Genomic DNA, 230,686 nt, shown 5'->3' with positions numbered 1-230,686 from the left:
AATCGGCGAACGAGAACAGCTTCTTGGACTTGCAGGGCAAAGCCGAGTAGAGCTTTACCACTTAGAACGCATTCGCAGTGTTCTTGATGCCCCCAAGGGTTGCGGTATTCGTTTGGAATACCTTCGGATTTCAATGACAGACGCTGAGCAATGGTCGTTCTGGAGTTCGATGAATCAAGACATTGTCCGTAAGCTCGTCGATCATGAAAAAAGACGGGAAAGCCAAATTCGAACATTGGATGAGAAGTTAGATCTGATAATTGAGCGAACAAACGCAATTGGCTTCGCGCTACTCGAAAAACCATCGCACCTGCGACAGAAAGGCTCTGCACCAGAGAACCCAGAGATGCCCACAGCGTCTCTCTCATTAACAACTCTTTGTTGGTTGCATCGCGTGATTACAGAGGACAGTCGGCTTCCGGAAGCAGTACGCGGTCGCCTTCGCTCAGTCAACGTTTGGGTAGGCCCCGCTGGTTCAACACCAGAAACAGCAACCTATGTGCCACCAGTACCGGAACAGCTTGTTGATCTAACTAACTCTTGGATTGTAAGGTGGCAAGAGCAACACTCCCGTCTCCAGGCGAGTCAAAAAGAGGAAGTCGTAGCTACCTTAGCCGAATTTCACCATGAGTTTCTGTGCATACACCCGTTTCTAGATGCAAACGGGCGCCTCGCAAGAATTTTGCTCGATCAAGCGGCACGAGAGCTTTTGAACCAGGGTATTGGTTCAGAGTTCACAGCCGACGCAGTGGCGTACTACTCAGCACTAAACGAAGCAGATGGTGGCAACTTAGCTCCTCTGATAGCTCGAGTCTCCGCCAGCCTGAAGTGAGTGCACAGACGCCTAACCTTCTCCCGTTAAAACGTTCAACAATCAGCTGTCACTAGTAGAGTTTGAAAAGCGTTATGCGAATGAGTTTGGAGAGTGTCCAAGGAATTCTGGGCGATTCAGGGGTCGACAATCCGTCTAGGGGGCTACGCTCGGAGCAGCACGTTGAAATGGCTGCTTTACTAAGTCGCCACACTACCTCGTTATCAGCTTCCCAAGCTGATAACGAGGGTTCGATTCCCTTCACCCGCTCCACTATTTTCAAGGCTTCCAGCGGTACAGAAGCCTGACTGCTCAAGACTGGTGACAGTTTGTCTGTTGGTGCGTTTGAACATAAAGTTCAAGCAGACACACAGAGCCCGCTAGTTTTCGGGAAAGCCCTCGGAAACGAGTAATTTTGGTACGACACTCCCCGTTCTTACGTCAAAACCTTGATTTCATTGGCTTTCGAAGACTGCGAGCAAGGTGATTTTTAAGTAATGTAGAAGTAAGATAATTGCTCTTTAGCAAGGTAATTTGCTATTTCACAGAACCCTTAAAAATCAATCACTTAAGCTCACATCACCTTTCTCATTACTCAAAATCACCTTCCGAGGTAATCCAGAAAAGCCAATGAATACGGGGCTTTCAGCGATGCCGTCGCCCTCGCATCACTCCATTACCTTTTTCCGACAGTCTTCCCGAAAATCCATGTTTGCTTGGTCGTCGATCAGTACAGAGCAGTCAAGCATCATCGTGGCGACCTCTCTTTTTTGCCTACCCCTCGCAGGGATTCGCAGGTTTTTTTACCCTACAGCGCCCTCTCCAGCGCCCAGTCTTTGCCGTCCTCAGCGAGGTGCAGAAGTGCGGAAAAAAAGACCCATTTAGCCCGCAGGCGAGGTGGGGGGACAACGGCGCGCGCCCGAGGGAAAACGAGCCCCCGCTCACCCCCACCAAATCGGGGCCTTTCTGACAGCCCTTCTCCATCATCTGCCAGCGACCTCAAATCCTTGCTGATGGTTTCCTGCAAACATGCCTCGCGCCGGGATATCCACTGACTGACCTCCTGGGAAGCAATAAATTTGAATGAACCCACAGCTAAATTGGTATTCTTTTGCCTCTTAAAAAGGGACGCTCCCAGCGCTGTGGTGCCCAGGGATTCGGTTTCGGCATAGATCGAAGGGCGAGCCGTAAAGCAGGAGCGCGCTTAATTTCGGAGTTTTTATTGAACAACCCGCTGGATTCGCTGCACTGAGAGTGAAATGAAGGGCTGCTCCAAGAGGTTTTACTAGCAGTCGAAAACAAGCTGCCAATGGTGCCGAAGGCTGAAACGAGGCTAGACGAGTTGAGGACTGTGTTTGAAGGGCTATACATGACAACTTCATATACATTCAAAGTAGCTTTATCTTCTAAACGAAAGAGTAATTTGTCTTGAGCGTACGAAGCACTATAAATATCGCTGATTTATTTTGCGGAATGGGCGGTTTGACTATCGGAGCTATCGAAGCGATTCAAGAGCTGAATAGAACACCAAATATAAAATATGCTTGTGATATCGACCAAGGCGCCGCCTCTTTCTACATTAAAAATTTTTCGAATCACCTGAAAAAATTCCATTCCGGCGACATATCGGAACTGATCAGCGATAATTTTTCAGCCACCCCCAATAATTCAGAAAAAAAGATAATATCTGAAAATAAAAATATTGATTTTTTATTTGCTGGTCCGCCGTGCCAAGGTCATTCCAACTTAAACAATCACAGTCGTAGAAACGACCCCCGAAATTTTTTATATCTTAGAACCATTAAATTCATTCAACTAACACAACCAAAATACTTCTTAATAGAAAATGTTCCGTCCGTCATACATTCGCAAGAGAGTATTATCACGAAATCAATGCTTCTTCTTGAAAAATTTGGTTACTCGACACGAGAAGTTGTAATCGACTTTATGCGCCTCGGCATTCCTCAAAGCAGAAAACGCCATGTTATTTTTGGCAGTTTGAACGGAGACTTAGATCGCGTCATCGATGGTATCTATACGGAGCAAAGAAATAATTTATCGGATGTATTAGGCGACCTTACAACCTTCACTGGAACAAGCCTATTTGATACTCCGTCGAAAATGACAAAAGAAAACCTGCTGAGAGCAGAATACTTATTCGAGACAGATAGCTACGACTTACCCAACGAACTTCGACCACCTTGCCACCAAGGAAAACACTCGTACAAGTCGATGTACGGACGTTTAAAGTGGGACAATGTCGCACAAACCATTACTAGCGGCTTCGGTTCTATGGGACAAGGAAGATATGTTCACCCCTTAATGAAGAGGGTTATCACTCCACACGAAGCAGCAAGAATACAAGGCCTTCCTGATTGGCTAGATTACTCTGGAGTGACTTTAAGATCTAACTTACAAAAAATGATAGGTAACGCAGTTCCCCCTGCACTATCTAAGCGATTTATTTTAAGTACTCTAGGACGATAATAATGGACTTATTTGATTCTACCGCAATTAATCTGGAGATGGTTGATGAGCAGATCTCAAGCTTTCAATCAACAATTGCCTATGATACGAAGGAATATGTAGTAGAGGTAATTGTCAAACGCTTCAATGAAGACAAGTTATTTGTCCCTTCATACCAGCGCAACTTCACGTGGCCAGAACAAAAAAAATCGAAATTTATAGAATCTGTTCTAATGGGACTACCAATTCCATTCATGTTTGGTGTTCAGTGTGAAGATGGCACTGTGGAAATATTGGATGGCGCCCAAAGAATACAAACACTCAAACAGTTTTGCGACAATGGCCTGAAGCTGAAAAATCTCGACAGGCTCGACCTGCTTGAAGGGTATTGCTTCAGAGACTTACCATCTGCTCAACAGAATAAATTTCTCGATCGCCCGATGAGAATGGTCGTACTTCCGTCGTCTGTGAGCCTAAGCGTACGCTTAGATATGTTTGAGCGGATAAACACGGGTAGCCAAGAACTTAAAGCTTCGGAAATCCGACGGGGTGCTTACTCAGGTAAATTTTCAACATTTATTGAAAAATGTGCCTACGATGAAGAATTCAACAAACTATGCCCAATGTCAGAAAATTCAAAATCTCGTAGAGAACGAGAAGAACTTGTTGTAAGGTATTTTGCGTACAGTGACAAATATCAAGAATTCAAGCATAGCGTCAAAGGCTTCTTAAATGAATACGTTATAGCCATGAATAAATCTGACTATGACGAAGAAGGCTTATGGACAAATTTCAAAACAATGCTTTCCTATGTCAGTAAAACATTTGATGGCGGCTTTGCTAAAAGCCCGACTGCCACGTCCACCCCTAGAGTTCGTTTTGAAGCCTTAGCGATCGGGTCTAACCTAGCGTTGAAAGAACATCCTGAACTACCAATCATAGACGGAAAAACGCTAACCGAGAACGATAACTTCCAGAAACTTACCACATCACACGGGAGCAATTCTGGTCCTCGTCTGCGAGCCCGTATAAATTTTGTCAAAAACTTTTTGCTCTTGGGCAACATTCAATGAAACACTTCATGGAAGAATACAACAAAAGGAAGCTTGAGATAGAGTCTTACCTTAAACTCGTTTCATTTATCAGTGGCGACAACATCATTATTAGCAATGACGATGGCGAGACTCATAAAATAAACACACTAGAATCAACAACTTTAAAAGCCTCCTTCTATTTAGTCTTATACAATATAGTGGAGGCGACAGTCCGCGAAGGCATAAGAAGTATCTATAATAAAATCACTGACGATGGCCTCTCCTTCCTTGACCTGAATGAAAAACTACAAGAAATTTGGTGGCACGCGCACCATGAGTCTATTTCCGCAACTCCGCGCGACACGTTAATACGAAAGGTTTATGAAGTCTATTGTTTATGTAGAACAGAATCGAGCCCTGCTTTCCAAGACTTCATTGCGGGTATCTCTGGCAACTTAGACGCCGAGGGAGTTAGATCAGTTTGTAGAAAGTACGGAATTGACTCTGTTGCCGACGGACGCGACCTTAAAAAGGTAAAAGACAACAGGAATTGGCTCGCTCATGGAAATAAATCTTTTTCCGAGGTGGGTAAAGACTCAACCCCATCGGAGCTCAAAGAAGCAATGAGTAAAGTACTTTCGTTCCTAGAAGAATATGTCAATAATGTTACTATTTATCTCGACAATGAGAGGTACGCGTTAGCCATTTAGAAGCACGGGAATTTCTTTCCCTTGCACGTATAAAGAAAAATTTTCATAGCGTTTTAGCTCTGGAGGCTTTACGCCTCCCCTCCGATATCGTATGGCTTAAATTGGACAACCTTCTCTCCCACCCAGTCATTCAGCTGCAACATTCGCGTCTGAATCTGCTCCAGCTCGTTGGCCGCATAGATCTAGGCCGCTTCTCTAATCCACCCGAAGCCTCCAGCGTTCTGTGGAACAATCCTCATCAACTGCGGTGGAATCCACAGGCTGGCCAACACGTCGTCCCGCGTTTGATTCTTGATCGTGGCCACCTAGATGGCCAGGATCAGCTGAATGCCGTCCTTTTTGCCTGTCGGCGAGTACACGAATAGACGCAAAGCCTAAAGCACGCGTCCGCGTCATGTGGTACGTCAATAGCACCAGCTCTCTAACGGCCACATCACATCTGCATCGCCCGTATTTATAGGCCCCGCAGCCCCCCACTGCTTGCCCATATGGACTGCCGGTGGTAGGGTCGGCAGGCATTTGACACCAGCCAAGAGCGAAAACTTACGTCTAAATTGACATGCCGGCTGGCCAACTATGCCCATTTCAGAACAGAAGAGTTAGAAAGTAACTTTCACTTAAGGAAAAGAACGATGGGGCAAGAGAATTTTCACGCGAGTGTTCAATATGGTGACTTCAAAGGCACAGCAGCTGCTGATCGCCGTGATCACGACAGTATCTCTAAATACCTTGAAAGTCAGGGCTTAATAAATCAGGGAGAGTTTCTGGTTGGCATAGAGGCGTACGCGTCCGAATTAGCGGGTAAGCCCCAGGTTACTGACGTTAGCGTTACCGCTTTGGCAACGAACTACGAAGGGTATGATGATGTTCAAGCGGCAGTAAATTCTGGCGATCCGCTCAAGGTTCGCAAGATTCGATTTGATATGCCCCTTGTAGAATTTTTCAGCCTTTTTAAGCGATTCCAGATCTCGATCTCCAGCCATGGAATGATTGATCAACGCGACATCATTTTTGACGACTGAACTTGATGAGTATTGCGCCCCGGACTAAATGGCCGGGGTCTGTTCATACGGTTTGAAACGCACCACCTCTTCACCCAGCCAATCATTCAACTGCAACATCCTCGTCTGAATGGGCTCCAACTCGTTGGCTGCATAGATCTGCGCTGCCTCCCTGATCGACCCAAATCCTCCTGCGTTCTGCGGGACAATCCCCATCAACTGCGGCGGAATACGCAGGCTGGCCAGTACGTCATCACGCGTCTGATTCTTGATTGAATTGAATTCATCTTTCGCTGCCACCTCGCTCACCGGAATCAGCTGAATCCCATCCTTCTTACCAGTCGGCGAATAGACAAATAGATTACGGAAATTACCAGGACCTTTCGAATCCTTCAGCGCCTTGCGCAACGCATCGATGTCGGTCTCGGTCTGCGCCGCATCCGTCATGTACAAGATGAACCCGGCATGACTGCCATTCTCGTAATACTTGCGCCGAAACAGCGTCGCTGATTCGTTCAACAACGCCGATTGCAACGCACTGATCCATTCTGGCAGCCCGTAAATCTCTTGATGCAAATCCGCCTCGCGCAGATGAAAAATGCTGTCCGACTTAAAGGCGTGTTCGTCCTTCCACCCTCGCACCTGGTAGAACAGCCCGTCCGGGCCGGCCCGCATGTATTTGGCCAACGGCGTTTCCAGTTTGCGAACGCCGCCCAACCTCGAACGCCGCCCCTCAAAGTAACCATTGCCCAGGCACAGGAAGTCCAAGGCAAACTGCTCGAATGAAGCCCGCGACAACAGCGGATGCGGAATAAACGTCTTGCTCAACAGGTTGCGCTTGAACATCAACCCCGAATGCAGATGCACGCTCGCCCCCACCGACCGGGCCAGACCATTCAGCGACAGCGGCGGCTCATACCACCGCCCGTTAAACCAGCACTCCAGGTAGTCGAACACCTCCCTACCACCCAACACCGGCGTAGGGTCGCCGAAGGAAAACACCTGCGTCGCGGCACTGGTGGCGGGTGTGGTCACGGGTAACAGCGCCTGGTTGGCGAGTTGTTCAGTCATCAGTAAATCTCCATCCGCCCGGTGTTGCCAACGGTCTGCCCCTCAAGCGGTTCGTGGTGCAATGCGTGAAAGAGCGCCCACGCCAGATCGGCATGGCCGGTGTTGTCGTTGCGCCCTGCGGTGTAGGTGTATTGACGTCCACCAGCGGTGACGGTCTTACGAATTGCCATCAACGACTGCGCCATATCCGTCCAGCCAGCATCAAACTCCAGCCGGCCCTTATGGATAACGTCGTAAGCCTTGAGCACCAGGCGTGTTTTGACCTCGGGTGAATAACTGAACGTGGTCACGGCCGGGAAGAACTGACGAACCAGCTGGGCCACGCCACTGCCCAACCCGGTGACATCAATCCCGATGTAGGTCACCCAGTAGCGGTCGCAGACGCTCTTGATAAAAGCGGCCTGCGCCGCGAAGTCCATGCCGCGGAACTGATGCCGCTCAAGCACGCGGAATTTGCCGCCCGGTACTAGCGGCGGCGCGACCACTACCAGCCCCGAACAGTCGCCCGTCTCGGCTGGGTCGTAGCCAATCCACACCTGGCGGTCGCCGAACGGCCGCATGGCAAACGGTTTGTAGTCCTCAGACCACTCGACCCAGCTGTCGACCATGCAGGACTGCAACAACGCCAGCGGGAAGATGCTCGCCCCGTCGTCGACAAAATCGCACATCAGCAGATTGGCGAACGCTTCGGGGCTGTACTCGCGGCGGAGCTCTTCGATGTCGAACAAGTCGCAACCACCCTGCTCCGCGTCGAGAATGTTGACGATCTGCCGCCATAATCGGTCTTCGCAGAGCCTCCCCTGCTGGAGCACGCCATGGGACACATCCACCTTCGTGTGCTGCGCGGCGGGCTTGCCCTTGTTAAAGCGCTCACCGGTCCAGAAGGTGTAGGCCTCGTGGGCCATGCTCGACGGCGTCGAGAAGTAGGTTTTGCGCCATTTTTTGTGCATCGCCATGCCCGAGGCGACCTTGTTCAGTTCTTCAAACTTGAACGTCCAGAAGAATTCGTCGAAGTAAAAATTGCCGTGATAGCCCTGGGCGGTACGGGCGTTGGTACCCAGAAAAAACAACTCGGCGCCGTTGGGCAAAACAATGGGGTCGCCGGTCAGCTCAACGCCAATTACCTCACGGGCGAAAGCCTGGATATACCCACGAAACAGGTAGGCCTGGTTCTTCGAAGCCGACAGAAAAATCTGATTCCGCCCCGTGTCCAGGGCATCGATAAACGCCTCACGGGCGAAGTAATAGGTCGCACCAATCTGCCGGCTCTTGAGAATGACGCGAGTGCGCTGATTACCAGCCCGGTACCAATCTTTCTGGTAGTCGAAACAGCCATCGATAAACGCCTCGCGCAGCAGCTCTATCTGCTCTTCGCTAATGTCGTTTTTCGGAGTTTTCTTCTTCGGCCCTTCGTTGCGTTTGGCCAGATTCGGGTTAAGGTCGGTTTCGGTACCGCCACCTTGAAAGCGCTGAATACGGGCCTGCCGCTCCAACTGCCGATGCAGCAGGTCAATTTCCTTGAAGTCCCCGCTGCTCTTGCAGTCCTTGAGGATTAGCTGCACCAGCCGCGCCTCCAGCGCCCCGCCAATGCGCTCGACGTTATTCGCCCGGTCCCACGCGTCGCGGACCTTCCAGCTATGTAGCGTTTTCTCCTTTTCCCCGATGGCCCCGGCAATCTCACAGACGCGCCAACCCATCCAGTACAAAAACTTGGATTGGCGGCGGGGATCAATGGGCAACAGTGCGGTCGGAGTCATGGCCACGATGCTGCCGCCCACGCCCGCGACTCAATAGCACCGCCCCTTGTACCCCGCGCCCCTACAGTCTCGCCCCATTGCCGCTACCCGCGCGCGTCACGACCATGCCCTCATTGCAACGCACTGAGAATTCCCGGCATGAAGAAATTCCGCAGCAACTGGTTCCGCGTCGCCGTCGAGGGCGCCACCTCGGACAAACGCACCATCAAACGCGACTGGCTGGAACAGGCCGCCAAGAACTTCAACCCATCCACCTATGGCGCCCGCATCTGGCTGGAGCATTTCCGCAGCTTGCTGCCGGACAGCCCGTTCAAGGCCTACGGCGATGTCCTCGCCGTGAAGACCGAAGAAATCGACATCAATGGCCAGAAAAAACTGGCCCTTTTTGCCCAGGTCGAGCCCACCGCCGACCTGATCGCCATGAACAAGGCCAAGCAGAAGATCTACACATCAATCGAAATCGACGACAGCTTCGCCGACACCGGTGAGGCCTACATCGTCGGCTTGGCAGTGACAGATTCCCCAGCCAGCCTCGGCACTGACGTACTCGCCTTCTCGGCGCAGAAACCCGATGTCAGCCCGTTCAAGGACCGTCACTACTCCGCAACCTCGATGTTCACCGAGGCAGTGGAAGCCGAGCTGAAGTTCGAAGAGCTTGAAGAGAAACCCAGTCGCGGCGCGCAGCTCTTCAGCAAGGTGCAAACCCTGCTCAAAGGCAAACAGGTTAAGGACGACAGCGAATTCGCCCAGATCGGCCAAGCCGTCGAGACCATCGCCGAACACGTCAAAGACCTGCCCGAGCAGCTGGCCGCGGAGAAGCAATTTTCCGCTGAGCTGAAAACTCAACTCGACCAACTGAGCAAGGACTTCACCGAGCTGAAAACCAAGCTATCCACCACCCAAGACCACAACCAAAAAACACGTCCTCCGGTCACCGGCGGCGGAAACCAGGTCATGACCGACTGCTGACAGCCGGCCTGCCAAGCCCCGAATAACCAAGGACAACTTCCATGCGCAACGACACCCGCAACCTCTTCAACGCCTACCTGGGCCAGTTGACCAAACTGCATGGCGTACCCGACGTCACCACCAAATTCGCCACCGCGCCGAGCGTCACCCAGACGCTGGAAACCCGCATGCAGGAATCCAGTCAGTTCCTCAGCGCGATCAACATCTACGGCGTCACCGAACAGATGGGCGAAAAGATTGGCATGGGCATCGGCGGACCGAACGCTGGCACCACCGACACCACCCAGAAAGATCGCGAAACCACCGACATCACCACCCTCGATGATCGTGGCTACTTCTGCTCTCAGACCAACTTCGACACCCACCTGCGCTACAGCAAGCTGGACGCCTGGGCCAAGTTCCCCGACTTCCAGGCACGCATCCGTGACGCGATCCTCAAGCGCCAGGCGCTGGACCGTATCCTGATCGGCTGGAACGGTACTAGCCGCGCCGCCACGTCGAACCCCGCGACCAACCCGCTGCGCCAGGACGTCAACATCGGCTGGCTGCAGAAGATGCGTACCGAGAACGCCGCCCGGGTGATGAAGGAAGTCGTCGAAGGTACGAACAAAATCACCATTGGCGCCGGCAAGGACTTCAGCAACCTCGACGCCCTGGTCTTCAGCATGGTCGAAGAGTTCATCGCGCCGTGGTATCAGGAAGACCCTGACCTGGTGGTGATCTGCGGTCGCCAGCTGCTGGCTGACAAGTACTTCCCGATCATCAACAAAGAACACGCCCCGAGCGAAATGCTGGCCGCCGACATCGTCACCAGCCAGAAGCGCTTGGGCAACTTACCGGCGGTACGCGTGCCGTACTTCCCGGCGCGCGGTCTGCTGGTGACCAAGCTGGAAAACCTGTCCATCTACTGGCAGGAAGGCAGCCGCCGTCGCACCGTCCTCGACAACGCGAAACGCGACCGCATCGAGAACTACGAGTCGGTCAACGACGCCTATGTCATCGAAGATCTGGAATGCGCCTCCCTCGCGGAAAATATCGACATCGCAGACGGCGGCCGCCCATGAGCAACCCCTGCCGCCGTCACTTCCAACGCGTCACAGCCGCCATCGAGGCGGCAGCGGTCGAACCCAACCAAACCATGGCCGGTGCCAACGCTTACGAGCATCAGCTCAACCAGCTGCTGCAAGACCGCCTGCGCCTGAAACAGGTGCAGTCGAACCAGGGCAAAGCCGAACTCAAACGGCAACTGCTGCCCGCCTACGAATCCTACGTGCAAGGCGTACTGGAGGCCGGCTTAGGGGCGCAAGACGAAGTGCTGACCACCGTGATGGTCTGGCGTTTCGATGCTGGCGACTTCAGCGGCGGCCTCGACATCGCCGTCTACGTGCTGAAACACAAGATGGTCATGCCCGACCGCTTCGCCCGAACATTGGGCTGCCTGGTCGCCGAAGAAGTCGCCACCGCGGCCTTCAAGGCGCAGAAAGTCGGAGAGTCGTTCGACCTGGAAATTCTGCACCGCACCGCGCAACTGACCGAGGCCGAAGACATGCCCGATCAGGCCCGCGCCAAGCTGTTTCTTGCCATGGGCCGCGCGACGCTGGAAGGCATCACCGAAGAGCAACCCGGCGAATCAGGCCAGCTGCAAGCTGGCATCGACCTGCTGAAAAAGCCATCGCCTTGCACGATGCCTGCGGCGGCAAAAAGGATCTGGAGCGGGCCGAACGCCTGCTCAAAAAATTCACCGCCACTGGCGGATAACCGAGCGTCCCCACGCACCCCGCCGGCTCGGGGCGGATCGGCCAGGCCACGTACCTGAACGTGAAGCCCCGACCACCGGCGACTCACTGCAGAGCGCACTGACATGAGCGGATTCATCGCCAGCGGCAAAGCGCCCGCCGGCCACATCAACACCGACCCCTTCTGGCCCTCCATCGACCTCGACGACGTGCGCGGCACCCTGCGCCTCGATGCCAGTGTCACATCGATCCGGCTGGAAACCGCGACCATCGCCGCCGCCATCAGCCTCAACCGCGAACTCGCGGATTGGCGCCTGGCCAAACAGGCGGACGGCTACCCAACGCTGGCCGATGTGCCGGCCGGCAAAATCAAAAACACATCGGAATATATCCACCTCTACCGGCGCGCTCTTTACGCCGCCACCGGTGCGGAAATCTGCGAACGCTACCGCTCTTACGACACCACCCACAGCGGCCACCAGAACGCCGACGACCTCACCCCCAGCATCGACGAACTACGCCGCGACCAGCGCTGGGCCGTCCGTGATTTCCTCGGTCTAGGCCGCACCACCGTGGAGTTGATCTGATGCCCGTCACCGTCCGCACTCGGCAACATGACACCGTCGACGCGCTGTGTTGGCGTCACTACGGCCGCACCGCTGGCGTGACCGAAGCCGTGCTGAAAACCAACCCCGGCCTCGCCGATCACGGCCCGGTGCTGCCCCTGGGCATAACCGTGCAAATGCCTGAAGCACAAACAGCCGCACCGCAACGGCAAAGGGTGAACCTATGGGACTGACCCACCACTCTGGACACTGGAGCCCTACACATGCCTGACCGTCCCGACACCTGGGCCTGGCTCGAACAGCATTGGCCGACCCTCTACGCCGGCTTGCTGGCCCTGATCATCGCCGCTCTTCGCATCATCTACGGCGGCGGCACCTTACGCCGCATGGCCATTGAAGCCCCATTGTGCGGCGCCCTGGCACTGGCCGCCAGCCATGGCTTGCCGTTGCTGGGTATTTCCGCCGCCACCGCGCCTTTTTTCGGTGGCATTATCGGGTTGCTCGGCGTGGAAGGAACCCGCGCCGCAGCCAGGAAATTTTTCATTCGCAAGGAAGCCTCACGATGACCCCATTACGCCACGGCGACCGCTCGCAAGCGGTACGCCACCTGCAAACCAACCTGAATAATAACGGCGCACGCCTGGTCGTTGACGGGCACTACGGCGACACCACCGAAGCGGCCGTGCGTGCCTATCAGCTGAACGTCGGCCTGGTCGCCGATGGCATCGCCGGCAGCAAAACGCTGGCGGCCCTCGCCGGCGATGACTGCGAGCAATTACTGAAGCACGCCGACTTGGTCAACGCCGCACAACGTCTCGACATGCCGTTGGCGAATCTCTACGCCGTCAACGAAGTCGAATCAAAAGGCCGCGGCTTTCTCGACATCGGCAAGCCGGTGATCCTGTTCGAGCGGCACATCATGTACCGCCAGCTCTCGAACGTTCGCCATGAAAGCGATAACCCCGGCGAACTCAAACGCCGCGCCGATCAACTCGCCGCCGCCCACCCGGCCATCGTCAACCCGAAAGCCGGTGGCTACGTCGGCGGTGCCGCCGAACATCAGCGGCTAGGCAGCGCCCGCGTGCTTGACGACATTGCCGCTCCCGAAGCTGCTACCTGGGGCGCCTTCCAGATCATGGGATTTCACTGGAAACGCTTGGGCTATGCCAGCGTGCAAGACTTCGTCGCAGCCATGAGTGCAAACGAGTCGCAGCAGTTTGATGCCTTCGTGCGCTTCATCGAGACCGACCCTACACTCTACAAAGCGCTGAAGACCCGCCAATGGGCCGTGTTCGCCAAGCACTACAACGGGCCGGACTATCAGCGAAATTTGTACGACATCAAACTCCAGCGCGCCTTTGAGCGGCACGCTGAATGCGGCTGCGGGCAGAACCCAGTCGATTTACCGCGAGCTGCAAACGTCCATCAACAGCAGCAGGTCGCCCCATGAACAAACCCGAAAGCCTGCGCTCTCACCTGCTCGCCACCATTCCCGAACTCCAGCATAGCCCCGATCGGCTACTGATCTTCATCGACAACGGCAAAGTCCGCTGCACAGCCGCCGCGAGCCTGTCATTCGAATACAGCTTTGATCTGCAAATCATTCTCACCGACTTCGCTGGCCATCCTGATAGCATCATGCTGCCGGTGCTTGGCTGGGTGAGTGTTCATCAGTCTGAGTTGCTGGAGAACCTGAATAAGTCGGCTGACGGCATCCAGTTCGAGGCGGACATTCTCGATAACAGCAAAGTCGATTTGAGCCTGAGCCTACCGCTGACCGAACGGGTGGTGGTCGGTAATGACGATCAGGGCAATACCACCATCCGCCATCCCGGCGAACCTCAACGCGCCGTCGCGTTCCTCGACCCGAACTGGATACCCAGTGCCCAAGGCAGCAGCAGCGAATGGGTGTTGCGAGAATGACCAACCGCCTGGAGGCGCTGGAAGACTGGGCAGCCGGCCTGCTTGAGCAACTGGAACCGGCATCGCGCAACAAGCTGGCCCGCAGCCTCGGCCAAGTGTTGCGTCGCAGTCAACAACAACGAATCATTGTCCAGCGCAACCCGGACGGCAGCAAGTACGCACCGCGCAAGCAGCGCAATCTGCGTGGTAAACAAGGCCGGGTGAAGCGGAAGGTGAAGATGTTTCAGAAGCTGCGCACGGCGAGCTTTCTGAAGGTGCAAGGCAACGGGAATGCTATCAGTGTTGGCTTTACCGGGCGGATTGCTCGAATTGCCAGAGTTCACCAATACGGATCAAAGGATCGTGCTGAACAGGATGCTCCAGATGTGAAATATGAACAGCGAGAGATGCTAGGCTTTACAAACGCAGATATTGATCTAATCCGCGACGGACTGCTTACTCATTTTGCGGGAGAGTGATCAGCCAACAGTTTGTGGTAAAGACCAAAAAATCTGTCTCGATGGCACATCTCCCTGGGGGCACTATGAAAGATCTGGCTGACAAAATTTCCGAGCGCAACGAGCTGCTTGCAAAACGTTTATCCGAAATGGTAGTGCCGTATCTTCCTGCCATAAACGCAGTCGCACAACAGTTCGGTCAATGGCTAACACAGGTGCAAACCGATTTAGCCCCTTACTTGGAAAAACTCGCCCAGATCGATTGGAAAGCAGACCTCGAACGTCTCGAAAACCTACCAGCTCGTTCGCAAGAGGCAACGATTAGAGCCTCGGAGCGAGGATGGTTTTTTAATTGGCAAAATTCACTTCAAGATACCCTAGAGTTAATCGACAAGCTTGGCGAAGCAGGAGCGGAGGAAGTTGATGCAATACTTAAGGAGCATTTCACAGCAGATTTTGACTGGTACACCAAGCTAATCACCGATATGTATCCTGCAAGAAAAAACGCGATTGAAGCTGCAGCAAATGCACATAAACGCGGCGGATCAGAAGGATATTACCTAAGTATCCCAGTCTTCTTGGCGCAGACTGATGGCATATTCTCAGAGATAACCGGCCTGCAACAACCTATGGGTGGAAGCGGTGGGAAAATTCGAGGAAGCACCTACGTCAGTGACGAAGTAGGGGACAATCAAGACGCAAAATACTTACTACATCAAGTAATAAACCTCAGCAGCATGAGCCTATTGAAAAGCCAAGGCCAGCGAGACAAAGAAAGTATTGCTAGCGGAAAAACGTTTAATGCTTTAAATCGCCACCAAGTGATACACGGCGAAGTTTCAGACTATGGAACAGAGCTGAACAGTCTAAAAGCCTTTTCATTTTTAATATATATTGCGGCGCATGTTCCTGAAACGCTGAAATCTGCCAGATTAAAAAAGAGTTTTGAGCCTTCAACGAATCAGTGATTCGCCTCGAGCAAGTTGTAGATCAACTCCGCACAAATCCTTAACGCTGTAAACTTTCGATCTTGGCGCCACCATCGGCGCCATGAACGACTTAGCCACCCTCGCCCGCCTGATCGAAAACCTCATCCGCCTCGGCACCATCGAAGCCGTCCAGATGAAGCCTCCGCGCGTGCAGGTAAAAACTGGATCGTTGACCACTGGCTGGCTCCCATGGATTGCCGCTCGGGCTGGTGCCGACCGCGAGTGGCACCCGCCCACCGTCGACGAGCAAGTCATTCTATTCAGCCCTTCCGGCCAGCTCGGCAATGGAATAGTTTTGACCGGCCTATTCAGCGACCACATCCGGGCGAACGGCGATCGCGAAGGCCTGCACCGCCGAACTTACCGCGACGGAACCGTGATCGAGTACGACAGTGTCACCCAGCACCTGAACGCCACACTGGCCGAAGGCGGCACCACCAATCTGATCAGCCCCGGCGGCATTCACATCGTCGGCCCGATCACCCATGAGGGTGATTACACCCAGACCGGCAACCAGACCGTCACAGGTAAGGTCATCGTGTCCGAGGATGTGGTCGCGGCGAACATCAGCCTGACCAAGCACCTGCACGGCGGCGTCATGTCCGGCGGTGGAAAAACGGGGAAGCCGGAATGAACCGAGAAACCGGCGCCGCCCTCGACCTGGTCGAACACATCACCCAGTCCATCACCGACATCCTCACCACCCGCCTCGGCACCCGCGTCATGCGACGCGAATACGGCAGCTTGCTGCCCGAACTGGTGGATCAGCCATTCAACGACTTCACCCGCCTACAGGTGTACGCCGCCACCGTCATGGCCCTGATGCGCTGGGAACAGCGCATCAGCCTGAGCCGTGTGCAGTTTGTCGGGGCGAACCTGCAAGGGCAGTCATCGCTGGATCTTGAGGGCACCCTGGTGGACAGCAACCAGCCGCTGAGCCTGAGCGTACCTCTGCAACTGGGGGGCAGCGCATGAACACCTTCGTCGCCATCGACCTGAGCCAGCTGCCGGCGCCGCAGATCGTCGAACAGATCGACTACGAACAAATCCTTGCCGAGCGCAAAGCCTATGCCATCAGCCTCTGGCCGGCCGAGGCACAGACGGAAATCGCAGCACGCCTGAACATGGAATCTGAGCCGCTGACCAAACTGCTCGAGGAGAACGCTTACCGCGAAATGGTCTGGCGCCAGCGGGTCAATGAGGCGTCGGTGGCGAATATGCTCGCCCTGGCCAAGGGCGCCGACCTGGAGAACCTGGCCGCGAACTACAACGTCAGACGGTTGGTCATTCAGGTCGCCAACCCTTCAGCCATGCCGCCCATTCCAAAGCTGATGGAAAGCGACGACAGCCTACGCGAACGTGCGCAAATGGCGTGGGAAGGTCTCAGCACCGCAGGCCCACGCAACAGCTACATCTTTCACGCACGGTCCGCCGATGGTCGTGTGGCCGACGCCACAGCAGAAAGTCCTAAACCCGCCGAAGCAGTCATCACTGTGCAATCCGCATTGGGCGATGGCAGCGCCTCGGCGGATCTGCTGGCCGCCGTTAAAACCTACCTGAGCGACGACGACCGCCGCCCGTTGGGCGATCGCCTGAGGGTTCAAGGCGCACAAATCATCAACTACGAAATCAGCGCCGAACTCTACCTGCTGACATCAGGGCCAGAGTCAGAGCTGATCCTGAGAGCGGCCAAAGAACGGCTACTGAAATTTGTGCACCAACGCCGTCGATTGGGCCTGGAGGTATCTGAATCCATCCTCCACGCCTCGCTGCACGTCGAGGGCGTGCGCAAGGTGGTGCTGGAGAACTGGACCGATATCGTCGCCACCCAATACCAAGCGCCCTATTGCACGGCGATTGACCTGTTACTGGGGGTCGAATGATGACCGAGACTTCACTGCTTCCATCCAACTCGACACCACTGGAACATCAAGTCGCTCAAGCCCTGGCGCAGATCCAACGCGTACCTATCCCTCTGCGCCAACTCCACAATCCAGACCTCTGCCCCCTGCCCTTGCTGCCCTATCTGGCCTGGGCCTTCTCTGTAGACCGCTGGGACAGTCAGTGGCCCGAAGCGGCCAAGCGATCCGCCATCCGTTCCGCCTACTACATCCACTCCCGCAAAGGCACCCTCGGCTCACTGCGCCGCGTCGTCGAGCCGTTGGGCTTTGTAATTGAAGTCGTGGAATGGTGGCAGACCATCCCGCTCGGCCCCCGCGCCACGTTTGCCCTGAACATCAGCGTGTCTGAAACCGGCATCACCGAACAGATGTACCAAGAACTGACCTGGCTCATCGACGACGCCAAACCGCTCACCCGCCACCTGACCAGCCTCGACATTACTCTGGAAACCCGCGTCGATACCCATGCAGCGATTGCCATCGATGACGGCGACGAAATCGACGTGTATCCGTGGGTGAACCCGGACATCGATGTGTTCATTCAGAACTATTGCGGCGCCAGCATTTACACCCTCGACGAACTGGACGTGTACCTTCATGGTTGATAAGAACACCCTTTTCGGCGGCATGCTCACCCACCTCGGAGCCGCCAAGAAAACCAACTGCGACGCCCTCGGCATTCCTTGGGAACCGAGCTACATGCTGATCGGTGATGCCAACGGCACCGACCCGGTGCCGGATCCGTCACAGACACGGCTGATCAATCAGGTGCACCGCGCGCAGCTCAATCAACTGCGCGTCTCCCCCACCGATCCGAACGTGTTGATTGCCGAAGTGGTGTTGCCGCCTGAAGTCGGCGGCTGGTGGATGACGGAACTGGCCCTTGAAGATAAGGACGGCGTGTTTTCGGCGGTCGCGAATCTGGCACCCAGCTACAAACCGTTGTTGGCCCAAGGTTCGGGACGCAACCAGGTGGTGCGGATGCACATCATCACCAACGGCACGGCCAACATTCAGTTGAAAATTGACCCCTCTGTGGTGCTCGCTACCCGTGACTTTGTGGACCGCTCTCTACGAAATGCACATGCGCGGCCCTACACCCTGATTCGCGAAGGGAAAACCCTCACCTCCGAACACATGGGTTTGGTGCTCTGCGACGCCAGCAATGGTTCTGTGACGATAAGGCTACCGCCGTCTGATTCGAAACTGACGAGGCGAGACATTCTGATACGTCGCAAAGATCACTCGGGCCATCGACTTGTTGTTCAAGCCAACGGAACAGATCGCATCCTGTTTCATACGCATCTTTCCGAAAACGGCTATCCATTCCTGCCCCTGATGGGCACAGGTGATTGGTGGCACTTGTGTGCAGACGGATTGGGTCACTGGTGGCCCCTCGGACGTCTGGATACGTTGCCGCTGGGGCATCCCGTTTTTGAAACCACCACCCAATTCAGTCCGGGCGGGTACGCCGCTTTGAATGGTCGAACGTTTCAACGCTCAGAGTGGCCCTGGCTTTGGGATCACGCGCAGCAATCTGGAATGCTCAACACAGAGCAAAACAGCATAGGCAACGAGGGTGGATGGACCGTTCAAGACGACGGTTTAACCTTTCGCGGGCCAGAAGGCCGGGGGGAGTTTCTTCGAATACTGGACGAGTCACGCAAAGTGGATGCAGGTCGGACGCCTGGTTCCTGGCAAAAGGGCTCAAGACAAACCTACGACGCCAGGGGTGACGACGCTGTCGCGTTAACCACAAGTCTCACCCAAGACCACCTGGTAAGAGCCCACGACATTCATGGATTCGATCTGGGTGAAAACGCGAGTTATGAAGAAAGCTTACTGGCATTTGAACAATCTGACCTTCTAGAAGGAAGCGAAGTCGGTACGGTTGCAACAGCGCGACCTCGAAACATTGCATATCCAGGACGGATCAAAATCATTTGAGGCAACGATGACTAATTACTTGATCGATAACGCGGGTGTTTTAATAGGGCCGGTCGAGTTTCCGGTCGTTCCTGGTCTTGGGGTGGAAATACCCAGCAACGCAGTACGACTGACACAGCCACTGGAGCATGCAAAACCAGGTCATGTCTGGGTCATGGTTGATGGCTTGCCAGAGGAACGGGTGGACTACCGCGGCGTCGTCTACCGAACAGACAATGGGAAATCACTTCTTTGGCGAGAAGTTGCCGAGCTCCCCAACACTGTGACGGCAAAAGCTTGGCCGGGCACCCATTATTACTGGACGGGTGATGATTGGGAGCTGGATCAGTCAGCACTGGCGGCTGAGAAAAAGGCACAGGTGCTATTGGAGCGTGACACCTTGATGCAGCACGCCCAATTGCGCATCGCCCCGCTGCACTATGCAGAACAATTGCAGCTGATAACACAGGACGAACAAACGGCTTTGCTGGGTTGGATGCGTTATTGCGTCGAACTCAATCGTCTTGAGCAAAGCCCCGAATTTCCAATGAACATGGAGTGGCCAGTGCCTCCAACCGTAGGTACGCCCTGACTCCTTTCCAATTGCCATTTCGCACCTTGTTAACCTGCTCGATACAACTGCCGCGCCTCGTCAACATGCGATGAGCGCGGCAGCCTGTGTGGCGTCCTTTATCACCACGCAGATAAACCATGTCCGACTATCTTCACGGCGTGCGAGTCATCGAACTCAACGATGGTTCACGCCCCATTCGCACCATCCCCACCGCCGTCATCGGCATGGTGTGCACCGCCGACGATGCAGACGCGACGGTCTTTCCATTTGATACGCCAATCCTGATTACCAACGTCCAAACCGCCATCGGCAAAGCCGGCGTGAAAGGCACCCTCGCCGTCAGCCTGCAGGCCATCGCCGACCAAACCAAACCCTACGTCATCGTGGTGCGTGTCAAGGAAGGCCAGGATGAAGCCGAGACCACCAGCGCCCTGATCGGCACCACCACCGACACAGGCAAATACACCGGCATGAAAGCCCTGCTCGCGGCCAAGTCGAGACTCGGCCTGGTGCCGCGCATTCTCGGTATCCCAGGCCTGGATACCCTACCCGTCGCCACCGCACTGGTGTCCATCGCCCAGCAACTGCGGGCGTTCAGTTATGTCAGCGCCTGGGGCTGCAACACCAAGGAGGAAGCGGTTGCCTATCGCAAAAACTTCGGCGCCCGTGAAGTCATGGTCATTTGGCCAGACTTCCTGAACTGGGACACCGCCACCAGCAAGACCGTCAATGCCACCGCCGTCGCTCGCGCCCTCGGCCTGCGCGCCAAGATCGACCAACAAACCGGTTGGCACAAAACCCTCTCCAACATCGCCGTCAACGGTGTCACCGGCATCAACGCCGACGTGTTCTGGGACCTGCAAAACCCCGCCACCGATGCCAACTACCTCAACAGCCACGAGGTCACCACGCTGATCAACGAGGGCGGCTTGCGCTTCTGGGGCAGCCGCACCTGCAGCGAGGATCCGTTGTTCGCTTTCGAGAGCTACACCCGCACCGCGCAAGTGCTGGCCGACACCATGGCCGGCACGCAGATGTGGGCGATGGACAAGCCGCTGCACGCCTCCCTGGTGCGCGACATGATCGAAGGTGTGAATGCCGAGTTCCGCAGCAAGGTGTCCGCCGGTTACCTGATCGGCGGGAGCTGCTGGTACCCCGAAGACATCAACACCAAGGACACGCTCAAGGCCGGCAAGCTCTGGCTCGATTACGACTACACGCCGATACCGCCGCTGGAGGACCTCACCCTGCGTCAGCGCATCACCGACCGCTACCTGATCAACTTCGCCAGCCAGATCAACCGCTAACCGGAGAACAGCGCCATGGCCCTGCCGCGCAAATTGAAAAACCTCAACCTGTTCAACGATGCCAACAGCTACGTTGGCGTCGTGAAGTCGGTCACCTTGCCGCCCCTGGGACGCAAGATGGAAGCCTATCGCGGCGGCGGCATGAATGGCCCGGTCAAGGCTGACCTGGGCTTCTCCGACGACGGCATCCAGTTCGAATGGAAAACCGGCGGCCTCGATCTGATTTCCCTGCGCCAGTTCGGCGCCGTCAATGCGTCGGGCGTTGCACTGCGGTTCGCGGGCTCTTTCCAGCAGGACGACACCGGTGATGTCAGCGCCGTGGAAGTGGTCCTGCGCGGTCGCCACGAAACCCTAGAAATGGGTGACCACCAGCCCGGCGAAGACACCGAGCACAGCGTCACCACCACCTGCTCTTACTACAAGCTGATCGTCGACAACGAAGACATCATCGAGATCGACTTGCTCAACTTCATCGAGAAGGTCAACGGCGTGGACCTGCTTGAAAAGCAGCGCGCCGCCATTGGCCTCTAACCTACCTAACACCATCTGGAAAACCCTATGCAAACCCTCGAAATTCAGCCCATCGCAGAAGACAACACCGTCACCCTCGACACACCGATCACTCGCGGCAAATCCACAATCGACACCCTCACCTTACGCAAACCGCAATCCGGCGAACTGCGCGGCGTGCAGTTAATGGAGTTGCTGAACATGGACGTGGCCACGCTGATCAAGATCCTGCCGCGCATCACCAACCCAGGCATCACCGCACCGGAAGCCGCCGGCATGGACCCCGCCGACCTGCTTGCGTGTGGCAGCAAGATTTCCGGTTTTTTGTTGCAGAAGTCGGTGAAGACGGATGCCTCCCTCGTTGCGTAGAGGACGCCATGGCCGACCTGGCGGTGGTCTTTCATTGGGCGCCGGCTGATATGGATCAGTTGGGCCTGCAAGAACTGATGGAATGGCGCGAGCGCGCCAGGGTGCGGAGTGTCGCCGATGGCGAATGATCTAAAACTTCGGGTGCTGCTCAGCGCCATCGACAGGGCCACGCGGCCGCTGAAGGCGATCAACAATGAGAGCATCGGTGCCGCCCTCGCCCTGAAGGACGCCCGCGACCGGCTCAAGGCACTCAACACCCAACAGAAGGATGTCAGCGCCTGGCGTGCCCAGCGCGCGGCAGCCCAGCAGACCGAGCAAGCCCTGAACGCCGCCCGGGACAAGGTCAGGGCACTCAGTCAGCAGTTCGCGGCCACCGGCGTGCCCACCAAGGCAATGGCCAAAGACTTTCGCACCGCCGTGCGTGAAGCGCAGAAACTCAAACAGCAGCATCAGCAACAGAGCGAACAGCTCCAAGGCCTGCGCACCCGTTTGCAGGCCGCCGGGATCAGCACCACAAACCTCGGCGGCCATGAGCGCCAGTTGCGCGAGCAGATCCGCGCAACCAACCACAGCATCGCCGAACAGACCCATCGACTGTCGGCGTTGGCCGCTCAACAAAGACGCTTGGCAGCGGCACGCGCGACCTTTGATCAATCTAAAAACCTCGCCAGCGGCATGGCCGGCAAAGGAACCACCGCCCTAGCAGGCGGCGGCGCAACGCTGTACGCGGGCACCAAGCTGCTCGCGCCGGGCATCGATTTCGACGCCAGCATGAGCAAAGTGCAGGCTATCTCCCGACTTAAGAAAGACTCAGCGGAACTAGAGACGTTGCGCAAGCAAGCTCGAACACTGGGCGGTTCAACGCAATTCACCGCCGGCCAATCAGCCGATGCTCAAGGCTTCCTCGGCATGGCCGGCTTCGATCCTGCGGCAATCAAAGCCGCGATGCCGGGCATGCTCGACCTTGCAGCGGCCGGTGGCGCAGAGTTGGCACAGACTGCCGACATCGCCTCAAACATCCTCTCCGGACTCGGCATGCGTGCCGACCAAATGGGCAAACTGGGCGATGTGCTGGTGGGCACCTTTACGCGCTCCAACACCAACCTGCAGATGCTCGGCGAAACGATGAAGTACGCCGCCCCCATGGCAAAAACCTACGGCGTTGAACTGGAAGTTGCCGCCGCCATGGCCGGCAAACTGGGCGATGCCGGCTTGCAAGGCAGCATGGGCGGTACCGCGCTCAGTACCATCATGAACCGCTTGGCCACCCCACCCAAAGCCGCAGAAAAAGCCTTGGCAAAGCTAAAGGTCACCACGGCCGATGCCCACGGCAACCTGCGAAACCTGCCGGACATCCTCAAAGAGATCTACGACAAAACCAAGGACCTTGGCACTGCCGACAAAGGTGGATTACTCAAAGCCATTGCCGGCGCGGAAGCGGTCAAAGGCATGGCGCAATTGGTGGAGCAAGCTGGTACGGGAGACCTGCAAAAACTTATCGCGAGCTTGCGCCAAAGTCAGGGTGAAGCCTCGCAAACGGCCTCGGTCATGGCCGACAACCTCAAGGGCGATCTGACGACCTTGAGCAGTGCCTTGCAGGATTTGGGCATCGAGTTGCAAGCACAACAGGATGGACCGTTGCGCGGGCTGATTCAGTCGATCACCGAGATCATCCGTGGGGTAAAAACCTGGGCCAGCGAAAACCCGAACCTCGCCGCTGGCCTGGTCAAAACGGTCGCCATCATCGCCGCGCTGGCTATTGCAGTGGGTGGCTTGCTCATTACGGTGGCCAGCGTACTGCTGCCGTTTGTGGCCCTGCGTTTTATGTTCGCGCAGCTCGGTATTCGCCTGCCCGGTTTGATCAGTCTGCTGTGGAATCTCGGCAAGTCAGTGCTGCCCTTCGTGGGCAAAGCGCTGCTCATGGTGGGACGTGCGCTGATGCTCAACCCCATCGGGTTGGCGATCACGGCCATCGCCGGCGGCGCCTACCTCATCTACAAAAACTGGGATGTAGTGAAGTCCTATTTCACCAATGCCTGGCGCGAAATCAAAGCCGGGTTCAGTGACGGCATAGGCGGAATTCTAAAAGTCCTTATCAACTTCAGCCCCATAGGACTGATCTACCAGGCGTTCGCTTCGGTGATGAAGTACCTGGGCATCGACCTGCCCAGCCGCTTTACCGAGTTCGGCGGCATGATCATCGACGGCTTGGTCAAAGGATTGAAGTCGGGCTTCGGCAAGCTCAAGAACGTCATGGGCGAGATCAGCGATTCGACCATTGGCTGGTTCAAGGAGAAGCTCGGCATCCAGAGTCCGTCGCGGGTGTTTGCCGAACTGGGCGGTTTCACCATGGTCGGCCTGACTCAAGGTCTGGAAGGCGGCAAGACCGGCCCATTGGGCGTCATGACCGACATGAGCAAACAGCTCACCACGGCCGGTTCAATGGCATTGGGTATAGCGTCTTGGCCAGGTTTAACGGTCGATAGCCGTGCCCCTATCAGCAACGCCAGCAGCGTCGTCTACGACAGCCACGACACCTACGAAATTCACCTTCCTGCAACGCCGGGCATGGATGCGCAAACCATCGCTCGAGCAGTGCGCGCCGAACTGGCCCGCCTTGAAAGTGAGAAAGGCGCCCGTCAACGCAGCCGACTATCCGACCTGGAGTAATCCCCATGATGCTTGCCTTGGGCATGTTCGTCTTCAGCCTTTCCACCGCCGCCTACCAGGAGCTGCAACGCCAGACCAATTGGCGCCACGCCAGCAACAGTCGCATCGGCGCGGCACCCGCTCGGCAGTTTGTCGGCCGTGGTGAAGACGCCATCACCCTGCCCGGTGTCATCCTGCCGGAACTGACGGGCAGCGCCCTCAGCCTCGACGCCCTGCGCCTGATGGCCAACACCGGCAAGGCCTGGCCCATGGTCGAGGGCAGCGGCCGCATCTACGGCTTGTGGGTCATCGAGAACCTGAGTGAAACCAAAACGATCTTCTTTCGCGACGGCACACCGCGGCGCATCGAATTCACCCTCAACCTCAAGCGCATTGATGACGACCGAATCGACCTGATCGGCGCCGGCACTCGCGCAGGCGTTAGCATCATGAGGTCGTTGCTGTGATCGATACCGCCCTTTCCCGCGTCACCGGTTTTCTGGATGACACCGTCGAACGCTACCGCCGCGAAGCCGGCTACCCGGTTCCGGCGTTTCGCATCACCGTCGATGGCAACGACATTGCCAAACTGATCAGCCCACGACTGATGAGCCTGGAGCTGACCGATAACCGTGGCATCGAGGCCGATCAGTTGACCATCACCCTCAGCGACCATGACGGCCTGTTGGCCATCCCGCCCAAAGGTGCGGTCATTCGGCTCTGGCTCGGCTGGAGCGACACCGGCCTGATCGACAAAGGCACCTACACCGTCGACGAAGCCGAGCACAGCGGCGCGCCCGACGTACTGAGAATCCGCGCCCGATCGGCGGATCTGCGCAAAGGCCTGAAGACCAAACGCGAACGCAGCTGGAGCAACACCACCCTCGGCGACGTGCTGGGAGACATCGCCCTGGGCAACGGCCTGACCGCGACCATTGCCGGCGCCCTTGATGGCTTGCCCATCCTGCAGCTCGACCAGGCCAACGAATCGGACGCCAACCTGATCAGCCGCATCGGCGAAGAATTCGACGCGGTAGTCACCATCAAAGCCGGTTGCCTGCTCTGCCTCCCAGCGGGCGGCGGCAAAACCGCCAGCGGCGCCGAACTGCCCCATATCACCCTCACCCGCGCCGACGGCGACCAGCACCGCTACCTGCAAGCCGACCGCGACAGCTACGACGGTGTGCGCGCCTATTTCTACGACGTGAACAGCGCCAAGAAACAGGAAGCCATCGCCGGCGGCGGCGAAAACCTCAAAGACCTGCGCCACACCTACAGCGATCGCCAGTCAGCCCTGCGCGCTGCCCGGGCCGAGTTCAACCGACTGCAACGCGGCAGCGCCACGCTCAGCTACACGCTGGCACTCGGACGACCGGACCTGATTCCCGAACTGACCTACACGCTGCAGGACGTAAAGGACGAGATCGACGAAATCATCTGGTACGGCGGGAACGTGCAGCACACCCTCAGCGCGGACAACGGCTACACCGTCAGCCTGGAACTGGAGAGCAAGCTGCCGGAGGACACCGTCGAGGATCTGGCCGAAGAGAACAAGGGCAACTTTACCGGGATCGTTGCCCACTACCGCGACAAGAAAACCGGAAAAGAAAAGACCGTGATGGCTGGGGATCAGAGCAAGCCGAAGCGGTTGCGATGGTTGTACGCCACTGAGACAACGGCGAAACGGGCAGCCGATCGGGAGTGGAGGCAGATGCAGGCAGAAGAAACATGAACCCGGTTACGACTGACTGATTCCCCATCAAGGACGATTTCATGCAAGACATACGTTGCGGCCATTGCTGCCGCAAGCTAGCCGCCGCCAGCGGCTTCCTTGAATTACAAATCAAGTGCCCGCGTTGCCGGACACTGAATCACCTGAAGGCCGAGAGCCTCCCGCCAGCGTGCCGCGAGCATCCAGAACAACGAGTTCATGAATGCAGCAGCCCACCATTGGAAGCCTGTTCGCAGGCATAGGAGGTTTTGATGTCGGATTTGAAAACGCCGGTTACCGCAGCGCCTGGCAAGTTGAACTCAACCCGGTCAACCGGGCTGTGCTTGCCGATCGATTTCCCCATGCACGCCAATTTGAAGACGTGCGCCAATGCGGCGCCCACAACCTGTCCCCCGTCGATGTCATCACCGCCGGCTTCCCCTGCCAGGACATCAGCGTTGCCGGTGCCCGGGAAAGCAATCGAGACAGCCGCGGACTACGCGGTGAACGCAGCGGCCTGTTCTGGGAAATCATACGAATACTCAAAGAAACTCAACCTCGCTGGGTGGTCCTTGAAAACGTCGTTAACCTGCTCGCTGTCAACGATAGCCAAGACTTTGAAACAGTCATCAGGGCCCTTGCGGACTGCGGGTATGTGGGATTTTGGCGAGTGCTTAATGCTCAATATTTCGGAGTCCCCCAGCAACGTCGTCGAGTATTCCTGGTCGCAGGTTATCGACGAATGCCCCCCTTCGAGTTCCTGGCTGACGCCGCACCAGTGGACGCAATACCTCCAGCGTCTCGCTCGATCCGATGGCCACGCCCCGCGGATGCCTGGGCTGCCAATACTCTATTGGCAAACAAAGCCGGCTCCCAAATCGCTATGGGCTGTACCACTTTCGTCGCTCACGCGAACGGATGGGATCAGATGGCTGAGCGGCAGCGAGCGTCTGAGGATGATGGGTTTTGCCTCGGACTGGATGCGGCCAACCTTGCGGAGGCTTTTGCTGCCGGAAATGCCGTCGTTACGCAGGTGGCGGAATGGATTGGTCGCAAATTGATCAGCACCAGATGATTTCAATACGTCAGCGCGTTGCAAACCAATGCCACAAAGCGCTGACATCACGAAGGCAGTCCCTAACCACTAACCAATGATTAGAGCCACGATTTTCTGAGGGAATCGTTGTGCTGTTGCCATTGAATGGACACTCCGAAATCTATGGACGCTTCCAATACGGTTATCCCTCGATACAACTGAACGACCCGGCCGGTTTCAGTACATCGAAGGTCGGCGCTGGCGTCATGTTTTTTTAGCCAGGCACCGATCAGGCAATAGGTTTCGTCGTAGCGGGTAATCGCTTCACTGACCGTATCGAGGCAGATTTCGTAGCGTCTGTTGACTTCGAAGGATAGGACGTAGGGCATTAGAAAATCCTTTTCTGATGCCTAGGGCGACGTGCCGTAGGGAGGTACTTTTTACCAAGAAAGCACTTTTGGGATATGTAGGATGGTTCTTGTTTGGGAGGGTATAGAGCTGGGCCGGAAGGAGGACAAAACACCGGGACTGCTTAATATGATGGATTCTCTGTAGGAAAAAAGACACGCCTCAACTGAAGCTGAAGCGCCCCTGCCCCAGAAACATTCTTCCTCTGAGAACACAATTGCGCGCAATTGAAATAATTAGAGGCATGGAGCGTCTAGTCTTATCCAATCTGAAAGCCTACGTTCAGCGTTTTCTGAAGGAGTTAATGATGCAAGGAATGCCGAAAATACGCTCGCTGTTGCTCGTCCTATTTCCACTACTGGCTGCATGTACCAGCCAGCAGTCGATTGAGGTCGACAGGAGACTCCCGCAAATACATCCCGTGGTGCTTTCTAGCGCACAACGCTCTAGCGTCGAGCTTGCTACCGTCGATAACTGCGCAGTCGGGTGCCCATCTGGCGGTGGCGAGGTAACAATCGTTCGCGATGCCTACACGCTGAATAACAACGGCTCAACGAAATTCGCCAATTGGGTCGCCTACAAAATCACCAAGGACACCCCCGCCCCCAATCGCCCGCGCAACTGGAAAACTGACCCAGATATACCTGCGAAGGAAACGCTGAACCCGGTGGACTACAACGGGGCCTATGTTGCCTTGGACCTGGACAAAGGCCATCAAGCCAACTTGGCTTCGATGGGAGGGATTGCTGATTGGCACCCCCTGAACTATCTGAGCAATATTACGCCGCAAAAAGAAGGCCTGAACCGGGGCGCGTGGGCTCGGTTGGAGGATCAGGAGCGCAAGCTGGGTAAAACGCCTGGTATCGATGCGGTCTACGTAGCGACAGGACCGTTGTACGAGAGGACGATTGGGTCTCTCCCGGGCACCAATAAAGTACACACGATCCCCAGTGGTTACTGGAAGGTGATCTTCTTGGGCAGCACGCCTGCCGACGGCCAATTTGCGGCTTTCATCATGGAGCAGGAAACGCCACGCGCGGCGAACTTCTGTGACTACCAGGTGACGGTCGCGGACATCGAGGAACGTTCGGGCCTGACGTTGTGGAGCAACCTTCCGGACAACGTTCAGGCAGCACTGAAGTCAAAGCGGGGAAATTTACCGCGAAAGATCGGCTGCACCGCAGCCGTTGAGCAGCCTACTCGATAGACCAACCCGGAAAGCCATCTGACTGCGGATGGATGGCTGACGGGCTCAGCACCATCGTTGAAAGAGCCTTAACTTTGGCAGTGGCCTGACCCAGCCATTGCCTCACGAACTCCAATCGTAAAACCTGAACGGCTAGCCACACACCTTGGGAGCCGAGGAAAAAATGCCCTAACTATCCCATCTGGTGGATTTTCTGTAGGCAAAAACAACCAAACCTAGGCAAAACATCAGGCGTCAACCAACGTCCGATTCCGGAAGTGAAGGACCTTTCTCTATATATAGGGAACTTCTACTCTGTATATAGAAAATTTGGAAAAAACCAAAGATGCTCAAAAAATATACAGCTATCAATAGATAGCTTTGGATATCTATTAACAGCCACCTACCGTTCGTCGGATAGCAACTTTACACTAAAGGGTAAAACAATAGGCAATCTTGCCTATTTGACCTATTTGCTGGTCGAGGTGGCGTCACCGTGAAACCCGCTGTTTTCCACGGCCTCCGTTAAAGATTGGAATTTCCGTCGTTTATAAACGACGAAACCCGCGCAGTGGCGGGTCCCGAAGGCAAAAATTTTGTGGTTGATTCCCGGAGGAATACCTGTGGTAATCTCGCCTCACCACTTGCAGCCGTACACCTTTGTTACTCGCATCTCAAAGGGTATTGGCCTGTGGCCGAACCGTCAACCGTGCGTTAATTCGTTAATTCGTTAATTCGTCCTTTAACCATTCCGATGAGCTTGCGAATTAGTTCAAGGTTCTGTCATAGAGCAAGTGGAAAGTTATTTGTTCCGGCGTTACATCGGAGCAAATTCCGTCAACCCTTTGGAGAGTTCGCCTATGCGGTCCTTCATTCAGAAGTATCTTCCCGAAGAACTGATTCGGGCGTTTCAGGCTGCTTATTGGTCGATTCGTTTGATCAGGATTATTCAGGAGGTGTAAACGCAAAACGGGGGCCATTTGGCCCCTGCTTTCACTCCCTCCCCAAAAACTCATTTATTCCAGCCGACACCACCAGGATTGCGCATACGCGCAGCCATCGACGTATTCAATCCCACTCAAGACAAAGCCTGTCACCGCCATCCCTGCCAGCGTTGCGTCCAGCAGCTGGGGCAAAGGGTCGGGATCGAGAGGCAAGCCCACTTGGACGCGGGCGATGTTGGTACAACGGCCTAGATCAGAACTGACTGCTGAATTGACCATGACATTGCCTCGAATCGCTGGATAACGGCCACGTGCCTTGGTATCGAGAGCAACGCCACGCTGCCGCATAGGGGTCACCAGTAAATACATGTCATCACCCTGCCTACTCGTCGTTCTCAAAATCGAGCATCGTTTCCACTGCATAAGCCAATACCCCATCGGCGAGCTCCAGAAGATCGCAGAGACCATCACGATCTATTTCCTGGTGCAGGTGGAGTAGATGAGCCTGGTTAAGCAGGGCTTTATGATGTGCGCCGGGGCACGCGAGTAATGTGGCCTCGTCCCGTAGCATGCGCCGCCATTGCGATAGAGGATCGTCTTCGCAGGTCGCTTCTCCCTCAATTACGTCGCTCATAGCTTCAGTACCAACGAATCAAAATTACTGTACATGCAGCCAGTATATTGGAGAGCCGCTGAGCCGATGCGGTCGCTCCGACGAAATGCCGAGCGCCGGTCATTGCCACAACAGTACCAAGCTTTGCTTTTTGCACAGCTACCGGAATATTGGATGACTCTCGCCAAGGTTGTAGGCAAAATCCGAGAGTTGCGTAAGAGGTGCGCTTTCTGTGCTTTTCAGCGAGTTAGCGCCTTGTTGGCCTTGGTTTCGCCGGGATACTCTCCAGACGTCGCTGCAAATACAGCGATCGGGCGTGAGACCCCGGGGACAATCAAGGCGCAAAGCGCCACAGAATCTATCGCGGCGTTTTTTTGTCTGCGATACGGTTTTATGGCGGCTGTGCGTGGAAGACCTTCGGGTCTACCGGTTGCCTTGATTGCCGGGTCTCACACCACGCACGGCTGCCACCCAAGCTTTTGAGACGGCTAAGTGGCAGTTCCTCAAATCAAGGGAACTGATAATGAACAAAGTAAATCCGTCCAAAAATCGTCCTTTCGCTCGCCGCTGTTCCGCGCTACGTAGCTTCCCGATTCGTCACCTTCACCTGTGCATCAATGGAGGTGGCAAATGACCGAATCAACAGACGCAAAAACCATCGGTTTCACCCCCTGCATCTACTGTTCAGACAACCCGCTGTTCCATGTCAGCGCTGGCGTGCCCGTCAACGAAGCATTGGCAATGGCTTCTGATTTGCTGTTCCTGGCCAAGGCGTTTGCAGAAGATGCAGCTTTCATAAGAGACACCGACCGATATGCTTGGGCTGCGCACTATTTAACGGCTATGGGTAAGGCGGTGATTGATGATGTGGTGAAGGCGGTTACGCCGAAACGTGCTGGAGAGCCTAAGGAATCTGCGAAATAGTGGCTCGTATCGATACCGCCGCATCAATCGCAGACGATTAACGCAATCGCGCCCGAACCTCTGGTATTGGCTTTGTCCAGCATCATGTTTGGGCCTTCATAGCAAAAAAAGGCATGACCGAGGCGTGGCACCTCTAAAGAGCAATGTCCTACACAACACTCGGAACGATCCTTACATCTCAGCCTTGCTGTGTTTTTGTCACAAGGCCTATAGTCGATCCATCCCCCCTGGCGTATCGGGTGTGGCGACTCAATGACGGTCCAAGCTTTCCTCGGACCGACTCTGCATTACTGGCTGCCTCTGTTTGGTAGCCGACCACCAAGCCCCCCCTTCAGCCTCACCGATGGGGGAATCATGCGAGGGGCCATTAAGCTCGGCCCTGTTTGCCCGAAAAGACTTAATCACATAAGCTGGTCAGTATGAATACACACCCTTCGGAGGCTCCGATGGCCACCACCAGAAAGATCGACAAGCCCAACAAAAAGGTCGTTCGTGATGAACTGACGTTCCTCGATGTTCGGCAAGCCGCGCGTGATGGACAGAAAGTGTTCGATAAATTTGTGATCACTGGCAAGCTACCTATTACAAAGTAGGCCTGGATGCCAGCCGTCAAAATTTCTGCGCTTTTTGAAAAAATAAACAATTGGCAAAACTTCGCTGCACACTTTTATAACTACAAAGTGTGCGGTGAACTCCCAGCAATTTTCGGGCGGGACGAACGTCTCGATCTGAGCGACATGCACCACATCCACTTGGCAAGCACCCAAGCAACTCAAGCGCGATGGGCGAAAATCAACCGTCAGTATTACCGCACAGCACTGGTTAACGACCCTGACAATGACTTTTGGTTGATCTATGCTTACGATCCGTTCCGAGACGAGTACCTTTTGCTGACTGTCACCGGCCCAGATGCCCACAACCGTAGTGAATGGGGCTCATTTTTACGCACTGTGCATTGCGACATCGTTGAGCCGTGGGTTGTGGGCAAGATTACCTATCCTGATCTGGATGACCTGTAGCCTCCTTTACAGCAAAACTAAAAAACCCGGCACGAAGCCGGGTTTTTTCATTGGCAATCATTGCGACAAATATTCCTCTCTCCATGCCCTTAAACTACAGAAGCGCGATCGCCAATACTTCAGCGATATGCCGAATATATCCTCGATCCGCTTCAGATACTTCCCTGTACCATGTAAGAAGATTCCACTCATCCTGTGTTAGTACAGCATTGTCGCTAGTCGCGACATCCCTGCAAATATCTTCTTTTTCATCCTGATCCAAAATACCCACTACTCCGTTTATGTTCATTGCAGGCGCAACGTTACTTAGGAGTACGGAAAATCAAAACTGAAATCCGTCGTAACGAATGTTCTAAATAGCGACGAGTTATTTCTTGGCGTTTGAAAGACCAGTTACTTCAGCCATCGCACCAACGATGCGATGCACAGCTTTTTGGTCATAGTCAGACAGCGTCCTGAACTGATGGATCAACTTTACTTCTGCCTCATCCAACCCTTCAACAGCCCGCTGCAAACGCCCGCCAGTCAAGACGTACAACACGTCGACGCCTGCTTTGGCCACGGCTGTAAGGTAGGCAGAATCGGGGTTTCGCTCGCCTTTTTCATAGCTGCCTTGGGTGTTGCGGGTGATGCCGCCGAGCTGCGCAAAGGCATCCTGATTGAGGCCGAGCAGCGTCCTTTCCTCGCGCAAACGATCGCCCACGCTAACGTCCGAGTCTTCTTTAGATGCACAACTTTTCAAGCTTTCACCCTTTACAAGCACAACTGTTTGGTCATAATGGCGCCAAATAACCACGGATGCCTACGAATGGACACTATGCCCGCCCCCCTCACACCCGAGCAAGCCCGAGCAGCACTTGATCGAAAAGGTATCAGCCTCGCTGAGTTCTCCCGCCAGCACGAACTGAACAGCAACCTGGTCAGCGATCTACTGAACGGTCGGAAGAAGGGACGTCGCGGCCAGGCGCATCGCGCCGCGGTGCTGCTGGGCATCAAGGACGGCATCGTCAGCTGATCAAGTTCGGCCATCTCGTTAGTACAGCGCAAGGATGCAACTATTGAGCACCTACAAACTGGTCTGCCCTCACTGCCAATCCCGAATGCGGATACGCACCAGCGAAGGGACCCACATTTTTCTGCGCGTCGCTTACTTGCAATGCACCAATGAAGCCTGCGGCTGGTCGGTACGCGCTGAGTTCGAAATGACTCATGAGATGAGCCCCAGCGGTATGGCCAACCCCACCGTCAAGCTCCCTCTGGCCGATACGGCGCTGCGCCGTGAAGCCATGAAACAAGCCAGCGATCAGTTGGAGCTACTGCCGCACCAAGGACTGGAGACTGCACCATGACCCCTACGCAACATTGCACACAGGATTACCGCACCAGCATGCAGGAAGCGGCTCGGGCGTACCTGCTGCGTCATCAGGCGGAGTACTTGGCCGATTCAGACCAACTCTTCGAAAGCTGCGTGCGTCATCTAAGTGTGGCGCTTGAAGTGCCCACCAGTGTTGCAACGAAGTTGGTGCACTTGGCGTGGAGTGAAATCCAGGGCTACGAACAACAGCACACATCGCTCTCGGATATGACCTGACAAACACCAGGTAATCCCCAACGCAACAAACCTCACGCCTATGCCCGAATGGGTATGGGTGAGGTGCGCCTAAAAATTGAGGCATACATGGAAGACGACGTGGATATCTTCACCACCCTGCCCCGTGAACAGGCAGTCATTTTGCTTGAGACGCTTCGCGCCGATTACGCCGAGCAGTTCAATGCGTACTGGCATGAGAAACGTTTTAACGCAGTACCCGCACATTTGCGGCATGACTCACTGATCGCAACCTTCCCGATGATGGCCGTGCAGAAGCGGTTGATCGGCGCACTCTCATTCAGCCTCGGCCGAAGGTGCTGATCGTGATGAAGTTATCGAACACGCTTCACGCAGAGGTTTTGCAGCGTCTTGCGAGCGACTACGGCTTGAAGAGACGCCTCAGCACTGACTATCTGCGCGGCGGTAAATGCCCCGCGTGCGGTAAGAAGGAGCTGTATACCCGCCACTCCAATCCTTGGCTGATCATTTGTGGCCGCGAAAGCAAATGCGGACAGCGCTGGCATTTGAAGGAGATCTATGAGGACCTGTTCGACGACTGGAGTAAGCGCGCGCCCTCCTCCAATCAGTACCCTAGCGCGACTGCTCGAGCTTATTTGGAGTTTGCCCGAGGCTTTCGCTTTGAGTTGATCCAAGGCTGGTTTACCCAGGAGACATACTTCTCCGACGAATTGAATGCCGGCAGCGCGACCGTGCGTTTCGCCTTGGACAAGGGCGGATACTGGGAACGGCTGATCGATCGACCGCACCGCTTCGGCAAGATGAAAGCCCGGTTTCAACCAGGTGAAAGTTACCGAGGCACATGGTGGTGTCCACCCTGCGTTGAGTTGCTTGAGATCAAAGAGCTGTGGATTGTCGAAGGGATCTTCGATGCGATTGCCCTGGCCCATCATGGCATCGCGGCCGTGTCGGCAATGTCCTCCAACGCGTTCCCCGAAACATCACTCAAAGAACTCTCTCGCCAACGTGGTGGAAAGCTCCCCAAGTTGGTTTGGGCACTGGATAACGAGCCCGGCGCTCATCGCTATACAAAGCGCTGGGTCCGCGAAGCTCTCGCCTTGGGCTACACCTGCGACGCAGCGCAGATCCCGCAACCCGACAACCGCAAGATCGATTGGAATGACCTCCACCAACGCTGGCAATTTATCGAAGACAGCGAGCAACGCACCGAGCAAGTCGAACAAGACCTCAGGACCGCACGCCACTACGGCGCCTTGCTGATCGCTGAAAGCGCCGCCGAGAAAGGCGTGCTGATGTACGAATGGCGTGAAAGCCATGAGTTTCACTTCGGTTACGAGAGCCGCCTGTACTGGTTCAAGATGGACCTGGAGAAATTCAACAAGGCCATGCAGGCGCTGGACACGTCCGATCGCCATGAAGACCAGCAGCTCAGCGACAAGCAGCGCCGGGCCAAAGCGTTGCGCCAATGCGGCGGCGTAGTGGAGATCGCGAACTGCTACCCCCAGGCCTTGTACTTCCAGCGCAACGACGTCACTGATGAGTCCTGGTACTACTACCGCATCGACTTCCCTCATGACGGCGGCAGCGTCAAAAACACTTTCACCGGTGGCCAGGTGGCTGCGGCCAGTGAGTTTAAGAAACGCCTACTGAGTATGGCCGCTGGCGCGGTGTTCACCGGGAGCGGCAAGCAGCTCGACAAGATCCTCAAAGACCAGCTCTACGGCCTGAAAACTGTCGAGACGATTGATTACGTGGGCTACAGCAAGGAATACGGCGCTTACGTGTTTGGTGATGTGGCCATGCGCAACGGGTTGGTCTGCGAGGTGAACAAGGAGGACTTTTTTGAGTTTGGGAAACTTCGGCTGAAGACGCTGCAGAAGTCGATCAAGATGCATATTCAGCGTGATCACAAGCAGTACCGGACCGACTGGCTGCCGATGCTCTGGCTGTGCTTTGGCGCCAAAGGAATCGTGGCCCTGGCCTTCTGGTTCGGCTCGCTGTTCGCCGAACAGATCCGGGGCAAGTACAAATCCTTTCCGTTCCTGGAAGTCACGGGCGAAGCCGGCGCCGGCAAAACCACGCTGCTGACCTTTCTGTGGAAGCTGCTGGGCCGGGAACATGAAGGGTTTGACCCGTCCAAATCAACCCGCGCCGGTCGGCAGCGTGCCATGGGCCAGGTGTCCAACATGCCGGTGGTTCTGATCGAGGGCGATCGCAACGAGCCGGACAAGGCACACGCCAAGAGCTTCGACTGGGATGAGCTGAAAGACTTCTTCGGAGGCGGCACGCTCGGCACCAAGGGCATGAAAACCAGCGGCAACGAAACCTACGAACCACCGTTTCGCGGCGCCATTGCGATCAGCCAGAACGCGGATGTCAGCGCGTCCGAAGCAATCCTGACCCGGATTATCAAATCACATTTTGCGCGCCCGGAAGTCACTACCGAGAGCCGTGCGGCCGCTGACAACCTCAACGTGATCCCGATTGAGCAGCTAAGCCACTTTCTCGTGATGGCGATTCGTGCAGAACCGCAGGTCATGGCCAAGTTCGCAGAGCGTGTGCTTGTACACGAACAGCGTCTGCGCATGATCAAGGAAATCCGCGTGGAGCGGATCATCAAGAACCACAGCCAGATGATGGCCCTGGTCGACTGCCTGTGCCTGATCTGCCCACTGGATGAAAACCAGGTGGTGACGACTCACCAGCAGCTCACCGCCATGGCCCTGGAGCGACAATCCGCGATCAGTGCTGACCACCCTCTGGTGGCTGAGTTCTGGGAGGTCTACGAATACCTCGAAAGCCTGGGCGATGGTCCGCAGGTTAATCACAGCACGGACCCGAAACTCATCGCTATCAACCTCAATGAACTCGCTGAAAAGGCCAGTGAGCACCGACAGAACCTCACTGACCTCAAGACGTTGCGCGCGCTGTTGGTCGACAGCCGTAGCCACAAGTTGCTGGAGATTAATAAAGCCATTTACAGCGCTGTTCGCGCTTCGCAAGCAGCAAACAATTCGATGATCAAGAAACCAACCACCGTGCGCTGCTGGGTGTTCCAGAACGCGTAATGGCTCAATTCAGTTGAAGGAACAACGCAATGAAAACTCTGTTCGTCCTAATGGCTCAATACAATGGCCAAGTGGTCATTCCCCTAGACCGAGTCTGCAAGGACTACTTCACCCACCTCACCACTGACATGTTCCATCGCAAAGTGATGGCAGGCCAAATAAGAATCCCGATTACACGCATGGAGGCGAGTCAGAAGAGCGCCAAAGGCGTACACATCACCGATCTTGCGGAATATCTGGATGTGCAGCGCGCCGCTGCGATTAAAGAGAGCAATCAACTCACCGGCGCGCTTAGGAGGGGCTGAGCTACTTCATTAGTCTGGCGCCCAGTGCCACCGGCGCCTGCAAGATTTTATCCTTCCATTCCCACTTAACATAGGCATCACCTCGGCCACGCAAATGTGTGTAGCGACGCATTGAGTTCCAGTCTCGATGCCCCGAAACACTTGCCACCCGGGGAATGTCCCAATCCATTTCGAACAGTCGACTTACGCCTTCGTGCCGCAGGTCATGAAAGTGCAGGTCTTCTATTTCAAGAAACTGGCAGGCCCTGGTCCAGGACGCGGAGATTGACTCGGCATTATAAGGAAAGATCTCGGGCCGCTCTTTGGGCATGGTTTGAAGAATGGCCCAGGCTTCTGGCGGCAAGTGGCACCAGACGTCATTGCCGATCTTCTGGCCAGGGTTTTTCATGTCGCGCACCAGCACCCGATGGCCGACCTCATCCAGATCGGCCCACTGAATTCGAGTGATTTCCTCCTGGCGGCGCGTGGAGAACAGTGCGAACCCGGTCATTTTGAGCATATTGATAGCCGTCGGACGGCGGGCTTGGATGCCGTGAAAGTGCGTCAGCAGCCGATGGAGTTCATCCAACGTAGGACGGCGATCGCGCTCACGGCTGCGCATGTTGTAGCCGAGTTTTTTCAGCACCTTTCGGGCATCACCCATCGCCTGAGAATCAACTTCATACCCCCAGGCCGGGCGAGCAACTGCAAGCACTGCGCCCAAGTGGGAAAGATCGTTGCCGGCCGTCTGTGGTTTGACGTCTCCGCCCTCTTTACCCATCCGCCACAGCGCATACTCCACCAACTTCTGGCTGTTGATGTCTTTGTCGTGCAGCTCGCCAAAATATGACTCGCCGATGGCATTGAGCGTGGCGAGCTTGGTTTTGCCCAGCGGCCGGACTTTCTTCATTTCAAGCAAATAGCGCTCGATCATCTCCTTGACCGTCGCACCTTTGCGGTTTGCTCGCTCGATAGCACCTGGTTGATCCAGCTCGGCTTCGCGATTTCGAACCCAGGCCTTGGCGGCCTCTTTTCGGGCGAAGGTCTGGCTCTCTTGGTAAACTTGGGCACCGTCGCGAAACAGGCGTATCTGTGCCGTGTAGCTGACGCTGCCGTCGGTGCGCTTCCTTGCTCTGATCGTGGCCATGGTCACCTGGTACAATTGCAAAATGGATTGGTACATTGTACCAACCACTGGTACAAAACGCCGTTTTACCCCTCAAAATAGGCCTCAAACACGTAGAGCAAAATGATACAGAATCTTGCTGCAACCCCAGTAAATACAAGCTCTACGGTGTCTAGACGCTTTAGCGTTGCGCCTATGATGGATTGGACAGACCGCCACTGCCGCTTTTTCCTACGCCTACTCTCCAAACACGCTCTCCTCTATACAGAAATGGTCACCACCGGCGCGCTCCTTAACGGCGACCACGACCGCTTCCTGCGTCACAACGAAGCCGAGCACCCGCTCGCCCTGCAGCTCGGCGGCAGTGTCCCGCTGGACCTGGCCGCCTGCGCACGCATGGCCCAGGAACACGGCTACGACGAGGTGAACCTAAACGTCGGCTGCCCGAGTGATCGGGTGCAGAACAATATGATTGGGGCATGCCTGATGGGGCATCCGCAGTTGGTGGCTGATTGTGTGAAGGCGATGCGCGATGCGGTGTCGATTCCGGTGACGGTAAAGCATCGGATCGGGATTAATGGGCGGGACAGTTACGAGCAGTTGTGTGATTTCGTCGGCACGGTTCGGGATGCCGGGTGCACGAGTTTTACCGTGCATGCGCGGATTGCGATTCTGGAGGGGTTATCGCCGAAGGAGAACCGCGACATTCCGCCTCTGCGCTATGACGTGGCGGCGCGGTTGAAGACGGATTTTCCGGAGCTGGAGATTATTCTCAACGGCGGGATCAAGACGTTGGAGGCTTGTCACGAGCATTTGCAGACGTTTGACGGCGTGATGCTGGGCCGTGAGGCGTATCACAATCCTTATGTGATGGCTGAGGTTGATCAGCAGCTATTCGGCAGCAAGGCTCCGGTAATCAGCCGAGCCGAGGCGCTGGCTCAGTTGCGGCCTTATATCGCTGAGCATCTGCTGGCGGGTGGATCGATGCACCATATCACCCGGCATGTGCTGGGGCTGGGCACCGGGTTTCCGGGGGCGCGGAAGTTTCGGCAGTTGTTGTCGGTGGATATTCACAAGGCTAAAGAGCCTTTGGCGTTGCTGGATCAGGCGGCGGAGTTGTTGGAGGGGCGTTGATTCTCCTGCCGCTCTTTCGTAAGGCGAAACGGAGTAATCATCTGTGGCAATGGCCACGCTGACCTCTAAAGGACGGATCACCCTTCCAGCCGAGCTGCGCGCCCCACTGGGGCTTCGCGCCGGTGATCGCGTTCAGTTTGTTTCGTTAGAAAATGGCAGCTTTGAAATCGTGGCCGTCACTTGTTCGGCCCGGGCGCTCAAAGGTCTAATCCGCAAACCGGTACGCATCAAGGACATGGCCCAGGCCTGCCCAGCACGTTAACCGTCACTTGCGTTGAACCTGCTCCCCATTTCAGCATCGTATCTACCGATACCACGCCCCGCCTTTCAAACATCCGTTTTCAGGATGTTGCCGCTGGGGCCGTCGATACACGTACACGCCCTTGAGTGGCTGCAAGCGCTCGGGTAATGTCATTGGACCCATAGGACAGAGCACACTCATGACTTCCAAGCTGGAACAACTCAAACAAATGACCACCGTGGTTGCCGACACCGGCGACTTCGAAGCAATCGCTCGCGTTAAACCCGTGGACGCTACCACCAACCCTTCCCTGCTGCTCAAAGCGGCAGCCATTCCCGGTTATGCCGAGTTGCTGAACGCTTGCGTTCACGACTGCAAGGGCGATGTGGGCTTGGCCAGCGACCGTTTTGGCGTTGCGGTAGGGCAAGAAATTCTGAAGGTTGTACCGGGTCGTATTTCCACTGAAGTGGATGCGCGCCTGTCGTTCGACACTGACGCCGTATTGAAGCGTGCGCACCGTCTGATCGACCTGTACGACAAGGCCGGCGTTGGCCGTGACCGTGTGCTGATCAAGATCGCTTCGACCTGGGAAGGCATCCGCGCTGCCGAGAAGCTGGAAAAGGAAGGCATCCAGACCAACCTGACCTTGCTGTTCTCTTTCGCTCAGGCTGCGGCTTGTGCTGACGCTGGGGTTTTCCTGATTTCGCCGTTCGTGGGTCGTATTTACGACTGGTACAAGAAAGCCACCGGCAACGACTACACCGGCGCGGATGATCCGGGCGTGCAGTCGGTGACGCGTATCTACAACTACTACAAGGCCAATGACTACAAGACTGTGGTGATGGGCGCGAGCTTCCGTAACCTGAATCAGATCGAGCAGCTGGCTGGGTGTGATCGTCTGACCATTAGCCCGGATTTGCTGGAGAAGCTGGCGGCGGATACTGGCAAGCTGGAGCGCAAATTGGCGCCGGGGCATGCCGGTGAAGCGCGTCTGAGCTTGAATGAAGCGCAGTTCCGTTGGTTGTCTAACGAGGATGCGATGGCGACCGAGAAGCTGGCTGAGGGGATTCGTCAGTTTGCTCGGGATCAGGAGAAGCTTGAGGCGTTGTTGCAGGCCAAGCTGTGATCTAAGTTCATCGCAATGCCAAAAGGGCGAACCTTGGTGGGTTCGCCCTTTTTTGTGCGCGTTTGGTAGCGGGGATTGGGTTGGCTTCGCGCTGGTGGCCGTGGTGGGTGTGCGGACGCCTTCGCGGGCAAGCCTCGCTCCTACAAGGGATTTGTGGTGGGTCGCGGTGGCGTGTTTGCGCGGGGTTAGTGTGGGATCAGACTGACCCACACCGCCTCAGGGAATCAGTGCCGCTCCAGCGCATTCACCAGATCATGGAACGCTTCACGGTTGGAGTCGTTCAGGCCCATGAGGATTTTATGCGCCTCGAGGACTTTGACGCGCACCACTTCTTCGGACTGGTCCTGGTCTGGCAGGTCGGTCAGGCATTCAGGGCATGGGATCGGACGGTCAACGATGTTGAACACTTGCTCGAAGCCCATGGACTGCAGCAGACGGGTGATGTCTTCGTGGGTGGTGACGACGGTCGGCAGCAGGCCGACCTTTTGCCGCGACAGGATCGACAGTTTGGCCAGCAGGCCCAGGGTGGTGCTGTCGATGCTGCGGGTTTCGGTCAGGTCGATCACGATGGCGTTGAAATTCAACGCCGTGAAGATCCGCTCAATAGTCGCATCCAACGCCGAACACAGGGTCAGGCGAACTTCACCGACGAATTTCAGGACGAAGGTGCCATCCTGCTCGGCGAACTGGATTCTACCGGTACTCATTAAAGATTCCTGCTCAACACCAACAGGGCGATATCATCCGGCATCTCCCCTAGCGTGGCCAATCCAAAAACCTGGCGCAGACCATCCAGGCTGCCGCCCGCTGCCTTCACCCGTTGAGGTAAAGCAGCTTCTTTATCTTTGAGTGTGGGTTCTGGCAAAAGGTCCAAAATGCCATCAGACATCAGCGTCAAGCTGAACACTGGCGGCAATTCCAGCACGTGGTCTTCGTAGGAGGCTTCATTGAAGAGGCCCACCGGCAAACCGCGCCCTTCCAGGTAACGAACACTGTCTGGCGTGTACAACACAGGCAACGGCAGATGACCGCCGATGCTATAGGTCAACAAACCGGTCTCCTCGTCGATGACTCCACCGACCATTGTGACGTGCTTACCCAGCTTACAACTGATCAGGCCCCGGTTGATATGACCAAGAACCTCTGAAGGCTTGAACTCTGGCAATGTGCCGTTGCGCTTGGACTCGAACAGCAAGCGCGTAGTCATGAACTTCAGCAGTACGGTGACGAAGGCTGAAGAGGCGCCATGACCGGAAACGTCTGCCAAATAGAACGCTACCCGACGCTCGTCGACCCGAAAATAGTCGACGAAGTCACCCGACAGGTAAAGCGACGGGATGATCTGGTGCGCAAACTGGAACTCGTTGATGTTCCAGGGGCTGACCGGCAGCATGTTCATCTGCACCTGGCGACCGGCGTTCTGGTCTTCCTGGAGCAGGTTCAGGCTGGCTTCGAGCTCGCGGTTGGCCTTTTCCAGCTTCTCGCGATAGCGCTGGTTTTCCAGCAGCAGACGCGCACGATCCAGGGCCCGGCGCACGGAGTGCTCGAGTACGGCCAGATCTTCGAGAGGCTTGATCAGGTAATCCGCCGCGCCCAGGCGCAGGGCCTCGACCGCGTCGTTCATCACACCGGCGCCAGACACCACGATGACCGGTGTTTGCGGCGACAGCTCGGTGACCTGGCGAATGAGTTCGAGTCCGCCCATCTGCGGCATGCGCAGATCGCAGATGACCAAATCGGGCTTGTCTTGCTCGAATACCTGAAGACCCTGCTGGCCATTGCTGGCCTGCAGGACACTGAAACCACTGTCTTCCAAGTAGGCCGCGAGGCTCGCGCGCACTACTTCGTCATCATCGATTATCAGCAGCGTGGCACTGGTTTTTGGCATGTGGGCAAACGGCGCCAGAATTAGGTTGGCGTAGCAGGCTGGGCATTTGGCCCTGCTCACACTACTGGATTCGCTTTCTAGCCTCTCTGACTGCACTGTTTTCGAGCGTTTGCCCTACTCACACGTCCACCAAAGGTGCCCTTCTAAGGCGCAGACGGTACTCCCATCCGCGAGGCGTTTCAAGCTCACGCCGATGGTCGCTTGACGTCTTTACTTGTCAAATCACCGAGAGTTATAAGAACAGGTAAAACCTTAACCCAAAGGAAGGATCGAGCCCATGAGCCAAACTGATCGGGACTACAGCGAAAAGCGCGATTTCATCCGCATGAGGGTCGATGCCGATGTGGCGCTGATTCATGAGGGCGATGAAGTGCCAGCCGTCTGCATCGACCTTTCCAGCAGCGGTATGCAGGTTGAGGCGCCACGTTTATTCAAGGTCGGTGACCGACTCAGTGTGCGGATTGATTCCGATCATGCGGCGCTAAAAGGCCTTGAGGCCGATACCGAAGTGGTGTGGGCGAAAGCACAGGACGATGGTCATCAGAAACTCGGGCTTACAATCCTGAAGATGAAATAACCCGATTTAACCCGCAAGCCAAACGAAAGAAGGCGGCCAAATGGCCGCCTTCTTTCGTTTTAGCGGTCGAGATTAAAAATCGTCTTCGACCTGGCCGTCCTTGACTTTGAATTCGCGGTTTTGCAGGTAGGCATTACGAATAAAGGTGTATTTGTCGCCACTGACCAGTTTCTCGGCCGATAACAGATTGGCGCGGGCATCGACGATGTTCAGGCCGAAGATCGAGTTACGCACCGGCACGTCGTGGATATAGCGGTATGGACCGGTGTAACCGTCGACATACTTGGAAGGCGCATCACGCAAGGTGCTTGGGCCCAGGAACGGCAGCATCAGGTATGGGCCGCTGCCCACGCCCCAGTAACCGAGGGTCTGGCCGAAGTCTTCGTCGTTGCGATGCAGGCCCATGTGGGTGCCCACGTCGAAGAAGCCCAGCAGACCGAAGGTGGTGTTGAAGATCAAACGCGCGGTGTCGACGCCAGCCGCGGCGGGCTTGGCCTGCAACACGTCGTTGGCGAGGTTGGTCACATCGCCGACGTTGCGGAACATATTGTGGATGCCGTCTTCCAGAAACTGCGGCGTGACGAACTGGTAGCCCTGAGCCAATGGCTTCAGTGCGTAGGTGTCGACAAAGTCGTTGAACGTGTAGATCGGGCGGTTAATGCTTTCCCAAGGGTCTTCTTCCGTGGCAGCCTGGGCCGCGAACGGAACCAGCAATACACTGGCACACATACAAAGCTGAGCGAGATGATTGCTCCAGCGCATAGAGAAACTCCTTGGATTCGTACTGGCGCGGGGGCTCGGCCCAAGCGCAAAGGCCGCTAGTATATGACGGAAAACCCGGTTTAGGCAGTATCGCGCGCGATGGCCTATGGATGATTCATTTGGCTGCGCGCCATTCATATCCGTGTCACTCAACTGTCACCGTCCACGAATAGCCTTGTCACTATTTCAAGGATGGTTGACATGCCACGCGCCGAAGCCTCGCCTCTCATCGCACCCCGCCTGACCGCTGTACTGTTCGGCCTTAGTGGATGTCTGGTGGATTTCGGCGCACGCACCCGCCAAGCCGGCACACTGACTGCCGAGCATGCCGAAGTCACGCTCGGCGCTCTGGATAGCCTGTCCAGCCTGCAGCGCCAACAGATCCCTTGCGCCTGGCTCGATGAACTGCCCCCCGCCCTTAGCCACTCTCTGGCCGCAGCACTTCCGGACTGGATCAAACCTTTGCAACACCCGGCAACAATCAATCCATGGCCGGCGCCGAATGCCTGCTGGCAAGCCTTGATGGCGTTGAATGTCGAACGCCTGGACGGCTGCGTGCTGGTCAGCGGCGAGCCACGGCTGCTGCAATCGGGCCTGAATGCCGGGTTATGGACCATTGGCTTGGCGTCCTGTGGCTCGCTATGCGGGTTGGCGCCGAGCGAATGGCGAGCCTTGAGCCAGAAGGAACGGGAACACTTGCGCGGCAAGGCGACGGTGCAGCTGTTCGGCCTGGGCGTGCATTCGGTGATCGATCATCTGGGCGAACTCGACACCTGCCTGGCCGATATCAACCTGCGCCGACTCAAGGGCGAAAAGCCCTGACCGAGATCATGCAGGTTGCCCGAGAGTGGATTAATCTAAAGGTCAGCCATAGACCTTTGGCGCGCCACCGCGGTCTATGCCAGTGCCTATCGATAAAAGGAAGAACGCCCATGCCTGCCCGCGAACTGCAAGAACAGCTCAACAAACTGCGCGAGCAATTGGAACAGAATCCACCGCTTTCCGAAGCCGAGCGCGCTGATCTGCACGCGCTGATGCAACAGATCGAACTCGAACTTGAGCTCGAAACCAAAACCCAGGACACCAACCTCGCCGACAATGTGAACCTGGCCGTCGAGCGCTTCGAACTTGAACATCCCACCCTCGCTGGCACCTTGCGCAACATCGTGCAAGCCTTGGGCAACATGGGGATCTGAATCTGCCAGATGCAAAAAAGCCCCACTATCGATAGCGGGGCTTTTTGGTTTCCAATCGTTGAGTTATCGGGCGCCTGGAATTGCGCCAAGATCGCAGCCTGCGGCAGCTCCTACATTGGGACGGCGTACACCCTGCAAGAGCTGCCGAAAGCTCGGGCCGCGCTCGGACGATCTTTTGAACTTACTGGCGGACCAGGCGATGGTTCGGCAGTTGCACATCTTCGGTGCTGCGATACGGGTTGATGTCCAACCCGCCACGACGCACATACCGCGCATACACCGTCAATTTCTCCGGTTTTAGCAACCGCTGCAGGTCGAGGAAAATCCGCTCCACGCACTGCTCATGGAAGTCCGAGTGCTGACGAAAACTCACGATGTATTCCAGCAAACTCGCATGATCCAGCGCCGCGCCGCGATACTCCACCGCTACGCTGCCCCAATCCGGCTGGCTGGTGACCGGGCAGTTGGATTTGAGCAAATGGCTGTGCACGGACTCTTCAATAATGAGCGACTCATCGCACCGCAGCAGTTCCGGACGCGGATGCTCATAGTTGCTGACGCTGATGTCCAGGTCATCGATGCACACACCCGGCAACGCCACGACGCCTTCTGCTTCAACTTCTTTCAGGCTGCGAATCCGCACGCCCACCGGTTTGCCGGCAGCGGCCGAGAGGTCTTTCGCCAGCGTTGCTTCAAGGCTTGCGATGTCGGCAAACGCTGTTTGGTTCAGCGAGTTGAGGTACAGCTTGAACGACTTGGATTCGATGATGTTCGGCGAATCCGCCGGAATGCTGAATTCGCCAATCGCCACCACAGGCTTGCCGGATGGCAACAGCCACGACAGTTCGAAGCAGTTCCAGAAGTCCACACCCTTGTACGGCAGGGTTTCAGCCGTCAGGCCCAGCTCGGCCCATTTCGCGGTGCGCGGGATCGGGAACAGCAAGGACGGTGTGTAGGTGGCGATGTATTCGCTGGATTTGCCCAGCGGCGAATGTTCGGCTGCGGGATGCATGGCGGAAACCTGACTGAAGAATCAGCGGATTCTACCAGCCTTTGCTCCCGCCTTTGAGTGCTTACTGACTGACTGTCAGTTTGCCGACCATACCGGCCTGATAGTGGCCGGGGATATTGCAGGCAAACTCCAGATTGGTGGCCTTGGTGAAGGTCCAGGTCAGCTCGGCGGTTTTGCCCGGCTCCACCAGCACACTGTTCGGGTCATCGTGTTTCATCCCATGCCCTTCGGAAGAATGGCCCATGGACCCGTGGTCCATGGCTTTCATGCCTGTAGGCATCAGCATGCCGTTTTGCTGCATCTGGAGCATTTCCTGCTGGTGCCGGGCATGCATTTGCGCGTCGCCGAGGTTGAATTCGTGCAGTAACTGGCCTTTATTCACCAGTACAAAACGCACGGTTTCTCCGGCCCTGATATCAATCGCCTTCGAAGTGAAGGACATATCTCCCATCACCACTTCAACGCTACGGGTAACCTTGGTCGCTGCCGCCGGTTGACCGAAGTCGTAGGAATGCGCCGGTGAAGCCTCCAGCCCCAGGCTCAGAGTCAGCAAGCAAGCGGCCAGTGCCAGACGATTTTGCAAAAACATAGTCGCGCTCCAACAAGATGAGGTTCAGCTTGTGGGAGACTCTAAGCTGCGGGTACTGCCAACCACCTGACAGACAAATTACAACTTTGTCAGGTAGGCCTGCTTCGCCGCCGCCCACGGTATAACGCACCTGTTCCAATTGCCCGAGTCGCCCATGAAACTGCTGATTGTTGAAGACCAAGCGAAAACCGGCCATTACCTGCGTCAGGGCCTGACCGAGGCCGGATTCACCACCGAACTGGCGGCCGACGGCAACACCGGTCAGCAACTGGCGCTGAGCGGCGATTACGCCTTGTTGATTCTCGATGTGATGCTCCCCGGACGCGATGGCTGGCAGATTCTGCAAGCGGTGCGCGGCGCAGGCCTCGACACACCGGTACTGTTTCTTACAGCCCGAGACGCAGTGGAGGACAGGGTCCACGGCCTGGAACTGGGTGCCGACGACTATCTGGTCAAACCGTTCGCCTTCTCCGAACTACTGGCCCGGGTACGCAGCCTGCTGCGTCGCGGCAGCGCCACACCTCAGGAAACCAGCCTGCAACTGGCCGACTTGCGCCTGGACCTGATCCGCCGGCGGGTCGAGCGCAACGGTCAGCGCATCGACCTGACCGCCAAAGAATTCGCCCTGCTGGAAATGCTCCTGCGGCGCCAAGGTGAAGTTCTGCCCAAGTCGCTGATCGCTTCCCAGGTGTGGGACATGAATTTCGACAGCGACACCAACGTTATCGAAGTGGCGATCCGTCGTTTGCGCCTGAAGATCGACGACGATTTCCCCAACAAGTTGATCCACACCGTGCGCGGCATGGGCTACGTCCTTGAAGAGCGCCCCGCCTGATGCGTCGGCTTTCTTTGAGCAGCCGCCTGGCCCTCCTGTTCGCGGCCTGCACCGCGGTGGTGTCGTTGTTCGCCGGGGTGTTATTCAGCCGCGCCAGCGAGGCGCACTTTGTCGAGCTGGACCAGCAGTTGCTCGACGGCAAACTGATTGGTTTGCGCCGGGCGCTGGAGGACATTCAATCCAGCGAAACCGAGGCCAGACTGGCCGACGAATTGAGCCGACAAGCCGATCTTTCCCTGCGCATCACTGGCAGCGATGGCCAACGCTTGTACGACAGCTCGGACCGTTTACCCAAAGACTTGCCGCGCCAGCCCGGCCTGTCGACAGTGAGCGACGACGGCACCGACTATCGCGTCCTGAATGCGCCGCTGTTCCTCGACAAACCCGATTCACCGCAACTGACTCTGCTGCTGGACATCACCCATCACCAGCACTTTCTGCAGCGCATGCAACACCTGATCTGGCTGACGGTCGGCCTTTCGGCCCTGGCCACCGCCCTGCTCGGTGCCTGGGCGGCGCGCAGTGGTTTACGCCCGTTGCGACGCATGAGCGCGGTCGCCAGCGGTGTTTCGGCGCAATCGCTCAACGCGCGCCTGCCGGAAGCAGACATGCCGCCAGAACTCGCGGAAATGGCCCACAGCTTCAACGCCATGCTCGGACGCCTCGACGACTCTTTTCAGCGACTCTCGGCGTTCTCCGCCGACATCGCCCATGAACTGCGCACACCGCTGTCGAACCTGCTGACCCACACCCAGGTCACCCTCACCCGCCCTCGCCCCCTCGAGGATTACCGCGAAGCGCTGCACAGCAACCTCGAAGAACTGCAATGGATGGCGCAACTGGTCAACGACATGTTGTACCTGGCCAAGGCTGACCATGGCTTGCTGATGCCCAAGCGCGAAGCGCTGGAACTGGCGGAAGAAGCCGATGTGCTGCTGGAGTTTTTTGCGCCGCTGGCCGAGGACGCTCAGGTGAAGTTGAGTCGTGACGGCAGCGCGCGTATGCAGGGCGACCGCAGCATGCTGCGTCGGGCGCTGTCCAATTTACTGGACAATGCACTGCGGTTTACCCCGGTCGGCGGCGAGGTTCGGGTGCGGATTATCGAGCAGCCGACAGGCTTGAGCCTGACCGTTGAAAACAGTGGTGAAGGGATTTCTGAAGACTTGTTGCCGCGTTTGTTTGACCGTTTCTACCGGGCAGACCCGGCGCGTCATGAAGGCAGCAGTGAGCATGCGGGGCTGGGATTGGCGATCACCCAGTCGATCATCCGCGCCCATGGCGGGCAGATTCGTTGCGAATCGGAAAACGGGTGGACACGGTTTGTGATTGAGTTGCCACGAACCTGAGCGTTCCCACGCTCTGCGTGGGAACGCAGCCAGTGACGCTCTGCGTCACATCAAGAGCCGAACGCAGAGCGTCCGTTGAGGCATTCCCACGCGGAGCGCGGGAACGATCATTGGGGACTTACGAATACCGCAACGCCGTAGCCGGCTCCACTTTCGCCGCCCGCCACGCCGGATACACCGTCGCCAAAAAGCTCATGATGAAACCGGCGGAACAGATCAACAACACATCCGCGCCCTGCAGCTCCGACGGCAAGTTACTGACAAAGTACACATCGGAACTGAAGATGTGCTGCCCGCTGACCCGCTCCATCCAGCCCACCAGTTCACTGACGTTCAGCGCTGCGATCACGCCCAGCACGCCGCCAATCAAGGTACCGACAACCCCGATCACCGTGCCCTGCACCATGAAGATCGCCATGATCTGCCGAGGCGTCGCGCCGATGGTGCGCAGGATTGCGATGTCCGCGCCCTTGTCGTTCACCACCATGATCAGGGTGGCAATGATGTTGAACGCCGCCACCGCGACGATCATCAGCAACAGCAGGCCGATCATGGTTTTTTCCATCTTCATCGCGCTGAACAGACTGCCCTGGGTGTGGGTCCAGTCGTCTGCCTTGTAGGCGGCGCCCAGGCCGGCCGCGATGTCGCTCGACACTTGCGGCGCGGCGTACAGATCCTTCACCGCCAGCCGCACGCTCTGCACCTGATTCGGCTGCCAGTGTTGCATCTGCGCCGCATCGGCGAGGTGGATCAGCGCCATGGAGCCGTCCAACTCGGCGCCAACTTTGAACACGCCAACCACGTTCAGTCGCTGCATGCGCGGGGTAATCCCGCCCGGTGCGCTGCTGATTTCCGGCACGATCAGAGTGATCTTGTCGCCGACATTCAAGCGAAAACGCCGTGCGGTGATCTCACCGATCACCACGCCAAACTCGCCCGGCTTCAAGGCGTCGAGACGCCCCTGAACAATGTGCTTGGCAACGATCGAGACCTTGCCTTCCAGCGCCGGGTCGACACCGCTGACCTGGATCGGCTGCATCGTGCCCTTGTAGGACAGCATGCCTTCCATTTCGGTGAACGGAACCGCCGCCGTCACTTCAGGATTCTTCATCGCCGCGGCGGCCACTGGCCGCCAATCGTCGATAGGGTTCACGCCGACAATGGTCGCGTGGGGCACCATGCCGAGGATGCGCGAGCTCATTTCGCGCTGGAAGCCGTTCATCACCGACAGCACCACGATCATCGCCAGCACGCCCAGGGCGAGGCCGATCATCGAGGTCATCGAGATGAAGGAAACAAAGCGATTGCGGCGCTTGGCGCGGGTATAGCGCATGCCGATAAAGATCGATAACGGTCTGAACATTCGCTGGGGCACCGTATAAAAATAAAAGACCCGACGCACTGTTCGGTGCGCCGGGTTTCGGCCAATCAGATGGGTGTCAGGTAACCTTCCTGCAAATGCAGGACGCGATCCATCTGGCGAGCCAGGTTCATGTCGTGAGTCACCACCAGAAACGCGGTACGCATCGAGGTGCTGAGTTCCAGCATCAAATCCTGAATGCCTTGGGCGGTGTGGGAGTCGAGGTTGCCGGTCGGCTCGTCGAGCATCACCAGGCCTGGTTTGTTCACCAGGGCACGGGCGATGGCCACACGCTGGCGTTCGCCACCGGACAATTCCGCCGGTTTGTGCTCCAGACGATGGCCCAGCCCTACCCGCTCCAGCAACGCCGTTGCACGCTGACGCGCTTCCGGGATCGCGGTTTTACCGATCAGCAACGGCATGCAGACGTTTTCCAGCGCGGTGAACTCAGGCAGCAAGTGGTGGAACTGGTAAACGAAACCCAGCGACCGATTGCGCAGCAGGCCACGGGCCTTTTCGTTCAATGCCGACAGCTCTTCACCGGCCAGCCAGACGCTGCCCTTGGTCGGCGTATCGAGACCGCCCAACAGGTTGAGCAAGGTACTTTTGCCCGAACCCGAGGTACCGACGATCGCCACGCGCTCACCTGGGTGCAACTCCAGTTGCAGACCCGCCAGAACCTCTACCGATTCCGGGCCTTCCACGTAGGACCTGCCAAGGTTGCGGCAGCTCAAAATTGCTTTATCACTCATGCCCGACTCACTCATAACGTAGCGCCTCCGCAGGCTGGGTGCGCGCGGCACGCCAGGCTGGATACAGGGTGGCGAGGAAACTCAGAACCAACGCGGCGGCGCAGACCATCAACACGTCCTGGCTCTGCACTTGCGACGGCAGGTAATCGATGAAATACACGTCGGCGTTCAGGAATTTGTGGCCGATCAGCCCTTCAAGGGCCGAAATCGCGGCGCTGACGTTGAGCGCGGCGAAGATCCCGACCACAGCGCCGATCAGCGTACCGACCACGCCAATGACCGTACCCTGGACCATGAAGATCGCCATGATTGAACCCGGCGTGGCGCCAAGGGTGCGCAGGATCGCGATGTCGCCCTTCTTGTCGTTCACCACCATCACCAGCGTGGAAATGATGTTGAACGCCGCAACGGCGACGATCAGCAGCAACAGCAGGCCGATCATGGCTTTTTCCATGCGGATCGCCTGATACAGATTGCCGTGAGTGCGAGTCCAGTCGCGGGCGTAATACTTGTCTTCGCCAAGTTGCTGGGCGATGGTCCATGCGACGCGTGGCGCCTGGAACAGGTCGTCGAATTTCAAGCGCAGGCCTTGGACCTGATCCGGCTTCCAGCGATGCAGCTTCGCCAGATCCTGCAGGTTGGTGATGCCCAGATACCCGTCGATCTCTCCCGCACCGACATGGAAGATGCCGACCACGGTAAAGCGTTTCATGCGCGGGAACATCCCGGCCGGGGTCACGGTGACTTCCGGCGCGACAAATGTCAGCTTGTCGCCCACCGCAGCGCCGAGCTTGGCCGCGGCCTTGTCGCCGATGACAATGCCGAAACTGCCAGGCGCCAGGTCGTCGAGTTTGCCCTGCTGCATGAAGTTGTCAATGATCGACACCTGCCGCTCCTGCACCGGGTCGATGGCATTGAGCAGCACTTTGGAGACCTTGCCGTTGTTGGTCAGTAGACCCTGCATCTGGACGAAGGGCGCAACCGCCGTCACCTGCGGGTTCTGCTTGACCTTGGCGGCCAGGCTTTGCCAGTCGCTGATCGGCTCACCGGACTCGATGGTCGCGTGGGGCACCATGCCCAGCACGCGGGTGCGCATCTCATGATCGAAGCCGTTCATGACCGACAGTACGACAATCATCACGACCACGCCAAGGGCGAGTCCGATCATCGAGGTCAGGGAAATGAATGACACAAAATGATTGCGACGCTTTGCACGGGTATAACGCGTGCCAATAAATACGAAGAGAGGTCTGAACATGTCGGGGCTTGTTCGGAGGGAAAAGGAACGTCCTTGTGGCGGGGGTCGATAACCAGCTTTACACTCAGACCACCGCCGCTACCATGGGTTCGCCATGTCGACATTAGATGAAGTAGATCGCCGCGAATACTACCGTATCGAGGACACGATCGCACTGGAAATTCGGCCCCTGTCCGCTCCCGAAGCCGCAGGCCAGGAAGTGTTGCAGGATGCTTCCCCACTGTTCAACCTGCTCAGCGAACTGCACCTGAGCGAATTCGAGTCGCAACACCTGCTGCGCCAGATCAGCGAACGCGACCGGACCATCGCCGCGTTCCTGAAATCCCAGAACAAACGCATCGATCTGCTGAGTCAGGTGGTCGCCCTGACGGTGCTTGGACAGATCGGCGAGCCGCAGCCAGTGATCATCTCCGAAGGGGGCATCGATTTTCAGTATCCGACGCCCATCGCCACCGGCGCGCACCTGTCGGTGAAACTGGTGCTGATGCCGCAAGCCCTTGGCCTGTTGCTGCGAGCCCGTGTCACCCATTGCGACCGCAAGGGCGACGGCTACGACATTGGCACCGAGTTCGAATACCTGTCCGATGCCCAGCGCCAAGTGCTGGCCCGTTACATCTTGCAGCGACAGGCACAAGAACGACGCCTGGCGCGCGAACAAAACGAATCAGGCATTTAATTAAGGAAGAACCGTGACTCTCATCTACGGCCATCGCGGCGCCAAGGGCGAAGCACCGGAAAACACCCTGACCAGCTTTCAGGAATGCCTCAAGCACGGCGTACGCCGTTGCGAACTGGACCTACACCTGTCCAGGGATGGCGAGTTGATGGTGATCCACGACCCAACCCTCAAACGCACCACCGAGCGTCGCGGCAAAGTGGTCGAACATACCGCCGCTGAACTGGTGACTTACGACGCGCGCAAGGGTGGCCCGGGCTGGATCAAACCCTGCCCGATCCCAACGCTGGAGGAACTGTTCGAGAAATGCGATTTCGAGCACTGGCAGCTGGAAGTCAAAAGCGCTTCGCGCACCCGTGCTGCAACCACCGTGCTGGCAATTCGCGAAATGGCGCAGCGTTTCGGTATGCGGGACAAGATCACGATCACCTCGAGTTCACGCGAAGTATTGAAAGCCGCGCTGGACCTCGTACCGGACGTATCTCGCGGCTTGGTGGCCGAGTACGCCTGGCTCGACCCGTTGAAGGTCGCGCAAAACTACGGCTGCGAGATGCTGGCGCTGAACTGGACCCTGTGTACGCCGGAACGCCTGCAGAAGGCGCAGCGTCAAGGGCTGCATGTGTCGGTATGGACAGTCAACGAGCCCGCGCTGATGCGCAGACTCGCCGACTTCGGCGTTGACAGCCTGATTACAGACTTTCCCGGTTTGGCCATCGCCACGCTCGAGAATTGCTGAAATCGGTCTCCCCGGCCGGCTCAGGCCACCGGCCGGAGCCGCTCAAAAAAGCCGGTTGAGGCCATCGTACGCCGCTACCCGATAGGCTTCGGCCATGGTCGGGTAGTTGAACGTCGTGTTGACGAAGTACTTCAGGGTGTTCTGTTCGCCCGGTTGGTTCATGATCGCCTGACCGATGTGCACGATCTCCGACGCCTGATAACCGAAGCAGTGAACGCCCAGCACTTCCAGCGTATCGCGGTGAAACAGGATCTTCAGCATGCCTTGCGGCTCGCCGGCGATCTGCGCACGTGCCATGCCCTTGAAGAACGCCTTGCCCACTTCGTACGGCACCTTGGCCTGAGTCAACTCCTGCTCGTTCTTGCCGATCGAGCTGATCTCCGGAATGGTGTAGATGCCGGTTGGCACGTCGTTGACGAAGCGCCAGCTGCCATTGTCGACAATGCTGCCAGCGGCCGAACGGCCCTGGTCATGGGCGGCACTGGCCAGACTCGGCCAGCCGATCACGTCACCGGCACCATAAATGTTCGGTACGCAGGTGCGGTAGTTCTCGTCGACTTCGATCTGGCCACGGCTGTTGACCTTCACGCCGATATTTTCCAGACCCAGCGCGTCGGTGTTGCCGGTACGGCCGTTGCACCAGAGCAAGGCATCGGCCTTGATCTTCTTGCCGGATTTCAGGTGCAGGATCACGCCATTGTCCACGCCTTCGACGCGATCGTAGTCTTCGTTGTGGCGAACCGTGATGTTGTTGTTGCTGAAGTGGTAACTCAGGGCCTGGGAAATTTCCGAGTCGAGGAAACTCAGCAACTGACCGCGGTTGTCCACCAGCTCGACCAGCACACCCAGACCACTGAAGATCGAGGCGTATTCGCAACCGATCACGCCAGCGCCGTAAACGATGAGTTTGCGCGGGGTGTGGCCGAGGCTGAGGATGGTGTCGCTATCGTAGATACGCGGGTGATGGAAATCGATGTCCGCCGGGCGATAAGGACGCGAGCCGGTGGCGATGATGATGTGCTTGGCCACCAGTTTTTCGACCACACCGTTGGCGCAGACCACTTCGATGGTTTGCTCGTCGGCGAAGCTGCCGGTACCGAAGAACACGTCGACACGGTTACGGGCGTAGTAGCCGGTGCGCGAGGCGACTTGTTTGGAGATCACTTTTTCGGCGCTTTTCAGAACGTCCGGGAACGAGAACCAGCGCGGCTCACCAATCGCCCGGAACATCGGGTTGGTGTTGAACTGCATGATCTGTCGGACCGAGTGACGCAAGGCTTTGGACGGGATGGTACCCAAGTGGGTGCAGTTGCCGCCGACCTGGCGACGACTATCGACCATCGCCACCTTGCGTCCTGCTTTGGCGGCATTCATTGCCGCGCCTTCTCCCGCCGGGCCGGAACCCAACACCACCACGTCGTAGTTGTAGACAGCCATGCATACTCCTCAGAACAGGCCGCGGCGCCCTCGGCACCGGCGGCTAAATCACGCCGATCTGCGGCGTGAAGGAACAATTTGGGGCCAGTGCAGAACCCGGACACAGTCTATAGAAGCGTCAACGCCGCGCACATTACCCCTTGGTCGCGTCATAGGCTAGTTTTGCCTGCACTACAACGCCATCGAAAAATGCTTTTGCTGCCGTAATCACTTGGTTTTCCCACCCGCCAGGCGTTCAAAAGCCTGATTGCTGCGTGTGACAAAACCTGTATCGGCACGAATCACAAAGAATGCAGCAATGTCATGGATTTGGGCATAGTCCCAAGCCCGTTCAGGACCGAGAATCAGCAACAGCGTCGATAGGCCATCGGCCATTAACGCTGAAGGATGAATCACCGTGACTGACGCCAAGGTGTGTAGGACCGGAGCGCCGGTGCGGGCATCGAAGGTGTGGGAATAGCGCTGGCCGTTCTGCTGAAAATAATTTCGGTAGTCGCCGGAGGTGGACACACCGTAGCCGTCGACGGCGATGATTTTTTGCGCGATTTGCTGATCATCCCGAGGTTCTTCCAGGGCTACGCGCCACGGTGAGCCATCGAGCTTTTTACCGACAGCCTTGAGTTCACCGGTGACTTCAGCAAGGTAGTCGTGGATGCCCAAGGCTTCGAGTTTTTCGGCAATCGTGTCGACCGCATAACCGGCAGCGACGCTGTTGAAATCGACCTCGACCGCAGCATCCTTGCATAACTGACCACCGTCGATACGCAAGTGGGTGTAGCCGACGCGTTGCCGCACCTGCGCGATCGCTTCCGCGCTCGGGACTTTTTCCTCACGCGCCTGCGGACCGAATCCCCAGAGATTGAGCAGCGGCTCCACCGTCAAGTCGAAGGATCCGTCGCTTAGCGAAGACAGCCGCTCGCCCATGCGGACCAATTCAAGGATCGGCGCAGGCATGGTCTGACAGCGGTTGGCGGGAAGCACGTTGAAGCGTTCGATATCGGAGTCGCTGCGATAGGTCGACATTTGCTGATCGACGTCAGCGAGGATTTTTTCAACCTGGACGCGGATTTCTGCCGGGGCGGGAAGTCCGGCATGGCGCACATATTTGATCGAAAAGGTGCTGCCCATGGTCGGGCCACCGAAGCTCTCCATCGAGTCACCACTGCCGCAGCCGGATAAGGCGCCTATCAGGACAACAACACCGCACCATCGCCATTTCAACAAACCCTGCCCTCCCAGAAACCACGCCAAGACCGGCCATTATGCACCCGCCCTCTTGTAGGACCACCCACAAACAAAAACGCCCCGATCAAAGTCGGGGCGTTTTTATTGGAGGCTAAGGCTTAGCGCGGGAACGCTGGCGGGTTTACACCGGCCATGTCTTCCATCACGCGAACCACCTGGCAGCTGTAACCGAACTCGTTGTCGTACCAGACGTACAGAACAACGCGATTGTCCTGGACGATGGTCGCTTCAGCGTCCACCACGCCTGCGTGGCGCGAGCCAACGAAGTCGGTGGAAACCACTTCCTGCGAATTGACGTAGTCGATTTGCTTGTGCAGATCGGAGTGCAGCGCCATGTAGCGCAGATACTCGTTCATCTCTTCACGGGTGGCGGCTTTCTCAAGGTTCAGGTTGAGAATGGCCATCGACACGTTCGGCGTCGGAACGCGGATCGCGTTACCGGTCAGCTTGCCGGCCAGCTCAGGCAGCGCCTTGGCGGCAGCGGTGGCAGCACCCGTCTCGGTGATAACCATGTTCAGCGCGGCGCTACGGCCACGGCGATCACCCTTGTGGAAGTTATCGATCAGGTTCTGGTCGTTGGTGTACGAGTGAACGGTTTCGACGTGACCGTTGATGATGCCGAACTTGTCATTCACAGCCTTCAGCACCGGCACGATGGCGTTGGTGGTGCAGGAAGCGGCGGACACGATCTTGTCGTCAGCAGTGATTTCACCATGGTTGATACCGTGAACGATGTTCTTCAACTTGCCTTTGCCAGGCGCGGTCAGAACAACGCGGTCGATACCCGGGCAGGCCAGGTGCTGGCCCAAGCCCTCGGCGTCACGCCATACACCGGTGTTGTCCACCAGCAGCGCATTTTTGATGCCGTATTGGGTGTAGTCCACTTCGGTCGGGTTTTTCGCGTAGATAACCTGGATCAGGTTGCCGTTGGCGGTGATGGTGTTGTTGGCTTCATCAATGGTGATGGTGCCATTGAACGAACCGTGCACCGAGTCGCGACGCAGCAGGCTGGCACGCTTGACCAGATCGTTCTCGGCGCCCTTGCGGACAACGATGGCGCGCAGACGCAGGCCGTCGCCACCACCGGTTTTCTCGATCAGGATGCGCGCCAGCAGACGGCCGATACGACCGAAGCCGTACAGGACAACGTCGGTGCCGGTACGGCCGGAACCATTCTGCTTGCCGACCACATCGACCAGTTCGTCACGGACGAACTCTTCGGCGGTACGGCCATTGCCTTCGGCCTTGAACTTGACGGCCAGCTTGCCCAAGTCTACTGAAGCAGCACCGAGCTTGAGCTCGCTCATTGCCTTGAGCAGCGGGAATGTTTCGTGGACGGACAATTCGCTGTCATCGGACTGGCGATGGCGAGCAAAGCGGTGAGCTTTGAGAATCGCGATGACAGACTGGTTGATCAGACTGCGGCCATAGATCGAGCTCACCACGTTGTTATTGCGGTAGAGCTGACCGATAAGCGGAATCATCGCTTCTGCGAGTGCTTCACGGTCGATCCATTCACCAAGACACTGGTCGGGCTTCTGAGTCACGGGAACCTTCCACATGTAGGGGCAGAAAAAAGGGGCTACATTATGCCGCCGAGTGCCTCCCGTAGCAATGTGCACCTGTCGCACGATCGGTAACAAAATTCCGTTCAAAAAAATCACGCCCTGCGCCAGCCCAGTAAAACCGGGGCTTTCAGCGCAGTCAATTTTTCGACGATAACGATGCCGTGTACGTAACCCTCCGTAACACCGAGCGGTTTTGGCACTACATTTTCAGTAATAAATCGCCAGTTTTTGTCATTACCACTACATTTTGCCCAACCTGTGTATATAGACACAGTCTGCAACTGACAGCCGGCACCCGAGACCGTTACAATCGTCGACTTTGTCGCAACGCTTGGAGCTCAACCTTCCGTGCCCGTTCTGCGTCTACCGCTTCTCCCTGCCGCGGCAGGTAAACAGCACTGGGGCAACCTGCCCGGTGCCGCCCTGAGCCTGGCCATCGCCGAGGCCGCCAGCGCTGCCAAGCGCTTTACCCTGCTACTGACCGCCGATAGCCAGAGTGCTGAACGGCTGGAACAGGAGCTGAGTTTCTTCGCCCCGGATTTGCCTGTCTTGCATTTCCCCGACTGGGAAACCCTGCCCTACGACCTGTTCTCGCCACACCAGGACATCATCTCTCAGCGCATCTCCAGCCTGTATCGGTTGCCGGAGCTGGAGCATGGCGTGCTGGTCGTGCCGATCACCACGGCCCTGCACCGCTTGGCGCCGACCAAATTCCTGCTCGGCAGCAGCCTGGTGCTGGATGTCGGCCAGAAGCTCGATGTCGAGCAAATGCGCAGCCGGCTTGAGGCCAGCGGCTATCGTTACGTCGATACTGTTTATGAGCACGGCGAATTCACCGTGCGCGGCTCGCTGATCGATCTGTTCCCGATGGGCAGCAAACTGCCCTTCCGCATCGATCTGTTCGACGACGAAATCGAAACCCTGCGTACCTTCGATCCGGAAAACCAGCGCTCCATCGACAAGGTGGACACCGTTCGCCTGTTGCCGGCGCGGGAGTTCCCGCTGCAAAAGGATGCGGTCACCCGTTTCAAGGCGCGCTTTCGCGAGCGTTTCGATGTCGACTTCCGTCGCTGCCCGATTTTTCAGGATCTGAGCAGCGGGATTACACCGGCCGGTATTGAGTACTACTTGCCGCTGTTCTTCGACGAAACTTCCACGCTGTTCGATTACCTGCCGCAGGACACGCAAGTGTTTTCCCTGCCCGGCATCGAGCAGGCGGCAGAAAACTTCTGGAACGACGTGCGTAATCGCTATGAAGAGCGTCGCGTCGATCCGGCCCGTCCTTTATTGCCGCCGGCCGAGTTGTTCCTGCCGGTGGAAGATTGCTTCGCTCGCCTGAAAAACTGGCCGCGCGTGGTCGCCAGTCAACAGGACGTGGAAACCGGCGTCGGTCGCGAGCGCTTCCCCGCTCGGGAGCTGCCGAACCTGGCCATCGAAGCCAAGGCCACCCAACCGTTGGCGGCGCTGGCCGGTTTCCTCGACGAGTTTCCCGGTCGCGTGCTGTTTACCGCCGAGTCCGCGGGCCGTCGTGAAGTGTTGCTGGAATTGCTGGAACGCTTGAAGCTGCGACCGAAAACCGTCGACAGCTGGCCGGACTTTGTTGCGAGCAAGGAGCGCTTGGCGATCACCATCGCGCCGCTCGACGAAGGTCTGTTGCTGGACGATCCAGCCTTGGCCCTCGTCGCTGAAAGTCCCTTGTTCGGTCAGCGCGTGATGCAGCGCCGTCGCCGCGAAAAACGCGCCGATGCCAACAACGATGCAGTGATCAAAAACCTCACCGAGCTGCGCGAAGGCGCACCGGTGGTGCACATCGATCACGGTGTCGGCCGCTATTTGGGGCTGACGATCCTGGAAATCGACAGCCAGGCCGCCGAATTCCTGACCCTTGAATATGCCGAGAACGCCAAGCTGTACGTCCCGGTAGCCAACCTGCACCTGATTGCCCGCTACACCGGCAGCGATGATGCCTTGGCGCCGCTGCACCGCCTGGGCTCCGAGACCTGGCAGAAAGCCAAGCGCAAAGCCGCCGAACAGGTGCGCGACGTGGCCGCCGAGTTGCTCGACATCTATGCCCGTCGCGCCGCTCGCGAGGGTTATGCCTTCGCCGACCCGAAAGCCGATTACGCGACCTTCAGCGCCGGTTTCCCGTTCGAAGAAACCCCGGACCAGCAGACCACCATCGAAGCGGTGCGCGCCGACATGCTCGCGCCGAAACCGATGGATCGCCTGGTCTGCGGCGACGTCGGCTTCGGCAAGACCGAAGTGGCGATGCGCGCGGCGTTCATCGCCGTGCATGGCGGCCGTCAGGTAGCGATTCTGGTACCGACCACCCTGCTCGCCCAGCAACACTACAACAGCTTCCGCGATCGCTTCGCCGACTGGCCAGTGAGCGTGGAAGTGATGAGCCGCTTCAAGTCGGCCAAGGAAGTCAGCGCCGCGGTCGCGGACCTGGCCGAAGGCAAGATTGACATCGTCATCGGCACGCACAAGCTGCTACAAGACGACGTAAAGATCAAAAACCTCGGGCTGGTGATCATCGACGAAGAGCACCGATTCGGTGTTCGTCAGAAAGAACAGCTCAAGGCACTGCGCAGTGAAGTCGACATCCTGACGCTGACCGCCACGCCGATTCCGCGCACGCTGAACATGGCGGTATCGGGCATGCGTGACCTGTCGATCATCGCCACGCCACCGGCCCGTCGTCTGTCGGTGCGCACGTTCGTCATGGAGCAGAACAAGAGCACGGTCAAAGAAGCCCTGCTCCGTGAGTTGCTGCGTGGCGGTCAGGTCTATTACCTGCACAACGACGTGAAAACCATCGAGAAATGCGCCGCCGACCTCGCCGAACTGGTGCCGGAAGCACGGATCGGCATCGGCCACGGGCAGATGCGTGAACGCGATCTCGAACAAGTGATGAGCGACTTCTACCACAAGCGCTTCAACGTGCTGATCGCCTCGACCATCATCGAGACCGGCATCGACGTGCCGAGCGCCAACACCATCATCATCGAGCGTGCCGACAAGTTCGGTCTGGCGCAGTTGCACCAATTGCGTGGCCGCGTCGGTCGCAGCCACCACCAGGCGTATGCTTACCTGCTGACACCGCCGCGCCAGCAAATCACTCCCGACGCGGAAAAGCGCCTCGAAGCGATCGCCAATACCCAGGACCTCGGCGCGGGCTTTGTGCTCGCCACCAACGACCTGGAAATCCGTGGCGCCGGCGAGCTACTGGGCGACGGTCAGAGCGGGCAGATCCAGGCAGTCGGTTTCACGCTGTACATGGAAATGCTCGAGCGCGCGGTGAAGTCGATCCGTAAGGGCGAACAGCCGAACCTCGACCAACCGTTGGGCGGCGGTCCGGAAGTCAATCTGCGTGTACCGGCGTTGATTCCCGAGGACTATCTGCCGGATGTTCATGCTCGATTGATTCTCTACAAACGCATTGCCTCGGCCACCGATGAGGAAGGTCTCAAGGACCTGCAAGTGGAGATGATCGACCGTTTCGGCCTGCTGCCTGAGCCGACCAAGAATCTGGTGCGGATCACGGCGCTGAAATTGCAGGCTGAACAACTGGGCATCAAGAAAGTCGACGGCGGTCCGCAAGGCGGTCGAATCGAATTCGCGGCCCAGACCCCGGTCGACCCGCTGACACTGATCAAACTGATCCAGAGCCAGCCCAAACGCTACAAATTCGAAGGCGCCACGATGTTTAAATTCCAGGTGCCAATGGAGCGCCCGGAAGAGCGTTTTAATACCGTAGAGGCGCTGTTCGAGCGCCTCATTCCGACCACTGCTTGAAGGACGCCGCATGCGCCTGTTTCGCTCACTGACCCTGTTGTCGACATTGTTGATGTCACTGCTCGCCACCACGGCGTTTGCCGATGATCTGTATCAGGTTGAAATGATTCTGGTACGACAAAACGCCGTGCCCGCCATCGTCAGCCGCGCCGCGCCGGAAGACTGGGATGCCGGTGCTCAACGCATCAACCCCGACAGTTTTCGCACGCCGAGCCTTAATCCCGAGGTGGAAAAGCTCACCGCCAGCAATGAATACACAGTGTTGATGCACAAGGCCTGGCAACAAAAGCTCGGCGAAGAAGCCAGCAAAGTTGCGATCAGTGAAGGCACCGAGCAGTTTGGCCAGTTCCCGATCGAAGGCACGTTGAGCCTGAAACTGGGGCGTTTCACCGACGTCGATGCAGACTTCTGGGTCAATAAGATTGATGCCAATGGCTTGGTCACCGCCAGTGAACGCCTGAAGCAGGAAAGCCACACCAAGAACGGCCAACTGAACTTCCTCGACAACGGTCATCTGGGCCTGCTGATCAAGATCACCTCGCTGACCGCCCCTGCGCCTCGGCCAGTCCCCGATGTCATTCCGGACTGATTGAAGCCCTTATGTCCTCCGCGCCCCTGAGCAAACCCCTGGCAACCTCCTGGGTCAGCCGATTCAAGGAACAGAGCCTGGAGCGTGGCCGCCGCTACGCTTTGGAAAACCGCGTCAGGATCATCGAGGTCGGCGATGCCACCATCACCGCCAGTTGCGAAGGCTCTGGCGGTAACGTTTACCGTCAGACCATTCGCCTGCGCGAGTCGGCCAAAGGCACCTTGCTGATGATCGACGCCACATGCACCTGCCCGGTTCATAGCAACTGCAAACATTGCGCGGCGGTGTTGCTGCAAGTGCAGGAAACCCTCGCTTATCCGGCCGCTGCCAAAGACGCTGAACTGCTGGAAAAACTTCAGGCCGCACTGGAAAACCGTAGCCCGAAAGCGCCGCCACAAGTGTTGGTGGACAACGTGCAACCGGTGCCGCGCCTATGGCTGGCGAGCATTGAGTTCAGCGCCTTCGAACCGCGCAACGGCAAGATGCAGCGGTACATCCAGCATCGCGCGGCGCTGTCCTTCAGCTATCTGGATGAATACGTCAGCGGGCAGAAAAACACTGACATCCTGATTCGCCAAGAGACGCAGACGCTGCGGATAAAACGTCACCCGGAAGTCGAACAGGCCTACAGGGAACAGCTGCGAATCCTCGGTTTCAAGATCGCCACCCGACAAAGCAAGGCCCTGCCGGAAAGTGCCGGCGAACTCTACGAGATGGTCAACGACAGCGCCTGGCTGACCTTCACCCTCAATGAGCTGCCGAAGCTGCGCACCCAGGGTTGGGAGTTGCAGATCGACGAGGATTTCGGCTTCGACCTGACCGCCGTCGATGACTGGTACGCCACTGTCCAGCAGGCACCTGAACGCGACTGGTTCGACCTGGAATTGGGGATCATCGTCAACGGCGAACGGCTGAGCCTGCTGCCGATCCTGTTGAACCTGATGCGCTCCCACACCGAGCTCCTCAACCCGGAACGGCTCGCCCGACGTCGCGACGACGAACTGATTCTGGTGAACATCCCGCAGCGCCGCAGCACCGACCAAGGGCCGCTGCAGGTCGCCCTGCCCTTCGGCCGCTTGAAACCGGTGCTGGCGACCCTAGGCGAGTTTTATCTGCAGGAGCCCGGCGAAACCACGCTGCGCCTGAGCAAGGCCGACGCCACACGATTGAATCCGCTGGAAGGCCTGCCGCTGCTCTGGGAAGGTGGCGAGCAGATCCGCACCTTTGCTCAGCGCCTGCGCGACATCAAGGACTACACCGCGACAGTCCCCGAAGGCTTGAATGCCACCTTGCGCCCGTATCAGCTGGAAGGTCTGAGCTGGATGCAGTCGTTGCGGCAACTGGAAGTCGGAGGGATTCTCGCGGACGACATGGGCCTGGGCAAAACCCTACAGACCCTGGCGCATATGCTCAGCGAGAAGAACGCCGGGCGCCTCGATCGGCCGTGCATGGTGGTGATGCCCACCAGCCTGATCCCTAACTGGCTCGACGAAGCCGCGCACTTCACGCCGCAGCTCAAAGTGCTGGCGCTGTACGGTGCCAGTCGCAAAAAACATTTCGAGCACCTGGCCGAATACGACCTGATTCTGACCACCTATGCGCTGCTGCCCAAGGACGTCGAGCGCCTGGCCGCGCAACCGTTTCATGTACTGGTGCTGGATGAAGCGCAGTACATCAAGAACCCCAACAGCAAGGCCGCCCACGCAGCCCGCGAGCTGAATGCTCGCCAGCGTCTGTGCCTGAGTGGCACGCCGCTGGAAAACCATCTGGGCGAGTTGTGGTCGCTGTTCCACTTTTTGCTGCCCGGCTGGCTCGGTGACGTAAAAAGCTTCAACCGTGATTACCGCGTACCGATAGAAAAGCGCGCCAGCGAAGTACGACTTCAGCACCTGAACGGTCGGATCAAACCGTTCCTGCTGCGCAGAACCAAGGAACAGGTAGCCACCGAACTGCCGCCGAAAACCGAGATCATCCATTGGGTCGAACTCAACGAAGCACAGCGTGACGTGTACGAAACCATGCGTCTGGCCATGGACAAGAAAGTCCGCGACGAAATCACCCGCAAGGGCGTGGCGCGCAGCCAGATCATCATTCTTGAGGCCCTGCTGAAGCTGCGTCAGGTGTGCTGTGATTTGCGCTTGGTCAACGATGCCGCCCTACCCGCGCGGGGCAGCACTTCCGGCAAGCTCGATAGCCTGATGGAAATGCTGGAAGAGTTGTTTGAGGAAGGTCGGCGAATTCTGCTGTTTTCGCAGTTCACCTCAATGCTGTCGTTGATCGAAGACGAGCTGAAAAAACGTGGCGTGGCGTATGCGATCCTGACCGGACAAACCCGCGACCGACGCACGCCAGTGAAGGAGTTCCAGAGCGGCAAGCGTCAGATCTTTCTGATCAGCCTGAAGGCTGGTGGCGTAGGACTGAACCTGACCGAAGCGGATACGGTGATTCACTATGACCCTTGGTGGAACCCGGCGACGGAAAACCAGGCGACTGATCGCGCGTATCGCATTGGTCAGGAGAAGCCGGTGTTCGTCTACAAGATGATTGCCAGGGGCACGGTGGAAGAGAAGATTCAGCATCTGCAGAAGGAAAAATCCGATCTTGCCGCAGGCGTGCTGGATGGGCGCAAGACCGGGGACTGGAAATTGCAGAGCGATGATATCGAGGCGTTGTTTGCGCCGTTGCCGGAGAAAATTGATAAGTAGCGGCGATTTATAGATCGCCTTCGCGGGCGAGTCGGATCGCCCGCAAAGGCATCACTGCAGATTCACTGAAGAAATCAGCTATCAGGATTTGGGATCAGGCAAAGGCGCGAATAGCGCCTCAATATCACCCTGTTCAAGCTTCCACCCCCCACTTGTTCCACCTTCGAGTACGGCCCCGGTCAACGCAGCCTTTTCCAATTGAAGCGCCTGTATTTTTTCTTCGACCGTACCGCGAGCAATCATCTTATAGACGAATACAGGCTTGTCTTGACCAATTCTGTAGGCTCGGTCGGTCGCCTGATTTTCTGCCGCCGGGTTCCACCACGGATCGAAGTGAATCACCGTATCCGCCGCTGTCAGGTTGAGACCGGTTCCCCCAGCCTTCAGGCTAATCAGAAACAATGGCACCTTGCCACTCTGGAAATCTTTCACCGGTGTGCGCCGATCCATGGTGTCGCCGGTCAACAACGAGTAGCCAATACTGCGCTGCTGCAATTCCTGCTCAATCAACGCCAGCATCGAGGTGAACTGTGAGAACAACAAAATCTTGCGATCTTCACTGAGCAATTCTTCGAGCATCTCCATCAAGCTGACCAGCTTTCCACTGCCCGAGCGAAGGGCTTTTGCCGTCAGATGCGTTTTGATCAGGCGCAGATCGCAGCACACCTGACGCGACTTGAGCAAAGCGTCGAGGATGATGATCTGACTACGTCCGACGCCGCTGCGGGCAATCTCATCACGCACCTTCTTGTCCATCGCTACGCGCACGGTTTCATATACATCCCGCTGCCCGTCGCTAAGATCGACCCAATGCACAATCTCGGTTTTTGGGGAAGCTCGGTAGCGACCTGTTCTTTCTTGCGGCGTAGCAAGAAGGGTTTTATTCGGGCCGTCAGGTGTTGCATCCGCTCGCTGTTGCCGTGTTTCTCGATCGGAGTGCGGTAATCGCGATTAAAGGCTTTACTGTCGCCGAGCCAACCGGGCAGTAAAAAGTGAAACAGCGACCACAACTGGAGTGCCGGACAGGCACAAACGCTGTCGAGTCTCTAATTGTCGGGCCGCCTGATGTTCTGTGCCTCATCGAGAATCAGCACGCTCCAGACCTGAGGCTGTAAAACCTCGAGGTCGCGCGGCAGCAACGCGTAAGTCGTCAACACCAGGTCGTAGTCGGCAAGGTTGGCAAAATCGTTTTGCCGAGCGGCGCCATGGAGCGCCAGGACTTTCAGTTGCGGGGTGAAGCGTGCCGCCTCATCGAGCCAGTTGGGGATGAGGCTGGTAGGCATCACGGCAAGCGCCGGGCGGTCGAGACGCCCCGCCTGTTTTTCCCAAAGCAAATGGGTCAGGGTTTGCAGGGTTTTGCCCAGCCCCATATCGTCGCCAAGGATACCGCCAACTTCCAGTTCGCGAAGGGTCTGCATCCAGTTCAGGCCTTCGAGCTGATACGGCCGCAGTACCGCGTTGAGGCCTGTTGGAGCAGCAACGTATGCATGAGTCGATTCACGCAAGCGTTTTGCAAAACTGCGCAATCGCTCACCGCCCTGCCAGACCAGCGGCAGACCTTCAAGCTCACTCAAGCGCGCCGCATCAGGGGCATTCAGACGCAACGGATTACCGCTGCTAGCACTCAAATACAACTCACCCAGCGTAGCCATCAATGGCTTGACTCGCCCGAGAGGTAGAGCGACTTTCGTACCTGGTTTCGCTCCAAACTGCCCACTATTGAGATCAATCAATACCTGATCGTTATCATCGCGGCAGGCTAGCTCAGCCGGGTTCATCAACTGTGGTTGATTGCGTAACAAATGCAGCAGAATCGGCAACAAGCTGTGGCGCTCGCCATTGACCACGAATACTTCCGTGGATTTTTTGTCCGAGGCCATGTGACCGTTGTAAGTGAACGCCAGCGCTGCGCGGTGCTCCGGTTCGTATTTCCAATTTGTATAACGCTTGGTCGTTGCGAGTGTCAGGAAGGCCTGGGGCTCAATATCGTCGACGATCCGCTCGGTCAATGTGTGTGGCGGTGGCGCTACTCGAGTCACGGCACTCATCCGATGACTGAATTGCATCGCCTGCCGCGCCGGGATGTCGGGAACCAATGACAAGTGTCTGGCCAGCTTGTTGTCCAGCTCACTCAGCAACGGCCCAACCTCCATCCGTTCACGGTCCAGGTAATACAATGGTTCCAGCGCCAGAATCGTTTCTTCAGGGGCTTCATCACTACGCCATTGCGGACGGAAACTGCCGTTGCCTTGTTCAGCCCAGACAAACTGCGCAGACCTCTTCATTCCTGATGCCAAGGGCTGCAATTGCTCGAGATCGAGATCAAGAAACAGTCGTGAAGTTTTCAACGCCAATTGGAGGACTTCGGCCCCGCAGCCGCCTTGCAAGGGGTATCCACTGTAATAAGAATGGGAAGAGTGGACTGCGACCAGCAATCTGGCGATTCGCAGGTCAAGCTCTGATAGATAGCCCGGCTCGCGCATCAGCGCATCTGACGGCGAAAACACAGACCTGATGTCCTGCAAGCGGCCATCCTTGAGCTGCGCTAACCGTCAGATCATCAAGATCGATGATCTTGACCCGATTCTCCTTGGCGTATCTGCGCGCTTTATCCAGAGCACGATTGCTGAATGCCTCCGCCCACGGCATCTGATGAAGTTGCTCAATGATTGTCGGCATAAATTCAACGCTTCTGATAATGACTGAATTACACGGGGGTTACGTCTTAGCCTTTCAACACCCGCGCCAAAGTCGACTTCACCTTGCCCATTCCGTCATGCAGCGCCTGCTCGATCTCGGCCATGGTGATCACCGCTGTCGACTTGCCCGCCGCCGGGTTCACCACCAGCGCCAGACAGGCGTAATCCAGTTCCAGCTCACGCGCCAACGCTGCCTCCGGCATGCCGGTCATGCCGACGATGTCGCAACCGTCACGTTCCAGGCGCGCAATTTCAGCGACGGTTTCCAGGCGTGGCCCCTGAGTACAGGCGTACACGCCATGGCTGCTGTAGCCAACCCCTTCAGCCGCCAACGCCGCAATCAATTGCTGACGCAGGGCTTCACTGTAGGGATAGCTGAAATCGATGTGCGTGACCTGCTCCAGGTCGTCGGCGAAATAGGTGTGTTCGCGACCGCTGGTGTAGTCGATCAATTGATGCGGCACGCAGAAATGCCCGGTGCCCATCGCGGCATGAATCCCGCCCACGGCGTTGACCGCGAGAATCGCTTCGGCACCGGCCTGCTTCAAAGCCCACAGATTGGCGCGGTAGTTCACCTGATGCGGCGGGAAACGGTGCGGATGCCCGTGACGCGCGAGAAACAGTACTTCCTTGCCGGCGTACTCACCGATCTGCACCTCGGCCGAAGGCGCGCCATAAGGTGTGTCCACCGCCAATGACTGACGAATGCTCAGGCCTTCGAGTTGAGTCAGGCCGGTGCCACCGATAATCGCGTAAACCGTCATTACGAAAAATCCTTAATCAATCAATTGAGCTTCTTTGAGCGCGCCGATGGCCGCCAGCCAGCGTGGGTCTTGACGGTATTCGGTGCTGGCGTACGCCTGCCCACGCATCCGCGCAATACGCACCGATGGTTTGACCTTCAAACGCTGGGCGGCGCTCAAGGCCAGCTCGGCAGCCGCGCGATCGTTGCACACCAGACCCATGTCACAACCGGCGGTCAATGCCGCTTCGATGCGACTGGCGGCATCGCCAACCACGTGCGCACCAGCCATCGACAGATCATCGCTGAAGATCACGCCATCGAACTGCAGCTCGCCGCGCAGGATGTCCTGCAACCAGCGACGGGAGAAACCTGCAGGCTGGGAATCGACTTGTGGATAAATAACGTGGGCCGGCATGACAGCGGCCAGTTGCTTGCTCAGTCGCGCGAATGGCACCAGGTCGTTGGCGCGGATCTCGTCGAGGCTGCGCTCGTCGTTGGGAATCGCGACATGGGAATCGGCCTCGGCCCAGCCATGACCGGGGAAATGCTTGCCAGTTGCGGCCATGCCGGCGCTGTTCATGCCGCGGATGAAAGCACCGGCGAGCAAGGCTGCACGCTCGGGATCACCTTCGAACGAACGGGTGCCAACCACCGCGCTGCGCTGGTAATCCAGGTCCAGCACCGGGGCGAAACTCAAGTCGAGACCGACCGCGAGCACTTCGGTAGCCATGATCCAGCCACACTGCTCGGCGAGGTCTTCGGCATTCGGGTTGTCGGCGATGGCGCGCATGGCTGGCAGTCGCACGAAGCCCTGACGCAACCGCTGAACCCGACCGCCCTCTTGATCCACCGCCAGCAGCAGATCGGGACGAATGGCGCGGATCGAAGCGCTCAACTCGCGCACTTGGCGCGGATGTTCGATGTTGCGGGCAAAAATGATCAGGCCGCCCACTTCGGGCTGGCGCAACAATTGGCGATCTTCAGCCGTCAGCCAGGTACCGGCGACGTCCACCATCAACGAGCCTTGCAGGCCAGCAGTCATAGAGATTCCTTGATTACGATAAACCCGGCTCGCACGAATTCGCCGCCATGGGCTGAGCCCGGCAGGTCGGCGATATCAATGAGGAGCAGGTTCAGAACGAGAGTCGGCATGGGCGGCTAGCTTAGCGGATGTCAGCTGCCGCGCCCACCCGTGTGCGGTTAAACCTTGGCGGCGACCGGGGCCGATTTGCTGCGTGGACGCAACTGCGCGGTGGCCATGGCCGTGTCGGTGACGCCAGTTTCGGCACGCATGCCCGCGGCCAGGAACGGCACCATCAAACGCATCACCTGCTCGATGGAGGTGTTGACGCCGAAGTCGGTCTCGGCAATCGCACGCAAGGCCTTGATCCCCGACATGCTGAACGCCGCGGCACCCAGCATGAAGTGCACACGCCAGAACAGTTCGATCGGAGGAATACGCGGCGCAGCCTCGTTGACCAGCATCATGTAGCGGCGGAACACCTTGCCGTACATATCTTCCAGATAACGACGCAAGTGCCCTTGGCTCTGACTGAACGCCAGCCCCAGCAAACGCATGAAGATGGAGAGATCATTGCCACTGCGTGGCTGCACCACCAGAGCTTGTTCGACAAGAATCTCCAGCAGCTCTTCAAGGGTCGGCTTGTTCTCGGGCTTGGCCTGACGGCGCTCCAGCTCTTTTTCGAGACTGAGGCAGAAAGGCCCGAGAAAACGCGAGAAGACCGCCTGAATCAGCGCCTTCTTCGACCCGAAGTGATAATTCACCGCCGCCAGATTGACACCAGCCTTGCTGGTGATCAGACGCAATGAGGTTTCAGCAAAACCTTTTTCCGCGAACAGCTGCTCGGCAGCATCGAGAATGCGTTCAACGGTTTCCGACTGGGCCATGGCTACTCCGCCTGACAAACACTTGTTTGAAACATACGTTTCAGCCCAGGCCTTGTCAAGTCTGGCGGTTCGTTTTGGGAATGGTCGGTCAGATATTTAACCATACAACAGTGGCGCTTCAATCAGCGAGCAAAATGACCATCCAGCGGCCGACAAAAAAGGGGCATTGCCAAGACCGGTTCACTGTATATAATCCCAGTCACTGTATAAAAAGACAGAGCGATCAATATGCTAAAGCTGACGCCACGCCAAGCAGAGATTCTGGCCTTCATCAAACGTTGCCTCGAAGACAACGGCTACCCGCCGACCCGTGCGGAAATAGCTCAGGAACTGGGTTTCAAGTCGCCCAATGCGGCGGAAGAACACCTTAAGGCGCTGGCCCGCAAGGGGGCGATCGAGATGACCCCGGGCGCCTCTCGCGGCATCCGCATCCCTGGCTTCGAAGCCAAGGCCGACGAGTCCAGCTTGCCGATCATTGGCCGAGTGGCTGCCGGTGCGCCGATCCTCGCCCAGCAGCACATCGAGGAATCCTGCAACATCAACCCCTCGTTCTTCCATCCCCGCGCCGACTATTTGCTGCGGGTCCATGGCATGAGCATGAAGGACGTCGGCATTTTCGATGGCGACCTGCTGGCCGTCCATACCACCCGTGAAGCCCGTAACGGCCAGATCGTGGTGGCGCGAATCGGTGACGAAGTGACCGTCAAGCGCTTCAAGCGCGACGGCAGCAAGGTCTGGTTGATTGCCGAAAACCCTGAGTTCGCCCCTATCGAAGTCAACCTGAAAGATCAGGAACTGGTTATCGAAGGCTTGAGTGTCGGCGTGATTCGCCGCTAAAGGAGGCTTTATGCAGTTCCCACATACCTCACAGCAAGCCCAACTGCCGTTGTTTGAGGCGTTCATGGCACAGCCATTGGCGCCGATCCTGAAAGACGTGGTCGAATCGCCCTGGAGCGCCGAGCCCGAAGTCTTCAGCGAGCTATCACTGCGCGGCGCGGCCGGGAACTGCCTGAACCTTCTGGCACCCATTCTCAGGGAACTGAGTCAGGATCAGGATGCACGCTGGCTGACACTGATCGCCCCGCCCGCCAGCCTGACACAAGCCTGGTTACGGGACGCCGGTCTGAACCGTGAGCGCATTCTGCTCCTGCAACCGCGCGGCACACAGAGCGCTCAGCAGTTGACCTGCGAAGCCTTGCGACTTGGCCGCAGCCATACAGTCGTCAGCTGGCTTAACCCGCTAAGCACAACGTCGCGGCAACAGCTGATCAGCGCCGCCCGTATCGGAGATGCGCAAAGTCTGAACATTCGACTGGGTTAACTGACAAACACTGTGCGCGTTGAACAGCGCGGGGCTTCGCCAGGGATAGAGAAGCCAATCTGTAGAGGTATCCGAAGAATCCGACGGGCGGGATCAATGAAGAACCCGCGCCCCCTCTTCCTTATCAAATTCGCCTTCAACCAGGCGTCCTGCCATCTGAACACCGACGCTCAACATCGCCTTGGCGACTTCCACATGCTGGCCTTGCAGGAAAACCTTGGCATCCTCGGAGAAATCCAAAGTAACCAAAGAACCCTCGTCCTCGGCCCTGCGCAGCTCGATTCGGCCGTCTGGTAACTCGACAATTTCTAGAAAGGACGTTGGCATAAAGGTCTGTTCTCCACGAAAGGCGGGGATTATATAGGCATCAGCCAAGCTTCGCTCGGGATCTTGACCAAATGCCATCACGAAGAGAAATTTCTGACATCACTCTTCCTTGAGCGGACCCGCCCCTAAACGCTCAATCTTTCAGCACTCGTTCAACCCTTCGCGAAACCGCATCGCCAGGCCTTTAAGGTTCTGACGCCAGCTCTCCAGCTCTTCCCGACTCAGCGTTTGCGGCGCCTCTTCTTCATCCAGATTAACGGCCTGAATGAGCGGCTGCGTCACATCACCCTTGGGCTTGTGCGGAACGCGAGGCGGCTGAAGCAGTGCGGCATATGCCGACAACAGCTTGGCCAGCCAGGTTTCTGGGTTTTGCGCCAGTTCGACCATCTCGGCCATTTCCGGAATGGCGATGGTTTCCAGCACTTCGCGGGTCAGCAGCATCTCGGCCCGCGGCGCATTGGCCTGAGGCAAGCGATAGAAACCGGCGATTTCATGGCACAGCCCCAACAGCGCACCGTACAGGTGAAACAACGCCGATTCGCGCCCGGCCTGAATCAGCGCCAGGGAGTTCATCGCCCGCCCCTCTTCGGCTTTGGCGAGCGCTTCCAGCGACAGACCGGCGAAATAAATCTTCTGGTTGGTACGGGTATAGAGTTCGTGGGCCATGATGGCAGCCTCCACAACGAAATAATTGCTTCACGCAGGTCAGACAGTGTCGTGGATCACCTCCGCTTCCCGCAAGCCCAAAACAAAAGGCCGCATGAAAACCCGAGGGTTGTCATGCGGCCTTTTGTGTACAGCCTTTTAAGCCTTGGCTGATGGACGCTTGTCTTCAACCGTCCACTTGCCGCCGTCGTAATACGCCTTCCAGCCAGTCGGTTTACCGTCAACCTCAGTCTGCACGTATTGCTCTTTGGTCTTGCGGCTGTAACGAATTACCGAAGGAAGACCGTCCGGATCTTTCTTCGGCGCTTCGCAGAGGAAGTGGTATTTCGGATCGATCTCATCCTTGTGCGGCACGATTTCCATCACCAGCGGAGCACGGGTCTCGCGATTTTTCGGGAACTGGCTGGCCGCCAGGAACAGGCCGGAAGCACCGTCACGCAGGATGTAGGTGTCGTTGACCTTTTCGCATTTGAGCTCAGGCATCTTCACCGGGTCCATCTTCGGCGGCGCCGCGTCACCGCTCTTCAGCAGCTTGCGAGTGTTCTTGCACGTGGCGTTGGTGCACCCGAAGAACTTGCCGAAACGACCGGTCTTGAGCTGCATCTCGCTGCCGCACTTATCGCACTCCAGGCTCGGACCTTCGTAGCCCTTGATGCGGTAGCTGCCCTCTTCGATTTCGTAGCCAGAGCAATCCGGGTTGTTACCGCAGATGTGCAGCTTGCGCTTCTCGTCGAGCAGATAAGCGTCCATCGCGGTGCTGCAGATCGGGCAGCGATGCTTGCCACGCAGAACCAGCGACTCGGACTCACCCTCATCGTCCGCGGCGATTTCATCGCCCGGCACCAGATTGACGGTGGCTTTGCAGCGCTCTTTCGGCGGCAGGCTATAGCCCGAGCAACCGAGGAATACGCCCGTCGAGGCAGTACGAATCTGCATCGGACGACCGCACAACACACACGGAATATCAGTCATCACCGGTTGGTTGGCACGCATGCCGCCTTCGGCGCCTTCTGCCACTTCGAGTTTCTTCTTGAAGTCGCCGTAGAACTCGTCGAGCACGTTCTTCCAGTCGCGCTCGCCCTGAGCCACGTCATCGAGGTTCTCTTCCATGCCGGCGGTGAAACCGTAGTCCATGAGATTGGAGAAGCTCTCGGCCAGACGCTCGGTGACGATGTCGCCCATCTTTTCCGAATAGAAACGACGGTTGTGCAGCGCCACGTAGCCGCGGTCCTGGATGGTCGAAATGATCGCCGCGTAGGTCGAAGGACGACCAATGCCGCGTTTTTCCATTTCTTTAACCAGACTCGCTTCCGAATAACGCGCCGGCGGCTTGGTGAAGTGCTGGGTCGGATCAAGCTTGATCAGCTTCATCGCGTCGCCCTGGGCCATGTCCGGCAGCACATCATCATCACCAGGCTTGGCAATTTGCGGCATGACACGGGTGTAGCCGTCGAACTTCAGGATGCGGCCCTTGGCACGCAGCTCGAAGTCGCCGGCACCGACGGTGACCGTGGTCGAGAGGTATTGCGCCGGCAGCATCTGGCAGGCCAGGAACTGGCGCCAGATCAGCTCGTAAAGCCGCTCGGCATCACGTTCCATGCCCGACAGCTTGCTTGGCTCGGTATTGGCGTCGGACGGACGAATCGCTTCGTGAGCCTCTTGTGCGCCTTCCTTGCTGCTGTAAACGTTCGGGTTTTCCGGCAGGTACTTCTTGCCGAACTCACCTTCAATATAGGTTCGCGCCATCGCCACGGCATCGACCGAAAGGTTGGTGGAGTCGGTACGCATATACGTGATGTAGCCGGCTTCGTACAAACGCTGGGCCATCATCATGGTTTTCTTCACACCGAAGCCCAGGCGGTTACTCGCGGCCTGTTGCAGGGTGGAGGTGATGAACGGTGCCGACGGCTTGCTGCTGGTCGGTTTGTCTTCGCGCTTGACGATGCTATAGCTGGAAGCCTTGAGCTTTTCCAGCGCGGCCATGGCCTGGGCTTCGTTCAGCGGCTTGAAGGCTTCGCCATTCTCGCGAGCCACGTCGAAGCGCACGGCCGCGCCCTTGGCGGTGCCGAGATCGGCATGAACTTCCCAGTACTCTTCCGGGTTGAACGCGCGGATTTCACGTTCACGCTCGACCACCAGCTTCACGGCAACCGATTGCACGCGACCGGCGGACAGGCCACGGGCGACCTTGGCCCACAGCAGCGGCGAAACCATGTAACCCACCACGCGGTCGAGGAAGCGACGCGCCTGCTGGGCGTTTACTCGATCGATGTCCAGCTCGCCCGGTTTGGAGAAGGCTTCCTGGATCGCTTTCTTGGTGATTTCGTTGAACACCACGCGCTTGTAGCGGCTGTCGTCACCACCGATGGCTTCGCGCAAGTGCCAGGCAATGGCTTCCCCCTCGCGATCCAAGTCGGTTGCGAGATAGATAGTGTCAGCATCTTTGGCGAGCCGGCGCAGCTCTTCGATGACTTTTTCCTTGCCCGGGAGGATCTCGTACTTGGCTTTCCAGCCATGATCGGGATCGACACCCATGCGCGAGACCAGCTGCTTGCGCGCTTTCTCTTTCGGTGTGAGCACCGGACCTTCACCTGCGGCGGCCTTGCCGCGCTTGGCGGCAGGCTCTTTGCTGGCGCTAGCCGAACCGCTGGTGGGCAGGTCTCGGATATGGCCGATACTCGACTTCACCACGTATTGGTTACCCAGATACTTGTTGATGGTCTTGGCCTTAGCCGGGGATTCCACAATGACCAGCGATTTGCCCATGGATCAGAAAATTCCTGAATTCTAGAAGTGAAAGGCGGTTGGCGCCTGACGCGGCACCGCTATATATAGTGGCTACAAGGTGAGGTCAAGCGCAGGGTTCTGCACGCACTCCCCTTATGGCTGCGGAAAAACGCTCGGTTCGGCTTGCACCAAAGCAAAGCGTGGCACCTGTTCGCCGTCAACCTCGACCGACTCCAGGAACATGCTCAAGGGACGCACCCAAAAGCCGTAATCGCCATACAGGGCTTGGTAGAAGACCACTTCTTCTTCGGTTTCCGAATGCCGCGCAACCGCGAATACGCGGTACTGCGGACCTTTGTAATGTTCGTAGAGCCCAGGTTGTATCGGCATGGTTTGGCCCTCACTGAAATTTTTTCAAAATAAAAACAAAATAAATCCGGGAAAACAAAAACCGGGGCACTTGGCCCCGGCTTCCATCAGCGAAACGCTTAAACGCGTTCGAAGACGGTGGAGATGCCTTGGCCGAGACCAATGCACATGGTAGCCACCCCGAAGGTGCCGCCATTCTGCTTCATCACGTTCAGCAAAGTGCCGGAGATACGGGCACCGGAGCAACCGAACGGGTGACCCAGGGCGATCGCGCCGCCGTGCAGGTTAACCTTCTCGTTCATCTTGTCGAGCACTTTCAAATCTTTCAGCACTGGCAGCGCCTGTGCGGCGAAAGCTTCGTTGAGCTCGAAGAAGTCGATATCGTTGATACCAAGACCCGCGCGCTTCAGTGCTTTTTGTGTTGCCGGTACTGGACCATAGCCCATGATCGCCGGGTCCACACCTGCCACTGCCATCGAACGAATCACCGCCATCGGCTGGATACCCAGGTCTTGGGCACGCTGCGCCGACATCACGATCATGCACGAAGCACCGTCGGTGATCTGCGACGAAGTGCCGGCTGTCACCGTGCCGCCCTTCGGATTAAACGCTGGCTTCAACGCCGCCAGGCTTTCCAGGGTGGTTTCCGGACGAATGGTTTCGTCGTAGTCGAACAGTTTCAGGAAACCGTTCTCGTCGTAGCCCTGCATCGGGATGATTTCGTCTTTGAACTTGCCTTCCAGAGTCGCCTTGTGGGCGAGCTGGTGGGAGCGCACGCCAAAAGCGTCCTGTTGTTCGCGAGTAATGCCGTGCATCTTGCCGAGCATTTCTGCGGTCAGGCCCATCATGCCCGAGGCTTTCGCCGCGTACAGGGACATGTGCGGGTTCGGATCGACACCGTGCATCATGCTCACGTGACCCATATGCTCGACGCCACCAACCACGAACACGTCACCGTTACCGGTCATGATCGCTTGCGCAGCGGTGTGCAGAGCACTCATCGACGAGCCACACAGACGGCTGACGGTCTGGCCGGCCGCGGTGTGCGGGATCTGCGTCATCAGGGACGCCATGCGGGCGATGTTCCAGCCCTGCTCCAGGGTCTGGTTCACACAGCCCCAGATCACGTCTTCAACTTCGCAGGGGTCGACCTTGACGTTGCGTTCCAGCAATTTGCTGATCAGGTGCGCCGACATGTCTTCAGCGCGGGTGTTGCGGTGCATGCCGCCCTTGGAGCGGCCCATCGGCGTACGACCGAAGTCGACAATCACGACGTCTCTAGGATTCAAGCTCATATACTTTCACTCTCGCTCTAGTGTGGGCGCTTAACCGAAGAAGCTCTGACCGTTTTTGGCCATTTCACGCAGCTTCGCGGTCGGGTGGTACAGCGCGCCCAAATCAGCGTACTGGTCAGCCAGGGCAACGAACTCTGCAACACCGATCGAGTCGATGTAGCGCAGCGCACCGCCACGGAATGGAGGGAAACCAATACCGTAGACCAGGCCCATGTCGGCTTCGGCGGCGGTTTCGACGATGCCGTCTTCCAGGCAACGCACGGTTTCCAGGCACAGCGGGATCATCATCCAGTTGATGATGTCTTCGTCAGTGACTTCGCGCTGTTCGAACACGATTGGCTTGAGCACTTCCAGTACCGAAGGATCGGCGACTTTCTTCTGCTTGCCGCGCTTGTCGGTCTCGTAGGCGTAGAAGCCTTTGCCATTCTTCTGGCCCAGGCGCTTGGCTTCGTAGAGCACGTCGACGGCCGAACGGCGATCGTCCTTCATGCGATCCGGGAAGCCCTCAGCCATTACATCGCGACCGTGGTGACCGGTGTCGATGCCGACCACGTCCATCAGGTACGCCGGGCCCATCGGCCAGCCGAATTTTTCCATGACCTTGTCGATGCGGACGAAGTCCACGCCGGCGCTGACCAGTTTGGCGAAACCGCCGAAGTACGGGAACAGCACGCGGTTGACCAGGAAGCCCGGGCAGTCGTTGACGACGATCGGGTTTTTGCCCATTTTCTTGGCGTAGGCAACGGTGGTGGCAACGGCCACTTCGCTGGACTTCTCGCCACGGATGACTTCAACCAGCGGCATCATGTGCACCGGGTTGAAGAAGTGCATGCCGACGAAGTTTTCCGGACGCTTGAGGGCTTTGGCCAGCAAGGTGATGGAAATGGTCGAGGTGTTGGACGCGAGGATGGTGTCCTCTTTGACCTTGTCTTCAACTTCGGCCAGAACAGCTTGCTTGACCTTCGGGTTCTCGACAACGGCTTCGACGACCAGGTCGACGTGACCGAAATCACCGTAGGACAGGGTCGGACGAATGCCGTTGAGCACTTCAGCCATTTTCGCCGGAGTCATGCGACCTTTATCAACGCGGCCCACCAGCAGCTTGGCGGCTTCGGCCAGACCTTGCTCGATGCCGTGCTCGTTGATGTCTTTCATCAGGATCGGCGTACCTTTGGAGGCCGACTGATAAGCGATACCACCACCCATGATGCCGGCGCCCAATACGGCGGCCTGCTTCACGTCTTTGGCGATTTCGTCGTAGGACTTGGCCTTTTTCTTCAGCTCCTGATCGTTCAGGAACAGACCGATCAGGCTCTGCGCGGCAGAGGTCTTGGCCAGTTTGACGAAACCGGCAGCTTCGACTTCCAGCGCCTTGTCGCGACCGAAGTTCGCGGCTTTCTGGATAGTCTTGATCGCTTCAACCGGTGCCGGGTAGTTCGGGCCCGCTTGACCGGCCACGAAACCTTTGGCGGTTTCGAACGACATCATTTGTTCGATGGCGTTGAGCTTGAGCTTTTCGAGCTTCGGCTGACGCTTGGCCTTGTAGTCAAACTCACCGGAGATGGCGCCTTTGACCAGGTTCAGAGCCGCTTCCTGCAGTTTCTCTGGTGCGACCACGGCATCGACGGCACCGACTTTCAGCGCGTCTTCAGGGCGGTTTTCCTTACCGGCGGCAATCCACTCGATGGCGTTGTCGGCACCGATGATGCGCGGCAAACGCACAGTACCGCCGAAGCCTGGGTAGATGCCCAGCTTGACTTCCGGCAGGCCGATTTTGGCGGTGTTGGCCATGACGCGGAAATCCGCCGCCAGGCACATTTCCAGACCACCGCCCAGTGCGATGCCATTGATCGCGGCGACAGTCGGGACGTTGAGGTCTTCGAAATCGCTGAAAATCTTGTTGGCTTCGAGGTTACCAGCAACAAGCTCTGCATCCGGCAGCTTGAAGTTGTCGACGAATTCGGTGATGTCGGCACCGACGATGAACACGTCCTTGCCACTGCTGACGATCACACCCTTGATCGAAGCATCTGCCTTGATGGTGTCTACGGCCTGACGCAGTTCGTTCAGGGTAAGACGGTTGAACTTGTTGACGGACTCACCCTTGAGGTCGAATTTCAATTCGACGATGCCACTTTCAAGAGCCTTAACCGTGATGGCTTTACCTTCGTAAATCATCAACTGATCTCCACGATATGGAAGCTGAACAGTACACGTCGGACGCAGGCGACTGGCTCGGCAGGGACGTTTATCCGTCAATGCTAACGCCAACTCACCCGGCACACCCGCCAACGCGATAGTCGGGATTCTGTAGGAGCGATCTGTAATACAAACGCTCAATTCATACGCCCGTTTGATTTGGGTATGTCACCTTCACGGAATTTCCGGCAATTGTCAATCGCCCAAAATACGGGTTGAAACGCGACTTTCCAGTCACTTCCGTACCACGAAGCCTTGAACAACGCAGGATGCATGCGAGGCCATTCATAGAATCAATAGTTAGAAAAGTCGCCCTAATTAGCGGCAGCCTGTGTTTAACAAGCTACGCTGGCGGGACTCTGAAGAAAAAATCTGAACGCTTTTGACGAATGCCCAGCGTAAGATCAGCGCACAAAGAATTACCGGCCTGCCTGGCCAACCTCAGCCCGATGACGATGTCGGGCTTTTTATTGCCTGTCTGTCGGGCGAAGACCCGCAACAGTGTAGGAACCGCGGGGATCGGATTTCAGGCCAGCGCTTTCAGCAGCGCATCAATGTCCTGCAAAACATTCGATTCACCCTTCTCGCCCCAATACAGGGCGATCATTTGCTTGTCCGCCTCAACCTTGTAGACATTGGCCGGCAGTTTTTCGAAATGATTCAGCAGCATTCCATCCGCGCAGACCTCCTGCCACTGATTGACCCATACGCCCGGCACCTTCTGCCAATAACTCCAGCACGCCGGTTGCGTGCCACGGCGCGGCCGATGGTACTGGGCGCAAGGGCTCGGCGGTTCCTCATTCAGCCAGTGCGGCCATTCCTGGGGCGCCAGCTGCATGGCCAGGCCAATGCGCCGCGCCTCCATGCGCAGGGCCATGCGCCCGTTCTGAGCACGAGAGGGACGCAACCAGGCTAGCGGACTCAAGACCACCAGCAGGATTGACACCACTATCCAGACCGTCATATCTGTACTCCCGAGTCTTGATGAGCCCATTGAGTCACTTTGAAACCAATGCGCTTGAAACCAGCCATACTTACCAATGTTGCAATCCTCAGGAGGAGCACCTCATGCCCTACCACCACATTCTGGTCGCTGTAGACCTAACCGAAGAGTGCGATCCTGTCATCCACCGAGCTCGCGAACTCTCGGTGAGCAATGGCGCGAAGCTGTCTCTGGTGCATATCGTCGAACCGATGGCCATGGCTTTTGGCGGCGACGTGCCGATGGACCTTTCCCAGTTGCAACAACAACAGTTCGATCAGGCCAAAGAGCGCCTTGAGCGATTGATCGTGAAATACCCGGAACTCTCCAAGGAATACAGCCACTTGACCTACGGCCAGCCGCGCCAGGAGATTCACCACCTCGCCAAGGAGCAAACCTGCGACCTGATCGTGGTGGGCAGTCATGGTCGCCATGGTTTGGCGCTGTTACTCGGCTCCACTGCCAATGACGTACTGCACGGCGCGCCTTGCGATGTGCTGGCGGTGCGTCTGATCAAAAGCTGACAACCACAAAACCCTGTAGGAGCTGCCGAAGGCTACGATCTTTTGATCTTGCCCGAAAAAATAAGATCAAAAGATCGCAGCCTGCGGCAGCTCCTACGAAAAGCCCGGCACTCACGCGAGTGAAGCCGGGCTTTTTTATCGCCGGATCAATCAGGCATCCAGCTCGGCCCAGCGCTCGACCATCACGTCGAGTTCAGCCTGCAACTGCTCCAGTTGAGCGATCACCGCAGCCGTCTCGGCAGCAGGACGCTGATAGAAGCCGGCATCCGCCATCTGCGCTTCAACCACCACGATCTGCTGCTCCATCGCTTCGATCTGACCTGGCAAGGCTTCCAGCTCACGTTGCAACTTGTAGCTGAGCTTCTTCTTTGCCACCGGCGCCTCTACTGCCGCAGCAACTGCCACGGGTTCCGCAGTGACGACAGCCGAGTTCAGGTCGGCCTTGCCGGACTTGCTTTCGGTCACGCCCAACAGGCGCGGCGAGCCGCCCTGACGCAGCCAGTCCTGATAACCACCGACGTATTCGCGAACCTTGCCTTCGCCTTCGAAGACCAGGGTACTGGTGACCACGTTGTCGAGGAACGCCCGGTCGTGGCTGACCATCAGCACGGTGCCGTTGAAGGTCAGCAAGACCTCTTCCAGCAGCTCGAGGGTTTCCACGTCCAGGTCGTTGGTCGGTTCGTCGAGTACCAGCAGGTTCGCCGGTTTGCTGAACAGTTTGGCCAGCAACAGACGGGCACGCTCACCACCGGACAGCGCCTTGACCGGCGTGCGGGCACGCTGCGGGCTGAACAGGAAGTCGCCGAGGTAGCTCAACACGTGGCGGCTCTGACCATCGATATCGATAAAGTCGCGACCTTCGGCCACGTTGTCGATCACGGTCTTTTCCAGGTCCAGCTGATGGCGCAACTGGTCGAAGTAGGCCACGTCGATGCGCGTCCCCTCCTCCACTGTGCCGCTGGTTGGCTGCAGGCCGCTGAGCATCAGCTTGAGCAGCGTAGTCTTGCCGGTACCGTTGGCGCCAAGCAGACCGATACGGTCGCCGCGCGTCAGGACCATCGAGAAATCCTTGATCAGGAACGGGCCACCCGGGTGAGCGAAGCTCACGTTCTCGAGGACCATCACCTGCTTGCCGGACTTGTCAGCAGTGTCCAGCTGAATGTTGGCCTTGCCGGTGCGCTCACGACGCTCGCTACGCTCAACGCGCAATGCTTTCAATGCGCGAACACGGCCTTCGTTACGGGTGCGACGCGCCTTGATGCCTTGGCGGATCCAGACTTCTTCCTGGGCCAGCTTCTTGTCGAACAGCGCGTTGGCGGTTTCTTCAGCCGCCAGAGTCGCCTCTTTGTGCACGAGGAAACTGGCGTAGTCGCCGTTCCAGTCGATCAGGCCGCCACGATCCAGCTCCAGAATGCGGGTCGCGAGGTTCTGCAGGAATGAACGGTCGTGCGTGATGAACAGCACGGCGCCCTGGAAATCCTTCAGCGCTTCTTCGAGCCAGGCAATTGCACCGATGTCCAGGTGGTTGGTCGGTTCGTCGAGCAGCAGCAGATCCGGTTCGGAAACCAGCGCCTGAGCCAGCAGAACGCGACGACGCCAGCCGCCGGACAATTCGGCGAGGGTCTTGTCGGCCGGCAGTTGCAAGCGGCTCAAGGTGCTGTCGACCAGTTGCTGCAAACGCCAGCCGTCGCGGGCTTCGAGGTCGTGCTGGACATGCATCAGTTTGTCCAGATCGGCGTCGGTGACGATGTTCTGGCTCAGGTGGTGATACTGCGCGAGCAGCTCGCCGACACCGTCCAGGCCTTCGGCAACCACGTCGAACACGGTCCGCTCGTCGGCTACCGGCAATTCTTGCGGCAATTCGCCAATCTTTAGGCCAGGTGCGCGCCAAACAGAGCCCTCATCAGGCTTCTGGTCGCCCTTGACGAGCTTCATCATGCTGGACTTGCCAGTGCCATTGCGGCCGATGATGCACACCCGCTCACCACGGGCGATCTGCCAGGACACCTTGTCCAACAACGGCATAGCGCCGAAAGCAAGGGACACATCGCTGAATTTGAGCAGGGTCATGAGCTTCTCCAAAAACCGGGCGCGCATTCTACCTGACTTGAGGCTTCAGAAGGCCGGCAATTTCAATGTCGAAGCACTCTGCACAACAATTGTTGCGAACTTGTGCCGACAGCTCGGCAAAGCTTTCGCCCGCTGCTGGCAAAAGGCTAAGCTACAGATAATTCAGTGCCGCGCTTGCTGGCACTTGTCATGATTTCTCTGCCCGGACGTCTCATGCGCAGTCGCCTTTTCAATCTTTTTTCATGTTTGCTTCTTACCGCCGCTGCCGCTCAATCCGCCCAGGCGGTGGACCTGTCCACCCAACGCCAGTATTACGATGAAGCCAAGCGCGCCCTGGCCAAGGGCGATACCGGCCCTTATTTCCGTTATAGCCAGGCGCTTAGCGACTATCCGCTTGAACCCTACCTGGCCTATGACGAACTGACCGCGCGCCTGAAAACCGCAAGCAACGCCGAAATCGAGAAATTCCTCGCTGAACACGGTGACCTGCCCCAAGCCAACTGGATGAAATTGCGCTGGTTGCGCTGGCTGGCCGAACGTGGCGATTGGGCGACTTTCATCAAGTATTACGATCCCAAGCTCAATTTCACCGAACTGGACTGCCTTAACGCGCAATATCAGATCAGCCATAACCGCAAGGTCGAGGGCTATGCCAACGCCGAAAAGCTTTGGCTGAGCGGCAAAACCCAGCCCGAAGCTTGCGACGGTTTGTTCGGCATGTGGGCCGCCGAAGGTCAACTGACTGAACAGAAACGCTGGGAGCGCACCAAGCTCGCCGCCCATGCGCGCAACTATGCGCTGGCCAACAGCCTGATCAATGGCCTGACGGTCCTCGCCCCGCGCGGTCGCCTGCTGGTGGATGTGGCGCAGAAACCCGAGCTGCTCAATCAGCCGTCGCGTTTCATCCCCGCTGACGAACCCATGTCCGATATTGTCAGCCTCGGCCTGCGCCGTCTGGCCCGTCAGGATCCGGACAAAGCCATGGACCTGCTCGATGGCTATGCCAGCGGCATGCATTTTTCCCGTGACGAAAAAGTCGCGATTGCCCGGGAAATCGGCCTGACTCTCGCTCGGCGTTTCGACAGCCGCGCGCTGGATGTAATGACAAAATACGACCCGGAACTGCGCGACAACACGGTTTCAGAATGGCGCTTGCGCCTGCTATTGCGTCTGGCCCGTTGGGACGATGCCTATGAGTTGACCCGCCGTTTACCTCAGGATCTGGCTACCACCAATCGTTGGCGTTACTGGCAGGCTCGTAGCCTGGAGCTGGCGCAACCGCAGAACCCGCAAGCGCAGACGCTTTACAAGAACCTGGCCCGCGAACGCGATTTCTACGGTTTCCTGGCAGCCGATCGTTCGCAATCATCCTATTCGCTGAACAGCAAACCGCTGGTGCTCAGTCAGGCACTGATCAACAAGGTACGTAATACCCCCGGCATACGACGTGCCCTGGAATTCCATGCACGCGGGCAGATCGTCGACGGTCGTCGCGAGTGGTATCACGTCAGCCGGCACTTCAACCGTGACGAAATGGTTGCCCAGGCGAAACTGGCTTACGACCTGAAATGGTATTTCCCGGCGATCCGCACCATCAGTCAGGCGAAGTACTGGGACGACCTGGATATTCGTTTCCCGATGGCCCACCGCGAAACCCTGGTCCGTGAAGCCAAGGTTCGTGGCCTGCACTCGAGCTGGGTATTCGCCATTACCCGGCAGGAAAGCGCCTTCATGGCCGACGCGCGCTCCGGCGTCGGTGCCAGCGGCCTGATGCAACTGATGCCCGGCACCGCCAAGGAAACCGCGCGCAAGTTCAGCATTCCCCTCGCTTCGCCGCAGCAAGTGTTCGATCCGGACAAGAACATCCAGCTCGGTGCCGCTTACCTGAGCCAGGTCCACAGCCAATTCAATGGCAACCGCGTCCTCGCCTCCGCCGCCTACAACGCCGGCCCCGGCCGCGTACGTCAATGGCTGCGTGGCGCCGATCACCTGAGCTTCGATGTGTGGGTGGAAAGCATCCCGTTCGACGAAACCCGTCAGTACGTGCAGAACGTATTGTCGTACTCGGTGATCTACGGCCAGAAGCTCAACTCACCACAACCGTTGGTGGATTGGCATGAACGGTATTTCGACGATCAATGATCTGTAGGCGCTGCCGCAGGCTGCGATCTTTTCCGCAACTGTAAAAAATGCCCGCCTCTTTCGAGGCGGGCATTTTTGTTTGCAGCACAAGGCAAGATCAAAAGATCGCAGCCTGCGGCAACTCCTACACAGATCTTGACCGTGCCGCGGTCTGCTTGCCAAGTCCGGTCAAGCGATAGCTTTGAGCCGGACTATTGGGCGACTCGGGGTTTGTCATTTCAATCAAATCGGCGGCTAACGCCGGTTTGAGATAGTTAGCCCGAAACGTTGCCTTGTGAGCCAATCCAACCTCTGTCATCAACTCACTGATCTTCAGCGGACCGCTTCCATCGAGAGCCCAAAGCAATTTCGCTACTTGGTCGGTTACTGGGTCGGTTACTAGGTCGGTTACTGGCTCGCTCCTAGCGGCTTCCTGAAGGGCAAGGCTCAGCGCTTGCAGCATGAACTCGACAAAAGGAGTTGATTCGGCCAACTGGTCGGCTGCCGATAATGCGGCATAATAATCGTCCTGCTGCTCTCGAATTACCGCTTCGACCGGCAGATAAGCCAGCACCGGTCGCCATTGACTGAGTATCAAGGTCTGCCAAAGGCGGCCCATACGCCCATTACCGTCGGCGAAAGGATGGATGAACTCAAACTCGTAGTGGAAAACACAGCTAGTGATCAACGGATGCCAGTCCGAAGCGGCGAGCCATGCCAGCAAATCATCCATCAAATGCCCAACGCGACTCGGTGGCGGCGCCATATGAACCAATTTCTCGCCACGGTAGATCCCCACCCCGGCTCGACGAAGTTGCCCACAGTCGTCAATCAATCCCCGCATCAGCAACTCATGCGCCTGGAGCAGGTCGGACCGGCTGCTCGGCTGCCACTGCGGCATGGATTCATAAGCTGTAAACGCGTTACGTACTTCCTGGATTTCTCGTGGCAGGCCAAGCACTCGCTGCCCTGCCAGAACGGCAGTCACCTGTTCAATGCTCAGGGTGTTGTTCTCGATCGCCAAAGAAGCCTGAATCGTACGAATTAGATTACTACGGCGTAGTTGAGGCGTCTGCCGACGATCATCCATCGCCGAAAGCTGACCAATCTGCTCACTGATCTCAGCGATCAACGCCAATATTCTTGTGGTCAGGGTCAACGGTGGTTGATAACGGCTCATATCCTCATCCAGGCTCGCAACTGAGGCCGACATAATGCCCGAAGACGGCCACATTTATTCAAACCTCGTGGCCATTTTCGAACTTTGATGGAATCGATAAAATCGTCCCGAACCGGCAGTGCCTACACTCGCAGATCGGCTTCGGCTTTGCCGTCAGTGAACTGCAACGCTGCCAGTCGTGCATACAACGCATTACTCGCAATCAACTCCTGATGCGTCCCCACCGCCACCAGTTTCCCTTGGTCCATCACTGCGATCCTGTCGGCGTTTTTCACCGTGGCCAATCGGTGGGCGATGACCAGCGTGGTGCGATTTTTCATCAGGCTGGGCAGGGCTTGCTGGATCAGGTGCTCGCTCTGGGCGTCGAGGGCGCTGGTGGCCTCGTCCAGTAGCAGGATCGGCGCGTCCACCAGCAGCGCCCGGGCGATGGCCAGGCGCTGGCGTTGCCCGCCGGATAAACCGAGACCAGCGTCGCCGAGGTGTGTCTGGTAGCCGCTGGGCATTTGCTCGATGAAGTCGTGGGCATAGGCGATTTTCGCGGCTTCCTGGACCTGGGCCAAAGTCGCCGTCGGGCGGCCGTAGCGAATGTTCTCTTCGATGCTGCCGAAGAACAGCGCAGGGGTTTGCGAGACGAGGGCGAAGCAGCGACGCAGATCCAGAGGATCGAGTTGGGTCAGCGGCACACCGTCCAGAAGGATGCGCCCTTCGATAGGGTCGTAAAAGCGCAACAGCAGGTCATACACTGTCGACTTGCCGGCACCGGACGGCCCTACCAATGCAAGCGTTTCGCCAGCGTTGATCGTCAGATTCAGACCATCAACGGCATAACTTTGCGGACGCGACGGGTAGGAAAAACGCACATCTTGCAGCACCAGATCGCCCTTCACCCGCTCAGGCAAAGTCACCAGGCCCTGGGTCGGTGGCTGGATGATGTTTTCCGAACGCAACAACTCGGCAATCCGCTCCGCCGCCCCCGCCGCTCGCTGCAGTTCGCCGATCACTTCACTCAACGTGCCGAAGGCACCGCCGACAATCAGGCTGTAAAAGACAAACGCAGCCAGCTCACCCGCGGAAATCCGTCCGGCGATGACATCCATGCCGCCGACCCAGAGCATCACCCCGACGGCGCCCAACACCAGCAGGATCACCAGGGTAATCAACCAGGCCCGCTGGAAAATGCGCTTACGGGCGGTGTTGAAAGCCTCTTCCACGGTCGTGGCAAAACGCTGCTCGTCCTGAACCTGATGGTTGTAGGCCTGCACGGTTTTGATCTGACTCAGGGTTTCGGAGACATAGCTGCCGATATCGGCAATCCGGTCCTGGCTCAGACGCGACAGGGTGCGCACCCGGCGACCAAAAATCAGGATCGGCGCGACCACCAGCGGCAACGCGACCACCACGATGCTGGTGAGTTTGGGGTTGGTGATGAACAGCAAGACAATCCCGCCGATCACCATCAGCCCATTACGCAGGAACAGCGACAGCGAAGAGCCGATGACCGATTGCAGCAGCGTGGTGTCGGCGGTCAACCGTGACTGGATCTCGGAGCTGCGGTTGTCTTCATAGAACCCCGGATGCAGGTAGACCAGATGGTTGAACACCCGACGGCGGATGTCGGCGACAACGCGCTCGCCGATCCACGACACCAGGTAAAAACGCGCAAAGGTGCCAATCGCCAGCCCCATCACCAGCAGCATGAACACGCCGATGGATCGGTTGAGCAAATGCGGGGATTGGGTCATGAAACCCTGATCAACCAACAGGCGGATCCCCTGCCCCATGGACAGGGTGATGCCAGCAGTGACGATCAACGCCAGCAAGGCACCCAAGGCCGGCCAGCGATATGGCGCGAGGAAACGGCTGGCCAGACGAATGGCTCGGCGGTGACGGGAAGAGAGCATGAGGATCATCCGAAGGTGTAACCAATGGCCTTGACCCGATCAAGCCTACACCGACCGATGGGATTGAACGCTGTAAATCACAATGAGTCAGGTTAATTATGACCGCCAAGACTAGTGGCTAGAGATTATTGGTCTAAAGTCCGGGTGGAAACGTCAGCATATTTCTGATGGACTGAGGATGCCGACCTGAAAGATCGCAGGGAGTTGTCACAGCCCGGTCACTTGGCGGTTTTACAGTAAGCACACAACCTGATGAGGAGACAGGCCATGTCCTTGCAAAACAGCAGCGATGACAAGATTCCAGTGATTCGCACGCAGCCAGACCAGTCTCTGGGTTGCTCGATTATTGATAAGGATGGGCACGAAGTACCGATCACTGAAAACATGATCCAGGACGCTTGCCGCGAACTGGAAAAGCGATTGGTCAAGCCTGCCGAACAAGAGTGATATAGCCACCGTCTTCTTGACCCGGCTCTTTTAGCCGGGTTTTTTATGGGTGCTGGTTTTGTGTAGCCTTTGTAGGGATCCGGTCAGTACGTTAAGCCGAGGTTGCCCCGAGGGTGTCCTGAGGTTTGTGTAAACGGTCATTAGGCGCACACTGCCTTTCCCAAGGAGTCTCAATGACCGAGCCCAAGCGCACTAAACGAGTCAAACCCGATCCTGAACTGGTAAAGCTGGCCGACAGCCTGTTGACCAACTACCGAAAACCCGAAGATCTGATCGGCGAAAATGGCCTGCTCAAGCAGCTCACCAAGATGCTCGTCGAACGAGCGCTGGAAGCTGAAATGACCGAGCACCTGGGGCATGACAAAAGCGCAGCCGTTACCAATGCCGAAGGAAATGCTCGCAACGGCCATAGCGGTAAGACGCTCAAGGGCGACTTTGGCGAGCTACCGCTGGAGATTCCCCGTGATCGCCAGGGAATGTTCGAGCCCCAGCTAGTTTCCAAGCACCAGACGCGTTGGACCGGCTTCGATGACAAGGTCATTTCGCTGTACGCCCGAGGGATGACTGTTCGGGAAATTCAGGGGCACCTGCAGGAGATGTACGGCACAGAGGTCTCTCCTAGCCTCATCTCGGCGATTACCGACGCCGTTAGCGAAGAGGTCAAAGTCTGGCAATCGCGTCCTCTGGACGAGCTCTATCCGATCCTCTACCTCGATTGCATTCACGTCAAAGTGCGCGACAGTGGCGCGGTCAGAACCAAGGCGGTTTACTTGGCCATTGGCGTCAATATGGACGGTCGAAAAGAAGTTCTAGGATTGTGGATCGCACAGACTGAAGGTGCCAAATTCTGGCTGCAAGTAGTCACAGAGCTTAAAACACGCGGGGTAAAAGACATCTTTATCGCCTGCGTGGATGGGCTCAAGGGCTTTCCTGAGGCGATCGAAGTGGTCTATCCGCAAGCCTCGGTTCAACTGTGCATCGTGCATATGGTGCGCAACAGCTTGAAGTTCGTATCGTGGAAGCATCAACGCGAAGCCGCTGCCGACCTCAAGCTTATTTACCGCTCGACGACGGTTGAAATGGCCGAGCAAAAGCTGACCGATTTCGAGGCCAAATGGGATGATCGATACCCTCTGATCAGCCAGTCATGGCGCAAAAACTGGGCGAGGGTCATACCTCTATTCGATTATCCACCTGAGATACGGACGGTGATCTATACCACCAACGCCATCGAGTCGATCAACATGAGCTTGCGCAAGGTCACCAAAAGCAGAGCCTCATTCCCGACTGATGACGCGGTTATGAAGCTCTTTTATCTGGCGCTGAATAACATCAGCAAGAAGTGGACAATGCCAATCAGGGACTGGGCGGGGGCCTTGAACCGGTTCAGTATCCAGTTCGAAGACCGGCTTTTGCAGGATTAACAGCAACGCCGTTTACACAGAATCCCGTACACCCCCGTTGCCCCCAACGCCGCCACGATCCGCTGCAACGCTGGCGAATCCCCCTCGATCCGCACCTTCAACCCATCAATCTCACGCCGCAGCGGGTAATGCTTGCGTAGTGCATCGAACGCCGCACGCTGCTCGTTCACGTTGCCGACAAGGCTGCGACGGAAATCCGCGTCGTCACGGCGTGGGTCGTACACGCCACGGCACAACATCGCCAGTGCCCAGGCCGGATCGCTGTCGGCGTTCAACGTCACTCCCGACAACCACGGCGCTGGCAGCAAGTCGCTCAGGTGAACCTGTTCCGGTTGCCCAAGGAACTCGCAAAACGCCTGATAGATCTGCGCCGTCCCACGCTGTTTGCCGTCCAGGCTATAACCGGCAATGTGCGGCGTCGCCAGCACACACAACTCGGCCAGTGCCACATCGACCTCGGGCTCAGCCTCCCAGACATCCAGCACCGCTTGCAGATCTTCACGCTGCAACAGCACCTGGCGCAGAGCGGTGTTGTCAATCACCGGGCCACGACTGGCGTTGATCAGCCAGGTGCCCGGCTTAAGTTGGTTCAAACGGTTTTTATCGAACAGATGCCAGGTCGACTGAGGGCCTTGCTTGTCCAGCGGAGTGTGCAAACTGATAACGTCGCATTGCAAAATGATTTGGTCGAGGCTGACGTAATCGCCCCCTTCAGCGGCTTGCCGTGGTGGATCGCAGACCAATACGTTCCAGCCCAGGCCTTGCAGAACCTTGACCAGCCTCCCGCCCACTTCGCCTGCACCGACCACGCCGTAAGTGCGTTGAGTCAGGTCGGCACCTTCGATTTCGGCCAGGGTCAGCAGGCTACCCAGAACGTAATCGACCACACCCCGGGCATTGCAGCCTGGCGCGCTGGACCAGGTGATGCCGGCCTGTTGAAAGTAACCCAGATCCAGGTGATCGGTGCCGATGGTGCAGGTGCCGACGAAGCGCACCTTGCTGCCTTCGAGCAATGCGCGGTTGACGTTGGTCACCGAACGCACCAGCAGCACATCGGCCTGCTCGACAGTGGCGCGGTCGATGGCACGTCCCGGCACCCGGCGGATTTCACCGAACCCTGCGAAGAAGGCATCGAGCAGCGGGATATTTTCGTCGGCAACAATCAGCATGGCAGGCTCCTTTGGCGGACCGGCAGTTTAGGCGCAGATGGAGGTGATGGGCCAGCAGGCATTGTTCACCTCAGATGCAAGGGCACCACCACTTGACCTGTCGTAACGTCCAAAACCGATTACAAATCCCTAACACAGGATTTTTCCTGACCACTGCGTCAAGGCGTAGAATGCGCCGCCTCGCGCATCAAAACCTTTTGGACGTTTCGCCCTTGAACTCCGTGACTGACCGCCCCGCCGCTATTTCCCTCAACCGCCCGGCCCGGGTTCGCCTGGAGCTGAAAAACCTGCTCGGCCTGGCGTTGCCGATCATGATCGCGCAACTGGCGACCACCGCCATGGGCTTCGTCGATGCGGTGATGGCCGGACGTGTCGGGCCTCGGGATTTGGCGGCCGTCGCGCTGGGCAACTCGATCTGGGTACCGGTGTTTCTGCTGATGACCGGCACCCTGCTGGCCACCACCCCAAAAGTCGCCCAGCGCTTCGGCGCCGGCACGCACAGCGAGATTGGCCCGATCGTGCGTCAGGCGTTGTGGCTGGCGCTGGTGGTGGGGTTGATGGCGACCGGCATGCTGTTCAGCGCCGAACCGATCCTGCACATCATGAAGGTCGATCCCGAGCTGATCGGCCCGTGCATGCAGTATCTGCACGGCATCGCCAGCGGCCTGCCTGCCGTCGCGCTCTATCACGTGCTGCGCTGCTTCAGCGATGGTCTGGGTCGCACGCGCCCGGCGATGGTCCTTGGTCTGTGCGGGCTGGCGCTGAATATTCCACTGAACTACATCTTCATCTATGGCCACTTGGGTGTGCCGGCCATGGGCGGTGTCGGCTGCGGCTGGGCCACGGCGGTCGTGATGTGGGTGATGGCGTTGGGGATGGCCGGGTGGGAGCGCTGGGCGCCGGCCTATCAGTCGAGCCAGTTGTTCAGCCGTTTCGACTGGCCCCAGTGGTCGGTGATCAAGCGTCTGCTGGGCATCGGCCTGCCGATCGGCATTGCGGTGTTCGCCGAGTCGAGCATCTTCGCCGTGATCGCCCTGCTGATCGGCAGCCTCGGCGCCACCGTGGTCGCCGGGCACCAGATCGCACTGAACTTCAGCTCGCTGGTGTTCATGATCCCCTACTCCCTCGGCATGGCCGTGACCGTGCGGGTCGGCCAGGCACTCGGCCGTGAGGAACCGCGCGAAGCCCGCTTCGCCGCCGGTGTCGGCATGGGCACCGCCCTGACTTATGCGTGCCTGTCGGCGAGCATGATGCTGTTGCTGCGTGAGCCCATCGCTGCAATTTACACCGCCGACCCAACGGTGATTCAGGTGGCCGCGATGCTGATCGTGTATTCGGCCCTGTTCCAGTTTTCCGATGCGATTCAGGTAACGGCGGCGGGCGCACTGCGGGGTTATCAGGACACGCGGGTGACGATGATCCTGACCCTGTTCGCGTACTGGGGGATTGGTTTGCCGGTGGGTTACGCCCTGGGCCTGACCGACTGGCTCGGTGCGCCGAGCGGCCCGAGCGGGTTGTGGCAAGGTTTGATCGTCGGCTTGAGTTGCGCGGCGCTGATGCTGTCGATCCGCCTGACGCGCAGTGCACGCAAGCGGATCCGCATCAGTCATTCGGCGGGTTAAGCGAGTTTTTTGCGAATCCAGTAGAGGTAGGTGCCTGCCTCTTCATGCTGCGCGACCAGTTCATGGTCGAGAAAAACGCAAAACTTGGGGATGTCGCGACGGGTCGACGGGTCAGTGGCGATCACCTTCAGCAGGCCGCCGGGCGCCAGGTCACGGATGTGCTGGTGCAGCATCATCACCGGTTCCGGGCAATTGAGGCCGGTGGCGTCGAGGGTGCCGTCTACCGGCGTATCGATCATTTCACTCATGATTTACTCCTGAAACTTGCCGGCATTGTCGCGCATTGCCGGGTGTCTAGTCACTGACAGCTGATCGTTCCCACGCTCTGCGTGGGAATGCATCCCGTGACGCTCTGCGTCACATCCAAAGGCGGAACGCGGAGCGTCCCCGGCGGCGTTCCCACGCAGAGCATGGGAACGATCGGCACACAAAGTCAGCGGGACTTGGGTTTCTTCACGTCCAATCGGCGCAAATGGCAGGTCACTTCCTCACGGTCGTGATACAGCTGCTTGCAGCCGATCTCGACCCGAATGCCCCGTGCCTTGAACCCGTCGGCAATACGTTCCAGCAAGCGTTTCACTTCGGCATAACGCTGTTTCATCGGCAGCTTGAGGTTGACCACCGCTTCGCGGCAATGCCCCTCGCCAATCCATTCTTCCAGCATCGCCGCGTTGCGCGCCGGTTTCTCGACGATGTCGCAGACCATCCAGTCCACCGGCTGCTTGGGCTTGAAGGTGAAACCGTCAGCCATCAAATGCTGCACCAAACCGGTGTCCATCAGGCTTTCGGCCATCGGACCGTTGTCGATGGCGGTCACCAGCATGCCGCGGTTGACCAGTTGCCAGGTCCAGCCACCGGGTGCAGCGCCGAGGTCGACACCGGTCATGTCGCTGTGCAGGCGCTCGTCCCACTGATCGCGCGGGATGAAATGGTGCCAGGCCTCTTCCAGCTTGAGGGTCGAACGGCTCGGCGCTTCACGCGGGAATTTCAGGCGTGGAATACCCATCGGCCACATCGCCGAATTGTTCGATTCGGCCAGGCCCATAAACACTTCGCGACCACTCTTGAAGGTCAGCAGCAGCCGCGGCTTGTGGGCGTCTTCCACCAGTTTGCCGGCGGCCATCAGCGCCTTGCGCAGGTGGCCTTCGAATTTCTTGCAGAAGTTCGACAGCTCTTTGCCATCGTTGGTGTCGACCATTTCCAGCCACAGGCTGCCGCACAGCGGGAAGTCCGCCATGTGCGCAAGAATCACGCTGATGCGGTCGGTTTCCGGCAGATCAATAAAGATCCCACGGGCCCACTGACGCGGAAAGATCAGGTCGGCGAAACGCTGACCACGCATCAAGCGCTCGGCGCCGTCTTCTTCGGTGCAGATAAATTCGGCGCAGGCGCTGGCGGTTTTGGCCTTGGCATAACCGGCCACGTTCAGCCGCGCGGCATGTTCGGAAATCTCGGAACAGACTTCGCCTTCGAAGCCCGGCCGGCAATGCATAAAGAGGGTGTTCATTTTTACTCCTGGGCAGTTGGCGAAGAATTCAGCCACTGCGCGATGCCCAGACTTGCGTTGAAGCAAAGCCTGTCACGAAAACCGGCGCATGATAGCCGAGATCGGAACCGTGGACTTGTCCATAGAGTCCAGTTATTAGCCTTAACGTCTAAACAGGGCTAGGTTAAGAGCTCTGTCTGTCCCGCCAGTCCGTAGCCGTGCGGACCCAAAGGAGATATTTCAATGCCGTCCCTCGATAGCCTGAAAACCCTTAAAACCTTACAAGTCGACGACAAGACCTACCACTATTTCAGCCTGCCCGAAGCCGCCAAAAGCCTGGGCGATCTCGACAAGCTGCCGATGTCGCTGAAAGTACTGCTGGAAAATCTGCTGCGCTGGGAGGACGAGAAAACCGTTACCGGCGCCGACCTCAAGGCGATTGCCGCCTGGCTCAAGGAGCGTCGCTCCGATCGCGAAATCCAGTACCGGCCCGCGCGGGTGTTAATGCAGGACTTTACCGGCGTCCCCGCCGTGGTCGACCTGGCTGCCATGCGCGCCGCCATGGCCAAGGCTGGTGGCGACCCGCAGCGAATCAATCCGCTGTCACCGGTGGACCTGGTGATCGACCACTCGGTGATGGTCGACAAGTACGCCAGTTCAAGCGCCTTCGAACAGAACGTCGACATCGAAATGCAGCGCAACCACGAGCGTTACGCCTTCCTGCGCTGGGGCCAGCGTGCCTTCGACAATTTCTGCGTGGTGCCACCGGGCACCGGCATTTGCCACCAGGTCAACCTTGAGTACCTGGGCCGTACAGTCTGGACCAAGGACGAGGACGGTCGCACGTATGCTTTCCCGGACACCTTGGTTGGCACCGACTCTCACACCACCATGATCAACGGCCTCGGCGTACTCGGCTGGGGCGTGGGCGGGATCGAAGCGGAAGCGGCGATGCTTGGCCAACCAGTGTCGATGCTGATCCCGGAAGTGATCGGTTTCAAACTCACCGGCAAGCTCAAGGAAGGCATCACCGCCACCGACCTGGTGCTGACGGTGACCCAGATGCTGCGCCAAAAAGGGGTGGTCGGAAAATTCGTCGAGTTCTACGGCGACGGCCTCGCCGACCTGCCGCTGGCCGACCGTGCGACCATCGCCAACATGGCCCCGGAATACGGCGCCACCTGCGGCTTCTTCCCGGTGGATGACGTGACACTGGAGTACTTGCGCCTGTCCGGCCGCACGCCGGAAACCGTGAAACTGGTGGAGGCCTACAGCAAGATCCAGGGCCTGTGGCGCCTGCCCGGCAAGGAGCCGGTGTTCACCGACAGCCTGGCCCTGGACATGGGCAGCGTCGAAGCCAGCCTCGCCGGGCCAAAACGCCCGCAGGACCGCGTCTCGTTGCCGAACGTCGCGCAAGCGTTCACTGACTTTCTCGGCCTGCAATTCAAACCCTCCACCAAGGAAGAGAGTCGCCTCGAAAGTGAGGGCGGCGGTGGCGTCGCGGTGGGCAACGCCGATCTGATCGGTGAAACGGACTACGACCACGAAGGCCGCACGTATCGGCTGAAAAACGGCGCGGTGGTGATTGCCGCGATCACCTCCTGCACCAACACCTCCAACCCCAGCGTGATGATGGCGGCCGGGCTGGTGGCGAAGAAAGCCGTGGAGAAAGGCCTCAAACGCAAACCGTGGGTCAAGAGTTCGCTGGCCCCTGGCTCGAAAGTGGTCACCGACTACTACAAGGCTGCAGGCCTGACCCAATACCTTGATGAGCTCGGTTTTGCGCTAGTCGGTTATGGCTGCACCACCTGCATCGGCAACTCCGGACCGTTGCCGGAGCCGATCGAAAAAGCCATTCAGAAAGCCGACCTGACCGTCGCCTCGGTGCTCTCGGGCAACCGCAACTTTGAAGGTCGCGTGCATCCGCTGGTGAAAACCAACTGGCTGGCCTCCCCGCCCCTGGTCGTCGCCTATGCGTTGGCCGGCACGGTGCGCATCGACATCAGCAGCGAACCCTTGGGCAACGACAAGGACGGCCACCCGGTTTATCTGCGAGACATTTGGCCGAGCACTAAAGAAATCGCCGACGCCGTGACTCAGGTGAACACCGCGATGTTCCACAAGGAGTACGCCGAAGTGTTTGCCGGCGACGAGCAGTGGCAGGCGATCGAAGTGCCGCAGGCGGCGACTTATGTCTGGAACAACGATTCGACGTATATCCAGCATCCGCCATTCTTCGATGACATCGGCGGCCCTGCGCCGGTGGTCAAGGACGTCGAAGGAGCGAAAGTCCTCGCGCTGCTCGGTGATTCGGTGACCACCGACCACATCTCCCCGGCCGGCAACATCAAGGCTGACAGCCCTGCCGGCCATTACCTGCGCGAGCAAGGGGTGGAACCGCGGGACTTCAACTCCTACGGCTCGCGCCGCGGCAATCATCAAGTGATGATGCGTGGCACGTTTGCCAACATCCGGATTCGCAACGAGATGCTTGGCGGCGAAGAAGGCGGCAACACGATTTACATTCCGACCGGAGAAAAGCTGCCGATCTACGACGCGGCCATGCGTTACCAGGCATCAGGCACGCCGCTGGTGGTGATCGCCGGGCAAGAATACGGCACCGGTTCGAGCCGCGACTGGGCGGCCAAGGGCACCAATCTGCTGGGGGTTAAAGCGGTCATCGCGGAAAGCTTCGAGCGGATTCACCGTTCCAACCTGGTCGGCATGGGCGTGTTGCCGTTGCAGTTCAAGTTGGATCAGAACCGCAAGAGCCTGAACCTCACCGGCAAGGAAACCCTGGACATCCTTGGCCTGACGGGCGTCGAACTGACTCCGCGGATGAACCTGACGCTGGTTGTCACCCGAGAAGACAGCAGTAAGGAAAAGATTGAGGTGTTGTGCCGGATCGATACCCTCAACGAGGTGGAGTACTTCAAGGCCGGAGGGATTTTGCATTACGTGTTGCGGCAATTGATTGCCTCGTAACAGCCTGCCGACAACGACACCGCCTTCGGGCGGTGTTTTTGTTTGTATGGCGCACGTCTCTATAATCGCGCGCGCCCAAAAAGATCGCAGCCTTCGGCAGCTCCATTGGATTGCATTCCCCCTGAGCTGCCGAAGGCTGCGATCCTGGCGCCCGAATAGGCTCCTCCGCTCAAAAGGACTCCACATGATCGCACTGCCATGGACTTATCTGGCACTTCTCTCCATTGGTTACGGCCTGGCTTTGATCTACGGCCAACTCAGCTGGCTCGCCGCTATCTCTTTTGCCTTGCTGCTGTCCGCCGGTTTCGCCGTTCGCCAGCAACAGGTTCCCATTGGCCGCTACCTCGGCCACGGTTTGTTCATCATCCTGGCGGTGGCGCTGGCAATGCACTGGCTTCCCGGTTTCTACAACGGTCGCGCCATTGATCCCCAACGTTTCACCGACGATGCCGCGCCGTTTGCCATGTACCTGAATCAGGACAAACCGCTGATCGGTTTCTGGCTGTTGCTGGTTTGCCCGTGGATTGTCGGCCGGCGCTCGTTGCGACTGTCCGTTTATGCCACCGCCCTCGCCCTGACCGTGAGTGCCGTACTGGCCTTGGGTGGCGCGCTGTTGCTGGGCGTGATCAGTTGGGCACCTAAATGGCCAGATCAGTCCTGGTTGTGGGTGCTGAATAACTTGTTGCTGGTGACGCTGGTGGAAGAAGCGTTGTTTCGCGGCTATATCCAGGGCGGCCTGAGCCAGCAATTCGAACACTGGCCTTATGGGGAAAATCTCGCCTTGCTAATCGCCTCTATGTTGTTCGGCCTCGTTCATCTGGGTGCCGGTTGGCAATGGGTATTGCTGGCGAGTCTGGCGGGTGTCGGTTATGGCCTGGCCTACCGTTTTGGCGGGTTGGGCGCGGCCATCGCCACCCATTTTGGTTTGAATCTGCTGCATTTCGGGCTGTTCACTTATCCGATGCTCGCCGGCTGACGTAACGGTCGTTTTGCGACCTGTCACTGATTATTGAAAAAACGCTTCAATAAATGCCTGGCAATGCCGATACACACACAAAGCCTTGCGGATTGAAATAGCCATGCGTAACAACCAGCCCATTACACAACGCGAACGGACCTTCCCGGCTCAGCAACGGTTGATTTCCACCACCGATGCCAAGGGCGTGATCATCTATTGCAATGACGCTTTCATCGAAATCAGCGGGTTTAGTCGCGAGGAACTCATCCGTGCGCCGCATAATCTGGTCCGTCACCCCGACGTCCCGGCTGCGGTGTTCGCCCATATGTGGGGCACACTGAAACAAGGCTTGCCATGGATGGGCATTGTCAAGAATCGCTGCAAAAACGGTGACCACTATTGGGTTAACGCCTATGTCACACCGATGTTCGACGGCAATCAGGTGATCGGTTACGAGTCGGTGCGGGTCAAACCCACCGCCGAACAGATTCGTCGCGCCGAAACGCTTTACCAACGCATCAACCAGGGCAAGTCTGCGGTCCCCTCTACAGACAAATGGCTGCCGGTGTTTCAAGACTGGCTGCCCTTCATTCTGGTCAGCCAGTTGAGCTTCATGATCGGTGCCACCCTGACGTCCCAATGGGGCTTCGCCCTCGCCGCCGGCCTTTCGGTGCCGTTGGGCTTGATGGGCTTGAGCTGGCAACAGCGCGGTATCAAGCGTTTGCTGCGCCTGGCCGAACAGACCACGTCCGACCCGCTGATCGCACAGATGTACACCGACAGCCGTGGTGCCCAGGCACGCCTGGAGATGTCAATCCTCAGCCAGGAAGCACGCCTGAAAACCTGCTTGACCCGTTTGCAGGACACTGCCGAACACCTGACCGAACAAGCGAAACAGTCCGACACCCTTGCCCACGACAGCTCCACTGGCCTGGAACGTCAACGCGTCGAAACCGAGCAAGTGGCGACCGCTGTGAATCAGATGGCCGCCACCACCCAGGAAGTCGCCAGCCATGTGCAGCGCACCGCCGACGCCACTCAGGAAGCCAATCGCCTGACCGGCCGCGGTCGCGACATCGCCGGGGAAACCCGCGAAGCCATTCAGCGCCTGTCGGTGGTGGTCGGTGAAACCGGCCTGACCGTTACGCAACTGGCCAAGGACAGCGACGAAATCGGCGGCGTGGTCGATGTGATCAAAGGCATCGCTGACCAGACCAACCTGCTGGCCTTGAACGCGGCGATTGAAGCGGCTCGCGCCGGTGAGATGGGCCGTGGTTTTGCGGTCGTGGCCGACGAAGTGCGGCAATTGGCGCAACGCACCAGTGAGTCCACCGGGCAGATCCATACCTTGATCGCCAAGCTGCAACAAACCGCCAGCTCGGCGGTGCAAACCATGGAGACTGGTCATCGCCAGGCCGAAGAAGGTGTGGCACGGGTGTTGGAAGCGGACCAGGCACTGGTGGGGATCAGTGAAGCGGTGGCCAACATCACCGACATGACCACCCAGATCGCTGCCGCTACCGAAGAGCAAAGTGCAGTGGCCGAAGAAATCAGCCGCAACATCAGCAACATCTCGCAACTGGCTGACCAGACTTCGGAACAGGCACAGCATTCGGCGCTGTTGAGTGAAGAACTGACCAAGACGGCGAATACCCAGTATTCGTTGGTGGAGCGGTTTAATCGTTGATTGTTGCCCCCTGATCGTTCCCACGCTCCGCGTGGGAATGCAGCCCGGGACGCTCCGCGTCCCAACAGCGGACGCAGAGCGTCCATTGAGGCATTCCTTTGCTGCGCGTGGGAACGATCACTGACCTAGAAACGTAGTCACCCTGCCCGCCGCAGCCCCCAAATGCTGCTCATGCGTAAACCCCGAAGCCTTCAACGGCTTCAAGTCATGGTCCGCCGCCACCAACCAAAACACCTCGATACTCGGCGCCAAGTTATAAGCCTCGACAGCCGACCGATTACCCAGCGCATCCCGTTCACCCTGCACAATCAACGTGCGAGTCTTCAGCGCCGCCAGATGCTCGACCCGCGGCTTCTGCGGTTTGCCCACCGCATAAAACGGATACCCCAGACACACCAGTGCATCCGCGCCCAACTCATCCGCCAACAAACTCGCCATCCGCCCGCCCATGGACTTGCCGCCAATGGCCAGGCGCCCAGCGACATGGCGTCGCACCACGGCATACACCTCACGCCAGCACGCCTGCAATTTGGGCGCCGGGTTCGGGGGGCGTTTACCGCCATCGATACGCCGCTGCACCATGTAAGGAAACTCGAAACGCAACACGTTGACCCCTTGTGCGGCAAGGCGTGCAGCCATGTCGCTCATCCAGCCGCTGTCCATCGGCGCACCGGCACCGTGAGCAAGAATCAGCGTCGCCGAGGCCGGCGCCGTGGCGGCATTCCACAACCATCCATGATCGCGCACGCACTGCGCCCATTGATCCCCGTCAATACTGGCCTTGTGCTGTTTGTCCATGCTTGCCTCGCTTTTAGTCTGCCTATAACTCCAGGCGAAGGGAGCGTTGCCTTGCGCAAACGTGCTCACTTCGGCTGAACCGTGGATGGGGAACCATGAACACTTCTATCAGTACCGCCTACAACTACAAGGTGGTCCGCCAATTCGCCATTATGACGGTGGTGTGGGGCATCGTCGGCATGGGGCTCGGGGTTTTTCTCGCCGCTCAATTGGTCTGGCCTGAACTCAACTTCAACCTGCCATGGACCAGCTTCGGCCGTCTGCGTCCGCTGCACACCAACGCGGTAATCTTCGCTTTCGGCGGTTGCGCCCTGTTCGCCAGTTCCTTCTATTCAGTACAACGCACCTGCCAGACCCGATTGTTTGCGCCGAAAATCGCCGCGTTCTGCTTCTGGGGCTGGCAGCTTGTGATTCTGTTGGCGGCCATCAGCCTGCCACTGGGTTACACCAGTTCCAAGGAATACGCCGAGCTGGAATGGCCGATCGACATCCTGATCACCATCGTCTGGGTGGCCTATGCCGTCGTGTTCTTCGGCACGATCATGCAGCGCAAGACCAAACACATCTACGTCGGTAACTGGTTCTTCGGTGGCTTCATCATCACCGTGGCGATCTTGCACATCGTCAACAACCTGGAATTGCCGGTGAGTTTCACCAAGTCCTATTCCCTATACGCCGGCGCAACCGACGCCATGGTGCAATGGTGGTACGGTCACAACGCCGTAGGCTTTTTCCTCACCGCCGGTTTCCTCGGGATGATGTACTACTTCGTGCCGAAACAGGCCGAGCGTCCGGTGTATTCCTATCGCTTGTCCATCGTTCACTTCTGGGCGCTGATCACCCTGTACATCTGGGCCGGCCCGCACCACTTGCACTACACCGCACTGCCGGACTGGGCACAGTCGTTGGGCATGGTGATGTCGCTGATCCTGCTGGCGCCAAGCTGGGGCGGGATGATCAACGGGATGATGACGCTCTCGGGTGCGTGGCATAAGTTGCGCAGCGACCCGATCCTGCGTTTCCTCGTGGTGTCGCTGGCGTTCTACGGCATGTCGACCTTCGAAGGGCCGATGATGGCGATCAAAACAGTGAACGCCCTCTCCCACTACACCGACTGGACCATCGGCCACGTTCACGCCGGCGCGCTCGGCTGGGTGGCGATGATTTCCATCGGCGCTCTGTACCATATGATCCCGAAAATCTTCGGCCGTACGCAGATGCACAGCATCGGTCTGATCAACGCGCACTTCTGGCTCGCAACCATCGGCACCGTGCTGTACATCGCGTCGATGTGGGTCAACGGCATCGCCCAGGGCCTGATGTGGCGCGCCGTCAACGAGGACGGCACGCTGACTTATTCCTTCGTCGAAACCCTGGTGGCCAGCCACCCAGGCTTCGTCGTGCGACTGGTGGGCGGCGTGGTCTTCCTCAGTGGCATGTTCCTGATGGCTTACAACACCTGGCGCACCGTGCGGGCCTCGCAGCCTGCCGAAGCCGCCGCTGCCGCGCAGATAGCCTGAGGAGGCCGCCATGAAACACGAAACAATCGAGAAAAACGTCGGCCTGCTGATGTTGCTGATGGTATTCGCCGTGAGCATCGGCGGCCTGACCCAGATCGTCCCGCTGTTTTTTCAGGACGTGACCAATAAGCCAGTCGAAGGCATGAAGCCCTACACCGCGCTGCAACTGGAAGGTCGTGACATTTACATCCGCGAAGGCTGCGTCGGTTGCCATTCGCAAATGATCCGCCCGTTCCGCGCCGAGACCGAGCGCTATGGCCACTACTCGGTGGCCGGGGAAAGTGTCTGGGATCATCCGTTCCTCTGGGGTTCGAAACGAACCGGACCTGACCTGGCCCGAGTAGGCGGTCGCTACTCCGAAGACTGGCACCGCGCGCACTTGTACAACCCGCGCAACGTGGTGCCGGAATCGAAGATGCCGGCCTACCCATGGCTAGTGGCCAATCAGGTCGACAGCAGCCACACCGAAACCAAGATCCGCGCCATGCGCACCCTCGGCGTGCCGTACACCGACGAAGACATCTCCGGTGCCACAGCCTCGCTCCAGGGCAAAACCGAAATGGACGCGCTGGTCGCCTACCTGCAAGTGCTCGGCACTGCCATCAAGAGCAAGAGGTGAGCCATGTCCATGCCCTTTGAAATAGTCAGCGAAATAAGCGGTGGAATGATCCGAGGCTTAGGCACGGTCGTGGTGTTCGTGGCCTTCGTCGGCCTGACGCTGTGGGTGTTCAACAGCAAGCGCAATCCGGAGTTCGCCGAAGCGCGCCTGCTGCCATTCGCCGACGAGCCGCCATCCGAAAACAGCACCCAACAAGAATCCGCCACAAGGAGTACCCAGCCATGACCACCTTCTGGAGTACGTGGATCTGCGTACTGACCATCGGCAGCCTGATCGGCCTGACCTGGCTACTGATCGGTACGCGCCGAGGAGAAACCAAGGGCAGCACCGACCAGACCATGGGCCACAGCTTCGACGGCATCGAGGAGTACGACAACCCGCTGCCGCAGTGGTGGTTCATGCTGTTCGCCGGGACCTTGGTGTTTGCCGTTGGTTATCTGGTGCTTTACCCGGGCCTGGGCAACTGGAAAGGCATCCTGCCCGGTTACGAGAACGGCTGGACCGGCGTCCACGAATGGGAAAAGGAGATGAACAAGGCTGACGCGAAGTTCGGGCCGATCTTCGCCAAATTCGCTGCCATGCCCATCGAAGAAGTGGCCAAGGACCCGCTAGCGCTGAAAATGGGTGGTCGTCTGTTTGCATCCAATTGCTCGGTGTGCCACGGGTCGGATGCCAAGGGCGCGTTCGGCTTCCCTAACCTGGCCGACAGCAATTGGCGCTGGGGCGGCGATACCGACATGATCAAAACGACCATCATGGGTGGTCGCATGGCCGCGATGCCGGCCTGGGGTCAAATCCTCGGCGATGCTGGTGTGAAGAACGTTGCAGCCTATGTGCGTCATGAACTGGCCGGCCTGCCCTTGCCGGAAGGCAGCACAGCTGATCTGCACGCTGGACAGCAAGCGTTCAGCAGCACCTGCGTGGCCTGTCATGGGGCAAACGGCCAGGGCACTGAAGCCATGGGGGCGCCGAATCTGACGCAACCGGCCGGATTTATCTACGGTACAAGCCTGGCGCAACTGCAACAAACCATTCGTCATGGCCGCCAGGGCCATATGCCGGCGCAGAACGAATTGCTCGGCAACGATAAGGTGCAACTGCTCGCGGCTTATGTGTATAGCCTTTCCAGAGGTGATGAGCAGTTGAACGGCAAGTTTCAAGCTACAAGCGGTAAGTAGAGTCAAAAGCGAAAGCTGCAAGCGACGAGATCTCTCTTGAAGCTTGCAGCTCCCGGCTCTTAATCCCTTTGCCTTCAGAGCACCCGCATGGTCCACAGCAACAGCGCGGGCAAATCTAGCAGACTCAACTGTATAAAAATAACTATCAGATCTGATAGTTATTTGACTCGACCCCCTCGTCTATCATCCAACTCCAGTTCGCCTTTACACCTTGCCGATAAAGGCCGCGCTGGCATAAGTACGACCACTACAGGGGGGGGCTCATGCTCTTAGTGCACATGAATATAGACCGCATGGTCTCTAGCACATGTCATAACTCCCTCCTGTAAGTGAATCGCCTTTATTGGTTCTCTCAAACAGTCTGATGGATGGATAGGACAAACAGATGCCAAGGACGCAGACTGGCGGGTTAGCCAGTATAGACATGAATATATCTATTGCCCTGCTTGCTCAACGCCTGGGACAACATTCGGTGACAAGCAATGCAGAGGCAGTGTCTGGTGAGTACGCAAAGGCTCTGAATGCCTTCGAATTACTCTGCAACTTGAATTTGCGTGATCGCGAAATCGCCCGCGAAATTATATCAAATGACTTCACAGCATTATGCGCCGCATACCCCAATGCCTTTTCTGCATTGATCAATTGGGCCACCGGCGACCTGATCGCTACCAGGCGTTGCTGGGTCTTCCACCTCGAACAATTCCCCTGCGACATTGTTGCTTCATTCTTGCTGCACATGTTCGACTTTCTTCACGGTTACCCAGATCGCTACGGGGAATACCTGTTGAATGATGCCCGGTGCCACGACCCAATTCTAGGCGGCTTTTATCAGGGTATTCTCGCTTTCTCTCTATGTGAGCAGGGTCGCTACGTCGAAGCGCTTCCACTTGCACTGGAGGCACACCAGAAGAACGCCGATGACATCTACAGCCTGCACGCCCTGGTGCATGCATGGCATGGTGCAGGCAATCACGGGACGATAGTCGATCACCTTCAACGAGCCGTAGCGTGGCGAGATAATGCTGGCATGAACATCCACGTGAATTGGCACTTGGCTGTTTCTTTGCTGCAGACCGGCCACATCAAGCCTTCGCTATTGGCATATCGAGGGTTCAGGTCTCTGACCGCCGGACATCATGCCGAGCAAGACCTCGATGCCGTGAATTACTGTATCCGTCTGTACTGCAGCCAACTCTCACGCCCGACCTTTTCGGCGGAATATGTATTGCTTGCAAGGAACTGGGCGCCGTCAATCTACAACTCGTTGTCTTACTTCAACGATCTGCATGCAGCCATCGCGTTCATGCTGGCCGGTGATCACACTTTGCTGAAAAAACTCAGGGAGCGCCCACCTCTTCGGGGGTTGGACGAGGATCTGCAGCAGATCGGCCAGCAATTGATCAATGCCATAGCGGCGTTCGCCGAGGAAGACTACAGCAACTGCGCCGATAGCTTGCAGCACTCCCGGAGCCGCTGGTATCGCATTGGTGGTAGCCGCGCCCAACGCGAAATACTTGAAATATTACTTGAAACCGCACTTCGCTTTGCCAGTGGCAGTGCGTCGCAAGTCCGCACCTCTGAAACTGTATTGGACTGAAAGGAATTCAGCATGAGTAACGCACGCAACAAAGTCACGCTCACACATTTGAGTGAACTCTCACGGCTCATGCCTCAAGATCTGCCACGGGACCGGGTATTAGAGGCATTAGGGTACCTCTCTCTTGAATGCTCATCTGGCTTAGGCAAACTGTCCTTTAGGGATGGCTGGATCGCGGAGTACCACCATCTGAGCACTGCTGTGCAACTCACTCCAACAAATGATCTTCTGCTGTTTATCACGTCGGGGGGTGTAAAGGTCGATAGCGCGAATAACTCGCCAGAGTATGTAAAAAGCGGAGATCAGGTGCTGGTGAAGGCTGGCGCAAGGACTCATGTAATACCGGTAAGCGATTATGGTGAGGTCAGTTTCATTGCGCTGTCCGTAGAGCTTGATCTTGCCCAGATCATGGAGAGCATGGCTGATGTGAGGCCAGTACAGCCGCCCTATTACTGGGGGTACGATAAACGCTATGCCCAGACCTACGCTGAGGGAGGCACGACTTGGGAAACCCAGGAGCCCAACGACATTGTGGTCATGATGGTGCCTGAACTGATCATCGATAAGGCGCATGAAAAAATTCTTGATCTGGGTTGTGGTGAAGGACGAGACACCATTTGGCTTGCCTCACAAGGCTTCAATGTGACGGGTGTCGACGTATCCGCCGCCGCGTTGGATCGAGCCCGAGAGATCGCAGCGCAGCATAAGCTGTCCCCAAACTTCCTCGAACGCGACGTAGTCTTCCTGCGCGGTCTGAGAGACGAGAGTTTTTCGGTTGCCCTAAACATGGGCTGCCTGCATATGATGGATTCCAGTGATCACAGAGCAAAACATCTGGCACGCACATTCGCGTTACTGAGACCAGGTGGCACCTTTATCCTCAATCACTGCAAGAAAGATTGGGGCAAGGGGTTCTGGTCGCTGGATGATTATCAGACGATTGAGAATGCACAATTTGGGGACGTCATCCCGCGCAAGATCAGGCTCTCCGACGGTACAACCAAGGAAGTTATGATGGAGGTTTTGCACAACAAGGTCATGTCTGGCGATGCCTTGCGTGACGAGCTTCGAAATGCAGGCTTTGTCGATATCGAAGTGCTCGAGGAGGACAAGTTCACATTTGGCAATTCCGCTATCGCGATCTGTAGGAGACCTTCCTGATGCTCAATGCTGTGCTGTTCATAACGTTGTGCCTGAGTTGGGGCACAACATGGGTCGCCATCAAGGTTGGGGTGGCCGCCGTCCCCCCCTTATACTTTGCAGGCACACGGTTCCTGATTGCCGGCGCGCTGATACTCATGATCGCGGCGATAATGAATGGCTGGCGCTCACTGCTCGTCAAAGCCTCCGACTGGCGTGAACTGAATGTCATGTCGCTACTGGTAGTCTCAGTTTGCTTTGCATTGATTTTCTGGGGTGAGCAGTTTGTCTCGGCCGGTATGGTCGCCATCGTGGTTCAGGGTGCCATTCCGATACTTCTGCCGCTATTCACATCATTGCTCACCGGCGAGAAGTTCAAGCGCACCAGCCTGCTGTCCGGTTTGGTTGGCCTGGCGGGGCTAGGCGTGATCTTTGCCCATGGAATAGTGGAGAATAATGATTCCACAGCGTTGGCTAGCCCAACGTTGCTGGGACTGTTGGCCATCGTACTGGGAACCGTGAGTTACTGTTATGGATCCGTGAAAGGTCGTCCCCTGTTGGCGAGGAACTCGCCAGTGGCTATCGCGGGTTGGCAAAACCTTATTGGCGGTGCCATGACACTCGTGGGTTCGCTGATATTCGAGATACCGTCTCATACGTCTGCGGACTACTTGGCGATCTTCAGGCCTGATGTACTGTTTGCCTGGATATGGCTGGTGGTGGTGGGCTCTGCCATTGGCTTTGTGCTGTACATTGTGCTCCTAAAAGCATGGGGCCCCGCCAGGTTATCACCCTATGCATTCGCCACGCCGGTGGTGGCAATCTTCATTGATTTCGCTTTGTTTGGAAATCATCTGAGTTTGCAGGACATGGCAGGTGTGGGGTTGATCTTCACTGCACTGACCATTGCCTTCTACAAGCCCAAGGTAAAAGCCACTGACAGTCCTAGCGTCACGACCTAAGGTGCAGAGAAGCGGCACCGTAGAGCAGCAAGTTTCAAGCTGCAAGCAACGAGATCCCTCTTGATGCTTGCAGCTTAAAGCTCCCCCACTGCTTCTTTTTGTCACACCCTCCCTTGGTCTTCCTTTCGGTTCGCCGGATTCGGGTCTAAGCTTCCCTGCGATGCGGACGGTCCAGCGCCGGTTCCAGGTCGATTCAACCCGATGTGTTCGACGAATTTGCTCGATGACAGGCCGCAAAGGCTGGTAGACACCGGCTGATCGTTCTCTTTGCCCTCTGTTACCGATCGTCGTGTTTGAACATACGCCGTTACAACTGACCTGACCCCCTCGCCTCTTTCATCCGTTGCGACATTTTGTCCGAGGGCAATTTTGTCCTTACGCGGCGCATGGAAAGGCCGCAGAATCAGCTTTTGAAAGCATTGACCCACGTCATGGCGCGTTGCAATGCCCCCCCGCTTTCTCCATACTTGCGGCCGATTTTTACTCCTAATAAAACACCCAAACCGTGGAACCTTAGAATGAGCACAGCAATCAGTCCGACTGCTTATAACTATAAGGTAGTCCGCCAGTTCGCCATCATGACGGTGGTCTGGGGGATCCTTGGCATGGGGCTCGGTGTCTTCATCGCCTCACAGCTCGTATGGCCGGAATTGAACTTCGGTCTGCCGTGGACGACTTTTGGACGCTTACGCCCGTTGCACACTAACCTGGTGATTTTCGCCTTCGGTGGTTGTGCGTTGTTTGCCACTTCCTATTACGTCGTGCAGCGAACCTGCCAAACGCGACTGATTTCCGACAGCCTCGCGGCCTTCACCTTCTGGGGTTGGCAAGCGGTGATCGTCGGCGCGATCGTGACCTTGCCGCTGGGTTACACCACCACCAAGGAATACGCGGAACTGGAATGGCCCCTGGCTATTCTGCTGGCCATCGTCTGGGTTACTTACGGTCTGGTGTTCTTCGGCACCATCACCAAGCGCAAGACCAAGCACATCTATGTCGGTAACTGGTTCTACGGTGCCTTCATCGTCGTGACGGCGATGCTGCACATCGTCAACCACGCCTCCCTGCCGGTCAGTTTCTTCAAGTCCTACTCGGCCTACGCCGGTGCGACTGACGCAATGATCCAGTGGTGGTACGGCCACAATGCCGTGGGCTTCTTCCTGACCACTGGCTTCCTGGGGATGATGTACTACTTCGTTCCGAAGCAGGCCGAGCGTCCGATCTACTCCTATCGTCTGTCGATCGTGCACTTCTGGGCGCTGATCACCCTGTACATCTGGGCCGGTCCGCACCACCTGCATTACACCGCACTGCCGGACTGGGCTCAGTCCCTGGGCATGGCGATGTCGATCATCCTGCTGGCTCCGAGCTGGGGCGGCATGATCAACGGCATGATGACCCTGTCGGGCGCCTGGCATAAGCTGCGCACCGACCCGATCCTGCGCTTCCTCGTGGTGTCGCTGGCGTTCTACGGCATGTCGACCTTCGAAGGCCCGATGATGGCCATCAAGACCGTCAACTCGCTGTCGCACTACACCGACTGGACCATCGGCCACGTACACGCTGGCGCGCTTGGCTGGGTGGCGATGATTTCGATCGGCGCGATCTACCACATGATCCCGAAACTGTTCGGTCGTGTGCAGATGCACAGCATCGGCCTGATCAACACGCACTTCTGGCTCGCGACCATCGGTACCGTTCTGTACATCGCATCGATGTGGGTCAACGGCATCACCCAGGGCCTGATGTGGCGTGCAATCAACGACGACGGCACGCTCACCTACTCGTTCGTCGAAGCACTGCAAGCCAGCCACCCAGGCTTTATCGTTCGCGCCCTGGGCGGTGCGTTCTTCGCCAGCGGCATGCTGTTCATGGCCTACAACGTATGGCGTACCGTACGTGCCTCGAACCCGGCTGAAGCCAAAGCTGCTGAACAGATTGCTGTAGTTGGAGCTCACTGATGAAGCATGAAGCAGTCGAGAAGAATATTGGCCTGCTGGCCTTCTTCATGGTTATCGCCGTCAGCATCGGCGGCCTGACTCAAATCGTTCCGCTGTTTTTCCAGGACGTCACCAACAAGCCGGTCGAAGGCATGAAGCCTCGCACCGCCCTTGAGCTGGAAGGCCGCGACGTGTACATCGCCAACGGTTGTGTCGGTTGCCACTCTCAGATGATCCGCCCGTTCCGTGCTGAAACCGAACGTTACGGCCACTACTCGGTCGCCGGTGAAAGCGTTTGGGACCACCCGTTCCTGTGGGGTTCCAAGCGTACCGGTCCTGACCTGGCCCGTGTCGGCGGTCGTTACTCCGATGACTGGCAGCGTGCGCACTTGTACAACCCGCGCAACGTCGTGCCTGAGTCGAAAATGCCGGCCTACCCGTTCCTCGTGGAAAACAAGCTCGACGGCAAAGACACCGCCAAGAAAATGGAAGTCTTGCGCACGCTCGGCGTCCCTTACACCGACGAAGACATCGCCGGCGCCAAGGATGCCGTGAAGGGCAAAACCGAAATGGACGCGCTGGTGGCCTATCTGCAAGGCCTGGGCACCATCATCAAAAGCAAACGGTGATTTAGATGGATATCGGGATGATTCGTGGCCTGGGCACCGTTGTTGTGATGGTGGCCTTCATCGGTCTGGCGCTGTGGGTGTTCAGCCCCAAGCGCAAGTCGGAGTTTGAAGACGCGACCTTGCTGCCTTTCGCGGATGATCCCGAAGCCATCAAGCACGTCGAGCAAGCTTCTAGGAGTAACAAAGAATGACTACGTTCTGGAGTCTGTACGTCACAGTCCTCAGTCTCGGCACCATCTTCGCCCTGACCTGGCTGCTGCTGTCCACCCGCAAGGGCCAGCGCAGCGAATCCACCGATGAAACGGTTGGTCACTCCTTCGACGGGATCGAGGAGTACGACAACCCATTGCCGAAATGGTGGTTCATGCTGTTCGTGGGCACCATCATCTTCGCCCTCGGCTATCTGGTGCTGTACCCAGGCCTGGGTAACTGGAAAGGCCTGTTGCCAGGTTACAACTATCTCGATAACGACAAGCAGACCGCGTTCGCCAACGGCCAGACTGGCTGGACCGGCGTTCACGAGTGGGAAAAGGAAATGCTCCGGTCGGACGCCAAGTTCGGCCCGATCTTCGCCAAGTTTGCTTCCATGCCGATCGAAGAAGTCGCCAAAGACCCGCAAGCCCTGAAGATGGGTGGCCGCCTGTTCGCCTCCAACTGCTCGGTTTGCCACGGTTCCGACGCCAAAGGTGCCTACGGTTTCCCTAACCTGACCGACGCCGACTGGCGCTGGGGCGGCGAAGCAGAAACCATCAAGACCACCATCATGGGCGGTCGTCACGCCGTGATGCCGGCCTGGGCTGCCGTGATCGGCGAGCAAGGCGTTGCTGATGTTGCCGCGTTCGTGGTGACCAACCTCGATGGTCGCAAGTTGCCGGAAGGCACCAAGGCTGACCCGGTTGCGGGCCAGAAACTGTTTGCCGCCAACTGCGTGGCATGCCACGGCCCGGAAGGCAAAGGGACTCCAGCGATGGGCGCACCTAACCTGACCCACCCGGCGGCATTCATCTACGGTTCGAGCTTCGCTCAACTGCAGCAGACCATCCGTTACGGCCGTCAGGGCCAGATGCCTGCGCAAGAACAGCTGCAAGGCAACGACAAGGTTCACCTGCTGGCTGCTTACGTCTACAGCCTGTCTCATGGTGAGAAGGCAGCGGACGCGGACGCCCAGTAAGGCAAACGCCTGATGCAACAAAAAAACGGCCCCGCCAGTGAGAATTGGCGGGGCCGTTTTCATTTCAGCCGCAGCTCTGCTTACTTCAAGACAGGAATGACCTCCACGACTTCACGGCTTGGCCAGTTACTATCGCGAACCGCATTGACCGTCAGAGACTGTCCGTCATTGGAAAAGCTGGCAATCAGATAGGTTTGCTGAGAAGCAGACCCACTCATGAATACCGGTACTTCACCAAAATGCTTCCATTTATTCGCATACAGATGAATCCCGACGCCCCAGTGATCATGCCCGCCGAAGACGGCTGTCACCTTGTATTGCTTGATCATCTGTTGAAACCTAGAAATTTGCGTATCACTGCCTGCCCAGTCATAAACCTTGTGCATATTGAGAATAATAATTTTGCCCTGCGCTCTCGCATGCTTCAAATCACGCTCAAGCCAGTCCAGCGCATCAGTCACTTCAAAGGAAGTTCGAGCAATCGGATTGCCGGAAGTAAAACTTACGGCATAAGTCGGCTCGTTATGCAATTGAACCAAATGCACATCACCCACATCCTTTGAATAGGCGAGGCTGCCGTAATAAACGACCCCCAAACCCGCACTTCTTGCCGCCAGATCCATGGACACTCTCTTCCCCCAGTAACGCCCCTTGAGATCATTGATACTACCGGCCGCACAGTTATTCAAAAAGCAATCGTCGACATTATTGGCGTAATCATGATTACCTAAACCATAGTCATAGAGCCCTTCCAGCTTATTCTCGAAGACCGACCTGATATAGGAGCGCTCGCCGCCATGACCAAAGGCGGTGATATCTCCGTTAATCATCACGGGTATACGCGATGCGCCACCATTGAGGCTCCTGAAGCTCGCAATATCGGAGTACTGAAGCTCTATCAACTCTCGCGATCGTGTTTCTTTATTCGGGTCCGTCATATTCTTGTCGGTGAGATCGCTCCAGGGGTACTGCGAATCTGAAGCAAATATCATATGCCGAGGCGACTCTGCAGCGTAGGCCCCAGACATAACCAACAACATGGCAAGGCAGCTCAATACTTTATTAACTTTAAACATCATAGAATTCCATTTCCAAAATAGCGCAACTTTCAAGTTGAGTGACACACTCAAACCCAAAACTAACGCAAAGACGCTTTCAAAACAAACCCACGCAACGCTCCACCCAACAAAACCTATTACAAATCTCGTCCACTACCTACTTAATAACTTGAAACCGATGCTTGTTGGCTTCCGCCCCCTGACAGGTGATAGCTTACTTCCAGCTTGATGATTGAACTAAAAATTCTCTCTTAACTATTCTGATCAACACCAACCCAACAGTAATTCAACACACAAGGAAGTCATGATGTCCGAGCAAAACACGAGCACTCACTACCCTGACAACATTGAACATCCAACGAACAATGAAGACACTGCACTGACAGAAGGGGTCAACGAGACAAACATCATCCCGAAACGTCGTCCAAGGTCGCGAATATCGAAAGCAGCGCAGATAGAAAACGCGGTACCGGCGGACTGGACAGCCTGGGAGGCGGCCGGCTTCCTTTAGGCTGGATTAACCGCCACAGTTATGGGGTGCAGCGCGCTGCACTCCATAACTGTATTGCGCGCCGGTTGCCAAGGAAGAATAGGATCCGTCTATAGTCAATTGACCTGCATCATGCTTTGTTACATTCGCTACACCATTCGTAATTTTTCCCCAACGCGACCAAAGGTCGCACCCTTGACCCAGAGCTACAGGCGTATCATTGCGCCACTGCAACACCTCTTTTTGACCGCGGTCGGCACGTACTGACCGGGGCATTTTTCCACTGCCGTGGGATGCAATGATGAGCAATCAGATTCCGGTACACGACGTCACTCCGCCTGCCAAGAACGCGAACAACAGCGTCGACCTCTACGCCTCTCGAGAAAAGATCTACACCCGCGCCTTCACCGGCCTGTTCCGCAATCTGCGGATGATCGGCGGTGCCGGGCTGTTTCTGCTGTATTTCGGCACGGTGTGGCTGAACTGGGGCGGTCATCAGGCCGTCTGGTGGAACCTGCCGGAGCGTAAATTCTTCATTTTTGGCGCGACCTTCTGGCCTCAGGATTTCATCCTGCTCTCGGGCATTCTGATCGTCAGTGCCTTCGGCCTGTTCTTCATCACCGTGTATGCCGGTCGGGTCTGGTGCGGCTACACCTGCCCGCAAAGCGTCTGGACCTGGATCTTCATGTGGTGCGAGAAGGTCACCGAGGGCGACCGCAACCAGCGCATCAAGCTCGACAAGGCGCCGATGAGCGCCAACAAGTTCTTGCGCAAATTCAGCAAGCACACGATGTGGCTGCTGATCGGTTTCGTGACCGGCATCACCTTCGTCGGCTACTTCTCGCCGATTCGCGAACTGGTTATCGATTTCTTCACAGGTGAAGCCGATGGCTGGTCATATTTCTGGGCCGGTTTCTTCACCCTTGCCACCTACGGCAACGCCGGCTGGTTGCGCGAGCAGGTGTGCATTTACATGTGCCCGTACGCACGCTTCCAGAGCGTGATGTTCGACAAGGACACGCTGATCGTCTCCTACGACCCGCGTCGTGGCGAAAGCCGTGGCCCGCGCAAGAAAGGCATCGACTACAAGGCTCAGGGCCTGGGCGATTGCATCGACTGCACGATGTGCGTCCAGGTCTGCCCCACCGGCATCGACATCCGCGACGGCCTGCAAGTCGAATGCATCGGCTGCGCGGCGTGCATCGACGCCTGCGACAGCATCATGGACAAGATGGATTACCCACGCGGCCTGATCAGCTACACCACCGAGCACAACCTGTCGGGGCAAAAAACCCATAAACTGCGTCCGCGCCTGATCGGCTATGCCACGGTGCTGCTGGCGATGATCGCGCTGCTGATGACCGCGTTCTTCATGCGCTCGCTGGTGGGTTTCGACGTCAGCAAGGATCGCGTGTTGTACCGCGAGAACGCCGAAGGCCGGATCGAAAACGTCTACAGCCTGAAGATCATGAACAAGGACCAGCGCGATCACACGTACGTGCTGGAAGCCACCGGCCTGCCGGATCTCAAGCTGCAAGGCAAGCGCGAGATCAAAGTCGCCGCCGGGGAGATTTTCAGCCAGCCGGTCGAACTGTCCAGCGCACCGGAACAACTGCCGTCGAGCACCAACGAGGTGAAATTCATCCTCAAGGATGCCGATGACGCCAACGTCCACGTTGAAGCCAAGAGCCGATTCATCGGCCCACAAATTCGTTGAGAGAAGTGATCATGCCCGCAGCAACTGCCGCAAGCCCTTGGTACAAGCACCTTTGGCCGTGGATCATCATCGCCATCCTGGCCTGCTCGGTAACCTTGACCCTGTCGATGGTGACCATCGCGGTGAATAACCCGGACAACCTGGTCAACGACAACTATTACGAGGCCGGCAAGGGCATTAACCGTTCGCTGGACCGCGAACTGCTGGCCCAGACCCTGCAACTGCGTGCCAGCGTGCATCTGGATGACGTGACCGGCGAAGTCGACCTGCGCCTGAGCGGCAACAGCCAGCCGAAAACCCTGGAACTGAACCTGATTTCGCCAACCCAGCCGGAGAAAGATCGCAAGATCACCCTGGCCCGCAGCGAAACCGAACAGGGCCGCTACATCGGCCAGTTGAGCGACAAGATTGAAGGTCGTCGCTTTGTCGAGTTGCTGGGTGTGCAGGATGACAAGATCTGGCGCATGTTCGAAGAAGAACAGGTCAGCCATGCCAAGGATTTGCTGCTCGGTGATGAGCCGCTGCAAGGCGCGGAAGACCTGAAAAAATAAGCCTTACCCTGATCGTTCCCACGCTCTGTGTGGGAACGCAGCCAGGGACGCTCCGCGTCCCAGCCGAAGCGGACGCGGAGCGTCCGGGGAGGCATTCCCACGCAGAGCGTGGGAACGATCATCGGAACACGCCCCATGACCAGTCCAACCCCCTGCTACCATTGCGCCCTGCCCGTCCCGGCCGGCAGTCGCTTCACGGCCGCCGTCCTCGGGGAAACCCGCGAGTTCTGCTGCCCGGGTTGCCAGGCGGTCGCCGAGGCCATCGTGGCCGGCGGGCTGGAAAGCTATTACCAGCATCGCAGCGAAGCCTCGGCCAACCCCGAAGCCTTGCCGGTGCAGTTGGCGGACGAGTTGGCACTGTACGACCGCCCCGATGTGCAGCAACCGTTCGTCCGCCATGAAGGCGAACTCGCCGAAACCACCCTGTTGATGGAAGGCATCAGTTGCGCCGCCTGCGGCTGGTTGATCGAGAAACACCTGCGGGCTTTGCCGGCGGTGGCCGAAGCACGCCTGAACCTGTCCAACCATCGTTTGCATGTGCGCTGGGTCGACGCGCAATTGCCATTGAGCCAGGTGCTCAGCGAATTGCGCCACATCGGTTACGCCGCCCACCCTTATCAGGCCGACCGCGCCAGCGAACAACTGGCCAGCGAAAACCGCCTGGCCCTGCGTCAACTCGGGGTCGCGGGGCTGCTGTGGTTCCAGGCGATGATGGCAACGATGGCCACCTGGCCGGAATTCAACATCGATCTCAGCCCCGAACTGCACACCATCCTGCGCTGGGTCGCGCTGTTTCTGACCACCCCGATCGTGTTTTACAGTTGCGCGCCGTTCTTCAAAGGCGCGATGCGCGATCTGCGCACCCGTCACCTGACCATGGACGTCTCGGTGTCACTGGCGATCGGCAGTGCCTACATCGCCGGGATCTGGACCTCGATCACCGGGGTCGGCGAGCTGTATTTCGATGCGGTGGGGATGTTCGCGCTATTCCTGCTGGCCGGGCGTTATCTGGAACGTCGTGCCCGGGAACGTACCGCCGCCGCGACCGCTCAGCTGGTCAATCTGTTGCCCGCCTCCTGCCTGCGGCTGAGTGCCGACGGCCAGAGCGAGCGGATTCTGCTCAGCGAGTTGCGGGTGGGCGATCAGGTGCTGGTGCATCCCGGTGCGATTCTGCCGGCCGACGGCAAGATCCTCGACGGTCAGTCGAGCATCGACGAATCCCTGCTTACCGGCGAATACCTGCCACAACCACGGACCCCGGGCGATGCCGTCACCGCTGGCACCTTGAACGTTGAAGGTGCGCTGACCGTGGAAGTCCTGGCGCTGGGTCAGGACACGCGTCTGTCGGCCATTGTCCGTCTGCTGGATCGCGCACAGGCCGAAAAGCCGCGACTGGCGGAAATCGCCGACCGCGCCGCGCAATGGTTTTTGCTGTTATCGCTTATCGCAGTGGCCGCCATTGGCCTGCTGTGGTGGGAATTGGATGCTTCGCGAGCCTTCTGGATTGTCCTGGCGATGCTGGTTGCGACGTGCCCGTGCGCTTTGTCGCTGGCCACTCCTACCGCCCTGACGGCGGCCACTGGCACGCTGCACAAACTCGGTCTTTTGTTGACGCGCGGCCATGTGCTGGAAGGCCTGAACCAGATCGACACGGTGATTTTCGACAAGACCGGCACCCTCACCGAAGGTCGCCTGGCCTTGCGTTCGATCCGGCCGCTTGGGGCCCTGAACAGCGATCAATGCCTGAGCCTCGCCGCCGCGTTGGAAAACCGCTCCGAGCACCCGATTGCCCGGGCTTTTGGCCGCGCACCGCTGGCTGCCGAGGAAGTTCACAGCACGCCGGGCCTGGGTCTGGAGGGATTGGTCGGCGCACAACGCCTGCGCATCGGCCAACCAGGGTTTGTCTGCGAACTCAGCGACGCTCAGACGCCAGTAATGCCCGATGAGCCCGGCCAATGGCTGTTGCTCGGCGACAGCCAGGGGCCGCTGGCGTGGTTCGTGCTCGATGACCGTTTGCGCGCCGACGCGCCCACCCTGCTGGCGGCCTGCAAGGCTCGCGGTTGGCGCACATTGCTGCTGTCCGGCGACAGCTCGCCGATGGTTGCCAGCGTCGCTGCCGAACTGGGCATCGACGAGGCCCGTGGCGGTTTGCGTCCGGACGATAAATTGCAGGTACTGCAACAACTGCACAAGGAAGGTCGCAAGGTGTTGATGCTCGGTGACGGGGTCAACGACGTGCCGGTGCTGGCCGCCGCCGACATCAGCGTGGCGATGGGTTCGGCCACCGATCTGGCGAAAACCAGTGCCGACGCGGTGCTGCTGTCGAACCGCCTCGACGCGCTGGTGCAAGCCTTCAGCCTGGCCCGTCGTACCCGTCGGGTGATCATCGAGAACTTGCTGTGGGCAGCGCTGTACAATGGCCTCATGTTGCCGTTCGCCGCCCTCGGCTGGATCACTCCGGTATGGGCCGCGGTCGGCATGTCGATCAGTTCGTTGACCGTGGTGTTGAATGCCCTGCGCCTGACTCGCCTGCCGAGCGCGCCGGCTGCCGACACCACGCCAGAAACCCGCCCGCTGCCGGCCTGAGCCGCGCGGGCATGGAGTCCAGATGCCAGCTCTCTACGTGATGATCCCGGCCGCGCTGCTGATCGTGGCCATCGCTATCTATATCTTCTTCTGGGCGGTCGACAGCGGTCAGTACGACGACCTCGACGGCCCGGCCCACAGCATCCTGTTCGACGATCAGGACCCGAACCACAAGGCCGCGGTCGACGAGGCCAGCGGCCATCCGGCCAAACCGGACGACAAGGCGCCGCCCCATGCTTGAGTTGGCGCCACTGTTGGTGTCTGCGCTGATCCTCGGCCTGCTCGGCGGCGGGCATTGCCTGGGCATGTGCGGCGGTTTGATGGGCGCATTGACCCTGGCGATTCCCAAGGAACAGCGCAGCCGACGCTTTCGATTGTTGCTGACCTACAACCTGGGGCGAATTCTCAGCTACGCCGCGGCCGGCCTGCTGATCGGCCTGGCCGGCTGGGCCGTGGCCAATAGCCCGGCGGCGATGTTCATGCGCATCCTCGCCGGACTGCTGCTGATCGCCATGGGCCTGTACCTGGCCGGCTGGTGGAGCGGCCTGACCCGTATTGAAAGCCTCGGTCGCGGCCTGTGGCGGCATATCCAGCCGATGGCCAACAAACTCTTACCCGTGTCGAACCTCCCCCGCGCCCTGCTGCTGGGCGCGCTGTGGGGCTGGCTGCCGTGCGGGCTGGTTTACAGCACATTGCTGTGGTCGGCGAGCCAGGGCAATGCGCTGGACAGTGCATTGCTGATGCTGACATTCGGGCTGGGCACCTGGCCGGTGCTGCTCGCCACAGGGCTGGCGGCCGAGCGCGTCACGGCGTTATTGCGCAAACGCAGTGTGCGCATGGCCGGTGGTTTGCTGGTGATGGTGTTCGGCATCTGGACCTTGCCGGGGCCCCATCAGCATTGGCTGATGGGGCATTAAAGATCAAACGAGGCTGCGATCTTTTGATCTTGACACCCGTTGATGCAAATCAAGATGCCCCAGCGTCGAACCCATAGACTCGCAAAACTGCCAGCCTATCCGGGGGGAATGCCCGCATGCTCGACGCCATTCGTTGGGACACAGATCTGATCCGCCGTTATGACCTGGCGGGACCGCGCTACACCTCGTACCCGACCGCCGTGCAATTTGACAGCCAGGTCGGCACCTTCGACCTGTTTCACGCCCTGCGCGACAGCCGTAAAGCCTTGCGGCCACTGTCGCTGTATGTGCACGTGCCATTCTGCGCGAACATTTGCTACTACTGCGCCTGCAATAAAGTCATCACCAAGGACCGCGGCCGCGCCCTGCCCTATTTGCAGCGCCTGGAACAGGAAATCCAGCTGATTGCCTGCCATCTCGCCCCCTCGCAGAAAGTCGAGCAACTGCATTTCGGCGGCGGCACACCAACCTTTCTCAGTCACGATGAACTGCGCCAGTTGATGGCTCAGCTGCGCAAGCATTTCAATTTGCTGGACGACGATTCCGGCGACTACGGCATCGAGATCGACCCTCGCGAGGCTGATTGGTCGACCATGGGCCTGCTCCGGGAACTGGGCTTCAACCGGGTCAGCATCGGCGTGCAAGACCTCGATCCGGTGGTACAACGGGCGGTCAATCGCCTGCAAAGCCTGGAAGAAACCCGTGCGGTGATCGACGCTGCCCGGACCCTGCAATTTCGTTCGATCAACATCGATCTGATCTACGGCCTGCCGAAGCAGACGCCCGAGAACTTCTCCCGCACCGTCGACGAAGTCATCAGCCTGCAACCGGACCGGCTCTCGGTGTTCAACTACGCCCATCTGCCGGAACGCTTCATGCCGCAACGACGGATCAATGGCAACGATCTACCGGCACCGACACAGAAACTGGAAATGCTCCAGCGCACCATCGAACAACTGACGGCCGCCGGTTATCGTTACATTGGCATGGACCATTTCGCCTTGCCCGATGATGAATTGGCGATTGCTCAGGAAGAGTCGACCCTACAACGTAACTTCCAGGGCTACACCACCCACGGTCATTGCGATCTGATCGGTCTGGGGGTATCGGCGATCAGCCAGATCGGCGACTTGTACTGCCAGAACAACAGCGACTTGAACCAGTACCAGAATGCGTTGGCGTCCGCTCAACTGGCCACCAGCCGAGGCCTGATATGCAACGCTGATGATCGCTTGCGCAGAGCGGTGATTCAGCAACTGATTTGCCATTTCAGCCTGGAATTCTCGGAAATCGAGCAGGCCTTCAATATCGATTTCCGTGGTTATTTCGTCGAGCTTTGGCCACAGCTGCTGGATATGGCCAAGGATGGGCTGATCGAACTGGACAACGAACGGATCAGCGTACTCCCCGCAGGCCGGCTGCTGGTGCGTTCGGTGTGCATGGTGTTCGATGCGTATCTGGAACACACCAATCGTCAACGCTTTTCAAGAGTGATCTAAGGTCTGTTGTAGATTTGAAATTATCGCAGGCTGGTCCGAACGTCCTTCCGTGGGTTACCCTTACGGCTTATGTGTGTTTTCCCACAAGGATTTAAGAAATGTCCGAGCCAGTAAAGCTGCGCGCCCACAGCCAGGCCCATTGCAAGGATTGCAGCCTGGCCCCTCTTTGCCTGCCACTTTCTCTGAATCTGGAAGACATGGATGCGCTGGACGAAATCGTCAAACGTGGGCGACCGTTGAAAAAAGGCGAGTTTTTGTTTCGTCAGGGCGATACGTTCAATTCCGTTTATGCCGTTCGCTCTGGCGCCCTGAAAACCTTCAGCCTGAGCGATGGCGGCGAAGAACAGCTCACGGGCTTCCATTTGCCGAGCGAACTGGTCGGCCTGTCGGGCATGGATACCGAGAAGCACCCGGTCACGGCCCAAGCCCTGGAAACCACTTCGGTGTGCGAAATCCCGTTCGAACGCCTCGACGAACTGGCCCTGCAACTGCCACAACTGCGCCGTCAGTTGATGCGGGTGATGAGCCGCGAGATTCGCGATGATCAGCAAATGATGTTGCTGCTGTCGAAAAAAACCGCCGACGAGCGCATCGCCACTTTCCTGGTCAACCTGTCGGCCCGTTTCCGCGCCCGGGGCTTCTCGGCCAACCAGTTCCGGTTGAGCATGTCGCGCAACGAAATCGGCAATTACCTGGGCCTGGCGGTAGAAACCGTGTCCCGGGTGTTCACCCGTTTCCAGCAAAACGAACTGATTGCCGCCGAAGGCAAGGAAATCCACATTCTCGATCCGATCCAGCTCTGCGCCCTGGCCGGCGGTTCGCTCGAAGGCTGACCCTGGCGATGACGGCTGAGCGAAACGGCTCAGCCACCGTTACATTGCGATGTTTGCAGCCCGCCAGGATATTTCGACGATGGTCTTGGGCTCCTTCGACATCGAACCCCTGATCCGCCCCATGATCGACTCTCTCAAGCCGGGTCGCGCACAAACCTTGTGTACACAGAAAATCGCCTGTGGGAGAGCGCCTGCTCGCGATAGCAGACACCACAATACCTACAACGAGATCGGTTTACGCCCGGCAAACGAATGCGCCAATGTCCCGCCATCCACCAATTCCAGCTCGCCACCCAATGGCACGCCATGGGCGATGCGCGAGGCAATCAGGCCTTTGTTGCTGAGCAATTGGGCGATGTAATGCGCCGTAGCCTCGCCTTCCACCGTCGGGTTGGTGGCGAGGATGACTTCGGCAAACGTGCCTGCCTCTTCTATCCGCGACATCAGTTGTGGAATACCGATGGCGTCCGGCCCCAGCCCGTCGAGCGGCGACAGGTGGCCTTTGAGCACGAAGTAGCGACCGCGGAAACCGGTCTGCTCCACGGCGTAAACATCCATCGGACCCTCTACTACGCACAGCAAGGTGTCGTCACGGCGCGGATCGGCGCATTGCGGGCACAGATCGTCTTCGGTCAGCGTGCGACACAAGCGGCAGTGACCCACTCCCTCCATGGCCTGGCTCAGCGCCTGGGCTAGTCGCGAACCGCCGCTGCGATCACGCTCAAGCAGTTGCAACGCCATGCGCTGGGCAGTTTTCTGACCCACACCCGGCAAAATTCGCAGGGCATCGATCAGTTGGCGAATCAAAGGGCTGAAGCTCATGGGGAAAAAGTCCGACATAACAACGAGACGCGGTTTATACCCGCGCCTCGTATGAGCGTCAATTATTCAGTCTTGCGTAACGCGCAGTTCGAATTTCGGCTGTATAGAGAGCAGACCTCTGTGGTGGTATGGCGTTCGATGTTTCTTCCTTTTGTTGTGGCGAGGGAGCTTGCTCCCGCTAGGTCGCGAAGTGGCCCCATTCTTTACCTAAAAAAGAAGGGGACTGCTGTGCAGTCCAGCGGAAGCAAGCTCCCTCGCCACAATTAATGGTTAAACCACCAACGCAAAAATGCCAGGCGCGATGCCTGGCATTTTTTTTACCCATCCGACGCGCGTTGGCGAATCAGAATGGCAGCTTCATACCCGGTGGCAATTGCATGCCAGCGGTCACACCAGACATTTTGTCCTGGCTGTTGGCTTCAATCTTGCGCACGGCGTCGTTAACGGCGGCGGCGAATACCGCCTCCAGCATTTCTTTGTCGTCTTCGCTCAGGCCTTCAACCAGGCTTGGGTCGATGGTCACGCGCTTGACGTCGTGACGACCGGTCATCACCACGGTGACCATATCGCCGCCGGCTTTACCGGTGACTTCGGCGTTGGCCAGTTCCTCCTGCATCTTGGCCATTTTTTCCTGCATCTGCTGCGCCTGCTTCATCAGGCCGGCCATGCCACCTTTCATCATGGGAATCACCTCAAAAGTACTTGGATAAAAACAGCGCCCGGCAAATGCGGCCAAGCGCCTTCAGTTATTAGTCCTGACTGACCAGGGCCTCGACAGGTTCAATAGTATCGTGACGGACCACCGCCCCGAACTGCTGCATCATTTGCTGGATGAACGGATCGCCGTGGATCGACTCCTCGGCCTCACGCTGACGGTTGGCACGACGACGGGATGAGGCCTGAGCCGGGGTTTCCTGCTCAGGCTTGATCAGCTCCATGCTCAGGGTCAGCGTACGCCCGTGGAACTGGTTCAGTGCATCGTTGAGGCGACGTTGCTGTGTCGCGTTGAACAAGGCGCTGTGGGCCGGGTCCAGGTGCAACAGCCAATTGTCGCCATCGACGGCGATCAGCGTGCAGTTGGCGCCGATGCTGGCGGTCATGCCGGACACCGACAGTTTCGGGAACAACTCCAGCCATTGCAGGGCAAGGCCGGTGGCCGGCATTGCGGCCGGCTCAGGTTCGGGTTCCGGCGCAGGTTCAGCGGCGTGCTCGCTGGCCAGTTCATCGAGGTAGCTGTAAGCCGAATCCATGTCCGGCTCGATGTAATCCTCGTCCAGCGGCGGCTCGTCGTCCTGATCCATGCCTGGCGTGGCGGCATCGACTTCGGCCATGGACGGTTCCGGAATCGGCGCAGCGGCCCATTCCGGCGCATCCGGCACCACGCTGTCCGGGGTCGGCATGGGCATCGGTGGTAATTCGGGTTGTTCGCCAGCCGTTTCCAGCACCGGCTCGACGGCGGGCTGCTGGACAACTTCGGGCTCTACCGGGTCGTTCCATGGCAGATCGACAACTTCTTCGACCGCCACCGGTTCGACAACAGGCTCGGGCTCTGGCGCGACCACGGGCACAGCCACAGGCGCGACCGGCTCAGGCGCAGCTACCGGGACGGCCGGTGCCACCACAGGCGCAACCGGAGGCGGTGTAACGGCCGTAGCGACTACCGGCGCAACAACCGGCGCGGCAGCCACTGAGTTTGCGGAATCAACTGTGGCCTGGCTGATCCCCACCGTCTTTAGCGGTTGCCTCGGCGCGTCAGCAGTGTCTGCCGGCCGGAACGCGAGCATTCGCAGCAGGACCATTTCGAAACCGCCGCGCGGGTCCGGCGCCAGCGGCAAATCCCGGCGACCAATCAGGCCCATCTGGTAATAGAACTGCACGTCTTCAGCCGGCAATGCCTGAGCCAGAGCCAATACACGATCACGGTCGCCATGACCGTTGTCGACGCCTTCAGGCAGGGCCTGGGCGATGGCAACACGGTGCAGCACATTGAGAATTTCCGAGAGCACGCCGTTCCAGTCCGGGCCTTGTTCGGCCAGATGGCGCACCGCTTCGAGCAACGCCTTGGCGTCGCCTTCGATCAGCGCCTGCAAAACGTCGTAAACCTGGCCGTGATCAAGGGTACCGAGCATGGCCCGCACGTCGGCGGCCATAACCTTGCCTTCACCGAAGGCGATGGCCTGATCGGTCAGGCTCATGGCGTCGCGCATCGAACCATCGGCGGCGCGGCCCAGCAGCCACAGCGCATCGTCTTCGAACGGCACGTTCTCGACGCTCAGCACATGGGTCAAATGCTCGACCACCCGCTCCGGGGTCATGTTCTTCAGGGAGAACTGCAGGCAACGCGAAAGAATAGTCGCAGGAAGTTTCTGCGGATCGGTGGTGGCCAGGATGAACTTGACGTAGGGCGGCGGCTCTTCAAGGGTTTTCAACAGCGCATTGAAGGAATGGCTGGAGAGCATGTGCACTTCGTCGATCAGGTAGACCTTGAAGCGCCCGCGGCTCGGCGCGTATTGCACGTTGTCGAGCAGTTCGCGGGTGTCTTCGACCTTGGTCCGGCTCGCGGCGTCGATCTCGATCAGGTCGACGAAGCGGCCTTCATCGATCTCGCGGCACACCGAGCACTCGCCACAGGGGGTCGAAGTGATACCTGTTTCACAGTTCAGGCATTTGGCGATGATCCGCGCGATGGTGGTCTTGCCGACCCCGCGGGTACCGGTAAACAGGTACGCGTGGTGCAGCCGCTGGCTGTCCAAGGCATTGATCAGAGCCTTGAGCACATGGGTCTGGCCGACCATTTCGCCAAACGAGCGCGGACGCCATTTACGTGCAAGAACCTGATAACTCATCGAAAACCGTCGCAACGAAGGAACAGAAGCGGCTAATGCTAGCGGAGCAAGGCCAAAATTGCATCCGGTGCGCTCGTCTAATCTGGCTAAGCTGCACTTTGTGGAGGCTTTACTGGCTCATACCGGAGCGTTTATGCGTTTTGCCTTGGGGGCATTGCTGTTGATCAGCCTGAGTGTCGCGGCCGCCGAGGCGCCATTGCGGTTTGTCGTGTCCGACAGCTGGGCCATGCCCATGGTGCAGATCGAGCGCGGCCGACCGACCCAAGGCATCCTGCACGACATGATGATCAGCCTGGCGACTCAAGTCGGCAACCCTGATGCCAGCCTGTAGCACATGATGGCTCAGGCTGTCTGGTCAAGCGCTTGCCATTGCGACGGAGCGACAAACCCCGCCACCCAACCCGGCACCTCATCGGGCGGCATCGGGCGAGCGATGAAATAGCCTTGAGCGACTTCGCATCCCAGCCGCAACAGCAATTCGCCATGCTCGAGGCTTTCCAAGCCCTCGGCGATTACCTGCCGATCGAACGCCCGGGCCAGGCCAATGACCGCCGTGGTCAGAGCCAGATCGTCATGATCAATCAGAATGTCACGCACGAACGACTTATCGATCTTGATGGTTTGGGTGCGTAATCGCTTGAGGTAACTCAGGGATGAGTAGCCCGTACCAAAATCACCCAGAGAAAACTGCACCCCCAACGCCTGACAGGCCTGCAAACAGGCGCTGACATGCTGGATATTCTCGATCGCCACCGACTCGACGATTTCCAGATCGAGCATATGTGGGGCGACCTGGGCATGTCGAGCGAGCAGGTGCTTGAGCCGGTCGACGAAATCGGCGCGCTGAAAATGTCGCGCCGCAATGTTGATACTGACCGGCCAGCCCTGCCCCGCTTGCTGCCAACGGTGCAACTGCGACAAAACCTGATCCATCACCCATTCACCGATATCGATAATGAGGTCCGTGTCCTCCACCAGCGGCAAAAACTCGCGAGGCGGCACCATGCCGTTTTGCGGGTGCTCCCAACGCAACAACGCCTCGAAACCGACAACCACGCCACGGCGCATATTCACCTTGGGCTGAAAATGCAGACGCAATTCACCGGCGACCAACGCCTGACGCACCCGTTCGACGGTCTGGTGAGTGACCTTGACGTCTTGATCCCGAGAGACATCAAACAGGTGAAAGCGGTTGCGCCCGCTCTGCTTGGCCACGTACATCGCCTGATCGGCATGACGCAGCAGGGTTTCGGCATCTTCGTTGTCATGGGGAAACAGGGTGGCGCCGATACTGGCAAACACATTGATATCCTTGCCGTGCAGTGTGTAAGGCGCCGAAATCGCCCTCAACACGCGATTCAATGCCGCGTACAACTCCGGCAGATCGCGCACGTAACGCAACACCAACACGAACTCGTCACCGGCCAGTCGCGCCACCACATCTTCGCCGCGCACAATGTCGCGCAAACGCTTGGCCACTTCCACCAGCAACATATCGCCACTGGCGTGACCGTAACCGTCGTTGACCGCCTTGAACCCGTCGAGGTCAAGCATGCACACCGCCAACGGAATGTTTTCCTGCCGGGAGAATTCCAGCGCCTGATCCAGTAAATCCGACAGGAATGCACGATTGGGCAGCCCGGTCAGGACGTCATGCCCGACCCGCCATTGCAATGATTGCAGCAGTTGGCGTTTTTCGCTGATGTCGAAACGAATCGACAGGTATCGATGAACGTGCCCGGTGGCATCATCGAGGATCGGCACCATGGTGCTGTCGACCCAATACAGGCTGCCATCCTTGGCGCGATTGCAGATCTCGCCCTTCCAGACATTACCCAATGCAATGGTTCGCCACATAGCGGCGAAGAAATCGGCGGAATGCAGGCCGGAGTTCAATAGCCGATGATTCTGCCCCAGCAGCTCCTCGCGGCCGTAGCCGGATACGGCACAGAATTGATCGTTGACATAGGTAATCCGACCGTTGAGATCAGTCTCGGAAAAAATGGCGGCGGCGTCCACGGCCCTGCGGTATTTCTCATCCATGAGTCAGGCTCACTGTCGCTAGCGGTGGTACCGCTCGACCAGCGCAGGATGCCCGGAAGAGATGTTTTGAGACGTACAGCGCACAAACACGTTATCACTCCATGAACAGCATTTGATGGCTGCCGGAACATCAAAGATGCGGGGGGCGCTCTCAATCAGTTTCCCCGCCGCGCTGGGCTGTGCCTTAAAGCGGGCCAGCCTGCGTTGCGAAAAGGGAAGAACCATTCCCAACGGCCTGCGCCTTGCCTGGCCCGCTTTAAGGCGACAATAAGGCGGGAAAACTAATTGAGAACGCCCCCCTGGCTCAAAGGCCCTGGGCAAAGAAGCAATACCGACTCTGGCAGCATTTCGCCCTCAAGCCTAAGCCCATCAACGGCCTCTGCGCTTACCCCGACAAGGAACCAATGCTGGCCGTTTCACATCGCCTAAACTTCAGCAAGCAGATCACTAAAAGCCCGCACGAAGCGGAGATTCTACGAAATGCATCACATTTTGCAAAGCAAGGTGATGAATCATGCAGTTGCCTAATGCGAAGATCTATCGTTAAGTTCTTGATTCTAAATGGGAATTGAGCGATGCAAATTTCAAGTTTGGGTCCGGCCATCCGACGCTATCGCAAGGTCGCAGGGCTTACTCAGGCTGAACTCGGCGAAAAAACCGGTTTTGACCCCAAAACCATCAGCCGCTTCGAAACCGGCACCTATACGCCCAGCGTGGAAGCATTGTTTTTGCTTGCCAACGTGCTGGGTGTGAAGCTGAAAGCCTTTTTCGCAGATCTGGGCGACGAAGATGAACAGCGGGCGTACCTGTTCAGTGTCATTCACAAAGCCACCCCGAAGGATCTGGGAAAGCTGATCGCAGCGGTTGACCAGGCCTTGTCCAAGCCTTAGTACCAGTCATGAAAAAGAGGCCGACCTGTCGAAATGCGACAGATCGGCCTGTTTTTCATATCAACTCTTTATTCCGGAAACGAAAAAATACCGCCCCGGGCGAGCCCCATGGCAGAAAAAATAAAACAGGAATTTTAGGTCGAAAACACGAAAGAGGATTCGTGTTGCGTTATGGAGGCAACCCCACCAGCCACACCCCGGCACACAATGTTCCCGCTGTGGCTGCTCCCTTCCGGGTCTGACCAGGTTCACGGGTAATCGTTGCGGGGGGACCGATGGGGTCACCATAACGACGCTCACCTGACGGCGAGCCGCGCCATTGTACCTATCTGGGACGAAGTTACAACCGTTCGGGCGGATTAAAAAACATGAGTCGCTTCAAGGACCTGCGGTGATCCTGAAAAGAGCGCAGCCTGCGGCAACTCCTACGTTGGATCGGCGTACACCTGTAGAGCTGCCGCAGGCTGCGATCTTTTGATTCTATTGCGCCAACACCTCATCCGCCCTGCCGCCCTCTTGCTGGATCACCAGGTGGATGAAGTGCAGCTTGGCAATCACCGCTGACGGCAGGACGAACGGATAGAAATCCGGCTGGCCCATGCTGCGTGACAATTCGTTGAGCATCCCGGCCAGTTCGATCCATGCGTTGACGAACGACAAGAACGCCGGGCCGCCGGGGTGCTGCGGGTCGAATAGCGTGCCAGACGGAAACGGCTGGTAATCGAAATCCACTTCCTGTGCACTCATGCCAAAACCCAGGGCGGTGTCCACTGCGTCCATCATGTGCAGGTAATGAGCCCAGGTTTCCGCCCAGTCTTCCCAAGGATGCATGGTGGCGTAGGCACTGACGGAATGCTGCTGCCAGTCGAGCGGCGCGCCCTGCTGATAATGCCGTTCAAGGGCCTCGGCGTAACTGGCACGCTCGTCACCGAACAAACCGCGGAATGGTTCCAGCCAATGACTGTTGGCAATCAGCCGGTCCCAGTAGTAATGCCCTGTTTCATGGCGAAAATGCCCGAGCAACGTGCGATAAGGTTCGTGCATCTGCACACGAACCTGCTCGCGATGGGCGTCGTCGGCTTCCTTGATATCGAGGGTGATCAGGCCATTGGCGTGACCGGTGGTCGGCGGTTTGCCTACAAGGTCAATACCGAGGAAATCGAAGGCCAGACCAGCCTCTTCATCCTCGGTCTTTGGAATGACCTGCAAACCCAGGCTGATCAGCTGCGCCACCAGGCGCCGCTTGGCGATTTCCACTTTGCGCCAATGCTCGTGATTTTCGGGGATCGACAGGTCGGGGATGGTGCGATTCAGGCTACAGGCGATGCACAATCCATCGTGCTCACCGGCCGGCAGCAGCCAGTTGCATGCGGCCGGGGAATCGAGATTGGCGCAGCGGCGGAACACACCGGCGTCTGGATCGGCGTCGAGCAACCAGGTATCCGCTTGCGGGGCGGGTTGCAGCGAAGACAAGCGACTCTGTTGCGGCTGATAGCCCAGCGCCGCCGAACACGCCAGGCACTGGCTGTTGCGAAAGAACAGCGACTGCCCGCAACGACAATGCCAGACCTTGCTGTTGCGCAAACGCTCACCCATGAAGGGCGCGGCGATGCGTGAGCTGAGCTGTTCGAAGAAGCGGTACATGGCGATCTCTCCCTGGGGCCTGCGAAGACTAGATCATTCTTGTACCGTGATCGTTCCCACGCTCTGCGTGGGAATGCCGCCCCGGACGCTCCGCGTCCGTTGTGACGCAGAGCGTCACGGGATGCGTTACCACGCAGAGCGTGGGAACGATCAACAGCTGCCGAAGGCTGCGATCTTGGCGATCTTAAATGTCGATACCGTGCTTCTTCAGAAACTCGACAAACGCCTCTTCATCCAGCACCTTCAACCCCAGCTCATTGGCCTTGGCCAACTTCGATCCCGCGCCCGGGCCGGCGACGACGCAATGGGTCTTGGCCGACACGGAACCGGCCACCTTGGCGCCGAGGCTTTCAAGTTTGTCCTTGGCGACATCGCGACTCATCAGCTCCAGCGAACCGGTCAACACCCAGGTCTGCCCGGCCAGCGGCAACCCTTCGACGACTTTTTTCTCGCTCTGCCAGTGCATACCGAAATCACGCAACTGCTTTTCGGCCGCCTCGGCGAGCTGACGATTTTCCGTGCCCGCAAAGAATTCGCGAACCGAAGTCGCCTGCTTCTCCGGCAATGCCTGACGCATGTCCAGCCAATCAGCACTCATCACCGCTTCGAGTGAGCCGAACTTGTCGGCAAGCTTCTGCGCCCCGCCCGGTCCGACCGACGGAATGTGCAACTTGTCGAGGAAGCCTCCTAGCGTGGTGCTCGCCGCAAACTCGGCGCCCAGCTCGCCTTGATCCTGAATCTGCAGGCCGTGCTTGAGCAGATCCTTGATCACCTGCTGGTTATGCGCGTCTTCAAAGAAGCTGTGAATCTCGTGAGCCACTTCCAGCCCGACATCCGGCAAGTACGTGAGTACTTGCGGCAACGCCTGCTGAACCCGCTCCAGCGAGCCGAGAGAGCGCGCCAGGACCTTGGCCGTCTCTTCGCCGACATCGGGAATGCCTAAGGCGTAGATGAACCGCCCCAGACTCGGCTGCTTGCTGTCTTCGATTGCACTGAGCAGGTTCTTGCTCGACAGCTCGGCAAAGCCTTCCAGGTCGACGATCTGCTCGAACGTCAGGGCATAGAGATCGGCCGGTGAACTCACCAGGCCTTCGTCCACCAGTTGCTCGACGCTTTTCTCGCCCAGCCCTTCGATGTCCATGGCGCGGCGCGAAACGAAGTGGATGATCGCTTGCTTGAGTTGCGCCCCGCAGGCCAGACGCCCGACGCAGCGATACACCGCGCCTTCGCTGATGGTCTCACGGCCCTTGCTGCGCTTGACCAGTTGCGTGCGCTCGACATGGGAACCGCAGACCGGGCACTGCTCGGGAATCCGCACCGGCCGGGCGTTTTCCGGACGGCGCTCGGTGACCACTTGCACCACTTGCGGAATCACATCACCGGCGCGACGAATGATCACGGTGTCACCAATCATCAGGCCCAGCCGCGCCACTTCATCCATATTGTGCAAGGTCGCATTGGCCACGGTGACGCCGGCGACTCTGACCGGTTTCAAGCGCGCCACTGGCGTCACGGCCCCGGTGCGACCGACCTGGAATTCCACGTCGAGCAGTTCGGTGAGTTCTTCCATGGCCGGGAATTTGTGGGCTATCGCCCAGCGCGGCTCGCGAGCGCGAAAACCCAGTTCACGCTGAGACGCAATGTTGTTGACCTTGAACACCACACCATCGATTTCATACTGCAGTGCATTGCGGCGCTCGCCAATGTCGCGGTAGTAATCCAGGCATTCTTCGATGCCGTGCGCCAGTTTCAGCTCATGGCTGATCGGCATCCCCCAGGCTTTGAGTTGCTGCAGATTGCCAATGTGCGTGTCGGCAATATCGGCCGAAATCTGGCCGATGCCGTAGCAGCAGAATTCCAGCGGACGGTTGGCGGTGATCTTCGAATCCAGCTGCCGCAAACTGCCCGCCGCCGCGTTACGCGGGTTGGCGAAGGTCTTGCCGCCGACTTCCAGTTGCGTGGCGTTGAGCCGCTCGAAACCGGCCTTGGACATGAACACTTCGCCACGCACTTCCAGGGTCGCCGGCCAACCGGTGCCATGCAGCTTGAGCGGGATATTGCGCACGGTGCGCACGTTGACGCTGATGTCTTCACCGGTGGTGCCGTCGCCGCGGGTGGCGCCGCGCACCAGCACACCGTCCTGATACAGCAGACTGACCGCTAGGCCATCGAGCTTGGGTTCGCAGCTGTACTCCACCGCCGCGCCACCGCCGAACAAGTCGCCGACCGGCAGGTCCAGCCCTTCCGTCACCCGGCGATCGAATTCGCGCATGTCGGTTTCTTCGAAGGCGTTGCCCAGGCTGAGCATCGGCACTTCATGACGCACCTGAGTGAACGCCGACAACGCCGCGCTGCCGACACGCTGGGTCGGCGAGTCGCTGGTGATCAATTCGGGATGGGCCGCTTCGAGGGCCTTGAGCTCATGGAACAAGCGATCGTATTCGGCGTCCGGAATGCTGGGTTCGTCCAGCACGTGGTAGCGATAGTTGTGCTGATCGAGCTCGGCGCGCAGCTCTAGAATGCGGTTTTTGGCGGCGGTCATGGGTGTTCTCTCATAAAGCAAAAGAGCAGCCGAGGCTGCTCCTATCTCATCTCATCAAGCTCAAGAGATCGCAGCCTCGTTTCACTCGACAGTTCCTACAGTAAATCGCGAACCCTGTAGGAGCTGTCGAGTGAAACGAGGCTGCGATCTTTTGACTTTAACGCTTCTGGGTCAATGCGCGACGCTCGAATTCAACGATGCGCTGACGGTAGTGCTCAATCGTTTGGGCGGTCAACACGCTGCGCTGGTCGTCTTTCAGTTCGCCGTTCAGCTCCTGGGACAGTTTGCGTGCCGCAGCCACCATCACGTCGAAGGCTTGCTTCGGATGACGCGGGCCTGGCAGACCGAGGAAGAAGCTCACTGCCGGGGTGCTGAAATGATCGATGTCATCCAGATCGAAGACGCCCGGTTTGACCGCATTGGCCATGGAGAACAGGACTTCGCCGTTACCGGCCATGCTTTCGTGACGGTGGAAAATGTCCATCTCGCCAAAACGCAGACCGCTTTCCAGAATGTTCTGCAACAGCGCCGGGCCCTTGAAACCGGTCGGGTCGCGGCAGATCACGCTGATCACCAGCACTTCTTCGGCTTGCGGCTGATCTTTCTCGGCCGGGCTGGCAGATTTGGTGTCATCCGGAAAATCGTTATCACGGCTGTTGAAGCTCGGGCCGCCGTCCAGATCCAGACTGAGGTTCATGTCGCCCTGAGAAGGCTCGCCATGACCACGCTTACCGCGCTTGGAACCCGACTCACGAGGTTCACGGGCAGGCATGCTCACCGACGGCAGGTCGTGCTCGTCCAGTTGCGGTTCTTTATGGGTGTCCAGCACACGGGGCGGGCCCAACAACTCGGCGCTGGTGTCCTCATCCGGCAGGTTGGACAGATTTCGGTCAAGACGAAACTTCAGTTTTCCCTTGCCGCCGCGCATGCGACGCCAGCCATCAAAAAGAATACCGGCAATGACAATAATGCCGATGACGATCAGCCACTCGCGCAGACCGATTTCCATGTAATTCCTGTGCCTCTATAAAAAATGCTGAAAAATAAGGGGTTTACATTGGGTAAACCGCTTTAAAACGTGGCGCCAACTCTATGTTCTGACAGGCGTTTTGCCCACGTATACGAAAAATTGACATTAAACTAGCACGACCAAAGGCAACTTTACACCGTCTGTCGAAGTCGCTACGCAAATTGTGTCAATTTGCCATCTTCATTCCACAAGTAAAGTGTCGACGGTCTGTGCAGTTCAAGCTGCAAGTCGCAAGCGTCAAGCTAACCCCTTACAGCTTACGGCTTATAGCCTGATGCTCGCCGCTAGGCATCCACCATCGCCATCGCCTCCTCCACATCCACTGCCACCAGACGCGAGCAACCGGGTTCGTGCATCGTCACCCCCATCAATTGATCGGCCATTTCCATGGCGATCTTGTTGTGGGTGATGTAGATGAACTGCACCGTCTGCGACATCTCTTTGACCAGCCGCGCGTAGCGTCCAACGTTAGCGTCATCCAATGGCGCGTCAACCTCATCGAGCATGCAGAACGGCGCCGGATTCAACTTGAAGATGGCAAAAACCAGGGCCAATGCAGTCAGGGCTTTTTCGCCACCGGAGAGCAAATGGATGGTGCTGTTCTTCTTTCCTGGCGGCTGCGCCATGATCGTTACCCCTGTATCGAGTAGATCTTCGCCCGTCAGTTCCAAATACGCGCGTCCTCCACCGAAAACTTTTGGGAAAAGGGCCTGTAAACCGCCATTGATCTGATCAAAGGTATCTTTGAAGCGGTTTCGGGTTTCCTTGTCGATCTTGCGAATCACGTTCTCGAGGGTGTCCAGCGCTTCCACCAGATCGTCGTTCTGAGCATCCAGATAACGTTTACGCTCGGATTGTTGCTGGTATTCGTCGATAGCCGCGAGGTTGATCGCGCCGAGGCGCTGAATTCGCGCGGCAATGCGCTCGAGTTCTTCTTCGGCGTCTTTCTCATTGGCCTCGGCCATCAGGGTCGCGAGTACGCCGCGCAGGTCGTAGCCGTCTTCCAGCAACTGATCTTCAAGGGTCTTGCGGCGCACGGTCAGGGCTTGCCATTCCATGCGCTGGTGTTCGAGTTGACCACGGATCAATTGCGATTGCTGCTCGGCTTGGTTGCGGCGTTTTTCGGCGTCGCGCAGCTCGCGGTCGGCGTCTTCCATGGCGATTTGCGCGGTCTTGAGCTCTTCATCGACGGTCATGCGCTTCTCGAGCAGCTCTTCGAGTTTCAGCCGCAGCTCTTCCAGCGGCGCCTCGCCCTCTTCCAGATTGAGGCTGAGCTGTTCGCGCTTCTCGGTCAGGCGCTCGGACTGCATTTCCAGCCGTTCCAGCGCCTGACGAGTGGAGTCGTGTTGCGCCTTCAGCGAACCGAGGCGTACCGCCAGTTGGTGCGCATGATCCTTGTGCTGTCGGGCTTCCTGACGCACCCGATCAAGGCGTTCGCGCAGGCTGTCGCGCTGGGCCAACAGCAGCTCACGCTGCTCGGTGTCCAGCGCCATGCTGTCGAGGGCTTCCTGCAATTGCAGGCGCGCTTCGCCGATGTTCTCGTGTTCCAGGGCACGCTGCTCGCTCAGCTCGGTGAGTTCTTCATCGAGACGGGTGCGGCGCAGGGTCAACTGCTCGACCTTGGCTTTGCCGGCGGACAACTGAGCTTTCAATTCACCTTGCTGACGGGCTTCGTCTTGCAGCAGACGGCGCAAATGTTCGCGCCCGTTTTCCTGCTGACGCTGTTGCGCCCTGAGATTCTGAAGTTGGGTTTCGAGGGTTTCGACCGTGGCTTCGCGCTCTTCGCGTTCAAGGCCCAAGCGCTGAATCTCCTGGCCACGGGCGAGCACGCCGCTTTCCGCTTCGCTGGCCCGGCGCACACGCAAAAAGTGTCGACCGACCCAATAACCGTCGCGGCTGATCAGGCTTTGGCCGGCGGCCAATTGCCCGCGCAAGGCCAAGGCCTGCTCAAGGCTGTCGACCGGTTTGACCTGCCCCAGCCATGGCGACAAATCAATCTGCGCCTCGACCTTGTCGAGCAAACTGCCAGGCATGCGCACGCCATCGGTGGCCGGGCTGAGCAGGCGCAAATCGCCTTGGGCAAACCCGGCCAGATCGAAGTCACCGAAGTCATCCACCAGCACCGCTTGCAGGTCGGCGCCGAGCACGGTTTCCACCGCCAGTTCCCAACCGGCCTCGACCTTCAGGCCTTCGGCCAGACGCGGACGATCTGCCAGATGCTGTTCGCGCAGCCATTCGACAGTGCCGGTGCCGGGATCGAGCGCGGCTTGCTGCAAGGCTTCCAACGAAGCCAGTCGACCGTTGAGCCGCTGCAAATCACCTTGGGCTTGCTGCTGATTTTGCAGCGCTAGTTGCAATTCCTGACGCAGTTGTTCAAGACGTTCAACCTGAGCTTCTTCACTGGCCTGCAAGTCTTCGAGCGTGGCCTCGGACGCAGCCAATTGCTCGCTGAGTTCCATGATTGCCGCGTCTTCCGGATCCGCCGAGAGCAACGCACGCTCTTCGCCAAGGCGTTTCTGGCGATCAGCCAAACGTTCCATGCTGGTTTCCAGTTGCTGGATTCGCGACTGCTGGACTTCAGCCTGACGGCGTGGCTCGGCGGCAGTGAGGTTGAAGGTGTCCCACTGCTCCTGCCAGCCGTGCATGGTGGTTTCGGATTCTTCGAGCGCGGCAGCAGCTTCTTCGGCGGCGGCGCTGGTGACTTCCTGTTCCGGCGTGAGCATTTCCAGCTCTTCGCCCAAGGTCAGCAGCAAGGTACGGTCGTGGCCCAGGTGAGACTCGGTTTCCAGCCGCGCGCGCTCGGCTTCCTTCAGGTCGTCCTGCAACTGACGCAAACGCTGCTGACCGTGCTGGATGCTCTGCTCGACCCGGGCGATGTCGCCGCCGACCGAATAGAAACGCCCCTGCACCAGATTGAAGCGTTCGGACAGATCGTGATGACCGTCACGCAGGCGCTCGATGGCCGCGTCGGCATTGCGTTGCTCGGCCACCAGGGCTTCAAAGGTGACTTCTTGGGTGCCGATGATCGACTCGCGCTGGCCGACCTGTTCGTTCAATGCCTGCCAGCGCAGGGCCGACAGCTGGGCCTTGAGCTGGCGCTCTTCACCCTTGTATTCCTGATACTTCTTGGCGGCCTCGGCCTGGCGGTGCAAGCGTTCAAGCTGACGCTCGAGTTCTTCGCGCAGGTCGGTCAGGCGGGCCAGATTTTCGTGGGTGCGGCGGATACGGTTTTCAGTCTCGCGCCGACGCTCCTTGTACTTGGAAATGCCGGCGGCTTCTTCGATGAAATTGCGCAGGTCTTCGGGCTTGGACTCGATCAGCTTGGAGATCATCCCCTGCTCGATAATCGAATAGCTGCGCGGGCCGAGGCCGGTCCCCAGAAAGATGTCGGTGATATCGCGGCGGCGGCATTTGGTGCCGTTGAGGTAATAGGTGGTCTGGCTGTCGCGGGTCACTTTGCGGCGAATGGAAATTTCCGCATAAGCAGCCCATTCGCCGAGCAGGGTACCGTCGGAGTTATCGAACACCAGCTCAATACTGGCCTGGCTCACCGGTTTACGGCTGGTCGAGCCGTTGAAGATGACGTCGGTCATCGACTCGCCGCGCAAGTTCTTGGCCGAGCTCTCGCCCATCACCCAACGCACGGCGTCGATGATGTTCGACTTGCCGCAACCATTGGGCCCGACCACCGCCGCCATGTTACTGGGGAAGTTCACCGTGGTCGGATCGACGAAGGATTTGAACCCCGCCAGCTTGATGCACTTGAGCCGCACGCTTAAGCGACCGTCAGGGCAGAGACCACCAGATCGCAGCTGCGCTGGGCATACGCCGTCAGCACCACGCGGATCTGAGGAAAGTCACGGGCCAGCACGGCGGCGAGCAAGCGTTCGAACAGCTCGAGGAACTCGCTCATCGAGGCCTTGCGCTGATCCAGCGCGAGGAAATACGCGCGGCTCATGGCCGGCTGCAAATTCTCGACGGTTTCCTGCAAGTACGGGTTGTTGGCGAACGGATACGCGGCGCGCATCACACTGAAGCTGTCGTCAACGAACGTGCGGATGTCCTGGCGTTCGTAGCTGTCGGTCAGGCGCTGCTGGATCTGCAGAAACGGCACCATGTCGGCCTGGACTTGCCAGCCGCTGGCCACCGCGTTGCCGAGCAAAATGTACAACTCGCTCATCAGCGTGCACAGGCTCTGCACCTTGTGCGCCGTGAGTTCGGTCACGTGGGCGCCACGTCGCGGCAAAATCGCGATCAAGTGGCGGCGCTCGAGAATCAGCAAGGCCTCACGGACCGAACCGCGGCTGACATTGAGGGCCAGCGTGACCTTCTGTTCCTGAATGCGCTCCCCCGGCTTCATTTCGCCGCGAATGATGCGTTCGGCGAGGTGGTGAGCGATTTGCTCGGCGAGGCTGTCCGGGGCCTTGAACGTCATGGTTGTCCTTCAAACTCTTCGATCTGCACAAGCGGCGCAGTGTAGCGCAATTGATGGGTCATGGCGGAGTGCCCACCCAGCGGTTTTTGGCACGATTCGAGCAAACAGCAAACGATCCCGTGAGGGTCAATAATGAAGGAACGAGTCGTTGATCGACAAAATGCCATTTCCTGACCTTTAAGTCAGAAAATCATTGACCGAAAAGTCAGACCTGATAAATTCGGCTCATGTCGGTTAACAACAATAATGAGTTTGCGAGGCCTTCCGTGATCCAGTTTTTACTCAACCAGGAACTCCGTAGCGAGCACGCCCTGGACCCGAACCTGACCGTGCTCAATTACCTGCGCGAACACGTGGGCAAACCCGGCACCAAAGAAGGCTGCGCCAGCGGCGACTGTGGCGCCTGCACCGTGGTGGTCGGCGAGTTGCAGACAGACGACTTGGGCCGCGAACACATTCGCTACCGCAGCCTCAACTCGTGCCTGACCTTTGTTTCGTCGCTGCACGGCAAGCAACTGATCAGCGTCGAAGACCTCAAGCACCAAGGCGAGCTGCACAGCGTGCAAAAAGCCATGGTCGAGTGCCACGGCTCGCAGTGCGGTTTCTGCACGCCGGGCTTCGTGATGTCGCTGTTCGCGCTGCAAAAGAACAGCGATCAACCGGATTCTCACAAGGCCCACGAAGCGCTGGCCGGCAACCTCTGCCGCTGCACCGGTTATCGGCCGATCCTGGCCGCCGCCGAGCAATCCTGCTGTGGCAAACAACCCGACCAATTCGATGCTCGCGAAGCGGACACTATCGCCCGCCTGAAAGCCATCTCCCCCACCGATATCGGCGAACTCAACAGTGGCGACAAGCGCTGCCTGGTACCGTTGACCGTGGCCGATCTGGCCGACCTCTATGACGCTTATCCACAGGCCCGCTTGTTGGCCGGTGGCACTGATCTGGCGTTGGAAGTCACCCAGTTCCACCGCACCTTGCCGGTGATGATCTACGTCGGCAACGTCGTCGAAATGAAACGCATCGAACGCTTCGACGATCGCCTGGAAATCGGCGCCGCCACCGCCCTCTCCGACTGCTACGACGCCTTGAAGGCCGAGTACCCTGACTTCGGCGAATTGCTGCAACGCTTCGCTTCCTTGCAGATCCGCAACCAGGGCACCCTGGGCGGCAACATCGGCAACGCCTCGCCAATCGGCGACTCGCCACCGCTGCTGATCGCCCTCGGCGCGCAGATTGTTCTGTGCAAGGGCGAAACCCGCCGCACCATGGCGCTGGAAGATTACTTCATCGATTACCGGGTCACCGCGCGTCAGGAAAGCGAGTTCATCGAAAAGATCATCGTGCCGCGCGCCAGCGTTGAACAACTGTTCCGCGCCTACAAGGTATCCAAACGTCTGGACGATGACATTTCCGCCGTTTGTGCCGCGTTCAACCTGCGCATCGACACTGGCGTGATCGCCGACGCCCGCGTTGCTTTCGGCGGCATGGCAGCCATTCCAAAACGCGCCAAACACTGCGAAGCCGCCCTGCTGGGTGCGCCGTTCAACAACGCCACCCTCGAACGCGCCTGCGCTGCATTGGCCGAAGACTTCACGCCACTCTCGGACTTCCGCGCCAGCAAGGAATACCGTCTGCTCAGTGCACAGAACCTGCTGCGTAAATACTTCATCGAACTGCAAACACCGCACATCGAGACTCGGGTGACCGCTTATGTCTAATCATCACGCTGTAGAGAAGACCCAAGCCGAACTGGCTGAATTGTTCGCCAAGGACCTGACCACCGGTGTCGGCCGCAGCGTCAAGCACGACAGCGCCGACAAGCACGTGTCCGGTGAAGCGCAGTACATCGACGATCGGCTGGAATTCCCCAATCAGCTGCACGTTTACGCACGCCTGTCGGATCGTGCCCACGCGAAAATCATCAGCATCGACACCCAGCCCTGCTACGCCTTTGAAGGCGTGCGCATCGCCATTACCCACGAAGACGTGCCGGGCCTGAAAGACATCGGGCCATTGCTGCCGGGCGATCCGTTGCTGGCCATCGACGATGTGCAATTCGTCGGTCAACCGGTGCTCGCCGTGGCGGCAAAAGACCTGGAAACCGCGCGCAAAGCGGCCATGGCCGCGATCATCGAATATGAAGATCTGGAACCGGTTCTGGACGTGGTCGAAGCCCTGCGCAAACGCCACTTTGTGCTCGATAGCCACACGCATCAGCGCGGCGATTCGGCGACTGCGTTGGCTACTGCTGAATATCGCATCCAGGGCACGCTGCACATCGGCGGCCAGGAACACTTTTATCTGGAAACCCAGATCTCTTCGGTGATGCCGACCGAAGACGGCGGCATGATCGTTTACTGCTCGACCCAGAACCCCACCGAAGTGCAGAAACTGGTGGCGGAAGTACTGGACGTGTCGATGAACAAAATCGTCGTCGACATGCGCCGCATGGGCGGTGGTTTCGGCGGCAAGGAGACTCAAGCGGCAAGCCCGGCGTGCCTGTGCGCGGTGATCGCGCACCTGACCGGTCAGCCGACCAAAATGCGCCTGCCGCGTGTCGAAGACATGCTGATGACTGGCAAGCGTCACCCGTTCTACGTCGAGTACGACGTGGGCTTCGACAGCACTGGCCGCCTGCACGGCATTGCGCTGGAACTGGCCGGCAACTGTGGTTGCTCACCGGATTTGTCGGCATCGATTGTCGACCGCGCGATGTTCCATGCCGACAACTCGTACTATCTGGGCGACGCGACCATCAACGGTCACCGCTGCAAAACCAACACCGCGTCGAACACCGCTTACCGGGGTTTCGGCGGCCCACAAGGCATGGTTGCCATCGAAGAAGTGATGGACGCGATTGCCCGCCATCTGGGCCTCGATCCACTGGCCGTACGCAAGGCCAACTACTACGGCAAGACCGAGCGCAACATCACCCATTACTACCAGACCGTCGAGCACAACATGCTCGAGGAAATGACCGCCGAACTGGAAGAAAGCAGCCAGTACGCCGAGCGTCGCGAAGCGATCCGTCGCTACAACGCCAACAGCCCGATCCTGAAAAAGGGCCTGGCGCTGACCCCGGTAAAATTCGGTATTTCCTTCACCGCCAGCTTCCTCAATCAGGCCGGTGCACTGATCCACATCTACACCGACGGCAGCATCCACCTGAACCACGGCGGCACCGAAATGGGACAAGGTTTGAACACCAAGGTTGCGCAAGTCGTGGCTGAAGTGTTCCAGGTGGAAATGCACCGCGTGCAGATCACCGCGACCAACACCGACAAGGTCCCGAACACTTCGCCAACCGCTGCTTCGAGCGGCGCCGACCTCAACGGGAAAGCGGCGCAAAACGCGGCGGAAATCATCAAGAAACGCTTGGTGGAATTCGCCGCGCGGCAATACAAGGTCAGCGAAGAAGACGTGGAATTCCACAACGGTCACGTGCGGGTTCGCGATCACATTCTGACCTTTGAATCGCTGATCCAGCAGGCGTATTTCGCCCAGGTTTCGCTGTCGAGCACCGGCTTCTACAAGACCCCGAAAATCTACTACGACCGCAGTCAGGCGCGGGGTCGGCCGTTCTACTACTACGCCTTCGGTGCGGCCTGCGCCGAGGTGATCGTCGACACCCTGACCGGCGAGTACAAGATGCTGCGTACCGACATTCTTCACGACGTCGGCGACTCGCTGAACCCGGCGATCGACATCGGTCAGGTCGAGGGCGGTTTCATCCAGGGCATGGGTTGGCTGACCATGGAAGAACTGGTGTGGAATGACAAAGGCAAACTGATGACCAACGGCCCAGCCAGCTACAAGATCCCGGCGGTGGCGGACATGCCATTGGACCTGCGGGTGAAGCTGGTGGAAAACCGCAAGAACCCGGAAGACACGGTGTTCCATTCCAAGGCCGTGGGTGAGCCGCCGTTCATGCTCGGGATCGCCGCGTGGTGCGCGATCAAAGACGCCGTGGCCAGTTTGGGCGACTACCAGCATCAACCGAAAATCGACGCACCGGCGACCCCGGAGCGGGTGTTGTGGGGCTGTGAGCAGATGCGTCAGTTGAAAGCGGTGAAAGCCGTGGAAGCCAAATCCGAAGTGGTGGTTTGATCATTCCCACGCTCTGCGTGGGAATGCAGCCCGCGACGCTCTGCGTCGCATCGTGAACAGCGGACGCGGAGCGTCCAGAGATGCATTCCCACGCAGAGCGTGGGAACGATCTTGAGAGGTGAAACATGTACAACTGGATCGACGCCCTCGCCGACCTGCAAACCCGGGGTGAACCCTGTGTGTTGGTGACCATCATCGAAGAGCTCGGCTCGACGCCGCGTAATGCCGGCTCGAAAATGGTCATCAGCGCCACACAAACGTTCGACACCATTGGTGGCGGGCATCTGGAATACAAGGCCACGCAGATCGGCCGCGAGATGCTGGCCAGCGGCCGACAGGACACCCATCTGGAGCGCTTCAGCCTCGGCGCCAGCCTGGGCCAGTGCTGCGGTGGTGTGACCGTATTGCTGTTCGAACCGATGGGCCAGGTCCAGGCGCAGATTGCGGTGTTCGGCGCTGGCCACGTCGGTCGGGCGCTGGTACCGCTGCTCGCCAGCCTGCCCTGCCGGGTGCGCTGGATCGACTCACGGGAAGCCGAGTTCCCCGAACAGATTCCCCACGGCGTACGCAAAATCGTCACCGAAGAACCGCTGGATGAAGTCGATGATCTGCCCACCGGCAGCTACTGCATCGTCATGACCCACAACCACCAGCTTGATCTCGAACTCACCGCCGCGATCCTCAAGCGCAACGACTTCGCCTACTTCGGCCTGATCGGTTCGAAGACCAAACGGGTGAAGTTCGAACATCGCCTGCGTGACCGCGGTTTCGACAGCAGCGTGCTGCACCGCATGCGCTGCCCGATGGGCATCGGCGAAGTCAAAGGCAAGTTGCCTGTGGAAATCGCCATCTCCATCGCCGGCGAAATCATCGCCACCTATAACGCGAATTTCGGCCAGCACACCGCCAGCGCCGGATCATCGATCGCCAAACTGCTGCCTGCTTCACGCCGCAGCCAAGCTGCTAATTGAGAACTCCCATGCCTGCACGCAAAGCCTACCGCGCCGCCCTCCTGCACAGTATCGCCGACCCCGCCGAAGTGGGGATCGAAGCCTCGTACGAGTATTTCGAAGACGGCCTGTTGGTGATCGATAACGGCCAGATCAGCGCCATCGGCCACGCCAGCGAATTGCTGCCGACCCTGCCGGCCGACATCGAGATCACTCATTATCAGGATGCGCTGATCACCCCGGGCTTCATCGACACCCACATCCACCTGCCGCAAACCGGCATGGTCGGCGCCTATGGCGAACAGCTTCTGGACTGGCTCAACACTTACACCTTCCCGTGCGAAAGCCAGTTCGCCGACAAGGCCCACGCGGATGAAGTCGCGGATATTTTCATCAAGGAACTGCTGCGCAACGGCACCACCACGGCGCTGGTGTTCGGCAGTGTGCATCCGCAATCGGTGAACTCGTTCTTTGAGGCCGCCGAACAACTGGACCTGCGGATGATCGCTGGCAAGGTAATGATGGACCGCAACGCGCCGGACTACCTGACCGACACCGCCGAATCGAGCTACATCGAAAGCAAGACGCTGATCGAGCGCTGGCACGGCAAGGGTCGTCTGCACTACGCGGTCACCCCACGCTTCGCCCCGACCAGCACCCCGGAACAACTGACCCTTGCCGGCCAGTTGCTGAGTGAATATCCGGATCTGTACATGCAGACCCACATCAGCGAAAACTTGAAGGAAGTCGAGTGGGTCAAGGCGCTATTCCCGGAGCGCAAGGGCTATCTGGACGTTTACGATCACTACCGATTGCTCGGCGAGCGCTCAGTGTTCGCCCACGGCGTGCACCTGTGTGACGACGAATGTGCGCGTCTGGCGCAAGCCGGCTCGGCGATTGCGTTTTGCCCGACCTCGAACCTGTTCCTCGGCAGCGGTTTGTTCAATCTGCCGATGGCCGAGAAACACAAACTCAATGTCGGCCTCGGTACCGACGTCGGTGGCGGTACCAGTTTCTCGCTGCTGCAAACCCTTAACGAAGCCTACAAAGTCATGCAACTCCAAGGTGCGCGGCTGAGCCCGTTCAAATCGCTGTACCTGGCCACCCTCGGCGGCGCCCGCGCCCTGCGCCTGGAAGACAAGATCGGTACCTTGCAACCGGGCAGCGACGCGGACTTCCTGGTGCTGGACTACAACGCCACGCCACTGCTCGGCTACCGCTTGAAGCAGGCCAATAACATTGCCGAGACGTTGTTTGTATTGATGACGCTGGGGGATGACCGGACTGTTCTGCAGACGTATGCGGCGGGGAATCTGGTGCATCAGCGCTAGTTTTCTCCAGGCATAAAAAATCCCCCGTAGCCGTACAGCCCGGGGGATTTTTATTGCCTGTTGATCGTTCCCACGCTCCGCGTGGGAATGCAGCCCGGGACGCTCCGCGTCCCAGCCGAAGCGGACGCGGAGCGTCCATTGAGGCATTCCCACGTGGAGCGTGGGAACGATCATCAAACCTGTGGGAGTGGGCTTGCCCGCGATGGGCGCAACGCGGTCTGACTTAAAGCTTGGCTGTTGAACGCCCAGGCTTCTTGGTCTGCAACAAATGCGAAAACACCGCATGCAAATCATCCGACGCGCTTTCTTCGTCGAGGTTGAGTTTGCTGTCGATGTGGTCCATGTGATGCATCATCAGGTCCACCGCCAGCGTCGCGTCCCGGGCTTCGATCGCATCGATCAACTGGGTGTGTTCATCATACGAACAGTGGGAACGGTTGCCGCTCTCGTACTGGGCGATGATCAACGAAGTCTGCGACACCAGGCTGCGCTGGAAGCTGATCAGCGGCGCGTTTTTCGCCGCTTCGGCCAGTTTCAAATGGAACTCGCCGGACAAACGGATACCGGCACCACGATCGCCACGGGAAAAGCTGTCGCGCTCGTCGTTGACCATCTGCCGCAGTTCGAGAAGTTGCTCGGCGGTGGCGTGCTGAACCGCCAATTCAGTGATCGCCCGCTCCACCAGGCGCCGCGCCAGAAACACCTGACGGGCCTCTTCGACACTCGGGCTGGCGACGACCGCGCCGCGATTCGGTCGCAGCAACACCACGCCTTCATGGGCCAGACGCGACAGCGCGCGGCGAATGATGGTGCGGCTGACCCCGAAAATTTCCCCCAGCGCTTCTTCGCTCAACTTGGTGCCGGGCGCCAGACGCTGCTCAAGGATGGCCTCGAAGATATGCGCATAGACAATATCGTCCTGGGTACCGCTGTGGCCGGCTTTGCCTGCTCGCGGTTGTTTCTTGAGGGGTTGCAACTGTTCGTTCATGGGCACTCGAGTCGGGAGAACTGCGGCGAATTGACCGTGACTGTAATACGGCACAGTGGGTCGCTGGCAAGTATCGCGTAAAAAACACCGCGATTGTACACAATGGACGGTGGCAACACGACTGTACGGCTGTTTGTCGCCCTTGCTGTATTGCAACGACCGGTTACTTTTCAGTTTAGGCTTGAACGCAGAATCCGCAGCTCAACGCGATGCCCAGTAGGAGCGAGGCTTGCCCGCGAAGGCGTAGTGTCAGTCGATATCAATGTTGAATGACACGACGCCTTCGCGGGCAAGCCACGCTCCCACAGGGTTCAGCGGTGCTACGGACATCTTTATCAGAACAAGGAACACCGCTGTCATGACCGACGCCACGCACACGCAGCTTCGTCCCCTGACGGACACATCACCCTCGGCCATCGTCGCCGGGTTCATCGCCATGATGACCGGCTACACCAGCTCACTGGTGCTGATGTTCCAGGCCGGGCAAGCGGCGGGCCTGACCAGCGGGCAGATTTCGTCATGGATCTGGGCGATCTCCATTGGCATGGCAGTGTGCTCGATCGGCTTGTCCCTGCGCTACCGCACCCCGATCACCATCGCCTGGTCGACCCCCGGCGCAGCATTGCTGATCACCAGCCTGGGCGGCGTCAGCTACGGCGAGGCCATCGGCGCCTACATCACTTGTGCAGTGCTGGTGACCATTTGCGGCCTGACCGGCAGTTTCGAACGGCTGGTGAAAAAGATTCCGGCCTCATTAGCGGCGGCATTGCTGGCGGGGATTCTGTTCAAGATCGGCAGCGAGATTTTCGTCGCCGCCCAGCACCGTACTGCGCTGGTCCTGGGGATGTTCTTCACGTATCTGGTGGTCAAACGCCTGTCGCCCCGCTACGCCGTGCTCGCCGCGCTGTTGATCGGCACCGCGCTGTCGGGGTTTATGGGTTTGCTGGATTTCAGTGGCTTCCACCTCGAAGTCGCGATGCCGGTCTGGACCACGCCCCATTTCTCCCTGGCCGCGACCATCAGCATCGGCATTCCACTGTTCGTGGTGGCGATGACCTCGCAAAACATGCCGGGCATCGCCGTATTGCGCGCCGACGGCTACAACGTGCCGGCCTCACCACTGATCACCACCACCGGCATCGCCTCGTTGCTGTTGGCGCCGTTCGGCTCCCATGGGATCAACCTGGCCGCCATCAGCGCGGCTATCTGCACCGGGCCGCATGCCCATGAGGATCGCAACAAGCGCTACACCGCAGCCGTCTGGTGCGGGATTTTCTACGGGATTGCCGGAGTGTTCGGCGCGACGCTGGCAGCGTTGTTCGCCGCATTGCCTAAAGAGCTGGTGCTGTCGATTGCCGCGCTGGCGCTATTCGGCTCGATCATTAATGGGTTGAGCATTGCCATGGCGCAAGTGCAGGAACGGGAAGCAGCGCTGATTACCTTTATGGTGACTGCGTCGGGGTTGACGCTGTTTTCCATCGGTTCGGCGTTTTGGGGGATTGTCGCGGGGGTGTTGACCTTGCTGATCTTGAACTGGCGTAAAAGCTGAAAGATCTTCACAAAAAAAACGGCGACCCTTGGGGTCGCCGTTTTTTAGAACATCAAGCTACCGGATTGATCGGCTTTTCCGGGTACCAGACGTCGATCAGCGGGCTGACGGTTGCTTCGGTCAGTTCGCTGCGGCCTTTGAGCCAGGCTTCAACAGCGGCACGCTGCTCTTCGGAAACCGAGCCACGCTTCTGCAGGCAAACCAGACCGAAGTCGTCGCCGCCCACATAGCCCAGACCGTTGGCTTCCATGGCTTCTTTCAGGAACGCGTCGAGGAAAGCATCAATGGCTTCATCAGCCAAATCTTCTTTGAAATCCAGGTTCAGTTCGAAACCCAGCTCTTGAAATTCATCGACGCACAGTTTTTTGCGCAGACGCTGGGAACGGTTAGTCGCCATTGGAACAATCCTCATAAGTAATAACGGGCCGCACTTTAGCAGTTTAAGGCGCCGATTGCCCGTCTCAGAACGGCGCTACGCCTACCGTCGGTAAAAAAATAGCGGATTAGACGACCGGGGTACGGCACAAGCTGTTGCACCTTGGGGCATAATGCCGACACTTTCATGACCGCTGAGGGAATTTATCTCCATGCCCTCGTCTTTTTTCCCCTCGGCTGTAGGGTTTTATTTCAAATGATCAACTCTTTGCGTCCATTGCTGCTGGCCAGTCTTCTTCTGCCCCTGGCCCTCCCCGTTTCCGCTGCTTCGATCAACACCGCCCTGTCGCCCAACGTCGAAAAGGCTCTCAAGGCCAGCAAACTGCAGGACAGTGCCCTGTCGCTGGTGATGATCCCGCTCAACGGCCCGGGCACCCCAACCATTCATAATGCTGACGTTTCGGTTAACCCGGCCTCGACCATGAAGCTGGTGACCACGTACGCCGCGCTGGAAATGCTCGGCCCGAACCACCAGTGGAAAACCGAGTTCTACACCGATGGCACCCTCAGCGGTGGCATCCTCAACGGCAACCTCTACCTCAAGGGTGGCGGCGATCCGAAGCTGAACATGGAAAAACTCTGGCTGCTGATGCGCGATTTGCGCGCCAACGGCGTAACCCAGGTCACCGGTGACCTGGTGCTGGACCGCGGCTTCTTCGTGCAACCGCAACTGCCTGAATTCAACGACGACGGCAATGACGAGAACAAACCGTTCCTGGTCAAACCCGACGCGCTGCTGGTCAACCTCAAGGCCCTGCGCTTCGTGGCCCGCAACGACTCGGGCAAGGTTCTGGTGTCGGTCGAGCCGCCGATTGCCAGCATCCGCATCGACAATCAGGTCAAGGTGCTCAACTCCAAGCAATGCACCGGTGGGGTGCGTTACAACCCGGTGCCCCAGGCTGATGGCAGCGTCACCGTGACCGTCGGTGGCCAGTTGGGCGAAGGTTGCAGTTCCCAGACCTATCTGTCGCTGCTCGATCACGCGACCTACACCGCCGGCGCTGTGCGGGCAATCTGGAAGGAATTGGGCGGCAGCATCCAGGGCCAGGATCGTCTGGCACCGACGCCGAGCAACGCCAAGGTACTGGCGCGGGCCTATTCGCCAGACCTGGCGGAAATCATTCGCGACATCAACAAATACAGTAACAACACCATGGCTCAGCAGTTGTTCCTGAGCCTGGGCCAGAAATTCCGCACTGATGCCGACGGTGACGACGCCAAGGCGGCCCAGCGCGTGGTGCGTCAGTGGCTGGCGAGGAAAGGCATCACCGCGCCGCATCTGGTGATGGAAAACGGCTCCGGCCTCTCCCGCGCCGAGCGAGTGAGTGCCCGTGAAATGGCTGCGATGTTGCAAGCCGCCTGGCACAGCCCGTATTCCGCCGAGTTCATCAGCTCGATGCCGATTGCCGGCACCGACGGCACCATGCGCAAACGCCTGAAGACTACCGCGATGCGCGGTGAAGCCCACGTCAAGACGGGCACTCTTAACACCGTGCGCGCCATCTCCGGCTTCAGTCGCGACATCAATGGCAATACCTGGGCGGTGGTGGCGATCCTCAACGACAAGGCACCGTTTGGCGCTTCCTCGGTGCTGGATCAGGTGCTGCTGGACCTGTACCGCCAGCCGAAACTGCCGGAAACGGCTTCGGTGTTGTAATCGAGCCTTAAATCCAGTGTGGCGAGGGGGCTTGCCCCCGTTGGGCCGCGTAGCGGACCCAGAATAGGCGAGCGCTGCGCACTCGAACGGGGGCAAGCCCCCTCGCCACATAGGCTCGCTCCCACAGGGATTGCGTACACCCCGGGCTAGCTCATCTGCCCCTCAACCCTATCCCGTCCCGCCTGTTTCGCCGCATACACCCCTGAGTCAGCCCGCAGCAACAACGCATCCGCGCCCTCTCCGGCCTTCCAGCTGGCAATCCCGAAACTCGCGGTGACGGTTCCGACCTCGTCGATTGGCGCACTGCGCAACCCTTGCCACAACTCTACAGCCAGCACATGCGCCTGTGCGCGGTCGATATCCGGGCAGAGCACCATGAATTCTTCGCCGCCCAGGCGACAGAACACATCAGTGCGCCGCAGGCGACCACCAATGCGCTCGCACACGGCTTGCAATACCCGATCACCCACGGCATGACCATGCTGGTCGTTGATGCGCTTGAAGTGATCGATGTCGAGCATGATCACCGACAACTCGCCACCGCCGCGCTCAACCCGGGCCATTTCGGTGGTCAGGCGCTCCTGGAAGTAACGACGGTTGTGGATTCCCGTCAGGGAGTCGGTTACCGACAGTGCGCGTAATTCTTCTTCCACGCGCTTGAGGTCGGAGATGTCCGAAATGTAGCCATGCCACAGCACACCGCCACCGGGCAGTTCTTCCGGAGTCGCTTCGCCGCGGACCCAGCGCAGACCACGCTCGGGCAGTTGCACGCGATACTCCTCGCGCCAGTGGCTGAGAGTGTTCGCCGATGCCTGGATCGACGCGCGGACCCGACGCGTGTCCTGAGGATGGATCCGCGCGAATACCGCTTCGGCATTGAGCAACAGGACATCCGGCTCGAGCTCGTAGATCTCGCGGATACCGTCGCTGGCGTAGATCACGCTGAAGCGGCCATCGAATTCCATTTTGAACTGGTAAATTCCTCCAGGGACATGGGCACTGAGCTTCTTCAACAACAGGTCCCGTGCCGCCAGGGCCTCGTGGACGCGTTTGCGCTCAGTGATGTCAATACAGATCGCCAGGTGCCCGACCCACAAACCTTGCTCGTCGAGGACCGGGGTCGCCAGCATGTTCACCGTCAAATGACTGCCATCGTGGCGGATCAGCGTCCATTCTCGCGCTTCGTGACCGCTCTTTTCCCTGCGCTCGACCAACATCGCCTGACACGTCGGGATCGGTTTGCCATAGCGCACGCTCAGTTCGGCCGCGCGCGCTTCGAGCTCCCGTGGCAGGTGCAGATTTTCCAGGGTCATGTGGCCCACGGCCTGCACGCTCGAATAACCGAGCATTTGCTCTGCCCCGGCATTGAACGTGCTGATGATCCCGCGCAAGTCGGTAGCGATGATCGCCACCTGAGTCGCGGCATCCAGCACACCGCGCAACTGGCCATGCGTGCCGCGTAACTCTTGCTCACGGTCGTGAAGTTCCCGGGTCCGCTGCTCCACCATTTTCAGTGCCCGCTGGCGCTGGCTGACCAGCACATAGAGAAACACACTGAGCAGAAGGCTGAGCAAACCGCCGAGTATCACCTGGCTGTTCACCGAGGAATGGTTGGCTGCCAGGAACGCGGCGCTGGGGCGCATCTCCACTTGATACTCATGGTCGGCCAGGCGTAGCCATCGCGTGGAGGACAAGTCACTGGCCCCCGCCGGGTTGGTCGACTCGTACAACACCTCGTGCTGATCATCGGTGGACAAGTCGAGGATACGCACCGAGAGAGCGTCATGATTTTCTTCCGGCAGCCCGTCCCCCAACAGCTGGCGCATGCTGATCACTGCAATGACATAGCCGGCGGGTGCGGTGTTCACAAGGTTCTGACGGCTGACGGGCGCTACCAGCAACACGCCACGCGAATAGGCGGGCTCGACGCCTACCAGATGCAACGGTTGCGACACGGCCATATTGCGATTGCGATCGGCCCGTTCCAGGGTCGAACGACGCAGGGATTGAGCCAGCAAGTCGTAACCCAGCGGCGCGGGCAGTCGGCTTTGGGTTTGGGTGTAAAGCACCGGTACGTACTCGTCCCGCTCCGCGGCCGGTTGCAATTGGCCATTGACGGTGAGTTCGCGAAAGGTGAAATCGCTCAAGCCTTCTGCACGCACCGCGCGTTCAAGCAAGGGACGTTCGGGGCCGGAAACCCGGGGGGCCCAAGAGTAGGCCTGAGTACGACGCAAAAGCGATTTGGCGAAACCTTCGAATTCCTCGCGGGACACCAATTCGGAATTGATAAAGAACCGACGCAGGCCATCGAGGCGCTGCGCCTGATCTTCGAAACGTTCTTCAATACGGCTATAACGTTCACTGGCGAGCAACTGGAAACGTTGCCGCAGTTGCTGATGAAACTGATTGAACGTCGCCCAGGCCAGCAATCCCGTGAGAATCCCGCCGACCAGCAATACCAGCAGCGCGACCAGCCAGGCCGAAACATCTTCGCGGATAAAACCCAGGATCTTGGGGCGCACGGCGTGCAACGACATAGAGACAACTCAAAACGCCAGGTGCCGGAAAAGCCCATTGGCCATGGGTGGAGTTATAGCTATTAGCCACTAATTTGACCAGCACTGAAAGAACCAAGAGCCTTTAAAAATCAAGGCTCTGGATCCAATCAGGCTCAAATATCAGCGTGCAGTGATCTTCCACGCACGGTGGATCTTGCCATTACGGGCGAAATCCGGATCGATGGTCTGGGCGGTGATTTCTTCAACGGCATAACGCTCGGTGAGGTTTTCCTCGAGCTGGAACTTGCGGAAGTTGTTGGAGAAGTACAACACCCCGCCCGGCGCCAGACGTGCCATGGCCAGGTCGATCAACTGCACCTGATCACGCTGCACGTCGAAAATCCCTTCCATGCGCTTGGAGTTGGAGAAGGTCGGCGGGTCGATGAAGATCAGGTCATATTCGTCACGGCAGGCATCGAGCCAGGCCATCACATCGCCCTGCTCCAGACGGTTCTTGTCGGAGAAACCGTTCAGCGACAGGTTGCGACGCGCCCAATCCAGATAGGTTTTCGACAGGTCAACGCTGGTGGTGCTGCGCGCGCCCCCCTTGGCTGCATGAACGCTGGCCGTCGCGGTGTAGCAATACAGGTTGAGGAAGCGCTTGCCGGCCGCTTCTTTCTGGATCCGCATGCGCATCGGCCGGTGGTCGAGGAACAGCCCGGTGTCGAGGTAGTCGGTGAGGTTCACCAGCAGCTTTACGCCGCCTTCATTGACCTCATTGAACTTGCCCTGCGCGCTCTGACGCTCGTACTGCTTGGTGCCGCTCTGACGCTCGCGACGCTTGACCACCACCCGGTTCTTGTCGATGTTCAACGCTTGCGGAATCGCCGCCAGGGCATCGAACATCCGCGCCGAGGCTTTTTCCGGGTCGATGGATTTCGGTGCGGCGTATTCCTGGACGTGGACCCAATCGTGATACAGGTCGATGGCCATGGAATATTCCGGCATGTCGGCGTCGTAGACACGATAGCAGTCAATGCCTTCACGCTTGACCCACTTGCCCAGCGCCTTGACGTTCTTTTGCAGACGGTTGGCAAACATCTGCCCGCCTTCGCTCAAGCGCGGTTGCTCGATCACCACCGGGGCCGGTTTGATCGGGTTGCCGTTCTTGTTGTACTTCTCATACTTGCCCGGCGCTTCGATGTTCGACGGCGCATCGGACTCGGCCTGTTCGCGCTCGATCTGGCGCTGTTCCGGAGTACGACGCTCGCCGGTGACGAACTGGTCCGGCGTGACCTTGATCAGCAGCAATTTGCACGGCAAGGCACCGTTCCAGAACGAATACTGCTTGTGGCTGCGGATACCCATGCGCTTGCCCAAGTCCGGGGCGCCGGTGAACACCGCCGCTTCCCAGTTCAGGCACGCCTGACGCAGACGTTCGCCGAGGTTCTGGTAGAGATAGAGCAGACTCGCCTCATCGCCCAGACGCTCGCCGTACGGAGGGTTGCAGATCACCAGACCTTTCTGGTTCTGGTCCGGGCGCGGCTCGAATGTCGCAACTTCGCCCTGATAGATCTTGATCCACTCGCTCAGGCCGGCACGTTCGACGTTATTGCGGCCCGGTTGAATCAGGCGTGGGTCAGCTTCATAACCGCGAATCCACAGCGGTGGCTTGGCCAGGCCGGCTGCGGCGCGTTCGGTGGCTTCTTCGTGAAGTTTTTTCCACAGCGCCGGCACGTGACCGAGCCAGGCGGTGAAGCCCCATTGCTCGCGACGCAGGTTCGGCGCCATGTCGGCGGCGATCATCGCCGCTTCGACCAGGAACGTACCGACACCGCACATCGGGTCAGCCAGCGCGCCGCCATCGGCGGCAATTCGTGGCCAGCCGGAACGGATCAGAATCGCCGCCGCGAGGTTTTCCTTCAGCGGCGCCGCGCCCTGCTGCAAGCGGTAACCGCGCTGGTGCAGGCTGTGGCCGGAAAGGTCGAGGGACAAAATCGCTTCGCCACGGTCCAGGCGCAGGTGAATGCGCAGGTCGGGGTTGAGCTTGTCGATGGACGGACGATCGCCTTGCGGGGTGCGCAGTTTATCGACGATCGCATCCTTGACCTTCAAAGCGCCGAAGTGCGTGTTGTCGATACCCGAACCGTGACCGCTGAATTCGACGGCCAGGGTGCCATCGTTGAGCATGTGGTCTTGCCACTCGATATCCAGCACGCCGTGGTAGAGGTCTTCGGCGTCCTTCATCGGGAAACGCTTGAGCACCAGCAGCACGCGGTTCGCCAGACGCGACCACAGACACAGGCGATAGGCGGTTTCCATGGTGGCCATGCCGCGCACAGCCGAGGTGTGCTCACGTGCTTCCTCAAGGCCAAGCCCGACGGCTTCCTCGATGAGCAGGCCTTCAAGGCCTTTGGGGCAAGTGAGGAAGAGTTCGAAACGATCGGACATGGTAATTCCAGAGCCTTTAGCTAAGTGAACCGGCAACGCATTGCCGATCCGGTTTTCAATCAGGCGTTTTTCTAACAGAACGCCCGCGTGGCACGAAGGTGTGCCGTCCCACCCTGACTGCTCGGGTTAAAAGAGCTTAGATGCCAGGACAGATATAAAAGTTGATGCAACAAAATGTCATAAGTCGACCCTTCGTCGAATAGTCCCCAAGTGAACGGGTGTCATTCTCGTTAAAGGCCTCAACCCTCTCATCCCGCGCAGGGCCGATCATACCGGTGTTTGGCCAATAAACACGGGACAAATATCGTGTTACTTATGGCCATAGCATCTTTATGGTTACGTTCTTATGACAAAACGATCATTCCCTCGATGTGACGCATTGGTTAGAACTCAACACAGGTTGACGTCGCAACGGCGTCAACACCTTGGCTCGCGACGCCGGCAGCGAGCCGCCAACGGCAGGATTTTTCTGCCTGACCTCGATTGAGGTCGACGCGATAAATACAGTCAACAAGTGAGGGCAACACCCTATGAGAAGACTTAAGCGTGATCCGTTGGAAAGAGCATTTTTGCGCGGATATCAATATGGCGTTGGTGGTAAATCCCGTGAGCTTTGCCCTTTTACTCTACCGTCGGTACGCCAAGCCTGGATCAATGGCTGGCGAGAAGGACGCGGCGACAACTGGGACGGTATGACCGGCACTGCGGGAATCCACAGACTCAACGAACTTCACGCCGTCGGTTAATACAGGGCACACACTCCGACACGACAATCTGATTACGCTACGACTTAACCACGCACGTCCCATCCGGACGGCGGGCTTCGGCCCAGGGGCTCCTTCGAGGAGCCCTTTTTTATGCCTGCCAGAAACTCAATCTCGAGCTGCAAACACATTACCTGTGGGAGCGGGCTTGCTCGCGAAAGCGATTTAACATTCAAGAATGATGTTGACTGACCCAACGCTTTCGCGAGCAAGCCCGCTCCCACAGGGGTTAGCGCAGCGCGGCGATGGCATCCACCGATTCACGAATCAGCGCCGGGCCCTTATAGATGAAGCCAGAGTAAAGCTGCACCAAACTCGCACCCGCGGCGATTTTCTCAGCCGCGTGCTTGCCTTCGGTGATGCCGCCCACAGCGATGATCGGCAAGCGACCGGCCAGTTCCGCCGCCAGCACCTTCACCGTGTGAGTGCTCTTGTCACGAACCGGTGCACCGGACAACCCGCCCGCCTCGTCACCATGTTCCAGGCCTTCGACACCAACGCGGCTCAGGGTGGTGTTGGTGGCAATCACCGCATCCATCCCGGTTTCGATCAACGCTTGGGCGACTTGAGCGGTTTCTTCGTCGGTCATGTCCGGCGCGATCTTGATCGCCAGCGGAACATGCTTGCCATGACGCAGGGCCAGTTCCGCCCGGCGCGTGGCCAGGTCGGCGAGCAACTGCTTGAGCGAATCGCCGAATTGCAAGCTGCGCAGGCCCGGGGTGTTCGGCGAACTGACATTGACCGTCACGTAGCTGGCATGGGCATAGACCTTGTCCAAGCAGATCAGGTAGTCATCGACCGCACGCTCAACCGGTGTATCGAAATTCTTGCCGATATTGATGCCCAGCACGCCCTTGTACTTGGCCGCCGCCACGCGAGCGAGCAAGTGATCGACGCCGAGGTTGTTGAAGCCCATGCGGTTGATGATCGCCTCAGCGTCCGGCAAGCGGAAAATCCGTGGTTTCGGGTTGCCCGGTTGCGGGCGCGGAGTGATGGTGCCGATTTCGACAAAACCGAAACCCAATTGGGCAAAGCCATCGATTGCCGCACCGTTTTTGTCCAGACCGGCCGCCAAACCCACCGGGTTCGGGAACTCCAGGCCCATGACTGTCACCGGCAGTTTCGCCGGTGCCTTGCACAGCAGACCGTTGAGGCCCAAACGCCCGCCCGCGCCGATCAGGTCCAGGGACAGATCGTGGGAGGTTTCCGGGGAAAGTTTGAACAACAGCTGACGGGCCAGGGTGTACATGGGCAGGCTTGACTCGGTTGGCGATGAGAGGCGGCGATTATAGCCGCGCATCAGGGCTTCACGCGAGGCGCGCAACAAAATCAACCCGCGATGGCATATGCCTTGCACCGTCACAGGCATCAGCACTCATGCCAACGGCGGGATGAGTGGAAGGACAATGGCGTCGTCACCCGGCTTTGCCCACGCAAGGGCCTTGGGACGACGCTTTTTTATGGAAGGTGCGAAATCGATGAACGAACCATCAGCCGGCCCACTGGCCTGGGTCAATGGCAGCGATGCCCCGGAAAAAACCGCCATCAACCTCGGCTTCATGGCCCTGAGCGACTGCGCCTCGGTGGTGGTCGCGGCCACTCAGGGCTTCGCCCAACCGTACGGCCTGACCCTGAACCTCAAGCGCCAATCGTCCTGGGCCAACCTGCGCGACAAACTGGTCAGCGGCGAACTCGACGCCGCCCACAGCCTGTACGGCCTGATTTACGCCGTGCATCTGGGGATCGGCGGCGTAGCTTCCACCGACATGGCAGTGCTCATGGGTCTGAACCAGAACGGCCAGAGCATCAACCTCTCCCACAGTTTGCAGGCCTTGGGCGTGACCAGTCCTGAAGCACTTCACCTGCATGTGCACCAAAGTCGCCCAAAACTGACCTTCGCCCAGACATTTCCTACGGGCACCCACGCCATGTGGCTGTATTACTGGCTCGCGAGTCAGGGTATTCATCCATTGCAGGATGTCGACAGCGTGGTGGTGCCGCCGCCGCAAATGGTCGCGCACCTGCAAGCCGGGCGCATCGACGGTTTCTGCGTCGGCGAGCCCTGGGCGGCCAGTGCGGTGCAGCAGAATCTCGGGTTTACCATGGCCACCAGCCAGACACTCTGGCCCGATCACCCGGAAAAGGTCCTCGGCTGCACCCGCGCCTTTGTCGAGCAATACCCCAATACCGCACGGGCATTGGTGATGGCGATCCTCGAAGCCAGCCGATTCATCGAAGCCAGCCACGAAAATCGCCGCAGCACCGCGCAACTGTTGAGTGCGCCCGAGTATCTGGATGCACCGCTCGACTGCATCGAACCGCGCTTGCTCGGTGACTACGCCGATGGTTTGGGCAATCGCTGGCAAGACCCGCACGCCATGCGTTTCCACGGTGGTGGCGAGGTCAATTTTCCGTATCTGTCCGACGGTATGTGGTTCATGACCCAGTTCCGGCGCTGGGGTTTGTTGCGTGACGACCCGGATTACCTCGGCGTGGCCCGTCAGGTCCAGCAACTAGACTTATACCGTGAGGCCGCCACCGCTGTCGGCGTGCCCGCCCGGCGTCAGGAAATGCGCAGCAGTCAACTGATCGACGGCAAAGTCTGGGACGGCTCGGACCCGGCCGGCTATGCCCGCAGCTTTACGCTGAACGCCATGAGCGACAGCGCTCCCCTTCTCGCCAGCCGCTGACAGGAGCCTACGAATATGTTGCGTATCCTGCTGATCAATGACACTGCGAAAAAAGTCGGGCGTCTGAAGGCGGCTCTGACCGAAGCCGGGTTCGAGGTCATCGACGAGTCCGGCCTGACCATTGACCTGCCCGCGCGCGTCGAAACGGTGCGTCCGGACGTGATCCTGATCGATACCGAGTCACCGAGCCGCGATGTGATGGAGCAAGTGGTGCTGGTGACCCGCGATCAACCACGGCCGATCGTGATGTTCACCGACGAGCACGACCCCGGCGTGATGCGTCGCGCGATCAAGTCCGGCGTCAGTGCCTACATCGTCGAAGGCATTCACGCACAACGCTTGCAGCCGATTCTCGACGTGGCCATGGCGCGCTTTGAAAGCGATCAGGCCCTGCGCGCGCAACTGCATGCCCGCGACCAGCAACTGGCCGAGCGCAAGCGCATCGAGCTGGCCAAGGGGCTGCTGATGAAGATGAAGGACTGCAACGAAGAAGAGGCCTACACCCTGATGCGCCGCCAGGCCATGAGCCGCCAGCAGAAGCTGATACAGGTGGCGGAGCAGATCATTGCCATGAGTGAGTTGTTGGGCTGATCCGATCATTGTGGCGAGGGGGCTTGCCCCCGTTGGGCAGCGAAGCGGCCCCTTAAATTCCGTCATATAGACCTCGCACAAAGGTCTTGCGACGGCTTCGCCGCCGAACGGGGCGATGCGGCGTTCCGACAAGCCCCCTCGCCACAAAAGCAGATTGTTGGCACAAATCTCGCTAAGTAAATCACTGCAAGGTAACCAACGGCGGTTGCCCCACCTACGACAAAGACGTCGCTCACCTCATTCGCCCCCTTGGCGGATCGGGTAGCGGCGTTTTTCCGTTTTGGCCCCAGAGACCGGGGCTGGTGGTGCGGCCTTTGTGGCGCCCCACCTGCAAGCTCATGACTCCTTCTTGATACGCCTGACAGCTGAGGTGCGCGATGAATTCAAGCTTCTGGAAATCCGGCCATACCCCGACCCTGTTCGCAGCCTTCCTCTATTTCGACCTGAGCTTCATGGTCTGGTACCTGCTCGGCCCAATGGCGGTGCAGATCGCCGCCGATTTGCACCTGACCACCCAACAGCGCGGGCTGATGGTGGCCACGCCGATTCTGGCCGGGGCCGTGTTGCGCTTTGCGATGGGCCTGCTGGCTGATCGCCTGTCGCCAAAAACCGCCGGACTGATCGGCCAGGTGATCGTCATCTGCGCCCTGTTCGTCGCCTGGAAAGTCGGCATCCACAGTTATGAGCAGGCGCTGTTGCTGGGCCTGTTCCTCGGCATGGCCGGTGCATCCTTCGCCGTCGCCCTGCCGTTGGCCTCGCAATGGTATCCGCCCCAGCACCAAGGCAAAGCCATGGGCATCGCCGGTGCCGGTAACTCGGGCACCGTCCTCGCAGCCTTGATCGCCCCGGTACTGGCCGCTGCATTTGGCTGGAGCAACGTGTTCGGCTTCGCCCTGATCCCGCTGATCCTGACCCTGATCGTCTTCTACTGGCTGGCAAAGAATGCGCCTGAGCGCCCGAAACCCAAGTCCGTGTCTGACTATTTCAAGGCCCTGGGTGATCGCGACAGCTGGTGGTTCATGTTTTTCTACAGCGTGACCTTCGGTGGCTTCATCGGTCTGGCCAGCGCGCTGCCCGGCTACTTCAACGACCAATACGGCCTGAGCCCGGTGACCGCTGGCTACTACACTGCTGCTTGTGTGTTCGGTGGCAGCCTGATGCGTCCGTTGGGTGGCGCGCTGGCGGATCGCTTCGGCGGGATTCGCACCCTGCTGGCGATGTACACCGTGGCAGCGATCTGCATTGCGACAGTGGGTTTCAATCTGCCGAGTTCCTACGCCGCATTGGCGCTTTTCGTCTGCACCATGCTCGGTTTGGGTGCAGGCAACGGCGCGGTATTCCAGTTGGTCCCGCAGCGTTTTCGCCGGGAGATCGGTGTGATGACCGGGCTGATCGGCATGGCCGGCGGCATCGGTGGCTTCGCATTGGCGGCCGGCATGGGCGCGATCAAGCAAAGCACCGGCAGCTATCAGCTGGCTTTGTGGTTGTTTGCCAGCCTCGGCGTACTTGCCTGGTTCGGTTTGCACGGTGTGAAACGTCGCTGGAGAACCACTTGGGGTTCGGCAGCCGTCACCGCAGCACGGGTGTGAGGACTGAATGAGCCTGCAACTGAGCTTCGCCGAACACAGCGCCATCGGCCCCCGCGAGGAGAACCAGGACGCTCTGCGCCTGGTCACTCCGGCCCCGGCGCTGGCGGCAAGCAAGGGTTACCTGTTCGCCATCGCCGACGGCGTCAGCCAATGTGCCGATGGCGGGCTCGCGGCCCGTTCGACCTTGCAGGCCCTGGCGCTGGACTACTACGCCACCCCGGAAACCTGGGGCGTCGCCCAGGCACTTGACCGTCTGCTACTGGCGCAAAATCGCTGGTTGCAGGCTAACGGCGGCGGGCAACCGCTGCTGACCACCGTCAGTGCCTTGGTGATGCGTGGCCGGCGTTTCACTCTGGCTCACGTCGGCGATTGCCGGGTTTATCGCTGGCACGCCGACACGCTGCAACGGGTGAGCGAGGATCACGTCTGGGACCAGCCGGGCATGCAACATGTGCTCAAACGGGCCTTGGGGCTGGATCAACACCTGGTGCTGGACTTTCTCGATGGCGAACTGCGCCTGAACGAGAGTTTCGTACTGCTCAGCGACGGCATCTGGGCCGTGCTGGGCGACATGGCCATTGCGGCGATTCTGCGCGATCAACCCGACCTGAACAGTGCCGCGCAGACCCTGGTCAGCGCGGCGCACCTGGCCGGCAGTCAGGACAACGCCAGCGCCCTGCTGGTGCGGGTCGATGCCTTGGGTGAAACCAGCATTGGCGACGCACTGATTCATCTGCAGCAATGGCCACTCCCGCCTGCGCTGAAGCAGGGTCAGACTTTCGAAGGCTGGCAGGTCGAAGGGATCCTCGGCCAGAGCCAGCAATCGCTGCTCTATCGGGTGCGCGACGCACAACAACAGCCCTGGCTGCTGAAAACCTTGCCCAGTGCGCTCCGTGACGATCACCAGGCCGGGCAGGCGTTGTTGTCGGAGGAATGGTTTCTCAAGCGTGTGGCCGGGCGGCATTTTCCTGAAGTCCATGCCGCCAGTCAGCGTCAGCATTTGTACTACGTGATGCGTGAATATTCCGGGTCGACCTTGGCGGAACTGCATGAGCGTGTCGCAACGCTGCCATTGGCTCAATGGCTGGACCTGGCCGAACGCCTGCTGCGGGCCGTCGGCATATTGCATCGACGGCAGATTCTGCATCGCGATATCAAACCGGAGAACCTGCTGCTGGGGGACGACGGTGAGCTGCGCCTGCTGGATTTCGGCCTCGCCTACTGCCCCGGGCTGTCCGAAGATCAAGCTTGCGCCCTGCCCGGAACGCCCAGCTATATCGCGCCGGAAGCCTTTCGAGGCGCCCCTCCTACACCACAACAGGATTTGTATGCGGTCGGCGTGACCTTGTATTACCTACTGACCGGACATTATCCCTACGGCGAAATCGAAGCGTTCCAGCGCCCCCGGTTTGGTGTGCCTGTCAGCGCCAGTCGCTACCGGCCCGACCTGCCGGAATGGATCGCGCAAAGCCTGGAGCGCGCGGTGGCGGCGGCTCCGGATCAACGTTTTGAAACAGCGGAAGAATGGTTGTTGCTACTGGAACAGGGAGAACGTCGCAGTTTGAGCGTGCGCCCCAGACCGTTGCTGGAGCGCGAACCGCTGAAAGTCTGGCGGACATTGGCGCTGGTGTCGTTGCTGGTGAATCTGGTGCTGCTGTTTTTGCTGTTTCATGACTGACCAGAAGATCTTTTGATCTTTCTGCTTCAAAACCGGGCATCGCGCCTTGAACCGGTGCACGCAAACATCCTTTTCCCATGATGAGAACCCATAAATTGGGCATTTGTGCGACTTGGCACAACCACTGCATTACCTTTCCCAACATACATAAAGCCCAACCTTCAACGTAGAAGGCTGCGCTGCCCGAGAGAACGGGACAAGGACAAAGGCGTCCTCGCTAGTTAACTAGCGGGACGCCTTTTTTTGTTTGCGCAAAATTTTGTCGAGCAAGGCCTGAATGCCCTGATGAGGCAGGCCCGAGCTCCCCGGAGAACCTGATGAAAAAACTAAAACTGGTGATGATCGGCAACGGCATGGCCGGGGTTCGTACCCTGGAAGAACTGCTCAAGCTGAGCAATGAGCTGTACGACATCACGGTCTTCGGCGCCGAACCCCATACCAACTACAACCGCATCCTGCTGTCCCCCGTTCTGGCCGGCGAACAGACCTTCGAAGAAATCGTGCTCAACGATCTGGACTGGTACCTGGAAAACAACATCAAGCTGCTGCTCAACCGCAAAGTGGTGGAGATCGACCGGGTCAAACGCCGGGTCATCGCCGAAGACGGCACCGAGGCCGAATACGACCGTCTGCTGATTGCCACCGGTTCGACTCCGTTCATCCTGCCGATCCCGGGCAATACCTTGCAGGGCGTGATCGGCTACCGCGACATTGCCGACACCCAGGCGATGATCGACACCGCCAAGACCCACAAGCACGCCGTGGTCATCGGCGGCGGCCTGCTGGGCCTTGAAGCCGCCAACGGGCTGATGCTGCGCGGCATGCACGTCACCGTGGTACACATCGGCGAATGGCTGCTGGAGCGGCAACTGGACAAAACCAGCGGCCAACTCCTGCAGACCGCGCTGGAAGCCCGTGGCCTGCATTTCCGCCTGTGCGAACAGACCCAGGCCCTGCACGACGCCGGCAATGGCCGGGTCGGCTCGGTGCAGTTCAAAAACGGCGACATCATTCCCGCCGACCTGGTGGTGATGGCCGCCGGTATTCGCCCCAACACCGAACTCGCGGAAAAATCCGGCATCCCGTGCAGCCGCGGGATTCTGGTCAACGACACGATGCAAACCTACGACCCTCGGGTCTACGCCATCGGCGAATGCGCCAGCCACCGTGGCATCGCCTACGGCCTGGTCGCGCCGCTGTTCGAACAGGCCAAGGTGTGCGCCAACCACCTCGCCCAATTGGGTTTCGCCACCTACAAGGGTTCGGTGACTTCGACCAAATTGAAAGTCACCGGCATCGACCTGTTTTCCGCTGGCGACTTCATGGGCGGCGAAGGCACCGAGACCATCACCCTCTCCGACCCGATCGGCGGGGTCTACAAAAAACTGGTGATCAAGGATGACGTGCTGGTCGGGGCCTGTCTGTACGGCGATACGGCAGATGGCGGTTGGTATTTCCGGCAGATTCGTGAGAACCACGACATCGCGCAAATCCGCGATCACCTGATGTTCGGCGGCTCTTCATCTATGGAGCTGGCCTTAGGCGACGTAGGACACCAGGGCCAGGACAAAGCCATGAGCATGGCCGACACCGCCGAAGTCTGCGGCTGCAACGGCGTGTGCAAAGGCACCATCGTCAAGGCCATCCAGGAACACGGTCTGTTCAGCGTCGATGACGTGAAAAAACACACCAAGGCAGCCAGTTCTTGCGGCTCCTGCGCCGGCCTTGTCGAACAGATCCTGATCAACACCGTGGGCGGCGCAGCGGACGTCAAACCAAAAAGCGAAAAAGCCATCTGCGGTTGCAGCGACCTCAACCACGGGCAAATCCGCCAGGCCATCCGCGACCAGCACCTGCTGACCATCGCTGGCACCATGAGCTACCTGAACTGGCGCACCCCGAACGGTTGCGCCACGTGCCGCCCGGCACTCAACTACTACCTGATTTCCACCTGGCCGGGCGAAGCCAAGGACGACCCGCAATCGCGCCTGATCAACGAACGCGCCCACGCCAACATTCAGAAAGACGGCACTTACTCTGTAGTCCCGCGGATGTGGGGCGGTGTGACCAATCCTTCAGAGCTGCGGCGCATTGCCGACGTGGCCGACAAGTACAACGTGCCGATGGTCAAGGTCACCGGCGGCCAGCGCATCGACTTGCTAGGGATCAAAAAGCAGGACCTGCCAGGCGTCTGGAAAGACCTGGACATGCCGTCCGGCCACGCCTACGGCAAATCCATCCGCACCGTAAAAACCTGTGTCGGCAGCGAGTTCTGCCGCTTCGGCACCCAGAACTCCACGCAACTGGGCATCGAGCTTGAGCACGACCTGTTCAACATGTGGTCGCCGCACAAAGTGAAACTGGCCGTCTCCGGTTGCCCACGCAACTGCTCGGAAGCGGGGATCAAGGACGTCGGAATTATCGGTGTGGACTCCGGCTGGGAGATGTACATCGGCGGCAACGGCGGGATCAAAACCGAAGTCGCGGAGTTCTTCGTCAAACTGAAAACCGCCGAAGAAGTGCGCGAATACAACGGCGCGTTCCTGCAGCTGTATCGCGAAGAAGCCTTCTACCTCGAGCGCACCGTGCATTACCTGCAACGGGTCGGCATGGAACACATCAAGAAAGCCGTGCTGGAAGATCCGGTTCGGCGCAAGGCACTGAACGATCGCCTGCAATTTTCCCTGTCGTTCGAACAGGACCCCTGGAAGGAACGCCTCGAACAGCCGCTGCTGAAAAAAGAATTCGAGGTCATTCCCGTGAAGAACCTGGAGGTGTCGGTATGAACTGGCTGGATATCTGCGCACTGGAAGAGATCAACACCCTTGGCTCGCGGATCATCGCGGGCCCGAAAGGCGACATCGCGATTTTTCGTACGAGCGACGATGAGGTTTTCGCCCTCGACGACCGCTGCCCGCACAAGGGCGGGCCGCTGTCCCAGGGTTTGATCTACGGCAAACGAGTGGCCTGCCCGCTGCACAACTGGCAGATCGACCTGGAAACCGGCGAGGCCCAGGCCCCGGATGTCGGCTGCGCCCACCATCATTCGGCACGGGTCGAGAACGGCCGGGTGCTGCTGGCCCTACGGGAAGCAAGCTGATGGACCGTCAAATCACCGCCTCCACCTGCTGCTACTGCGGCGTCGGCTGCGGCGTGCTGATCGAACACGACGGCGAGCGCATCCTCGGCGTCAGCGGCGATCCGGCACACCCGGCCAACTTCGGCAAATTGTGCAGTAAAGGTTCGACCCTGCACCTGACCGGCGACTTGGCAGCACGGGCGTTGTACCCGGAATTGCGCCTGGGCAAAGGCCTGGCCCGCAGCCGCACCGACTGGGACACGGCTCTCGATCACGCCGCCAGCGTCTTCGCCGAAACCATCGCCGAGCACGGCCCGGATAGCGTCGCGTTCTACATCTCCGGGCAGTTGCTGACCGAGGACTACTACGCCTTCAACAAACTGGCGCGGGCGCTGGTGGGCACCAACAACATCGACAGTAATTCACGGCTGTGCATGTCTTCGGCGGTGGTCGGCTACAAGCGCAGCCTCGGCGCCGATGCTCCGCCTTGCAACTACGAAGACCTGGAATTGAGCGACTGCGTGATGATCGTCGGCAGCAACATGGCCTACGCCCACCCAGTGCTTTTTCGTCGGCTGGAAGAGGAAAAATCCCGCCGCCCCCAGATGAAAGTCATCGTCATCGACCCACGGCGCACCGACACTTGCGATTTGGCTGACCTGCACTTGGCGATTCTGCCCGGTACCGATGTCGCCTTGTTCCATGGGATTTTGCATCTGTTGCTGTGGGAAGACTGGGTCGACCGCGACTTCATCAAGGCCCACACCGAAGGCCTGGCCGAACTGAAAAACCTGGTGCGCGATTACACCCCGACAATGGTTTCGCAACTCTGTGGCATCAGTGTCGAGCAACTGCATCAATGCGCGGAATGGGTCGGCACTTCACCGAGCTTTCTGTCGCTGTGGTGCATGGGGCTGAATCAGTCCACTGCCGGCAGCGCGAAGAACAGCGCGTTGATCAACCTGCATTTGGCCACCGGGCAAATCGGTCGCCCCGGTGCAGGACCTTTCTCACTGACTGGTCAGCCGAATGCCATGGGCGGCCGGGAAACCGGCAGTTTGTCGAACCTGCTGCCAGGCCATCGCGAAGCGGCCAATGCCGAACATCGCGCACAAGTGGCCGACTACTGGGGCGTTGATCAACTGCCCGCGAACACCGGCCTAACGGCCATCGAACTGTTCGAGCAGATGCGCAGCGGCAAGATCAAAGCCCTGTGGATCGCCTGCACCAACCCTGCACAGTCGTTGCCGGACCAGACCGCTGTGCGCGCGGCACTGCAGGCGTGCCCGTTCGTGGTGTTGCAGGAAGCGTTTCGCACCACCGAAACCGCCGCGTTCGCCGACCTGCTGCTGCCTGCCGCCAGTTGGGGTGAAAAGGACGGCACGGTCACCAACTCCGAACGACGCATTTCCCACGTCCGTCAGGCCATCGGCGCACCCGGTGAAGCACGGCCCGACTGGGCGATCACCGTGGATTTCGCACAGCGCCTGGAAAAACATCTGCGCCCCGGAGCAACCAGCCTGTTTGCCTTTGAAAACCCGGCACAGGTATTCGACGAATACAAACACCTGACTCGTGGCCGTGACCTCGACCTGTCCGGGATCAGCCATGAACTGATCGACCAGCTCGGTCCGCAGCAATGGCCCTTCCCCGCTGGAGCTCGCGAAGGCACGGCGCGGCTGTATCTCGACGGGATTTTCCCGACCGCCAGCGGGCGCGCTCAGTTCGTGACCGACCCGTATCGCGCCGCCAAGGAACAACGCGATGCGCGCTTCCCGCTGACCCTGATCACCGGCCGCCTGCGCGATCAATGGCACGGCATGAGCCGCACCGGCACCGCCGCGCAGTTGTTCGGCCATGTCAGCGAAGCCGTGTTGAGCCTGCACCCGGATGAACTGCGTCGGCATCGCTTGCAACCGGGCGATCTGATCAATCTGAAAAGTCGCCGGGGCTCGGTGATCGTGCCGGTCAGCAGCGATGACAGCGTACGTCCGGGCCAGGCGTTTCTGCCGATGCACTGGGGCGACCGCTTTCTCAAGGACGGCGTGAATACCCTCACCCTTCCCGCCTTCGACCCATTGTCGAAACAACCGGAACTCAAACACAGCGGTGTGCGACTCGAACCCGTGCAATTGCCTTGGCAGCTTTTCGCCCTGATCGAGGGAGATGTTCAACAGCATTTAGAGACGCTGCGACCGCTCTGCGAGGCGTTTTCCTACGCAAGCCTCAGCCTGACCGGCCGTGAGCGCCCTGCGCTGCTAATACGCGCCGCCAGCGCCACCGCGCCAGAGCCGCAGCTATTGCGTGATATCGATCAATGCCTGGGGCTCAACGACGGCCCGGTATTGGCCTACGACGATCCTCGGCGTTCGATCGGCAAGCGAGTACGGATCGAGAACGGTCGGATCACCGCGATTCGCCTGGCCGGTGAAACCCTCGCTCAGCACTGGTTGCAAAGCCTGTGGCTCGAAGGTCGCGCCGACGAACAGCTACGCCGTTGGCTGCTGGCGCCTTTGAGTGCGCCACCGGGCAGCGCTGGCGGTCCGGCATCGGGCACCAAAACCCTGTGCAACTGCATGAACGTCAGCCAGAACGCGGTGTGTGCCGGCATTGGTCGCGGCCTGAATTTGCAGGGTTTGAAACAAGAATTGGGCTGCGGCACGCAATGCGGCTCCTGCGTTCCGGAAATCAAGCGTTTGCTGGCCGCCACTGCGCAGCCAGTCGCCGTCATCTCGTGAGGAAAACACTATGAGCGCAAAAGTCTGGCTGGTGGGTGCGGGTCCTGGCGACCCTGAATTGCTGACCCTCAAGGCGGTTCGAGCGTTGCGCGAAGCGGACGTGGTGTTGATCGACGATCTGGTCAATGACGCGGTACTGGAGCATTGTCCGAATGCGCGAATTATTCCTGTGGGCAAACGCGGCGGCTGTCGCTCCACGCCTCAAGCCTTCATTCATCGCCTGATGTTGCGTTATACCCGCCACGGTAAATGCGTGGTGCGACTCAAGGGTGGCGATCCGTGCATCTTCGGGCGCGGTGGTGAAGAAGCGCAGTGGCTGCGTGAGCGTGGCGTCGAGGTTGAGCTGGTCAACGGCATCACCGCGGGCCTTGCCGGCGCGACCCAATGCGATATTCCACTGACGCTGAGGGGCGTCGCACGTGGCGTGACACTGGTCACGGCGCACACTCAGGATGACAGCAGCCTGAACTGGCAAGCCTTGGCTCAGGGAGGCACCACACTGGTGATCTACATGGGCGTGGCGAAGCTCAGTGAAATTCGCGAGCAACTGCTGGCCGGCGGAATGGCTGCCGATACGCCTGTGGCGATGATCGAAAATGCTTCCCTGCCGCACCAACGGGAATGTCGGAGCGACCTGACAGCCATGGAAGACGATGCTCACAGCTTCCAGCTCAAAAGCCCGGCGATTTTGGTGATTGGCGCAGTGGCGGCCTGCGGTGAAATCAAAAGATCGCAGCCTGCGGCAGCTCCAGTGGTTCGGTGTTCATCCCTGTAGGATTTAAAGATCCGTAGCCTTCGGCAGCTCCCGCATTTGAAATGCGCCCCCCTCAGCTGCCGAAGGCTGCGATCTTTTCGAAACCCCGCCAAACCCTCGCTGAAACCCAAATCGCAGACAAAGAAAAGCCCGGCCTGAGCCGGGCTTTTCCAGAGCTGCGAGCTAATTACTTAGCTTGAGCTTCAACCTTCGCTTCTACGCGACGGTTTACAGCGCGGCCAGCTTCAGTGGCGTTGTCAGCAACTGGGCGGGATTCGCCGTAGCCAACAGACTGAACGCGGGACGACTGAACACCGTACTGGTTGGTCAGAACTTGCTTAACGGCGTTTGCACGACGCTCGGACAGTTTCTGGTTGTAAGCGTCAGGACCGACGGAGTCAGTGTGACCTTCAACAACAGTAGTGGTGGATGGGTACTGCTTCATGAAGTCAGCCAGGTTCTTGATGTCGCCGTAGCTGTTAGGCTTGACTACCGACTTGTCGAAGTCGAATTTCACGTCCAGCTCAACACGAACAACTTCAGCAACTGCTGGGCAGCCATCAGCGTCAACAGTTACGTTGGCGGCGGTGTCCGGGCACTTGTCAACGTTATCGCAAACGCCATCGTTGTCGCTGTCGGAGCAGACTTCAGCTGGTGCTGGAACTGGAGCAGCAGCAGGCTTGGAGCCGCCACCGAAGTTCACACCGATACCGACGCTAGGAGCCCACTCGGTGTCGCCCTGGTCGATGTTGTACTGAGCTTCAACGCCGGCACGGGCGTAGAAGTTGTCAGTGAAGTACAGCTTGGCACCGCCGCCAACGTTGGCAAAGGTGGAACCGTTACGACCGCTTTTGCCGTTCTGACCGATGCTTTGATCGGAGAAGCCAGCCGATACGTACGGACGCAGCATGTCGCCCGGGTTGTTGAAGTGGTACAGAGCATCCAGAGCGGTGTTGGAGCCCTTGATGTTACGGCCGTCTTCGGCACGTGCGTTGTGCACTTCGTCGTAGGCCAGACGCAGTTCAACGTCGTCGGTCAGGAAGTAACCGATCGAACCGCCGAACAGATTGCCGTTGTTCTTGAAGTTACGAGCGCTGTCGAATTGTTCTTTCTTGGCGAAGCCTTCGATTTCAACTGCGCCTTGGCCTTGTGCCAGAGCGCCGAACGAAGTGGCGGCAATAAGAGAACCAATGGCCAAGCCCAAGGTGTTTTTCAGTTTCATCCGTTAAATCCCCATCTGGTGATTGTGAAGCAGTCCCGCAAACCGGGGGACAACTCGGCGGCAAGTCTATCAGAACTTGCCTACACGTAAGAGATATTTACGCCGAACTAAGTTTCAGCAATGCCTGCAAATTTCTCACGCAATTTGTCTAGAGCACGTTTGTAACGCATTTTTGTCGCACTCAAGCCCATATGCATTATGTCTGCGATCTCCTGAAATTCCAGTTCTGCGACAAATCGTAGCACCAGAATTTCACGGTCGATCGGGTTCACATACACCAGCCAGCGATCAAGTCCACCCTTCTCCTCGGGTTTCGGCGTCTTTTCTTCAGACGCTTCCTCAAGGGGGTCCAGACTCAAAGCATCCATCAAGCGACGCTTTCGCCGTTCTTTTCGATACTGAGTGATGCACTCGTTGTACGTGATGCTATATAGCCATGTCTTGAACTTCGATTTGCCCTCGAAGTTCTTCAGGCCATACAGCACCTTCAACATCACCTCCTGACAGACATCATCTGCGTCACGATCGTTCCCGAGATACCGTGCACAAACGTTAAATAATGTTCGCTGGTAACGCCGCATCAGTTCTTCATAGGCGCGCGTTACGTGAAACAGCTCGGTATGCGAGCGCGCGACCAACTCCTCATCAGAGAGCTCGCGGGGGTCGTAGCGCGTGGAGAGCGATTGAGCTTTATTCAAAACAAGTCTGGCCGACAGTCAGGTCAATGTCCGCCGCAGCCCATCAGGGCATTTTTGCGGCGGCATACATTAGCAGGATTTGCCGGGTTAGCGGCTACTCACATGCTGCTCCAAGAGAATCCGATTCGAGAGAGAGACTAGCTCACCCTCGTCGGTCAGCACGGTGGTTTTTACCGTACCGATCTCTTCAATCTGACCTTCGACCTCGCCAACACGCACTTGTTGCCCAACCTGATACAACTCACGCACATAGATTCCCGCAAGAATCTGACCAGCAATTTCCCGACTTCCCAACCCCATGGCCAGCGCAACCGCCAGACCAACGGTAATCAAGACGATGACGATCACATGGTTGAGCAGGTCAGTCTTGACCTCCAACTGGCTGATCGCAACCGAAATACTGATGATGATCACCAGGCCCTGTGCAATCCGCCCCAGGCCCGCCGCATAATCAAGCCCTACGCCTTCCGCCGCGCCACGCACCAACCCATTGGCCAGTTGCGCCAGCAAAACACCCACCAGCAGCACCAGCGCAGCGCCGAATACTTTAGGTAAATACAGCGCCAACATGTCGAGCGTAGCCGAAACTCGCTCAAGTCCAAGAGATTCTGCGGCCGAAACCAGAAAAATCAGCAGAACGAACCAATAAACGATCTTGCCGATGAGCGTCGAGATAGGCACTTGCAGGCCGGCCCGGGACAGCAATTTGGTCAGCCCGGTGCCACCCATCAGGCGATCGAGGCCCAGTTTGGCGAGCAATTTCGAGAGTAGCGTGTCCAGCAGCTTGGCCACGACAAAACCCAGCAGCAGCACAACCAGTGCGCCGAACAGGTTCGGAATGAAGTTCGCAACTTTGGTCCACAACGCAGTCATTGCAGTGACGAGGCTCTGAGTCCAGAGGTCAAGTTCCATATTCAATCAGCCTTATCAGCAGTGCGAGCGGTAGGTTTACGCAGACGAGAGACCGGCGCGACATGGGCCGATCCGTTATTCAGGGCGATCATCAGCGCGGGCAGCCAACGGCCCAGCAGACTGAACAGATCGCCCGCACCGACCTGGCGGTTGGCGGTTTTCAGTACGCGACCCAGGCAGGCATCGTCGTCACGGCTGGACGGCGAGGCATTGAGCATGTCACGCAAAGATTGTTCAAACGGATCGTGCATACGCACCTCTCGTGATATCTGTGAAAGACGCGGGCAAATTTGCTCTGGTCACATGGCTCATCGTCAGACCCAGCGCAAACGTCGGAATAACCACCACTGCCCCAGTGCCACCGAAACCATCATCAGGCAGGCAATCAGGAAGCCGTAAGGGCTGGCAGAGAACGGAATACCGCCGACATTGATTCCCAAAAGACCGGTCAGAAAACTCATCGGCAAAAAGATCCCGGTGATGATCCCGAAACGATACATCGTGCGATTCATGCGCACGCTCAAACGCCGGTCTTCTGCCTCCAGGACCAGCCCCACGCGCTCCCGGGTCAATTCCAGTTCCTCGAGATAACGGGTCAGGCTGTTGTTCAACTCGTTCCAGTAATCGCCGTCGTCTTCGACGAACCACGGCAGCTTTATCCGCGTCAGCTGACCGAAAATGTCACGCTGCGGTGCAAGGAAACGTTTAAGCGCGGCAGCCCTGCGACGGATCTGCAAAATGGAGTCATGTTCAGGTGTATACCGTTCGTCGGCATCCAGTTTTTCTTCTTCCTCATCGACCACTTCCGAGAGGCAGCCGACCAGATCCTGCACTTTGTTGGTGAGGTACTGAGCCATATAAAGGATGAGTTCGGAGGTGGTTTTCGGCCCCTTGCCTTCGCCGAGCTGAACCAGCAACTCATCGGTGGCACGTAATGGACGCAGACGCAGGGAAATCACCCGCTGCGCCGAGGCGAAAATCCGCACCGAGACCATGTCCTCCGGCTCGGCCCCCGGATTGAGGTTCACCCCACGCAAAAATAGCAGCAGTTCGCTGTCGGAAAGCTGTAAGAGACGCGGACGGGTATTTTCTTCCAGTAGCAGATCACAGCTGAATTCACTCAGACCGCTGTATTTACGCAGCCAAGTCTGGGTTTGCGGGTGACTGCGATCCCAGTGCAGCCACAGGCTTTCATGGGCCTGCAGTTGCAAGTTATCGAGTTCAGTCCGGGCTATCGAACGCGCACCGCCTTTACCGTCCAGCACCAGGGCATGCACCAGCCCCCACTGCGCGTTTTCTTCCTCGAACATCCTCACCCCTTTAATGAAACGCGCTTTATTCAGGCATCTTCAGCGGGCTTGGCGAGATGATCACCCCATTGTTGTCCGCATAAATGTATTCGCCGGGACGGAACGTCACACCGGCAAACGTCACCACAACGTTGAGATCGCCGAGCCCGCGCCTGTCGGATTTCCTCGGGTGGCTGGCGAGGGCCTGAACGCCCAGATCGGTCTGTGCGATGATATCGACGTCACGGATGCAACCGTAGATCACCAACCCTTCCCAACCGTTTTTCGCGGCTTTCTCGGCCAGCATGTCACCCAGCAACGCATGACGCAGGGAACCGCCACCGTCTACCACCAGCACTTTGCCATTCCCCTTGAGCTCGACTTGCTCTTTGACCCGCGAGTTGTCTTCGAAGCACTTGATGGTCACGATTTCGCCGCCGAAAGAATCACGGCCGCCGAAATTACTGAACATCGGTTCCAGCACCTGCACCAGCTCCGGGTAGGCGTCGCACAGGTCAGGCGTGAGGTAATGGTTCATCGAAAAACTCCTGTAGGAAGGAAGACAATCGAATAGGTAGCGTACACGGGCCAAGACTGAACGGCTGCAAACGCGCCGATCAAATCAGTCACCAAAAGTGACCAGAACCGCTCAATGCGTCATATCTTAGCCGCAAGCCGATCAGAGAGAAATGCCCTTGTTAGAGCATCAGGCTCAAATCGCTGCGACCAGATCCGGCTTTCCACCCAGCAAAGGCGTCTGTTGATCCGCCAGCCAGCGCGTTACCAACGGCCAGACTTCAGTTTGAGCAGCTTTGCTGACGAGCATTTCCACATGGCCGAAATTATCGCCAAAGCCTTGCTCGCGGCCAAGGGTGATGAATTGCTTGTGTTCGGAGCCGACCTGATCGAACAGCTTGCGGCAGGCCCAGGTCGGGTCCTGATGATCGCCCGCGGCACTCACGGCCAGCACTGGCAACTGAACGTTGGCCAAACCTGCCCACCAGTCCTTGTCGGCATCGCCAAAACGGCCGAACAGCCCGTACCAACGCATGCTTTCCAGGGCCAGGCCAATCGGCTCGTCCTCCGGACCGCGCTTGAGCCGTGAACCTGACAATTGGGCAAAACGTTTGAGAATGAAGCGCCCGCTCCACTCCACCGGTGGAAACTTCAACGGCCAGTAAGTACGGCTGACCTGCGTGCCGAAAAACGCAGCGGAAGCCACCACCGGTTCGCCGATGTATTCGCCACCCAGCGCCGCCGCCAGGGTGATCCCGCCTAGCGAATGACCGATCCAGTGCGGGACCTGTCCGCTTTGCTCGCGCACAAACGCGCCAATGGCCGGCAGATCGTAACGCGCATAGTCTGCGACGCGGTTGCTGCGATAGCCCTGATTGCGCTGAGACAGACCATGTCCGCGCATTTCCGGGATCCACACATCGAACCCCAGACGCGTCAGATAAGCCCCCAACCCCAAACCTTTGGGAGAGAACCAGAACCGTCGATTGGAAAAGCTGCCGTGCAACAAAATCACCGGCACGCCACGCACCGCCGGCTCATCGGCCAGACCCAGGCGTGTCACAGCCAGTTCGACGGTGCCGTCAGGGCTGTTACCGGGTTTCAAACGATAGACGTCTTCGCTCAGATCGCCGCGCCGCTCGGCGCTGATCAGGGCGACAGGAAATAGGTTGCTGCTGCTTTGCATAATGCTCTTGCACAAAAAAGGGCGGCATCCAGATGGAGCCCGCCCTACTTGAATCTTAAAGCCCCGGCCACTTGACCGGGGCTTCATTCACAGATCAGGCCGGAGCTTGACCTTCAGCCAGGAAGAACCAGGTTTCCAGCACGGAATCGGGGTTCAGCGAAACGCTTTCGATGCCCTGTTCCATCAGCCATTTGGCCAGGTCCGGGTGGTCCGAAGGACCCTGACCGCAGATGCCGATGTACTTGCCGGCCTTGTTGCAGGCCTGAATAGCATTGGCCAGCAGCTTCTTGACCGCAGGATTACGCTCATCGAACAGGTGCGCGATAATCCCCGAGTCACGGTCCAGGCCCAGTGTCAGCTGAGTCAGGTCGTTGGAGCCGATGGAGAAGCCGTCGAAGAACTCGAGGAATTCTTCAGCCAGGATCGCGTTGGACGGCAGCTCGCACATCATGATCACGCGCAGACCGTTGTCGCCACGGGCCAAACCGTTTTCAGCCAGCAGATCGACCACCTGACTCGCTTCGCCCAGGGTGCGAACGAACGGCACCATGATTTCGACGTTGGTCAAGCCCATCTCGTTGCGCACGCGCTTGAGGGCGCGGCACTCGAGCTCGAAGCAGTCGCGGAACGATTCGCTGATGTAACGCGAAGCGCCACGGAAGCCCAGCATCGGGTTCTCTTCTTCCGGCTCGTAGAGTTTGCCGCCGATCAGGTTGGCGTATTCGTTGGACTTGAAGTCCGACAGACGCACGATGACCTTTTTCGGCCAGAACGCCGCCGCCAGGGTGCTGATACCCTCGACCAGTTTCTCGACATAGAAGCCGACCGGGTCGTTGTAACCAGCGATGCGCTTGTCGACGCTGTCCTTGATTTCTTGCGGCAGGCCGTCGTAGTTCAACAGCGCTTTCGGGTGCACGCCGATCATGCGGTTGATGATGAATTCCAGACGGGCCAGGCCCACACCGGCGTTCGGCAGCTGCGCGAAGTCAAAGGCGCGGTCCGGGTTGCCGACGTTCATCATGATCTTGAACGGCAGATCCGGCATGGCGTCCACGGAGTTTTTCTTGATGTCGAAGCCCAATTCGCCTTCGAAGATGTAACCGGTGTCGCCTTCAGCGCAGGAAACGGTCACGCCCTGGCCGTCTTTCAACAGCTGGGTGGCGTTGCCGCAACCGACCACGGCCGGGATACCCAGCTCGCGAGCGATGATCGCCGCGTGGCAGGTACGGCCGCCGCGGTTGGTGACGATGGCGCTGGCGCGCTTCATGACCGGTTCCCAGTCCGGGTCGGTCATGTCGGAAACCAGAACGTCGCCCGGCTGGACTTTGTCCATCTCGGACACGTCCTTGATGATCCGCACCTTGCCCGCGCCGATGCGCTGGCCGATGGCGCGACCTTCCACCAGCACGGTGCCGGTTTCTTTCAACAGGTAACGTTCCATGACATTGGCCGAAGTGCGGCTCTTCACGGTTTCAGGACGGGCCTGAACGATGTAGAGCTTGCCGTCGTCGCCGTCTTTGGCCCATTCGATGTCCATCGGGCACTTGTAGTGCTTCTCGATGATCATCGCCTGCTTGGCCAGCTCGCTGACTTCGGCGTCGCTCAGGCAGAAACGTGCACGATCGGCCTTGTCCACGTCGATGGTCTTGACCGATTTACCGGCTGTGGCCACTTCGCCGTAAATCATCTTGATGGCTTTGCTGCCCAGGTTGCGACGCAGGATGGCCGGACGACCGGCTTCCAGCGTGCCTTTGTGGACATAGAATTCATCCGGGTTCACCGCGCCTTGTACGACGGTTTCACCCAGGCCGTAAGCGCCGGTGATGAACACCACGTCACGGAAGCCCGATTCGGTATCGAGGGTGAACATCACGCCGGCGGTGCCGGTTTCGGAGCGGACCATGCGCTGCACGCCGGCCGACAGGGCAACCAGCTTGTGGTCGAAGCCCTGGTGGACGCGGTAGGAAATCGCGCGGTCGTTGAACAGGGAAGCGAACACCTCTTTGGCGGCGCGAATAACGTTTTCGACACCACGGATGTTCAGGAAGGTTTCCTGCTGGCCGGCGAAGGAAGCGTCCGGCAAGTCTTCGGCGGTAGCGGAAGAGCGCACGGCCACGGCCATGTCAGGGTTGCCGGCCGACAGCGTGGCGAACGCGGTGCGGATCTCGGCGTTGAGCTTCTCGGGAAACTCGGCTTCCATGATCCATTGACGGATCTGGGCGCCGGTTTTGGCCAGGGCGTTGACATCATCGACATCCAGCGCGTCGAGGGCGGCGTGGATCTGATCGTTCAGACCGCTCAGTTCCAGGAAGTCACGATATGCCTGAGCTGTCGTGGCGAAGCCACCGGGAACCGATACACCGGCACCTGCAAGGTTACTGATCATCTCGCCCAGGGATGCGTTCTTGCCCCCCACATGCTCTACATCATGGACGCCGAGCTTATCGAGGGAAACTACGTACTCTACCAAGGTGATCTCTCCACTAACTGTGTTGGAAAAGCTCAGAAGCCGGCGACTCGGGGGAGCCTTTGCCGGCTATATGGCCTGGACCTGGAAAATAAGTGAGAATGCTGGCCACTGGCGGCCGACAAATCGCGCCTACTATATCCAAGAATCGTCACTAGCTTAAGGCCCAAGGTGCAAATGAAACGATCTGCTTTCTTTATCTCCGATGGCACGGGCATTACGGCCGAAACCCTCGGTCAAAGCCTGTTGGCGCAGTTCGAAAACATTACCTTCAGCAAAATCACGCGGCCCTACATCGACAACGCGGATAAAGCGCGGGCCATGGTACAACAAATCAACAAAGCCGCCGAAAACGATGGTTTTCGTCCGATTATTTTCGACACCATTGTCAATCAGGACATTCGTGAGATCCTCGCGACGTCGAATGGTTTCATGATCGACATTTTCTCAACCTTCCTGGCCCCGCTGGAACAGGAACTGACCGAGCATTCTTCCTACACCGTCGGCAAATCTCACTCCATCGGTGGCAACTCCAATTACATGGAGCGCATCGAGGCGGTGAACTTCGCCCTCGACAACGACGACGGCGCCCGCACGCACTATTACGACAAGGCCGACCTGATACTAGTGGGCGTGTCGCGATGTGGTAAGACGCCGACGTGTCTGTATATGGCGATGCAATTCGGCATCCGCGCGGCCAATTACCCGCTGACCGAAGACGACATGGAGCGCCTGCAACTGCCAACCGCCCTGCGCGCCCATCATCACAAGCTGTTCGGCCTGACCATCGACCCGGACCGCCTCACGGCGATTCGCAACGAACGCAAGCCCAACAGCCGTTATTCGAGCTACGCGCAATGTGAATTTGAAGTGCGCGAGGTGGAGAATCTGTTTCGCCGCGAGAACATTGCCCACATCAACTCCACGCATTTCTCCGTGGAAGAGATCTCTGCGAAGATTTTAGTGGAGAAAGGTGTGGAGCGGCGGTTCAAGTGATTGAAGCAGCTGCAAGTTGCAAGCTTCGAGCCGCTCTTGCCTTTACTTGAAGCTTGAAGCTTGAAGCTTGCAACTGCTTCTAAACCACCCACAAATCCACAAACCGGTTCACAGGCGTCGCCTCAAGCGCTGCCTGATCCTTGCACAACGCAAAGATTTCGGCACTGCGCTGAGCCGTGAAGCGCGTCGCCAGATTGGCCTTGAACTTGTCTTCCAGCAGCGGGATGCCCTCGCTGCGCCGCCGCCGATGCCCGATCGGGTATTCCACCACCACGTTCTCGGTGCTGGAACCGTCCTTGAAAAACACCTGCACCGCATTGGCGATGGAGCGTTTGTCCGGCTCCAGGTATTCGCGGGTGAAGCGCAGGTCTTCGACGATGACCATTTTGTCGCGCAGCACGTCGATAACCGGATGCGCGGCGTGAAAGTCATCTTCGTACTGCTCGGCCACCAGATAACCGAACACCAGGGGTACGGCGGTCATGTACTGGATGCAGTGGTCGCGGTCCGCAGCGTTGGCCAGCGGGCCGACCTTGGAGATGATGCGGATCGCCGATTCGTGGGTGGTGATGACGATCCTGTCGATTTCGTGCAGGCGATTCCTGACCAGTGGATGCAAGGTGACGGCGGCCTCGCAGGCGGTTTGCGCGTGAAACTCGGCGGGAAAGCTGATCTTGAACAGCACGTTTTCCATCACGTAGCTGCCGAATGGCCGGGAAAAGCTGAAGGCACGCTTGTTTTCAGGCTTGAGCGCCAGATCGTTGTTGGTGTGACTGAACAACACGTCGTAGAACCCCCATTGTTTGGCGGTCAGTACACCGGGAATGCCCATCTCCCCGCGCATTGCGATGTCCGCCAGACGCACGCCACGGCTGGACGCATCCCCTGCCGCCCAGGATTTGCGTGATCCGGCATTGGGCGCATGCCGGTAAGTACGCAGCGCCTGGCCGTCGGCAAAGGCATGGGACAACGCCGACAGCAGTTGCTCGCGATTGGCGCCCATGAGTTTGGCGGTGACGGCGGTCGAGGCGACTTTCACCAGGATGACGTGATCGATGCCAACGCGGTTGAAGGAGTTTTCCAGGGCAATCACGCCTTGAATCTCGTGAGCCATGATCATGGCTTCCAACACCACGCGAACGGTCAGCGGGGCATCGCCATTGGCCAGGCGTTTTTGCGACAGGTGATCGGCCACCGCGAGAATGGCGCCGAGGTTATCGGACGGATGCCCCCATTCAGCAGCGAGCCAGGTGTCGTTGTAATCGAGCCAGCGGACGATGCAACCGATATCCCAAGCGGCCTTGACCGGATCGAGACGGTAACTGGTGCCCGGCACGCGAGCGCCAAAAGGGACGACAGTGCCTTCGACGATAGGTCCCAGGTGTTTGGTGCATTCGGGGAAACGCAGGGCCAGCAGACCGCAGCCGAGGGTGTCCATCAGGCAATTGCGGGCGGTATCCAGTGCTTCTGGCGATTCAATTTTGAAGTTGAGGACGTAGTCAGCGATGTCCTGCAGGACCGTGTCGTAGTCGGGGCGATTGTTCAGGTCGACGTTGGCGCTCATGTTCGATTCACTCGGTCAGTGGTTCGCTGATGGGACCTCGGTTCAGGATCAATCTCTGGCTGCGCTGCTTTCTTATTGTAGAAACGGGATTAAATGTGAGCTGCCGAACGCGACCCGAGCCTTCGGCTGCTCCTAGGGGTATGTGTGTTTAGAAAGAATCCCCCGGCACACGCACAAACCCTTCCATCAACACCCGCGCACTGCGGCTCATGATGGCTTTGTTCACGGTCCATTCACCGTTGACCTGAGTGGCCTCGGCGCCCACGCGCAAGGTGCCGGAGGGATGACCGAAGCGCACGGCGTTGCGTTCGATGCCGCCCGCCGCCAGATTGACCAGCGTGCCGGAAATCGCCGCCGCCGTGCCAATGGCCACCGCTGCCGTGCCCATCATCGCGTGGTGCAGTTTGCCCATGGACAGCGCGCGCACCAGCAAGTCAATGTCGGTGGCCGCAATTGCCTTGCCGCTGGACGCAATGTAATCCGCCGGTTTGGCGACGAACACCACCTTCGGCGTGTGCTGACGCTTGGCCGCTTCGTCCAGGTGCTGAATCAACCCCATGCGCAACGCGCCATAAGCGCGGATGGTTTCAAACATCGCCAAGGCCTTCAGGTCGCCGTTGATCGCGCCCTGCAACTCGGTGCCGGTGTAGCCGATGTCTTCGGCATTGATGAAAATGGTCGGAATGCCGGCGTTGATCAGGGTCGCCTTGAGCGTACCGACGCCCGGCACTTCGAGGTCATCCACCCGATTGCCGGTGGGGAACATCGAACCACCGCCACCCTCTTCTTCCGCCGCCGGGTCCATGAATTCGAGCTGCACTTCAGCCGCCGGAAAGGTCACGCCGTCGAGTTCGAAATCACCGGTTTCCTGGACCTCGCCGTTAGTGATAGGCACATGGGCGATGATGGTCTTGCCGATGTTGGCCTGCCATACGCGCACCACCGCCACACCGTTGTGTGGAATCCGGCTGGCATCCACCAGACCATTGCTGATGGCGAACGAACCGACCGCCGCCGACAGGTTGCCGCAGTTGCCGCTCCAGTCGACGAAAGGCTTGTCGATGGAGACCTGACCGAACAGGTAATCGACGTCATGGTCGACCTTGATGCTTTTCGACAGGATCACGGTTTTGCTGGTGCTGGACGTCGCACCGCCCATACCGTCGATTTGCTTGTCGTATGGGTCGGGACTGCCGATCACTCGTAGCAACAACGCATCGCGAGCCGGGCCGGGAATCTGTGCCGCTTCGGGCAGGTCTTTCAGGCTGAAGAACACGCCTTTGCTGGTGCCGCCGCGCATGTAGGTGGCGGGGATTTTAATTTGAGGTGCGTGAGCCATGATGTTCCTTTTAGGATCGAGCGGGACCGCATGGCCCCGCCCGAACTCATCGTGTTAAACGGCAACCGCCGATTCTTCGAGGAAGTCCTGAGCGAAACGCTGCAACACGCCGCCGGCCTCGTAGATCGACACTTCTTCGGCGGTGTCGAGGCGGCAGGTCACCGGCACTTCGACGCGTTCACCATTCTTGCGATTGATCACCAGCGTCAGCGTCGCACGCGGGGTGCGGTCGCCGATCACGTCGTAGGTTTCGCTGCCGTCGATGGCCAGGGTGTGACGGTCAGTGCCCGGTTTGAACTCCAGCGGCAGCACGCCCATGCCCACCAGGTTGGTGCGGTGAATGCGCTCGAAACCCTCGGCGGCAATCGCTTCCACACCCGCCAGACGCACACCTTTGGCCGCCCAGTCACGGGACGAACCCTGACCGTAGTCTTGACCTGCGATGATGATCAGCGGCTGCTTGCGTTCCATGTAGGTTTCGATGGCTTCCCACATGCGCATGACCTGGCCTTCCGGCTCGACTCGCGCCAGGGAACCCTGCTTGACCTTGCCGTTTTCCTGAACCATTTCGTTGAACAGTTTTGGGTTGGCGAACGTCGCGCGCTGCGCGGTCAAGTGGTCGCCGCGGTGCGTGGCGTAGGAGTTGAAGTCTTCTTCCGGCAGGCCCATTTTCGCCAGGTATTCACCGGCGGCGCTGTCGAGCATGATCGCGTTGGAAGGCGACAGGTGATCGGTGGTGATGTTGTCCGGCAGCACCGCCAGCGGGCGCATGCCCTTAAGCGGACGAGCGCCGGCCAGCGCGCCTTCCCAATACGGCGGACGGCGGATGTAGGTGCTCATTTCGCGCCAGTCATACAGCGGCGTGACCTTCGGACCGGTGTCTTCGTGGATGGCGAACATCGGGATGTACACCTGGCGGAACTGCTCCGGTTTGACCGAAGCTTTCACCACCGCGTCGATTTCTTCATCGCTCGGCCAGATGTCTTTCAGGCGGATTTCCTTGCCGTTCGCGTCCAGGCCCAGCACATCTTTTTCGATGTCGAAACGAATGGTCCCGGCAATGGCATAAGCCACCACCAATGGCGGCGAAGCCAGGAATGCGTTTTTGGCGTACGGGTGAATCCGCCCGTCGAAGTTGCGGTTACCGGAGAGTACGGCCGTGGCGTACAGATCGCGGTCGATGATTTCCTGTTGGATCACCGGGTCCAGCGCGCCGGACATGCCGTTGCACGTGGTGCAGGCGAAGGCCACGACGCCAAAGCCGAGTTGCTCCAGCTCTTTAGTCAGCCCGGCTTCATCCAGATACAGCGCCACGGTTTTCGAACCCGGTGCCAGCGAGGATTTGACCCATGGTTTGCGGGTCAACCCGAGCTTGTTCGCATTGCGCGCCAGCAGACCTGCGGCAATCACGTTGCGCGGGTTGCTGGTGTTGGTGCAACTGGTGATGGCGGCGATGATCACCGCGCCGTCCGGCATCTGGCCGGGTACATCGTCCCACTGGCCGGAGATGCCTTGCGCCGCGAGATCGGACGTGGCGACACGGGCGTGCGGGTTGCTGGGACCTGCCATGTTGCGCACCACCGAGGACAGGTCGAAGCTCAACCCCCGCTCGTATTGCGCGCCTTTCAGGCTGTCGGCCCAGAGGCCAGTCTGCTTGGCGTAATTCTCGACCAACTGCACTTGCTCGTCTTCACGGCCGGTGAGTTTCAGGTAGTCGATGGTCTGCTGGTCGATGTAGAACATTGCCGCTGTGGCGCCGTATTCCGGGGCCATGTTGGAAATGGTCGCGCGGTCGCCCAAGGTCAGAGCCGAAGCCCCTTCACCGAAAAACTCCAGCCACGCGCCGACGACTTTTTGTTTGCGCAAGTATTCGGTCAGCGCCAGCACCATGTCGGTGGCGGTGATGCCCGGTTGCAGCTTGCCGGTCAGTTCAACACCGACGCTTTCCGGCAAACGCATCCACGATGCGCGACCGAGCATCACGCTTTCCGCTTCCAGGCCACCAACACCAATAGCGATCACGCCCAGCGCATCGACGTGCGGGGTGTGACTGTCGGTGCCGACGCAGGTGTCAGGGAACGCGACGCCGTCACGCACCTGGATCACCGGAGACATTTTCTCCAGGTTGATCTGGTGCATGATCCCGTTGCCCGGCGGGATCACGTCGACGTTCTTGAAGGCTTTTTTGGTCCAGTTGATGAAGTGGAAACGGTCTTCGTTGCGACGGTCTTCGATGGCGCGGTTCTTCTCGAACGCCTCGGGATCGAAGCCGCCGCGTTCAACGGCCAGGGAGTGGTCGACGATCAACTGAGTCGGCACTACCGGGTTCACTTGCGCCGGATCGCCGCCTTGCAAAGCGATGGCGTCGCGCAGACCGGCGAGGTCGACCAGGGCGGTCTGGCCGAGAATATCGTGGCACACCACGCGGGCCGGGAACCACGGGAAATCGAGATCGCGTTTGCGCTCGATGAATTGCTTCAGGGATTCGGTGAGCGTGGCCGGGTCGCAGCGACGCACCAGGTTTTCCGCCAGCACGCGGGAGGTGTACGGCAGGGTGTCATAGGCGCCGGGCGCAATGACATCGACCGCCGCGCGGACGTCGAAATAATCCAGATGGCTGCCGGGCAGCGGTTTGCGGAATTCTGTGTTCATCGTCAGGACTCGGGTCACGGTAGTTACAAAGGGTGAGGCCTGCCACAAACCTTAAAATTTACCCCAACCCTGGAGCTGCCGCAGGCTGCGATCTTTTGATCTTCGCTTTTAAGATCAAGATCAAAAGATCGCAGCCTGCGGCAGCTCCTACAGGGGGAGCGGTTCGGTGCAGGCCCCCACCAGTCAGCGTTGTTCGATTGGCACGAACTTGCGCTGTTCGACGCCCACGTACTCGGCGCTCGGGCGGATGATGCGATTGTTGGCACGCTGCTCGAACACATGCGCCGCCCAGCCAGTCAGGCGCGAGCAGACGAAGATCGGCGTGAACAACTTGGTCGGAATGCCCATGAAGTGGTACGTCGATGCGTGGTAGAAGTCGGCGTTCGGGAACAGTTTCTTCTGTTCCCACATGGTTGCGTCGATGGCTTCGGACACCGGGAACAGCACGGTGTCGCCCACTTCGTCGGCGAGTTTTCTCGACCAGCCCTTGATCACCTCATTGCGCGGATCATTGTCCTTATAGATCGCGTGGCCGAAGCCCATGATCTTGTCCTTGCGCGCCAGCATGCCGAGGGTGCCCTCGACCGCCTCTTCTGGCGACGAGAAGCGCTCGATCATTCCCATCGCCGCTTCGTTGGCGCCGCCATGCAGCGGGCCGCGCAGGGAGCCGATGGCCGCCGTGATGCAGGAATACAAATCCGACAGGGTCGAGGCGCACACCCGGGCGGTGAAGGTCGAGGCGTTGAACTCGTGTTCCGCGTAGAGGATCAGCGAAACGTTCATCACCTTGACGTGCAACTCGCTCGGTTTCTTGTCGTGCAACAGGTGCAGGAAATGGCCGCCGATGCAGGCTTCGTCGGTCACGCAATTGATCCGTTTGCCGTCGTGGCTGAAGCGATACCAGTAGCACATGATCGCCGGAAACGCGGCCAGCAGGCGGTCGGTTTTGTCGTGCTGCTCGGAGAAGTCTTTCTCCGGCTCGAGGTTGCCCAGAAACGAGCAACCGGTGCGCATCACATCCATCGGATGGGCGTCGGCGGGAATGCGTTCCAGCACTTCTTTCAGCGCTTGCGGCAGGTCACGCAGTTTGCTCAGTTTCTCGGTGTAGGCAGCCAGTTGAGCTTTGGTTGGCAGCTCGCCGTACAGCAGCAGGTAAGCCACTTCTTCGAACTGTGCGTCAGCCGCCAGTTCGCGAACGTCGTAGCCGCGATAGGTCAGGCCTGCGCCCGACTGGCCCACGGTGGACAGTGCGGTTTGCCCGGCAACCTGGCCACGGAGCCCGGCGCCACTGAGTACTTTTGCTTCGGCCATTGCTGTCTCCAGTTTTTCTTGAATTTGTTAGGGAAACTTGTAGGAGCGAAGCTTGCTCGCGAAAGCGGTCTGTCGGTCGACATTGATGTTGAATGTCAGTCCGTCTTCGTCGGATCGCCGCCCGGACCAAGCTTCGCTCCTACAGGGCTTTCATTATTTCTTCGCAGCAAACAACGCATCGAGCTTCTGCTCGAAGGTGTGGTAATCGATGCGATCGTAAAGCTCCATGCGCGTCTGCATGGTGTCGATGACGTTCTGTTGCGTGCCGTCGCGGCGGATCGCGGTGTAGACGTTTTCCGCGGCTTTGTTCATCGCGCGGAACGCCGACAGCGGGTACAGCACCAGCGACACATCGGCGGCGGCGAGCTGTTCGGTGGTGTACAGCGGCGTCGCGCCGAATTCGGTGATGTTGGCCAGGATCGGCGCTTTCACGCGGCTGGCGAACAACTTGTACATCTCAAGTTCGGTGATGGCTTCCGGGAACACCATGTCGGCGCCGGCTTCGATGCATGCCGCCGCGCGATCCAGCGCAGACTCTAGTCCTTCTACCGCCAGGGCGTCGGTGCGGGCCATGATCACGAAGCTGTCGTCGGTGCGGGCATCGACGGCCGCTTTGATGCGGTCGACCATTTCCTGCTGCGTGACGATCTCCTTATTAGGACGGTGACCGCAGCGCTTGGCGCCAACCTGGTCTTCGATATGAATCGCCGCCGCGCCGAACTTGATCATCGACTTCACGGTACGGGCGACGTTGAACGCCGAAGAACCGAAACCGGTGTCCACGTCCACCAACAGCGGCAAGTCGCAGACGTCAGTAATCCGACGTACGTCGGTCAGCACGTCATCCAGACCGGTAATCCCCAGATCAGGCACGCCCAGAGAGCCGGCAGCCACCCCGCCCCCCGACAGGTAAATCGCCTTGAAACCGGCGCGCTTGGCCAGCAATGCGTGGTTGGCGTTGATCGTGCCGACCACTTGCAGCGGATGCTCGCTGGCGACCGCATCGCGAAAACGCTGGCCTGGAGTGCTCTTGTTGGAACTCATGACTCACCTCGTTCAGTGGCTGTCGGGTTAGTGCCGCCCTGGTAGTGACGGGCGATATTGCGTTTGGAGGCGCCGATGTGACGGCGCATCAACAACTCGGCCAACTCACCGTCACGGTCGGCGATGGCATCGAGAATTCGGTGGTGTTCGGCAAACGCCTGGCGTGGCCGATTGGGCGTGGTGGAAAACTGGATGCGGTACATGCGCACCAGTTGATAGAGCTCACCGCACAGCATCTGGGTCAGGGTGCGGTTGCCGCTGCCCTGGATGATCCGGTAATGAAAGTCGAAATCGCCTTCCTGCTGGTAGTAGCCGACACCGGCCTGAAACGCCGCATCGCGCTCATGGGTTTCCAGCACCCGACGCAGTTCGTCGATTTCTTCGACCGTCATGCGTTCAGCCGCCAGACGGCACGCCATGCCTTCCAGGGATTCGCGAATTTCGTAGAGTTCCAGCAGTTCGGCGTGGCTCAGCGACACCACCCGCGCCCCGACGTGCGGCACGCGAACCAGCAGGCGCTGGCCTTCCAGACGGTGAATGGCCTCACGCAGCGGCCCGCGGCTAATGCCGTAGGTGCGCGCCAGCTCCGGCTCGGAGATCTTGCTGCCCGGGGCGATCTCGCCTTTGACGATGGCCGCCTGAATACGTCGGAAGACGTTTTCGGAAAGTGTTTCCGAGTCATCCTGAACCGTGATCGGGGGATCGAGTTGATCCAGCATATTGTCGACACCTTTAAAACCAATGCCGCAAAAACTAGCGAATACGACCGGTTACGTCAAAGAATAAATTGATATTGTCGACAATCGTCTAATAAGCCACTGCACCATAAGGAAGCACCACCTCAAGTTATAGCCGTCGGCCAGCGCTGGCGCCATAAACCCACCGTGCTAGAATGCCGCCCGCATTTGCTTGTCATCTGCAGTGCCTGTCATAAAAAACGGACAGGCATACGAGGGAGCTTGTGCAGCAATGCCAGGGCCTTGAATTGAAGAACGGACCGCTGCGCACCAGGATTTATGAGACTCAAGCCCTTCACCACATTTCTTTGTCTTTTTGGCCTGCCAGGTTTCGCCGCGGCAGGGGAAAAGACTGTGTACGGCCTCAATGAGTACGCTTCGCTGGATGGCATCAATCTGCAAGTCGCCGCCAAACTCGACACCGGAGCGAAAACCGCGTCTCTGAGTGCTCGCGACATCAAACGTTTCAAACGCAATGGCGAGTCCTGGGTGCGCTTCTATCTGGCTATCGACGCCGCGCATTCGCACCCCATCGAACGACCGCTGGCCCGTGTCAGCAAGATCAAGCGCCGGGCCGGTGACTACGACCCAGAGGAAGGCAAGAAATACACCGCCCGTCCGGTCATCGAGCTGGATATCTGCATGGGTTCGGCGTTACGCAGCATCGAAGTGAACCTGACCGACCGCAGTGCCTTCCAATACCCGCTCTTGATCGGCTCCGAAGCGCTCAAGCGTTTCGATGCGCTGGTCGACCCCAGTCTTAAATACGCTGCTGGCAAACCCGCCTGCGCCACCGACGCACATACCGCAGAGTAATTCCAATGCGCTCTCTTACCCTCCACCTGAAATTGCTGATCGCCATCCTGGTGGTGTTGGGCATTTCAGTTACGGCCTATCAGATTTTCGTGCTCGGAATTCCGGTGACCGAAGACGCTACCGACGACTTGTGGAACATCGACGCCAAGGTCGAGTTCGTCGCCAACGCCAAGGATCCGATCAAAATCCAGATGTTCGTGCCACCGCTGAGCCGCGACTATGTGAGCCTCAACGAGAGTTTCATTTCCAATAATTACGGCGTGGCGGTGAACCGTGTCGACGGCAACCGCAAGGTCACCTGGTCGGCGCGTCGGGCCAAGGGCAACCAGACCCTTTATTACCGTCTGGTGCTGACCAAGCGCTACAGCGGCGAAAAATCCAAGGTCAAAGGCCCGACCTTCCGCGACAGCATCACCGTCGAAGGCCCGGAAAAAGTTGCCGCCGAAGCCCTGCTCGCGCCGATCCGCCAGCATTCGGCCGACGTCGAAACCTTCATCGGTGAGGCCATCAAGCGCGTCAACAACCTCAACGACGACAACGTAAAACTGCTGCTGGCCGGCGATCCATCCACCGCGAACAAAGCCAAAATCGTTGAGCTGGTACTGTCCATCGCCCACGTGCCGGTGGAAAAGGTTCACACCGTTCGCCTGGTGGCCGATCAGCCGCAAATCCCTGAACTCTGGTTGCGCAGCTTCAACGGCACTGACTGGCTGTTTTTCAATCCGGAAACCGGCGAACAGGGCCTGCCCACCGACCGCTTGCTGTGGTGGACGGGCGATGAAAACCTGATCACCGTCGATGGCGGCAAAAAAGCCAATGTCACCTTCAGCCTGAACAACAGCGAAATGAACGCCATTCGCCTGGCCAAGCTGACCGACGAAAACTCCGACGCCAACTTCCTCGACTACTCGCTGTACGGCCTGCCGCTGCAAACCCAACAGACTTTCATGATCATGGTGATGATCCCGATCGGTGTGCTGGTGATCCTGATCCTGCGCAACCTGATCGGCATTCAGACCCTTGGCACCTTTACTCCGGTGCTGATCGCCCTCGCCTTCCGGGAAACCCAGCTCGGTTTCGGCATCGTGTTGTTTACGATCATCACGGCATTGGGGCTGTCGCTGCGCTCATACCTTGAACATTTGAAACTGCAAATGTTGCCGAGGCTGTCGGTGGTACTGACCTTCGTGGTGGTGCTGATCGCGGCGATCAGCCTGTTCAGCCATAAACTCGGCCTGGAACGCGGATTGTCGGTGGCGCTGTTCCCGATGGTGATTCTGACCATGACCATCGAACGCTTGTCGATCACCTGGGAAGAGCGCGGTGGCGGCCATGCCATGAAAGTGGCGATCGGCACGCTGTTCGCTGCCTCCCTGGCGCACCTGATCATGAGCGTGCCGGAGCTGGTGTACTTCGTGTTCACCTTCCCGGCGGTTCTGCTGATTCTCGTGGGTTTCATGCTGGCCATGGGTCGTTATCGCGGTTACCGCCTGACCGAACTGATGCGTTTCAAGGCTTTTCTCAAGAAGGCTGAAGCCTGATGTTCGGTCTCTGGAAGACCTGGAAAGCCCTGGAAGCCCGGGGCATCATGGGGATCAATCGGCGCAACGCAGACTACGTGCTCAAGTACAACAAGCGCAGCCTGTACCCGATCGTCGATGACAAGATCATCACCAAGGAGCGCGCTATCGCCGCCGGCATTCATGTGCCGGAACTGTACGGCGTGATCTCCACCGAGAAGGAGATCGACAACCTCGGCGAGATCATCGGCGGGCGTACCGACTTCGTGATCAAGCCGGCCCAAGGCGCCGGCGGTGACGGCATTATTGTAATTGCCGACCGCTTTGAGGGCCGCTATCGCACGGTCTCCGGCAAGATCATCAGCCATGAGGAAATCGAGCACCATATCTCCAGCATCCTCACCGGCCTGTATTCCCTGGGCGGTCACCGTGACCGCGCGCTGATCGAGTACCGCGTGACCCCGGACCAGATCTTCAAAAGCATCAGCTATGAAGGCGTGCCAGACATTCGCATCATCGTGCTGATGGGCTATCCGGTGATGGCCATGTTGCGCCTGCCGACCCGCCAGTCCGGCGGCAAGGCGAACCTGCATCAGGGCGCCATCGGCGTCGGTGTAGACCTGGCCACCGGCCTGACATTGCGTGGCACCTGGCTGAACAACATCATTAACAAACACCCGGACACCACCAACGCAGTGGACGGCGTGCAACTGCCCTACTGGGATGGTTTCATGAAGCTCGCTGCCGGCTGTTATGAGCTGTGCGGGCTGGGTTACATCGGTGTCGACATGGTGCTCGACCAGGAGAAAGGGCCGCTGATTCTTGAGCTCAACGCCCGGCCCGGGTTGAACATTCAAATCGCCAACGATTGCGGGTTGACGTTGCGTACCCACGCGGTCGAAGCACGACTGGAAGAATTACAGGCCCGCGGGATAATCGAAACAGCGCAGGAACGCGTGGAGTTCGTTCAGGAAATGTTTGGGCATATTCCTGCGGTTGAGGGTTGATCCGAGACCAAGGTGCGACATTCGCGGGCAAGCCTCGCTCCTACAGGATGGTGCCGATCCTTGTAGGAGCGAGGCTTGCCCGCGAAGGCTGACTGACAGCCACCAACTCTTTCAACCCTGGCACCAACAGTTCAATCCCCGACATCCCCTCTAGGAGCAAATCCTGCAGAGGACTACAATCGCTTCCCCGCCTCGATGGCCGATCTGCCCCGCCCATGTTGACCTGTTCCGTACACCCGCTGCCCTATCGTGCCAACCCCGCCGAATACTTTGCGGCGATTCGTCATGCCCCCGGCGCCGTGCTGCTCGACAGCGGCCGGCCGAGCGCCGAGCGTGGGCGTTATGACCTGCTCAGCGCCTGGCCGCTGGAACAACTGGCTGTGTTACCGGATGAAAGCGGCAGCCATTTCCTTCAACGCCTTCGCGACCATCTGACACGGCTCGGCGAAGCCACTGTTCCTTTCGACCTGCCTTTCGCCGGTGGCCTGATCGGCTATTTGAGCTACGACTTCGGTCGACATCTGGAAAACCTGCCGAGTCAGGCGCGGGACGACCTGCAATTGCCCGACGCACGTTTTGGGCTGTACGACTGGGCCCTGATCAGTGATCACCACTTGGCCACCAGCCAACTGATGTTCCACCCGACGCTGATCGACAGCGAACGACGGCGCCTGATCGAACTGTTCACTCAGCCTGCACCTCAGCAAATCGAGCCTTTCAAACTGGACGGCCCGATGAATGCCGACCTGAGCGCCGACGACTATCGACAAGCCTTCGAACGCATTCAGCAGTACATCCAGGCCGGCGATTGCTATCAGGTCAACTTCGCCCAGCGCTTTCGCGCGCAATGCCAGGGCGATCCATGGGCCGCGTACTGCGCGCTGCGGGCGGCGTGCCCGACACCGTTTTCCGGCTTCCAGAGCCTGCCCGACGGCGACGCCGTGCTGAGCCTGTCGCCGGAGCGCTTCGTCAAAGTCAGCGAGCGCCACGTCGAAACCCGCCCGATCAAAGGCACCCGCCCCCGCGGTCTGACTGCTGCTGAAGATGCGGCGAACGCCACCGAACTGCTGGCCAGCCCCAAGGATCGTGCGGAAAACCTGATGATCGTCGATCTGCTGCGCAACGACCTCGGCCGCACCTGCCGCATCGGCTCGGTGCGGGTGCCGGAGTTGTTCAGTCTGGAAAGCTATCCGAACGTGCATCACCTGGTGAGCAGCGTTACCGGCGAGCTGGCGGATGACAAGGATGCGCTGGATTTGATCGCCGGCAGCTTCCCCGGCGGTTCGATTACCGGCGCACCGAAAATTCGTGCCATGCAGATCATCGATGAGCTGGAACCGACCCGTCGAGGGTTGTATTGCGGTTCATTGCTGTATCTGGACGTGCGTGGGGAGATGGACAGTTCCATCGCCATCCGCAGCTTGCTGGTCAAGGATGGACAGGTGTGCTGCTGGGGCGGCGGCGGGATTGTCGCGGATTCGGACTGGCAGGCGGAATATCAGGAATCGATAACCAAGGTGAAGGTGTTGCTCGATACTTTGCAAGGCCTGTAACCGACACCATGATCGTTCCCACGCTCTGCGTGGGAATGCAGCCCGGGACGCTCCGCGTCCCAAAGCGGACGCAAAGCGTCCATTGAGGCATGCCCACGCGGAGCATGGGAACGATCAGCGGCGGCAATTACAGACTCAACGCCCTATTCGAAGCCTTGATGAACTCCTGCTTCAACTCCGCAAAGCTGTGTACCGCCGGGAACTGTGGAAACTCGCGAATCACATTGTCCGGCGCATGGAACAGAATCCCGGCATCGGCTTCGCCCAGCATCGTCGTGTCGTTGTAGGAATCCCCCGCCGCGATCACCCGGTAGTAGAGGCTCTTGAACGCCAACACCGACTGACGCTTGGGATCTTTCTGACGCAACTGATAGCCCGTGACCCGACCGGCATCGTCGGTAATCAGACGATGGCAAAGCAAGGTCGGAAAGCCCAGTTGACGCATCAGTGGCTGGGAGAATTCGTAAAAAGTGTCCGATAGAATCACCACCTGAAAGCGCTCACGCAGCCAGTCGACGAACTCGCTGGCGCCTTCCAGAGGCTTGAGCGTAGCGATCACTTCCTGGATGTCGGAAAGTTTCAGGCCGTGCTCGTCGAGAATCCGCAGGCGCTGCTTCATCAACACGTCATAGTCGGGAATGTCCCGAGTGGTGGCCCTGAGGGATTCGATCCCGGTTTTTTCGGCAAAGGCGATCCAGATTTCCGGGACCAGCACACCTTCAAGATCCAGACAGGCAATTTCCACAAGACACTCCCATTTTGTACTGTTTATTGAGTCGAGCGAGCAAAAGGACTGCCGAACTCTAGCGACTCGCCCCCCTCTGCGCAACGCAGAGGGCACACCAGCCACCGCAGGATTTTGTTACCATCAGGCACATATAGAGCGCCCAGCGCCACCGACCTGTAGGAAGCCGCCCTGATGAGCCCATCGTTCGATGTCGTGGAACTCGCCACGACCTATGCCAACAAATCCGCCCAGGACATCCTGAAACTCGCGTTTGCCGAGTTCGGCGATGACCTGTGGATCTCTTTCAGCGGCGCCGAGGACGTGGTGCTGGTGGACATGGCCTGGAAGCTGAACAAGAACGTCAAAGTGTTCAGCCTCGACACCGGCCGCTTGCACCCCGAGACCTACCGCTTCATCGAACAGGTGCGCGAGCACTACAAGATCGACATCGAAGTGGTGTCGCCGGACTACACCAAACTTGAACCCTTCGTGAAGGAAAAGGGCTTGTTCAGCTTCTACAAGGACGGCCATGGCGAGTGCTGCGGCATCCGCAAGATCGAGCCGCTGCGTCGCAAGCTCTCGGGCGTGACTGCGTGGGCCACCGGCCAGCGTCGAGACCAGAGCCCGGGCACCCGCAGTGCGGTCGCGGTGCTGGAAATCGACACTGCGTTTTCGACCCCGGAACGCACCCTGTACAAATTCAACCCGATGGCGCAAATGACCAGTGAAGAAATCTGGGGCTACATCCGCATGCTGGAGCTGCCGTACAACAGCCTGCATGAGCGCGGGTTCATCAGCATCGGCTGCGAGCCTTGCACTCGTCCGGTATTGCCGAACCAGCATGAGCGTGAAGGTCGTTGGTGGTGGGAAGAAGCCACGCAGAAAGAATGCGGGCTGCATGCGGGGAACATTATCAGCAAATCAAAAGTTTAAACGATCGTAGCCTGCGACAGTTCCTGTAGGCGCTGGCGAAGCCTGCGATCTTTTGATCTTTACCAAATCGCTGGTGCGGTTTGGACTGCGTTATCGTTCTTCGCGGGCGAGTCGGATCGCCCGCGAAGGCCGCACCTCGGTTCTGAATCAGACTCACAGAGCACTAAACCGTGCTCCCAATCCCTGCTCCGCAAACTGCTCAATAATGAAATCGACAAACGCCCGGGTCTTTCCCGGTAGCAGTCTGTGCTCGGAGTAATAGATGGAGATGTTGCCATCGTCGACGTACCAGTCAGGCAACACCCGCTGCAACGTTCCGGCATCCAGATAGCCCACGGCAAACGGCATGCTCACCAACGCAATGCCCAACCCCTGAGCCGCCGTGGCGCAGGCAGCTTCCGAATCGCTCATGGTCATCCGCGTCTTGAGCATCAGCGGGTTGTGTAGCCGGCTGCGACTGGTCAGCTGCCAGGAACGGACTCGCCCCGTCTGTGGCGAGCGTATCAAAATGCCGTCGTGGTGTTTGAGGTCGTCGGGGTCGAGGATCGCTTCGTGCTTCGCCAGGTACTCGGCTGAAGCCACCAACACCCGATGGGCAGGCGTCAGCTTGCGCGCCACCACACCCTGTGGCAGTTCGAATCCGCCACCAATCGCCGCATCGAAACCCTGGCCGACCAGGTCGACCTGGCGGTTGTCGAAATGCCAGTCCGGGTTGATTGCCGGAAAGCGCTGCAGAAACTCTCCCAGCAACGGCACGATGTACAAACGTCCGAACACCGTCCCCATACTGACCTTGAGCGTGCCTGCCGGGCGTCCTTCGGCGCTGGCCAGATTGGCCACGGCATTCTGGATCGTATGCAGGCTGGCGCTGACTTCACCAAGAAACAGGTGGCCGGCCTCCGTCAGCGTCAGGCTGCGCGTGCTGCGCTGGAACAGCCGCACACCCAGTCGCGCCTCCAGCTTGGCGACACTCTTGCCCACCGCCGCTGGCGTCAGACTCAAGCGCCGCGCAGCTTCGGCGAAGCTGCCAACCTCGGCGCTACGTACGAAGCATTCGATACTGCTGAAGGTTTCCATAAGCGCCACTATAAACTTTTGGTTTACACAGACTATAGCAATGACGGTCTACACGGCGGGTAATGCGAGGCCGATACTCGACTCCAACAACAAGGCAGCCCGCCTTGAATTTCTGGAGATCGACATGACCACTCAACACCTCAGCGGTAAAGTAGCGCTGATTCAAGGCGGTTCACGCGGCATCGGTGCCGCCATCGTCAGACGCCTGGCCGCCGAAGGCGCTACCGTTGCCTTCACTTACGTCAGCTCCACCGCCAAAGCCGAAGAACTGCAAAACAGCATCACCCGCGCAAGCGGTAAAGCCTTGGCCATCAAGGCCAACAGCGCCGATGCTGTCGCCATTCGCAACGCCGTTAACGCCACCGTCGTAGCCTTTGGGCGCCTGGACATCCTGGTCAATAACGCCGGCGTTCTGGCTGTCGCACCGCTGGAAGACTTCAAACTCGAAGACTTCGATCAGACCCTGGCCATCAACGTGCGCAGTGTGTTCGTCGCCACCCAGGAAGCGGCCAGACATATGACCGAAGGCGGTCGCATCATCAACATCGGCAGCACCAATGCCGAGCGCATGCCCTTCGCCGGTGGCGGCCCTTACGCCATGAGCAAATCGGCGCTGGTCGGCCTCACCAAAGGCCTGGCCCGTGACCTCGGCCCACGGGGTATCACCATCAACAACGTGCAACCGGGCCCAGTCGACACCGACATGAACCCCGCCAGCGGTGACTTCGCTGAAAGCCTGATCTCGCTGATGGCCGTGGGTCGTTATGGCAAAGTGGAAGAAATCGCCAGCTTCGTCGCTTACCTTGTCGGCCCCGAAGCCGGGTATATCACGGGTGCCAGCCTGACCATCGACGGTGGTTTCGGCGCCTGATACAGGGTTCGATTGAAATAAAAACGCCGGCAACAGGTTACCGGCGTTTTTTTGTGTCCGGGATTATCGAGTGCTCAAGCCCAATCGAGTGCCGGCAAGCCACATGCACTGGGCTTGAACGCCTTCAACGTACGAAGAATGCCATCGGCGTGTGCGTACTTTTCGTCGGCCATCGCCGCATCCGGGATCGCAATCGCCGTCATCCCCGCCGCTTTCGCTGCGGTAACGCCGAAGGGTGAATCTTCAAACACCAGGCAATCCTCAGGCGCAACACCCAGGCGCCGCGCCGCCGTCAGGAAGATATCCGGCGCTGGTTTGGCCGCGCCCACTTCCGGGTCATCAGCGGTGACGATGAAGTCAAACAGCGCGAACCAGTCGCGGTGCAAAGTGGTTTTCTGGCCGAACGACTGACGTGAAGAACTGGTGCCCACTGCGATAGGAATGTTGTTGGCGTTCAAGTGCCGAACCAGCTCTTCTGCGCCGGGCATCGCCAATGCCGTTGGAAAACGCTCGCGCATCAAGGGTTCGCGGATCGCCAGGAATTTTTCGGCGCTGATTGGCAGGTCCAGCGCCTCGACCACATAGCGCGCCAGGTCACCCGCGCCACGACCGATGATGTTCTGTTTGACGCTCCAGTCGAAGGTCCGGCCATAACGCTCGGCAATGATGGACGTGACCTCGGTGTAAATGCCCTCGGTGTCCAGCAACAAGCCATCCATGTCGAAAATCACGGCTTTGATCGGGCCGAACTCATCCAAGGGTGTATTCATCGCATCTGATCCGTTTTCTCATGACATCCCCAGGAGCGGCTAAAGCACGACCGGGTCGGTGATGGATTAAAGGGTTCAGCAGCATAGCGAGCACGATCTGCAGAGAGCAACGGGCAATGCCTGGTGGATGCAAAAAATCTGCGCCGAGGCGCCCACGATGATTTAGCGACTTTCCCTACACCAAACACCTCCTTTCCCGACTTCTTTCCTCGTTGATCCCCCGCAAAGTCTTGCGCTCCACATTGATCAGCGCGAGGGACTGCGAATGTTCGAACCTGACAAGGTCCTGGCCTTGAACAATGCCATCGGCTTGCTGGTGATTGCCGCCATGAACCCCGAGCAGCCGAACGTCGAAGCGTTGCTCGGTGATTTTCGACTCTGCCTCAATGACTACGAGGCCTGGGCGGAAAATTTCTGGACCGGCGGGGCGCTGAATGTCGAACAAGTGTTCAAGGTCGGCAACGAAGTTCGGCTCAGCGCACCGAAGGATTCAACCACCCCCAGCTCGACGCTCGCCATGTGCCCCGCCAGCGGTCCGTTGACCCTGGTGCACCTGTTTGAGGCCGCGCGTTTCGTACCGATCGGCAATACGCCGGTAATGCTCGAACCGGTGATCTCGCAGCGCAATGGTGAACTGACGTTCGGTGAGCCCGTCCACGAAACCATTGGCCCCAGCGGCATCCTCGAAATCCCCGAATGCTGGCGCGGCCAGCGTTATCGCATCACCTTCTTTCCCAATGTTTCCACTGAGCACGTCAAAGCGCTCTACGCCTCCTATCAAAACGTGATCGGCGAGCTGGAAGGCTGGTTGCGCAATGAGTGGTCGAGCGAATTCGAGCCCTTGTGGGCAGGTTTTTCCGAGGCAGGGTTCACCCAGCGCTACGGCATGCTGCAACAGGCTGACTGGCGCGGCTTCGAGCGTTCGCTGCACGGTTTGTGGGATGACGTGAAGCAGGTCTACGCGCTGCTGGCAGACCTGCAAACCAACAGCGAAAAACTCCTTGAATACCTGACCCAAGGCGAGCTTGAAACGCTGCTGAATGCCTCGACTGAAGCCATCGCCAATGTGCTGCTGATGTTGAGCGATGAGCCGTTGATGTTCATCCATCTCGCCGCCTTTACCAGTTGGCTGAGGATGTTGCCGCCGCAGTACGTCGCCGAAACCGTGGCGCAAATTCGTACAGAACTATTGATCAGTTTCCTGCTGGTGCGCCTCACCGGTCCTACGGGCCTGAAGCTCGGCATGAGCGCCAAAGTACTGGATAAGATCAAGTCCCGGCGAGTTCGGCAGTGGTTGGCCGCGGCCAGTTTGCGACTGGCCGAACTGACGACCAGATCTGACCTGACAGCCCACGCTGGCGCGCTCAAACCGCTCGCGGTCAGCGCGCGGAATGCGCCACTGAAACCTGCACCGACGGTTGCGCTGCAGATCAGCGCCGGCGACTCACCGGTTGTGCGGGTGAACAATCCGGTGGCAATCGCTCGCGACAAGTCCAACGCCATGACCCGGCTGGGGCGATACGAACCTCACGACGATGCATCGAATCAGGCGAAAAACCCCAACGGCGACAGTGCCGATTGCGCGGCACTGACCTGCACCAGCGGCTGTCCGGTATCGATGGTCACCGGCGAAGAACTGCTGACCCTGACCGATGGCTCGCTGGATGGGCTACTGCCGTTTGCCTTTACCCGGTTGTACCGCACCAGCGCGGTGGAGATCGATTGCGGGCTGGGCTGGGGCTGGAGCCATTCGCTGGCGCAGCGGTTGGAGCTGGACGATGAACAGGTCGTCTGGGTCGACCATGAAAACCGTCGTACGACGTTTCCGCTGCCGAGCGTCGAACGCCCGCTGATCCACAACAGCCTGTCACGGGCGGCGATTTACCTCGGAAACGAACCGGAGGAGTTGATTCTCGCGCTAGCCGGCGAGACGAGCCGGTTCTACCACTTTCATAACGGTCGGTTGACGGCGATCAGTGATGCCTACAACAACCGTCTGCGCATCACCCGCGACCGTCAGGAGCGCATTCAACGCCTCGATAACGGCGCAGGTCGTTCTCTGTTGTTGTGCTACGAGCGCAAGCACCTCGTCGCCATCCAATACCAGTCGTTTCATCCCACCGATGCCATGGGTGAGGCCTGGCGTACAGAGCAAACGCTGGTTTTCTATCGCTACGACGCCCGCCAACGCTTGATCGAAGCGAGCAACGCCGCGGGTGAAAGCGAGCGTTACGACTACGACGACCAGCACGTGATTTTGCAGCGGCAACTGGCCGGTGGCGCGAGCTTCTTCTGGGAGTGGGAACGGTCTGGCAAGGCGGCCAGATGTATTCGCCATTGGGCATCGTTTTCGCAGATGGATGCGCGCTATGTCTGGGATGACCAAGGCAGTGTCACCGTCCAGAACAGCGATGGCAGCGAAGAGGTTTATGTCCACGATGACCGCGCGCGGCTGGTTCGCAAGGTCGAGCTGGACGGTGGCGAACAGCTCAAGACCTATGACGACCAAGGTCGCTTGGTGGCCGAGCAGGATCCGCTCGGCGCCGTCACTGAATACCGTTACGACGACGTCGGACGGTTGGTGGCGCTGATTCCGCCGGAAGACAAGCCAACATCCTACGAATACCGCAACGGTTTCCTGCATGCGCGCTATCGCGGCAAAGCGGTGTGGAAATATCGGCGCAATGCTCAAGGCGATGTCACCGAGGCCACCGATCCCGACGGGCAAGTCACCCACTATCACTACGACATTCAGGGACGAATGCTATCGATCCGCTACCCGGACACCAGTCGGCATGTGTTCGCCTGGAATGCCTTGGGGCAGTTGCTCGAAGAGACCTTGCCGAACGGTGGTCAGCGGCGCTTTTCCTACGATGCGCTGGGTCGGCAGATTACCCGCAAGGACGAACATGGTGCGCTCACCCGGTACCAATGGGATGCCGTCGGCCGATTGGTTCAGACGACGCTGCCTACCGGCGCCAGCCGCACCTTCAGTTACAACGCCTACGGCAAGATCACCGCCGAACGCAATGAGCAGGGCCGCGTCACGCGCTATGAATACGCCGACGATTTGCACCTGGTCAGCCGCCGGATCAATCCCGATGGCACGCAACTGCGTTATCGCTACGACAACGCTCAGTTACGGCTCACGGAAATCGAAAACGAATCCGGCGAAAAATATCGCCTGGACTACACGGCCAACGGCCTGATCCGACAGGAAATCGGCTTCGACGGCCGCCGTACCGCGTACGCCTACGACCTCAACGGCCACCTGCTGGAGAAAACCGAGTTCGGCGATGACGGCTCGCAACGGGTGACGGGGTATCAACGGGACTCGGCCGGACGCCTATTGGTCAAGACGTTGCCTGACGGCATCCAGATCGGCTACCGCTACGACTCGCTGGGCCGACTCGTCAGCGTCGACGACAGCCACGATCACCCGCTGGAATTCGAGTACGACCAGCAGGACCGGCTGATCACCGAGCATCAGGGGTGGGGCACCCTGCGTTATGGCTACGACGCCTGCAGCCAGCTCAATCGCCTGCGTCTGCCGGACGGCAGCAAGCTCGATTACCACCACGCCAAGGGCGGGGCGCTGATGGCCATTGACCTCAATGGCGCACGTCTTACAAGTCACACGTACAAATCCGATCGCGAGCTTCAGCGCCGGCAAGGCCTGCTGCTCAGCGAATACGCCTACGACGACCAAGGCCGACTGAAAGCCCATGCCGTCAGCCAACATCAACATCCTCTGTGCCGCCGCGACTATGCCTACAGCCTCAACGGCAATCTCGACCACATCGCCGACACCCGCCACGGCCAGCGCTGCTACCAATACGACTCGCTCGACCGCCTGATCCGCGTCCGCCATTCCCGTGACCAATCGCCGGAAAGTTTTGCCCACGACCCGGCTGGCAACCTGTTGATGCAGGATCGTCCCGGCGCCGCGAAGGTGCTGGGTAATCGTCTGCTGATGCAAGGCGACCGTCATTACGACTACGACGCCTTCGGCAATCTCATCCGCGAACGCCGTGGCACCGCGCAGAAACTCGTCACCGAATACCGCTACGACTGCCAACACCGATTGATCGGCGTCAGTACCCCGGACGGTCGTTGCTCAAGCTACCGATACGACGCCTTCGGCCGCCGCATCGCCAAAACCGTTGATGGAAAAACCACCGAATTTTTTTGGCAAGGTGACCACCTCGTTGCCGAAAGCAGTAAGGAACACTACCGCAGCTATGTCTATGAACCGGGCAGCTTCCGCCCGCTGGCCATGCTCGACGGCAAAGGCCCACGCCAAGCCTGCCCGTTCTACTACCAACTCGACCACCTCGGCACACCACAAGAACTCACCGACTACAGCGGCGACATCATCTGGGCCGCCCGATACACCGCCTATGGCCGCCTCACCCGCCTCAACCGCGACACCCATCAGATCCTCGATCAACCGCTGCGCTTTCAGGGTCAGTATTTCGACGCGGAGACCGGCCTGCACTACAACCGGCATCGCTACTACAATCCAGATGTCGGGCGGTACCTGACGCCAGACCCGAGCAAGCTGGCGGGCGGGTTAAACGGCTATCAGTACACGCGCAATCCGGTGGGATGGGTTGATCCGCTGGGGTTGAGTGAGTGCCCTGGAGGGGATGGGTGTAAGAAGCCGTCGTTTGGGGATGAGGAACCAGCGGGTAAGGTGGGGGTTGATGAGGGGGATGCTCAACTTCCCCCATATACTGAGGAAAAGTATTTATATCGTGGAGATAGTCGCCATCCAGATGAAATTTTTTACCAGGGCTTTAAAACCAAGGGTGACAGCAATGATTTACTGCTTCACTCACTTGACAGCAATAAGCCTCCGAGCAATTTTGTTAGTACTTCTCCGAAAAGAGAAGTTGGAATTGATTTCGCGACAAAATTCAATATGAGAAGTGGTTTTTTGTACACCATGCGAATGATTCCAGGTAGAGATCTTGTAAAGGAACTTGGAAAAAAATACAAATTTAGTAATGAAAGGGAGGTAGCAATTCAAGGTGGAATCAAAAGAGAAGATATTCTCGGTGTTACACCTATTGGTGCTGATGGTCGCCCCACTAGTTACACCACCTTAAATCCGAACAGGAAATAGAAAGTGGACAGCGTAGAAATTGTGATAATCAAAAACGGTAGGCGCCAAATCGCGAAACTTTTCTGCGACTCGGAAGCGCTAACTATTAATTTTGTGATGGAGGATGGATATAGCAAAACTTATGCAGGGGCAGATTTTTACGAGTGCCTTGGCAATATCAGAAAAGAGCACTGCAATGTAGTTTTCCTGTGCAAAGGAGCAAAAATAAACGTACACCCTTCTAGCATGTCCTCACAGATGTCGCTCGGAGTAAAAGCATATGAACTCACACTAGGTAAGTATGCAACAAGGAATGACATAGTAAATATTTTTGACTATGAAGAAAATAATCTTACGAACGATCCAGAGGTTCAGAGAGACTTCTTTATGCACTGGTTTGAATCAGATATTGCAGAGGAGTAGCAAGTCGAGAAGAGGTCGAGAACCAAGGTTACTCAATACCAACCCCTCAAAGGAAAATGGTCAATGCCCCTTAAGAGAATACCTATACTGATGGACAGCAAGCAAGAAACAGCAACCTTGGATTATGACGAGCGAACACCTTGCATAAATTTGACACTGGAGAGCGGCTGGACAAAAAACTTCACAGGTCAGGACATCTATGATGTGTTTTTGGCAAAATAATCAAAGAATTACCCGACATCAAATTTTTATGCAAAGGTGCAAAAATAAATGTGCGCCCATCTAGCATGTCATCGCAAATGACATCCGGAATCATGGCTTACGAACATAAACTTGGCGTCCGCGCAACAAAAAAGGATCTTGTCAACATCTTTGACTTTGACGACAAAGACATTATTAGCGACCCACAGATGCAAACAGACTATTTCTTCCGCTGGTTAGAATCACTCAAGAAAAAACAATGATTTTCGAAAAATGACTCAATTAGAAATATCACTGAAATTTGGAAAACTCATTGAAATCGCAACGATTGAAATTCACCGACAAGAGTCGACACTGACCTTTATAAGGAAAAGCGGATTCAGAAAGAACTATACAAATCACGATCTATATTTATGCCTTGCTCAGATTCGACAAGAATTTCCTGAGATACAATTTCTGTGCAAAGGGGCAAAACTTAATGTAACCCCCTCAAGAATGTGCTCCCAAATGAGTGGTGGATCCGTCGCATACGAACTAACAATGGGAAAGCCTGCAACCTTTGACGACATAGTTCATATATTCGATTATGAGGAAGAAAATATTGCACAAAATTTACAGGAACAACGCGAGTTTTATAGAAATTGGTTACTGTCCCTAAGACAAGAATAAACATAATATTGCCACATCGGCGTCAGATTCAGATAGCGTTCCCAAGAAAAATAAAAAATCACGACATGGTCGGCGTCACGGCGGCCTATTATGATGGTAGCTACTCAACACCAACCCTTTCAGGAAGTACTTATGAAAGCAGAAATATTAATAAATAATCATGGAGTCGTAGAGACAGCCACACAATCAAATTTTACAGAAAAAAACCGACACTCACATTCACGATGCAAAATGGGTTAACAAAAACTTATACAGCTTATGACCTTTACGTATGCTTTGGCATGTTAAGAGCCGACTACTCTGAGATAAAATTTCTGTGTAAAGGAGCCAAGTTAAATGTTCATCCCTCACGAATGTCCTCCCAAATGTCTAGCGGCTTAATCGCATACGAACTTAACCTTGGAAAACCTAGCGAAGCAAAGAATTTAGTACGAATTTTCGACTATGAAGACGAAAACATTACTAGCAACATTGAGAAACAAGAAATCTTTTATAAAAACTGGATCGAGTCACTGATAATTACAGCAAAAAACTGAAGACAAACATACGATAAAACAATCGACGACATAACATATGCGCTCGCGCAAACCGCTAATCGAGTAGACGCATCAAGTTCTAGTCGACGACCCTTACAACCCAAGATTTACACAAAGAGAACTGCGTAAAAACAAAACCAAGTCAAGCATAAAAAACTCAAGGCAAATCCAACACAAGTACGTTCTCAACGTCACACCCATCGACACCAACTTCGTCCACCAGGCAATACCTTCTTTAAACCCAAACGTAAAATATAAAGTGAACATCGTAGAAATTTTAATAATCAGAAATGACAAATACCAAATCGCAAAACTTCTCTGCAACTCGAAAACGCTGACCATTAATTTCGTCATGAAAGATGAATATAGCAAAACGTATTCAGGAACGAATTTTTACGACTGTTTCGGCCATATCAGAAAAGAACATCGCAATATCGTTTTCCTGTGCAAAGGAGCAAAAATAAACGTACATCCCTCCAGCATGTCCTCGCAGATGTCACTTGGAGTAAAAGCCTATGAACTCACAATAGGTAAATATGCATCAATGAATTACGTTGTAAACATTTTTGATTACGAGGAAAACAACCTTACGAACGATCCGGAGGTCCAGAGAGAATTTTTTATGCGTTGGGTTGAGTCAGATATCTCGGAGGAGTAGCAAATCGAGAACAGATCGAGGGTGTCCTGAGGTTTGTGTAAACGGTCATTAGGCGCACACTGCCTTTCCCAAGGAGTCTCAATGACCGAGCCCAAGCGCACTAAACGAGTCAAACCCGATCCTGAACTGGTAAAGCTGGCCGACAGCCTGTTGGCCAACTACCGAAAACCCGAAGATCTGATCGGCGAAAATGGCCTGCTCAAGCAGCTCACCAAGATGCTCGTCGAACGAGCCCTGGAAGCTGAAATGACCGAGCACCTGGGGCATGACAAAAGCGCAGCCGTTACCAATGCCGAAGGAAATGCTCGCAACGGCCATAGCGGTAAGACGCTCAAGGGCGACTTTGGCGAGCTACCGCTGGAGATTCCCCGTGATCGCCAGGGAATGTTCGAGCCCCAGCTAGTTTCCAAGCACCAGACGCGTTGGACCGGCTTCGATGACAAGGTCATTTCGCTGTACGCCCGAGGGATGACTGTTCGGGAAATTCAGGGGCACCTGCAGGAGATGTACGGCACAGAGGTCTCTCCTAGCCTCATCTCGGCGATTACCGACGCCGTTAGCGAAGAGGTCAAAGTCTGGCAATCGCGTCCTCTGGACGAGCTCTATCCGATCCTCTACCTCGATTGCATTCACGTCAAAGTGCGCGACAGTGGCGCGGTCAGAACCAAGGCGGTTTACTTGGCCATTGGCGTCAATATGGACGGTCGAAAAGAAGTTCTAGGATTGTGGATCGCACAGACTGAAGGTGCCAAATTCTGGCTGCAAGTAGTCACAGAGCTTAAAACACGCGGGGTAAAAGACATCTTTATCGCCTGCGTGGATGGGCTCAAGGGCTTTCCTGAGGCGATCGAAGTGGTCTATCCGCAAGCCTCGGTTCAACTGTGCATCGTGCATATGGTGCGCAACAGCTTGAAGTTCGTATCGTGGAAGCATCAACGCGAAGCCGCTGCCGACCTCAAGCTTATTTACCGCTCGACGACGGTTGAAATGGCCGAGCAAAAGCTGACCGATTTCGAGGCCAAATGGGATGATCGATACCCTCTGATCAGCCAGTCATGGCGCAAAAACTGGGCGAGGGTCATACCTCTATTCGATTATCCACCTGAGATACGGACGGTGATCTATACCACCAACGCCATCGAGTCGATCAACATGAGCTTGCGCAAGGTCACCAAAAGCAGAGCCTCATTCCCGACTGATGACGCGGTTATGAAGCTCTTTTATCTGGCGCTGAATAACATCAGCAAGAAGTGGACAATGCCAATCAGGGACTGGGCGGGGGCCTTGAACCGGTTCAGTATCCAGTTCGAAGACCGGCTTTTGCAGGATTAACAGCAACGCCGTTTACACAGAATCCCGTACACCCCCAACAGATCGCGAAACCGTCTATTGCCACTGAACAACAAGCCCAGCTCAACGCTGGGCTCAGTTCTACAATAAATACACTGACTTAACCGCCAGAACCCCCGATTTCTCCTCCACTTCCCGCTCCATCACCGCTCTCATCAATTTCAAAATCACCTGACTCTCCAGACCCACTTCCAGAACCACTCCCCATCGAACTTCCATCGCTCATCGAGCCACTTCCCTTCCCCGGGCTGGTGCTGCTTCCATTGGCATCGCTGCCATTCCCACCACCAATAGTGTCCGGTGGCGGCACCTTCACGTCCGAGGAGCCCGCATTCATTTCCGAGTAGGGTGGCATCCCGCCCTTGTCGACCGGCGCATCGCGGCCAGAAGACTGAGCAAGCGCCGCCAATGAACTGATCGACAATAGGCCGACCAACGTCAGGGTCGTCAGTTTTGACCTGATCATGGCGCACCTCCTTTTAAGAGTGCTTTACCTGATGTCTGGCAGCGGTCGCTTTTTAAAGGTGCCGCGCAATCGACGAGCGGCGATGGATCGCTGCGCAGGTTTCAGCTCGGTTCTCCCGATAGATCATCACCGGCAATGTCCGGGTCATCGGGATTGGCTTCTATATCCCCGCGCTTCACATCATCGGTATCGGTGGGCACCTGCTCCACGCCGGTGTCGTCATCGTCGGGCGGGCGCTGATCGCGACTCAGGGAGTCGGTGGGTGAAGGCAGCGGGTATTCGGGGGTATCGTCGTCGATGTCGGAGTCTTTTGGATCAGCGTTCATAACGCACCTCTCAATGGACCTGAAAAGCAGATCCTGACATTTCGAGGACAACACGATAGACGCGGTTCGATCAGAGAGACGATCGGTCGGCCCGACCGCAAGCATGTTCACTCGTCGTCTTCTTCATCGTACTCGTCATACTCGCGGTTGCCCACGTCGCCTGCATCATCGGCATCGTTGAGTGGCACCGTAGCGTCGTCCATCAGAGACCCCGGATCTTCGTTGCCAGGATCGTTGATCGGACCTTCATCTTCCATGTCTTCGGTTTCCGGAGTCATGACATGCCTCGCGACGTTCAGGGGTGTATGACGTTCGAGGCGTCCTACGGGCAAACGTTCCTGAGTCCTACTGACAGAAACGAAAAACCCGGCGCTGGGCCGGGTTTCTACTGTCACTCGATATTGAGTTAGCGATGCTTGTATTTATTTTTATGCTTGTGTTTGTATTTGCCGCCACCGGAATGCGAGCTGTCGCTGTCATTACCCAGGTTGCTGCCCACCGCGCCGCCGGCTGCACCGCCCACGCCAGCGCCAATGGTTGAACCGGTGGAGCCGCCCAAACTATTGCCAATCACCGAGCCGCCCGCCGCGCCGATACCGCCGCCAACGGCCGCTTCTGTTCGGCTGCCCTTGCGCGCACCGACCGCGCTGCCTGCTGCGCCGCCGACGCCAGCGCCAACCGCTGCTCCCGTGCTGCCGCCTAGTTGACCGCCGACCACGTTACCCAACGCGCCGCCAAGACCACCGCCCACTGCAGCAGTGCCGTCACCGGCAGCCATTGCACCCTGAGCGACCAAAAGTCCTAAAACCACCGTGGACAATGTCAAACGCATGATATGAACCTCTAATTTCCGCATCGGGGGAAGAACGTGCCGCGGATAGGCCTCAGCCTGGCATCTGCGTCTGTTGAACAGCAAATCAGATACCGACTGTAAGAGATTTGAGCCATATACGGGAGAATCGTTCCAAAACGAAAAAGCCCGGCATCGAGCCGGGCTTTTTCAGCGGATCATTCAGGATCAGTGGCGCTTTTTGGACAGATTGCTGCCCACGCCGCCGCCCAATGCACCACCCAGACCGGCGCCGATGGTGGAACCCGTCTTGCCGCCCAGGCTGTTGCCGATCACCGAACCGCCCGCCGCGCCGACACCGCCGCCGATGGCCGCTTTGGTACGGCTGCCTTTGCGTGCTGCAACAGCACTGCCGGCTGCGCCCGCTACGCCAGCACCAATCGCTGCACCTGTGCTGCCGCCCATTTTCTGGCCAACCACATTACCCAGCGCGCCACCCAGACCACCACCCAGCGCGGCAGTGCCATCACCAGCAGCCATCGCACCTTGAGCAACCAAAAGGCCCAGAACCAGAGCGGGCAGTGTCAAACGCATAACGAGAACCTCAAAAAAGGGGGGATACCGAAAGGCCGGAGATTTGAATGCTTTAGAGGAGGCAAAGTCCGGACACAAACACGGAACAACCTCGTCATTGGCGACGGTTGGACAGCATTTATGGAAAAGGTTTTATGACAGGCAAAAAAAAGCCCGCTGGGGAGACGGGCCAGGGTACTGCTTTCTAACGGATGAGCTGAGACTACGTAGGCAGGTGTGAAAAGTTTGTGAAAAAACTACAAGACTGTAGGACATTTCTCTGCATTGCCATCAAGCCACTCTTTCTACCCTTCAAAAACAAGAAACCCCGCTCAATAGCGGGGGCTCTTACGAATCACTGTTTACTTCCTGGAAGCTACACCCAGCTTAGGCATGAATTTCGATTTCGGCCCTCGAGTTCGAGGCACTGTAGATTTGATTTTGTTGATTTTGATACGGTCTTCACCAAAGCTCGGCACATAGTCCGTCTGACCGCACTGCACGCAATTATTGATCGGAAACTCTGCCCCATCGTCTTCGATATACGGCTCAGCCATAGCTTCGCTCCTCTCAAAACGGGGTCGATACCGGCAAGCCCTTTTTGCCTGGAAAATATCGACCACTCAGGATTTTGAGACTAGCCGGTCATTCCAGGACTTGTGATTCATATTGTTACGTGCCGACGAATGGCCAACGCTGCTTCCTACAAAATCAAATGACGAATAAACAAAACGAGCAGGCTCTTGGCACAACGCCCTCAAGATTTTTTCACCCCACTTACCGCAGTTTGACCGCCGTCCCGGTCACAAACACCACCACCATCCCACCCTTGCCGGACGGCATGCTGATCTCATAATCGAGCCCCACCACCGCATCCGCTTGAAGCGCCCGCGCCCGCTCCTTGATCTCGTCGGTGGCTTGAATACGCGCATCCTTCAATGCCCGCTCCAGAGTCTGAGAACGCCCGCCGAAAAAGTCCCGCATGCCAGCGAACAGATCGCGAATCACGTTAACGCCCTGCACCGACTCGGCGCTGACGATATCCAGGTAAGCAGTGATTTGCCGTCCTTCGATGGTGTGGGTTGTGGTGGTGATCATGAGATTTCCTTTTTCAATCAGCTACCAATTGCACGTTCGTTGCGCATTGCGACAGTGCCTGAAGTATTAGAGCAGCTTGATCAACAGCGCAGTAAAGCGACCGTCCCCATCAGCCCAATAGCAACCGCCACTGGATACCAAAAAATCTCGCGGGTCAACTTACCGGCCTCGGCGTTCAGCTTGCGCTGCTCAGCGATCAGTTTGACTGATCTCCATATGAACCCCGCATTTCAACGACTTCGTGGTACGGGACAGATTCTTTAAGGCGCACTTGCTGGCGGCCGGGGTTCGCTATCGTGGGCCCGGCCAGTGCCGGTACACGTACGCAAGTCAGTTGCTGACCACCGGCGTGACATCGATCGACTGGATAGCGGAACAGATGGGGCATACCAATGGGAGCATGATCCGTCAGCATTACGGGACGTGGATCAACGAGGACGGACCGGACGTGGTGGGCATGTTGCAAATTGGCATTGAAGCTGTAGAGGTTGAGATACTGGCGAAAACTCCCCATGAATCGACAGGCCCCAATCGCCAGTGTTTTGGCAGTCGGGATCAGGTCCGGGGAAAGGTCGTCATCAGGGGGGTCGACATGAAGGGGATTCCTTTTCAAATAAGTGGCGGTCCGTCCGTAAAACTAGAGTGCCGGGGGGTTGGTATGCCAGTCTAGGGGGTGATGGTTTTCATGGCCCAAAGAAAAGGCCCCCACACTCTTGGCAAGTGCGGGGGCCTTTTCAACATATCACGCGTTCTGTCTATCGGTGGGCCATTTATGAATTTCTGAGTCGAATGATCGCGTCGGTGATCGCTTGCGCATTTCTGTCCAGCGTTTCCAAAGCCGCAACGGCGTTATCGGCAACATTGTCTGCGCCAGATCCTGAGATCCAGTGGGTGATCTCTTCGATCGCCGCACCGAGGGCATGCTGGTTGTGCAGAAGCAGTGTCAGAGCATCGGCCGTGGGAACGTTGGAATGCGAGTTATCGGGCATGGAGTCGTCCTTGAAGAGTGATTCAGAAAGCCAAGCTCATCTGGCTTTCGGTTATGGCCGGGCGCCTAATTTCAGATGATGTTTTTATAAACCTGTAAGCGCTACTGAACGTGCGTTGAAATTAGGTTGCTTTTGGCTGAACGCGGAAATCATAAACAGCCCTTAACCTGAGGCAAGGAACAGTCAAAGGCGCGGTTCATCGTGCGCGAAGAGCGTCTAAATGCTGCCTAAGTCTTTGTTCCACTATTGCTTTGCCACCGATGGTGTTGTCGTAAAAAAGAGTGCGGAAGCCGGAAATGTCGAATGGCAGCCTTTCGCGAGATCGATCGCTTAGGAGAATTGTGGCCTTGCCTAAACCGTGGGCGTAACCTACTTCATAGAATACATTTGGATTGTCAGGAGTGACATCGGCAATTATAAGTGCCGCAGTACGGATTGACTGAGTTATATCTTCCAAGATCTGACCCGACGTATGAAAGTCGTCTCCACGGACAACGTTGTAGCCATACTCCTCACAAAGAGGCTTTATAACGTCGCTATACAAGATATTGAAATCAGCTGAGAACTGCATAACGACGAAGCAGAGAGGCTGTTGTGAGTCAATTTTTAGGTTCCGAAACTTGACGCGCACATCGCCCTGCATGAAAAGCCCAATCTGACCGCGCTTGAGTGTACGCGTAACGGTAAGGACTCGAACATTATCTACGTACAGGTCTATAGATGATCCAACAGCGCGCACACTCATACCGACCCATTTATGGACTGGTACGGCTGAACCATGTCCAGCTCCGAGAACCGGCTCCCAGTTAAAGTTTCTAAGTGCCGCGATACCATACGGCGCGCCAAGGCAGTTAACTCCGAGAGCCAGCTCGAAATCAGTAGTTAGCTCAGTTGGATTGGCTACCGTGCCAGAAGATTGGGGTGAAGAAGGGTCTGCTGGAAGAAGAATTACACATGTACCGGCGCCACCTTCAAGAAAAACTTCCCATGAGATGCTGCCTTGCTCAAATTCGATATTTGAGCGAAGAATTGTGTGAGGAGAAAAAACTTTTTGGTCGGTGCTTGTAGCTGTAACCGGCTCACTGAACAACGGTTTAGTAGGAACATGAGTGATTTCGCTTCCATTAATCTCCGCATGTCCATATGTAGCCACCCAGTTCTGTTTTGTATTCACGAGTTGCTCCTGTAAAAGAGTACTGCTGCGTCATAGATCTAGAACGACAGCTTAGTAGCAGTGGGCGTTCGCGTCCTCAGCTACCACAAAAGCAGGCACCCTTTTTGTCGGCGACCGGTCGAGATTGCGTCCACCGCTCACTCACCAACCTTCGCACCGGAACAGGGCATCTGTCCCAGATCTGTCCCATATGGGTATTTTTCAGACGCCAAAAACCACAAACCCCCGACTTTCTCTAGGAAAATCAGGGGTTTGCGTTTACTGAATGTGGCGGTGAAGGAGAGATTCGAACTCTCGATACAGTTTCCTGTATACACACTTTCCAGGCGTGCTCCTTAAGCCACTCGGACACTTCACCGTATCTCTTCAAACATATTCAGTCTGTCGAGGCGCGCTAATGTAGTCGAAAGCTTTTCTGATGGCAAACATTTTTTTCAGAATTTTCATGCGGTTAACTCCGTTAACCCTTTCGTGCCGCTCAAGGGCATGGCAAACCTGCCAATCTCCGGCTTCGCCTTCCCTTCTATATAGAAGCCAAAGCGCGGCGGACGTGGCTGACTATGCCTGGTGGGTAGAGAAAGGGTGACTGGCGAGTCAGTCACGGCGCTTTACCTGGCCTATAGCGGTGAGTAACGTCTGCCCTACTTTATTAGAAGGATTGGCGTCATGAGTGAGTTGATTTCCTACCATCTCGAAGACGGTATCGCGACCCTGACCTTGAGCAATGGCAAGGTCAATGCCATCTCGCCGGACGTGATTGTTGCGTTTAATGCCGCGCTGGATCGGGCGGTGGCGGATCGGGCGGTGGTGATCATTACCAGTCAGCCGGGGATTTTTTCGGGTGGATATGATTTGAAGGTGATGACAGCCGGCCCTAACGAGGCCAGAGCACTGGTGGCTGCCGGTTCGACCCTGGCTCGTCGCCTGCTGTCGCACCCGTTTCCGGTCGTCGTCGCGTGTCCTGGGCATGCGGTGGCCAAGGGTGCGTTTATTCTGTTGTCGGCTGACTACCGCATTGGTGTCGATGGCCCGTTCAGCATTGGTCTGAATGAAGTGCAGATCGGCATGACCATGCACCACGCCGGTATCGAGCTGGCGCGTGATCGTCTGCGCAAGTCGGCGTTTCATCGTGCGGTGATCAATGCCGAGATGTTCAATCCTCAGAGTGCTGTGGATGCCGGCTTCCTTGATCTGGTGGTATCGGCCGAAGAGCTGCAAGGTGCGGCGCTGGCGGCGGCTCGTCAGTTGAAGAAGCTCAACATGATCGCCCACAAGAACACCAAGCTGAAAGTACGCAAAGCGCTGCTGGAGACGCTGGACAACGCGATCATCCTGGATCAGGAGCATATGGGTTAAGCCCGAACGTGTCGCACCGAAAAGCCCGACCGTCGTGTCGGGCTTTTTCTTGCGTTTTGGTTTAAAAACTTACAACCGCTCTAGACCGCATCTGACCCATAAGTCTGAAATATGCACTCAAATATCGGCTATCTCCCACTTCTATAGCGGCAATTGCCGAAAACAGTGCACATCCGTACACTGCGCCACCTTTTATCCCGGTGGGCCCTGTAAATGCTGTTTGTGTTTCGTATGTTATTGATGGGTTTGCACTTTATTCTGGCCGGTATGCTTGGGGTGATTCTGGGTCTGTGCCGACCGTTTAATCCGGACAACAGCCGTTTATGCGCACGTCTATACGCGTGGCCGGCGATGTGCATTTTGCGTTTGCGGGTGAAAGCCGACGTCGGGCCGTTGATGGATAAGCCTGACAGTTGCGTGATCATTGCCAACCATCAGTCCAACTACGATCTGTTTGTATTCGGCAACGTAGTACCCCGCCGCACCGTGTGCATCGGTAAGAAAAGCCTCAAGTGGGTGCCGCTGTTCGGGCAGTTGTTCTGGCTGGCCGGCAATGTGCTGATTGACCGCGGCAATGCGCATAAGGCACGCCAGTCGATGCTGACCACTACTCACACCTTGCAGCATGAAGACACCTCGATCTGGGTCTTCCCGGAAGGCACGCGCAACCTGGGCGAAGCCCTGTTGCCGTTCAAAAAAGGTGCGTTTCAGATGGCGATTGCGGCGGGTGTGCCGATTGTTCCGGTATGTGTCAGCAGTTACGTCAAACATATGCGATTGAACCGCTGGCGCAGTAGGAAGATTCTGATCCGTTCGCTGCCGGCGATACCGACAGCTGGATTGAGTCTGGATGACATGCCGATGCTGATCGCCCAGTGCCGCGAGCAGATGCGCGAGTGCATTGATTCAATGGACCAGCAACTGCAAGCCCCCTGAAAAAACCCGCCCTGCGCGGGTAATGCCAGTCAGTTAAGCGTGCTACTGAACCTGTGGCGAGGGAGCTTGCTCCCTCGCCACAGGTTACTCATCGCTTGTTCTATCTCTTAACTGACTGGCATTACTCTGCACGGTTTTTTTTTGCCAGTTATGCTGGCTTTGACTTCAGGCTAATCGATTGGCGCGGATGATATGAAAAGAATATCTATTGCAAAAAAAAGCCCGCCAGCATTGGCCCAAACTAAAAAAAATAGCACTTGAGAATCAATCGCCCAGTCTCTAAGCTGCTTCGGCGTCAAGGAGGACGCCCCCCCCTTTTCTACTCGCGTAATTTCCTCCCGATTTATTCCCCCCTCGCTGTAAAGTAGCAGCCATAAAAATCATTTTCTGGAATCGATTATGGCCGTGGCTAAATCCTCTTTCGACATCAGCGCAAACTTCGACAGCGGCAATATAGAAGTGCTGGACATCAGCAATCCGCTGCAAGCGCTGCTGGCGATCAAGCCAGACACCCGCAGCCAGCACTTCCAGTGGTTCCACTTCAAGGCCAGCGGTCTGCACGTCGGTCAAGATCATTGGTTTCGTCTGAACAACGCCAGTAAATCCTCGTACAACAGAGCTTGGGATGGCTATCAGGCGGTGGCGTCCTATGACCACGTCAACTGGTTCCGGGTGCCGACCATTTTCGAAGGCGACTGCCTGCGTTTCAGCCTCGAAGCCACGGCCACCCATGCCTGGTTTGCTTATTTCGAACCCTACAGCCGTGGCCGGCATGACTGGCTGATCGAACAGGCACTGACCAAAGCCGGCACCGAACTGCTGGCCACCGGCAAGAGCGTTGAAGGTCGCGACATCCAGTTGTTGCGTAAAGGTTCAGGTGCCGAAGGTCAGCGCAAGGTCTGGATCATCGCCCAGCAACACCCCGGCGAACACATGGCCGAATGGTTCATGGAAGGCGTGATCGAGCGCCTGGAAAAATACGACGACCCCGTGCTGAAAAAACTCCTGGCCAGTGCTGACCTGTATCTGGTGCCGAACATGAACCCGGATGGCGCCTTCCACGGCCATTTGCGCACCAACGCCATGGGCCAGGACCTGAACCGCGCCTGGCAGAACGCCAGTCAGGAAATCAGCCCGGAAGTGCTCTTCGTTCAGCAGCAGATGGAAAAGTATGGCGTCGACCTGTTCCTCGACATCCATGGCGATGAAGAAATCCCCTACGTGTTCACCGCCGGTTGCGAAGGCAATCCGGGCTATACGCCACGGATCGAAAAGCTCGAAGAGCATTTCCGTAGTCATCTGAAACATCAAACCAGGGATTTCCAGACCAAACACGGCTACACCCGCGACTTGCCCGGCAAAGCCAACATGACCCTGGCCTGCAACAGCGTTGGTCAGAAGTTCGACTGCCTGTCACTGACCCTGGAAATGCCTTTCAAGGATAATAACGACGCACCGAACCCGCTGACCGGCTGGTCCGGCAAGCGCTCGAAGCAGTTGGGCAAGGACGTGCTGACGACCATCGCCGACATGGTCGATAGCCTGCGCTGATTGTCCTTGAGATCAAAAAATCGCAGCCTGCGGCAGCTCATTGATCGCGTACATCCGCAGCGTTGAGCTGCCGGGATCACCCGCGGCCCCTGTCCCGCATCATGCTGCCCAGCACGTCATCCCGGCGCACCCTCGTCGCCGGTTCGCGACGCCCCTTTAAAATTCAACCCATCCGTCGCGCCGTACCAAACAACCGGACCCGACTCAACTCGCCGTCCCGTTCTTCCAGCAAAATCGGCGCCGTGCCGCCAGGCATGACCACCTTTACTTCCCCCGCTGCCACCCACCCTATTCGCCACGCCGCACACGCCACCGCACTGGCGCTGGTACCCGACGAGGCGGTCGGCCCTTCGCCGCGTTCGAACACTCGCGTAACAACTCGCCCCTCGGATTCAAGCATCGCCCATTGCAGGTTCACCCCTGCCACACACGGCTGCCCTGCCCCAGTCGGCATGGCATAGGCGATGCGGGTCAATCCTTCGGCTAACGCCGATTCGCGCATCTGTGCATTACTTGGCAACGCATCGGCGGCTGTCACCAACGTCACACAGTGGGGATTACCGATACGCACGAACTGGCTGCGACTCCAGGCTGGGTCGATCGCCGACAACGGCCGCACATGACTGACTTCGCGCCCCTTCAATGTCATGGGTTCAACCCCTTGCGCGCCCACCGCTCCAGGTCCGAATGATGGCTGTCCCAGGTCCAGCCAGAACCCTTGCATGCCATCGATTTCAGCGGGTTTCACAGAAGTCTTCACCGGCGAAATCGCATCGCTTTTGTCGTGATGAACCCGAAGCAGACAGGCCTCTTCCGTCGGCATCAACCCTTGTTCACCGAGGGCCTGGGAAAAAATCGTCAGGCCATTGCCACTGCGCTCGGCCAGCGTGCCGTCGGTGTTGACGATCAGCAGGTCAAAGGGTGGCGACGATTGAAACGGCCCCACCAGCAGACCGTCGCAACGATGCGCCTTGCTGCCGGGCGGCTGTGTACCGGGGGCCCAAGCGCACAATGCCTCGATAGCCGACAACGCCCAGGCCTCACGGGTTTGCGCGGCACGGCAGGCCTGTTCAGGTATATCGATAGCGTTGCGGCGCAGGGCGTCAGGCGCCACGACCGCATAGATATTGCCTCGAGCATCGTACAAACGCGTCATGGCGCCCCCTGTATGAACAATTGATGCGTCGACGATATCGCGAAACAGCGGCTGGCTGTGCAAGGATGTCATCCTGCCTGACTGCGACCCCATCCGGGCAAGATGATCGAACCCTTTGTGGTTGCTCACTGCCCCTTGGAAACGCGACGCTTTTTGCCAAGGATTGATAATGACCAACCTCAACACCGAAGCCTCATTCGTCCCCGGACGTCTGGAACAGATGTCCACACGCATCGCCTTTTTCATCGCCGGGTTCGGCATCGCGGCCTGGGCGCCGCTGGTGCCGTACGCCAAGGCGCGGGCCGGGCTGGATGAAGGCACCCTCGGGCTGTTGCTGTTGTGCCTGGGGGTGGGCTCGATTCTGGCGATGCCGATGGCCGGGATGCTGGCTGCGCGTTTCGGTTGCCGACGCATGTTGAGCGGCGGGACTTTGTTGATCTGTGCGGCTCTGCCTCTGTTGGCGACGGTGTCGTCGATTCCAGCGCTGATCGTCGCATTATTCATGTTCGGCGCGGGCCTGGGCACGGTGGATTCGACGGTGAACCTGCAAGCGGTGATCGTCGAGCGGGCCAGCGGCAAGACCATGATGTCGGGTTTCCATGGGTTGTTCAGCCTGGGCGGAATTGTCGGCGCGGCAGGTGTCAGCGCCCTGCTCGGCCTGGGCGCTTCACCGCTGGGTGCGACGCTGGTGGTGATTGTGTTGCTGATCGTGGCGTTGCTTAAAGCGGCGCCGCACCTGTTGCCCTATGGCAGTGAAAGCTCCGGCCCGGCGTTTGCCGTGCCCCATGGCATCGTGCTGTTTATCGGCGGAATGTGTTTCATCGTGTTCCTCTCCGAAGGCGCAGCACTCGACTGGAGCGCGGTGTTCCTGGCGCAGGAGCGTGGGATCGACACAGCGTATGCAGGGTTGGGTTATGCGGCGTTTGCGCTGACCATGACCGTCGGGCGTTTGACCGGCGATGCCATTGTCCGGCGTCTCGGTGCGACACGAGTGATTGTATTCGGTGGATCGACGGCTGCGGCGGGCTTGGCACTGGCGACATTTGCACCGAGCTGGGAAGCGGCACTGGTGGGGTATGCGCTGCTGGGCACTGGCTGCTCGAACATTGTCCCGGTGCTCTATACCGCCGTGGGCAAACAGACCGTTATGCCGCAAAGCATTGCCGTGCCGGCCATTACCACTCTGGGTTATGCAGGGATTCTCGCCGGGCCTGCGGTGATCGGCTTTATCGCCCATGGCAGCAGCTTGAGTTTTGCCTTTGGGTTGATGGCGGTGCTGCTGGTGGCGGTGGCGATTGGCGGGAAGGTGTTGAAAGTTTAAAAGTATCGCGGGCAAGTCGGAACGGTACGGCGATCCGACTTGCCCGCGAATGAATCCACTTCGATCGATCAGAACCCGACGCAGGCCTGTACGAAGAACGTACGCGGCGTCCCGACGTCCATCCCCGAATTGTTATCGCTGGAATGGGTGAAGTACTGCTTGTCGAATATGTTCTTTACCCCCGCCCCAACTTTCAGGTTCGACAATTGCGAGCCAAAGTCATACCCGCCACGCACGTTCCAGGTGACGTAACCCGGGATCGCCGTACTGGCCGTCCGCGCTGCCTTCGGTGATGTAGTTGCCACTGAAACTGCCATCGGCGTTCACCGCGGTGCCCGGCGAGCGCTGTTTGGACTGAGCAAAGGCATCGAGGTTGTAGGTCTTGAACCCGACCTTACAGTCGCGGTGAACACTTCCAGGCCTCCCCTGCTTAAAAGGCTGCTCTTGCTGACGGCGGCCATCGCGGCCTTGGCGTGTATCGGTCTGTACGCGACCCATTGGTGGACCGCCGGGCGTTTCATTGAAGAAACCGACGATGCCTATATCGGTGGCGACGTCACGGTGATCGGGCCGAAGGTTGCGGGGTATATCGAAGAGGTGCTGGACACCGACAACCAGAAGGTCAAAGCCGGCGATGTGCTGATCCGCCTCGACGCCCGTGACTACCGCGCCAACCTGGCCAAGGCCGAAGGTGCAGTGACTGCCGAAGAAGCCTTGCTCGCCAACCTCGACGCTACCGAACAACTGCAACACGCGGTGATCGGCCAGGCCCGCGCCGGCATCGATGCCGCGGGCGCCGAAAACGCGCGCCGGCCAGTGGTTCGCAGTTCAGCGTGCTGCCACCGGAAAACGCCACCGGCAACTTCACCAAAATCGTTCAGCGGGTACCGGTGCGAATCCTGCTCGATCCCGCTGACGGCGTGCTCGGTCATCTGCGCCCCGGTTTGTCGGTGACTGCCGAAGTGGACACCTGCGCCGAACCTGAAGCTGAATCTGCGACCGTGGCCAACTTTTCGTCGCGGTGGCGGTGCCGATGCTGGTGAACATCGACCAGCCGGAACTGTCCCTGCTCAAGGGCGCCGATTACCTGAGCATGCTGCTCATGGCGGTGTTTCTCGGTTGCCTGGAATACACCCTCGAAGAAGGCCCGCGCTTCAACTGGTTCAGCGACAGCACGATTCTGACCACCGCCTGGTTCAGCGGCCTGGCTGGACTGGCTTTCATTGGTCGCACCCTTCACGTGGCCAATCCAATCGTCGATCTGCGTGCCTTGAAAGACCGCAACTTCGCCCTCGGCTGTTTCTTTTCCTTCGTCACGGGGATCGGCCTGTTCGCGACGATTTACCTGACGCCACTGTTTCTCGGCCGAGTGCGCGGCTACAGCGCGCTGGACATTGGCCTGGCGGTTTTTTCCACCGGGGTGTTCCAGATTCTGGCGATTCCGCTGTACGCCTTTCTGGCCAACCGCATTGACCTGCGCTGGATCATGATGACCGGCCTTGGGCTGTTCGCCTTGTCGATGTGGGATTTCAGCCCGATCACCCACGACTGGGGGGCCAAAGAGTTGATGTTGCCGCAGGCTTTGCGCGGGATTGCTCAACAACTGGCGGTGCCACCCGCAGTGACCCTCACTCTCGGCGGGTTGGCACCGGCACGGCTCAAACACGCGTCGGGATTGTTCAACCTGATGCGCAACCTCGGTGGCGCGATGGGCATCGCCGCGTGCGCGACCATCCTCAATGACCGCACCAACCTGCACTTCACAAGGTTGGCGGAGAACCTCAACAGCACCAACGAAGCACTCAATCAGTGGCTGTCCCAGGTCGGCAATAACTTCGCCGCCCTCGGCCAAAGCAGTGACGTCGGCATCACCGCCAGCCTGCGTCAGCTATGGCTGCTGACCTACCGCGAAGCGCAGACGCAAACCTACGGCGACGCGTTTTTGATGATCATGGTCTGCTTCATCCTCGCCACGGCGATGGTGCCCTTGATGCGCAAGGTGCAACCACCGGCGGCGCCGAGTGCGGATGCGCATTGAGGCTTGCCCCCGTTGAGTCGCGAAGCGGCAAGCCTGGTTCTCCTACAGGGTCTTGCGTCGTTCGCAATCATTACACACGACACAAAACCTGTAAGAGCGAGGCTTGCCCGCGAAGACGCCGGATCAGACACCCGAAATTTCTGAAACTAATCCGTTGCTGACTGCGCCCTCAACCGCCGCCCAATCACATCCAGCACATCGCACCCGTCCCTTAGAGGAATGGCGCAAAGCAAAGCGAAGTCGCTGAGGATGATCGAGTCGCACTCGACCGAGCCGCGCATGGACATGGACATGTTTTCGAGCACTGCGTTACGGCACGAATTCGATAGCTGGCGGCGTCGGTCAAGATATCGAGCGGCGCGTGGGTATCGACGAATAGGGTGGGCATATCGGTGCAATTACTGGTGAGCGCCATGAAGCGGTTTTTGGGGTGGGGAATTGGTTTTTCGTAGGGTGGATCGGGGTGAAGATTTTTCATATTGAAACCTCTGGTAGTAATGGGCGCTACCATCGGCCTTCCTACAGGCTTGGGTGGCAGCTATACGCGGGGTAGGAATATCGAGACCAGAGCAAACTCGACCACACTGAAGCGTGCCCGCGCACAGCCGCCGCAACTGATCTTACGGACGCACGTTGATGGCCGCAATTCAGGTGTCGACGCCAAAGAGTCCTCTCTAGTCTTGAAGGGTTCCTACACCCTGCCACTGAATTTTCAGTGACCGCCAGAGACTATCGTTGGAAAACATTTCACACCAGTTCATGGAAACCGCTACGAGTTGAAGGAAACTTCCGACGATGTCGCCCGGAAATTCCTCCGCATCCATCAGAAGGATACGTCAATTCGATCTACCGTGATTTTTACATACTGCTCATTGAGGTGAGGGTATTCGTAGTGGATCTCTTGATCCGCGAAGTCAACAAAAGATCGGAAAACACTTCCATCCAAATATCCGTAAAGAGCGCATGAAAAACCGTCTCCAATCATCTCGACTAGCGTACTCGTTTCTTGTGCCACGACAACAAAATCACAATCAGGCAAAACCAGATCGAATTCCACTTCATATTGTTTCCCCAATTCGATCTTAAAAGGACAGTAGCTCGCAAAGCATTTAACAATCACGCCGTTGACAAGCAATACAACCGCTTCCTCGATGACTTCGTCAATTTCGACCACTAGCGCCTCGTATTTTTTAGTCATTAGCAGGTCTCACAATTTTATCTCGCGCATCACCGTTTATTGCCCTCCAGAAGTCTTTTCCGCTTTTTGTATGCAACGTCGTAATCTCCAGGCTATTGTTCGTACCGACGAATGCAAATTTGGCTTCACCTCTTCGATTATTACCCATCAACTGTAAATACCCTGCCCGAATTTCACCCTTATACTCATATTCCACGCGGGTGCCTTTATTCACAACGTATCGAGCTATTTGTAAGTACTCTTCTTTGCTCATAGCCCCGAATTCGACACCATGTTTTTTATAATGCCCAATAAGCAGCTCTTCACTACCGAAACCTTGAGGACGCGATTTCGGCTTTGAAACCTTGGGTTCACCCTCATCAACCTTAGTCCCGGCCACATCATCCGGTGCCGAGCACCCCGGCTTATTCGGCGGCGGACAATTCCCGCTCAACCCCAACGGATCAACCCACCCCGTCGGATTCGGGGTGTACTGGTACCCGTTTAACCCACCCGCCAACTTGATCGGGTCCGGCGTCAGATACCGACCAATATCCGGATTGTAGTAGCGATGCCGGTTGTAGTGCAGGCCGCTCTCGGCGTCGAAGTATTGACCCTGGAAACGCAGCGGCTGGTCGAGCTGCTCACCCGCTCCGCGTTTAAGGCTAGTGACCTTGCCGTAGGCGTTGTACTTCGCCGACCAGATGATGTCGCCACCGTAATCCGTCAGTTCCTGCGGCGTACCGAGGTGATCGAGTTGGTAGTAAAACGGGCAGGCTTTTTTCGGGCCTTTGCCGTCGAGCATGGCCAGCGGGCGGAAGCTGCCCGGCTCATAGACGTAGCTGCGGTAATGCTCCTTGCTGCTTTCAGCGACGAGGTGGTCGCCCTGCCAGAAGAACTCGGTGGTTTTGCCATCGACGGTTTTGGCGATGCGACGGCCGAAGGCGTCGTAGCGGTAGCTTGAACAACGACCGTCCGGGGTGGTGACGCCGATCAGGCGGTGCTGGCAGTCGTAGCGGTATTCGGTGACGAGTTTCTGCGCGGTGCCGCGACGTTCGCGGATCAGGTTGCCGAAGTCGTCGTAGTCGTAGTGGCGGTCGCCTTGCATGAGCAGGCGATTACCCCGCACTTTCGCGGCGCCGGGGCGGTCCTGCATCAGCAGGTTGCCAGCCGGGTCGTGGGCGAAGGTTTCTGGTGGGGCGTCGCGGGTGTGGCGAACGCGGGTCAGGCGGTTGAGCGGGTCGTAGGTGTAATTGCGTTGGCCGTGGCGAGTGTCGGCGATGTGGTCGAGATTGCCGTTGGCGCTGTAGGCATAGTCGCGGCGATACAGCGGTTGTTGCTGTTGGCTGACAGCATGGGCTTTCAGACGGCCCTGGTCGTCGTAGGCATATTCACTGAGCAACAGGCCTTGCTGACGGTTTTGTTCGCGGCCGAAGGCAAATTGGTGAGTGGTAAGCCGCGCGCCGTTGAGGTCGATGGCCGTGAGCGCGCCGCCCTTGGCATGGTGGTAATCGAGTTTGCTGCCGTCTGGCAGGCGCAGGCGGTTGAGCTGGCCGCAGGCGTCATAGGCATATCGCAAGGTGCCCCAACCCTGATGCTCGGTGATCAGGCGGTCCTGCTGGTCGTACTCGAATTCCAGCGGATGATCGTGGCCATCGTCGACGCTGGTCAGTCGGCCCAGCGAGTTATAGCGGTATTCGACCTGGATGCCGTCGGGCAGGGTCTTGGTCAGCAACCGGCCGGCCGAATCTCGCTCGTAAGCGGTGATCAGCTGCGAACCGTCAGCGCCGAACTCGGTTTTCTCCAGCAGGTGCCCATTCAGGTCGTAGCTGTAAGCGGTACGGAGGCCGTCGAAACCGGTTTCCTGTCGGATCAGGCCGTTGGGCGTGTAATCCAGCTGATATTTTTCGCCGGATTCGTTTTCGATTTCCGTGAGCAACAGCTGCGCGTTGTCGTAGCGATACTGGAGCTGGGTGCCATCAGGGTTGATCCGGCGGCTGACCAGATGCAGATCGTCGACGTATTCGTAGCGGGTGACGCGGCCGAGCTCATCACGTTCAGCGGTGATCTTGCCGTAGGCGTTGTAGCTGAAGGCACGAGTGGCACCGGTAGGCAAAGTCGTCTGGATCAGTCGGCCGACGGCATCCCATTGGTACTGGGTGAAGGCACCGTGTTCGTCCTGACGGGTCGTCTGCCGCCCCAGCGCATCGTAGGAAAACTTGCGCTGCCCACCGTCCGGCAAGGTCTCTTCAAGCAACTGCCCCAAGGCATTCCAGACGAACACATGCCGACTGGTGTCCGGGTAACGGATCGACAGCAAGCGCCCCTGAGGGTCGTAGTGATAATGGGTGATCTGACCATCGGGATCGGTGGCTTCAGTGACATCGCCCTGGGCATTGCGCTGATACTTCCACACCGCTTTACCGCGATAGCGTGCATGCAGGAAACCGTTGCGATACTCGTAGGCCGTCGGCTCGTCTTCGGGTGGAATCAGCGCCACCAACCGTCCGACGTCGTCGTAACGGTATTCGGTGACGGCCCCGAGCGGATCCTGCTCGGCAATCAGCCGGCCGTTTTCGTCATAGGCCTTGAGCTGTTCGCCGCCATCCAGCTCGACCTTGCGCACCAGCCGCGCCCGGTCGTCGTGGACGTAAACTTCTTGGCTGCCGTCGACGTTGTGGACGGTAACGCTGCCCTGATCGTCCCAGACATAGCACGCATCCATCTGTGCAAACGACGCCCAATGCCGGATGCAGCGCGCCGCCTTGCCGGAGCGTTCCCACGCCCAGAAGAAACTCGCGCCACCGGCCAGTTGCCGCTGCAGAATCACGTGCTGATTGTCGTAGTCGTAACGCTCGCTCTCGCCGGCGGCGTTGCTCGCTTCGATCAGTTGATCGCGTTCGTCGTAGCGGTAACTGACCAGCGTCTGCTCGGTGTGCCAGGCCTCGGCGAGGGTCTGCGCTGGAACGAAACGCTGGTAGTCGACGGCGATCAGATGGGCGCGCTCATAGCGCAACAGCAAGGCGCGGCCGGCGCCGTTGTCGAGGCGCTGAATGCGCTGCTGGCGGTCGCGGGTGATGCGCAGGCGGTTGTTGTAGGCGTCGCTGATCGCCGTCAGCCGACCGTTATGAAAGTGGTAGAAACGCGCGTCGTCGCCAGCCTGGGCCAGGATCAGTTCTTCGGGCTCAGCGCCGAGATAAATCGCCGCGCGTGACAGACTGTTGTGGATCGCCGGGCGTTCGTGGTTCGGCAGCGGGAACGTGGTGCGACGGTTTTCGTGGTCGATCCAGATGACCTGATCGCCCTCCATCGCCAGTCGATGAGCGAGCGAATGGCTCCAGCCAAAACCGAGGCCACAGTCGATCTCAACGGCGCTAGTGCGGTAGAGCCGGGTGAAGTCGAACGGCAGGATGCCGTCCAGCGAACCGTCGGTGAGGGTCAGCAGTTCTTCGCCGGTGACCATCGACACCGGGCAGCCGTTCTTGCAGGTGGACGGCACGCAAGTGGCGCTGTCGCCATTGGGGTTTTTTGCTTGATCGGGGGAGTCGTCGTGGTGTTCGTTTTGCTTGAGCGTGGTGTTGCGTTTGGCATCCCAGCGCAGTTGCATCCGACCTTTTTTCAGACCCGCTGCCACACCGCGTACGGCGACGGCTTTGTACTGGTCGACGTACTTCATGAAGGCGCTGAGGATATTGAAAGTCGCCTCGACGAAACGCATCGCGAGACTGGCCAGCCCCATCCCGTATTTGAGCCCGCGAGCTGTTAGATAGGCTTTGGCGGCGGGTATACCGACTCGCGTGAAAGCCAGCGCTGAAGCAATCAGAATGTCGATCAGCACCGAGACAATGACGTAGCTGGCCGTCTCTGCCGCGTTGCCGGCGATCTCGCTGGGCGGGAGCATTTCCAGCCAGAGAGTCGCAGTACGCAACAGTAAACAGAGCGCCGCTTCGTCACTGGCCAGCAGTTGGACTTTGGCCATGACCTCCGGCGCTGTCTGCGCAAGCTTGGCCAACTCATCGGCGCCGCTGCCCAGCCGTTCAACGAACTTGCGGGGATCCTGAAGAATGTCCGAGAGCAGGCTGAGGCTGTCCCAAACACCGATGACCGCCGCCCAACTGCCCGCCAGCATGCCGTTACCAGCGGCTGCAAAAGTCGATTGCGACCATTGCGGTTTAAAGCCTTCCCACTCCTTGCGTAGCCAGCCCTCCAGTTCGTTGGTCAGGCCTTTGTAGGAATCAAAAAGGTCACCGACTTGCTTCGGAGTAACTTCACCCTGGACATGAACACGGTAGAACTTGCCGGGTAAGCCTTCGAACTGCCCTTTGCCGTTTTCATCGAGCGTCACCGGCGTCGACTGACCGCCATCCCTGGCAATCACATCGACCTGAATGTTCCCCAACGGAATGTCATAAACCGATTCGAACTTGCTCTCGATTTCCAGAATCCCGCCTTTCGGGCACTGGACGACAGTGGAGATAAAGTCGTCGTCGCCACTGCTCACGACGGTGCTGGCATTGCCGAAGCTGATGATCCGCTCCATGCCCATCAGCGAAGGCAGATCCGCCACATGGCTGGCCTGGTCGGCGGCCTGGCTGAGCCAGTGATTGAGCTGTTCGCGATAGAGCGAGAGGGTGTGCGGGAAGCTGTCGAGTTCCTGCTCGATGCGGGCGATGTGCTCCATCAACGCACCGAGCGGCATGAAGTGGAGTGAAAAATCGGGTCAGGCATGAGCAATCCCTCGCGCAGAAAATTAGGCGCGGGGACTGTGCGGGGGATCGATCAGGAAAGAAGTCGGGAAAGGTGGAAATGGATGTAGGAGGATTCGCTGATTAACAGCGAGTCAATAACGCGCAAGACACAAGCAGGCTTGCTCGCGTGAAGACGCCAGCACAGTCAGCATTGATGTTGCCTGACGCACCGCTTTCGCGAGCAAGTCGGATCGCTCTTAACCTGACTGGCATTAGAGCCAGGCGTTACTCCTGAGGCATCTTGCGAAAACCCACGGCCAGGCGGTTCCAGCTGTTGATGGTGGAAATCGCCACGGTCAGGTCGACCATTTCCTTGGGGCTGAACTCGGCGCTGAGCAGCGCATAGTCTTCGTCCGGGGCGTGGGTCAGGCTCAGCTGGGTCAGGGACTCGGTCCAGGCCAGGGCTGCGCGTTCACGAGGGGTGAAGAAGGGTGTTTCACGCCATGCCGACAAGGTGTACAGCCGACGCTCGGTTTCGCCATCCTTGCGGGCATCGGCGGTGTGCATGTCAAGGCAGAAGGCGCAGCCGTTGATCTGTGAAGCGCGCAGCTTGACCAGTTCGATCAACGACTTTTCCAGTGGCAGTTTCGAGACAGCGGTTTCCAGGGCGATCATGGCTTTCAGGCCGTCCGGGGAGGCGGTGTAGAAATCGATACGAGGTTGCATGGTGAGCTCCAATCACGAGTGGGATTGGCGCTACGTTAATGCCGACGTGCGGTTGAACAAATAGCCAATTATTGGGAAGTTGAGGATGCCAATAGACCACTGAATGGGGTGACTCTTCTGGCCCCTTCGCGAGCAAGTCGAAGAGGCCGGAACAGGCAACCAACACATCAGCCGTTACGCTTGCGCAACCACTGCAAAAACCCTTTCTTCGCCACCACCTTGGGTGCTTCCTGAATCAGCGTCTGAGCCTTGTTCAAGCGAAAATCCAGCAACGCCTTCATCGCTTCGCCGACGTCATGCCGCGCATCCAGGCACGGTTGGAGGTATTCCTTCTCGATCCGGTACAAGCTGCAGACCGTCTTGGCGATAAAGTCTGCCGGCATCGCCGTATCGGACAAAATCCCGCCCTCGCCGATCACCTCGCCCGGCCCCATGCGCCCGGTTTCGAACTTGACCCCGGCGCGGCTCAGTTCCACCGACACGACGCCGGATTCGATGATGAACAAATGATCGCTGACCTCCCCCGCCGGCAGGATCATTTCACCGGGGCGGAAGGTTTGCAGTGTCATGTTCTGACTGAAGGTTTCTTTCTCTTCCTGACGCAGGGTCGAGAAAATGTTCGAGGCGTCCAGCAATGCCCGTGGCCGCGACAGGTTGGCAGGTACATTCGGTTCGACGTTCGACAACAGGCTGACACCGCTGGCCTGCAAGTGCCGGAACGCCAGGTCGAACAGCAGATTGCGGACCATACGTTTCTGGTCCATCGAGACGACGAAACCACTGATTTCATATTCCACGCCCGTGGCGCTGGAGCCTTTCAACGCTACGCACGGCGCTGGTTTATTCAACAGATAGCGGCACCCTTGCATCGCCCGTTCCAGCGCGTCGATCACCGTTTGCGGACGTGCGTGCGGGCTCAGTTGCAAGCTGACGGAGACGCCGAAAATGTCACTGGGCCGGCTGAAGTTGATGATCTTGGCCTTGGCTGCCAGGGAGTTGGGAATCACCGCCATACTGCCCTGGGCCGTTTGCAGGCGCGTCGCGCGCCAGTCGATGTCGATGACCCGGCCTTCGGTGCCGTCGATGGAGATCCAGTCATCGAGTTGATAGGGTTTGGTGGTATTGAGGACAATCCCGGAAAACACGTCGCTGAGGGTACTTTGCAAGGCCAGGCCGACGATAATTGCCAGTGCGCCAGACGTTGCCAACACGCCTTTGACGGGCAATTCGAGGACGTACGCCAGGGCGGCGATGATCGCGATCAGGAAAATCACCGCGCCAAGCAGATCCTGCAGCAAACGCCCGGTGTGCCCGACCCGTTGCATCATCACCGTGCCGAGCAACACCGTCAGGGTGCGCGCGGCGTATAGCCACCAGCCAATTTGCAAACCGATTGCCGCCAGGTGCAACGGCACGTTGTCGGCCCAGGGCGCCGGCTCCATGGGGTTCAAGCCTTCGTTGAACAGCAGCACGCTGAACAATGAGAAAATCACCAGCCGCACCGCCAGTTTCCAGTTGCTGCCGTTGGCCGTGACCAAACGCCATAATCCCAGATCGATCAGGATCAGGATCAGCGCGCTGAGCAACGGGTGATCGGTGAGCAGTGACAGCATCAAATAACTCCAAGCAATTGATTTCTGTAGGAGCCAAGCTTGCCGGCGAAAGCGGTTTCAAGATCGCCTTCGCCGGCAAGCCTGGCTCCTACAGGTCCGATTTACCCTTAACTGACCGGCAAGCCCGGCCCTACAGAGGGTATGTCAGGTTACTTGCTATTGGTAAGGGTGTTGTAGCTGGTCATCAGGTTGCGGTAGTCCGGGATGTGGTTGGAGAACAGGGTAGCCAAACCTTCCACGTCATTGCGCCAGTCGCGATGCAGTTCACAGGCCAGGCCGAACCAGGTCATCAGCTGGGCACCGGAGGACGACATGCGATCCCACGCCGATTGACGGGTCAGCTCGTTGAACGTGCCGGAAGCGTCGGTCACCACGAACACCTCAAAGCCTTCGGCCAGGGCCGACAGCGCCGGGAACGCCACGCAAACTTCAGTCACTACACCCGCGATGATCAGTTGTTTCTTGCCGGTGGCCTTGATCGCCTTGACGAAGTCTTCGTTGTCCCAGGCGTTGATCTGGCCAGGGCGAGCGACGTACGGCGCGTCCGGGAACAACGCTTTGAGTTCCGGCATCAGAGGCCCATTGGGGCCAGTTTCAAAACTAGTGGTCAGAATTGTTGGCAGCTTGAAGTACTTGGCCAGGTCGGCCAGGGCCAGCACGTTGTTCTTGAAACGGTCCGGATCGATATCGCGCACCAGAGAAAGCAGACCCGCTTGGTGATCGACCAGCAGAACCGCGGCGTTATCTTTGTCGAGACGTTTGTAGGAAGTAGTCATGGGGTGATCCTCGCTTGTTATCGATGCCGAACCGGGCCGGCGTAAGTGAACTCTGTTTTTTCGTTTCAACGTGGCCAGGCAAGCCCGGCACGCCATAGAGTTACAACAATGATTTCAATCACTCATCCGGCCGAACTGGCCCGACTGGAAGTCGGCAAAAGCCTGATGAATCTCTTGCTCGGTGTTCATCACGAACGGACCGTGGCCGACGATGGGCTCGTCGATCGGCTCGCCGCTGAGCAGCAGCACTACAGCGTCGTTGCTGGCTTCCAGACTGAGCTGATCACCATTGCGCTCGAACAACGCCAATTGCCCTTCACCTACTCGTTCCTTCTGGTTGACCTGAATCGTGCCACGCAGCACCACCAATGCGGTGTTGCGCCCTTCATGCAAATCCAGGGTCAGCAACTTGCCAGCGTTCAAGCGGACGTCCCATACATCAATCGGCGTGAAAGTCCGCGCCGGGCCTTTGTGGCCGTCGAACTCACCGGCGATCAAGCGCAGGCTGCCGGCATTGTTTTTCAGCGGGATGTTCGGGATGTCACCGTCGAGAATCGTCTGGTAACCGGGCTCGGCCATCTTGTCCATGGCCGGCAGGTTGACCCACAGCTGCACCATTTCCAGGGTGCCGCCGCTCTTGGCGAAACCTTCGGAGTGGAACTCTTCATGAAGAATCCCCGAGGCTGCGGTCATCCATTGCACGTCGCCGGGACCGATCTTGCCGCCGCTGCCGGTGGAGTCGCGGTGTTCCACTTCGCCCTTGTAAACGATAGTCACGGTTTCGAAACCACGATGCGGATGCTGACCAACGCCACGACGTTCGGTGGAGGGGGTGAATTCGGCAGGGCCGGCGTGATCCAGCAGCAGAAACGGGCTGATGTGTTTGCCCAGGTTGTCGTAGGAAAACAGCGTGCGAACCGGAAAACCGTCGCCGACCCAATGGGTTCGTGGGCTGGTGTAGATACCGATGATGTTTTTCATCTTTGCCTCCAAATCTGCGGTGTGACGCGATGGACAAAGCTTAAAACCGCAGCCTTTAGTGCGCTAGACTGCAAAAATCAGCCTTAGCGTTCTATTTGGAGAACGATGATGGAAGACCTCAACACCCTGTACTACTTCACTCAGGTGGTGGAACACCGCGGTTTCACCCCGGCGGGGCGCGCGCTGGACATGCCCAAATCCAAGCTCAGCCGGCGCATCGCCGAGCTCGAAGAACGCCTCGGCGTGCGCCTGCTGCACCGCACCAGCCGGCATTGCTCGTTGACGGAAATCGGCCAGGCGTATTACCAGCGTTGCCTGGCCATGCGGGTGGAAGCCGAAAGCGCCGCCGAACTGATCGAACGCAACCGCTCCGAACCCCAGGGCCTGGTGCGCATCAGTTGCCCGACCGCGTTGCTGAACACCTGGGTCGGGCCGATGCTGACCCGCTACATGCTCAAATACCCGTTGGTGGAGTTGTTCATCGAAAGCACCAACCGCCGAGTCGACCTGATTCACGAAGGGTTCGATATCGCTCTGCGAGTGCGCTTTCCACCATTGGAAAATACCGACATGGTGATGAAAGTGCTGGGCAACAGTACTCAGTGCCTGGTGGGCATTCCGGCGTTTTTGCAACGCTTGTCGTCACCGGCCACCCCGGCTGACCTCAGCGGCCTGCCGAGCGTGCATTGGGGAGGCGCGCAGCGTGAATATCAGTGGGAATTGTTCGGCGCCGATGGCGCCAGCGCGCTGATTCGTCATGCCCCGCGAATGGTCACCGACGACTTGCTGGCCTTGCGTCACGCCGTGCTCGCCGGCATCGGCATCGCCCACCTGCCAAACGTGGTAGTGCGTGATGACATTGCCGCTGGCCGTTTGGTGGAACTGGTACCGGGCTGGACCCCCAAGTGCGGGATCGTGCACGCAATCTTTCCTTCACGACGCGGACTGCTGCCATCGGTGCGGGCCTTGATCGACTTTCTGGGGGAAGAATTCAGCCACAGTGATATTGCTTAAGAGCAATGATCTTTTGATTTTCTCAGCCTTGGCTCAAATGCTTGTCCAACGATGACATCGCGTGCTGCAACTGATCGATAGCTTCATCGACCGCCGCCGGGTCAGCTTTGTCAATGACACGCTCCAGATGCTCGCAGCTCTTGATCAAGCGTGCTGCCCGGACCATGCGCGCACTGCCCTTGATACGGTGCGCCAGGTCTCGCAGAACATAGCTATTGCCGCGCGCTTGAAGCAGGTTCTCCCGATCAGCCCGATTGGTCACGATCAGTTCGCGTACCAGGTGATCGAGCAGCGTACGGTCCGCACCGACGTATTGCTCCAGGCCACTCAAGTCCATCTCTGGAGTAGGTTGCTCTTCGAGAGTCTCTGGCGTTTCGCTCGCAAACCTGGAAGCCAGCCATGCGCTCAAATCCGCCAGCAGGATGGGTTTGAACAGACAATCGTCCATCCCTGCCTCCAGGCAACGGACTTTCTCCTCGGGCTGCGCATTGGCGGTAAAGCCAAGAATCAGCGTCGGTGGCAATCCCTGGGTGCGCTCCTCATCGCGTATTGCACCCGCCAGTTCATAACCACTGAGCTTCGGCATATTGCAGTCGGTCACCAACAGATCAAACTCATGCTTGCGCCACAACTCAAGCCCTCGCGCGCCCTCCTCGGCCTCCAGAACACAATGCCCCAGATAGCTCAGCTGCCATGAAAGCAATAATCGATTGGCCGGGTGATCGTCGACCACCAGAATCGTCAATGGCTGCGTCGGCATCTGCAACCCGCTATCCACCACTCCACTGGAAGGCTGCGATGGCAAGGCGATCAGTTCAAGGTTGATGTCGACCTGTGTGCCTTGTCCAAGGACGCTGTCGAGTTGCAACTGGCCGCCCATCATTTCGCACAGGGTGCGGCTAATCACCAACCCCAGCCCGGAACCGCTTCGAGCGGACTGTCGACCGTTATCGACCTGAATGAAGGGGCTGAACAACCGTTGCCGGTCGACGGCGCTGATGCCGATGCCGGTGTCTTCGATGTGTACGCTGACCGCCAGATGCCCCGGCACAAGGGGCACCACACGCAGCGTCAGGCTCACCTCACCCTCGCGGGTGAACTTGATGGCGTTGCTCAAAAGATTGGACAGTACCTGCTTGAAACGTGTGGGGTCGATCAACACATCGCGATCGCTGTGTTCATCCAGATCGATTCGCCACGTCAGCTCTTTCTGCCGTGCAAGGCCTTCGAAAACCCGACATACCGATTCCACCAGCGCCCGTAGATTGGCCCGTTCAGGGGTCAGCGATAAATGCCCGGACTCGATGCGCGCGATGTCCAGAATGTCGCCAATCAGCGCCAGCAATTGTTGCGCGGCACTGGACGCCACCTCGATGGCAAAACGGTCGGTGGCGCCTTCGTCCGTATGTTTGAGGGCCAGTTCGAGCATGCCGATCAGGGCGTTCATCGGCGTGCGAATCTCATGACTCATGGTGGCCAGAAAAGTGGTTTTGGCACGGTTGGCATCGTCCGCTTCGTCTTTGGCGTCCTGCAATTGTTGCAACCACTGCTGGCGTTGACGGATTTGCCGGCGCTGCCAGGCGATCCAGCCCAAGGCGAGCAACAGCAAGGCACCCGCCATGGCAAAAGCCTGAAGAATGCCTTGGCGATGACGCAACCAGTAGCTGTCATCCACCACCACATCATGACTCCAGCGGGCAATCAGTTCGTCCATTTCCTGAGGTGAAATGCTCAGCAATGCCTTGTTCAGAATCGAGTGCAATTCCAGCGCGCCACGGGCGGTGGCCAAGGCGATACGGGCGGGTTGGTCGCCCACCGTGCTGCTGATGCGTAGACGCTCGCGATATTGCTGGCTGATCAGATAACGGGCGACGATCAATGAGCTGAGCGTCGCGTCGGCCTGCCCCTTGATTACCCATTCCATGCCTTCGACCGGGCTTTGAACCTCGACCAAGCGCACCTGTGGCGCCTGCTCCTGCATGAATCCGAGCAACGGATGATCGCGATAAATCGCCAGGCGTTTACCCGCCAGATCATCCAGCGTCCTAGGGCTGCCCGCCTTCGTGGCACTGACCAGCACGAACGGGTTACTGAGGTAGGCGCGAGTGAAGAGCAATGCGTCTTCACGCTCGGTACTGGGCGTGATCACCGGCAACAGATCGATCTCGCCGTCCTGGAGTTGCTCGATTTGCCGGTCCAGTGAGTTGCCGCGTTGCACCTCGAAAGTCAAACCGCTGCGC

Annotated in this window: 199 protein-coding genes, 1 tRNA gene, 1 other RNA gene and 10 pseudogenes (2 of these 211 running past the window's edge); 119 read left to right on the top strand and 92 right to left on the bottom strand. The window is 58.1% G+C overall.

Annotated elements, in window-relative coordinates:
• From LOY56_RS09235 to LOY56_RS09220, 4 genes are all read left to right on the top strand, one after another.
• Nucleotides 1–832: the 3' portion of a Fic family protein gene (locus tag LOY56_RS09235; protein ID WP_258621190.1), read on the top strand. It extends 302 nt beyond the left edge of the window; the window shows 832 of its 1,134 coding nt (coding positions 303–1,134); the start codon falls outside the window, past its left edge; the stop codon is at nt 830–832.
• Between the two features lie 1,407 nt (nt 833–2,239).
• Nucleotides 2,240–3,298 carry a DNA cytosine methyltransferase gene (locus tag LOY56_RS09230; RefSeq protein WP_258621189.1) on the top strand — a complete coding sequence of 353 codons (1,059 nt, stop codon included), beginning with the start codon at nt 2,240–2,242 and terminating at the stop codon, nt 3,296–3,298.
• Between the two features lie 2 nt (nt 3,299–3,300).
• A complete protein-coding gene (locus LOY56_RS09225; protein WP_258621188.1) occupies nt 3,301–4,350 on the top strand; it encodes a DUF262 domain-containing protein in 1,050 nt (349 codons plus the stop codon).
• 8 nt (nt 4,351–4,358) lie between these two features.
• Nucleotides 4,359–5,021 (top strand): MAE_28990/MAE_18760 family HEPN-like nuclease, encoded by a 663-nt coding sequence (locus LOY56_RS09220; RefSeq protein ID WP_258621187.1) that lies wholly within the window; start codon nt 4,359–4,361, stop codon nt 5,019–5,021.
• A 68-nt stretch (nt 5,022–5,089) separates the two neighbouring features.
• On the opposite strand, the pseudogene LOY56_RS09215 reads toward LOY56_RS09220, so the two are convergent.
• Nucleotides 5,090–5,386 (bottom strand): annotated as a pseudogene (locus LOY56_RS09215) (Presumed portal vertex protein); the annotation flags it as partial.
• A gap of 267 nt (nt 5,387–5,653) precedes the next feature.
• Between LOY56_RS09215 and LOY56_RS09210 the strand changes: the two are divergent.
• Nucleotides 5,654–6,043 (top strand): hypothetical protein, encoded by a 390-nt coding sequence (locus tag LOY56_RS09210; protein ID WP_258621186.1) that lies wholly within the window; start codon nt 5,654–5,656, stop codon nt 6,041–6,043.
• Between the two features lie 24 nt (nt 6,044–6,067).
• Here the strand turns inward: LOY56_RS09210 and LOY56_RS09205 are convergent, their stop codons facing one another.
• Both LOY56_RS09205 and LOY56_RS09200 read right to left on the bottom strand, forming a co-directional pair.
• Nucleotides 6,068–7,093, bottom strand: coding sequence for a phage portal protein (locus LOY56_RS09205; protein ID WP_258621185.1), 1,026 nt, complete (start codon nt 7,091–7,093; stop codon nt 6,068–6,070).
• Nucleotides 7,093–8,850, bottom strand: a complete 1,758-nt coding sequence (locus LOY56_RS09200) for a terminase ATPase subunit family protein (protein WP_258621183.1) — start codon at nt 8,848–8,850, stop codon at nt 7,093–7,095. The genes LOY56_RS09205 and LOY56_RS09200 overlap by 1 nt, the downstream gene beginning before the upstream one ends.
• 138 nt (nt 8,851–8,988) lie before the next feature.
• Here LOY56_RS09200 and LOY56_RS09195 point away from each other — a divergent pair, with 138 nt between their 5' ends.
• The 25 genes and pseudogenes from LOY56_RS09195 to LOY56_RS09075 all read left to right on the top strand — a co-directional run bounded on the left by LOY56_RS09195 (nt 8,989) and on the right by LOY56_RS09075 (nt 27,492).
• Nucleotides 8,989–9,819 (top strand): GPO family capsid scaffolding protein, encoded by an 831-nt coding sequence (locus tag LOY56_RS09195; RefSeq protein WP_258621181.1) that lies wholly within the window; start codon nt 8,989–8,991, stop codon nt 9,817–9,819.
• 41 nt (nt 9,820–9,860) lie between these two features.
• Complete coding sequence (locus tag LOY56_RS09190) at nt 9,861–10,883, top strand: phage major capsid protein, P2 family (RefSeq protein ID WP_258621179.1); 1,023 nt, start codon at nt 9,861–9,863, stop codon at nt 10,881–10,883.
• A pseudogene (locus tag LOY56_RS09185) lies at nt 10,880–11,577 on the top strand (terminase endonuclease subunit). The gene LOY56_RS09190 and the pseudogene LOY56_RS09185 overlap by 4 nt, the downstream one beginning before the upstream one ends.
• A 103-nt stretch (nt 11,578–11,680) precedes the next feature.
• Nucleotides 11,681–12,142: a head completion/stabilization protein gene (locus LOY56_RS09180; protein ID WP_258621178.1), complete on the top strand. Its 462-nt coding sequence runs from the start codon at nt 11,681–11,683 to the stop codon at nt 12,140–12,142.
• Nucleotides 12,142–12,354, top strand: a complete 213-nt coding sequence (locus tag LOY56_RS09175) for a tail protein X (RefSeq protein WP_258621176.1) — start codon at nt 12,142–12,144, stop codon at nt 12,352–12,354. Before LOY56_RS09180 ends, LOY56_RS09175 begins: the two co-directional genes overlap by 1 nt.
• 30 nt (nt 12,355–12,384) lie before the next feature.
• Nucleotides 12,385–12,687: a phage holin, lambda family gene (locus tag LOY56_RS09170; RefSeq protein WP_258621175.1), complete on the top strand. Its 303-nt coding sequence runs from the start codon at nt 12,385–12,387 to the stop codon at nt 12,685–12,687.
• Complete coding sequence (locus LOY56_RS09165) at nt 12,684–13,571, top strand: N-acetylmuramidase family protein (RefSeq protein ID WP_258621173.1); 888 nt, start codon at nt 12,684–12,686, stop codon at nt 13,569–13,571. The genes LOY56_RS09170 and LOY56_RS09165 overlap by 4 nt, the downstream gene beginning before the upstream one ends.
• Nucleotides 13,568–14,044, top strand: a complete 477-nt coding sequence (locus LOY56_RS09160; protein ID WP_258621171.1) for a phage tail protein — start codon at nt 13,568–13,570, stop codon at nt 14,042–14,044. The genes LOY56_RS09165 and LOY56_RS09160 overlap by 4 nt, the downstream gene beginning before the upstream one ends.
• Nucleotides 14,041–14,502: a phage virion morphogenesis protein gene (locus LOY56_RS09155; protein WP_258621169.1), complete on the top strand. Its 462-nt coding sequence runs from the start codon at nt 14,041–14,043 to the stop codon at nt 14,500–14,502. The genes LOY56_RS09160 and LOY56_RS09155 overlap by 4 nt, the downstream gene beginning before the upstream one ends.
• Nucleotides 14,503–14,567: 65 nt before the next feature.
• Nucleotides 14,568–15,449 carry a hypothetical protein gene (locus tag LOY56_RS09150; protein ID WP_258621167.1) on the top strand — a complete coding sequence of 294 codons (882 nt, stop codon included), beginning with the start codon at nt 14,568–14,570 and terminating at the stop codon, nt 15,447–15,449.
• Nucleotides 15,450–15,531: 82 nt separating this feature from the next.
• Nucleotides 15,532–16,104 (top strand): phage baseplate assembly protein V, encoded by a 573-nt coding sequence (locus LOY56_RS09145; protein ID WP_258621165.1) that lies wholly within the window; start codon nt 15,532–15,534, stop codon nt 16,102–16,104.
• Nucleotides 16,101–16,445, top strand: a complete 345-nt coding sequence (locus tag LOY56_RS09140; protein WP_258621164.1) for a GPW/gp25 family protein — start codon at nt 16,101–16,103, stop codon at nt 16,443–16,445. Before LOY56_RS09145 ends, LOY56_RS09140 begins: the two co-directional genes overlap by 4 nt.
• Nucleotides 16,442–17,353 carry a baseplate J/gp47 family protein gene (locus LOY56_RS09135; RefSeq protein WP_258621163.1) on the top strand — a complete coding sequence of 304 codons (912 nt, stop codon included), beginning with the start codon at nt 16,442–16,444 and terminating at the stop codon, nt 17,351–17,353. Before LOY56_RS09140 ends, LOY56_RS09135 begins: the two co-directional genes overlap by 4 nt.
• Complete coding sequence (locus LOY56_RS09130; protein ID WP_258622596.1) at nt 17,353–17,976, top strand: phage tail protein I; 624 nt, start codon at nt 17,353–17,355, stop codon at nt 17,974–17,976. The genes LOY56_RS09135 and LOY56_RS09130 overlap by 1 nt, the downstream gene beginning before the upstream one ends.
• Nucleotides 17,969–19,318: a phage tail protein gene (locus LOY56_RS09125; RefSeq protein WP_258621162.1), complete on the top strand. Its 1,350-nt coding sequence runs from the start codon at nt 17,969–17,971 to the stop codon at nt 19,316–19,318. The genes LOY56_RS09130 and LOY56_RS09125 overlap by 8 nt, the downstream gene beginning before the upstream one ends.
• A 7-nt stretch (nt 19,319–19,325) precedes the next feature.
• Nucleotides 19,326–19,889: a tail fiber assembly protein gene (locus LOY56_RS09120; RefSeq protein WP_258621161.1), complete on the top strand. Its 564-nt coding sequence runs from the start codon at nt 19,326–19,328 to the stop codon at nt 19,887–19,889.
• Nucleotides 19,890–20,008: 119 nt separating this feature from the next.
• On the top strand, nt 20,009–21,178 hold the full coding sequence (locus LOY56_RS09115) for a phage tail sheath protein (protein ID WP_258621160.1): 1,170 nt from the start codon (nt 20,009–20,011) through the stop codon (nt 21,176–21,178).
• 15 nt (nt 21,179–21,193) lie between these two features.
• Nucleotides 21,194–21,709, top strand: a complete 516-nt coding sequence (locus tag LOY56_RS09110) for a phage major tail tube protein (protein ID WP_258621159.1) — start codon at nt 21,194–21,196, stop codon at nt 21,707–21,709.
• A gap of 27 nt (nt 21,710–21,736) precedes the next feature.
• A complete protein-coding gene (locus LOY56_RS09105; RefSeq protein ID WP_258621158.1) occupies nt 21,737–22,057 on the top strand; it encodes a phage tail assembly protein in 321 nt (106 codons plus the stop codon).
• 8 nt (nt 22,058–22,065) lie between these two features.
• Nucleotides 22,066–22,185 (top strand): GpE family phage tail protein, encoded by a 120-nt coding sequence (locus LOY56_RS09100; protein WP_111450164.1) that lies wholly within the window; start codon nt 22,066–22,068, stop codon nt 22,183–22,185.
• Nucleotides 22,175–24,727, top strand: a complete 2,553-nt coding sequence (locus tag LOY56_RS09095) for a phage tail tape measure protein (protein ID WP_258621156.1) — start codon at nt 22,175–22,177, stop codon at nt 24,725–24,727. Before LOY56_RS09100 ends, LOY56_RS09095 begins: the two co-directional genes overlap by 11 nt.
• A gap of 5 nt (nt 24,728–24,732) precedes the next feature.
• Nucleotides 24,733–25,173 (top strand): phage tail protein, encoded by a 441-nt coding sequence (locus LOY56_RS09090; protein ID WP_258621155.1) that lies wholly within the window; start codon nt 24,733–24,735, stop codon nt 25,171–25,173.
• Nucleotides 25,170–26,438: a phage late control D family protein gene (locus LOY56_RS09085; RefSeq protein WP_258621154.1), complete on the top strand. Its 1,269-nt coding sequence runs from the start codon at nt 25,170–25,172 to the stop codon at nt 26,436–26,438. Before LOY56_RS09090 ends, LOY56_RS09085 begins: the two co-directional genes overlap by 4 nt.
• Before the next feature lie 41 nt (nt 26,439–26,479).
• Entirely contained in the window at nt 26,480–26,680 is a 201-nt protein-coding gene (locus LOY56_RS09080; protein ID WP_258621153.1) for a Com family DNA-binding transcriptional regulator, read from the top strand.
• Entirely contained in the window at nt 26,641–27,492 is an 852-nt protein-coding gene (locus LOY56_RS09075) for a DNA cytosine methyltransferase (RefSeq protein WP_258621152.1), read from the top strand. The genes LOY56_RS09080 and LOY56_RS09075 overlap by 40 nt, the downstream gene beginning before the upstream one ends.
• Before the next feature lie 80 nt (nt 27,493–27,572).
• On the opposite strand, the gene LOY56_RS09070 is transcribed toward LOY56_RS09075, so the two are convergent.
• The gene (locus LOY56_RS09070) at nt 27,573–27,842 is read right to left on the bottom strand and encodes a hypothetical protein (protein WP_258621151.1); all 270 of its coding nucleotides are present in this window, start codon (nt 27,840–27,842) and stop codon (nt 27,573–27,575) included.
• A gap of 326 nt (nt 27,843–28,168) precedes the next feature.
• Here LOY56_RS09070 and LOY56_RS09065 point away from each other — a divergent pair, with 326 nt between their 5' ends.
• The gene (locus tag LOY56_RS09065) at nt 28,169–29,068 is read left to right on the top strand and encodes a DNA/RNA non-specific endonuclease (RefSeq protein ID WP_258622595.1); all 900 of its coding nucleotides are present in this window, start codon (nt 28,169–28,171) and stop codon (nt 29,066–29,068) included.
• Between the two features lie 995 nt (nt 29,069–30,063).
• On the opposite strand, the gene LOY56_RS09060 is transcribed toward LOY56_RS09065, so the two are convergent.
• A complete protein-coding gene (locus tag LOY56_RS09060) occupies nt 30,064–30,360 on the bottom strand; it encodes a hypothetical protein (RefSeq protein WP_258621150.1) in 297 nt (98 codons plus the stop codon).
• Nucleotides 30,361–30,373: 13 nt separating this feature from the next.
• On the bottom strand, nt 30,374–30,625 hold the full coding sequence (locus LOY56_RS09055) for a hypothetical protein (RefSeq protein WP_258621149.1): 252 nt from the start codon (nt 30,623–30,625) through the stop codon (nt 30,374–30,376).
• A gap of 609 nt (nt 30,626–31,234) precedes the next feature.
• Here LOY56_RS09055 and LOY56_RS09050 point away from each other — a divergent pair.
• The 3 genes from LOY56_RS09050 (at nt 31,235) to LOY56_RS09040 (ending at nt 32,547) form a co-directional block, all read left to right on the top strand.
• Nucleotides 31,235–31,528, top strand: coding sequence for a DUF3077 domain-containing protein (locus LOY56_RS09050; protein WP_258621147.1), 294 nt, complete (start codon nt 31,235–31,237; stop codon nt 31,526–31,528).
• A 446-nt stretch (nt 31,529–31,974) separates the two neighbouring features.
• A complete protein-coding gene (locus LOY56_RS09045) occupies nt 31,975–32,121 on the top strand; it encodes a hypothetical protein (RefSeq protein WP_258621145.1) in 147 nt (48 codons plus the stop codon).
• A gap of 6 nt (nt 32,122–32,127) precedes the next feature.
• Complete coding sequence (locus LOY56_RS09040) at nt 32,128–32,547, top strand: type II toxin-antitoxin system YafO family toxin (protein ID WP_258621144.1); 420 nt, start codon at nt 32,128–32,130, stop codon at nt 32,545–32,547.
• Between the two features lie 367 nt (nt 32,548–32,914).
• On the opposite strand, the gene LOY56_RS09035 is transcribed toward LOY56_RS09040, so the two are convergent.
• Nucleotides 32,915–33,250 (bottom strand): helix-turn-helix domain-containing protein, encoded by a 336-nt coding sequence (locus tag LOY56_RS09035; protein ID WP_258621142.1) that lies wholly within the window; start codon nt 33,248–33,250, stop codon nt 32,915–32,917.
• A gap of 114 nt (nt 33,251–33,364) precedes the next feature.
• Here LOY56_RS09035 and LOY56_RS09030 point away from each other — a divergent pair, with 114 nt between their 5' ends.
• From LOY56_RS09030 to LOY56_RS09005, 6 genes are all read left to right on the top strand, one after another.
• Nucleotides 33,365–33,562 carry a DNA-binding protein gene (locus LOY56_RS09030; protein WP_258622594.1) on the top strand — a complete coding sequence of 66 codons (198 nt, stop codon included), beginning with the start codon at nt 33,365–33,367 and terminating at the stop codon, nt 33,560–33,562.
• Between the two features lie 43 nt (nt 33,563–33,605).
• Complete coding sequence (locus LOY56_RS09025; protein ID WP_258621140.1) at nt 33,606–33,896, top strand: ogr/Delta-like zinc finger family protein; 291 nt, start codon at nt 33,606–33,608, stop codon at nt 33,894–33,896.
• Entirely contained in the window at nt 33,893–34,138 is a 246-nt protein-coding gene (locus tag LOY56_RS09020) for a hypothetical protein (protein WP_258621139.1), read from the top strand. The genes LOY56_RS09025 and LOY56_RS09020 overlap by 4 nt, the downstream gene beginning before the upstream one ends.
• Before the next feature lie 87 nt (nt 34,139–34,225).
• Entirely contained in the window at nt 34,226–34,459 is a 234-nt protein-coding gene (locus LOY56_RS09015) for a hypothetical protein (RefSeq protein ID WP_258621138.1), read from the top strand.
• A gap of 5 nt (nt 34,460–34,464) precedes the next feature.
• Nucleotides 34,465–37,185, top strand: coding sequence for a bifunctional DNA primase/helicase (locus LOY56_RS09010; protein WP_258621137.1), 2,721 nt, complete (start codon nt 34,465–34,467; stop codon nt 37,183–37,185).
• Between the two features lie 29 nt (nt 37,186–37,214).
• Nucleotides 37,215–37,490, top strand: a complete 276-nt coding sequence (locus tag LOY56_RS09005; protein WP_258621136.1) for a pyocin activator PrtN family protein — start codon at nt 37,215–37,217, stop codon at nt 37,488–37,490.
• Nucleotide 37,491: 1 nt separating this feature from the next.
• On the opposite strand, the gene LOY56_RS09000 is transcribed toward LOY56_RS09005, so the two are convergent.
• Nucleotides 37,492–38,616 (bottom strand): site-specific integrase, encoded by a 1,125-nt coding sequence (locus LOY56_RS09000; RefSeq protein ID WP_258622593.1) that lies wholly within the window; start codon nt 38,614–38,616, stop codon nt 37,492–37,494.
• A gap of 102 nt (nt 38,617–38,718) precedes the next feature.
• Here LOY56_RS09000 and dusA point away from each other — a divergent pair, with 102 nt between their 5' ends.
• The 3 genes from dusA (at nt 38,719) to tal (ending at nt 41,096) form a co-directional block, all read left to right on the top strand.
• Nucleotides 38,719–39,729 (top strand): tRNA dihydrouridine(20/20a) synthase DusA, encoded by a 1,011-nt coding sequence (gene dusA, locus LOY56_RS08995; RefSeq protein WP_258621135.1) that lies wholly within the window; start codon nt 38,719–38,721, stop codon nt 39,727–39,729.
• A gap of 49 nt (nt 39,730–39,778) precedes the next feature.
• Nucleotides 39,779–39,991 (top strand): AbrB/MazE/SpoVT family DNA-binding domain-containing protein, encoded by a 213-nt coding sequence (locus tag LOY56_RS08990; RefSeq protein ID WP_408980379.1) that lies wholly within the window; start codon nt 39,779–39,781, stop codon nt 39,989–39,991.
• Between the two features lie 178 nt (nt 39,992–40,169).
• Entirely contained in the window at nt 40,170–41,096 is a 927-nt protein-coding gene (tal, locus tag LOY56_RS08985; protein ID WP_258621132.1) for a transaldolase, read from the top strand.
• A 224-nt stretch (nt 41,097–41,320) separates the two neighbouring features.
• On the opposite strand, the gene rssC is transcribed toward tal, so the two are convergent.
• Both rssC and rssB read right to left on the bottom strand, forming a co-directional pair.
• Entirely contained in the window at nt 41,321–41,803 is a 483-nt protein-coding gene (rssC, locus tag LOY56_RS08980; protein ID WP_007897104.1) for an anti-sigma factor antagonist RssC, read from the bottom strand.
• Nucleotides 41,803–42,984 (bottom strand): two-component system response regulator RssB, encoded by a 1,182-nt coding sequence (gene rssB / locus LOY56_RS08975; RefSeq protein WP_258621130.1) that lies wholly within the window; start codon nt 42,982–42,984, stop codon nt 41,803–41,805. The genes rssC and rssB overlap by 1 nt, the downstream gene beginning before the upstream one ends.
• A 277-nt stretch (nt 42,985–43,261) precedes the next feature.
• Between rssB and LOY56_RS08970 the strand changes: the two genes are divergently transcribed.
• Nucleotides 43,262–43,561: a PilZ domain-containing protein gene (locus LOY56_RS08970; protein WP_258621129.1), complete on the top strand. Its 300-nt coding sequence runs from the start codon at nt 43,262–43,264 to the stop codon at nt 43,559–43,561.
• 72 nt (nt 43,562–43,633) lie between these two features.
• On the opposite strand, the gene LOY56_RS08965 is transcribed toward LOY56_RS08970, so the two are convergent.
• Nucleotides 43,634–44,323 (bottom strand): VacJ family lipoprotein, encoded by a 690-nt coding sequence (locus LOY56_RS08965; RefSeq protein ID WP_258621128.1) that lies wholly within the window; start codon nt 44,321–44,323, stop codon nt 43,634–43,636.
• A gap of 201 nt (nt 44,324–44,524) precedes the next feature.
• On the opposite strand from LOY56_RS08965, the gene LOY56_RS08960 reads away from it, so the two are divergent.
• Together LOY56_RS08960 and LOY56_RS08955 are read left to right on the top strand one after the other, a co-directional pair.
• Entirely contained in the window at nt 44,525–45,145 is a 621-nt protein-coding gene (locus LOY56_RS08960; RefSeq protein ID WP_258621127.1) for an HAD family phosphatase, read from the top strand.
• Between the two features lie 110 nt (nt 45,146–45,255).
• Nucleotides 45,256–45,519 carry a DUF4404 family protein gene (locus LOY56_RS08955; protein WP_205889667.1) on the top strand — a complete coding sequence of 88 codons (264 nt, stop codon included), beginning with the start codon at nt 45,256–45,258 and terminating at the stop codon, nt 45,517–45,519.
• Nucleotides 45,520–45,700: 181 nt separating this feature from the next.
• On the opposite strand, the gene queF is transcribed toward LOY56_RS08955, so the two are convergent.
• Nucleotides 45,701–46,531, bottom strand: coding sequence for an NADPH-dependent 7-cyano-7-deazaguanine reductase QueF (queF, locus tag LOY56_RS08950; RefSeq protein WP_258621126.1), 831 nt, complete (start codon nt 46,529–46,531; stop codon nt 45,701–45,703).
• Nucleotides 46,532–46,592: 61 nt separating this feature from the next.
• Nucleotides 46,593–47,120 (bottom strand): cupredoxin family protein, encoded by a 528-nt coding sequence (locus tag LOY56_RS08945; RefSeq protein ID WP_258621125.1) that lies wholly within the window; start codon nt 47,118–47,120, stop codon nt 46,593–46,595.
• Between the two features lie 154 nt (nt 47,121–47,274).
• On the opposite strand from LOY56_RS08945, the gene LOY56_RS08940 reads away from it, so the two are divergent.
• Both LOY56_RS08940 and LOY56_RS08935 read left to right on the top strand, forming a co-directional pair.
• Complete coding sequence (locus LOY56_RS08940) at nt 47,275–47,955, top strand: heavy metal response regulator transcription factor (RefSeq protein ID WP_258621124.1); 681 nt, start codon at nt 47,275–47,277, stop codon at nt 47,953–47,955.
• A complete protein-coding gene (locus LOY56_RS08935; RefSeq protein WP_258621122.1) occupies nt 47,955–49,301 on the top strand; it encodes a heavy metal sensor histidine kinase in 1,347 nt (448 codons plus the stop codon). Before LOY56_RS08940 ends, LOY56_RS08935 begins: the two co-directional genes overlap by 1 nt.
• A gap of 118 nt (nt 49,302–49,419) precedes the next feature.
• Here the strand turns inward: LOY56_RS08935 and LOY56_RS08930 are convergent, their stop codons facing one another.
• The 3 genes from LOY56_RS08930 to LOY56_RS08920 all read right to left on the bottom strand — a co-directional run bounded on the left by LOY56_RS08930 (nt 49,420) and on the right by LOY56_RS08920 (nt 52,671).
• Nucleotides 49,420–50,664: a lipoprotein-releasing ABC transporter permease subunit gene (locus LOY56_RS08930; protein WP_258621120.1), complete on the bottom strand. Its 1,245-nt coding sequence runs from the start codon at nt 50,662–50,664 to the stop codon at nt 49,420–49,422.
• Between the two features lie 65 nt (nt 50,665–50,729).
• Nucleotides 50,730–51,413 (bottom strand): lipoprotein-releasing ABC transporter ATP-binding protein LolD, encoded by a 684-nt coding sequence (gene lolD / locus LOY56_RS08925; RefSeq protein ID WP_258621119.1) that lies wholly within the window; start codon nt 51,411–51,413, stop codon nt 50,730–50,732.
• Nucleotides 51,414–51,420: 7 nt separating this feature from the next.
• Nucleotides 51,421–52,671, bottom strand: a complete 1,251-nt coding sequence (locus LOY56_RS08920) for a lipoprotein-releasing ABC transporter permease subunit (protein ID WP_258621118.1) — start codon at nt 52,669–52,671, stop codon at nt 51,421–51,423.
• A 94-nt stretch (nt 52,672–52,765) separates the two neighbouring features.
• Here LOY56_RS08920 and LOY56_RS08915 point away from each other — a divergent pair, with 94 nt between their 5' ends.
• Together LOY56_RS08915 and LOY56_RS08910 are read left to right on the top strand one after the other, a co-directional pair.
• Nucleotides 52,766–53,347, top strand: a complete 582-nt coding sequence (locus tag LOY56_RS08915; protein ID WP_258621117.1) for a PilZ domain-containing protein — start codon at nt 52,766–52,768, stop codon at nt 53,345–53,347.
• A 13-nt stretch (nt 53,348–53,360) separates the two neighbouring features.
• Nucleotides 53,361–54,083, top strand: coding sequence for a glycerophosphodiester phosphodiesterase family protein (locus LOY56_RS08910; protein WP_258621116.1), 723 nt, complete (start codon nt 53,361–53,363; stop codon nt 54,081–54,083).
• A gap of 42 nt (nt 54,084–54,125) precedes the next feature.
• Here LOY56_RS08910 and sthA read toward each other — a convergent pair whose 3' ends face one another.
• The 3 genes from sthA to LOY56_RS08895 form a co-directional block, all read right to left on the bottom strand.
• The gene (gene sthA, locus LOY56_RS08905) at nt 54,126–55,520 is read right to left on the bottom strand and encodes a Si-specific NAD(P)(+) transhydrogenase (RefSeq protein ID WP_105346766.1); all 1,395 of its coding nucleotides are present in this window, start codon (nt 55,518–55,520) and stop codon (nt 54,126–54,128) included.
• A 207-nt stretch (nt 55,521–55,727) separates the two neighbouring features.
• A complete protein-coding gene (locus LOY56_RS08900; RefSeq protein ID WP_408980355.1) occupies nt 55,728–56,672 on the bottom strand; it encodes an FAD:protein FMN transferase in 945 nt (314 codons plus the stop codon).
• 191 nt (nt 56,673–56,863) lie between these two features.
• Nucleotides 56,864–58,327, bottom strand: a complete 1,464-nt coding sequence (locus LOY56_RS08895) for a glyceraldehyde-3-phosphate dehydrogenase (RefSeq protein ID WP_258621115.1) — start codon at nt 58,325–58,327, stop codon at nt 56,864–56,866.
• A gap of 354 nt (nt 58,328–58,681) precedes the next feature.
• Between LOY56_RS08895 and mfd the strand changes: the two genes are divergently transcribed.
• Genes mfd through LOY56_RS08880 form a run of 3 tightly spaced genes read left to right on the top strand, consistent with a single transcriptional unit; the run spans nt 58,682 to nt 65,425 of the window.
• Nucleotides 58,682–62,131 (top strand): transcription-repair coupling factor, encoded by a 3,450-nt coding sequence (mfd, locus tag LOY56_RS08890; protein WP_258621114.1) that lies wholly within the window; start codon nt 58,682–58,684, stop codon nt 62,129–62,131.
• Nucleotides 62,132–62,141: 10 nt separating this feature from the next.
• On the top strand, nt 62,142–62,720 hold the full coding sequence (locus tag LOY56_RS08885) for a peptidoglycan binding protein CsiV (RefSeq protein ID WP_258621112.1): 579 nt from the start codon (nt 62,142–62,144) through the stop codon (nt 62,718–62,720).
• 11 nt (nt 62,721–62,731) lie between these two features.
• Nucleotides 62,732–65,425: a DEAD/DEAH box helicase gene (locus tag LOY56_RS08880; RefSeq protein ID WP_258621111.1), complete on the top strand. Its 2,694-nt coding sequence runs from the start codon at nt 62,732–62,734 to the stop codon at nt 65,423–65,425.
• Nucleotides 65,426–65,506: 81 nt separating this feature from the next.
• Here LOY56_RS08880 and LOY56_RS08875 read toward each other — a convergent pair whose 3' ends face one another.
• The 6 genes and pseudogenes from LOY56_RS08875 to LOY56_RS08850 all read right to left on the bottom strand — a co-directional run bounded on the left by LOY56_RS08875 (nt 65,507) and on the right by LOY56_RS08850 (nt 70,777).
• A complete protein-coding gene (locus LOY56_RS08875; RefSeq protein ID WP_258621110.1) occupies nt 65,507–66,181 on the bottom strand; it encodes a DEAD/DEAH box helicase in 675 nt (224 codons plus the stop codon).
• 2 nt (nt 66,182–66,183) lie between these two features.
• Nucleotides 66,184–67,305: pseudogene (locus tag LOY56_RS26975) on the bottom strand (SNF2-related protein).
• Between the two features lie 571 nt (nt 67,306–67,876).
• Nucleotides 67,877–68,104, bottom strand: a complete 228-nt coding sequence (locus LOY56_RS08865) for a hypothetical protein (RefSeq protein WP_258621109.1) — start codon at nt 68,102–68,104, stop codon at nt 67,877–67,879.
• Nucleotides 68,105–68,150: 46 nt separating this feature from the next.
• Nucleotides 68,151–68,888 carry an S-methyl-5'-thioinosine phosphorylase gene (locus LOY56_RS08860; RefSeq protein WP_258621108.1) on the bottom strand — a complete coding sequence of 246 codons (738 nt, stop codon included), beginning with the start codon at nt 68,886–68,888 and terminating at the stop codon, nt 68,151–68,153.
• 12 nt (nt 68,889–68,900) lie between these two features.
• On the bottom strand, nt 68,901–69,911 hold the full coding sequence (nagZ, locus tag LOY56_RS08855; protein WP_258621107.1) for a beta-N-acetylhexosaminidase: 1,011 nt from the start codon (nt 69,909–69,911) through the stop codon (nt 68,901–68,903).
• Nucleotides 69,912–70,069: 158 nt separating this feature from the next.
• Nucleotides 70,070–70,777, bottom strand: a complete 708-nt coding sequence (locus tag LOY56_RS08850; protein WP_258621106.1) for a TetR/AcrR family transcriptional regulator — start codon at nt 70,775–70,777, stop codon at nt 70,070–70,072.
• 228 nt (nt 70,778–71,005) lie between these two features.
• Between LOY56_RS08850 and lexA the strand changes: the two genes are divergently transcribed.
• Together lexA and sulA are read left to right on the top strand one after the other, a co-directional pair.
• Nucleotides 71,006–71,614: a transcriptional repressor LexA gene (lexA, locus tag LOY56_RS08845; protein ID WP_007907770.1), complete on the top strand. Its 609-nt coding sequence runs from the start codon at nt 71,006–71,008 to the stop codon at nt 71,612–71,614.
• 10 nt (nt 71,615–71,624) lie between these two features.
• Nucleotides 71,625–72,098: an SOS-induced cell division inhibitor SulA gene (sulA, locus tag LOY56_RS08840; RefSeq protein WP_008073066.1), complete on the top strand. Its 474-nt coding sequence runs from the start codon at nt 71,625–71,627 to the stop codon at nt 72,096–72,098.
• Between the two features lie 93 nt (nt 72,099–72,191).
• On the opposite strand, the gene LOY56_RS08835 is transcribed toward sulA, so the two are convergent.
• The 7 genes from LOY56_RS08835 to LOY56_RS08805 form a co-directional block, all read right to left on the bottom strand.
• Entirely contained in the window at nt 72,192–72,425 is a 234-nt protein-coding gene (locus LOY56_RS08835; RefSeq protein WP_030128415.1) for a hypothetical protein, read from the bottom strand.
• Between the two features lie 141 nt (nt 72,426–72,566).
• Complete coding sequence (locus LOY56_RS08830) at nt 72,567–73,091, bottom strand: DUF6586 family protein (RefSeq protein WP_258621104.1); 525 nt, start codon at nt 73,089–73,091, stop codon at nt 72,567–72,569.
• Between the two features lie 138 nt (nt 73,092–73,229).
• Nucleotides 73,230–75,857, bottom strand: a complete 2,628-nt coding sequence (topA, locus tag LOY56_RS08825) for a type I DNA topoisomerase (protein WP_258621103.1) — start codon at nt 75,855–75,857, stop codon at nt 73,230–73,232.
• Between the two features lie 114 nt (nt 75,858–75,971).
• Nucleotides 75,972–76,208 carry a DUF1653 domain-containing protein gene (locus LOY56_RS08820; protein WP_007907781.1) on the bottom strand — a complete coding sequence of 79 codons (237 nt, stop codon included), beginning with the start codon at nt 76,206–76,208 and terminating at the stop codon, nt 75,972–75,974.
• A gap of 98 nt (nt 76,209–76,306) precedes the next feature.
• Entirely contained in the window at nt 76,307–77,482 is a 1,176-nt protein-coding gene (gene fadA / locus LOY56_RS08815) for an acetyl-CoA C-acyltransferase FadA (protein ID WP_258621100.1), read from the bottom strand.
• A gap of 30 nt (nt 77,483–77,512) precedes the next feature.
• Nucleotides 77,513–79,660: a fatty acid oxidation complex subunit alpha FadB gene (fadB, locus tag LOY56_RS08810; protein WP_258621098.1), complete on the bottom strand. Its 2,148-nt coding sequence runs from the start codon at nt 79,658–79,660 to the stop codon at nt 77,513–77,515.
• Nucleotides 79,661–80,207: 547 nt separating this feature from the next.
• Nucleotides 80,208–80,645, bottom strand: coding sequence for a hypothetical protein (locus LOY56_RS08805; RefSeq protein ID WP_258621096.1), 438 nt, complete (start codon nt 80,643–80,645; stop codon nt 80,208–80,210).
• Between the two features lie 104 nt (nt 80,646–80,749).
• Between LOY56_RS08805 and LOY56_RS08800 the strand changes: the two genes are divergently transcribed.
• Nucleotides 80,750–81,187, top strand: coding sequence for a universal stress protein (locus LOY56_RS08800; RefSeq protein ID WP_030128421.1), 438 nt, complete (start codon nt 80,750–80,752; stop codon nt 81,185–81,187).
• Nucleotides 81,188–81,337: 150 nt separating this feature from the next.
• Here the strand turns inward: LOY56_RS08800 and LOY56_RS08795 are convergent, their stop codons facing one another.
• Nucleotides 81,338–83,257 (bottom strand): ATP-binding cassette domain-containing protein, encoded by a 1,920-nt coding sequence (locus LOY56_RS08795; protein ID WP_258621094.1) that lies wholly within the window; start codon nt 83,255–83,257, stop codon nt 81,338–81,340.
• Nucleotides 83,258–83,470: 213 nt separating this feature from the next.
• On the opposite strand from LOY56_RS08795, the gene LOY56_RS08790 reads away from it, so the two are divergent.
• Nucleotides 83,471–85,399 carry a transglycosylase SLT domain-containing protein gene (locus tag LOY56_RS08790; protein ID WP_258621092.1) on the top strand — a complete coding sequence of 643 codons (1,929 nt, stop codon included), beginning with the start codon at nt 83,471–83,473 and terminating at the stop codon, nt 85,397–85,399.
• Between the two features lie 124 nt (nt 85,400–85,523).
• Here LOY56_RS08790 and LOY56_RS08785 read toward each other — a convergent pair whose 3' ends face one another.
• Both LOY56_RS08785 and LOY56_RS08780 read right to left on the bottom strand, forming a co-directional pair.
• Nucleotides 85,524–86,558, bottom strand: a complete 1,035-nt coding sequence (locus LOY56_RS08785) for a Fic family protein (protein WP_258621090.1) — start codon at nt 86,556–86,558, stop codon at nt 85,524–85,526.
• A gap of 122 nt (nt 86,559–86,680) precedes the next feature.
• On the bottom strand, nt 86,681–88,468 hold the full coding sequence (locus tag LOY56_RS08780) for an ABC transporter transmembrane domain-containing protein (RefSeq protein WP_258621088.1): 1,788 nt from the start codon (nt 88,466–88,468) through the stop codon (nt 86,681–86,683).
• A gap of 258 nt (nt 88,469–88,726) precedes the next feature.
• On the opposite strand from LOY56_RS08780, the gene LOY56_RS08775 reads away from it, so the two are divergent.
• Both LOY56_RS08775 and LOY56_RS08770 read left to right on the top strand, forming a co-directional pair.
• Nucleotides 88,727–88,906 (top strand): PA1571 family protein, encoded by a 180-nt coding sequence (locus LOY56_RS08775; RefSeq protein ID WP_007907798.1) that lies wholly within the window; start codon nt 88,727–88,729, stop codon nt 88,904–88,906.
• A gap of 173 nt (nt 88,907–89,079) precedes the next feature.
• Nucleotides 89,080–90,330 (top strand): IS256 family transposase, encoded by a 1,251-nt coding sequence (locus LOY56_RS08770; protein WP_258617963.1) that lies wholly within the window; start codon nt 89,080–89,082, stop codon nt 90,328–90,330.
• On the opposite strand, the gene pdxB is transcribed toward LOY56_RS08770, so the two are convergent.
• Nucleotides 90,327–91,499: a 4-phosphoerythronate dehydrogenase PdxB gene (gene pdxB, locus LOY56_RS08765; RefSeq protein WP_258621086.1), complete on the bottom strand. Its 1,173-nt coding sequence runs from the start codon at nt 91,497–91,499 to the stop codon at nt 90,327–90,329. The two genes, LOY56_RS08770 and pdxB, sit on opposite strands and share 4 nt — an antisense overlap.
• Nucleotides 91,500–91,711: 212 nt before the next feature.
• Here pdxB and LOY56_RS08760 point away from each other — a divergent pair, with 212 nt between their 5' ends.
• Complete coding sequence (locus LOY56_RS08760; protein WP_258621083.1) at nt 91,712–93,121, top strand: MATE family efflux transporter; 1,410 nt, start codon at nt 91,712–91,714, stop codon at nt 93,119–93,121.
• Here LOY56_RS08760 and tusA read toward each other — a convergent pair.
• Nucleotides 93,118–93,369 (bottom strand): sulfurtransferase TusA, encoded by a 252-nt coding sequence (tusA, locus tag LOY56_RS08755; protein WP_095052036.1) that lies wholly within the window; start codon nt 93,367–93,369, stop codon nt 93,118–93,120. The two genes, LOY56_RS08760 and tusA, sit on opposite strands and share 4 nt — an antisense overlap.
• A 185-nt stretch (nt 93,370–93,554) precedes the next feature.
• Nucleotides 93,555–94,628, bottom strand: a complete 1,074-nt coding sequence (gene rlmM / locus LOY56_RS08750) for a 23S rRNA (cytidine(2498)-2'-O)-methyltransferase RlmM (RefSeq protein ID WP_258621080.1) — start codon at nt 94,626–94,628, stop codon at nt 93,555–93,557.
• 222 nt (nt 94,629–94,850) lie between these two features.
• On the opposite strand from rlmM, the gene acnA reads away from it, so the two are divergent.
• The 3 genes from acnA (at nt 94,851) to LOY56_RS08735 (ending at nt 100,237) form a co-directional block, all read left to right on the top strand.
• On the top strand, nt 94,851–97,592 hold the full coding sequence (acnA, locus tag LOY56_RS08745; protein WP_258621079.1) for an aconitate hydratase AcnA: 2,742 nt from the start codon (nt 94,851–94,853) through the stop codon (nt 97,590–97,592).
• Nucleotides 97,593–97,776: 184 nt separating this feature from the next.
• Nucleotides 97,777–98,568: a CPBP family intramembrane glutamic endopeptidase gene (locus LOY56_RS08740; RefSeq protein WP_258621077.1), complete on the top strand. Its 792-nt coding sequence runs from the start codon at nt 97,777–97,779 to the stop codon at nt 98,566–98,568.
• 103 nt (nt 98,569–98,671) lie between these two features.
• Nucleotides 98,672–100,237, top strand: a complete 1,566-nt coding sequence (locus LOY56_RS08735; protein ID WP_258621076.1) for a PAS domain-containing methyl-accepting chemotaxis protein — start codon at nt 98,672–98,674, stop codon at nt 100,235–100,237.
• Between the two features lie 117 nt (nt 100,238–100,354).
• On the opposite strand, the gene LOY56_RS08730 is transcribed toward LOY56_RS08735, so the two are convergent.
• Nucleotides 100,355–101,035, bottom strand: coding sequence for an alpha/beta family hydrolase (locus tag LOY56_RS08730; protein ID WP_258621075.1), 681 nt, complete (start codon nt 101,033–101,035; stop codon nt 100,355–100,357).
• A gap of 95 nt (nt 101,036–101,130) precedes the next feature.
• Here LOY56_RS08730 and ccoN (LOY56_RS08725) point away from each other — a divergent pair, with 95 nt between their 5' ends.
• The 11 genes from ccoN (LOY56_RS08725) to ccoP (LOY56_RS08675) all read left to right on the top strand — a co-directional run bounded on the left by ccoN (LOY56_RS08725) (nt 101,131) and on the right by ccoP (LOY56_RS08675) (nt 111,791).
• Complete coding sequence (ccoN, locus tag LOY56_RS08725) at nt 101,131–102,555, top strand: cytochrome-c oxidase, cbb3-type subunit I (RefSeq protein WP_258621074.1); 1,425 nt, start codon at nt 101,131–101,133, stop codon at nt 102,553–102,555.
• A 10-nt stretch (nt 102,556–102,565) separates the two neighbouring features.
• The gene (gene ccoO / locus LOY56_RS08720; RefSeq protein ID WP_258621072.1) at nt 102,566–103,174 is read left to right on the top strand and encodes a cytochrome-c oxidase, cbb3-type subunit II; all 609 of its coding nucleotides are present in this window, start codon (nt 102,566–102,568) and stop codon (nt 103,172–103,174) included.
• Between the two features lie 21 nt (nt 103,175–103,195).
• On the top strand, nt 103,196–103,399 hold the full coding sequence (locus LOY56_RS08715; RefSeq protein ID WP_309474884.1) for a CcoQ/FixQ family Cbb3-type cytochrome c oxidase assembly chaperone: 204 nt from the start codon (nt 103,196–103,198) through the stop codon (nt 103,397–103,399).
• Complete coding sequence (gene ccoP / locus LOY56_RS08710; protein ID WP_258621069.1) at nt 103,396–104,352, top strand: cytochrome-c oxidase, cbb3-type subunit III; 957 nt, start codon at nt 103,396–103,398, stop codon at nt 104,350–104,352. The genes LOY56_RS08715 and ccoP (LOY56_RS08710) overlap by 4 nt, the downstream gene beginning before the upstream one ends.
• A 424-nt stretch (nt 104,353–104,776) precedes the next feature.
• Nucleotides 104,777–105,949, top strand: a complete 1,173-nt coding sequence (locus LOY56_RS08705; RefSeq protein ID WP_258621067.1) for a hypothetical protein — start codon at nt 104,777–104,779, stop codon at nt 105,947–105,949.
• Nucleotides 105,950–105,961: 12 nt separating this feature from the next.
• The gene (locus LOY56_RS08700) at nt 105,962–107,110 is read left to right on the top strand and encodes a bifunctional 2-polyprenyl-6-hydroxyphenol methylase/3-demethylubiquinol 3-O-methyltransferase UbiG (protein ID WP_258621066.1); all 1,149 of its coding nucleotides are present in this window, start codon (nt 105,962–105,964) and stop codon (nt 107,108–107,110) included.
• Nucleotides 107,110–108,051: a DMT family transporter gene (locus tag LOY56_RS08695; protein WP_258621065.1), complete on the top strand. Its 942-nt coding sequence runs from the start codon at nt 107,110–107,112 to the stop codon at nt 108,049–108,051. The genes LOY56_RS08700 and LOY56_RS08695 overlap by 1 nt, the downstream gene beginning before the upstream one ends.
• 518 nt (nt 108,052–108,569) lie before the next feature.
• Entirely contained in the window at nt 108,570–110,012 is a 1,443-nt protein-coding gene (ccoN, locus tag LOY56_RS08690) for a cytochrome-c oxidase, cbb3-type subunit I (protein ID WP_008157290.1), read from the top strand.
• Nucleotides 110,012–110,620, top strand: a complete 609-nt coding sequence (gene ccoO, locus LOY56_RS08685) for a cytochrome-c oxidase, cbb3-type subunit II (RefSeq protein ID WP_009042961.1) — start codon at nt 110,012–110,014, stop codon at nt 110,618–110,620. The genes ccoN (LOY56_RS08690) and ccoO (LOY56_RS08685) overlap by 1 nt, the downstream gene beginning before the upstream one ends.
• A 5-nt stretch (nt 110,621–110,625) precedes the next feature.
• The gene (locus LOY56_RS08680) at nt 110,626–110,811 is read left to right on the top strand and encodes a CcoQ/FixQ family Cbb3-type cytochrome c oxidase assembly chaperone (protein ID WP_003175465.1); all 186 of its coding nucleotides are present in this window, start codon (nt 110,626–110,628) and stop codon (nt 110,809–110,811) included.
• Nucleotides 110,808–111,791: a cytochrome-c oxidase, cbb3-type subunit III gene (gene ccoP / locus LOY56_RS08675; RefSeq protein WP_258621063.1), complete on the top strand. Its 984-nt coding sequence runs from the start codon at nt 110,808–110,810 to the stop codon at nt 111,789–111,791. Before LOY56_RS08680 ends, ccoP (LOY56_RS08675) begins: the two co-directional genes overlap by 4 nt.
• Before the next feature lie 80 nt (nt 111,792–111,871).
• On the opposite strand, the gene LOY56_RS08670 is transcribed toward ccoP (LOY56_RS08675), so the two are convergent.
• Complete coding sequence (locus LOY56_RS08670; RefSeq protein WP_258621059.1) at nt 111,872–112,870, bottom strand: metallophosphoesterase; 999 nt, start codon at nt 112,868–112,870, stop codon at nt 111,872–111,874.
• Between the two features lie 770 nt (nt 112,871–113,640).
• Between LOY56_RS08670 and ccoG the strand changes: the two genes are divergently transcribed.
• The 7 genes from ccoG to fnr all read left to right on the top strand — a co-directional run bounded on the left by ccoG (nt 113,641) and on the right by fnr (nt 121,442).
• Entirely contained in the window at nt 113,641–115,056 is a 1,416-nt protein-coding gene (gene ccoG / locus LOY56_RS08665) for a cytochrome c oxidase accessory protein CcoG (RefSeq protein WP_258622591.1), read from the top strand.
• A gap of 11 nt (nt 115,057–115,067) precedes the next feature.
• Nucleotides 115,068–115,607, top strand: a complete 540-nt coding sequence (locus tag LOY56_RS08660) for a FixH family protein (protein ID WP_123360013.1) — start codon at nt 115,068–115,070, stop codon at nt 115,605–115,607.
• A 135-nt stretch (nt 115,608–115,742) separates the two neighbouring features.
• Nucleotides 115,743–118,193, top strand: a complete 2,451-nt coding sequence (locus LOY56_RS08655; RefSeq protein WP_258621057.1) for a heavy metal translocating P-type ATPase — start codon at nt 115,743–115,745, stop codon at nt 118,191–118,193.
• 22 nt (nt 118,194–118,215) lie between these two features.
• Entirely contained in the window at nt 118,216–118,434 is a 219-nt protein-coding gene (gene ccoS, locus LOY56_RS08650) for a cbb3-type cytochrome oxidase assembly protein CcoS (protein ID WP_007905420.1), read from the top strand.
• Nucleotides 118,427–119,110 (top strand): sulfite exporter TauE/SafE family protein, encoded by a 684-nt coding sequence (locus LOY56_RS08645; RefSeq protein ID WP_258621056.1) that lies wholly within the window; start codon nt 118,427–118,429, stop codon nt 119,108–119,110. The genes ccoS and LOY56_RS08645 overlap by 8 nt, the downstream gene beginning before the upstream one ends.
• Before the next feature lie 116 nt (nt 119,111–119,226).
• Nucleotides 119,227–120,609 carry an oxygen-independent coproporphyrinogen III oxidase gene (gene hemN / locus LOY56_RS08640; RefSeq protein WP_258621054.1) on the top strand — a complete coding sequence of 461 codons (1,383 nt, stop codon included), beginning with the start codon at nt 119,227–119,229 and terminating at the stop codon, nt 120,607–120,609.
• Nucleotides 120,610–120,707: 98 nt separating this feature from the next.
• Nucleotides 120,708–121,442, top strand: coding sequence for a fumarate/nitrate reduction transcriptional regulator Fnr (gene fnr, locus LOY56_RS08635; RefSeq protein ID WP_258621052.1), 735 nt, complete (start codon nt 120,708–120,710; stop codon nt 121,440–121,442).
• A 219-nt stretch (nt 121,443–121,661) separates the two neighbouring features.
• On the opposite strand, the gene recR is transcribed toward fnr, so the two are convergent.
• The 3 genes from recR to dnaX form a co-directional block, all read right to left on the bottom strand.
• Nucleotides 121,662–122,264 carry a recombination mediator RecR gene (gene recR, locus LOY56_RS08630; RefSeq protein WP_258621050.1) on the bottom strand — a complete coding sequence of 201 codons (603 nt, stop codon included), beginning with the start codon at nt 122,262–122,264 and terminating at the stop codon, nt 121,662–121,664.
• Nucleotides 122,265–122,607: 343 nt separating this feature from the next.
• A complete protein-coding gene (locus LOY56_RS08625; protein ID WP_007905413.1) occupies nt 122,608–122,946 on the bottom strand; it encodes a YbaB/EbfC family nucleoid-associated protein in 339 nt (112 codons plus the stop codon).
• A gap of 67 nt (nt 122,947–123,013) precedes the next feature.
• Nucleotides 123,014–125,110: a DNA polymerase III subunit gamma/tau gene (gene dnaX, locus LOY56_RS08620; RefSeq protein ID WP_258621048.1), complete on the bottom strand. Its 2,097-nt coding sequence runs from the start codon at nt 125,108–125,110 to the stop codon at nt 123,014–123,016.
• 133 nt (nt 125,111–125,243) lie between these two features.
• Between dnaX and LOY56_RS08615 the strand changes: the two are divergent.
• A pseudogene (locus LOY56_RS08615) lies at nt 125,244–125,426 on the top strand (amino acid ABC transporter substrate-binding protein); the annotation flags it as partial.
• A gap of 26 nt (nt 125,427–125,452) precedes the next feature.
• Here LOY56_RS08615 and LOY56_RS08610 read toward each other — a convergent pair.
• Nucleotides 125,453–127,153, bottom strand: a complete 1,701-nt coding sequence (locus LOY56_RS08610) for a bifunctional diguanylate cyclase/phosphodiesterase (protein ID WP_258621047.1) — start codon at nt 127,151–127,153, stop codon at nt 125,453–125,455.
• A 575-nt stretch (nt 127,154–127,728) separates the two neighbouring features.
• Here LOY56_RS08610 and LOY56_RS08605 point away from each other — a divergent pair.
• On the top strand, nt 127,729–128,043 hold the full coding sequence (locus tag LOY56_RS08605) for a helix-turn-helix domain-containing protein (protein WP_258621044.1): 315 nt from the start codon (nt 127,729–127,731) through the stop codon (nt 128,041–128,043).
• 181 nt (nt 128,044–128,224) lie between these two features.
• On the opposite strand, the gene ffs is transcribed toward LOY56_RS08605, so the two are convergent.
• The 6 genes from ffs to LOY56_RS08575 form a co-directional block, all read right to left on the bottom strand.
• Nucleotides 128,225–128,321, bottom strand: an RNA gene (gene ffs / locus LOY56_RS08600) — signal recognition particle sRNA small type.
• A 202-nt stretch (nt 128,322–128,523) separates the two neighbouring features.
• Entirely contained in the window at nt 128,524–129,687 is a 1,164-nt protein-coding gene (locus tag LOY56_RS08595) for a putative zinc-binding metallopeptidase (protein WP_258621043.1), read from the bottom strand.
• 184 nt (nt 129,688–129,871) lie between these two features.
• A complete protein-coding gene (gene ligA, locus LOY56_RS08590) occupies nt 129,872–132,229 on the bottom strand; it encodes an NAD-dependent DNA ligase LigA (RefSeq protein ID WP_258621042.1) in 2,358 nt (785 codons plus the stop codon).
• A gap of 157 nt (nt 132,230–132,386) precedes the next feature.
• Complete coding sequence (gene zipA, locus LOY56_RS08585; protein ID WP_258621040.1) at nt 132,387–133,238, bottom strand: cell division protein ZipA; 852 nt, start codon at nt 133,236–133,238, stop codon at nt 132,387–132,389.
• Between the two features lie 305 nt (nt 133,239–133,543).
• The gene (smc, locus tag LOY56_RS08580) at nt 133,544–137,032 is read right to left on the bottom strand and encodes a chromosome segregation protein SMC (RefSeq protein WP_258621039.1); all 3,489 of its coding nucleotides are present in this window, start codon (nt 137,030–137,032) and stop codon (nt 133,544–133,546) included.
• Nucleotides 137,033–137,034: 2 nt separating this feature from the next.
• Nucleotides 137,035–137,694 carry a GntR family transcriptional regulator gene (locus LOY56_RS08575; protein WP_258621038.1) on the bottom strand — a complete coding sequence of 220 codons (660 nt, stop codon included), beginning with the start codon at nt 137,692–137,694 and terminating at the stop codon, nt 137,035–137,037.
• Between the two features lie 266 nt (nt 137,695–137,960).
• Between LOY56_RS08575 and xdhA the strand changes: the two genes are divergently transcribed.
• From xdhA to guaD, 4 genes are all read left to right on the top strand, one after another.
• Entirely contained in the window at nt 137,961–139,415 is a 1,455-nt protein-coding gene (gene xdhA / locus LOY56_RS08570; protein WP_258621037.1) for a xanthine dehydrogenase small subunit, read from the top strand.
• On the top strand, nt 139,408–141,804 hold the full coding sequence (xdhB, locus tag LOY56_RS08565) for a xanthine dehydrogenase molybdopterin binding subunit (RefSeq protein WP_258621036.1): 2,397 nt from the start codon (nt 139,408–139,410) through the stop codon (nt 141,802–141,804). The genes xdhA and xdhB overlap by 8 nt, the downstream gene beginning before the upstream one ends.
• A gap of 125 nt (nt 141,805–141,929) precedes the next feature.
• Nucleotides 141,930–142,775 carry a xanthine dehydrogenase accessory protein XdhC gene (gene xdhC, locus LOY56_RS08560; protein ID WP_258621035.1) on the top strand — a complete coding sequence of 282 codons (846 nt, stop codon included), beginning with the start codon at nt 141,930–141,932 and terminating at the stop codon, nt 142,773–142,775.
• An 8-nt stretch (nt 142,776–142,783) separates the two neighbouring features.
• Entirely contained in the window at nt 142,784–144,085 is a 1,302-nt protein-coding gene (guaD, locus tag LOY56_RS08555) for a guanine deaminase (RefSeq protein ID WP_258621034.1), read from the top strand.
• A gap of 223 nt (nt 144,086–144,308) precedes the next feature.
• On the opposite strand, the gene LOY56_RS08550 is transcribed toward guaD, so the two are convergent.
• Nucleotides 144,309–145,073: a GntR family transcriptional regulator gene (locus LOY56_RS08550; RefSeq protein WP_258621033.1), complete on the bottom strand. Its 765-nt coding sequence runs from the start codon at nt 145,071–145,073 to the stop codon at nt 144,309–144,311.
• A gap of 358 nt (nt 145,074–145,431) precedes the next feature.
• Between LOY56_RS08550 and LOY56_RS08545 the strand changes: the two genes are divergently transcribed.
• Complete coding sequence (locus LOY56_RS08545) at nt 145,432–146,622, top strand: benzoate/H(+) symporter BenE family transporter (protein ID WP_258621032.1); 1,191 nt, start codon at nt 145,432–145,434, stop codon at nt 146,620–146,622.
• Between the two features lie 52 nt (nt 146,623–146,674).
• On the opposite strand, the gene LOY56_RS08540 is transcribed toward LOY56_RS08545, so the two are convergent.
• Nucleotides 146,675–147,019 carry a YggL family protein gene (locus LOY56_RS08540; protein ID WP_007896965.1) on the bottom strand — a complete coding sequence of 115 codons (345 nt, stop codon included), beginning with the start codon at nt 147,017–147,019 and terminating at the stop codon, nt 146,675–146,677.
• 234 nt (nt 147,020–147,253) lie between these two features.
• On the opposite strand from LOY56_RS08540, the gene dacB reads away from it, so the two are divergent.
• Nucleotides 147,254–148,714: a D-alanyl-D-alanine carboxypeptidase/D-alanyl-D-alanine-endopeptidase gene (gene dacB / locus LOY56_RS08535; protein WP_258621030.1), complete on the top strand. Its 1,461-nt coding sequence runs from the start codon at nt 147,254–147,256 to the stop codon at nt 148,712–148,714.
• A gap of 146 nt (nt 148,715–148,860) precedes the next feature.
• Here the strand turns inward: dacB and LOY56_RS08530 are convergent, their stop codons facing one another.
• Together LOY56_RS08530 and rlmKL are read right to left on the bottom strand one after the other, a co-directional pair.
• A complete protein-coding gene (locus LOY56_RS08530) occupies nt 148,861–151,251 on the bottom strand; it encodes a GGDEF domain-containing protein (RefSeq protein WP_258621028.1) in 2,391 nt (796 codons plus the stop codon).
• Nucleotides 151,252–151,392: 141 nt separating this feature from the next.
• Entirely contained in the window at nt 151,393–153,663 is a 2,271-nt protein-coding gene (gene rlmKL, locus LOY56_RS08525; protein ID WP_258621026.1) for a bifunctional 23S rRNA (guanine(2069)-N(7))-methyltransferase RlmK/23S rRNA (guanine(2445)-N(2))-methyltransferase RlmL, read from the bottom strand.
• 530 nt (nt 153,664–154,193) lie between these two features.
• Between rlmKL and rmf the strand changes: the two genes are divergently transcribed.
• Nucleotides 154,194–154,409, top strand: a complete 216-nt coding sequence (rmf, locus tag LOY56_RS08520; RefSeq protein WP_003223300.1) for a ribosome modulation factor — start codon at nt 154,194–154,196, stop codon at nt 154,407–154,409.
• A 247-nt stretch (nt 154,410–154,656) separates the two neighbouring features.
• On the opposite strand, the gene LOY56_RS08515 is transcribed toward rmf, so the two are convergent.
• Complete coding sequence (locus LOY56_RS08515; RefSeq protein ID WP_258622590.1) at nt 154,657–155,676, bottom strand: quinone-dependent dihydroorotate dehydrogenase; 1,020 nt, start codon at nt 155,674–155,676, stop codon at nt 154,657–154,659.
• Between the two features lie 229 nt (nt 155,677–155,905).
• Here LOY56_RS08515 and LOY56_RS08510 point away from each other — a divergent pair, with 229 nt between their 5' ends.
• The 8 genes from LOY56_RS08510 (at nt 155,906) to cobA (ending at nt 167,567) form a co-directional block, all read left to right on the top strand.
• Entirely contained in the window at nt 155,906–157,117 is a 1,212-nt protein-coding gene (locus LOY56_RS08510) for a CmpA/NrtA family ABC transporter substrate-binding protein (RefSeq protein ID WP_258621025.1), read from the top strand.
• A 15-nt stretch (nt 157,118–157,132) separates the two neighbouring features.
• Nucleotides 157,133–157,708, top strand: coding sequence for an ANTAR domain-containing response regulator (locus tag LOY56_RS08505; RefSeq protein WP_030127923.1), 576 nt, complete (start codon nt 157,133–157,135; stop codon nt 157,706–157,708).
• A gap of 377 nt (nt 157,709–158,085) precedes the next feature.
• Nucleotides 158,086–159,297, top strand: a complete 1,212-nt coding sequence (locus LOY56_RS08500) for a NarK/NasA family nitrate transporter (protein ID WP_123720836.1) — start codon at nt 158,086–158,088, stop codon at nt 159,295–159,297.
• Nucleotides 159,298–159,304: 7 nt separating this feature from the next.
• Nucleotides 159,305–160,975: a bifunctional protein-serine/threonine kinase/phosphatase gene (locus LOY56_RS08495; RefSeq protein WP_258621022.1), complete on the top strand. Its 1,671-nt coding sequence runs from the start codon at nt 159,305–159,307 to the stop codon at nt 160,973–160,975.
• A 317-nt stretch (nt 160,976–161,292) separates the two neighbouring features.
• The gene (gene nirB, locus LOY56_RS08490) at nt 161,293–163,761 is read left to right on the top strand and encodes a nitrite reductase large subunit NirB (protein WP_258621021.1); all 2,469 of its coding nucleotides are present in this window, start codon (nt 161,293–161,295) and stop codon (nt 163,759–163,761) included.
• The gene (nirD, locus tag LOY56_RS08485; RefSeq protein ID WP_038979922.1) at nt 163,758–164,075 is read left to right on the top strand and encodes a nitrite reductase small subunit NirD; all 318 of its coding nucleotides are present in this window, start codon (nt 163,758–163,760) and stop codon (nt 164,073–164,075) included. Before nirB ends, nirD begins: the two co-directional genes overlap by 4 nt.
• Nucleotides 164,075–166,792, top strand: a complete 2,718-nt coding sequence (locus LOY56_RS08480; protein WP_258621019.1) for a nitrate reductase — start codon at nt 164,075–164,077, stop codon at nt 166,790–166,792. Before nirD ends, LOY56_RS08480 begins: the two co-directional genes overlap by 1 nt.
• Before the next feature lie 10 nt (nt 166,793–166,802).
• Nucleotides 166,803–167,567 (top strand): uroporphyrinogen-III C-methyltransferase, encoded by a 765-nt coding sequence (cobA, locus tag LOY56_RS08475; RefSeq protein WP_258621018.1) that lies wholly within the window; start codon nt 166,803–166,805, stop codon nt 167,565–167,567.
• A gap of 166 nt (nt 167,568–167,733) precedes the next feature.
• On the opposite strand, the gene LOY56_RS08470 is transcribed toward cobA, so the two are convergent.
• From LOY56_RS08470 to ppsA, 8 genes are all read right to left on the bottom strand, one after another.
• The gene (locus LOY56_RS08470) at nt 167,734–168,768 is read right to left on the bottom strand and encodes an OmpA family protein (protein ID WP_258621017.1); all 1,035 of its coding nucleotides are present in this window, start codon (nt 168,766–168,768) and stop codon (nt 167,734–167,736) included.
• Between the two features lie 107 nt (nt 168,769–168,875).
• Nucleotides 168,876–169,466 carry an RNA polymerase sigma factor SigX gene (gene sigX / locus LOY56_RS08465; RefSeq protein ID WP_032834987.1) on the bottom strand — a complete coding sequence of 197 codons (591 nt, stop codon included), beginning with the start codon at nt 169,464–169,466 and terminating at the stop codon, nt 168,876–168,878.
• An 87-nt stretch (nt 169,467–169,553) separates the two neighbouring features.
• Nucleotides 169,554–170,378, bottom strand: coding sequence for a mechanosensitive ion channel family protein (locus tag LOY56_RS08460; RefSeq protein ID WP_007902078.1), 825 nt, complete (start codon nt 170,376–170,378; stop codon nt 169,554–169,556).
• Between the two features lie 2 nt (nt 170,379–170,380).
• Nucleotides 170,381–170,629: a hypothetical protein gene (locus LOY56_RS08455; protein WP_007951986.1), complete on the bottom strand. Its 249-nt coding sequence runs from the start codon at nt 170,627–170,629 to the stop codon at nt 170,381–170,383.
• Between the two features lie 63 nt (nt 170,630–170,692).
• A complete protein-coding gene (locus LOY56_RS08450; protein WP_258621016.1) occupies nt 170,693–171,688 on the bottom strand; it encodes a zinc transporter ZntB in 996 nt (331 codons plus the stop codon).
• 25 nt (nt 171,689–171,713) lie between these two features.
• A complete protein-coding gene (rraA, locus tag LOY56_RS08445) occupies nt 171,714–172,205 on the bottom strand; it encodes a ribonuclease E activity regulator RraA (RefSeq protein ID WP_258621015.1) in 492 nt (163 codons plus the stop codon).
• A 174-nt stretch (nt 172,206–172,379) separates the two neighbouring features.
• Nucleotides 172,380–173,369, bottom strand: a complete 990-nt coding sequence (locus LOY56_RS08440; protein ID WP_258621013.1) for a lysophospholipase — start codon at nt 173,367–173,369, stop codon at nt 172,380–172,382.
• Nucleotides 173,370–173,463: 94 nt separating this feature from the next.
• The gene (ppsA, locus tag LOY56_RS08435) at nt 173,464–175,839 is read right to left on the bottom strand and encodes a phosphoenolpyruvate synthase (protein WP_258621011.1); all 2,376 of its coding nucleotides are present in this window, start codon (nt 175,837–175,839) and stop codon (nt 173,464–173,466) included.
• Between the two features lie 174 nt (nt 175,840–176,013).
• On the opposite strand from ppsA, the gene LOY56_RS08430 reads away from it, so the two are divergent.
• Nucleotides 176,014–176,832: a pyruvate, water dikinase regulatory protein gene (locus LOY56_RS08430; RefSeq protein WP_007902088.1), complete on the top strand. Its 819-nt coding sequence runs from the start codon at nt 176,014–176,016 to the stop codon at nt 176,830–176,832.
• Between the two features lie 79 nt (nt 176,833–176,911).
• On the opposite strand, the gene prpD is transcribed toward LOY56_RS08430, so the two are convergent.
• From prpD to LOY56_RS08400, 6 genes are all read right to left on the bottom strand, one after another.
• Nucleotides 176,912–178,396, bottom strand: coding sequence for a 2-methylcitrate dehydratase (prpD, locus tag LOY56_RS08425; RefSeq protein WP_258621009.1), 1,485 nt, complete (start codon nt 178,394–178,396; stop codon nt 176,912–176,914).
• A 148-nt stretch (nt 178,397–178,544) separates the two neighbouring features.
• The gene (prpF, locus tag LOY56_RS08420) at nt 178,545–179,735 is read right to left on the bottom strand and encodes a 2-methylaconitate cis-trans isomerase PrpF (protein WP_258621007.1); all 1,191 of its coding nucleotides are present in this window, start codon (nt 179,733–179,735) and stop codon (nt 178,545–178,547) included.
• 54 nt (nt 179,736–179,789) lie between these two features.
• Nucleotides 179,790–182,387, bottom strand: coding sequence for a Fe/S-dependent 2-methylisocitrate dehydratase AcnD (gene acnD / locus LOY56_RS08415; protein WP_258621006.1), 2,598 nt, complete (start codon nt 182,385–182,387; stop codon nt 179,790–179,792).
• Nucleotides 182,388–182,570: 183 nt separating this feature from the next.
• Nucleotides 182,571–183,698 carry a 2-methylcitrate synthase gene (gene prpC, locus LOY56_RS08410; RefSeq protein WP_258621005.1) on the bottom strand — a complete coding sequence of 376 codons (1,128 nt, stop codon included), beginning with the start codon at nt 183,696–183,698 and terminating at the stop codon, nt 182,571–182,573.
• Nucleotides 183,699–183,851: 153 nt separating this feature from the next.
• Entirely contained in the window at nt 183,852–184,742 is an 891-nt protein-coding gene (prpB, locus tag LOY56_RS08405; protein ID WP_063343005.1) for a methylisocitrate lyase, read from the bottom strand.
• Nucleotides 184,739–185,461, bottom strand: a complete 723-nt coding sequence (locus LOY56_RS08400) for a GntR family transcriptional regulator (RefSeq protein ID WP_408980354.1) — start codon at nt 185,459–185,461, stop codon at nt 184,739–184,741. Before LOY56_RS08400 ends, prpB begins: the two co-directional genes overlap by 4 nt.
• A 297-nt stretch (nt 185,462–185,758) precedes the next feature.
• Between LOY56_RS08400 and LOY56_RS08395 the strand changes: the two genes are divergently transcribed.
• From LOY56_RS08395 to pabB, 4 genes are all read left to right on the top strand, one after another.
• A complete protein-coding gene (locus LOY56_RS08395; RefSeq protein WP_258621002.1) occupies nt 185,759–186,295 on the top strand; it encodes an ATP-dependent zinc protease in 537 nt (178 codons plus the stop codon).
• A 5-nt stretch (nt 186,296–186,300) separates the two neighbouring features.
• Nucleotides 186,301–187,836 (top strand): inactive transglutaminase family protein, encoded by a 1,536-nt coding sequence (locus LOY56_RS08390; protein ID WP_258621001.1) that lies wholly within the window; start codon nt 186,301–186,303, stop codon nt 187,834–187,836.
• Entirely contained in the window at nt 187,836–188,822 is a 987-nt protein-coding gene (locus tag LOY56_RS08385; protein WP_258620999.1) for an alpha-L-glutamate ligase-like protein, read from the top strand. Before LOY56_RS08390 ends, LOY56_RS08385 begins: the two co-directional genes overlap by 1 nt.
• 215 nt (nt 188,823–189,037) lie before the next feature.
• Nucleotides 189,038–190,375: an aminodeoxychorismate synthase component I gene (gene pabB, locus LOY56_RS08380; RefSeq protein WP_258620997.1), complete on the top strand. Its 1,338-nt coding sequence runs from the start codon at nt 189,038–189,040 to the stop codon at nt 190,373–190,375.
• 127 nt (nt 190,376–190,502) lie between these two features.
• On the opposite strand, the gene thrH is transcribed toward pabB, so the two are convergent.
• Complete coding sequence (gene thrH / locus LOY56_RS08375; protein WP_038979889.1) at nt 190,503–191,120, bottom strand: bifunctional phosphoserine phosphatase/homoserine phosphotransferase ThrH; 618 nt, start codon at nt 191,118–191,120, stop codon at nt 190,503–190,505.
• A gap of 174 nt (nt 191,121–191,294) precedes the next feature.
• Between thrH and LOY56_RS08370 the strand changes: the two genes are divergently transcribed.
• The gene (locus tag LOY56_RS08370; protein ID WP_258620996.1) at nt 191,295–192,035 is read left to right on the top strand and encodes a phosphoadenylyl-sulfate reductase; all 741 of its coding nucleotides are present in this window, start codon (nt 191,295–191,297) and stop codon (nt 192,033–192,035) included.
• Nucleotides 192,036–192,188: 153 nt separating this feature from the next.
• Here the strand turns inward: LOY56_RS08370 and LOY56_RS08365 are convergent, their stop codons facing one another.
• A complete protein-coding gene (locus LOY56_RS08365) occupies nt 192,189–193,112 on the bottom strand; it encodes a LysR family transcriptional regulator (RefSeq protein WP_258620995.1) in 924 nt (307 codons plus the stop codon).
• A 124-nt stretch (nt 193,113–193,236) separates the two neighbouring features.
• Here LOY56_RS08365 and LOY56_RS08360 point away from each other — a divergent pair, with 124 nt between their 5' ends.
• Nucleotides 193,237–193,983 carry a 3-oxoacyl-ACP reductase family protein gene (locus LOY56_RS08360; RefSeq protein WP_258620994.1) on the top strand — a complete coding sequence of 249 codons (747 nt, stop codon included), beginning with the start codon at nt 193,237–193,239 and terminating at the stop codon, nt 193,981–193,983.
• Between the two features lie 74 nt (nt 193,984–194,057).
• Here LOY56_RS08360 and LOY56_RS08355 read toward each other — a convergent pair whose 3' ends face one another.
• Nucleotides 194,058–194,753, bottom strand: a complete 696-nt coding sequence (locus LOY56_RS08355) for an HAD-IA family hydrolase (protein WP_258620993.1) — start codon at nt 194,751–194,753, stop codon at nt 194,058–194,060.
• A gap of 265 nt (nt 194,754–195,018) precedes the next feature.
• Here LOY56_RS08355 and LOY56_RS08350 point away from each other — a divergent pair, with 265 nt between their 5' ends.
• From LOY56_RS08350 to LOY56_RS08325, 6 genes and pseudogenes are all read left to right on the top strand, one after another.
• Nucleotides 195,019–199,881, top strand: a complete 4,863-nt coding sequence (locus LOY56_RS08350) for an RHS repeat-associated core domain-containing protein (protein ID WP_258620992.1) — start codon at nt 195,019–195,021, stop codon at nt 199,879–199,881.
• A 3-nt stretch (nt 199,882–199,884) separates the two neighbouring features.
• Nucleotides 199,885–200,283, top strand: a complete 399-nt coding sequence (locus tag LOY56_RS08345; RefSeq protein WP_258620991.1) for a hypothetical protein — start codon at nt 199,885–199,887, stop codon at nt 200,281–200,283.
• Nucleotides 200,284–200,597: 314 nt separating this feature from the next.
• Nucleotides 200,598–200,747 (top strand): hypothetical protein, encoded by a 150-nt coding sequence (locus LOY56_RS08340; RefSeq protein ID WP_258620990.1) that lies wholly within the window; start codon nt 200,598–200,600, stop codon nt 200,745–200,747.
• Nucleotides 200,748–200,757: 10 nt separating this feature from the next.
• Nucleotides 200,758–201,153 carry a hypothetical protein gene (locus tag LOY56_RS08335; protein ID WP_258620989.1) on the top strand — a complete coding sequence of 132 codons (396 nt, stop codon included), beginning with the start codon at nt 200,758–200,760 and terminating at the stop codon, nt 201,151–201,153.
• Nucleotides 201,154–201,285: 132 nt separating this feature from the next.
• A pseudogene (locus tag LOY56_RS26970) lies at nt 201,286–201,689 on the top strand (hypothetical protein).
• Between the two features lie 739 nt (nt 201,690–202,428).
• Nucleotides 202,429–203,679 (top strand): IS256 family transposase, encoded by a 1,251-nt coding sequence (locus tag LOY56_RS08325; RefSeq protein WP_258615961.1) that lies wholly within the window; start codon nt 202,429–202,431, stop codon nt 203,677–203,679.
• A gap of 118 nt (nt 203,680–203,797) precedes the next feature.
• Here LOY56_RS08325 and LOY56_RS08320 read toward each other — a convergent pair whose 3' ends face one another.
• The 7 genes from LOY56_RS08320 to LOY56_RS08290 form a co-directional block, all read right to left on the bottom strand.
• A complete protein-coding gene (locus LOY56_RS08320) occupies nt 203,798–204,163 on the bottom strand; it encodes a hypothetical protein (RefSeq protein ID WP_258620987.1) in 366 nt (121 codons plus the stop codon).
• A gap of 101 nt (nt 204,164–204,264) precedes the next feature.
• A complete protein-coding gene (locus LOY56_RS08315; protein WP_258620986.1) occupies nt 204,265–204,489 on the bottom strand; it encodes a hypothetical protein in 225 nt (74 codons plus the stop codon).
• A 107-nt stretch (nt 204,490–204,596) separates the two neighbouring features.
• Complete coding sequence (locus tag LOY56_RS08310; protein WP_258620985.1) at nt 204,597–204,767, bottom strand: hypothetical protein; 171 nt, start codon at nt 204,765–204,767, stop codon at nt 204,597–204,599.
• Between the two features lie 128 nt (nt 204,768–204,895).
• A complete protein-coding gene (locus LOY56_RS08305; RefSeq protein ID WP_258620984.1) occupies nt 204,896–205,321 on the bottom strand; it encodes a glycine zipper domain-containing protein in 426 nt (141 codons plus the stop codon).
• Nucleotides 205,322–205,507: 186 nt separating this feature from the next.
• Nucleotides 205,508–205,873: a glycine zipper domain-containing protein gene (locus tag LOY56_RS08300; RefSeq protein ID WP_038979874.1), complete on the bottom strand. Its 366-nt coding sequence runs from the start codon at nt 205,871–205,873 to the stop codon at nt 205,508–205,510.
• A gap of 341 nt (nt 205,874–206,214) precedes the next feature.
• Complete coding sequence (locus LOY56_RS08295) at nt 206,215–206,409, bottom strand: hypothetical protein (protein WP_258620983.1); 195 nt, start codon at nt 206,407–206,409, stop codon at nt 206,215–206,217.
• A gap of 220 nt (nt 206,410–206,629) precedes the next feature.
• Nucleotides 206,630–206,950, bottom strand: coding sequence for a YbjQ family protein (locus tag LOY56_RS08290; RefSeq protein ID WP_038979872.1), 321 nt, complete (start codon nt 206,948–206,950; stop codon nt 206,630–206,632).
• 223 nt (nt 206,951–207,173) lie between these two features.
• Between LOY56_RS08290 and LOY56_RS08285 the strand changes: the two are divergent.
• A pseudogene (locus tag LOY56_RS08285) lies at nt 207,174–207,416 on the top strand (site-specific integrase); the annotation flags it as partial.
• A gap of 304 nt (nt 207,417–207,720) precedes the next feature.
• Here LOY56_RS08285 and LOY56_RS08280 read toward each other — a convergent pair.
• From LOY56_RS08280 to LOY56_RS08270, 3 genes are all read right to left on the bottom strand, one after another.
• Nucleotides 207,721–207,939 carry a hypothetical protein gene (locus LOY56_RS08280; RefSeq protein WP_258620982.1) on the bottom strand — a complete coding sequence of 73 codons (219 nt, stop codon included), beginning with the start codon at nt 207,937–207,939 and terminating at the stop codon, nt 207,721–207,723.
• 196 nt (nt 207,940–208,135) lie between these two features.
• Nucleotides 208,136–209,113 carry a hypothetical protein gene (locus LOY56_RS08275; RefSeq protein ID WP_258620981.1) on the bottom strand — a complete coding sequence of 326 codons (978 nt, stop codon included), beginning with the start codon at nt 209,111–209,113 and terminating at the stop codon, nt 208,136–208,138.
• A gap of 268 nt (nt 209,114–209,381) precedes the next feature.
• Nucleotides 209,382–209,471, bottom strand: a tRNA-Ser gene (locus tag LOY56_RS08270).
• 308 nt (nt 209,472–209,779) lie between these two features.
• On the opposite strand from LOY56_RS08270, the gene LOY56_RS08265 reads away from it, so the two are divergent.
• The 3 genes from LOY56_RS08265 to LOY56_RS08255 all read left to right on the top strand — a co-directional run bounded on the left by LOY56_RS08265 (nt 209,780) and on the right by LOY56_RS08255 (nt 212,956).
• Complete coding sequence (locus LOY56_RS08265) at nt 209,780–210,469, top strand: crotonase/enoyl-CoA hydratase family protein (RefSeq protein WP_258620980.1); 690 nt, start codon at nt 209,780–209,782, stop codon at nt 210,467–210,469.
• A 213-nt stretch (nt 210,470–210,682) separates the two neighbouring features.
• Nucleotides 210,683–211,405 carry a 1-acylglycerol-3-phosphate O-acyltransferase gene (locus LOY56_RS08260; RefSeq protein WP_258620979.1) on the top strand — a complete coding sequence of 241 codons (723 nt, stop codon included), beginning with the start codon at nt 210,683–210,685 and terminating at the stop codon, nt 211,403–211,405.
• Nucleotides 211,406–211,804: 399 nt separating this feature from the next.
• Complete coding sequence (locus LOY56_RS08255) at nt 211,805–212,956, top strand: M14-type cytosolic carboxypeptidase (RefSeq protein ID WP_258620978.1); 1,152 nt, start codon at nt 211,805–211,807, stop codon at nt 212,954–212,956.
• A gap of 163 nt (nt 212,957–213,119) precedes the next feature.
• Here LOY56_RS08255 and LOY56_RS08250 read toward each other — a convergent pair whose 3' ends face one another.
• Nucleotides 213,120–214,112, bottom strand: a complete 993-nt coding sequence (locus LOY56_RS08250) for a diaminopimelate epimerase (protein ID WP_258620976.1) — start codon at nt 214,110–214,112, stop codon at nt 213,120–213,122.
• A gap of 169 nt (nt 214,113–214,281) precedes the next feature.
• On the opposite strand from LOY56_RS08250, the gene LOY56_RS08245 reads away from it, so the two are divergent.
• The gene (locus LOY56_RS08245; RefSeq protein WP_258620974.1) at nt 214,282–215,433 is read left to right on the top strand and encodes an MFS transporter; all 1,152 of its coding nucleotides are present in this window, start codon (nt 214,282–214,284) and stop codon (nt 215,431–215,433) included.
• A 68-nt stretch (nt 215,434–215,501) separates the two neighbouring features.
• On the opposite strand, the pseudogene LOY56_RS08240 reads toward LOY56_RS08245, so the two are convergent.
• Nucleotides 215,502–215,817, bottom strand: a pseudogene (locus LOY56_RS08240) (TonB-dependent siderophore receptor); the annotation flags it as partial.
• On the opposite strand from LOY56_RS08240, the pseudogene LOY56_RS08235 reads away from it, so the two are divergent.
• Together LOY56_RS08235 and LOY56_RS08230 are read left to right on the top strand one after the other, a co-directional pair.
• Nucleotides 215,800–216,476: pseudogene (locus LOY56_RS08235) on the top strand (HlyD family secretion protein). The pseudogenes LOY56_RS08240 and LOY56_RS08235 overlap by 18 nt on opposite strands.
• Nucleotides 216,443–217,471 (top strand): annotated as a pseudogene (locus tag LOY56_RS08230) (MFS transporter); the annotation flags it as partial. The pseudogenes LOY56_RS08235 and LOY56_RS08230, both read left to right, overlap by 34 nt.
• A gap of 146 nt (nt 217,472–217,617) precedes the next feature.
• Here the strand turns inward: LOY56_RS08230 and LOY56_RS08225 are convergent.
• From LOY56_RS08225 to LOY56_RS08195, 7 genes and pseudogenes are all read right to left on the bottom strand, one after another.
• A pseudogene (locus tag LOY56_RS08225) lies at nt 217,618–217,949 on the bottom strand (hypothetical protein).
• A 345-nt stretch (nt 217,950–218,294) separates the two neighbouring features.
• Nucleotides 218,295–218,669, bottom strand: a complete 375-nt coding sequence (locus LOY56_RS08220) for a hypothetical protein (protein ID WP_258620972.1) — start codon at nt 218,667–218,669, stop codon at nt 218,295–218,297.
• Nucleotides 218,662–223,329 (bottom strand): RHS repeat protein, encoded by a 4,668-nt coding sequence (locus tag LOY56_RS08215; RefSeq protein ID WP_258620970.1) that lies wholly within the window; start codon nt 223,327–223,329, stop codon nt 218,662–218,664. The genes LOY56_RS08220 and LOY56_RS08215 overlap by 8 nt, the downstream gene beginning before the upstream one ends.
• Nucleotides 223,330–223,621: 292 nt before the next feature.
• Nucleotides 223,622–224,062, bottom strand: coding sequence for a carboxymuconolactone decarboxylase family protein (locus LOY56_RS08210; protein WP_258620968.1), 441 nt, complete (start codon nt 224,060–224,062; stop codon nt 223,622–223,624).
• A 167-nt stretch (nt 224,063–224,229) separates the two neighbouring features.
• A complete protein-coding gene (locus LOY56_RS08205; protein WP_258620966.1) occupies nt 224,230–225,675 on the bottom strand; it encodes a mechanosensitive ion channel domain-containing protein in 1,446 nt (481 codons plus the stop codon).
• 149 nt (nt 225,676–225,824) lie between these two features.
• Nucleotides 225,825–226,451, bottom strand: coding sequence for an isochorismate family cysteine hydrolase YcaC (gene ycaC / locus LOY56_RS08200; RefSeq protein WP_258620964.1), 627 nt, complete (start codon nt 226,449–226,451; stop codon nt 225,825–225,827).
• Between the two features lie 114 nt (nt 226,452–226,565).
• Entirely contained in the window at nt 226,566–227,432 is an 867-nt protein-coding gene (locus tag LOY56_RS08195; RefSeq protein ID WP_258620963.1) for a pirin family protein, read from the bottom strand.
• 108 nt (nt 227,433–227,540) lie between these two features.
• Here LOY56_RS08195 and LOY56_RS08190 point away from each other — a divergent pair, with 108 nt between their 5' ends.
• Nucleotides 227,541–228,446: a LysR substrate-binding domain-containing protein gene (locus LOY56_RS08190; RefSeq protein WP_258622588.1), complete on the top strand. Its 906-nt coding sequence runs from the start codon at nt 227,541–227,543 to the stop codon at nt 228,444–228,446.
• Between the two features lie 22 nt (nt 228,447–228,468).
• On the opposite strand, the gene LOY56_RS08185 is transcribed toward LOY56_RS08190, so the two are convergent.
• A protein-coding gene (locus LOY56_RS08185) for a transporter substrate-binding domain-containing protein (RefSeq protein WP_258620961.1) crosses the window boundary here: on the bottom strand, nt 228,469–230,686 show its 3' portion. 995 nt of this gene lie beyond the right edge of the window; the window shows 2,218 of its 3,213 coding nt (coding positions 996–3,213); its start codon lies beyond the right edge, outside the window — the gene reads right to left on this strand; it ends in the stop codon at nt 228,469–228,471.

Source organism: Pseudomonas sp. B21-048, assembly GCF_024748615.1.
GTDB lineage: Bacteria > Pseudomonadota > Gammaproteobacteria > Pseudomonadales > Pseudomonadaceae > Aquipseudomonas.
This window is presented reverse-complemented; position numbering and strand designations above follow the sequence as displayed.

Coding starts and splice junctions, on each gene's coding strand:
- LOY56_RS08395 (WP_258621002.1), top strand. CDS start 185,759: ATGAGACTCAAGCCCTTCACCACATTTCTTTGTCTTTTTGGCCTGCCA.
- acnA (WP_258621079.1), top strand. CDS start 94,851: ATGCCGTCCCTCGATAGCCTGAAAACCCTTAAAACCTTACAAGTCGAC.
- xdhB (WP_258621036.1), top strand. CDS start 139,408: ATGTCTAATCATCACGCTGTAGAGAAGACCCAAGCCGAACTGGCTGAA.
- LOY56_RS08990 (WP_408980379.1), top strand. CDS start 39,779: ATGGCCACGCTGACCTCTAAAGGACGGATCACCCTTCCAGCCGAGCTG.
- LOY56_RS09075 (WP_258621152.1), top strand. CDS start 26,641: ATGCAGCAGCCCACCATTGGAAGCCTGTTCGCAGGCATAGGAGGTTTT.
- rmf (WP_003223300.1), top strand. CDS start 154,194: ATGAGAAGACTTAAGCGTGATCCGTTGGAAAGAGCATTTTTGCGCGGA.
- LOY56_RS08795 (WP_258621094.1), bottom strand. CDS start 83,257: ATGACCCTGCTCAAATTCAGCGATGTGTCCCTTGCTTTCGGCGCTATG.
- tusA (WP_095052036.1), bottom strand. CDS start 93,369: ATGAGTGAAATGATCGATACGCCGGTAGACGGCACCCTCGACGCCACC.
- LOY56_RS08255 (WP_258620978.1), top strand. CDS start 211,805: ATGGCCGTGGCTAAATCCTCTTTCGACATCAGCGCAAACTTCGACAGC.
- LOY56_RS09190 (WP_258621179.1), top strand. CDS start 9,861: ATGCGCAACGACACCCGCAACCTCTTCAACGCCTACCTGGGCCAGTTG.
- queF (WP_258621126.1), bottom strand. CDS start 46,531: ATGCATCCCGCAGCCGAACATTCGCCGCTGGGCAAATCCAGCGAATAC.
- LOY56_RS08300 (WP_038979874.1), bottom strand. CDS start 205,873: ATGCGTTTGACACTGCCCGCTCTGGTTCTGGGCCTTTTGGTTGCTCAA.
- LOY56_RS08875 (WP_258621110.1), bottom strand. CDS start 66,181: ATGGACAAGAAGGTGCGTGATGAGATTGCCCGCAGCGGCGTCGGACGT.
- LOY56_RS09065 (WP_258622595.1), top strand. CDS start 28,169: ATGCAAGGAATGCCGAAAATACGCTCGCTGTTGCTCGTCCTATTTCCA.
- LOY56_RS09050 (WP_258621147.1), top strand. CDS start 31,235: ATGACCGAATCAACAGACGCAAAAACCATCGGTTTCACCCCCTGCATC.
- ccoO (WP_009042961.1), top strand. CDS start 110,012: ATGAAGCATGAAGCAGTCGAGAAGAATATTGGCCTGCTGGCCTTCTTC.
- LOY56_RS08625 (WP_007905413.1), bottom strand. CDS start 122,946: ATGATGAAAGGTGGCATGGCCGGCCTGATGAAGCAGGCGCAGCAGATG.
- LOY56_RS08355 (WP_258620993.1), bottom strand. CDS start 194,753: ATGAATACACCCTTGGATGAGTTCGGCCCGATCAAAGCCGTGATTTTC.
- LOY56_RS09080 (WP_258621153.1), top strand. CDS start 26,480: ATGCAAGACATACGTTGCGGCCATTGCTGCCGCAAGCTAGCCGCCGCC.
- zipA (WP_258621040.1), bottom strand. CDS start 133,238: ATGGAAATCGGTCTGCGCGAGTGGCTGATCGTCATCGGCATTATTGTC.
- ligA (WP_258621042.1), bottom strand. CDS start 132,229: ATGACCGCCGCCAAAAACCGCATTCTAGAGCTGCGCGCCGAGCTCGAT.
- prpB (WP_063343005.1), bottom strand. CDS start 184,742: ATGAGTTCCAACAAGAGCACTCCAGGCCAGCGTTTTCGCGATGCGGTC.
- LOY56_RS08705 (WP_258621067.1), top strand. CDS start 104,777: ATGAATATATCTATTGCCCTGCTTGCTCAACGCCTGGGACAACATTCG.
- LOY56_RS09125 (WP_258621162.1), top strand. CDS start 17,969: ATGGTTGATAAGAACACCCTTTTCGGCGGCATGCTCACCCACCTCGGA.
- ycaC (WP_258620964.1), bottom strand. CDS start 226,451: ATGACTACTTCCTACAAACGTCTCGACAAAGATAACGCCGCGGTTCTG.
- ccoN (WP_008157290.1), top strand. CDS start 108,570: ATGAGCACAGCAATCAGTCCGACTGCTTATAACTATAAGGTAGTCCGC.
- dacB (WP_258621030.1), top strand. CDS start 147,254: ATGATCAACTCTTTGCGTCCATTGCTGCTGGCCAGTCTTCTTCTGCCC.
- LOY56_RS08805 (WP_258621096.1), bottom strand. CDS start 80,645: ATGACGGTCTGGATAGTGGTGTCAATCCTGCTGGTGGTCTTGAGTCCG.
- pdxB (WP_258621086.1), bottom strand. CDS start 91,499: ATGCTGATTGTTGCCGACGAAAATATCCCGCTGCTCGATGCCTTCTTC.
- LOY56_RS09145 (WP_258621165.1), top strand. CDS start 15,532: ATGAACGACTTAGCCACCCTCGCCCGCCTGATCGAAAACCTCATCCGC.
- LOY56_RS08470 (WP_258621017.1), bottom strand. CDS start 168,768: ATGAAACTGAAAAACACCTTGGGCTTGGCCATTGGTTCTCTTATTGCC.
- LOY56_RS09055 (WP_258621149.1), bottom strand. CDS start 30,625: ATGAGCGACGTAATTGAGGGAGAAGCGACCTGCGAAGACGATCCTCTA.
- LOY56_RS08915 (WP_258621117.1), top strand. CDS start 52,766: ATGTCGACATTAGATGAAGTAGATCGCCGCGAATACTACCGTATCGAG.
- LOY56_RS08440 (WP_258621013.1), bottom strand. CDS start 173,369: ATGCAAAGCAGCAGCAACCTATTTCCTGTCGCCCTGATCAGCGCCGAG.
- LOY56_RS08880 (WP_258621111.1), top strand. CDS start 62,732: ATGTCCTCCGCGCCCCTGAGCAAACCCCTGGCAACCTCCTGGGTCAGC.
- LOY56_RS08800 (WP_030128421.1), top strand. CDS start 80,750: ATGCCCTACCACCACATTCTGGTCGCTGTAGACCTAACCGAAGAGTGC.
- LOY56_RS08295 (WP_258620983.1), bottom strand. CDS start 206,409: ATGGCTGAGCCGTATATCGAAGACGATGGGGCAGAGTTTCCGATCAAT.
- LOY56_RS09060 (WP_258621150.1), bottom strand. CDS start 30,360: ATGTATTTACTGGTGACCCCTATGCGGCAGCGTGGCGTTGCTCTCGAT.
- LOY56_RS09195 (WP_258621181.1), top strand. CDS start 8,989: ATGAAGAAATTCCGCAGCAACTGGTTCCGCGTCGCCGTCGAGGGCGCC.
- LOY56_RS08530 (WP_258621028.1), bottom strand. CDS start 151,251: ATGTCGTTGCACGCCGTGCGCCCCAAGATCCTGGGTTTTATCCGCGAA.
- LOY56_RS08955 (WP_205889667.1), top strand. CDS start 45,256: ATGCCTGCCCGCGAACTGCAAGAACAGCTCAACAAACTGCGCGAGCAA.
- LOY56_RS08360 (WP_258620994.1), top strand. CDS start 193,237: ATGACCACTCAACACCTCAGCGGTAAAGTAGCGCTGATTCAAGGCGGT.
- LOY56_RS08315 (WP_258620986.1), bottom strand. CDS start 204,489: ATGAACGCTGATCCAAAAGACTCCGACATCGACGACGATACCCCCGAA.
- LOY56_RS08820 (WP_007907781.1), bottom strand. CDS start 76,208: ATGCCGATACAACCTGGGCTCTACGAACATTACAAAGGTCCGCAGTAC.
- LOY56_RS08205 (WP_258620966.1), bottom strand. CDS start 225,675: ATGCTGTCACTGCTCACCGATCACCCGTTGCTCAGCGCGCTGATCCTG.
- LOY56_RS08740 (WP_258621077.1), top strand. CDS start 97,777: ATGATCGCACTGCCATGGACTTATCTGGCACTTCTCTCCATTGGTTAC.
- LOY56_RS08895 (WP_258621115.1), bottom strand. CDS start 58,327: ATGTGGAAGGTTCCCGTGACTCAGAAGCCCGACCAGTGTCTTGGTGAA.
- LOY56_RS09220 (WP_258621187.1), top strand. CDS start 4,359: ATGGAAGAATACAACAAAAGGAAGCTTGAGATAGAGTCTTACCTTAAA.
- LOY56_RS08245 (WP_258620974.1), top strand. CDS start 214,282: ATGACCAACCTCAACACCGAAGCCTCATTCGTCCCCGGACGTCTGGAA.
- sthA (WP_105346766.1), bottom strand. CDS start 55,520: ATGGCTGTCTACAACTACGACGTGGTGGTGTTGGGTTCCGGCCCGGCG.
- LOY56_RS09040 (WP_258621144.1), top strand. CDS start 32,128: ATGCCAGCCGTCAAAATTTCTGCGCTTTTTGAAAAAATAAACAATTGG.
- LOY56_RS08455 (WP_007951986.1), bottom strand. CDS start 170,629: ATGCACGATCCGTTTGAACAATCTTTGCGTGACATGCTCAATGCCTCG.
- LOY56_RS08595 (WP_258621043.1), bottom strand. CDS start 129,687: ATGTACCGCTTCTTCGAACAGCTCAGCTCACGCATCGCCGCGCCCTTC.
- LOY56_RS09210 (WP_258621186.1), top strand. CDS start 5,654: ATGGGGCAAGAGAATTTTCACGCGAGTGTTCAATATGGTGACTTCAAA.
- topA (WP_258621103.1), bottom strand. CDS start 75,857: ATGGGCAAATCGCTGGTCATTGTGGAATCCCCGGCTAAGGCCAAGACC.
- nirB (WP_258621021.1), top strand. CDS start 161,293: ATGAAAAAACTAAAACTGGTGATGATCGGCAACGGCATGGCCGGGGTT.
- LOY56_RS08480 (WP_258621019.1), top strand. CDS start 164,075: ATGGACCGTCAAATCACCGCCTCCACCTGCTGCTACTGCGGCGTCGGC.
- LOY56_RS09030 (WP_258622594.1), top strand. CDS start 33,365: ATGCCCGCCCCCCTCACACCCGAGCAAGCCCGAGCAGCACTTGATCGA.
- rraA (WP_258621015.1), bottom strand. CDS start 172,205: ATGAACCATTACCTCACGCCTGACCTGTGCGACGCCTACCCGGAGCTG.
- LOY56_RS09135 (WP_258621163.1), top strand. CDS start 16,442: ATGAACACCTTCGTCGCCATCGACCTGAGCCAGCTGCCGGCGCCGCAG.
- LOY56_RS08610 (WP_258621047.1), bottom strand. CDS start 127,153: ATGGATGAGAAATACCGCAGGGCCGTGGACGCCGCCGCCATTTTTTCC.
- LOY56_RS08280 (WP_258620982.1), bottom strand. CDS start 207,939: ATGCCCGATAACTCGCATTCCAACGTTCCCACGGCCGATGCTCTGACA.
- LOY56_RS08735 (WP_258621076.1), top strand. CDS start 98,672: ATGCGTAACAACCAGCCCATTACACAACGCGAACGGACCTTCCCGGCT.
- LOY56_RS09225 (WP_258621188.1), top strand. CDS start 3,301: ATGGACTTATTTGATTCTACCGCAATTAATCTGGAGATGGTTGATGAG.
- LOY56_RS09000 (WP_258622593.1), bottom strand. CDS start 38,616: ATGGCCACGATCAGAGCAAGGAAGCGCACCGACGGCAGCGTCAGCTAC.
- LOY56_RS09095 (WP_258621156.1), top strand. CDS start 22,175: ATGGCGAATGATCTAAAACTTCGGGTGCTGCTCAGCGCCATCGACAGG.
- LOY56_RS08770 (WP_258617963.1), top strand. CDS start 89,080: ATGACCGAGCCCAAGCGCACTAAACGAGTCAAACCCGATCCTGAACTG.
- LOY56_RS08780 (WP_258621088.1), bottom strand. CDS start 88,468: ATGATCCTCATGCTCTCTTCCCGTCACCGCCGAGCCATTCGTCTGGCC.
- pabB (WP_258620997.1), top strand. CDS start 189,038: ATGTTGACCTGTTCCGTACACCCGCTGCCCTATCGTGCCAACCCCGCC.
- LOY56_RS09100 (WP_111450164.1), top strand. CDS start 22,066: ATGGCCGACCTGGCGGTGGTCTTTCATTGGGCGCCGGCTGATATGGAT.
- prpD (WP_258621009.1), bottom strand. CDS start 178,396: ATGAGCGCCAACGTCGACCTGAACAATCGCCCCGACTACGACACGGTC.
- LOY56_RS08885 (WP_258621112.1), top strand. CDS start 62,142: ATGCGCCTGTTTCGCTCACTGACCCTGTTGTCGACATTGTTGATGTCA.
- LOY56_RS08220 (WP_258620972.1), bottom strand. CDS start 218,669: ATGACTAAAAAATACGAGGCGCTAGTGGTCGAAATTGACGAAGTCATC.
- LOY56_RS09110 (WP_258621159.1), top strand. CDS start 21,194: ATGGCCCTGCCGCGCAAATTGAAAAACCTCAACCTGTTCAACGATGCC.
- LOY56_RS08510 (WP_258621025.1), top strand. CDS start 155,906: ATGAACGAACCATCAGCCGGCCCACTGGCCTGGGTCAATGGCAGCGAT.
- LOY56_RS09120 (WP_258621161.1), top strand. CDS start 19,326: ATGACTAATTACTTGATCGATAACGCGGGTGTTTTAATAGGGCCGGTC.
- ccoP (WP_258621069.1), top strand. CDS start 103,396: ATGACCACCTTCTGGAGTACGTGGATCTGCGTACTGACCATCGGCAGC.
- ccoP (WP_258621063.1), top strand. CDS start 110,808: ATGACTACGTTCTGGAGTCTGTACGTCACAGTCCTCAGTCTCGGCACC.
- LOY56_RS09150 (WP_258621167.1), top strand. CDS start 14,568: ATGAAAGATCTGGCTGACAAAATTTCCGAGCGCAACGAGCTGCTTGCA.
- LOY56_RS09070 (WP_258621151.1), bottom strand. CDS start 27,842: ATGCCCTACGTCCTATCCTTCGAAGTCAACAGACGCTACGAAATCTGC.
- rlmM (WP_258621080.1), bottom strand. CDS start 94,628: ATGAACACCCTCTTTATGCATTGCCGGCCGGGCTTCGAAGGCGAAGTC.
- LOY56_RS08575 (WP_258621038.1), bottom strand. CDS start 137,694: ATGACGTTCAAGGCCCCGGACAGCCTCGCCGAGCAAATCGCTCACCAC.
- LOY56_RS08320 (WP_258620987.1), bottom strand. CDS start 204,163: ATGATCAGGTCAAAACTGACGACCCTGACGTTGGTCGGCCTATTGTCG.
- LOY56_RS08700 (WP_258621066.1), top strand. CDS start 105,962: ATGAGTAACGCACGCAACAAAGTCACGCTCACACATTTGAGTGAACTC.
- LOY56_RS09155 (WP_258621169.1), top strand. CDS start 14,041: ATGACCAACCGCCTGGAGGCGCTGGAAGACTGGGCAGCCGGCCTGCTT.
- LOY56_RS09165 (WP_258621173.1), top strand. CDS start 12,684: ATGACCCCATTACGCCACGGCGACCGCTCGCAAGCGGTACGCCACCTG.
- LOY56_RS08945 (WP_258621125.1), bottom strand. CDS start 47,120: ATGTTTTTGCAAAATCGTCTGGCACTGGCCGCTTGCTTGCTGACTCTG.
- LOY56_RS08655 (WP_258621057.1), top strand. CDS start 115,743: ATGACCAGTCCAACCCCCTGCTACCATTGCGCCCTGCCCGTCCCGGCC.
- LOY56_RS09010 (WP_258621137.1), top strand. CDS start 34,465: ATGAAGTTATCGAACACGCTTCACGCAGAGGTTTTGCAGCGTCTTGCG.
- ccoS (WP_007905420.1), top strand. CDS start 118,216: ATGCCAGCTCTCTACGTGATGATCCCGGCCGCGCTGCTGATCGTGGCC.
- xdhC (WP_258621035.1), top strand. CDS start 141,930: ATGTACAACTGGATCGACGCCCTCGCCGACCTGCAAACCCGGGGTGAA.
- LOY56_RS08195 (WP_258620963.1), bottom strand. CDS start 227,432: ATGAAAAACATCATCGGTATCTACACCAGCCCACGAACCCATTGGGTC.
- fadA (WP_258621100.1), bottom strand. CDS start 77,482: ATGAGCTTGAATCCTAGAGACGTCGTGATTGTCGACTTCGGTCGTACG.
- LOY56_RS08450 (WP_258621016.1), bottom strand. CDS start 171,688: ATGTTCGAGGAAGAAAACGCGCAGTGGGGGCTGGTGCATGCCCTGGTG.
- LOY56_RS08290 (WP_038979872.1), bottom strand. CDS start 206,950: ATGATCACCACCACAACCCACACCATCGAAGGACGGCAAATCACTGCT.
- dnaX (WP_258621048.1), bottom strand. CDS start 125,110: ATGAGTTATCAGGTTCTTGCACGTAAATGGCGTCCGCGCTCGTTTGGC.
- LOY56_RS08460 (WP_007902078.1), bottom strand. CDS start 170,378: ATGGAACTTGACCTCTGGACTCAGAGCCTCGTCACTGCAATGACTGCG.
- LOY56_RS08790 (WP_258621092.1), top strand. CDS start 83,471: ATGCGCAGTCGCCTTTTCAATCTTTTTTCATGTTTGCTTCTTACCGCC.
- LOY56_RS09015 (WP_258621138.1), top strand. CDS start 34,226: ATGGAAGACGACGTGGATATCTTCACCACCCTGCCCCGTGAACAGGCA.
- LOY56_RS08775 (WP_007907798.1), top strand. CDS start 88,727: ATGTCCTTGCAAAACAGCAGCGATGACAAGATTCCAGTGATTCGCACG.
- LOY56_RS08680 (WP_003175465.1), top strand. CDS start 110,626: ATGGATATCGGGATGATTCGTGGCCTGGGCACCGTTGTTGTGATGGTG.
- LOY56_RS08920 (WP_258621118.1), bottom strand. CDS start 52,671: ATGTTCAGACCTCTCTTCGTATTTATTGGCACGCGTTATACCCGTGCA.
- LOY56_RS09005 (WP_258621136.1), top strand. CDS start 37,215: ATGAAAACTCTGTTCGTCCTAATGGCTCAATACAATGGCCAAGTGGTC.
- LOY56_RS08370 (WP_258620996.1), top strand. CDS start 191,295: ATGAGCCCATCGTTCGATGTCGTGGAACTCGCCACGACCTATGCCAAC.
- LOY56_RS09200 (WP_258621183.1), bottom strand. CDS start 8,850: ATGACTCCGACCGCACTGTTGCCCATTGATCCCCGCCGCCAATCCAAG.
- LOY56_RS08645 (WP_258621056.1), top strand. CDS start 118,427: ATGCTTGAGTTGGCGCCACTGTTGGTGTCTGCGCTGATCCTCGGCCTG.
- ccoG (WP_258622591.1), top strand. CDS start 113,641: ATGAGCAATCAGATTCCGGTACACGACGTCACTCCGCCTGCCAAGAAC.
- LOY56_RS09105 (WP_258621158.1), top strand. CDS start 21,737: ATGCAAACCCTCGAAATTCAGCCCATCGCAGAAGACAACACCGTCACC.
- LOY56_RS08860 (WP_258621108.1), bottom strand. CDS start 68,888: ATGACGGTTTACGCGATTATCGGTGGCACCGGCCTGACTCAACTCGAA.
- guaD (WP_258621034.1), top strand. CDS start 142,784: ATGCCTGCACGCAAAGCCTACCGCGCCGCCCTCCTGCACAGTATCGCC.
- nirD (WP_038979922.1), top strand. CDS start 163,758: ATGAACTGGCTGGATATCTGCGCACTGGAAGAGATCAACACCCTTGGC.
- LOY56_RS08785 (WP_258621090.1), bottom strand. CDS start 86,558: ATGAGCCGTTATCAACCACCGTTGACCCTGACCACAAGAATATTGGCG.
- LOY56_RS08365 (WP_258620995.1), bottom strand. CDS start 193,112: ATGGAAACCTTCAGCAGTATCGAATGCTTCGTACGTAGCGCCGAGGTT.
- rssB (WP_258621130.1), bottom strand. CDS start 42,984: ATGCCAAAAACCAGTGCCACGCTGCTGATAATCGATGATGACGAAGTA.
- LOY56_RS08505 (WP_030127923.1), top strand. CDS start 157,133: ATGTTGCGTATCCTGCTGATCAATGACACTGCGAAAAAAGTCGGGCGT.
- LOY56_RS09205 (WP_258621185.1), bottom strand. CDS start 7,093: ATGACTGAACAACTCGCCAACCAGGCGCTGTTACCCGTGACCACACCC.
- LOY56_RS08385 (WP_258620999.1), top strand. CDS start 187,836: ATGTTCGGTCTCTGGAAGACCTGGAAAGCCCTGGAAGCCCGGGGCATC.
- LOY56_RS09170 (WP_258621175.1), top strand. CDS start 12,385: ATGCCTGACCGTCCCGACACCTGGGCCTGGCTCGAACAGCATTGGCCG.
- nagZ (WP_258621107.1), bottom strand. CDS start 69,911: ATGACTGCTGGCCTGCAAGGCTCGTTGATGGTGGACGTCGCCGGTACC.
- LOY56_RS08670 (WP_258621059.1), bottom strand. CDS start 112,870: ATGATGTTTAAAGTTAATAAAGTATTGAGCTGCCTTGCCATGTTGTTG.
- LOY56_RS08730 (WP_258621075.1), bottom strand. CDS start 101,035: ATGGACAAACAGCACAAGGCCAGTATTGACGGGGATCAATGGGCGCAG.
- lolD (WP_258621119.1), bottom strand. CDS start 51,413: ATGAGTGATAAAGCAATTTTGAGCTGCCGCAACCTTGGCAGGTCCTAC.
- LOY56_RS08250 (WP_258620976.1), bottom strand. CDS start 214,112: ATGACGCGTTTGTACGATGCTCGAGGCAATATCTATGCGGTCGTGGCG.
- LOY56_RS08515 (WP_258622590.1), bottom strand. CDS start 155,676: ATGTACACCCTGGCCCGTCAGCTGTTGTTCAAACTTTCCCCGGAAACC.
- LOY56_RS08545 (WP_258621032.1), top strand. CDS start 145,432: ATGACCGACGCCACGCACACGCAGCTTCGTCCCCTGACGGACACATCA.
- LOY56_RS08340 (WP_258620990.1), top strand. CDS start 200,598: ATGGCTTACGAACATAAACTTGGCGTCCGCGCAACAAAAAAGGATCTT.
- prpC (WP_258621005.1), bottom strand. CDS start 183,698: ATGGCCGAAGCAAAAGTACTCAGTGGCGCCGGGCTCCGTGGCCAGGTT.
- LOY56_RS08210 (WP_258620968.1), bottom strand. CDS start 224,062: ATGCAACCTCGTATCGATTTCTACACCGCCTCCCCGGACGGCCTGAAA.
- LOY56_RS08350 (WP_258620992.1), top strand. CDS start 195,019: ATGTTCGAACCTGACAAGGTCCTGGCCTTGAACAATGCCATCGGCTTG.
- ccoN (WP_258621074.1), top strand. CDS start 101,131: ATGAACACTTCTATCAGTACCGCCTACAACTACAAGGTGGTCCGCCAA.
- tal (WP_258621132.1), top strand. CDS start 40,170: ATGACTTCCAAGCTGGAACAACTCAAACAAATGACCACCGTGGTTGCC.
- LOY56_RS08335 (WP_258620989.1), top strand. CDS start 200,758: ATGACTCAATTAGAAATATCACTGAAATTTGGAAAACTCATTGAAATC.
- cobA (WP_258621018.1), top strand. CDS start 166,803: ATGAGCGCAAAAGTCTGGCTGGTGGGTGCGGGTCCTGGCGACCCTGAA.
- LOY56_RS08550 (WP_258621033.1), bottom strand. CDS start 145,073: ATGAACGAACAGTTGCAACCCCTCAAGAAACAACCGCGAGCAGGCAAA.
- LOY56_RS08430 (WP_007902088.1), top strand. CDS start 176,014: ATGAAACGATCTGCTTTCTTTATCTCCGATGGCACGGGCATTACGGCC.
- LOY56_RS08695 (WP_258621065.1), top strand. CDS start 107,110: ATGCTCAATGCTGTGCTGTTCATAACGTTGTGCCTGAGTTGGGGCACA.
- LOY56_RS09115 (WP_258621160.1), top strand. CDS start 20,009: ATGTCCGACTATCTTCACGGCGTGCGAGTCATCGAACTCAACGATGGT.
- hemN (WP_258621054.1), top strand. CDS start 119,227: ATGCTCGACGCCATTCGTTGGGACACAGATCTGATCCGCCGTTATGAC.
- LOY56_RS08865 (WP_258621109.1), bottom strand. CDS start 68,104: ATGCCGACAATCATTGAGCAACTTCATCAGATGCCGTGGGCGGAGGCA.
- LOY56_RS09160 (WP_258621171.1), top strand. CDS start 13,568: ATGAACAAACCCGAAAGCCTGCGCTCTCACCTGCTCGCCACCATTCCC.
- LOY56_RS08940 (WP_258621124.1), top strand. CDS start 47,275: ATGAAACTGCTGATTGTTGAAGACCAAGCGAAAACCGGCCATTACCTG.
- LOY56_RS09180 (WP_258621178.1), top strand. CDS start 11,681: ATGAGCGGATTCATCGCCAGCGGCAAAGCGCCCGCCGGCCACATCAAC.
- LOY56_RS08830 (WP_258621104.1), bottom strand. CDS start 73,091: ATGGCCCACGAACTCTATACCCGTACCAACCAGAAGATTTATTTCGCC.
- LOY56_RS08310 (WP_258620985.1), bottom strand. CDS start 204,767: ATGACTCCGGAAACCGAAGACATGGAAGATGAAGGTCCGATCAACGAT.
- LOY56_RS08660 (WP_123360013.1), top strand. CDS start 115,068: ATGCCCGCAGCAACTGCCGCAAGCCCTTGGTACAAGCACCTTTGGCCG.
- LOY56_RS08930 (WP_258621120.1), bottom strand. CDS start 50,664: ATGTTCAGACCGTTATCGATCTTTATCGGCATGCGCTATACCCGCGCC.
- LOY56_RS08260 (WP_258620979.1), top strand. CDS start 210,683: ATGCTGTTTGTGTTTCGTATGTTATTGATGGGTTTGCACTTTATTCTG.
- acnD (WP_258621006.1), bottom strand. CDS start 182,387: ATGAACACAGAATTCCGCAAACCGCTGCCCGGCAGCCATCTGGATTAT.
- fadB (WP_258621098.1), bottom strand. CDS start 79,660: ATGATTTACGAAGGTAAAGCCATCACGGTTAAGGCTCTTGAAAGTGGC.
- rlmKL (WP_258621026.1), bottom strand. CDS start 153,663: ATGTCCGATCGTTTCGAACTCTTCCTCACTTGCCCCAAAGGCCTTGAA.
- LOY56_RS08495 (WP_258621022.1), top strand. CDS start 159,305: ATGAGCCTGCAACTGAGCTTCGCCGAACACAGCGCCATCGGCCCCCGC.
- LOY56_RS08970 (WP_258621129.1), top strand. CDS start 43,262: ATGAGCCAAACTGATCGGGACTACAGCGAAAAGCGCGATTTCATCCGC.
- prpF (WP_258621007.1), bottom strand. CDS start 179,735: ATGGCTCACGCACCTCAAATTAAAATCCCCGCCACCTACATGCGCGGC.
- LOY56_RS08190 (WP_258622588.1), top strand. CDS start 227,541: ATGGAAGACCTCAACACCCTGTACTACTTCACTCAGGTGGTGGAACAC.
- LOY56_RS08965 (WP_258621128.1), bottom strand. CDS start 44,323: ATGCGCTGGAGCAATCATCTCGCTCAGCTTTGTATGTGTGCCAGTGTA.
- LOY56_RS08900 (WP_408980355.1), bottom strand. CDS start 56,672: ATGGAGAGCTTCGGTGGCCCGACCATGGGCAGCACCTTTTCGATCAAA.
- LOY56_RS08215 (WP_258620970.1), bottom strand. CDS start 223,329: ATGGAGCACATCGCCCGCATCGAGCAGGAACTCGACAGCTTCCCGCAC.
- LOY56_RS08265 (WP_258620980.1), top strand. CDS start 209,780: ATGAGTGAGTTGATTTCCTACCATCTCGAAGACGGTATCGCGACCCTG.
- sulA (WP_008073066.1), top strand. CDS start 71,625: ATGCAGTTCCCACATACCTCACAGCAAGCCCAACTGCCGTTGTTTGAG.
- LOY56_RS08390 (WP_258621001.1), top strand. CDS start 186,301: ATGCGCTCTCTTACCCTCCACCTGAAATTGCTGATCGCCATCCTGGTG.
- recR (WP_258621050.1), bottom strand. CDS start 122,264: ATGAGCTTCAGCCCTTTGATTCGCCAACTGATCGATGCCCTGCGAATT.
- LOY56_RS08835 (WP_030128415.1), bottom strand. CDS start 72,425: ATGCCAACGTCCTTTCTAGAAATTGTCGAGTTACCAGACGGCCGAATC.
- LOY56_RS08935 (WP_258621122.1), top strand. CDS start 47,955: ATGCGTCGGCTTTCTTTGAGCAGCCGCCTGGCCCTCCTGTTCGCGGCC.
- LOY56_RS09090 (WP_258621155.1), top strand. CDS start 24,733: ATGATGCTTGCCTTGGGCATGTTCGTCTTCAGCCTTTCCACCGCCGCC.
- fnr (WP_258621052.1), top strand. CDS start 120,708: ATGTCCGAGCCAGTAAAGCTGCGCGCCCACAGCCAGGCCCATTGCAAG.
- dusA (WP_258621135.1), top strand. CDS start 38,719: ATGATACAGAATCTTGCTGCAACCCCAGTAAATACAAGCTCTACGGTG.
- LOY56_RS08540 (WP_007896965.1), bottom strand. CDS start 147,019: ATGGCGACTAACCGTTCCCAGCGTCTGCGCAAAAAACTGTGCGTCGAT.
- ccoO (WP_258621072.1), top strand. CDS start 102,566: ATGAAACACGAAACAATCGAGAAAAACGTCGGCCTGCTGATGTTGCTG.
- LOY56_RS09130 (WP_258622596.1), top strand. CDS start 17,353: ATGACCGAGACTTCACTGCTTCCATCCAACTCGACACCACTGGAACAT.
- LOY56_RS08400 (WP_408980354.1), bottom strand. CDS start 185,461: ATGCTGGATCAACTCGATCCCCCGATCACGGTTCAGGATGACTCGGAA.
- LOY56_RS08500 (WP_123720836.1), top strand. CDS start 158,086: ATGAATTCAAGCTTCTGGAAATCCGGCCATACCCCGACCCTGTTCGCA.
- LOY56_RS08325 (WP_258615961.1), top strand. CDS start 202,429: ATGACCGAGCCCAAGCGCACTAAACGAGTCAAACCCGATCCTGAACTG.
- LOY56_RS09175 (WP_258621176.1), top strand. CDS start 12,142: ATGCCCGTCACCGTCCGCACTCGGCAACATGACACCGTCGACGCGCTG.
- LOY56_RS09140 (WP_258621164.1), top strand. CDS start 16,101: ATGAACCGAGAAACCGGCGCCGCCCTCGACCTGGTCGAACACATCACC.
- lexA (WP_007907770.1), top strand. CDS start 71,006: ATGCTAAAGCTGACGCCACGCCAAGCAGAGATTCTGGCCTTCATCAAA.
- LOY56_RS09020 (WP_258621139.1), top strand. CDS start 33,893: ATGACCCCTACGCAACATTGCACACAGGATTACCGCACCAGCATGCAG.
- LOY56_RS08850 (WP_258621106.1), bottom strand. CDS start 70,777: ATGGCCCAGTCGGAAACCGTTGAACGCATTCTCGATGCTGCCGAGCAG.
- LOY56_RS09045 (WP_258621145.1), top strand. CDS start 31,975: ATGGCCACCACCAGAAAGATCGACAAGCCCAACAAAAAGGTCGTTCGT.
- LOY56_RS08605 (WP_258621044.1), top strand. CDS start 127,729: ATGCAAATTTCAAGTTTGGGTCCGGCCATCCGACGCTATCGCAAGGTC.
- LOY56_RS08305 (WP_258620984.1), bottom strand. CDS start 205,321: ATGCGTTTGACATTGTCCACGGTGGTTTTAGGACTTTTGGTCGCTCAG.
- LOY56_RS08960 (WP_258621127.1), top strand. CDS start 44,525: ATGCCACGCGCCGAAGCCTCGCCTCTCATCGCACCCCGCCTGACCGCT.
- rssC (WP_007897104.1), bottom strand. CDS start 41,803: ATGAGTACCGGTAGAATCCAGTTCGCCGAGCAGGATGGCACCTTCGTC.